Source organism: Cohnella silvisoli, assembly GCF_021190915.1.
GTDB lineage: Bacteria > Bacillota > Bacilli > Paenibacillales > Paenibacillaceae > Cohnella > Cohnella silvisoli.
In genome coordinates this window covers 1-165916 of sequence record NZ_JAIOAP010000019.1, presented here as the reverse complement: position 1 = coordinate 165916, position 165916 = coordinate 1, and the positions used below count along the sequence as shown (strand labels likewise).

Sequence of the window (165916 nt, the reverse complement as noted above, 5' to 3'; positions counted from 1 at the left end):
CTCCTTAAATAGAACATTTGTTCTCATTACCATAATACCAAACATACGTTCTATTTTCAAGAGATATCGGGTAAAATTTCAATATTCTGGGTTTGTTTTCAGAAGCATGAACAAGGGTTTTCCCCCTGACCGGATGGGATAATGATACGTTTTCGCGGAAAGGAGGTAGGGGGCTGTGGTGGTCCTATTCACCTTCTGATGTGAGGGGATAAAGGTACCTTTTCGCGAACAGCCGCAGGCATGAACGGGAATGTCGGACCGGTTGCCCCCCAGAGGTATAGGGAGCATAGGTTCGATTGTTTTATTACGGATATCCGCCAAAGTAAAGGGTCTGAGGCAAAGTCTCCGGTTTTTCTTATATAAAAGATGTCAAAAGCCCAGCACCTGCATAGGATGTAAAGATTGCGCGAGGGCATTCGCCTACTCGTGAGTTATGTCAATCCATCAGGAGGGAACGGCGTGTGAAGATCCATATGGTTAAACAAGGAGATACGCTGTATTTGATAGCCAAGAAGTACAATGTATCGCTAGAGGACATCATTAAGGCAAACCCGGAAATCAGCAATCCCGATGCTATTGATGTGGGGATGAAAGTGAAAATTCCGTCGCAGCCGAAAACGGCCATGGAAGTGATCCACCATCATATCGTGCAACAGGGTGACACCCTGTGGAAGCTGTCCAAAGCTTGGGGAATACAGCTCGCGGATATGATTAAGGCAAACCCGCAGCTTAAAAATCCAAACGCCTTATTGACTGGCGAAGTCGTTAACATTCCGAAAACACCGAATGGTTCCGCATCTCCGGGAGCGACGATGCACGGTAATTCAACACCCGGTAAAGCGAATACGGGCATGAAGGCGGAAACGGGCGTTCAAATTCAACCTGTACCCATGCCGTTGCCTGCGCCCCAGCCTGCGCCAATAATACCGAACGTACCGGTCGCACCGCCTCCGGCTCCCGTAATGCCTATTAAAGAAATGAAGCCAACGTATGGTGTCGAAGTCCATGAACACACTAATCTTTTCATGCAATTCCCTGTCCCGATGGTGCAGGCAACGGCTCATGTAGAAGAGCCCTATTGTCCAGAGCCAATGCCTCACGGCTACGGAATGCAGCAGCTGGCGATGTCGCCCGAAAATGCTGGGTATGGTCACGATTACGGCCACGGATATAGCCAAGAGTACAGCCTCGCTTTTGAACCGGGCATATCTCCGTTAGAGGGCAACATCGCCGGAAATATAGGAGGGTTGTATAGCCATCATGATTTCAGCGGGTATGGCATAAAACCGTCAACCGGATGCAAAACCTGCGGAGCACCCAAGCCTTGGCCAACGTCGGTAGAGGCGAATCAAGGCGCGATTCCTTATGTGGAATCATACCCCGGTATGGGTTATCCAGGGGGTAACGTTCCATATGGTGTACAACCGATCGGAGTTTCTCCTTTCGGAGCAAGTCCATATGGTAATATGCCGCAAGCGGTCAGTCCTATAGGCAATTACCCAGGGATGCATTATGGAGGGCATTACAATATGCCAATGGGCGATATTCCCGTAGGATATAGTCCCATAGCTGAAGGGCTGCCGGGTATCGGCGGGTCAAACGTCCACGGTATGGTTTCGCCGGCTATGGGGTATGGTTATGGACCGCAAGGTGAGCCTTACTATGGAGGCATTCCTCCGATTCCTACAATGCCTGGGATTCCGCCTATGCCTCCGTTTGGTCCTGTAGCGGGCGGTAATGGCTTTGACGATCGTTCATCCAGCAGTGATGGCGGGATCGATATCGATAGCGAAGGCGATGTTAAGGTGACAGCTCTTTCGGTGAAGAAGCGCCAGAGTAAACCAAAGCCTAAACAACGTGCTTCAAGGCAAATCAGGTCTAAAAGCAAGGAAAGTTTGCCATGGATTAAATGGTAATAAAAAGCGCATAACACCGGAATTCCCAGGAGACAATAAAGAAAAAAGCAGAGAAGGGGATTCCGGTGTCTCGCTTTCGTATCCTTAAAGAGCTGAAGAAATCGTTAAAGAGAAAACGTCGCCATGTCTGGTCGTTAGGAGCGGGTGTTGCGTTCTTCTTGCTAGCCGCATTAGCCGGTTCATGGCTTGCTCATCGGGTCATACAGCAGAGTCAATTGCAAGTATTCTTACCTGTCGACACGGCTGCCGTCTGGGCGGACAACCCCGAAAAAATGAAAGGTCCGGGAAAGTCCGCACGCGAGAAAACGCTATATTCGTTAATGATGCGGCAAGGTCAGGTTGAGCTTGTTCTGCATCGGACTTACTTATGCGGAGAAGAGACGCGGCAATTAGGAAGTCACTCCGCAGCCGAGGCAGCGGACCTTCTGAAATCCCACAGGGAATGGGAAGCTCAATTCGATTCCGCGGGAAGATTGACGATGGAGCAATCGGTCGACGATCTATCGCCTCAATGCCGCAAGACGGCTTATATCGGAATGGACAAGGATGGCAATTTGTCTTTGTTTGACGGTCCACCCCGACGTGATAAAGTGATAAGGACCTTTTTTCAATTGAATGTCGAAATGCTCGAGACGAAGTTGTCCGAGGAACGAATGACCGAGTTGGCCCGTGGTATTCGCGTTACGGACAAGGATGAGTACAACAGCGTATTATCGACTTACAACGACTATGCCCGATTGAGGTCATGAGGCGCGTTGCATCAGCATAAAATAAAACTTCCTGGAGGGGCGTCCAATCGGACGTCCTTTTAAGGTTGTCGCTCATGCGCCTATCGTACTATTTTACAAAGTGTTGAACTGCTATAAGCCTTGCCGCACTAATGACTTCGGCTTTCGTGCCCCGCTGCTTCCCGGTAATTGTGTTCTCCTTCTGTTCTCATGGGGGGTAACATTTGATATAATCGAATGAAGATTGCAGGGCAAGCGGAGAGCGGGGTAACGTATTCATGAGAGTATTGGGAATCGACCCTGGGATAGCCATCATGGGATTCGGCTTTATTGATAAAACCGGGCACAAGCTTACACCCGTTCAATACGGCTGTATCGAGACCAAATCAGGCACTTCGCAGGAATTGCGGTTAAAACAGATATACGAATCTGTGTGCAGTTTGCTTGACGAGTATAAACCGGATACGGTCGCGGTCGAGAAGCTTTTCTTCAACAAGAACGTAACGAATGCATTCAGCGTCGGACAAGCCCGCGGCGTGTTCATGCTAGCGGCAGCGCAGCGGGGATTGCCGATTGGAGAATATACGCCGATGCAAGTGAAACAGGCGGTTGTCGGTTATGGGGCTGCGGAGAAACGGCAAGTTCAGGAAATGGTTAAGATGCTGCTTAAATTATCGACAGTACCTAAACCGGATGATGTTGCCGATGCGCTTGCGGTCGCGATCTGCCATGCGCACTCCATCGTCCTAAACGATCGAATGAACGGAGTGACGCGTTAATGATCGATTATTTGCGGGGGAAAGTCGCCCATTTGGAAAGCGAATACGTTGTGCTCGACGTTCATGATGTCGGTTATCGGGTATTTACGCCCAACCCTTACGGTTTGGCCCGTACGGAAGAGGCTGTGCAATTGTTTATTTATCATCACGTTCGCGAGGATGCCATTCATTTATTCGGTTTTACGACGCGGGACGAGCAAGCTCTATTTCGCAGATTGCTGGAAGTATCGGGAATCGGCCCGAAGGTTGCGCTCGGCGTATTGGCCGGAGGACGTCCTGAAGCCGTTGTATCCGCTATTCAGCAAGAGAACGTAACGTTCCTCATGAAGCTTCCGGGAATCGGCAGAAAAACGGCGCAGCGAATGATTCTGGATCTGAAAGACAAGTTAGGCGCGGTAGATAGCCGATGGGCTGTTGCTTCGATGACGGAGCTTGACCTACCTGCCTCCGCATCTGACAGCAGTTCCGCATGGGCGGCCGCTCGCGAAGCGTTAACGGGGCTTGGCTATAGGGATGCGGAGTTGGACAAAGCATGGCACGTTCTCAAGGATAACGTGACGGGCGAGGAATCCCCGGACGTGTTAATTAAAAAAGCGTTGCAGCAATTGTTCCAAGGATAGTTAGCAAGCGCGAGAGGAGGCCGCAGCATTGGAAGAAGACCGAATCGTTACCGCGCATTTAATGATGGAAGATCAAGCGGTGGAGTACAGCTTGCGACCTCGTTATTTGGCGGAATACATAGGCCAAGCGCAAGTGAAGGACAATTTGAAAGTATACATAGAAGCTGCCAAGATGCGGCGCGAGCCGCTCGATCACGTACTTCTGTACGGTCCCCCGGGATTGGGGAAAACGACGTTATCGAACATTATCGCCAACGAGCTCGGCGTTAACATTCGCACGACAAGCGGTCCTGCTATTGAACGTCCCGGGGATCTGGCAGCAATACTGACTAACCTCCAAGAGAACGATGTTCTTTTTATCGACGAGATTCACCGGCTTCACCGAACGGTTGAGGAAGTGCTATATCCTGCGATGGAGGATTTCGCCTTGGATTTCATCATCGGCAAAGGTCCGAGCGCGCGTTCCGTTCGCCTGGACTTGCCGAAGTTTACTTTAATCGGGGCGACCACAAGAGCTGGATTATTGTCGGCGCCTTTACGGGATCGCTTCGGGGTCGTAAGCCGGTTGGAATTTTATACGGAAGACGAGTTGTCGTATATCGTTACGCGAACCGCGGAAATTTTCGGAGTCGGGATGGTTGGGGAAGCCTCGAGAGAAATCGCCAGACGCGCGCGGGGAACGCCAAGGATAGCCAATCGGTTGCTGAAGCGGGTACGCGATCATGCCCAAGTTAGAGGAGACGGTATTATTACCGATGCCGTCGCTCACGATGCGTTGGAAAAAATTCAAGTCGATCCGATGGGGCTTGACAGCATCGATCATAAAATGCTTCGTTCCATGATCCAGAATTACGGAGGCAGGCCGGTTGGTTTGGATACGATTGCCGCTTCCATCGGGGAAGAAAGCCAAACGATCGAAGATGTGTACGAGCCGTATTTGATGCAAATCGGATTTCTGCAACGTACGCCGCGCGGCAGAATTGTGACCGCGGCTGCATATCGACACTTAGGGTTGCCCGTTCCTGAGCTTAATAGTTGATAAATCGAGCAACATGACGGAGGAGAATTGGATGATCCGAAATCTAAATGCGAAACGCTCTTATTCCAGGCTGATTTTGCTTGTTTTATTGTTAGCGGCAGTCGTATCGAGTTCCACCCGGATGACTGTCCATGCTGCCATCAGTGTGCCAGACAATATTCGCGTTGCATTGTACGTTAATCTGGGTACGAACAAGTACCAGTCGATTACCTCCATTGCGACTTTGCAATCCGCGGGCGGAATAAAGCTCTCTTGGAAAGACCCGCAAGCAAGCTTTCCTGTAGGTTCCGTACCTGCGGGTCAAGGCGTAAGATTCGCGGTGGACGGATATCGCGCACTGCTCTTGGAGACGACTGATCTTAATGCAGCCATTATCGTCCTTAAAAAGGTACAGGCTTCTTCGTCGGCAGCTTTCGTCACGCAACTGACCAAGTCCGGTAAAACGGTATATCAAGTGACGGAAGGGGTGTACTCTAGCGTTGCAGGTGCCTCTTCCGCCCTAGCTAAGTGGACGAACGCAGGAGTCGCCACCGGAATTCAAAGCTTGGTTAGCGCACGCGTGCTAGGACCTTGGTCAGTTGAAACGGGTCCATACGCTAGTGCCGCCGAAGCATCTGCAGCAGCCGACATGATCGGGAATGCGGGTTTGGATGCATACGTAGCCCTCAAGCCTAAAGACGGCGCGCTTAACTATGTCGTTAGAATCGGGCAAGAGAAAGACGCCACAACGCTAACCGCAGTCCAAGAAGCGGCTACGTCAGCGGGAGGAATGAATGTACGCATACCCGCGGCCGGGGAGCCTTACGCGGTAGTTCGAACGGATATGACCTATAACGGCAGCGCTAATAAACCGGTATCGCTTTACGCCATTCCGTCAGGCGCGGGAGCCGTCCTCAGGGCGGATCCGGAAGGAGCTGGCGGCATCCAAGTCATTGAACGGAGTAAGCGGACTTACCGGGGCAGCATGGAAATGAGCGTACTGAACCAAACGCTCGCTGTCGTTAACGACGTCAATTTCGAACAGTATTTATATTCCGTCGTCGGCACCGAGGTGAGCTCGAGCTGGCCGATCGAAGCGCAGAAGGCACAGGCGGTAGCCGCGCGCTCTTATGCGCTGTCAACAGGCCTTGGCTTCCAAATTGCGCATGTCGTAGATACGACGAACAGTCAAGCGTATTACGGAATCGGTTCGGAGAACGCAAACGCGACGGCCGGCGTCACGCAAACGGCCCGAGAAGTGCTGACTCTCGGGGGGAAGGTTATTAACGCGGTATTCTCGTCCAACGCAGGCGGTGTGACCGCCGACAATACGCTCGAAATATGGGGCGGAGATAACTCGTTCTTGGCAACCAATGTTCAAAGTCCGGACTCCGTAGCGCAGACGGACAAACGTGATTGGTACTATGTAGCTCTGCCGTCGGGGCAAACCGGATACATTAGGGACGATTTGCTTGCCGATAGCGGGCAGACGCATTCTTCCGGGGCGAAGTTGCTAAATGTAATTTCCGAGGGAACAGCCGTGCGCTCGGAACCGAGAATCGTTTCAACGGTTGAACCGATCGCTCGCGTTGGCTCCGGAACGATTGTTATACAGCTCAATAAAGTGGGGGAGAACACGGATTTCACATGGGTGAAAGCACCAATGACGCCGGAACAGCTGTTAACCGCCTTAAACAAACGAGCAAAAACTCCAATAACCGGGCCCTTGCTGACATTGGAAGTTTCCAAGCGAGGTCCTTCCGGTCGAGCGACGGAAATAAAAGCAAATGGAATTCCGGTTAATGTAGGAGTTCCCGACAATTTGCGCGGAGCGCTCAATGGGCTGCAAAGCACGTTATTCCAGATCGACGAGACCGGCCGTTACACGGTGCTTGATGGGAGCGGGAATTCAAGAGAAATGCCTAGTCAGGGCGGAACTCTTCAAGTTATCGGGAGCGGCGGGGAAACTCGCGCGTTAACGGATCAGAAAGTGTATATTATGGATGGCAAAGGTAACCTACGTGCAGCAACGACTTCACCTCAGTTTATTTTCTCGGGCAAAGGCAACGGGCATGGGGGCGGAATGTCTCAGTGGGGTGCAAGAGCGTTAGCGGAACAAGGGTATGACTACCAATATATCCTGAAATACTATTATAAGAACGTGACGATTGAAAAGGATGCCAGAACATGAATGTCAGCGACTACGATTTCGAATTACCAGAAACATTGATTGCCCAAACCCCGCTGCTGGAGCGAACGTCATCCAGACTTCTAGTGCTGCATAGCTGGAATGGGAATATCGAGCACAGGTCCTTCACCGATCTGGCCGAATATTTGAAGCCGGGAGATACGCTTGTGTTGAATGACACGAGGGTGCTCCCGGCACGTCTGTTCGGAGTTAAAGCGGATACGGGCGCGAAGATCGAATTGCTGCTGCTCAAACGAATGGAAGGCGATCGGTGGGAAGCTTTAGTTCGTCCCGGCAAGAAGATTCACAAAGGCGCAAAGCTTAGTTTTGGAATTTCGGAAAATAAACGAGACCCTTTGCTATCCGCGACCGTAGAAGAAGAAGGAGAAATGGGCGCACGAGTTATCCGTTTCGAATACGAAGGGATATTCAACGAATTGCTGGACCAGCTCGGCCAGATGCCGCTGCCTCCATATATTAAAGAACATTTGTCCGACCGCGAGCGCTATCAAACCGTCTATTCGCGGAACGAGGGCTCAGCAGCCGCTCCGACGGCAGGCTTGCATTTCACGGAGCCTTTTCTGGAGCAATTGCAATCCAAAGGCGTCCAAATTTGCCCGATTACGTTACACGTCGGTCTTGGAACGTTCCGACCTGTTTCCGTAGACACGATTGAAGAGCATGAGATGCACGCGGAGTGGTACTCGGTAAGCGAAGAGAGCGCGATGCTGCTGAATGAGGCCAAAGCCAGAGGCGGCAGGATCGTCGCCGTTGGAACGACTTCCGCCCGTACCCTTGAAACAATAGGCCAGCGGTACCAAGGTCATCCGATACAATCGTGCAGCGGATGGACCGACATTTTTATTTATACAGGCTATAAATTCACGATGGTTGACGCCCTATTAACAAACTTCCATCTTCCTCGTTCGACTTTAGTCATGCTAGTCAGCGCCCTTGCTGGACGCGAGAACGTTCTGAACGCTTACAAGGAAGCAGTTAATCATGAATACCGCTTCTTCAGCTTTGGCGACGCGATGTTTATTACTTAGGTTAAATCAGAGAGGAATTTCCCCGAAATGGCAGTGAAATACGAATTAATCAAAATCTGTGCCCAAACCGGCGCAAGACTTGGCAGACTCCATACGCCGCATGGGATCATCGACACGCCTACCTTCATGCCGGTTGGCACTCAAGCTTCCGTAAAGGGAATGAGCCCCGAGGAACTGAAATCACTAAACGCGCAAATTATTCTCAGCAACACCTATCATCTATTTCTTCGGCCTGGGCACGAGCTAGTAAAGGAAGCCGGCGGGCTGCATAAGTTCATGAACTGGGATCGCCCCATCTTAACCGATAGCGGCGGGTTTCAAGTGTTCTCCTTAAGCGAGATGCGCAAAATCACCGAGCAAGGCGTTGAGTTCCGTTCCCATATTAACGGGGATAAGCTTTCTCTAACGCCGGAGAGCGCTACCCATGTGCAGAATGCGCTCGGCGCCGATATCATTATGGCATTCGATGAGTGCCCGCCTTATCCCGCTGAGTATGAATACGTGAAGCAATCGACCGATCGGACAAGCCGCTGGGCGGAAAGATGCTTGAAGGCACATGGTCGTCCCGGTGACCAAGCTTTGTTTGGCATCGTGCAGGGCGGGATGCATAAGGATTTGCGTCAGCAGAGCGCACGGGATTTGACTTCCCTGGATTTTCCGGGGTATGCTATGGGTGGACTGAGCGTGGGCGAGCCCAAACCGCTCATGTACGAAATGTTGGAAGAGACGATACATTTACTGCCCGCCGACAAACCCCGGTATTTAATGGGAGTCGGTTCGCCGGATGCTCTCTTGGACGGAAGCATTCGCGGCGTGGACATGTTCGACTGCGTGCTGCCAACGCGGATTGCCCGCAATGGAACGCTAATGACCAGCCAAGGCCGCGTAGTCGTCCGCAACGCCAAGTACACCAGCGATTTCGGTCCTTTGGATCCGGAATGCAATTGTTACGCATGCCAGAATTATTCCCGAGCTTATATTCGCCACCTGATTAAAGCCGACGAAATGTTCGGGCTGCGCCTAACTACCATACATAACCTGCATTTTTTGGTCAATCTGATGGCACAGGTTCGCGAGGCGATTCGGGAAGACAGGCTGGGAACTTTCCGTGACCAATTTTTCGAGAAATACGGAATGTCAGGCAACGATAGCGGTTTTTAAGAGAGGGGGGAATACAGATGTGGTCAGTAGCGCCTTTTATACTGATGTTTGCTATTTTTTATTTCCTGCTGATTCGTCCGCAGCAAAAGAAACAACGTCAACGGACCTCCATGCTTAGCGCTTTGAGCAAAGGCGATAAAGTAGTAACGGTTGGCGGTTTGCATGGGACGATCGCGGAAATTTCCGATGACACAGTAGTGCTTAAAGTCAACGATGTTACGAAGTTAACGTTCGACCGTTCTTCCATTAACAACGTATCGGCTCGTTCCAACGAACCGAAGAGCGAAGAGTAATAAAATGAAAAAGCCTCGCCGCCCGGACATAGATCCAGAGCAGCGAGGCTTTTTTGCACGTTATCAAGAACCGACGGGTCGCGAAGCTTTTAGTTTGGTTCTTGAGAGTTGGCCAATCTTGGAGGACCGTTCTGCCCATTCGCCAACCTTGAGTCCGACGGTTACGGCGAATAGCGCAAGCGCAACGCCGGCGACCATGTCGGTAAACCAGTGGATACCCAAATAAAAGATCGAGAAAATGATGATGACGGCATTGCTCCATGCGAATATCGACCAGCGACGAATTCCGGAGCGGCTTGCAAGCAAAGCCATCGTAACGGATATGGAGGTGTGCAGGCTGGGGAAACAGTTGTTTATGCCTGAAAGCGAGCGATAATCCTTTTCGAATGTCGGGAACGCATCTAACATTAGAAATTTAACCTGTGAATGGACGAACCAAACTTCGTTAACGGGGACGAATAAGTAAAAAGGAACGGCCAGGAAATAATTGATCAGCAACGCGATGCAAAAAGCATAATACAGCTTCATGTCCCGCTTATGGGTATAAATCGCCAAGGATGCGATCATGACCGACTGAAAAACGACAAGATAGAAAAAAGCGCAAACAGCTGTCAATATATTGGAATGGAAGGTCGTCTGCAGCCATGCGGGCCAAGTCCCTTCCCAACCGCTCAGAGCAGGCGTTAAATCATAGGAAATGTTCAGCCATTGTTCCATTTTGAGTTCATATTTGTTAATCACCATTATGGCCAATACGGCAATGAAGAATAGCAAATACTTGCGGGATACGACTAACGATTTGATAAAAGAATAAGCGGCAGCGAGAGGTTGACGCCCCGTGCCTAACGTAATCAGGATCGCGACTGTAACGATCGAACAGATCGTCACGGAAGACATGCTTTGAAACAAAATCATGACGCGCCCCCCGAATTCCTCTCGATGTTTAAAGCACCGACTCATTATAGCACATTATCGATGCGCTAATCTCTTCATCTTGCTGTCGAGCCGGCATTAACACCTAGCATTCCACCGAATGCGCCTGTTAAGCATGTCACCGCTAATAAAACCGGCACCGTCATTGTCCAGCTGGCATCGGTTGCAAGAAAGCTGATAATTAGCAAAAGGAGCGTATATAATAAGCCGTTTGCCATTCCGAAATACCATCCGCGCCTTCCTGACCGTTTCGCCGATACAAACCCTCCAGCAAGCGAAGCGCATCCGTGTACCCCGAAAACCCATGGCAGCATATTGGCTTCGCTCAACGAGGAGCCCATTAACAGAATAGACAGTACGATCGCTCCGATAGCAAGCCATATACCCGACCAATACAAACCGGAAGCAACAGGTGATGCATTACGTAATCCGAACACCCGAGACAAAGAACTCATGAAACATCACGCTCCTTTGGAATAACTCATTTGTATCAGTTTATGGCGATGCGCCGGAACCTAGTACAGGCTAGTTTGAAACGGGTCCATTTGGACATTAAAGCGATTTACCATATTTTCCGTGCGATTGACCGGAATGAGCATTTGGGTACGCGGTGACACTATTGACGGAAGCGCCCTTAACAATCAGCAATTACTCGGCAAACCGATATGGAGGGGATATCATGGAACTGACAGTGGTCCTCCTTAGGACAACATTCATGTATTTCTTCATTTTCCTGATCATGCGATTGATGGGCAAGCGCGAAATCGGCAAGCTATCGGTTTTTGACTTGGTCATTTCCATTATGATTGCGGAAATCGCCGTAATTGTCATCGAAACGACGGAAAAGTCATTGTTTCTTGCGGTAGCGCCGATATTGCTTCTAGTCATCGTCCAGATCGGCATTTCGTTCTTCTCTTTGAAGAGCCGGAAAGTGCGAATGCTGTTCGATGGTAAGCCTAGTGTCCTTATCCGCGATGGTCATTTGAATCGTGAGGAAATGCGCAAGCAAAGATATAATCTGGATGATTTAATGCTTCAGCTTCGAGACAATCAGGTGACGGAAATCGAAAAAGTGGAGCTGGCAGTATTAGAATCTACAGGTAAGTTATCCGTCATTATGAAAGAAAACGTAAAAAATAATGGGGAAGGAACCGGTAAAAGCAACAACTCCGATGAGCAGCTATTCGATAAGTCCGATATTAGTTCAAAGATTCGATACGAGCTGCTTCCAATGGCCCTCATCTTGGATGGGCAAGTGCAAGATGATAATTTGGAGAAGCTAGGCAAAACCCGCTTTTGGCTCAAGAGCGAACTGCAAAATTACGAGGTGGAAAATTTCAAGCATGTTTTTTTCTGCAGCATCGATCACAAAGGAAAGCTCTACGTAGACAAAAAATAATCGTTTGCTTAAGGTCGGGCTTTTGGATGAAAAAAGCGCCTGACTATCGGGACGCGGGCAACATCGTGCCGATCGATCAGCTTAAACAAAATGAGCAGGAACAAGTAAACGAGAATGGCGATCAAACTCGCGACCGCTAAATTTAAGCTGCTTTGCGCGAGAAGATTAAAATTCCAAATCCATAGCGCGGTCGCGCTCATGACGATCATGGCCGCCGAAACCTTAAGGAAATCGAGCGGCTGCATCCGAAATCCGGTCAGGCGGGCTACGCTGACCCAATGCAGCAAGGTGACAAGAACCATATTTACGCCGATCGCGATAACGGCTCCAAGTATTCCATATTGGGGCTGGGTCGCCAATTGAACGATTAGTATTAATTTGATCGCTGCTCCGGCGAACGTATTGAAGAGAGCCGTTCCTGGGCGGTTCAGAGCTTGAAGAGCGGCTTGCAATGGCGCTTGCATGTAGAGGAAAATGGCAAGCGGCGCCATCCAACGCAGCATATTGGCCATCGAATCATCTCCGTATAACAGAGTACAGATTGGACCGGCAAGCAATCCCATCAGAACAACGAAGGGGGCTCCGGTCACAATAGCGAGCCTCATCGATTGATGCAACCGAATGTGGATCGTTGTCCAATCCCCCCGCGAAGCGGCTTCGGACAGAGAAGGGACAAGGGATACGGCAAGTGAGTAGGTTAACGCGCCCGGAAGCAGCAGCAGCGGTATGACCATTCCCTGCAATGCGCCATATTGCGCGGTTGCGCCCGCTGCGGCGACTCCCGCCGCTGTCAAACTTCTCACGGTTAATATCGATTCGAGCAAATAGGACAACGATCCGATCATCTTGCTGCCGGTTACCGGGATAGCGGTGTCCAGTATTTTTTTCAAATAACCCGTTTCGCGTGCATGCATCCATTTCTTAGTCTCATTTACTGAGGTGTTAGAAGGGGGAAGATGGGGAACGCGCCTGTCGCGTATGAACTGAATCCATAGTACGAGCAATCCCGCGCATTCTCCGGCCACCATTCCGAGAACGGCGCCCGCGGCCGCGAGTTCTAATCCATACGGGAGAAACATCCAGGCAAACAACAGCGTTAACACGATTCGAAACAACGTTTCCGACGTCTGGGACAATGCCGTCGGGATCATGTTTTGTTTGCCTTGGAAATAGCCGCGCCACACGGAAGAGACGGCAACGAGCGGCAGCACCGGAATCATCGTTAAGAATGCGGTGTGCACCCGAGAATCCGTCATGATGCGGGTAGATATCCATTCTGAAAGTCCGAGGCATACGGCAGCCGCGATTAAACTCACCGTAAAAGCAAGCCTAACGGCTATGCGTAAAATTTGGCTGACCGCGCGCCGATCTCCTTTGGAGTCCGCTTCCGCGACCAGCTTCGCGACGGCCAAAGGGATGCCTCCCGCGATCAAAGTCAGCATTACGATAGTGAAAGGATACACGAGTTGAATGAGTCCAACGCCTTCTGCGCCGATCATTCGCGGTAAGGCAATTCGGGGAACAAACCCCAGAATCCGGTTTAAGAGGCCAGCCGCCAGAAGAATCATGGCACCCTGGATGAAAGTTTGTTTACGCGCCGCCAAATAAATCCCTCTTCCCTCAGATGGGTTAGTCCAACGATTGGTTCCAAGGACGGCGAAGCCGTTTTGCTTGTTGCTCATATGTATGCGATGGTTGTCCATGTTCATGCCATTGGCAGGAATTTAGGGTTAAGTGGAGAAATACATAAAGAGCAACATTCGGTTTAACGCACATTCGCCAGGCCAGGAGGGATTTTTACAGGTGGAAGAGCATGATGAGAAATTGCCGAACGACGAGGTTAAAGCTGCCGAGACCGAAATGACCGAATTGACCGAATTGACCGAGTTCGAGATGAACGAGACGATTGAGCAGTTGTGTCTTAGCAAAGCCGAGGAATTTCATTTAATTGGATATGAACAGGTGACGGGGGCCGACGTATGGGAGTGCGTAAGCGATAAATATCACAAAAAAGGCACCCCTCCTCTATATGAAATGGTTAACGACATTTTATCCCTTAAGGTGACGCAGTTCATGAATTTCATTACTTTAAGCATGTACAGGGGCGAAATTCGCAAATGATAAGGGTATGTAGTTGAAGTCTTCTCCTAGCGGGAAGGCTTTCTTTTTGACTTCCTTTTAACGACGTAGGTATAATAGGAACATTGAGAATCGAAAGGGGACCGCAATAGAGATGAAACGACTAGTGGCTTTCGTGCTCGTTGTTCTCGTTAGTTTCGGGATCATGGCATTTTTGACCCCCGGACTACTGAACGGAACGAAGCTTGGGCTCGACCTGAAAGGCGGCATTGAAATCCTGTATGAGGCGCATCCGCTAACGGAAGGCGAAGCGGTTACGAAAGAAGCGCTGAAACAAACGGCCCTTAGTCTTGAAAAACGGGCGAACAAATCGAATGTTGCGGAACCGGAAGTTACGACGGAAGGCAAAAACCGGATTCGGTTAAAAATCGCCGTTGCTACCGGAACGACGGACAAAGAGCGCGACGATGCGATTCAGAAAATCCGCGATGTAATGAAAAGACCCGCAGAGCTTCAATTCCGCAGCGCTACAGGCTGTAAGGACAGTACTACTTATTGCAAAGTCGAATTACTTGGCAGGGATTTCAAAGAAGGGGCTGCCAAAGTAGAATACAACAATTTGAACCAGCCTTTAGTGCGGATCGAAGTAAACGATAAATCTAAGTTAGCTAAAGTTTCCACCGATCTTGTAGGGAAACGTCTGGCCATTTTCCTAGATGAAGATATGAAATCGGATCCTGTCGTTGAGCAGCCTTTAACCGACGGCACGGCGGTAATCAGCGGTCAGGAAACGAGACAGAAAGCCCAGGATTTAGCAGACGTTATCAACCTAGGCGCATTGCCGCTTAAAATTACCGAGAAATATACGCAAAGCGTCGGCGCTACGCTCGGTAAGCAATCGTTGCATGATACGTTGTTCGCGGGCGTACTCGCCTCCGTGCTTATTCTATTGTTTATGCTCTATTTCTATCGCTTACCTGGAGTCGTTGCCAGCATCTGCCTGATCGTGTTCGTCTGGTTGTTGCTCGGCGTCTTCTATTTAATGGGAGCAACTTTAACGCTTCCGGGCATCGCAGCGTTCGTGCTGGGTATCGGAATTGCCGTCGATTCGAACATCATTACGGCAGAGCGGATCAAAGACGAGCTTCGCAGCGGCAAAACGATTTCCTCCTCGCTGCGGGCGGGAGCCAAGAACAGCTTCCGGACAATTATCGATGCACACATTACAACGATTATTGCCGGATCGGTGCTTTATTTCATGGGTCATGGAATGGTTAAAAGCTTCGCGATCGTATTGATCGCCAGTATCGTCGTTAATATCGCGACGAACGTATTCCTCCCGCGTTACCTGCTTACTCTGTTGATCAAAAGCGGTTATTTCGATAAATCAACGCAATATGGCGTAAAGGAGAGTGAAATCGGTGCGCTCTAAACGAAATTTCGACTTTGTTAAAACAAGCCGTCGCTTTCTGACCATCTCCGCCGTCGTATTGCTGATCGGTTTGGTCATGCTCGGAATTAAAGGTTTAAACTACGGAATCGACTTCAGTTCGGGGACGTCGATCGATATTTCTACGTCTAAACCGTTGGACGATACTAAAGTTAGAGCCTTCCTAGATGAACAGAAGCTAGGAGAGTACACGCTCACCTCTGCGCAGAACCGGGACTCCATTCGGTTCAAAGAAGCGCTCAATGAGCAGCAAGAAAAGAAATTCAAAACGGATTTCAGCGCGCAGATCGATAAAGACGCCTCCTACGAAGTAAATATCGTAGACGTTGACATCGCCCGCGAGCAGCAGACGAACGCATTGATCGGTCTAGCCGTAGCATGCTTAGGTATCGTTATCTACGTGAGCATTCGATTCGAGTGGAGGTTCGCGATTTCGGCGATCGCGTCGCTATTGTACGATGCCTTGTTCGTTATCTGCTTGTTCTCCATCTTCCAATTGGAAGTGAACTTGCCCTTCATCTTGGCCGTCTTAACCATTGTCGGTTATTCCATCAACGATACGATCGTTATTTTCGACCGGATCCGGGAAAATCTGCGGTTCGCCAAAATCAAATCGGGCGCGGATTTGGACAGATTGGTTAACGACAGCATTTGGCAGACGCTGGCCCGTTCCATTAATACGGTTATTACCGTATTGGTTGCAGCCCTTTGTTTGTTCATCTTCGGCAGCTCGTCGATTAAATTGTTCTCGCTAGCTATGATTTTCGGCTTAGCAAGCGGCGCTTATTCTTCCATCTTCATCGCAAGCCAACTTTGGTTGTATCTGAAGAAGAAGCAACCGCTTAAGAAAGTAGCTGTCAAACCGCAAAGCACGCCTTAAACATCAGGAAAGGAGTGGTTCTGATGGCAATGGAACAACGTTCGGTCTCAGCGGAACGCGGTGCTCTGGTTTCCCTGTGGGGGCTGCTCGGCTTGTCTATTGTAAAAGGCACGGTCGGTTGGCTGACGGGCAGTAAAGCTTTGCTCGCGGATGCTTGCCAATCGGCGGCCGATTGCGCAGGTTCAGTAACCTCATATCTAGGCATTCGCAAAGCGCGAGTCGATCCGAATTCAACGGGATCGCCCCGCCAGAAGCCGGAATCCGCCGTCGTAATCGTTTTATCGGCTATGCTGCTCGTTGGCGGCATCGAAATCGGCATTTCCTCGGTTCGCTCCGTCGCTAACGGAGTGGATGAAGCGCCGGGAGTGGGAGCCGTTATCGTTATCGCTGCGGGAATCGGCGTTAGAGAAGGGCTCGTCCGATACAAACGAAGCCGGGATAGCAAATGCGGAATTCGCGGAGATCGAACCGTAGATAATCGTTCGGATATATTTGCTTCCTTGACCGCGTTGGTCGGAACTTCGGGCGCCGTCGTGGGAGACCTCTACGATATGCCTTACTTATACGTGCTGGATCCAGCCGCAGGATTGGTTATTTCTGTGTTTGTCGTACGTATGGGATACCGGATGACGGCTGATGTATTGCGTACATCCGACCGCGGCGCGTTGGATGAAACGGATGCTCAGACGCTCTTGGAAGCCGTACAAAGGGTAGAAGGAGTCGTCGCCGTGGACGAGGTGAAGGCCAGAGAGCACGGGCATTACATCATACTCGACGTCGTCATCCGGGTAAATCCGAGAATAAGCGTATTCGAAGGGCAAGACATCGCCCATCGCGTCCGTCGTCAGTTGACCAAACGGTTTCTGCATATTATGGACGCGAACGTGCAGGTTCAGCCTTACGATCCTGGTTTTCCTTATAAGTCCAATCATCACGAAGAGGAGCTTTCCTCGCTTTTGCAATAATGAATATTTCTTATGCTAGCTGATCGTTAAATTCAATCCGCCGCTATTTTGCCGGCGGATTTGTTTGTGTAATACGTCCGGATGGGGAAGGGAGCATCATATGATCAAGTCTAAATACAGATGGGATCTGCCTTCGCTCGACGAAGAGCAAGTCGCGGCGCTTATGAAAGGTTTGAACGTAAGCCGTCTTGCGGCAGGCGTATTGTCAGCCCGGGGCTGGTCTTCTCTGGAGCAAACGTCGGCATTTTTGGAAGCGGACGCGTGGCAACTGCTGGACCCGTTCGAGATGAAGGGGATGAAGGAAGCCGTAGGCCGCATTTCTTATGCTATAACAAGCGGAGAACGAATTCGCGTTTACGGCGACTATGATGCGGATGGCGTAAGCTCTACCGCATTGATGATTCGTTTGCTTACTGAGCTGGGCGCGAATTTCGATACATACATCCCGCATAGGAGCCGCGAGGGATATGGACTCAACCTTGGAGCGATCGATAAGGCCGCGGAAGCGGGGGTTAACCTGCTTATTACGGTAGATAACGGAATAAGCGCGGTGGATCAAATCGCATATGCTGCGCAACAAGGAATCGATGTCGTTGTAACCGATCATCACGAGCCTCCGGAGGTGTTGCCGGAAGCAGCGGCTCTCGTAAATCCCAAACAAAAGGATTGTCCGTATCCCTTTAAGGGACTCTGCGGAGCGGGTGTCGTTTTCAAACTCGCGCATGCCATGTTAGGCCGACCCGTTCTTGAATATGCCGACTTGGCGGCTATCGGCACAATCGCGGACCTCATGCCTCTAACGGGGGAGAATCGAGTTATCGCGCGCCTTGGCTTGGAGCAAATGCGACGATCGCCCATTGTCGGAATCCGCGCGCTCGCTAAAGTGTCCGGAGTCAAACCCGAGGATCTGACCAGCGGACGCATTGGCTTTTCTTTGGCCCCAAGACTAAATGCGGGCGGACGGTTAGACCATGCAGATAGAGCGGTAAAGCTGCTCGCGGCGGTCGCGGAAGAAGAAGCTGAGCTGCTGGCGAACGAATTGGACGGATTGAACGTTGAGCGCCAAGAGTTGGTTGAGCAGACGGTTATCGAAGCGGATTCCATGTGGCAGAGCTGCTGCTCGGCTGCGGGCGATAGACCGATGAATGTGATCGTACTCGCGAAAGCGGGCTGGAATGCGGGGATTGCCGGGCTCGTCGCATCCAAGCTGGTGGAGCGATACTATCAGCCTGTCATCATTCTGGCAACCGATTCGGAAACGGGGTTATGCAAAGGATCGGCGCGATCGATTGACGGTTTTGATCTGTATGCCGCTCTAACGGAATGCACGGATTTGATGGAGCATTACGGCGGCCATCAAGCGGCCGCGGGTATGACAATTAGCCAGGACAAATTAGGGGAGCTGAGCGAACGTCTCCACATATTGGCGGATCAATGGCTGAGCGCGGAACATTGGCAGCCGAAGCGTCGGGTCGATCTCAGCATTTCCCTTCAGGACATTACGCTCAAAGCCATTGAACAATTGGCCCGATTGGAACCTTTCGGCAACGGAAATCCGACTCCGCGTATCGTTATTCAAGATGTTTTAATTCGCGAGAGCCGGACGATGGGCAAAGAAAGCAAACATTTGCGCATTACGATAGAGCAAGCCGGTCAGACGATCGAAGCTGTTGGATTCGGCATGGGCGAGTACAGGGATCGTTTGGCACCGGGAATTCGCGTCGATTTGCTCGGCGAACTATCGGTCAATGAATGGAACGGAAACCGGAAAGCCCAGCTTATGTTCCAGGATTTTCGATCTCAGCACCTTCAATTGAATGATAGGCGCAAAGAACGCAATTGGTGGCCTGCCGTGGAGAGTCTCGTTATGAATCAGCCCTCCGGTTTGGTCATAGGCTGTGCTTCGACGGCTCTATTAAGGGAAGCGACTTCTAGATTCGGACATGCCGAAATCCCGATAAGCTTATACACGGATAGTTGGATCGATATTCGTACCGTCACGCAAACAGCCGCATCATCGGAGCTCCGTGCAAATCCGCTAAGCGATTGGCGCCATTTGATTATGCTAGGTTTCCCCGCAAACGACCAGGAAGTTAGGACGCTGAAACAATGGCTTGCTCCCGAAAGAGGAGGAGAGGTCGTCACTTTATTCCATGAAGTCGGGGATGCACGCCAGGCTGGCGACATTGTTCCGGCTTTCCCGGAGCGCAAACATTTTGCCGAAATTTATGGAATGTGCCGCAAGCGGGGAGCTTGGCTCGATAGTCCGGAAGGGTTCGTCCAGGAAACGGCTTCCCTAACCGGATGGCCTTTGTCCACCTTACGGATGGTGCACGAAGTATTCATAGAACTTGGTTTTATAGCCGCGGACGGAGCATCGCGCAAGATCGTTGCCGAGCCGCCGCGCAGGGAATTAGACGATTCTACGCGATATCGTAAAGCCCGTGAACAGTTCGATGGATTGAGATTGGCGCACATGACGACAGAAGAGCTCCACCTTTGGTTTTCGGCATGCCATTCTACGTCGGTGTAAAATCGTCCGATTTGGTAGCCAAGAGACGGGGAAAAAGTGTATAATGCTGTTCGTGATACAGAAAAGGAGCATGATATCCATGGATTTCAAAGACTATATCCGGGTTATTCCCGATTTTCCGCAGCCGGGCATTCGGTTTAAGGATATTACGACGCTGCTTAAAGACGGGGCTGCATATCGCGCAGCTATCGACGCTTTGAAAGAGCTTGTTAAAGACAAAGAGATCGATCTCATCGCGGGGCCTGAAGCTCGCGGCTTCGTCATCGGTGCTCCGCTGGCGCTTGCGCTTGGAATTGGCTTCGTTCCGATTCGCAAGAGCGGGAAGTTGCCGGGAAATACGGTGGAAGCCGCTTATGACCTCGAATACGGCAAAGACAAACTTGCTATCCACAGCGACTCCATCAAGCCCGGGCAAAAGGTGCTGATCGCCGACGATCTGCTTGCGACAGGCGGAACGATCGCAACCTCGATCGATCTGATTACCCAACTCGGAGGCGAGATCGTGGGCGCCGCGTTCTTGATCGAGCTTAGCTATTTGACGGGCCGCGAGAAATTGTCGGGAATCGACGTCGTTTCCCTTGTCACTTACTAGAACAATGTCGCTTAGTTGATTTGAATAGAAGCTCATACATGAACAGGACGCTCATGCAGTCAAACGACTGTCGGGAGGTCCTGTTTTTTTGCCCGGGGTGTTACTCCTATCGTACCAAGGTTGACGTTTCCCGCCGCTAAGAGGCATAATGGTAGCAATAACTTCAGGGGAAACTCCCGGTGTATGGCGCCGGCGGAAAGGAATTCGGCATGGGCATGGAGCTACTTCTCGAGAAAGCAACTACGTATATGAAAGAGCAAGATTTGCAAAAAATCCGGGAAGCTTATGAATTTGCCGAGGAAGCTCATCGCGGTCAGGTTCGTAAATCCGGTGAACCTTATATTTTACACCCCGTGGCCGTTGCCGAAATTTGCATGGGTATGCAGATGGATGTCGTTACGGTTATGGCAGCTTTGCTTCATGATGTTGTCGAAGACACGAACGTAACGGTCGACGATTTGCGCAGCCGCTTCGGCGAAACGTTAGCCGGCCTTGTCGATGGTTTGACGAAGCTGGAACGAATTCAATTCCAATCCAAAGAAGAGCAGCAGAACGAAAATTATCGCAAAATGTTCGTAGCCATGGCTAACGATATCCGAGTTATTCTCATTAAATTGGCCGACCGCCTGCACAATATGCGCACGCTTAAGTTCCAATCGGAGGAAAGCCAGCGCCGCATCGCGCATGAGACGCTAGAAATTTTCTGCCCGATCGCTCACAGGCTCGGAATTAGCGCGATAAAGTGGGAAATGGAGGATATCGCGCTTCGTTTTCTCAATCCGCAGCAATACTACCGGATCGCCCACCTGATGAAGATGAAACGGACGGAACGGGAGCAGCACATTACCGAGTTGATCGATCGAATTCGGGAGAAGCTCGAGGAAATGGGCATTCAAGGAGATATTTCCGGAAGGCCGAAACATATTTACAGCGTTTATAAAAAAATGTCGAGCCGCAACAAGCAATTTAACGAAATTTACGATCTGTTGGCCATCCGCATTCTCGTGGATAACGTCAAGGATTGTTATGCGACGCTTGGCATCATTCATACGTTATGGAAGCCTATGCCGGGACGGTTTAAGGACTATATCGCCATGCCTAAAGCGAACATGTACCAGTCCTTGCATACGACTATCGTAGGCTCGACGGGGGAACCGACCGAAGTGCAAATCCGAACTTGGGATATGCACAGGACGAGCGAAATCGGAATCGCCGCGCATTGGGCTTACAAGGATGGCAACAACGCCGGAGTAGCGCCGGGCAGCTTCGGGGACAAGATGAATTGGTTCCGCGAAATCATCGAGCTGCAGCAGGAAACCCGGGATGCGGCAGAGTTCATGGAATCGCTGAAAATGGACTTTTTCACCGATCTCGTATTCGTGTTTACGCCGAAAGGCGAAGTGTTCGAGCTGCCTGCGGGATCCGTCCCGCTTGATTTCGCGTTCCGCGTTCATACCGAAGTCGGCAATCGAACGATTGGCGCGAAGGTTAACGGTCGCATAGTTCCGCTTGACCATAAGCTCAAAACCGGCGATATCGTCGAGATTCTTACTTCTAAGCACTCCTATGGGCCGAGTCAAGATTGGTTGAAAATTGCGCAGTCTTCGCACGCTAGAAGCAAAATTCGCCAATGGTTCAAGAAGGAGCAGCGAGAAGAGAGCGTAGATAAAGGCAAGGAGCTGCTGGAGCGCGAGCTGAAGCGGCTTGGCTTAGAGCCTCATGAATGGATGACGGAAGATAAGCTCCAGGAAGCGGCGAAAAAATTCACGTTCAATGACATGGAAGACATGATGTCGGCCATCGGTTTCGGCGGAATAACGGCTGCTCAAATCTGTACGAAGCTGACGGAGAAACTGCGCAAGGAAGCCGAAGAAGCGCAGCAAATTCAGCTGACCGCAGAAGTGAAGGAAATGAAGGCTCCATCAACAACCGCATCCGCAGAGCGCAGGAATAAGGCAGCCGGCGTAAGCGTTAAAGGCGTCGATAATCTGCTCGTTCGATTCGCCCGTTGCTGCAATCCGGTACCCGGTGACGATATCATCGGGTATATTACGCGCGGACGCGGTGTTTCAGTCCATCGGACGGATTGTCCTAATATTCCGACGGCGGAAGACGGAGAAGAAGCCGCTCGCGTTATTGAAGTAGATTGGGAATCAGCGGTCGAGTCCAATTACAGCGTCGAGATCGAGATTCTGGGACATGACCGGCGCGGCCTGTTAAATGAAGTGCTGCAAGCCGTCTCGGAGAGCAAGACGAACATCTCCGCCGTATCCGGACGTTCCGATAAGAACAAGATGGCGATCATGCACATGACCATCCTTATTCGCAATAAGGATCATTTACAATCGGTTGTTGATAAAATCAAGCGCGTTAAAGATATTTTTTCCGTGCAACGGATGATGCAATGATAGAACGGAGCAAGTACGGAGGGTAAGAAATGAAAGTCGTATTGCAGCGGGTGTCCGAAGCCCGAGTTACGGTCGATGGGGAAGTTATGGGTGAAATCGGCAAAGGTTTAATGCTGCTGGTCGGCATTGGACAAGAGGACGAAGAGTCGGATTGGGTTTGGATGGCGGACAAGCTGACTGGCTTGCGAATCTTCGAAGACGAAGCGGGGAAAATGAACCTGTCGGTAGAAGATGTTAACGGAGCTATCTTATCGGTATCTCAGTTTACGCTTTATGGAGATTGCCGCAAAGGGAAAAGGCCGAATTTCATGGCAGCGGCAAAGCCGGAGCTTGCGGAATCGCTTTACGATCGGTTCAACGAGCGTTTGCGAGAACGCGGATTGCTAGTGGAAACCGGACGATTCGGGGCGATGATGGATGTCTTTCTCGTGAACGACGGACCTGTCACGCTAATATTGGATAGCCGGAACGGTTGAAATTGCCGCGATGCGGGAACAATACATGTCGAACCCTTTGCAATCAAGAAAGGATGTCGACATGAGACAATCTCGCAAGGAAGCGAACATGGAATGGATGATGCGGGAAGGCTTAATGCCGGAACGCCGGGAAGCGATGGCTATAGCGAGTCGAATTCGGAATGAGTTTGCCGATGAACTTGGGACGAATTCCTCTGCTGGAGCCGCTCACGGGAGACGTCACCCGCCAGTCGGGCGGGGCTAGTCGAATCTATATCTTTAAAGGCGGCCGATTGTTCGATTGAACGGTCGCTTTGTCGTTTAAGGAGCCGAATATGCGGCATATCTCCCTCTCGGTAACGCTTACTTTTTTGTAATGAAACTGTAATCTCTTTATCATCGCTTCTTAAAGTAAATGGACTAATCTATAGACGACCCCCTTTTTCAATATATTTTTAGATGAACCTGCCGATACGTCGGCAGGTTATTTTCTTGACATGCCTGGGGCAACATATTACAATTAGAAACAATTGAAATTTGCCTTAGATTCTAAGACGGGAAACAGTACTCCAACCCCACACCCCCAGAGAGGAAAGCCTTCAGGCTGCAAGCTTTCCGGTGATGATTGGACGAACGACATCCTTGAGAACCTGATGTGAACGACGCCAGCTGAATTCGATAAGCTGGGAGTCTGCTAGCATTAAGGCGTAGCCGGGCGTTAACCGGATGAAGCGCAAGCTGTTGTCGAGATATTCCGATGAATGGAATGAACGACACCGGTTTGAATGACGGGTGGCACCGCGGGAGCATGTAGATAACGCTCTCGTCCCTGACGATCTTCGGATCGTTATGGGACGGGAGCTTTTTATTGTCTGAAGAAGGAGTGAATGGAATGGGTTTTCAGAAACCGCCCGGAACGCAGGATATATTGCCAGGCAATTCGGAATTATGGCAATTCGTAGAGAAGACGGCGAGAGACTTGTGCCGCCGTTACCGCTTCAATGAAATCAGAACCCCGATATTCGAAGCGACGGAATTGTTCAAACGCGGGGTCGGTGAAACGACGGATATCGTAGAGAAGGAAATGTATACGTTCGAGGATCGCGGCAAACGCAGTATGACGCTTCGGCCGGAAGGTACCGCCGGCGTCGTACGGGCATACGTCGAGAACAAACTGTTCGGCGAGCCAGACCTCACCAAACTGTATTACATCGGTCCTATGTTCCGGTACGAGAGAGCTCAAGCGGGGAGATATCGGCAATTTCACCAATTCGGCATCGAAGCGATCGGATCGTCGGATCCGGCTTTGGATGCGGAGGTTATCGCTTTAGGATACTCCTTCTATCGAGAACTTGGCCTGACCGGAGTAACCGTGGATTTGAACTCCGTCGGTACGCCTGCCGTTAGGGCCGTTTTCCGGGAAAAGCTGCTTGCTTTCTTGCTCCCGATGAAGGATTCGCTGTGCAAGGATTGTCAGTCGCGCATCGAACGCAATCCGCTAAGGGTGCTTGATTGCAAAGTCGATCAAGACAAGTTTACGAACGCGCCGTCGATAATAGACAGTTTGGACGAAGAGTGTACCGTTCACTTCGCGCGGGTCAAGGAATGTTTGGACGAAATGGATATACCGTATAACCTCAACTCCCGGTTAGTTCGCGGGTTGGATTATTATACGCATACCGCATTTGAATATAAAGCCCAAGGTATCGGAGCCATCGATACGATTGGCGGCGGCGGGCGCTATAATGGGCTCGTTGCGGAAGTCGGCGGAGACGATCAACCGGGAGTAGGTCTTGGACTTGGTCTGGAAAGAACGCTCCTGCTGCTTGAAAGCCAAGGCCTGAAGCCTAATCTGGATAACGGGGCGGATGTCTATATCGTCGCGTTAGGAGAACGGGCGGAGAAGGCAATACCTGCGCTGCTTCAGCAGCTTCGCAATGCCGGCCTGTCGGCAGAACGCGACTATCTGGGACGCAAGACGAAAGCCCAATTCAAAGCGGCCGAGCGTAACCGCGCCCGATTCGCGGCCGTACTCGGCGACGATGAGCTGGATCGCGGGGAAATTTCTTTAAGAGGGATGACATCCGGCGAACAGCAGGCGGTAAAGCTGGAAAATCTGGCAGAAGCGATACACACATTCATTTCCATAGAGGAAAAGGGGAACAACAACTCATGATGCTCAAAAACATCGATTGCGGTAAATTGTCCAAAGAAAATGTCGGCCAAACGGTCGTCCTGAACGGTTGGGTGCAAGGCTGGCGCGACTTCGGAGGTATTCTCTTTATTGACCTTCGAGACCGTACGGGTATCGTGCAAATCGTCTTTAACCCGGAATTTTCCGGCCAAGCGCTTGAGCTCGGCAGCCGTGCGCGGAATGAATACGTGCTTGCGGTTAAAGGTAAAATCGTCGAACGCGATGCAGCGACGTTTAATCCGAACCTTGCTACCGGCGAAATTGAAGTGCAGGTGCAGGAAGTGGAAATCATCAATGCCGCGAAAACTCCTCCGTTCCCGATCGAAGACGGCGTGGAAGTGGATGAATCTCTTCGCCTGAAGTATCGTTACCTGGATTTGCGCCGTCCGGAAATGCAGAAAACGCTTCTGCTTCGTTCCAAAGCGACTAAAGTGTTCCGCGATTTCCTGGACGACAACGGATTCATCGATGTAGAAACTCCAATATTGACTAAGAGCACGCCGGAAGGCGCACGCGATTATTTGGTACCGAGCCGGGTTCATCCGGGCGAGTTCTTCGCCTTGCCGCAATCTCCTCAGCTGTTCAAGCAACTGCTCATGATTGGCGGCTTGGAGCGTTATTACCAAGTGGCGCGTTGCTTCCGCGACGAAGATCTTCGCGCGGATCGCCAGCCTGAATTCACGCAAATCGACATCGAGACATCGTTCCTGTCCCAGGACCAATTGCTCAGCATGATGGAAGACCTGATGGCCAGATTGTTCCGCGAGATGGTCGGGGTCGAAATCCCGACGCCGTTCCAACGTTTGACTTACCATGACGCCATTCACAAATATGGTTCCGATAAGCCGGATTTGCGTTTCGGACTTGAGATCGAAGATGTCACGGATATCGTGAAGGAAAGCGAAGTGAAGGTATTCGCTTCCGTTGCTGCTTCCGGCGGCGTCGTGAAAGCGTTGAATGCCAAAGGCTGCGCAAGCTGGAGCCGGAAAGAGCTAGACGATCTCCAACTGTTCGCGGCTCGTTACGGCGGTAAGGGCATTGCCTGGATCACCGTGAAAGACGGAGAATGGCGCGGCCCGATCGTGAAATTTTTCAAGCCGGAAGAAATCGCGGCATTGACCGAACGCCTGAACGTTGAAGAAGGCGACTTGCTTACGTTCTCCGCTGACAAGCTGAAGACTGCCGCTGATGTTATGGGCAATCTGCGCGTTAAAGTGGGCAAGGAGCTCGGTCTTATCGACAACAAAGCATATAAATTTCTGTGGGTCGTTGATTTTCCTCTGCTCGGTTGGGATGAGGAGGGCAAACGTTTCGTTGCGGAGCACCATCCGTTCACTCGTCCAAGCGATGACGATCTTCCGTTGTTCGATACCGATCCGGGTGCGATTCGGGCACAAGCTTATGATATCGTCCTTAACGGATACGAAGTCGGCGGCGGTTCTATGCGGATCTACCGTCGCGATGTACAGGAGAAGATGTTCCAGGCACTCGGCTTCTCAGCCGAGGAAGCCCAAGAGAAATTCGGATTTTTCCTCGATGCGTTCGAGTATGGGACGCCTCCGCATGGCGGCATCGCATTCGGTTTGGATCGCTTGATCATGCTGCTTGCCGGCCGCACGAACTTGCGCGAGACGATCGCGTTCCCGAAAACCGCAAGCGCTACGGATTTGCTCTGCGATGCGCCTTCAGTTGTCGTAGAACGTCAATTGGACGACTTGCATATCCGTCTATCGGCCAAAGCTATTGCCGCGCAAACGAAAAGCGCCGCGGCTGCCGAAGGCAAAGCGGAAACAACTGAGCCTGCCGTTCAAAGCCAAGGCTAAACAAAGGAGCGAGCGTACCGATGTTGCATCAATTCTCCAGAACGGAATTGGCCATCGGGCCGGAGGGACTGGAGCTGCTCAAGGGTAGCACCGTCGCCGTGCTCGGCATTGGCGGAGTCGGCGGGATCGCCGCCGAGGCTTTAGCGCGATCGGGCATCGGCCGAATCGTCCTGATCGACAAGGACATTGTCGACATTACGAATATTAACCGTCAAATTCACGCGCTCACGACAACGGTCGGTCAGCCTAAAGCGGATTTGATGAGAGACCGCATCAAATTGATCAATCCGGAGTGCGACGTTATCTCGCTCAGGATGTTCTATACGGAGGAAACGTATGAAGAGCTGTTCAAGTATCCACTCGATTACGTAGTCGATGCTTCGGATACGATATCCTATAAGATCCATCTCATTAAGCAATGTTTGGAGCGCCAAATTCCGATTATCTCGAGCATGGGGGCAGCGAACAAAACGGATCCGACCCGTTTCCAGGTTGCGGATATTTCCAAGACGACCGTTGATCCGATCGCCCGCGTCATCCGCAAGAAGCTGCGGAACGAAGGGATCAAAAGAGGCGTTCAAGTCGTTTTCTCCACAGAACTGCCGATTAAGCCGAGAGAAGACGTCACGGAGCGTATCGTTCCGGATACCGCGCCGGATATCCGCAAAGCGCAGCAGCCGCCGTCCAGCAATGCTTTCGTTCCTCCGGTCGCCGGCTTGATTATGGTCAGCGTTGTGTTCAAAGAACTTCTAGTTAAGGTGGATAAACCTTATGGATGATGCATTAGTCAAGAAGCTGAAGGTGCCGCAAGCGGGTAAAGTGGCTGTCATTAATGCTCCGGAAGGATTTCTTGAGCTGATTGGCAGAACCGAAGAGGATACACGGGCGGCGGAAAGCGAATACGGCTCATACGACTACGTGCAAATGTTCGCCACGGGAGTTGCTGACGTGGAGAAATGGGCCCCCTTGGCACTTCAAGCCGTAAAACCCGATGGATGGCTATGGCTTAGTTATCCTAAAGGAACGTCTAAGATCAAGACGGACCTGAACAGGGATCGGGGCTGGTCGGTCGTTCAAGCGGCAGGCTGGGAGGGCGTTGCTCTCGTCTCCGTGGACGACACATGGTCGGCCATGCGGTACCGTCCCTTAGGTGCTGCAGGTAAACCTCGCGTAACCCCCGCCGAGCGCCGCGCTGCAGGTATCGAGCCCGCTGCGCCGTTAGAAACGCCGGACGATTTGCAGAAAGCGCTGGATGCGAATCCGACAGCGTCCGCTTCCTTCGGCAAACTGGCGCCGTCTCACAGAAAAGAGTACATCGGATGGATTCTTGAAGCTAAAAGAGCCGAAACAAGGTCTGCACGTGTATACAAGACGATCGAAAAACTTGAATGCGGGCATAAACGCCCATCGGATAAATCATAAGAAAAAGGCTATCCCAAAGTTGCGTAGACTTAGGATAGCCTTTTTTAATAAGGGGAGGAAGGTACTTATGGGTTATTACGGGCGGTGAATGGTTTTCACGTGATCGAGATGGACAAAAGTACTGGCGCCGTCCACGGTCACCATTTCAATGAGATTGTTGTGGACGGATTTGAGCAAACCGATTTTCTCGGGATGCTCTCCTAAATCCAGAATAACGAATTCGTTCTCGAACTTTTTCAATTGCTGATCGAACGTTCGGGCCAATGATGCCGTCGTCGGATGAACGGGAAATTTTTCTTGATCCAGCGCGTAGGGCGTTGTGTGCGGGTCGTAGGGTACAAGTATTTTAAGATGACGCATCGAAACGTATAGCGACCTGAACATAGGCGAATAGAAGACGAAAAAATCATTCATGATGCTTGTGACGTAACCGTGGACTGTCTGACTGCCGGCAATATACAGCTCTGAGAACATTCCTTTGGCATTAAGCAGCACTTTTCGGTACGACAGGTCCATTGCAGGATCGAGCGGCGGTTCGGGCGGTTCACCGAAATTGGATTCTTGTGGGGGGCAACGGGTCAATTGTTGGATATGGACGAGCGGAACGTATAGAAATTGGATGCCGTTGTGCAGGACAAGAATATCCGTGCCAAGATCAATGAGCCTGCCTTTCACGGGAAGCCGGGTGCCAGAAACGGTCAGAGACACCGATTGGTTCAAATAAGTTTCCATGGGTTCAGCGGAAGCACCTCCTTTGCACTTGTGGGGGAAGTGAGTTTGTAATCTATATTTATGTGTACTCTCGATAAAGAGATACGGTTGGTTGTCCACGTAGACCGTGAAAATTCATGAATACATAGAAGAAAGAAGCCCGTTTTAGCTTCTATACTGCGCTTGTCTCTATCGGTAACCGGCATATCTTCATAGACTGAATGATCATTAATTAGGAGGTGCAACTCAATTGAATATGGAATTGCATGGTAGCTCACATTGCCGCCCTAAACGCTATCACCGCAAATGCAAATGTCGGAGGCCAGTAAAAGGTGGTGGAAATAACGGGGCAGCGCGAATTCCAGAACAACAAAATCAAGATCAGCATCATTCAAGACCGCAAGATGACAGTCGTACCTGGGGTTTCTGGGGTACCTGGGGTAACTGGGGTAACTGGGATAACTGGGTAGGGCAAACCGGGGGTCATAGTAGCAGCGGTAGACATAACAGTAGCGGACATAGCAGCGAACATAACAATGGACACAGAAGTGGACATAACAACGAACACAGCAGCGAACATAGAAGCGGACACAGCAGCGAACACAGAATTGGTCATAACAGCGAACAGAGCAGCGGGCATAGCAGCGGGCATAGCAGCGGGCATAGCAGCGGGCATAGCAGCGGGCATAGCAGCGGGCATAGCAGTGGACACAGAAGTAGACATAGCTGAGGGAAAAGAGGACGCTGTTGTAAAAGAAGGTGCAACTGCAGAAGCAAGAGAGGCAGAAATTGCTCAAGGAAATAAGAGTGAGACGAGGCTTTTCCAGAAGCAGTTAAGCTGCTTGGAGGAAAGCTTCTTTTTTGTCTGAGTCCCCTAGACGAATGCCGTTTCCCCGATAGCGGGGAGTCATACGCTGATTCTGATGAATCGACGCTTCATGAGGAAAGGCGGTAATCTAATGCCTCTGTCGATCAGAGCATTACGGATTAGCGAATCGGCTAGCCGGAAGTTGGAGAAAAACCTTTGGAATGATCTTTATGTTCCGGCCAAGATGACTACCAATGGCCGAACCGTCTCTGTGTTGGTTCGCTATCGGGGCGGACATACCCGAGGTTACCCCAAACGTTCCTATGAGGTCGTTCGTAAAAACCAAGCCTTTCATTATAACGCCGAGTTTGACGATCCTTCGATCATTCGAAACGCGCTTTCGTTTGCTTTCTTTCCGATGATCGGCGTGCCCGCGCCAAGAACAAAACATGTACAACTTATGATCAATGGGCAATCGCTGGGGACTTACCTCGAAATAGAAGGCGTGGAAAGGTTGTTTTTCCGCAGAAGAAAGATCGGAGCATCCTCTTTGTTCTATGCAGTGAACAATCGGGCGGATTTCGGCCTTAACGCACCGGATACGAGCCGTCTGAAGTCATCGCTTCTAGCGGGGTACGAATACCGGTTTGGCCTTTCATCCGAGAAAACTAAATTGAAGTCGTTTATTTATGGGTTAAACGTTCGCAAGGGAGCACAGGCTGAAGCCTTTATCATGTCGCGATTGGACGTTAATAATTATCTGAGTTGGCTGGCTGGGGCAGTTTTAACCGGAAACTATGACGGGTTTGAGCAAAATTACGCGATTTATCGAAGCAGGCAAACTGGCAAGCTTCGGATGATTCCTTGGGACTACGAAGGCACGTGGGGCCGTAATTGCTATGGTAAGCTTGTGGACAGTAACTTGGTTTCCGTTTCCGGTTATAATTTTTTAACGCGCAGGATGCTACAATTCTCATCCTTCCGCAATCAATACGAAACCATTTTGCGGAATGCATTGAACGGTCCTTTTACGGAAAACAGATTAATGCCCCTAGTGGAAAGAATGATTAGCCAAGTTGCCCCTGAGCTAAGGGAGGATACAACTCGCAGATTTTCCTATGGCGAATTTCTGGTCGAACCTAGCGTAATCCGCCAATATATTCGGGAACGAAGAGCGATTGTAAGCGCCGAACTGCAAAATCTATAATGTTCACAAACCGAACGCCAGTTCTTATAATCTTCCTGTTTGCCAGTCTTTCTGCTATGATAGGAGGAGAAGAAGGGCGGGGAAAGACATGGATTTATTCAGCTTCCGCGCGGAATCGGAGCCGCAGGCACGGCTGCTCGCAGATCGGATGCGGCCCGAGACGCTGGAACAATATATCGGCCAGGAGCATCTCATCGGTCAGGGAAAGCTGCTGCGGCGGGCAATTGAAGGGGACGTTGTTTCTTCCATTTTGTTGTTCGGACCGCCGGGATGCGGCAAAACGACTTTAGCCCATATCATCTCCAAGCAAACCAAAGGAGATTTCGTTCGATTAAATGCGGTTGACGCGTCGGTCAAAGACGTGCGCGAGGTCATTGAGCAGGCGGAAAACAATAAAAGCCTGTACGGCCGCAAAACGATCCTTTTTCTGGACGAAGTACACCGGTTTAACAGCGCTCGCCAAGATGCTCTACTTCCCGCCGTTGAGCGCGGGATTATTATATTCATCGGGGCAACGACGGAAAATCCGTTCCACTCCGTAAACGGGGCCTTATTGTCCCGCTCGACGCTTTTCCGGCTAGAGCCGCTTACGAAGGAGCATTCCATGATCGCCATGCGCCGGGCGCTGGCCGATTCCTCCAAAGGACTCGGTTTTATGAAGCTATCCGCCGAAGAGTCGGCTTTGGAGCATATCGCTTCTATGGCCAACGGTGATATTCGCCGTGCGCTGACGGCACTTGAGCTCGCAGCGGTTACGACGCCATCGGAACTGGACGGCACCGTCCGTATCACCATGGAGGTCGCGGAGGAGTCCATCCGCCAGCCGACGGTGATCGCGGATGAATCGACGCAGTATGACGTGCTGTCGGCATTTCACAAGAGCATTAGAGGTTCGAGCGACGCTGCGCTCTATTGGTTTTTATATGCGGTAGAGAAGCTTGGGATGGATCCGATGGTATTTCTCCGCCGATTAACGGTCGCTTGCAGCGAAGATATCGGCCTCGCCAACCCGCAGGCCATGGTCCAGGCCGTAAGTGCGATGGAGGCGTATCACCGGATCGGCTGGCCGGAGTCCAAATACATTGTTTCGCAAGCGATCCTGTTCGCAGTGGAAAGTCCTAAATCCAATGCGATTGCCGTTACCATCGGTAAAATCATGCAGTCGTTCGAGACGAGCAAATCCGCCGAAGTACCGATGCACTTAAGGGATGGACATTACAGCGGCGCCAAGAAGCTTGGCCATGTCGGTTACCGTTACCCTCACGATTATCCGGGGCATTACGTGGAGCAGAATTATTTACCGGACAAGCTGGAAGGCGAATCGTTCTATGAAGCAACGGAGCAGGGAATGGAAGATAAAATCAGACAAAACCAACTCAAACGCAGGGCCAAAAAGAAATAATCGTACCGTTCGGAGCACTTAAATCGTTGGAATCGGTTATTTCCAGCCTTTTTGATCGAAAAATCGGCATAGGTGGCAGGCTCAAGCGAATAGAGATGGGTACTACGGCGAATTACGGGGTCATACGTCGTTTGACGGACTGCCCCAAACCGTCTAAGCTATAGAAAAGCGTTTGTGCGAAATAAGATTTCTTTGTATATGATATATTTTTATAAAATAAAGGAGGTGTACCTATCCTCTCAGATTGATGAGGATAGGGATTATTTGGACCCTGACCCCTTTCCGTTAAGCGTGGACCTGATTCTCATTTTTATTCTTGTATTTCTGAACGGCTTCTTCGTGGCCGCGGAATTCGCTATGGTCAAAGTACGCGGCTCAAGAATCGATGCATTGGTACAGGAAGGGCACAAGCGAGCGAAAGTCGCTTCCCATCTGATGGACCATCTCGATGCCTATTTGTCTGCCTGTCAGCTCGGAATTACGCTGGCTTCTCTTGGTCTTGGTTGGATCGGGGAACCGGCAATCGCCAGAATGCTCGAGCCTGCGTTCGCTTCATTGAACTTCAGCGATAGTTGGATTCATCCGTTATCGTTCGTTATCGGTTTTTCTTTCATTACGGTGCTTCATATCGTCCTGGGAGAATTGGCGCCCAAATCGGTCGCGATTCGCAAAGCCGAGACAGTTACGCTGCTAACGGCAAGACCGCTTATTTTCTTCCGTAAAATCATGAGTCCTTTCATCTGGCTGTTGAACGGTACAGCGGGTTTATTGCTTAAGCCTTTCGGCATCGATACGTCGGAAGTATCTTCATCGGCGCACACCGAAGAAGAAATCCGGATATTGGTGAAGGAAAGCCATAAGAGCGGGCTCATCGATAAGACCGAGTTGACGCTTATGGACAATATTTTCGAATTTGCGGAAACGAATGCAAGGGAAATTATGATCCCGCGAACGGAGATGAGCGTTCTATACGGCAATCTGTCGTTCGAGGAGAATAAGGCGATCGCGCTTCGCGAAATGCATACCAGGTACCCCGTTTGCGAGAAGGATAAAGACAATATCATAGGATTTGTTCATATCAAGGACTTGTTGAAAGTATCCGACAATTCTATCCTGGATATTCGTGAAGTCATGCGTCCGATGACAACGGTGCCGGAGAGTATGCCGATCAGCACGCTGCTTAAGCTCATGCAGAAGAGGAAGTCGCAAATCGCGATCCTGATCGACGAATACGGCGGAACATCAGGATTGGTTACGCTTGAGGATATCATGGAAGAAATCGTCGGAGAAATTCAAGACGAATTCGACGAGGAACGTCCGGATGTCGAGAAGCAGGATGAGAACACCTATTCAATTAACGGTATGATGCTTATCGAAGAGGTTAACAGCTTTTTCGGTCTTGCTATCTCAACGGATGATTACGATACGATCGGCGGCTGGATTTACTCTCAGATCGAGAATCCGCCGAAGAAAAGTCAATTCGTGTTATCGGATGAAGGATTTCGCTTTACGATCGAAGAAACGGACCATATGCGGATTTCCCGGATAACCGTTACCCGGTCGGATGAAACGCAGTGGGAGCCGCAAGCAGAAACTGGTTAAAGAATAAAGAGGCTGTCCCATAAGTGAAGCTGATGGGCAGCTTCTTTACTGTTTCTATCGATTATGGTTTTTGCGGGGGTGTATCTCCTTCCGGTTGCTGCTCCACCCCGCAAAGTGAAGATAAGCTTTGTAGCCAATTCCGATTACTTTGCGGGGACCCCGGGTCGGAATCGTGAAATCTGAATAGGTAAACTCGTAACAAGGAGATTTCACGATTCCAAAGGCAAACGCTGTCGCTCCTACAGGAGATACACCCCCTCTTTTTTTTATCGATTAAAGTAAAATAAGCCCATTAAAACCTTCCTGTACAAAAGCAGAAGGAAATAGAGAAGTGAAGGTAAGTCTGAAGTACATGCGTCTGAAGAAACAGTCTAGGGATAAGCTCCGAAGTGAAGAAGGATACGCCCTTTCCGTTCGGCGAATGATTGAGCCGGAAGTGTATTCGGACAAATAAAGAATAACCGAGAATCCCTGCGTTTTCTGCTTCGCGGCTTGCCAAAGGTAAGCTTAGAAGTCGGGTGGCTTTCGCTTGCCCACAATCTGCTCAAGAAATCAGCAATTGACGAATAGGGTCACAGTTCAAACCTCCTGCACCAACACTTTTTCGTTGGCTGAGTTCCAGATAATTGTTGCTTAGAAGGTCAGCGTTTGAATTGCAGGGAGTTGCTCGAAATAATCGATTAATTCCTCTGGAAATGGCCCAATTGCAGGGAGTTACTCGAAATAATCGACTAATTCCTCTGGAAATGGCCCAATTTCAGGGAGTTACTCGAAATAATCGATTAATTCCTCTAGGAAAGACCAAATTGCAGGGAGTTGCTCGAAATAATCGATTAATTCCTCTGCCATACCCACCTAAGCAACAATTGCACGGAACACAGCCTTTTCGTTTTGAGCATGATTTTCGATAAAAGTGAGATTTAAGCGGCCTGATCACGGCGTAGATGAACGAACAAGAAGCCGCAGGCACCGACTAATGCGAAAATAGCGCCGAAGCGGAATACGGTAGCAAGCCCTAGGGCGTCGTAAAGCCACCCTCCAAGCGTTCCGGCGATTAAGCCGGCAATACCGGACCAGACGACGGCGAATACGGCTTGCCCGGACGACCGGTACTCATCGGGAATCAAAGCTTGCAAGCTCCGCAATGCCGTAATATAGAAAATCGCGAACGTTATGGCGTGCATCGTCTGCAATGCAACCATCATCCAAGGCTCGGTGGCGAGACTGAGCAATCCCAAACGGATTACGTACATAAAGCTAGCAATCGCTAGCAGGGGCAATTCGCGGAAACGATGACCATACTTGGCAAGTAAGAAAAACATCGGGATTTCGCTTATGGCCGACGCGAGCGATGCGTAACCGATCGTGGAGTCGTCCGCTCCAATTTCCCGCATGGCGATCGAGAGGAAGCCTTCATTCATCCGGTGTCCGACCGAGACGACCATAATGAGCGCGAAGAAGATGACGGTTTCGCTTTTGCGAAGCAGAATCCATAAACCGCCGAATTCGAATTTTTTCAACGTTGCCTGGAAGTCTTTGATTAAGAAGGAGAAGATAAGCGACATTCCGATAGCGCAGAGCGCGAGCGTGATCGTCAAGTTTGAACCGTAAACCTTCAGCAAATATCCGAAAATAACGGCGCAAACCGCATATCCGAGAGAGCCGAACATCCGGATAGCCGGGAAGCTGATTTTCATTTGATCCGCCGCGAGCAAAGATACGCTGTCTAACATAGAGTTGACTGGCGTCTGGAACAAGTAGAACAATGCCATGATTCCGGCCATGATGGCGAATTCTTTTTGCGGCAACAGCAAAGCGAGCGCTAAGATCTGGACGCAATAGAGCAGGCTGAGAATACGGCGTAAGCTCTTGGTTCTGTCGCTCAGAATGCCTACGGCCAAATTCGAGGCGATCGAGAGGAAGGGACCTACGGAATAGATGGCGCCGATCTGCAATTTCGTAAACCCAATGCTTTCGAAATATAAGGGAAAATAAGTAATCAACAGTACCATTGTTGCATAGTTGGTGAATTGCATCATTCTTAGGATAGTAAGCTGTCCCTGCAACAATTGAGATTGTTTCATATGCGGTAATCTCCATTCTGAATGCCGGCCTGTTAATTAACTGACCGATGATTGCGTCGGAATAACCAAACAAGGGAAATCAGCTCCGCGATTAAACCTGCGGATTGCGCGAAGGAGCCTAGTACGCCGTTCCAATGCGGCAATAGCAGGACGAGAAGAACGATGGTTATGGCCGTCACTATCGCATTGCCGATTTGCGAACCGAACATCAGCTTCGTTTCCCCATGTGCCATAACTATTCCGTTTAAGGTGTCCAGCCAAGGGAAAATGAGCACGAAAGGGAAAAATCCCCGTAAAGCGTGAATGCAGGCATGAAGCAGCTCGTCTTTTACGCCGAGCACATGGAGGAACATCCAAGAGCCGATCGGCGTGAAGGCCATCAGCAGCAGAAGCAACGGCGGAATAAATCCCAGCATTAGCGTGAATTTGCGGACAATGGCGGGATCCGATTTTACGAACAGCAAAGCAATTTGATGGAAATAAGTAAAAAACCCAAGTATTAAATTCATCAGGCTCCCGGCAACCGCGAAGGAAGCGATCGCTAGCGTCCCTCTATCGGTGGTGCCTAGAAGCGCGTTCATGATCGGCAAGATCCATACGACAATGAGTGAGGAGTAGAGCAAAGGATTGTAAAACCCGAGAACTTGTTTCGGCTTGACGATCTCGCAATTTTCCATTTTTTCCGGCATGGCCTTTAGGAGCTTAGTAGCTTCAAGCCAGCTGATAGACGCTTCGATCACCATTCCGAACACGAATATGATCGAACCTTGCATCGCGCTAGTGACGCCTACGTGCAGAAAGTATTGGGACAGGAGGAACATGCCCGCTAGCCGGAAAATCATTCCGATCGTTAGCCAACGCGTTCTCATTTTATAAATTATAATGCCTTGGTACAAGCAGCGCAGACCGGAAAATACCGACAAAAACATAAGCGCGTAGAAAGTATGAACGGCCTCTCGTTCAACTAAGCGATCGGCGCCGTAAGCCCCTCCGAATATCCAATGGCCCAGCGGCGTATAGGCGACGAGCCCGCCGAATACCAAAGCAGATCCGAAGACGTAAAAACTAACACTCCTTACTGCTCTGAAGGAAATGCGGTCTCTTACGAGCGCGGAACATGTCTGCCTCAATAGTACGGCTGGTCTTTCCGTGACAACCAACAGGCTCATTCCAAGCGCGTATCCAGCTAGGATGATCTCCGGATTGTCGGACCGGGCAAGCGTTCCGTTAATGATGACATGCGAGAGATTGATTAATAGAACCGAAATGCCCATAGGAATAAAAAACAGGAAGAGCCGTCTTAAAGTGACCGGCTCGTTGGGGGTCGTCATGGTGTATCTCCTTTGAAGCGTATTGACCTGCTCGACTTGTCGAGATAGCTAGTATTATATCAGATAACAGGCGAAATTCGCGGAAGGATTTCAGACATTTATACTGGATTAAACAGTTGTGAAATGATAAATTAAAGAATGATGCTTTTTGCGAGGCTAGAGAAAGTAGATCGGGTGGCAAACGATGCGGGTAGATCAACAATGGCTTGACAGCCAATTCCAATATAGCGACAGGCATGGAATTATGATCCCTTGTCTAACTAACGATTGGGATGAGTTAAATTTGGAACATCAAACCGCAATATTGGCGAAATGGGAAATGATTCGCGGGAATATACCGGAGCATATCATCCGTTTCGAGGAGAAAATCAGAGTCAGGCAGCAGCAGTTGTTCAACGAGGACGATTTTACGGAGTCGTGTCGCATTAACGGGGACATCGCCGATTTGGCAAGCCGGATTAACGATCTTCATATTTTTTTCCGTACCCAGCAAGATTTGGACGTGGAAGCCAAAAAGCATAGCGGTTAGTGCAAAGCGGAGGACCATTCGAATGAATGACAAGCAGTTATTGTTAGGTCGATCCCCACGCGGGCCGATTACGCTGATGAGAAGGGTTTACAAATATATTTTGCCTGAGGTTAGGGCTGAACTAACGCGCTGGCGAGTAACGGCTAATGCCATTCCGGACGTTGAGCTGCGTAAGCAAGCGCTGGACAGCATGAACGCGAAGCAATTTCATTGCGAGGGCGGCGGGGTATATGCAGCCGCCAACCTAGAGCAGCGCCATGTGCTCATCCCGCTTATTGTGGCTTTGCAGACCATTAGCGACTATTTGGACAATTTGTGCGACCGTAGCACGTCTATGGATCCGGACGACTTCCGGCTGCTTCACCAGAGCATGTTGGATGCCGTTACTCCGGAAGCGCAAACCCAGAATTATTATGCGCTAAGGCAAGAGCAGGACGATGGCGGATACTTGCATGCTCTTGTCGTGCAATGCCGGGCTTCGATAGCCGAACTGCCCTCCTATGAACTTGTGCAGAAGCATGTTAGAGAATTAGTGCAGCTTTACGCGGACTTGCAAGTATATAAGCATATTGCCCACGCCGATCGCGAACAGGAACTGCTTAGCTGGTGGGAAAGTCACTCGCCCGATTATCCGCAGCTGAAGTGGAATGAATTCGCGGCCGCGACGGGGTCCACGTTAGGGATGTTTATGCTTTTCCTAGCGGCCAGCGATTCATCTCTCGATGCCGGCCAAGCCCAATCGATCAAGGAAAGTTATTTCCCTTCGATATGCGGCTTGCACATCCTGCTCGATTATTTGATCGATCAAGCGGAGGATAAAATCGGCGGCGACCTGAACTTCTGCAGCTATTACAGCGATGAGCAAATGCTGAATGACCGGATGGAGCAGATGGTACAAGCGGCTAGAAAATCCGCGGATGAGCTCCCTTTCGGACATTTTCACCGAATGATCGTCGAGGGCCTTGTTGCCCTGTATTTATCGGATCCGAAAGTTAAAGATCAACAAAACGTGCGCAAGACCGCCAAGCTTCTTATGAAGGGAAGCCCTTGGACAAGAGTGTTTTTCTGGCTAAACAGCCATTGGATCAGAAAGGCCATGTAAGGACATATAAGGGCATGGAGATACTAGGGAGGAATCGACAGATGAGTGCAGTTAAGAAGATAGCCGTTCTAACGAGCGGCGGGGATTCGCAAGGAATGAACGCGGCCGTTCGCGCCGTCGTGCGGAGCGCGTTGTACCGCGGCATTGAAGTATACGGCGTGCAGCGGGGTTATCAGGGGCTATTAAATCAAGATCTCAGACCGATGGATTTGCGAAGTGTGGGCGATATCATTCAACGCGGGGGTACGATTCTTCAGACAGCCCGTTGCAAGGAGTTCATGACGCCTGAAGGACAGCAGTGCGGAGCAGAGGTTCTTCGCGAGCATGGTATCGACGGATTGGTCGTTATCGGAGGCGACGGCTCGTATCAAGGGGCTAATAAACTAAGCAAGCTTGGAATTAAGACTATGGGATTGCCGGGAACGATCGATAACGATATTCCGTTCACCGATTTCACGATCGGTTTCGATACCGCCGTAAGCATCGTCGTCGATGCGATCAACAAGCTGCGCGATACGATGACTTCGCATGAAAGATCCTCGGTCGTGGAAGTGATGGGGCGCCATTGCGGCGATATCGCTTTGTATGCGGGATTGGCCAGCGGCGCGGAAGCGATTCTCGTCCCCGAAGTTCCGTTCGACGTGAAAGATATTTCCCTGCGGATGAAGGATAATTTCCAGAAGGGCAAACGCCACGGCATCGTCGTTGTTGCCGAAGGAGTCTGTTCCGGAGAAGAAGTAGCAAGAGGGATTACCGAGTATAGCGGGATCGAGCCTCGGGTAACGGTATTGGGTCATATTCAACGCGGAGGCACTCCTACTCATAACGATCGTATACTGGCAAGCCGGTTGGCTGATTATGCGGTTCAACGTTTGCAGGAAGGCGATTCCGGCAAAGGAATCGGCATCGTAAAGGGCGAGTTCGTCGCCACGGATATCGAGAAAGTCGTTTCCACGAAAAAAACATTTAATTTGGACTTGTACAATCTAGCTTTACGGTTATCTCAATAATACTCAAGCAACGTGAAATGGCAGGGGCTGCTCAGGAAGACCGACGGGGTCTGACTGCACAGTCCCTCTTTTTCTGAACGTCCGATTAACGATAAGAGGAGAGATGGGAATGTTTCTTTATAAATTGGAAGTACAGCTTGCGGATCGAAATATAGTCATGATCGTCATGGGGGATTCCGACGAGGAAGTCATGAACGAAGTGGAAATCCATTTGTCCAAACATTACGTCGAGCCCCCGGTCGTCCGGGAAATCGTGCTTATCGAGAAACGTCGGGCGAATAAAGGCGCAGCCTATATCATTGAAACTCATTGAATTTCAATTTCGCTTAATATTTCTTTGACATTTACACACTTTTTAAACTACTATGTATGTAAAGTGGTTCGAAGGTGGGATCTGTCATGAAAATCGCGATTGTTGCCGGTTGCAACCGAAGGAATTCTTCGAGTACAATGATGGCCAAGTTCGTAGGGGAAAGACTGAAGTCAGCCGGTCATGTCGTGAACATATGGGATTTGTACGATGAACCATTGCCCTTCTATGATCCGGACGATGAGACGGAATCGGATACCGTCACCCGATTGGCGCAAATGGTTGCGGAAGCGGATGCGGTAGTTCTCTCAACGCCGGAATATCACGGGAGCGTGTCCGGCGTGCTTAAGAATGCTCTGGATTACTTAGGCAGCGAACATTTCGATGGGAAAATGGTGCTCTGCATCAGTTCGGCAGGCGGGTCGGTCGGCGTTAGTTCGCTTCAGCATATGCAAGTTATCGTCCGTAACTTGCATGGGATCAGCTGTCCCGAATGGATTTCCATCGGGGGGGATCAGCGGCGTTTCGATGAGCAGGGAGAACCGGCGCATGCGGCCGTTCGTGCTCGCGTGGATCGCGTATTAATGACTTTCGTAAGTTTGGCGGGGAAAATGCGTATAACATGATGAATAACGACAGAAGGGCAAAGCTGGCGCTGGATAATAGCGTCAGCTTTTTGCATGCAATTTGTTCTAGCGCGAAAGCCTAATATCCATTATAATAGCCAGTGAGAGAACATAATTTCATCTGATTTGAACAGAATTTCAAAAAAAAGCACTTTGAAAGCGTGTGACTTTTGTTGGAAAACGACAAAATCAAAAAAGTAATCGAAGCTGCCAAGCTTTATTATCAGCTGGACTACAGTCAGAATCAAATTGCCGAAACTTTAGGCGTGTCTAGGCCGACCGTATCTCGGCTTCTTCAGCAGGCGAAGGCGGAAGGTATTGTTACGATAGAAATTAAAGACCCGACGGAAGATGTCGAAGTATTAAAAAGCTTGCTTAAAGACAGGTTTCAGTTGCAGAACGTCGTTGTCGCTTTTACGCCTACCTACGAGGAAAGCGTAGTGAAGAAATATATTGGACAAGCCGCGGCTTCCTATGTGAACGATTTAGTTAAAGACGGAGATACGATTGGCGCTTCATGGGGTTCGACTATGTATCAGGTGGCATTGCATCTGAAGGCGAAATCGCTGGTCAACTCCTTTGTCGTTCAATTAAATGGCGGCGTTAGCGATGCGGACGTGCTTATTTCCCCTTCTGAAATCGTTCATCTGTTCGGCAAAGCATTTAATGTCACGCCGTATTTCATGTATTTGCCGGCAATAGTAGATCATATTCTTGTTAAGCAGTCGATGCTCACGGATCGCCATATACGGAGAGTAATGGACATGGGTAAACATGCCAATATCGCCGTCTTCACCGCAGGATCGCCAACGCCCGATTCCGTTCTGATCAATTCTAATTATTTTCGCGAGGATGAGCTTGAGATTATTAAAAATAAGGCGGTTGGCGACATTTGCTCGCGTTACTTCGACTGCAATGGCGATATTTGTTTGCCAAGCTTGGATGAACGTACGGTGGGCATCGAGCTTGCGGATTTACGTCTGAAAGAGCATTCCATCCTAGTCGCTGGCGGGCCTTCGAAAGTAAATGCCATATTCGGCGCATTAAAGGGGAAGTATGGAAACACGTTGGTTACGGACCAGATTACGGCTAAAGCCTTATTGGACAAATTGAATCTACAGGAGAAATGACAACTATGACACCTGAACAAATTGCTGGGATGATCGACCACACCTTGTTAAGCGCGGTAAGTTCAGAATCGGAAGTCATGCGGATTTGCGGTGAAGCGAAACAATACGGATTTGCAACGGTATGCGTAAATCCCTATTGGGTGCCATTGGCATCGCGCGAACTGGCGGGAAGCAAAGTCGGGATAACGACGGTCATCGGATTTCCTCTCGGGGCGAGCAGAACGGAAATCAAATCCGCGGAAGCAACGGATGCCATCATGGCAGGGGCTACCGAAATCGATATGGTCCTGAATTTGGGAGCATTGAAATCCGGACACTTGGATGCAGCGAAAAGGGATATCGAAGAAGTCGTGAAGGCTTGCAAGGGGAAAGCCGTGGTTAAAGTCATCATCGAAACCTGTTACTTGACGGACGAGGAGAAAAAGCAAGCTGCCTTATTGACTAAAGAAGCGGGAGCGGATTTCGTCAAAACTTCGACAGGCTTCGGCACTGGCGGAGCGACAGTGGAAGATATCGCATTGATCCGTCATGTGGTCGGTCCCGATATGGGAATTAAAGCATCCGGCGGCGTAAGGGACCTGGATATTGCACGGAAGTTGATCCAAGCGGGAGCGACTAGGCTAGGTGCCAGCTCTTCCATCGCAATCGTTACGGGCGGAGTCGGACAAGGTTACTAATCGAATACGAATCGCGAGTGAATTAGCAAGGAGGCATAGCATTCATGAGAACCGTCGATTTAATTACGAAAAAACGCGATGGCGGCGAGTTGACCGAAAACGAGATCAACAGCCTCATCGGTGGATATACGGATGGATCCATTCCCGATTATCAAATGTCGGCGATGGCGATGGCGATTTTCTTTCGCGGAATGACGCCGACGGAACGAGCTAATTTGACGATGGCGATGGTCCATTCCGGTGAAACGATCGATTTGTCGGAAATATCGGGAATTAAAGTGGACAAGCATAGCACGGGCGGTGTTGGAGATACGACTACGCTGGTACTCGCACCGCTTGTAGCCTCGATAGGCGTTCCTGTCGCCAAGATGTCTGGACGGGGCCTTGGACATACCGGCGGAACAATCGACAAGTTGGAATCCGTTCCTGGATTTCATGTCGAAATCGATAACGAAACCTTCATAGAGTTGGTCAATCGGAACGGCCTCGCGGTTATCGGCCAGAGCGATAATCTGACACCTGCTGACAAGAAATTATATGGGCTTCGGGACGTTACAGGAACAGTAAATTCCATTCCTTTAATCGCCAGCTCCATTATGAGCAAGAAGATTGCGTCCGGAGCCGATGCTATCGTGTTAGACGTGAAAACAGGCGATGGCGCCTTTATGAAAGAGATGGCCGAGGCAGAAGACTTGGCTTCCTGCATGGTAGATATCGGAAACCGGGTGGGCCGCAGAACCGTTGCCGTCCTGTCCGATATGAGCCAGCCGCTTGGCAACGCGATCGGCAACGCCCTTGAGGTAAAGGAAGCCATAGATACGCTAAGGGGAGTTGGACCGCAGGATTTGACAGAGCTGTGCTTGACACTTGGGAGTCATATGGCGGTTCTGGCGGGGGTTGCATCTAGCAAGGAAGAGGCTCGAGCGCTCTTGGAACAATCGATAGCGGATGGATCGGCATTAGAGAAGTTTAAGACGTTTCTAGCCGCGCAGGGCGGCGATGCCTCGGTCGTAGATGAGCCGGAGCGGTTGCCAACCGCTAAGTTTCGTTTCGAAGTTCCTTCTAAAGAAGCGGGTTTCGTCGCGACTATCGCGGCCGAGAATATGGGGCTTGCAGCGATGCTGCTTGGCGCGGGACGCGCGACGAAGGAATCGAAGATCGATTTGGCCGTCGGAATCGTACTGCACAAGAAAATCGGCGACTCCGTGCGTATCGGTGAGTCTCTCGCCACGATTCATGCCAACAATGAAGCTATCCAAGATGTGTTGGTTAAAATTTACGAGTCGATTCGAATTCAACAACAAATGGTCGCTCCGCCTCCATTGGTCGTCGGAGAAGTGAAATAGAAGTTGGACCAGATAGACAAGCAATTGGCAATAAAGGGGTATACTTTAAAGGGGGGTGAATTGAAATGGGCCAGTTGCTTCAAACCATGGAAGAGGCGAAAACCTATATTCAGTCACGGATTACGGTTCGACCGCAAATCGGTCTGATCTTGGGCTCAGGTTTGGGCGAGCTTGCGGATGACATTCAAGAGGCCGTCCGGATTCCTTACGAGTCGATCCCTCATTTCCCGGTATCAACGGTTGAGGGTCATGCAGGGCAACTCGTGACGGGCCGCTTGAATAACAAAGAGGTTGTCGCGATGCAAGGGCGGTTTCATTATTACGAAGGTTATTCCATGCAGGAGGTAACATTCCCCGTACGTGTTATGAAAGCGTTAGGGGTAGACTGCCTGTTTGTTACCAATGCATGCGGCGGCATGAATCCGGCATTCAAGGCCGGAGACTTAATGCTTATTCAAGATCATTTGAATATGACGGGAGCCAATCCGCTAATTGGGGCGAACGAGCCAGCACTGGGACCGAGATTTCCGGACATGAGCCGAGCATACACACCAGAATTGCTCGTTCTAGTCCGAGAGACGGCGCAATCGCTTGGCATTCACATTCAGCAAGGCGTTTATGCGGGGATTACCGGCCCTACTTATATGACCCCGGCAGAGCTGACGATGTTACGCAAGCTCGGCGGCGATGCAGTTGGAATGTCGACTGTCCCGGAAGTCATTGTAGCCAGTCACATGGCAATGAAAGTAATCGGCATTTCCTGCGTGACCGATATGGCGATTGGAGAGCAATTAGAGCCATTAAGCCATGAGCAAGTCATCGAAGTAGCGAATCGTACAAAACCGGTGTTTATCTCGCTCGTGAAAGAGATCGTCTCGCGATTGTAACGGACGATCATTACGATTGGTTTCATGAAAGATATCCATATACCATCATTCAGAAGGAGCGTAAAAAAATGAAAAAGTCGGCAAAGATTTTTACGGGGATTATGCTGTTGGCTTCACTTACTTTGACAGCATGCGGAGCGAAAAACAATAACACGGGTGGGGCTAGTCCTAGCGAAAGCGCATCAGGCGATACTAGCGGCAAAGATTTTAAGTTTGCAATGGTTACGGACGTTGGCGGCGTAAACGACAAGTCGTTTAACCAAAGCGCATGGGAAGGCCTGCAGCATCTGGAGAAAGATACCGGAACGAAAGTGAAATACCTGGAAAGCAAAGAAGCCACGAACTACTTGACGAACATCAACCAATTCGTGCGCGATAAATACAACCTGACTTGGGGTATCGGTTTCTTGATGGGCGATGCGGTTAAAGAAGCTGCAGCCAAAAACCCGGACGCTAAGCTGGCTATCATCGACAACGTCGTGGAAGCCCCGAACGTTGCCTCCATTACTTTTGCCGAGAACGAAGGTTCCTATCTAGTAGGCGTTGTTGCGGGATTGACGACGAAAACGAACAAAATCGGTTTCGTAGGCGGAATCGATATTCCCGTTATCAAACGCTTTGAGCTTGGATTCGTAGCGGGCGTAAAAGCCGTTAACCCGGATGCTAAAGTCATCATCAACTATACCGGTGCTTTCGACAAAGCTGATTTGGGCAAAGCTGCAGCCGCTTCGATCTACAACGATGGCGCGGACATCATTTTCCACGCAGCGGGCGGAACGGGTAACGGAGTATTCAACGAAGCCAAAGAACGTCTTAAAGCAGGCAAAAAAGTATGGGTTATCGGCGTAGATAAAGACCAATCTCTCGAGTTCGGCGACGAAGTTACGCTTACTTCCATGCTGAAACGCGTAGACGAAGCGGTATATCGCGTTTCGAAAGAAATGATCGATGGTAAATTCCCTGCAGGCGTTATAACGACCCTTGGCCTGAAAGAAAATGCCGTAGGTTTGCCGGAAACTTCTACCAAAAACGTTTCCAAAGAAATCTTGGATAAAGTGGAAGAATACAAAGCCAAGATCATTAGCGGAGAAATCAAAGTACCGACTGCCCAATAATCAATAAACGATAAAGGGTGCTACTATGGATAAGGCGAGAACAGTCGTAGAAATGCGGAATATTACGAAGCGTTTCCCCGGCATCGTCGCTAACGACAGTGTCAATTTCAAGCTGAGCCAGGGCGAGATTCATGCCCTGCTCGGCGAGAATGGCGCTGGCAAATCGACGCTGATGAACATATTGTTCGGACTGTATCAGCCTGAAGAAGGGGAAATCTTCGTAAATGAGCAGGAGGTCGTCATCGACGGCCCCAACAAAGCGATCAAACTCGGTATCGGGATGGTGCATCAGCATTTTAAGCTGGTGCACCCTTTTACCGTGACGGAAAATATCATTCTTGGAAGCGAGCCTAAGTTAGGTTTCGCCGTAAATTACAAACAAGCCCACAAAGAAGTGGAAAGATTATCTAAGCAATACGGACTTAACGTTGATCCCTATGCCAAAATCGATGAAATATCGGTAGGCATGCAGCAGAGGGTCGAAATATTGAAGACGCTGTACCGCGGAGCGGACATCCTTATTTTCGATGAGCCGACGGCTGTATTAACCCCGCAAGAAATTAGTGAATTGCTGGAAATCATGCGTAATCTGGTTAGTCAGGGGAAATCGATCGTTTTAATTACACACAAACTTAAGGAAATTATGGCCATCGCCGATACAGTCACGATAGTGCGCCGCGGTAAAGTCATTGACAGCTTGCCGGTTGCCGGAACGAATCCGAATCAATTAGCCGAAAAAATGGTCGGTCGTGAAGTGTCGCTTAAGCTTGATAAAAAAAATGCGGTATTAGGCGAGCCCGCATTGGAAGTAGACCGTTTGGTCGTAAAGGGCCGCCAAGGATTGAATGCGCTTAACGAAACGTCATTCGTGCTGAAACGAGGAGAAATTCTCGGCATAGCCGGAGTAGAAGGCAACGGCCAAAGCGAGCTTATTGAAGCTTTAACAGGACTCCGACCTGTTTCCAGCGGCTCGATTAAAATAAGCAACATGGAAATTGCAGGTGCGACGCCTAGGACGATATCCGAAGCAGGCATTTCGCTTATTCCCGAAGATCGGCATAAGCATGGCCTTGTGCTCGATTTCCCTGTTCGCGAGAACATGGTATTGGAAACGTATTATACTCCGCAGTTTAATAAACGCGGCTTTATGGATTTCGATGCGATCGATAAACATGCGGAGCGTTTAGTAAAAGAGTTCGACGTACGGACTCCGAGCATTATGACGGAGGCAAGGGCGCTATCGGGCGGCAATCAACAAAAAGCGATTATTGCCAGGGAAGTGGACAAAAACCCCGACGTGCTGATCGCGGCGCAGCCTACCCGCGGATTGGACGTTGGAGCCATCGAGTTCATCCACAAAAGACTCGTTGAGCAGCGCAACATGGGAAAAGCGGTACTGCTTATCTCTTATGAGCTCGAAGAAATCCTTCAGCTTTCGGATCGCATTGCGGTTATTTATGAAGGACGCATCGTCGGAGAAGTGAATCCCGCGGAAACGAACGATCAGGAGTTAGGCCTGATGATGACCAACTACAAACAGTCGCAAGGAGGCCCGAGCAGTGAACAAACTGATTAAAGCGATCACTGGAGGTTCCGCGATTGTCCCAATCGTAGCCATCATTCTAGGACTGTTGGTCGGAGCGATCATTATGCTGATTGGCGGATATGATCCGATCTTGGCGTACCGTTCTTTGATTAATAAAGTATTCGGCAACCCCTACGATTTCGGGGAAACGTTGACAGCGATAACACCGCTTATTTTTACGGGATTGTCTGTCGCCTTCGCCTTCCGGACGGGTTTGTTCAACATTGGCGCTGAAGGACAATACATCATGGGAATGACAGGCGCGACCATCATTGGGGTGTCAGTCCATTTGCCATGGTATATTCATGCTCCATTGGCCGTTATCGTAGGGGCGTTGTTCGGCGGTTTCTGGGGGATGATTGCCGGTTACTTGAAGGCAGCCAGAGGCGTGAACGAAGTCATAACGACGATCATGCTGAACTGGATTGCGCTGCATCTGGCCAATTATATCGTTAATGATTATCTCCTTGAACCAGGTAAAGGTCGGTCGTATATGATCGATGAATCCGCTTCGGTAACGATTGGATGGCTTTCCCGGCTGCTTGAAGATGCGCGTATGCATTGGGGAATGTTAATTGCCTTGCTCGCAGTCGTATTCTTCTACGTATTCCTTTGGAGAACGAAGCAAGGGTATGAGCTAAGGGTAGTCGGACATAATCCAGACGCGGCGAAGTATGCAGGCATAAACGTTAACCGGGGCGTAGTGAAAGCCATGTTCATTTCCGGAGTGCTTGCCGGATTAGCCGGCGTTTTCCAAGTTCTCGGAGTTTTCCTAAATCAAGCCGTATCGGCGAGTCATACGGGTCATGGATTCGACGGTATAGCAGTCGCCCTGCTCGGAGGAAATAACCCGGTTGGCGTTCTGCTTGGAGCAATCCTGTTCGGGTCGCTTTCTTACGGTGCGGCAGGGATGAGCTTCGGAGCCGACGTTCCGCCGGAAATCATCCGGATTGTTATCGGAACCGTCATTTTCTTCGTTGCGGCGCCAGGGATTATTCGCTGGATTATCAAGCGGCGGCTTCCCGGCAAGAAAAGCAAAGGAGAGGTGATTTAGATGGATCTGGCGACGATCGGAAATATGCTAAACACCGCTTTTGTGTTTTCGACTGCGTTAATATTAGCCTCTCTAGGCGGAATATTATCGGAACGATCCGGTATCGTTAATATCGGGCTCGAGGGACTGATGACCGCCGGCGCGTTCGCAGCCGCAGTGTCCGCTTACCATGCTCAAGAAGCGGGATTCGGAAGTGCATCCCCGTGGATCGGGCTTGGCGCGGGTGCATTGTTCGGGGTGTTGTTTGCCTTGATTCACGCCGTGGCTACGATAAGCTTCCGGGCGGATCAAGTCGTCAGCGGAATTGTCATCAACTTTATTGCTGCGGGCTCTACATTGTACTTGGTTAAGCTGTTGTTCGAAGGGGCAGGAGAAACTTCGCTGGTGAATGAAGTATTCCACAAGATCCAGATACCGGTGTTATCGGACATACCCGTTCTCGGGGAAGGGCTATTTACGGCTTATCCAACTACCTATTTAGCCTTAATACTCGTAGCGGTAATTTATTATACGCTATACAAAACACCATTCGGACTGCGTCTTAGGGCGGTCGGAGAACATCCTAGCGCGGCCGATACGGTTGGGATTAAAGTGTTGAGAATGCGTTATACCGCTGTTTTGCTGAGCGGTGTGCTAGCAGGTCTCGGCGGAGCAACGATTGCATTGACGACAACGGGAACGTTTTCGCACAATACGATCTCGGGCCAAGGCTTCATTGCCCTTGCCGCTGTCATCTTCGGCAAATGGAATCCGCTAGGCGCTTTAGGCGCGGCTCTTTTCTTTGGCTTCGCGCAATCGATCAATAACGTGCTGCAACTGTTCGACTTCTCGTCGCATGTCCCTTCCGAGTTCATCTACATGCTTCCGTATGTGCTGACAATTCTCGTTCTTGTCGGCGCGGTGGGCCGCTCCAAAGCTCCCGGAGCGCTTGGCGAACCGTATTTCCAGGGTAAAAGGTAAAGAGAATAACTAGATTTTTGCAAAGAGGCTATCCCATAAGTGACCTTGTGGATAGCCTCTTTGCTATTTCTAATATGCAGAAACGAGCTTCGCTCCCCAAATAGCAAAAGTGGCTAAGCAAGTCATAAACCTGCGCAGCCACTTTGGCGATTCGATTTATAATTTTATAATTGCTTAAAATTTTACCCCGTCAGAATATTTGTTGCCTGCATTCCAGAGCAAGTATTCCGTAACTCCGCTATCATTTAATGCCTTAATTTGAGCTTGCACTTCGGCAGCGCCGTAGGCCGTAAAATGGCCTTTGCCAAGCCATTTAGCGGTAAAATCCTGTATCCACGGACGAATGATCGGTTTCTTATCCCCGAGCGGATCAAGTTTCTTATGCGTGTCGACCATTGCGCCTTTAATTGTCGCGTATGGCGCTTTGTCAGGATCCTTCTGATCAAACCATCCCGTACTATAATGGCTCGGGTAAATCATCGGGCAGATGACGTCGACCGCATTGGATATTTTGACGAAATCTTGGCCGATCCCTTCGGCGGCCGGCACCGATGCGGCGTAACCGAAAATATCTACGGAAACTCTAATGCCAAGGGGAGCTAGCTGTTTTTTCGCATATTCTACGAAACCGGCTACGATATCGACTCGATTAAGCGTGCTTTTAGTGAATTTTAACGAATCGGCTTTTTTCTCGAATCCTTCGGGGAAACGCACGTAATCGAATTGGATTTCTTTGAAGCCCATTTTGGCAGCTTCTTTGGCGATTTCAATGTTGTAGTCCCAAACTTCCTTGTTATAAGGGTTAACGAACTTATCGTTATTCTTGTTGTGCCAGACCGTTCCGTCTTTTTGCACGAAAGACATTTCAGGATGTTTCTTCGCAAGTACGCTATCCTTGAAAACAACCACCCGGGCAATTGGGTAGATGTCGTGTTCTTTTAATGTCGTCATTAATTTATTAATATCTTTGATGTACGGTTGAGGACTGCCGAGCTTTTGCAAAGTCGGATTGGTCGTTTTGTAAGTAATGTTGCCAAGATCATCTTTGATATCGATAACCATGGAGTTCAAGTCCGTTTTATCTAACAGATTGAGCAGAGTAGCCATTCTTTCTCCGCCTGCGCTATAGGCCGTTACATAAATGCCTTTAACCTTGGGCGAATCCGGCTGCGGATCACCGATGTTGTCGCCGGGAATTTGCTCAGGATTCTGAGGCTCGGTCGGGGTTCCGGGTTGTTCGTGCATTGCTGTTTTAGCGGTATTCCATAACTTTCCAAATGCGTTCTCGCCTTGTTGCGGTCCGCTGATCGCGGTGTGAAGAAGTAAAATTAATGCCAAAAAAACATTCATTGTAATATCTCTCCCCATAAGCTCTGTAACAAGATTATAAACGAGTTTAAGGGGGTTAGACACAGGTATTTTGTAGTATTTTGCCGAATGAAGTCGGGATTATTAAAGAAATTTATCGTCTGCGGAATTCACCGATTACATCGATAGTTTGGACTATGTTAACGAATGCTTTGGAATCGACTTCTCCAATCATTTTACGAAGTTCGGCTAATTCGTATCGCGTTGTTACGGTCATAAGCATGTCCCGTTCTTCGCTGGTGAAAGCGCCGCGGGTTTTGACAATCGTTACGCCCCTTGGGAGTTTAAGCAGCCTGGAAGCAAGTTCTTGCGTGTGGTTGGTTACGATAAATGCGGTAACTTTATGATGAGGCGTATGTACGGCATCAATTATTCTTCCCGTTAAATAGATCGACAGCATAGAATATAGGGCGGCATTCCAATCGTTTTTCAGAAAACCTAGCGCTGCAACGACGAACGTATTGAGAAGAACTGTAAGTATGCCGATGGGTAAGTCCCTGTAACGTGATATAATGGAGGCGATGATATCAAAGCCACCGGAAGAGCCGCCATAACGAAGCGATATGGAAGCGCCTATTCCGACGAGCACGCCACCGAAGACGGAAGCCAAGAGCCGATCGTCCGTGAGTTTTATTTCAGGTATGATCTGTAAGAAAAATGCCGTGGATAAAACGGTTAACATGCTAAGCCCGATAAATCGTTTCCCTAAGATCCGATACCCCCAGAGCAAAATAGGGACATTTAGGGCAAAATACAACCAGCCGATATTCCACCCGCTTAAGTAACCGACAACCATTGCAACGCCGGAAAGCCCGCTGCTTAACAGTTGCTCGGGAATGAGCAGCAATTGGAAGCCGAAACCGACGGCGGCGGCACTGATTATCATCAAAAATACGGGCCCGATTATGGCAATCCTTTTCATGTTAGCACCCCTCTGTATACAACCTGGAACATGTATCGTTTTTTATGTTCCCCCGGGAGAAGTTGATCATGCGAAAATGGCACCCTTTTCCTAAGACTGGAGTTTACGAGTAAGTCTGTGCTATAATGAACTGATAATTTTTTTTGGAAGCCGTAATTTGTAGGCCCAACACAGAAGGAGATTGAAAAAGTTTGAGCACATTTGCAGAATTTGGTTTGGAGCCGGACGTACTTCAAGCCATAATGGAGATGGGATTTGAAGAGGCGACCCCTATCCAAGCGAAAGCCATCCCCGTTGCCATAGCCGGCAAAGATATGATCGGGCAGGCCCAGACAGGTACAGGTAAAACCGCTGCATTCGGAGTACCGCTTATCAGTAAGATCGCAGCGAGCGAAGATCGCATCGTTGCCCTGATCATGGCCCCAACTCGCGAGTTGGCTATCCAGGTATCAGAAGAAATCGAGAAGCTTGGACGTTTCAAGGGACTTCGTTCCTTGGCTATATATGGCGGTCAAGACATCTCACGTCAAATCCGTTCCTTGAAACGGAAGCCGCAGATCATTATCGGAACACCAGGTCGTTTGTTAGACCACATCAACCGCAAGACCATTCGCTTGGACGACGTACGTACGGTCGTTCTGGATGAAGCCGATGAAATGCTGGATATGGGTTTCATGGATGATATTCAATCCATCTTGAAGCTCGTACCGGATGAGCGCCAAACTTTGTTGTTCTCGGCGACTATGCCTGCGAACATTCAGAAGCTGGCGCAACAATTTTTGCGCAATCCGGAACATATTGCAGTCGATTCCAAGCTGCTAAGCGCACCCTTGATTCAGCAATTTTACGTTGAAATTCAGGAGAGAATGAAATTCGACGGTCTCTGCCGCTTGCTTGACATGGAGCCGCCTGAACTGGCTATCATCTTCGGTCGTACGAAACGTCGGGTAGCCGAGCTATCCGAAGCCCTGATGAAGCGCGGATATGCTTGCGATGGTTTGCATGGCGATCTTTCGCAAAATCAACGCGATACGGTAATGCGCAAGTTCCGCGATGGCAGCATCGACGTGCTTGTCGCTACGGACGTAGCCGCTCGCGGACTCGATGTATCAGGTGTAACCCATGTAATCAACTTCGACTTGCCGCAAGATCCGGAAAGCTATGTTCACCGGATTGGCCGGACTGGCCGCGCAGGAAGAGAAGGTACGGCGTGGTCGTTCGTTACCGCTCGTGAAACGGATCATCTGCATTTCATCGAGAAGGTTACCCGCCATCGCATTACTAAGAAAATTCTGCCTACCTTGTCCGAAGCAATGGAAGGTAAACAGAAGCTGATGGCTGAACGGATTATGGATACCGTACGCGCGGAAGAAGATGTTACTCCATTCAAATGGGTGGCTATGCAACTTCTGGAGCAGTATGATTCCGTACAACTTCTTGCTGCAGCGATGAAGCTGCTTACAGGTGACAAGAAGGACGTTAACATTGAGTTGACTCCGGAAGATCCCGTTCGCGGCAAGAAACGCAAGTTCGAGGGTAATCGCGGTGGATCCGGCGGCGGCTACGGCAGCAGCAGCGGACGTCGTTATGGCGGAAGCGGCGGCAGCGGCGGCGGTCAAGGAGCATGGCGACAAGGGCAAGGCCGCAGCGATTCCCGCGGCGGTTCAAGCTATAGCGGCGGACAGCGCAAACCTTATAGCGGCAGCAGCAACCGTACGGGCGGCAACAGCAGCTCGGGTCGCGACGACGGCGGCTATCGCGATGCGAACCGCGGCGGACGTCCTGAGCGTCGGGATGATTCCCGCGGCAGCCGTTCCCAAAGCGAAGATTTCGTTAAAATTTAATTTAAGTCTTTAAGTTACTGACGATTGTCATCAGGGAGGAAACCCCATGGAGATGCGGGGCATGATGGGTGGCTTCTACCGGCTGTCCGAGTGGATCATGAGGTTGTCGGTTACGAACGTATTGTGGCTTCTCACGTCATTTCCTTTTTGGTTAATGATGATTAGTTTTCTTGGGGCAAAAGATACCGAGCAATTGAAGGCGATCATCATACCGCTTGCGATTGTAGCACCTTTTACTTTATTTCCGGCGACCTCGGCGATGTTCTCGGTCGCCCGGAAATGGGTTTTGGGCGATACGGATGTCCCGCTTTTGAAAACTTTTTTCCGCAGCTACAAGAGCAATTACTTGCAAGCGATGATCGGCGGCATTTTCTACGCGCTTTTGTTCGCGATATTGATTATTGATTTCCAGGTATATTTGAAGCAAATGTCTGGATTTCAACTTATCGCGTACTTATTTATTGCGTTGCTGCTCTTGCTGCTCATATCTTTGTTGCATTTCTTCTCCCTTTTGTCGCATTTCCATATGAAAACGATTCAATTGCTCAAAAATGCGCTTATTTTGACAATCGGTCGTCCAATACGGTCATTGATCATGGCAATCGGAGCTGCGGCAGTTATTTTCATGAGCACGAAGTTCACGTTTCTAATCCCGTTCTTTTTCGGAAGCATTATTGCCGTATACACTTTCTACAACTTTAATCTGGTTATCCAGAAGATGATGCTGTTGAAGGAAGCGGCGGAGACGGAGACCACCTCCGAATCCGAATCCGAATCCGAAGAAGAAGAGAAGCAAACCTAAGGCATTTTACTTTTCTTATCCACCTGCTTATAATGAGAATATTCCTGCCATGTACGTTACGACGCTTAATTGTTTTGAACCAATGTTTGTTTCAAGGGAGCCCTAGATTGCCAGGCGGCTGACATGCCCCCGAAAAGGGAAGTCAAAAGCTATGCTGCGAGCACCCACCTGCCAAAGCAGGTTCAGAAACATGCACGTCGGACGGCATAGGCGGGTTTTCTCTATCCTCGGACTTACATCCCCGGGTCAGGCGTGATAAGATAGAATGTAGCGTCAAGGGCACCCGGAGGGAGAGAGAGCATTGAAGCGATTTCTGATCGGTTTGATTCGCAGCCACGAACATACAAGTGATAAGTCGAAAGATCCTAAGCTTAAGTCTCATTATTACCGGCTTTCGAAGGATCGGGCTTGGGACGAAGTGAGTTCCATTCTGAAGAAAATGAAGGGCTATAAAGTTCTTCACGAAGTTCAGACCGTCGGCGAGATCGTCATGGAAAAGAAGTCGATGTCCGGCCGTACGATGGATATCACCATTCAAGTCGTCGGTACAAGCCCAGGCAATACTGCGGTCGACATTTATTCGGCATCCCGCGGTTCGCTTGGCGATTTGGGTGCGAACTATCGCATTATTCAGGAAATTTATAGCGTTCTGGATCGGAAGCTATCCTCTTACAAAACTTAGAAACGTGATACTCACCAAATAAAAAGCGAGGAAGGCGGTTGGCCTTACCTCGCTTTTGTTGTATTTGCTTAGTACTCAACTAAATTAGATTAGGCTCTTAACTGCCGCGATTGCCGCTTCGTAGTTCGGATGCTCGGTCATTTCGCCAAGTACTTCTACGTAAGTAATTTGATCGTTGCTATCTAATACGAAAATGGATCTCATGTCCAAGTGAAGTTCTTTGATGAGGACGCCATACGATTTACCGAAGCTGTTCTCTTTATAGTCCGACAGCAGGAATACGCGATCGACTCCAGCGGCAGCGCACCAACGAGCTTGCGCGAATGGGAGGTCTGCGCTGACGGTAATGATAACAACATTGTCGCCCAATTTGGACGCTTCTTCGTTGAAGCGGCGAGTTTGTGCGTCGCATACGCCAGTATCGATCGAAGGTACGACGCTGATCAGCTTGACTTTGCCCGCGAAATCCTTAAGAGAAGAAGTTTCCAGCAAGTTTTTGTTTAATGTGAAGTCGGGAGCCGAATCCCCGGGTTTCAAGACGGGACCAACGAGTGTTATTGGATTGCCTTTCAGCGTAGCTGAACGTTCTTGGGACATGAATATGTTCCTCCTTCATTGATAAGGTTTGCCGTAATCATTATAATCGTTATCGAATACCCTTGTCCAATCTCTGGAACAAGCGGATGGGCATGGAAGGGGTCGTCCATTTGGAACTAAGGCAGCTGCAATATTTCGTACATGTCGCACGGCTTCAGCATGTAACCAAGGCGGCGGAGGAACTGCATGTCGCCCAATCCGCGGTAAGCAGGCAAATCCATCGTCTGGAGGAAGAGTTGGGCATTCGTCTTTTCATGCAAAGAGGGCGTAATGTGCAATTGACTCCCGTAGGTCAGTTGTTTCTTCGGCGAGCGGAAGCTATATTGGGTGATCTAGATCGCGCGGTTATGGAGATCCACGAATTTCTTGATCCCGAGATGGGGGAAATTAGGATCGGGTTCCCGCATAGCTTAGGCATTCATCTCGTTCCTCAAGTGGTGGCCGCATTCCGGAAGCTTCATCCCAACGTGAAGTTTCGTTTTCGTCAAGGGATGTATCCTTCCCTCATACGCGATGTAGCGGATGCGGAAGTCGATCTAGCCTTCATTTCTCCCTATCCAGAGAAAAATGATCTCGTTACGGGGGAAATCGTTCTGACAGAGGAATTGTTCGCAATTCTCCCTGACAATCATAGGCTAGCTATGCAGGATTCCATAAAACTTAGAGATCTGAAGGATGAAACGTTCGTTCTATTCAGCTCTGGCTACTCTTTGCGCCCAATCGTATGGGATGCCTGCAAAGAAGCGGGCTTTACGCCTAAAATCGGTTTCGAGGGCGAGGAGACGGATACGATCCGGGGTCTCGTTGCCGCTGGAATGGGTGTTAGTCTGCTCCCGGAGATGGCGATGTACCAAACAAGCTCGATGATGCCTGCCGTCGTCAAAGTAAGCGAACCGCACGTGACCCGTACAATCGGATTAATCCGCAGATCGGGAGAGAAGCTCCCTCTAGTCGTGCAGATGTTCCATACGTTCTTGCTCGATTTTTTCAACAGCCAGTATAAGCCACGTTAGAAAATAAACGCCGTCAGAGCACGATGCTCTGGCGGCGTTTCTATTAGTCTGATGTTATTTACTCATCTCGAGCGCTGGTGAAGATCATGATGTATTTCAAGAGCTCTAAGAGTGAGATCAAGGCAGCAGCAACGTAAGTTAGGGCGGCGGCGTTCAATACTTTGGCGACGCCTCTTTCTTCGTCATGAGTGATAAAGCCCTCGGAAACCATAATATCGCGAGCCCGGGAGCTGGCGTTGAATTCGACCGGCAACGTAACGAGTTGGAAGGCAACGGCGGCTGAGAAGAAGATGATCCCGAAACCGACAAGGTTCATGGCCTGCAATAAGAAACCTGCAATTAATAAGATAGGCGCTACTCCGGAAGCAATGCGAACGATCGGAAACATACGGTGACGCAGAACCAACATCGGATAGCTCTGAGAATGCTGTATCGCGTGCCCGACTTCATGGCAGGCAACGGATATCGCTGAGATGGAGTTCTCGTAGTATACAGGCTCGGACAAGCGTACAACCCGGTGTATGGGATCGTAGTGGTCGGAGAGTCTGCCCGGAACGGGTTCGATCGGTACATCATGCAGTCCGTTGCGGTCCAACATGCGCCGTGCTGCTTCGTAGCCGGTAAGTCCACTGTGGCTTTGCACTTCGGACCAGCGGTTAAATGTTCCTTTTACACGGAATTGAGCCCACAGTGACAATAGAAAAGCGATAATGATCAGAAAATCCATCGGGTGAAAAAACATGGATGTGTTCCCTCCGTCAAATGAGTTGTGTAAGGCGCATTACATAAAGTTACTCTTCCCTAATAACAGGAGAAGCGCCTCTACGCAAGCAGCAGTCTGAGGTGTAATTGCGCGGAAGAGGCGTTTGGCCTGCTGCGGCTTTAGCTGCTCCAGAACGGGCTCGAGTTCTTTAACTTCCCGTTCAAGCTGGGCCAAGTGCGTTTGCAGCTCCGAGAGCTTGCGGGTTACGGTTTCATTCGCAGCTACGCGGTTCAATGAAGTGAACTGCTCGCGGATTTCTTCCAACGAATATTTCTGCGCCTTCATTTGTTCAATACGGTGAATGCGCGACAAAGTTTCATCATCATATAATCGGTAATTTCCCGTTGACCTTTTGGCTGGAGCCAATAGTCCTAAGCCAGTGTAGTAATCAATAGTGCGAGGGCTAATGCCTGCCAAGGCTGAAAGCTCTCCGATCCGGTACAGTCGTGGGGCATTCATCGATCCGTTTCGCATCGAGTTCACCTTTCTTTCCTGCTTATGGCTTCATGTCTCTATCATACAGAATGGTGAACCATACAGTCAAACGTGATAGTTGAGCTTGCTTTTCCCGATTTTATAGGTCTTTTAAGATAGAGTGGGATATAAACTTACATTGATGCAATCGATGTGATATATCAAAAGGGGTGTTGGACAAATATCAGGGGTGAAATTGCTAAACGGAGTGGTTTTAGGGTCTAAATCCTAACATTAAACACCATTAATATCGTTAATGTTAGATTTTTGGTGCATTTATTGAATATTTTTGTGAAATCCATATTGTCAAATCGTGAAGATCAACCTATAATGACACTAAGGCTTTCTTAAAATGTCATGAAACATTACACGTAGGGAGTGGTCAGTTGTGATCAAGAAAAGTTTAATTTCGTTAGGTGCACTTCTCGTGCTGTTTCCGACAATCGCTTTCGCAGAGGATCCATCAGCTACACAGCTTAACATGGGACTGAATGCATTATGGGTTATGCTTGCAGGCATTCTAGTTCTCCTCATGCAAGGCGGTTTTATTCTTCTAGAAGCAGGCTCTACTCGAATGAAGAATGCCGGACACGTTGCTGGTAAAACGATTTTCACGGTTGGTCTTGCATCATTGGTATACTGGGCTGTCGGTTATGGTTTCACATTCGGCGGTGATGCTTCGGAATCGGTAAATAAATTTATCGGATTAGGAAATTTCTTCTTCGATCCATCGCATGCGGCAGTAGATGGAGAAAATTATCCTTCATCCGTATTCTTCATTTTCCAACTTGCGTTCGCGGCCGTATCTCTATCCATTGCATGGGGCGGTTTCGCAGAACGCGCCAAGTTATCCGCATACTTGATATTCACGTTATTCTTCGCGTCAGTCATTTATCCGGTAATCGCTCACTGGATCTGGGGCGGCGGTTGGCTGGCTAAAGACGGTGCGCAAGATTTCGCAGGCTCGACAGTCGTTCACTTAACAGGCGCGATCGGTGCTCTGGCGGCAACAATTCTGCTCAAGCCGCGGATTGGTAAATTCAATAAAGACGGATCAGCTAATGAAATTCTTGGTCATAACCAAGTGTTCACCGCATTGGCGGTATTGATTCTATGGGTCGGTTGGTTCGGTTTCAATGCGGGAAGCACGGTAGCTATCGGGGATGGATTCTTCGGTTTCGTCGCATTCAATACGCAATTAGGCGCGGCTGCCGGCGCGGTATCGGCGTTGCTGATTTCCTGGCTCGTTAACGGCAAAGCAGATATTACGGCAATGCTTAACGGCGCATTGGCTGGTCTTGTCGCCATTACAGCGTCCTGTGCGTTCGTTGATCCTTGGGCAGCGGTTGTTATTGGTTTGGTTGCAGGCGTACTCGTATTCTTCAGCGCCAAGTTCTTCGAAAAAATTAAAGTTGACGATCCGATCTTCGCGCTTTCCGTTCACGGTGCGGCAGGAGTTTGGGGTACTTTGGCGAATGGTTTGTTTGCAACGGATGAATTGTCCAAAAAAGTCGGAATCGGTAAAGCGGGTTTGTTTGAAGGCGGCGGTTGGGATCAATTATGGGTACAATTCGAATCCGTTGTCGTATGCGGAGCGTTCGCTTTTGTGGCTTCCTTCATCATACTTTGGATCGTTAAGCAAGTCATCGGCTTCCGCGTTACGGAAGAGCAAGAAATTATCGGTTTGGACTTGAGCGAGCATGGTAACTACGGTTATCCTGAACAAATGAAAAAAGCCGGCACGTCGGTCTAATCGGATAGTCCTATCACCGGCGTAATCACAGGAGGGGTAGAAACCGCATGTCTAATCCCATAAGGGAGAAGCGGTTGCTTGACATCACCGGCGCCGATGATCTTGAACAATTAAGAGTGATTAGAGAAAGAGAGCAAAATAAGCTTGCAATACAATTATCCGCTTCTCCGGCAGATGAGGTAGTAGAGTCGCTCAATGAGCTTCACGACGCTCTCATTATTCAATCGCTGAAGCTTGCGGAGAACGAATTGGCACGGTTGGGGCTTGGCGCCCCACCCGTGCCTTATACGTATGTGCTGTACGGCAGCGGCGGGCGATACGAGCAGACGATGCATAGCGATCAAGACAGCGGACTCGTTTACGAAGATGCTGCCGATCAAGCCGATGAAGAACGATTCAGAACTTATTTTTCGCAATTAGCTGAAACGGTTGTTCGATATTTAATTGGTCTTGGTTACCCTCCTTGCGAGGGTAACGTAATCGCATCCAATCCGGAGTGGTGCCTATCGCTTGCGGAATGGAAAAAGAAATTGGACGGATGGTTCGCGGATCCGAGCTGGGAAAACGTCCGGTATTTACTTATCGCGGCGGATGGACGCCCTGTGGCGGGAAGTTTAGAGTTGGCGGGTAAATTGCAAGACCATTTCTTCAACGATCTGCTCAGCCATCCCGTAATCGCCCGGAGAATGATGGAAAACACGCTTAGGCACAAAGTGCTTGTCGGCGTGTTCGGCCAATTGCTGACGGAGAGATACGGTGAAGATGCTGGCAGCTTGGATATCAAATACGGCGCCTACATCCCGATGGTTAATGCGTTTCGGCTGTTAGCGGTGCAAGCCGGAATTCACGAAACGAGTACTCTTAAGCGCATCGAAGCCTTAAGGCAAGCGAATTTATTAACGGCGGAAGATGCCGATAACGCTGCGGAGGCCTTTTCCTTTTTCTTGAAAATGAGAATGTTGACGACGGTATCCGATGAAGAAGGCCAATTGATCGGCACGGGGAAAATCCCGCCTGAGCAATTGACGAAGGAAATGACGGCACCGCTCAAGAAAGCGCTGAAAGCCGGCAAAAAAATTCAGCTAAGAGTTCAACGGGAGTTGCAGCGCCGCTTCGGCGGGAGGTGAGAGGGATGAAAGAACCCAAAGACACGAATTCGATGGGGCGTATGTGGCATTTGTACAAAATGGGCGGGCTCACCCCGGCCATTGCGTCCATGCTCGGCTCATCCAACGCGCAGCAAATGGCATTAATCCGTTCCATGTCGCGGGACCAGCGTAAGGAAAGCTCGATGGAAATGCTGCTGTCGGAAATGGATGCCGTCGTATTCGATTTGGAGACAACCGGATTTTATCCTTATAACGGTGATGAAATATTGTCGATCGGCGGGGTAATTATCCGAGGCGGCAGTTTCGAGGAAGCGGAGCCGTTCTACCAACTCGTCAATCCGAAGAGAAAAGTTCCTCGGCATATTACGGAGCTTACCGGCATTACGAACGAGATGGCGGAAAACGCGCCGGATTTAATGCAGGTGTTGCATGATTTTATGGATTTTGCGGGTAAAAGGGTGCTGATCGCGCACGGCAGCGGTCATGATAAACAATTTCTTAACTCGGCTTTATGGCGAACGTCTAAGGTAAATCTGACCCACAGAATCGTCGATACGATGATGATTGCTAAGTGGCTTGAACCCAACGCCGTTCATTACGGCTTGGATGAAGTTCTTGAGCGATACGGAGTCGAGGTTACGGAGCGCCATCATGCGCTTCATGATTCCATGATGACAGCCAAGTTGTATTTTCGGTTTCTTAAGTTGATTACTGACCGGCAAGTCATGACGCTTGGCGAGCTTTACGCTTATTTAAGCCGACATTGAACACTACGGTTGGTGCTTGATCGGCAAGCTAATCCATTGTGCATGTGTGCCCCGCACGTAGATGGAGATCTCTTGCTTGCCGTTAGCGAAACCGACAATCCAATAAGTTTTCCAAGGAATCGACCCCTGTTCATCCCCGGTGCTTGGAACAGAGCTCCCTTGTGGATGCGTATGGAAAAGACCGACGATATTTCGTTGGTTTTTTTGCGCTTGGAAGTAAGCTGAAACCCAATCCTCCGGGTGAAAGGAAAACGTATCGGATGGAGAAGAGGAGCCATTGCGAACGATAGCGTAACCTTCCGCCGTAACGATCCCATCGGCCGCGGTACCGTATACGATCCCGCATGTTTCGTACGGGAGCCGTTCGCGGCAAGCGGTCAACAGATCATTTTCCAACAGTTGATTAAGTACAACCGATGTCGAGTTTTCCATGAATGCGCCTCACCGCCCTCTGTCTTCAGTATGAGGGAACGAAAGGGCGCGGACAACACCTATTGGACTTCTTTTGCCGGCTTGACCAAGAAAAACACCAACCCGAGTGCCGCTAAGGACAAAACAGATACGGTAATGAATACCGTCCGATAGGAGATTCCCATCAACCATCCGAATAGGGGAGGGCCAAAGGCAACTCCGAAAAATCGGAGGCTGCTGTAAAGCGAAGTAATCATGCCTCGTTCGGTTTTCTCGACGGCGCCGGTTATCATCGTGTTGAGACAAGGCAGCAGGAGCCCCGTTCCGATGCTGCTTAAGGTCAGTAAGCTAATGAACACGTAGAGATTCGAGTTAAACCAAATAGAGAGCGCTAAGGAGATCACCATCAACCCTAAGCCGATATTCATAAGCCATCTCATAAGCACTCCGTTCTTGCCAATAACGGTGCCCGTGATCAAAGCGGTCAAGACCATGCCAAGAAGAGGGATGGCCAGAACGAATCCTTTGCGAACTCCTTCGATGGAATACGGGGGCTTTTCCAAAATATCGGACAGGAAAAACAGAACCCCGAACAATATAAACAAAGCCAGCGATCCCCCGAAAAAGGCGGAAATCAGCCAGCGTCCGTGCTCGGCGAAAATGCCGCGGACGGATTTTGTATATTCCTTAAGGGATTGCGCCGGCTGTTCTCGCTTAGGTTCCTTGATCAGGAAGATGATCGCTAGCAACGATAAGAGGCAGAAGGCCGGGAAAGCAAAGAAGGCAGCATACCACACGACTAGAGCCAACAAAGCGCCTAAAATAGGGCTGATTACTTTCCCTGCGCCATTGGACGCTTCGATCAGACCGAGCGCCTGGCTTTGCTGACCGCTCTTATACATATCGCCGACCAATGCCATCGCAATAGGTGCCGTGCCTGCCGCGCCTATTCCTTGCAGGGCTCTAGCGCCGATCAACAAGCTGTAGGAATCCCAGACCGCACCGAGGCCAGCCAATATTCCAGCTCCCCCGTAGATGATTAGCGATGGGATGATAACGGCTTTGCGGCTGAACCTGTCGGATAAATAACCGGCAATCGGAATGATGACGGCGGCGGAGATGGAAAATAGGGTGATGACCAAGCTGCTTTGGAATTTGGAAATGCCCAGCTCATCTTTCAACGTGGGTAAAATAGGAACGAGCATGGAGTTGCCTAGAACGAGCACTAACGGGACGGTCGAGAGAGCGATGTATTCCCATACTTTGCTTTTGCGTCCTCCCTCGGCGTCCGGTGAAGACTTGGCCTTCTTATCGGACTTCGCGGGAGAGGTCATATCGCTTGTAAAAGTCACGGATAACTTGCCTTTGGACTTAGTCGTGGTTGACAATCGGGATTCCTCCTTGTGACAATGCAAGCATGCATTCGCGAATAACAGGGATAAGGTTCCCGCCTGGACTATCCGGTATGCACAGATCAAAGGAAGTATGGGACGACATGGAACGGAAGTTGAGCCGAAGTTGGTATGGATGAGGCAAATGCGGTAAGATAAAGGAAAACATCAACGCTTGGAAAGAGTGAGTATTAACGTGAAAAGAAATTTAATTATCGTAGGTTTAGTTCTGGTCGCTATTGCAGCTGTATGGATATGGGATTCTCCGGCTAAAGAGCCAGCAGGCCAACTTGCGGAAAGTTCCGTAGGAGGAGCAGTGGATGGCAATATACCGAAAGATCCAGCTCCCAAAGATAATCATTACGCACCGTCGTTTAGCCTTGCATCGCTAGATGGGACTTCTTCCTTTAAGGTTGGAGGCAAGAGGGATAAAGTGCTAATCGTTAATTTCTGGGCGGCCTGGTGCGCTCCATGCGAATTGGAAGCGCCCGACCTGAAGGATATTTACGAAAAGCACAAAGACAAGCTGGATTTATATGCGGTTAATGCGACCAAGTACGACAAGCTCAGGGAAGCCCATGACTTCGTTAAGGAGCAGAAGTTCGTTTTCCCCGTGTTGACGGATGCGAAGGGCGATGTCGGGGATTTGTATAAGGTGTTTTCGTATCCGATTAGCTTTATTATTGACCGCAATGGGGTTATCCGGCACCGGATCGAAGGAGTAATAGAACGCGAACAATGGGAAATTTATTTGCAGGAAGTCATTGATTCTTGAAGTAATTAGGAAATGCGCAGGGCTGTCCCTTAAGGTCATATTGACCTAAGGGACAGCCCATATTCGTATTATTAGGTCGGACAGAGATTACTGTTTGCCTTGATTGGGAACCTGCATTTCATACAGTTATTTTTTCCTAAAAACGAGATATTTGCCAATCTACCTGCATTTCATACATGTGTTCAAACTCAATTCGGCTAGAATGACCCAAACTAACCCCAAACACCTGCACATTTTGCAGGTCAACGGTTCTAAAAACCGTTTTTGGCGAAACAAACTGCACTTTTTGCAGTCTGTCCTGCAATTGCCTTTTTTCCGCATAGAACCCTTGCTTAATGATTAACAAGTCCATGGGTTCCACGTGAGTAATCCGGAGCGGTTTCATCCTTCACCATGCCGAGCAGGGCGTAGCGAATACTGTCAACTAGCGCTTCCCAGCTCGCTTCAATAACGTTGGAGGAAACACCGACCGTATTCCAAGTGTCATTAAAGTCGGTAGATTCGATCAATACGCGAACTTTAGCGGCAGTCGCATCCTTCTCGTCCAGAACGCGCACTTTATAATCCGTAAGATGGATATCTCGAATTCCCGGGTAAAACTGCACTAGCGCTTTACGAAGTGCATTGTCCAAGGCGTTCACGGGACCATTGCCTTCGGCAACGGTATACACCTGCTCGCCGGCTACCGATATTTTCACGATTGCTTCCGTAATCATTTCGCCTGCCGTTTTCTCGACCATAATCTTGAAGGAGTCGACGGTAAATACTTGTACCGAACCGCCGTAAGCTTCTCTTAGGAGCAGTTCTAGCGAGGCGTCGGCGCCTTCGAATTGATAACCTTGATGTTCCAAATCTTTGATTTTGTCAATGACATCGCGGGATTTCATGCCTTCAGAGTTAACGTCGAGACCCATTTCCTGAACCTTGGACAAAATATTGCTCTGACCCGCCAGCTCGGAGACGAGCACGCGCTGTTTGTTGCCGACGAGCTCGGGCGAGATATGTTCATAAGTTTTGGAATCTTTCATAATAGCCGATACGTGTATGCCGCCTTTGTGCGCGAATGCCGCATTGCCGACGTAAGGCTGATTAACCGGCATATGCACGTTAGCGATCTCTCCAACGTATCTGGCAACCGTAGTTAGCGTCTTCAACTGCTCATCGCTTACGCAGCTGTAACCCATTTTCAACTGCAACGTCGGTAAAATAGAGCAGAGATTCGCGTTCCCGCACCGTTCGCCGTAACCGTTGATCGTACCTTGAATGTGACGGGCTCCGGCCGTGATGGCGGCTAACGTGTTGGCGACTGCGAGTTCGCAATCGTTGTGGGTGTGAATGCCGATAGGAGCATCGATTTCCGTGACGACCCTGGAGACGATTTCGCTGATCTCTCCGGGCAAAGTCCCGCCGTTCGTATCGCAAAGCACGATCCACGCAGCGCCCGCGGCTTTGGCTTTGGCAAGCGCGGACAACGCATATTCGGGGTTAGCTTTATACCCATCGAAGAAATGCTCAGCGTCGAATAAAGCTTCCATGCCGCTATTTCTAACGAAGGCAAGAGATTCGTAGATCATCGCCAAATTTTCTTCCAATGTGGTTTGCAGCGCCGTATGCACATGGAAATCCCATGTTTTGCCGACCAAAGTAGCCGCGCTGGCACCCGACTCAATCAAATGCTTCAGATTAATATCCTGCTCGCACGTACTATTTTTCCGCCGGGTGCTCCCGAATGCCGTAAGCTTGGCTTGAAGCTTTAATTCCCGAACGCGACGAAAAAACTCGATGTCTTTGTTGTTGCTGCCCGGGTTGCCGCCTTCAATATAGTGGACGCCCAAAGCATCGAGCTTCAGCGCGATTTTGACTTTGTCCTCAGCGGTCAGGCTGATGCCTTCACCTTGCGTACCGTCGCGCAAAGTGGTATCGAAAATATAAAGGGGAGTTGACATGCGTAAACGAAAGGCCTCCTTAAGTAAAAACGGGTGAAACTATTATAGCACGGCTTGCCTTAAAAGTAGAGTGCAACCCTGCGTTGCCGTACCGTTCTTAGCCTCTGTATAATATATGACAAAGGGGTGATGAACATGAGCGAGAGCGCGAGCAAACGGCGAATTATTCTGCATATCGATATGAACGCGTTTTATTGCTCTGTTCATGCCGCCGAAGAGCCGGATCTATACAAAGGTAAACCGACGGCGGTAGCGGGAAGCGTGGAGCTGCGCAAAGGTATCGTGGTTACTAGCTCCTACGAGGCTCGCGCCATGGGCGTACGCACCGGCGTTACGGTTCGTCAGGCGCTTAGCGTCTGTCCGGATTTGGTCATCATTTCCCCGAATTTCGATCTGTATCGAAAGTACAGTCGCGGGTTTATGCGCATTGCCGGCAACTACACGCCGCTTGTCGAAGCGGTTTCGATTGACGAATGTTATCTCGATATTACCGGCAGCTCGCAATTCGGAACACCGATTGAAATCGCGGAAGCCATCGCCCGAAGAGTGAAGGAGGAGCTATCCCTTCCTTGTTCCATCGGCATTGCGCCGAATAAGCTGTTAGCCAAGATGGCTTCGGACATGCGCAAGCCTAATGCCATTACCATCCTTCGCAGACGCGAAGTGCCGACATTGTTGTGGGGGAAACCTTGCCAAGCATTGTACGGAATCGGTTCCCGAACCGCGGACAAGCTGCTGCGGCTGAATATTCGGACTATTGGCGAACTTGCCGCAGCTGACGAGAGCACGTTGACTGAGCGATTTGGCGTATACGGGGTTTGGATGAAACTAGCGGCTAACGGCATCGATAACGCGCCGGTCGAACCGCTTCATGAAGCGCCGAAATCGATCGGGCATACGACGACGCTTCCAGCGGATTTAACCGATCGGGAACAATACCGGCGCGTGCTGCTCAATCTCGCGGATCAGACGACAAGAAGGCTGAGGCACGAGCGCATGGTAAGCTCCACCGTGCAAATCACGATAAGGGATCCGGACATGCGAACCATTACAAGATCGTTTACAATTGCTACGCCTACGGATACCGTAGAAGAAGTTTATAAGGTCGCATGCAAGCTCATGGATGCCCATTGGAAAGAAGGAAATCCCGTACGGTTGCTGGGAATCACTCTGCAGTCCCTTGCCTACAAGAAGGATACGCCATTGCAATTGGATTTATTTTCGTATGAAGCAAATCCTAAGAAGGAACGGCTAGTCACGGCCATGGATACGCTTAGAGATAAATATGGCGAAGATGCGATATTAACGGCGGGAATGCTAGGAGATGACCCATCGACGCTTATTCGTAATAAGAAGATTAGGGGAACGTCGCTTCAGAAAGATTTTTTGCGTGAAAAATCGGCTGAAGGCGAGAATGATTATTAAGTACGGTTCGAGATGGAAATGTTCTGCGAATTCGTTTGATCTCGGAATCATTTTGTATTATATTGAACAGTAGTGGTCTACTATTGATAATGACACGGATACCATTTAGGAGGTTAACTCATGGCTAAGTATACTTACGTTGATAAAGACACCTGTATCGCTTGTGGCGCATGCGGCGCAACTGCTCCTGACATTTATGATTATGATGATGAGGGCCTCGCGGAAACCATATACGGAAGCGACGGCAACCACGGCAACACTGAAATTCCAGAGGATCTTTACGATGATTTGCAGGACGCTGCCGACGGCTGTCCGACCGATTCCATCAAAGTAGCGGACGCGAAGTTCAATATGTAATAAATATTGGAAATAAAAAGCCCTTTTCTAGGTCTCTCGACCTAGAAAAGGGCTTTTTTGTCGTGACTTTTGTGACCAACGTCATGAAAGTCATTTTTTAGACAAAATCCAACAAAAAACCTATTGCCTACGCTATAATAGAGGGTAATTGGTATCATTTACATAAAGGGCGGGCGGGATCACTTTTGAAAGAGAGAATAAAGAGAATTGCCATCGTACTGAATGTGGTATTGTTAGTCGCGGTTTATCTTATCTATCAATCGCACTCTCTACAGAGAATTGATAACTTGTTGTTCGATTTCGACATGAAGAAGGTTGCCGACGGCGTTGCGGATCCTCGTATCGTTGTCGTTGCGATCGATGATGATTCCTTAAGTCAGTTAGGCAGGTTTCCTTGGGACCGGGCAGTGTATGCACCTCTGCTGGCGAATATGAACCAAGAAGGCAATATCCCTAGTTCCATTGCATTTGACGTCATATTCAGCGAGGCAAGCGATAATCCGGATAGCGACCAAGCTTTTGCCGAGGCGTTAGCGCAGTATCCTAATGTGATATTGCCGGTCGTAGGCATTACGGAGGGCGAAGTGTTTAATACGACGATCGCCAAGCGGGACCAACTGTTGACCACGCATAACGTGACGAAGCCCTATGAGATGTTCGCCGATTTAACCAAGCACGCCCATATTAATCGCGTAGTCAGCCCGGACGGCGTCATTCGCCAAACCTGGTTGAAGATCCAATCCCCGGACGGAGAAATCATCCCCTCGATGGCCTATCTATCCGCACAGATGGCGGGTGCCGACCTAAGCAAGTACGATGATCTGACCGATCCCAAGAAGACCAAGGAGCCGGTGGCGAAAAATACGATCACGATCGACTATCAGCTTAAAACGGATAATTTCACGACGGTATCGTTCGCGCAAGTGCTTAACGGAGAGATTCCGGCAGATTTGTTCAAGGATTCAATCGTGTTCATCGGCTTTACTGCTGTAGGATTATCCAACGATTCAAGCCAAGACACGGGTGTGACGCCAATCGAGAAAAATATTAAGCTCGTTTACGCACATGCCAACATCACGAATCAACTACTCAAGGGAACTATAGTCTCCTATGCTCCTAACTGGTCGGAATTAGCGCTCGCGGCATTATTGTTTGCCTTGTTCGTTTTCCTTCCATGGAGATTAAAGAACATTTACTCCATTCTTATTTTCCTAGTCATATTCGTGGGCGTGCTTTACGGGCAGTTTGCTCTTTACGAGGCATCTACTTTACATATGAATATCGTTTACGCCTTGCTGGCCATGATGCTTGCCTACTTAGCTAACGTTTCTCTTAAATCTTACATGGATAGCGCGCAGAAGAGCTTCGTTACCCGTCAATTCGGACGGTACATCTCCCCCGATCTCGTTAAGCAGATCGTCGCGCAAGATATCGAGATCAAACTGGGCGGCGATTTGAAGCTGATCACGATTTTGTTCTTGGATATTCGGGGCTTTACTCCGTTATCCGAGAGACTTACTCCTCCCGAATTGGTAGATACACTAAATACGATGTTCAACATGATTACCGAGACTACGCTAAGCAATGAAGGTACAATCGACAAGTTCATCGGGGATGCGGCTATGATCCTGTTCAACGCCCCGCTTGAAGTCGTCGAACACGAGAGGATGGCAGTTAAGACCGCTTACGAAATCCAGCAAGGCATGAACAAGATTCGCGATGAAATACTAGAGAAATACCAATGCGAAGTTAACGTCGGAATCGGTATTCATACCGGTAACGTGGTTGTAGGTAACATCGGTTCCTACTTACGTGTCGACTACACAGCGATCGGCGACAACGTTAATATTGCCGCGCGGATCGAATCGCAGACGAAGAAGGGACAAGTTCATGTCTCTGAGCAAGTCTACGAGAAAACCAAAGAGTTTTTCCGCTTTGACGAAGGCGAAGACCGGATGTTCAAAGGGAAATCGCATCCCATACGGGTGTATGAAGTGCTGGGACCTAAAGAATAGAAAACAATAATTGAAGGGAGAAAATAAGATGAGAAAACTAACGATTCATTTGCTAGCAATGTTGTTGGTGGCTTTACCTCTGCTTGGGGTGTTTGCCAACGATACGTCTGCCGCCTCTTCACGGGTAGCCGTTATCAAGGAAATGAAAGGCACGGTTAAAGTCAAGAAATCCGGGGGTTCCAAGGAATTCACGGCGTTCGCTAAGATGAGCTTGAACGAAGGCGACGTTCTAGCGGTAGGGGCAGGCGGCTCGGCTGTACTGCAATTCTCCAATGGTACGTCCGAAGATGACAAAATGACCGTTTCCTCGAATACGACTTTAACTTTCTCTAAGTTGTCGAACAGCAAAGGTACCACGACCAAAGTAAGCATGTTCAATGGCTCGGCGTGGGTCGATGTTAAATCGATTACCAATAAAGACGATGAATTCAACCTTGAGACGCCAACTGCGGTCATGGGCGTACGGGGCACGCATTTGCTTGTCAGTGTTGACCCGGTCTCGGGCGCTACAAGATTAACAGTTGCTGCGGGTGTCGTAACGACCAAGTCGACTACGCCAGGTGACGAGCCTAAGAACGTGCTTCCAACACAATATGCGTTAGCTACGAAAGACGATAAAGGAAATTCCGACATCACGATCGCCCAAGTCGATCTCGAACTGTTGATGAAGCAAAGCGATAGAAACATTATTTCTGCCATTGTTCAAGCTACTCTCGATATCGAAGCAGAGAATATAACCAAATCTAAAGAATACGAGAATATCGATCAGAAAGCTTCCGATGAAAACTATAAGAAAAACGTGAGCAACATTGTCGGAGCTCTAATTACTCAAGCCTTGGAAAGCAAAGTCATCGACCAACAAAGGTTAAATGAATTAGTGGCCCAAGTTAAAGCGGCAACAGGCGTAGATATTGATATTTCCAAAAAAACATTGACGTTGACAGATGAAGAGAAAGCACTGCAGGAAAAGCAGAAACAGAAGGACAAAGAAGCGTTAGATCAAGCGAAGAAACAAAAGGAAGACGAGAAAAACAAGCGGGATAAAGAATTGCAAGATAAGCTGGATGCCGCTCGCAAGAAGAAGGAAGAAGAGAATAGGAAGGCTTTGGAAGAGAAGAATAAGAAAGCCGAAGAAGAGTATAAGAAAGCCCTAAGTGATGAACAGAGGAAAAAGTACGAGGAAGATAAAAAGAAAATAGAGAATACACCAACTCAACCAACTCAACCAACTCAGTCGACTTCACAAACATCATCAACTGGATCCTCTTCGGGATCTCTATCTAGTAATGCCAATCTATCGAGTTTGACTTTGAAAGCACTCCCGCAAGAGAGCGGCAGCCCGATTGATGTGAATCTAGCGCATCCAACGACGAATTTATACACAGCAAATGTGGCACAAAATGTGGCATTTGTTAAAGTGACTCCGACTGTTGAAGAATCTCATGCTACAGTTAAAGTGAACGGAACCATTGTTAGTAGCGGGAGCAGTAGTATGTCACTCCCACTTGGAGATGCAGGAACTACAACGACTATAAATGTAGTTGTTACTGCGGAGAATGGTACGATAAAACAATACACAATTGTAGTAACCCGTGAATTCTATGGTGTCAAATATAATGATGTGAAGCAAAATAGTAAAATTATGGAGTTTGATCGCACCAACCCTAATCCCGAGCTAACAGTTCCAATAAATAATTTCTATATCGAAATCTCGCCTAAACTGGCTGATGATTTGAATATCAGTTCTATTATTGCAAATGACACATCAATATCATTAGATATTTCTACCGGTTTTTATTTAATTCCATTGGATTTGGAAGAAAATTATATTGATATCGACACTATTGCTAGTTCTGGACCAACTTTAACAAATAACTCAATTGTGCTAACTGAAGGGTCACATTACCATTTAGTTGTAACAAGAGAATCCGCTCCGTATGGTATAACATATTGGAGCACTACGGGTTACAAAATAGAGAATGCAGAATTTAGCCAAAATTTAGGTTGGGATCCAATAGCGCCGAATGTATTTACAAGCACAGTTGGTGATGATCTGAATATAGATTCAATTTATGTTAAATTAAATGTGATAGATGATGTTGATAGTGTTGAAATTAGCTACAATGCAGCTACTGAATCGAAAACTGTACTACTTTCAAGCAACAATGTTTTTGATTTTATTGGAACTGTTGATGATCTACCACATGACAAAATTGTAGTTTTTGAACTCACTATGAAAAATCAAGATGAGACTGTTGGGATGCCTCAGACATTTATACTACTCAATGGCGTAATTGATGAAATTACTGAGTCGTCGTTTCTATTAAGCGATGAATCTGGAAATACTGTGCCTTATGAACTTAGTGACGATAATACTGAAATGAAGTATTTTCTAGCTAAAGTGGAAGCTGATATATCAAAAATTACTATCGAAAAAAGCGCTGACGGATTATATGTTCCCACGCTCGCAACTTATGCGAATGGGGGGGCTGAGCCTGTTTATGCTATCGACGGTAAAATTCACGTTCCATTGCAAAAGGGTATTAATTTAATATTTGTAAATATGAGTAATGGTCAGTTAGCAGTGCCGATTCTGATATACCGTGACATTGTATCAGATGAGATTGCAAAAATTGATTCAACTATTACGAATTGCGTTGAAGGGGAATCGGAGCCTACAACCGAAACTTTTCCCTTGTACTGGTTGTTCGTGTCGAATACTCCAGATAATATTGATACTTATGTTCCCATTCCATTGAATTATAACTCAGACAGCTCATCAAAAATTACAATTGCAGTGACTCATACCTCTCAAGAAGTCACACTAAGTGTAGAAGATCAATACTTCTTGGTTGGTGAGGATATTGAAGGTGGAATAAAATATACTTTCTCATTTGATGACTTATTTGATGAAATAACAGAAGGTTACGGGAGTAGTATCCCTCTTATCTTAAAAATTGGTGATGTAGAAAGACGTTTCCTGATACTAAATGATTATGGTCCTGCTTGAAGTTGTTCAATTTTTATACTAGTTCTTAAGGGAGAATGAATATGACTAATCGTTTACGTAAAGTATTGCTAGCTTCTCTTGGATTGACACTTGTATTATCGATTCCGGCTGTAGCCTTCGCAGCTCCAGACACCAACTGGACAAAGTCCACTAAGCTTTACGAAGTCCGCACCTGGACAGGAAAGTCCGAACTGGGACATGGGAACGGATCGCTGAGCGAAGCAACGTTCTTCCATCCGAGATCGGCAGTGGCGTTGCCGGATGGTAGATTGCTAGTTTCAGATACGGCTAATCACCTGATCCGCACAGTGTCTGTTGATAAGGTCGAAGCATATACCGGTCTGGATCTTGGGGAAGATGATGCAAATGTTCCAATCGGCGGTTATAACGACGAAGTATTAGCTAAAGCAGCATTCGAACTCCCGTCCGGTCTTGCTATTGACGCGCAAGGTAATGTGTACGTCGCGGACACGAAAAACAATGCAGTGCGTAAGATTTCCAAGGACGGAGCGGTTACAACGCTTGCAGGTAACGGGAACCTTGGACAGGCTGATGGCGTTGGTGCAAAAGCTACTTTTTACGAACCATCGGATGTCGCCGTTGATAGCAAAGGTAACGTGTATGTGGCAGATACGCTTAACAACGTCATTCGGAAAATTACTTCTGACGGAACGGTTACGACTGTAACAGCCGCTTCTACTCGTTCAATCGAGTATTTCCCTGGTGCGGTCGATACGGCTGGGGATTTCAATGATGGGAAGATCGCAACGGCGAAATTCAATGAACCAAGCGGTCTCGCTGTGGATGCAAAAGGCAATTTGTACGTAAGCGACCGCGGTAACCAACGCGTGCGTTATATCGACTTCGCTGCTGATAAGGTAACTACGGTAGCGGGCGGAGGAGATTTAGGTAAACAAGCACCTTATGTAGAAGGCGGTTATGTAGATGGCACAGCCGCTCAATCCCGCTTGAATGCTCCTGAAGGATTAACTTTTACAGCAGACGGTTCATTGATCGTTGCGGACAGCTTGAACCACGTTATCCGAATCGTCAAAGATGGAAAAGTATCGACATTGGCTGGCGTTCCTACCGAATTCGGTAAGGAAAACGGAGTGAGCGGTTCAGCTCAATTCAATCACCCAACGGATGTAACAGTATTAGCGGATGGCCGGCTCGTTATCGTGGATGAATTCGGAAATAAAGTTCGCGTGCTTCAGAAATATGCCAAGCCGGCTGACCTTCCAACGGGCAAAGGGATTTCCGTTCTGTTCAACGGAACGCTAGTGAAGTCAGACGTTCCAGCTCAATTGAAATCGAACGCAGTGCTTCTTCCGGTTAATAGTGTCGGTACTGCGCTTGGCTTCAAAGTGAGCTTTGACAGCAAAACCGGCGCTGCCCTTCTCACTAAGGGAGAAGCAGTTTACACGATCCCGCAAGGATCGAAGACGATTACGAAGTCGTTGAAGGGTAAAAATGAAACTCTTACTTTAAATGCAGCAACGATCGTGGTGAACAACCGACTATTCATTCCGGTCCGTTTCTTTGCTTCCGAAAATGATTTGGATATTCAGTGGGATGCAGCGGCTCAGATCGTAGTCATTCGTAATAAAGTGTTTTAATAATTAACTCTCGGACTTATTTATTCAACAACTTGCAAAGATAAACTGGCGCTCCTCCGAGGGGCGTCAGTTTATTTATTCACTGTAGAAGATTCCTTTTCAAACCGATAATAAATAGAAATCACTTTGCCGAAATCATAGTGAACGGAGCAATGTTCATGAATAATAGAAAGATCTCGACTCTTTTGGTATCTCTTCTAGTTGCTCTCCCATTGCTCGGAGCGTTCCCCAATCAAGTTTCTGCGACTTCATCACGAGTAGCGGTTGTCAAGGAAGTTAAAGGAACCGCAAAGGTCCAGAAAGCCGGCGGGTCCAAAGAATTCACAGCATTCGCCAAGATGACGATAAACGAAGGAGATATTCTCGCGACGGGAGCGGGAAGTTCCGTTATCCTGAAATTCAGGAATGGACAATCGGATGACGATCTAATGACGGTTGCTCCCGGTTCGACGCTGTCGTTCGACAAGCTCTCGGATTCCAAGGGAACGCGGACGAAAATTAGCTTGAGAAAAGGATCGGTATGGGTAGAAGTAAAATCGATAACCTCCACGGACGATAAGTATGAATTGGAAACTCCGACCGCTGCTATGGGCGTACGCGGCACTTCTTTTTTCGCGGCTTATGATCCCTCGATCAACGCTGCACAGCTTCTGACGACGGACGGAGCCGTCGGGGTCGATGTATGGCCGCGACCTGGTTCGGATCCTGTCGACGGCTATTTGTATCCCGCTCAATGGGGTGTCTACGCAGGGGGAGACGGTGAAAATATCGGAAAAATGTCCACGGTAAATTTGGATATTTTCTCAGGAGCTGCCGATCCGGTTATTTTGCGATCCATTCTCCGCCAAGCTCAACAAATCATCAGTAAAAACATTTCTTTCGTGACAACAATGGACAGTCGCAAGGAGCAATCGTCCGCGGAATTCCCGGGTTTGCCTGAACAGTCCGAACTCCGCGACCAATACGTGTACAATGTAAAACATTTGCTCGACTTAATCGCCCGTGCAGCGATTGATTCCGGCAAATTGTCCGAGAAACAAATCATTGAAATTGAAAACGAGATTTCTGCGGAAACGGGTAATGTGTTTTCTTTTGACAAAACAGTTTCCATTCAATTAACCGATACGGAGCTCAAGGAACAAGGGGAAATGTTGAAGCTTCTGGTGGATTTGCAAAAGAACAAACAGACCGATTCTACAACGAGCGGGTATGGAAATAAGGAGCTAGTCCGTAAGCTTCTTGAGCAAAGAAACCTCCAAAAGCAAATGAATGAATCTGCTAGGGAACAGCGTTTTAAGAAAGTGGAAGATGAGTACATCAAGCAGCTGGCGGATAACGATAAAACACGTTTTCTGCAAGACAAGAGAAATTTGAATCAATAGATAGTTAGACCGAGGTGGACGGCATGAGCAAAGAATCCCGAATTGACGAACAGATTAAACACTTTTATGACAACGTTCCCAATGTGGGAGATGCTTTGCCGCTCAAGGATTACCTCCTTAAGCACGAGGATAGCCGGATGGCATGGTATTTACTTGGCAAAGAGTATGAGGGGCAGGGAGATACGGCAAAAGCGACTTACTGTTACGCGCAAGCGGGGGAAATCTATGAGGCGTTCGAGTCGAAGCCAGCTCCTGTATTACCTAAAAGTTCTTCTGAAAATAAAAAAAGCAGAAGATTGCGATGGATATTAATTATAGGCATACCCATAGTCTTGGTAGGCCTGGCAGTTGCGATAATTAATGCGTTCGCTCCAGAAGTGAACAAACCATTGGCGAATAAACCTTCGTATGTGGGAACGGCTTCTTCACCCGCACAAAGCGAAGGTGTCACCGATAAACCTGCGGCTTTGCCAGCTAATATCATTCCCCCCGACCAAATCGCAGGAGCTGCCGAACCGGATGATGACGGACATCATGTGTTAGGGGCATTATTAACGGTTGAACCCTCACGGCAGCCGCGGTTGCTCATTAAAGCGCCGTTGCTCGGGAAATGGAACGATTGGGTGAAAAGCGGGAAGCCGATTGCCTCCGTTGCTTCGGATCAAGAGTCGGGGACGGCGGGCATCAATTGGTACGATCCGAAGTGGTGCAATTGTAAACCGGATGACTCGTCGTCTATTCAGAAGCTCGTGCAAGGCTGGAAACCGGTGCAGGAAGAGAAAATCGCGCTGCGCTCCGCCATGATTCGCTACAAGGAAAGTAAAGGGACTTGGCCTGCCTCGCCGGAATCGTTAGCTGCGGATTACCCAGCGAATACGATGGCAGGATGGTCGGAGAGCATGACGCCTTGGTTCGAGGAATTAAAGAACGTAATTGAGGATAAGAGCGATGGCAAAATCCCGCAAACCGTAGGGTGGCCAGACAATACAGGACCTGATACGGGGCATGGGAAACCTGCGGGGCAGCTGTCGCCTCTGGCAGAGCAGCCGCTAGCCATCATTATTGATAAAGACAACCACCGACTGGCAGTTGTGAGTGGGAATGTGTTATTGCGCAATTATGAGGTAGGATTAGGCGGCGGCAAAACACCGGAAGGCGCCTTCGCGATTACGGAGAAGGTCAAGAACCCGAATGGCCGCAGCGACGGAGCATTCGGAAGCCGCGGCATGACTTTGTCGGATAGTCGTTACGGTATCCACGGCACGGACGAGCCAGGAAGCATAGGCAAAGATGAATCGCATGGCTGCGTCCGTATGAAGAAGGAAGACATAGAAGAGCTGTACGATCTTGTCCCCATCGGAACGCCGGTAACGATCGCAAAAGGAGGTTTGCCCGACGAACTGCGCGCACCGCCGGAACGATTCCGGTTACCGAGCACGCAGAACGAGACAAACCCCCATAAAGTATATGACTGGTTAAATTAAAACGAGTGAAATCGGGTTAAATTTTGAGCGCAAGCAACGTTGCCATGACCACTACAACAATTCCAAAAGCCACCCCAATCCAGATTAGCGCCTTCCTGTTTACCTGTTCCTTTGGTTTGGCGCGGGACGTGATGGGTGGTTTCTTTTTGGCTGTGCTCATGATAATCAACCTCTCTATCATATGATTCGCGAACTCTCTCCATTGTAATCGTTTTCTCGGCGAAACGCCAGACAAGCCGGATGTTTTACGATCGATAAAAGCAGCATACTGGCAACAGGTCCAATTCGTGGAGAGCCTGCGGGCACTATGCCCTTTTCTTTTCGCTTGGAAAAGGCTAAACTGTTACCCGAAAGGTTTTCTTTGTCACTTATTCAGCGCACCGTCTTTTTGGAAAGGATGTCGAATTCATTGTTGTATCAAATGGTCAAACCGTTCTTGTTCAAGATGGACCCGGAAGCCGCTCACCACTTAATCGTGGACGGAATGGGCATTGCCGCGAAAATTCCCGGGGTTTCCCCGCTGCTCTCTGCAATCTGGGGTACAAAAGCTTCTCAGGAGCTCGCGGTTGATTTATTCGGACTTCATTTCACTCATCCTGTCGGACTTGCGGCAGGCCTTGATAAGAACGCCAAAGCGGTTGCCGGTCTATCCAGAGTCGGCTTATCTTTCCTTGAAGTAGGGACAGTCACGCCCAAAGGGCAAGCGGGCAACGAACAGCCGCGTCTGTTCAGGCTCCCGCCAGATGAAGCCCTTATTAACCGGATGGGCTTCAATAATGATGGCGCGGATGTTATGGCAGGGCGGCTGTCTAAGCTTCCCCGTCGCCGAATTCCGCTCGCGGTGAACATCGGCAAAAACAAGCTGACACCCAACGAGAACGCTGCGGATGATTATCGGGCATGCGTTCGGAAGCTTTTTCCATACGGAGATTTCTTCGTCGTAAATATTAGCTCGCCCAATACGCCGGATTTACGCGCGCTTCAGCATGGGGACGAATTGCGTAATCTGCTTGATGCCGTGAAGGACGAGATGGGAATTCAGGCCGAGCTGCTCGGCGAGTTGCCCAAGCCTATCTTGGTCAAGATCGCACCCGACAACACGGAAGAGCAGCTTTCCTATATGGCGGAAGCGATTCAGCTTAGCGGAATGTCCGGCATTATTGCTACGAATACGACGATTAGCCGTGACGGATTGACGCATCGGAACGCGGGGGAAACTGGGGGCCTTAGCGGTCGTCCGCTTACGGAGCGTTCAACGGAAGTCATTCGCAGCCTGTATAAGATCACCCAAGGCGAGCTTCCGATAATCGGGTCGGGGGGTATTTTTACGGCTGACGATGCTTATGAGAAAATTCGTGCAGGAGCAAGCCTTGTCGAAGTATATACGGCTCTTATCTATAAGGGGCCGGGACTTCTGAAAGAAATACACGGGGGTTTGAAGAAACGACTTAAGCAAGATGGCTTCACTCGCATAACGCAAGCGGTGGGTGCGGATCATCGTTAGGAGGAATCCCGATGGATGGAAGGGACTGGGGGAAGTTCCTGCTTCCCTACGAGCAAGCGGCCGAAGAGCTTAAGGTTAAGCTGAAGGCGCTCCGCTCAGAGCTTAAAGCCAGGGACGAATATGCCCCGATCGAATTCATCACGGGCAGGGTGAAGCGGGTGTCGAGCATATTGGAGAAAGCGCGTCGACTTTCGGTTCCTTTGGATCGAATCGAGATGGGCATCGAGGATATTGCGGGCATCCGCATCATGTGCCAGTTCGTTGACGATATATACAGGGTCGCCGATTTGATACGCCAACGTAAGGATTTAACGCTCGTATACGAGAAAGATTATATAACCCATTACAAGGAAAGCGGTTATCGGAGCTACCATCTCATCGTGGAATATCCGGTGCAAACTTCACTCGGCTCCAAGCCGGTGCTCGCTGAAATCCAAATCCGTACGTTGGCGATGAATTTCTGGGCGACGATCGAGCATTCGCTGAATTACAAATATCGCGATCAACTGCCTACCCATGTAAGAGATAGATTGCGTAAAGCAGCTGAAGCGGCATTCTTGTTGGATACGGAAATGTCCAGCATACGCCAGGAGATCGTCGACGCGCAGCAGGATTTCGAGGAAAGCTCGGTCATAGTGCGCAGAGTGCTTAACGAGATCCAGGAGCTTTATTTTTTCCGCAGGGTAAGGGAAGCCGCGCAGTTCCAGCTCCGATTTAACGAGTTATGGGAACAGGATGACGTATGGGGCCTCAAGGAGCTATCCCTCGAAATTCAAGCGGCACTAGACCGCGCGGGTAAAGGCGGAACCTCATAAGATGTCGGGAATGGGAAAAAAGGCGGACGGTTTGCTCGGCGTGTTGAACGACCCCCGTTATTTGGCTTATCTTTCTCATTTTAACGGGGACCGGGATTATTTCGAGTGTCATGAGGTGATGGAGGAGTTGTGGCTGGAGGAAGGCCGCAATCCTCTGCTGCAGGGGCTTCTACAGGCGGCGGTAGGTTTACATCATTGGGATAACGGAAACCGTTCAGGGGCCGTGAAGCTGATGACAGCTGCTTTGAGTAAACTAAGTGTCTACGCGGATATCGTTCTCGGGCTGGATTTATTGTCCCTTCGACGTAACTTGGAGCAAAGTTTAAAAGTACTGTCTGAACGCCCAAACGATGCGCCTTTCCAAGCTTTCCTGTTAGAAATACGCGACCCAGCATTGAGCGATGCGGTTAGGAAGTGGGAAGCTCGTCCGATAGAGCCTGACCAAGAGCGTGATGAGGGGTAAAAGCCGGAATGAAAGAAAGGGTGTCCCTTAAGCATTTAGCTTTAGGGGACACCCTTTGTGATTGTATATAGCTGCAAAAAGCAACGCTCAAGCGTTAGGGTTAAAATTGTCTTCGATGAGTTGGTGGATTTGTTCCGGAGTTTTGCCTGCTTTGCTCCATTCCTCGATCTTCACCAATTCTTCGGTACAAATGCCGCATTGGCCGCTATGATCGGTCCATGTGACGCCTTTATCGTCTTTGCTGGCAACGTAACAACGCAGCAACGAGGAATGAGGATCGTCCTCGTACTTCATGCAGCCGCAATAGCAGTTGATCAGTTTCATGATTTCTTCGTACTTGCCGACGACCGAATACAGATGTTTCGTGCGTCCCGAGTAATTGTCGAGGAAAGAAGGCATGTCAGCCAAAGTAGCTTCGTGCTCCCAATTCTCGTTACCGTGCCGATGGGGAGCATCCGCGTTGGAACCTCCGCCTCCGCCGCAAGCAACCAATAGGATCCCGCAAGCTAAGACGGCCGCAGGCAGCGCGAGCAACCACTTGGCGTTCATCAGTCATTACCTTCCGGTTTATGGGTATTAAAAAATGTTTTGAAATCCTCTAACGTATACCCGTCCGTCGTCGAGGCTTCCTTTAAGCCGCCTTTCATCCGGGCGCTTTCCACTCCATCTTTGTAGTAAACTAATGTAGGGGTAGCTTCAATGTTCATCAATCCGAAATAATTTTCGAATTCCCGCAGGTTGAACTGGTGAAGATTAATGCCAAGCTCATCCGCAAGCGGCTTCAGCTGCGGGGTCGTTAATTTACAATGAGGGCAGTCCGAAGCGAAGTAATAGACGAAGAAGCTTTCTTTGTTCGACAGCTTTTTCTCCAATTCGTCGGGAACAATGATATTGTTGTAGTTGGGGTCGTCCAGCAAAGCCTGAGTAGCCGGATACAAATCGCTTTTAGGTTTTCCATACACGGTGTCGGGCTTAAGGTTATTCAGAACCACTAAAGCTACGATCAGCACAGCAAGAATCCCGAAGAAAATCGATAATTTTTTGGCGTTCATTTGCAATTCTCCTATCTAAACGTGGTTTAAGGTAAAATATAGGACAAGGCCCCTTATCTCAACTATTATACCTGATTAGGCCGCCCCTCTAAAAGAGTTTAGAAGCAATGACATCAAACTGTCGCAATAGGAAAGAAGGACATCGCATGAAAGCAACGATACGACTCGATAAAATGCTCGGAAACTTAGGTTATGGCACTCGGAGCGAGATTAAGGTACTGATTAAGCAAGGCGCCGTGACCGTTAACGGAAAACAAGTCAAAGATCACGGTATGCAAATTAACCCTAAGCTAGACGAAGTCGTACTTGATGGGGAAACCATTCAATACAGAGACACGGTGTATGTCCTCTTGCATAAACCCGCAGGTGTCGTCTCCGCGACGGAAGACAGCCGTGACCGTACGGTCATCGATTTGCTTGACGTGGATTTAACCGTACTTTCTCCTTTTCCGGTAGGACGTCTGGACAAAGATACCGAGGGTCTTCTCCTCATTACGAATGATGGAAAGCTGTCGCACGAATTGCTGTCTCCACGCAAGCATGTTCCTAAGACGTATCGCGCGCTTGTCGCGGGCGAGGTGAACACGGAAGATGCCGAGGCTTTCCTCAAGGGAGTAGCTTTGGACGACGGTTATGTGACGATGCCTGCGCAATTGCGCGTATTGGCGAGAACGGATATTAACGGAACACTTTCAGCTATTGAAGAACAACACGCTAAGGAATTGACGGATGCAATTCCGCTTGCGCCTAAGCAAGACGACGAATCTGCGGCATCGCCGGTACCTCGCAGTTGGATTGAGCTGACGATCCATGAGGGGAAATTCCATCAAGTAAAGCGGATGTTCGAATCCGTGGGTAAAAAAGTATTGTACCTTCGCCGCATCGCCATGGGACCGCTGCAATTGGATGCAACTTTAGCACCGGGCGAATGGCGGGAGCTTACGGAAGAAGAAGTGGAAAGCCTGCGCAATTATCGGAAGGATGGGAATGAATGAAATATCGTATCATTGCTTTAGATGTCGACGGAACGCTGCTTAACGATCATCATGAAGTGACTCCCCGGGTAAGGAAGGCCGTTCGCTTGGCAGCCGAACAGGGAGTTGAAATCGTGCTTTGCACAGGTCGCGGATCAACTAGCTCATTGCCTATACTTGCGGAACTTGGACTGCAAGGTACGATGATCACCCATAACGGGGCATCCATCGTAGACAGCGAGACACGCGAGATTCTGTACAGCACGACGATTTCCCCTGAGCATGCGCATCGGTATACGTCTTACTGCAGGGAAATGGAGATTCATTTTGACATGAATACGGCATTTGAACTGTACGTGGAAGCGATGGCGGAAGAGGCGGCAAGTATGTATAGGAATCTGAAAGCTCAACCGATTCAACGTAAAGCGCATGAGGGTTTTCCTGAGAAAATGGTCAAAATATCCATTTACGCGCCGAAAGAAACTTTGGATGGCGTAGAAAACGATTGGTTGAATTGGCAGCATGACCTGCAAACGGTAAGGAGCGGTGATAACTTTATCGACGTGCAGCACCTGCAGGCGACGAAAGGAAAGGCGCTCGAACAATTAGCCTCCCTTAGGGGAGTGCCGTGGGAACAAATACTAGCTATTGGCAATTATTATAACGATATCGGCATGATCGCTTATGCGGGGTGGGGAGTCGCGATGGATAATTCCCCGCCGGAAGTAAAGGCTGAGGCAGATGAGGTGACCGTATCCAACAATGAGGACGGCGTGGCTTTGGTCATAGAGCGGCACGTATTGGCGGAGTAAGAGTTAGTTCAATCCGGCAGATCCGGTATTTCCTGCATCAATTGGCGCATGCTAAATGAAACGCAAGGGAATTTGTCCGAACGGATCGCTTCCTCTTCAGCGTAAAGTTCAATTAATTCATACACGGCTCCATGGAGTGAATATTGTTCAAGTGTGGAGCTAGTCATATCTATGATCCAATACTCAGGTACGCCATATTTGGCGTACGCTTTGGTTTTATGGAGCTTATCCCGGCGGCGCGAATGGTCGGACATGATCTCGACGACCAAATCCGGTGCGCCGTTGATCCCTCTTTTCCCTACAATGGACAATCGGCTCCGATGAATCATCAACAAATCCGGTTGGCGTACTTCTCTATCGGAGAAGATAACGTCAAGAGGGGCGCTGAAAATGATGTAGTCATTCCTACAGCTTGAATTCAAAATAAGCTGCAATTCATTGCTGATTAATTGATGAAAAGGTGTAGGTACAGGACTCATCAACTCGAGTTGACCATCCGCTACTTCATAACGTTTACCGTCCTCGGGCATATCGGCGTACATCTCATAAGTGACATTCGATTCTCGAAGCAACTGCTCACCGGTCTTTTTAGGATTCATAATCAACCCTCCATTTGGATGTCCTGCTTAATAGCTGCGTTCGTAATCCACAACGTTTCGATCGGGTTTTCCTGTTGCCACATAGGCTTGTAGATTGTGCAGGAAAATATCTGCTACCCTTTGCTTGTAATGATCCGTCCATCCTCCGATATGAGGGGTAATAATAACGTTGTCCATCGTCCAGAGCGGATGATCCCCGGGGAGAGGCTCCGCCTCGAAAACGTCTAACCCCGCGCCCCCAAGAGGACCTTCTTCCAAAGCACGCACCATTGCATCCGTATCGACTGACGCACCGCGACCCATATTGAAAAACAAAGCATTCGGTTTCATCTGTTGGAATCTTTCCGCGTTGAATAAATGATGGGTTTCCGCCGTATAGGGCAACACGTTAACGACTACATCGCTTTGCGACAATACTTCATCCAAATGCTCCATGTCGTACATCTTGTCTACGCAAGGAACGGGAAGAGCGCTCCGCCTAACTCCGAGCGTACGCATACCGAAAGCGCCTGCTAAACGGGCAAATTCCGCGCCGATCGCTCCTACGCCGATAATTCCCATCGTTCGACCTGTTAGCTGATGATATCGTTCCGATGGCTTCCATTGCCGCTGGCTCTGATGACGAATCGCGTGATGCAAGTTGCGGCTGAAGGCTAGCAGCATCCCGAACAGCGTCTCAGCCATCGATACAGGGTGAATTCCGCTGGCGCTCGTCACGTGCACCGCAAGGCGTTGCAGCTGCGCTAACGGCAGTTTATCGATGCCTGCGGAGCTGGTCTGCACCCACTTTAGCTTACAATCGGAGCTCAGAGCTTCCTCCATGGAAGAATTCCAGCCGCATACGATTTCAGCATCAGCGAGTTGTTCCCTAGTCATTTTCCCGGTTTCATCGGTAACGATCGTCCAGCCGGGAACGAGCTTGCGTATTTGCTCGACTTGATCCGGTTTGAATTGGAATAAAAGCAATAAAGTGGACATCATTATCACCTCTAGTTTGTATTCGTGACCCGATAATCGATAATCAGCTTCCGCGAGGTTGCATTCTGCTTAATTCGGAAGTGTCTGCCCCTTTGATCGACGCATAATCGGTGACTCGGTTTTTACCTGTTGTTTTACTATAGTACATCGCTTGGTCCGCTTGTTTCATGAGCTTCTCCGCCGTATCGCCAGGCGATGCGATGCAGAAGCCGACGCTTATCGTCACGATAGAATCTTTCTCCGTTCGCGATCTGATGGATTCTGCGGCTTGCAGCGCGGCCAGTCCGGGTCCGACGATTAACGCGACCAGTTCCTCTCCGCCGTAACGGCCGGCTAATCCAACGCCTTCCGTCTCCTCCATCAATATAGCGGATACCTGTTTAAGCACGCCATCGGCCTTATGATGCCCGTGCGTATCGTTTAACCTCTTGAAATTATCGATATCGCAGAAAATAACGCCGAGAGGACGCCCGGCAAGCAATGCCTGATCCAATTTTCCCATGAAATATCTGCGGTTGTACAGGTTCGTTAAACCGTCCGTTATGGATGATCGGTAGACGGATTGAAGAATTTCAACGACTCGCTCAAACAGCAGCATGAATAATAGAATGTAGTAAACGACTGGCAGCAACCCTGCGATTGTTTTGAAAAAAGAAACGTCGTCAGCCAAATAGCTGCCAAAAATAACGGCAAGCTGCATCGTAAAGGCAACGATGAGACTCGCCATATACTTGCGAGGCTGTCCGATATGAGGGGCGAACATAAGCACGAATAAGGGGCCGAGCAGCAGCAAGAATCCGTCTAGCGCAGGGGTCGATAACATGCTGTCCGTCCAAGCCTGATCGGTGATGGAAACGCCAGGCAGTATATCTCCGATGGCAATAAGAAACCCCGTACCGAGCAGACCGTAAAACCAAAGGCGAGTTCTCGGACGACGACGATGATAAAGCTCAAATATTGCGAAATTGATGACGATGAATGCATATACTTGTAGAAGCTTCCCGATAAAAACCAAAAAAGGAGCCGATGGAGTTAACCCGACTGAGATCGCCAACTGAAGTAGATGGTGAACAAGGATGAATATGAGGGAAATGAGCAGCGATCGGTAAGCTTGTCTGCGATTATGCACATAAAGACGATAGGACATGAAGAGCATCAGTCCTACGGTGACGACCGCCATCGCCGAGGAGAAAAGGAGACCGAAATTGTTGGATGTGAGAGTATTCAGGTGCATGCTAGGCTCCTTTAGGCAAACTCTGCAGCTTGCAGAACATATGTTTCTAATATATCATATTTTCTGAGAGACTAAGAGTATAACTTATAAGAAAAGCATCGCCTAGATCGTCGGAAGTGAGGAGGAATCGCCCTTGAACATCTTACAGGCGCTGTTTTTCCCCCCGGAGCAACCGGGTGGCGTCTCGTCCATGGTACCCCATATCGGGGAGCGGTTCCGCAAAATCGGCTGGGAAATGGAAATGTTCTCGCTGCCGAAGCGCATCCGCAACAAAGGACACGACGAGATCGCGTTCGCGACATTTGATTGGCAGCCATACGCGGGCAATGCCATTGTCGACAAATATATTCAGACTTACAAGGATTATATCTGGTGGGTAAAGCTGCGGCTTGCCGGGCAGAAGTACGATCTTATTCATGCACATCATCCCATTGCGGCAATGGCGATGAAACATATTTTTCCGGACATACCGGTGCTGATGACGGTTCACTCCAGCTATGAGCGGGAGCTTATTCTGAACGGACGAATTGCTGAAGGCGGGGTCGAGCATCGTTTTCTGACCTCGATCTACGGGGAATTGGAGCATCAAACCGATCGGCTGATGACGGTATCGAATTCGTTTGCCCAGTATATTGGCGAGTATTTGAAAGAGCCTCAGCTTACCGAGGTTATCCCTAACGGCTACGATGAGAAAAGATTCAAGCCGATCGCCCATGAGAACGAGGTCACTCAGCTCGTAACCGTATGCCGTCTCGTGCCGGCGAAAGGGCTGGATATTCTTCTGCACGCTTGCGCAGAGCTTCGGAAAAGAAATCGCCCTTTCGTCCTTCACATTATCGGCGACGGTCCGATCCGCGAGCAGCTAGAGGGATTGTCACAGCAATTGGGCATATACGATGATACGATTTTCTACGGGTATATGCTGCATCCCGAGGAACTGCTGCCGTTCTTCGATGTGTTCGTATTGCCTTCGCGCGCGGAAGCGTTCGGTTCGGTTTTCGCGGAAGCGGCATTATGTTTGCTGGCTCTTGTCGGCACGGACGTTGGGGGAATCGCGGAACAGATTGAAGACGGCGCAAACGGTTTACTGGTGCCTTCGGAAAATCCAGTCGCTCTGGCGAATGCGCTGGAGACGGTCATTGCGGACCCGCATTTCCGGTATGAGATGGCGCGCGCAGGCTGGAACAAAGCGAAGAAAACCTATTCCCTTAACCGGGTAATCAGCGAATTGAAACGAATATATACTTCTTTCGGGAGTGAAACCGAGCAAGGGAATGACAATCAGGAGACGTGATCGAAGTGGGTGTTCCTTTTACATTCTTGCATGCGGCCGATCTTCATCTTGATAGTCCCTTCAAAGGGCTGACGAAAGTGCCCGATGCCGTTCGCGAACGGTTGCGCGAGTCGACTTTCACCGCTTTAGGCGGACTTTGCGATATCGTGAGACGGGAAAAGATTGATTTCGTCGTGCTAGCTGGTGACTTATTCGATGCAGCGGATCGTTCGCTGCGAGCTCAGTTGCGGCTTCAACGCACGCTCGGGGAAATGACTGCGCTTGGCGTCCAAGTGTTTATCGTCCACGGTAACCATGATCCCGAGAGCGGGCGCCAGGCTAAGCTTGATTGGCCTCAAGGCGTTCACGTTTTCGGATCAAGCGGAGTGGATTGTTTCCCAGCGCATACGAGAAACGGTGATTTGGCTGCGTTCGTTTACGGCATCTCGTACCCGACTGCAGCCGTCACCGATAATCTGGCGCTTCGATTCAAGAAACGGGAAGGTGCGCCTTTCCATCTTGCGCTGCTGCATGCGAACGTCGATGGCGATCCATCCTACGATAACTATGCTCCGTGCAAGTTAGAAGAGCTTACGTCTGCGGGATTTCACTATTGGGCGCTTGGGCATGTTCATGATCGCCGGATTTTGCATGAATATCCCCATGTCGTCTATCCAGGCAATTTGCAAGGACGAAGCATCCGCGAAACGGGTGGAAAAGGCGCTTATATTGTCTCGGTCTCCGACACGGGATCTATTGATATGCGGTTTCGGGATGTTGCGGACGTCTTGTGGCAGGAAATCGCGGTTTCGATCGAGGGGATCGAGCGGGAGCAAGAGCTTAAGAACCGATTAGGTTCGGCTGTTGAAGAAGTGCGGCAAGCGGCACAAGGACGCCCTGTCCTCGCGCGAATTCGGTTGGCAGGCCGCGGGGTTTTGCACGATAAGCTGATACAGCCAAGCGTGGCGGAAGAATGGCTGGAGGAGCTTAGAGAATGGGTTGGCGCCCCGGAAGACTCGGAGGGCTGGATATGGCCGGAGTCGATATCCGTCCGGACGGGCGGGGTGCTTAGGCTGGAAAATGCCGCAGAGGAAGAAGGCTTCTTGGGCGAGCTGCTGAGAAGGGGATTAGCGGCTGCCCACAGTCCAGAGCTATCTAAAGATTTGCTGGATGAAGCGATGGAAACGCTGCGAAGGCAGCCGAAGATTCGGGAATGGCTGGAAACGAGGACTCATGAGGAGCGTATCGAATGGATTAATCAGGCCATGGAGTTGTCCGTGTCGCTATTGCGTGAAGAAGACGCCGGATAAACGGTCGGGGCGGAGGAGACGGAATGTACATACGCGAGCTTCAAGTTGACGGTTACGGTGCGCTTCAGGGAGTGAAGCTTGAGTTCGATGCACCGGTTACCGTTTTGTACGGTCTTAACGAAGCCGGAAAAAGCACCTTGCTAAGGTTTATTCGCAGCATGCTGTTCGGATTCCCTACGCGCAAAGATCCGGTGGAGAGAGGGGAGCCCGTCTTCGGCGGACGACACGGCGGGCGGCTGCGGCTGTTGGACAAGTCGGGCCGTGAATGGCTGGTAGAGCGTTATGCCGAGCGCGGCAATGGCGTTTCGGTCAGGGAAGAAGGCGGAATAGAGCGCTTCATGGCACAGGCGGAATGGGAACGTCTTCTGCTGGGAGGCATCTCGGAACGGCTGTTTCGCCAATTGTTTGCCGTTTCGTTAAACGAACTGCACGAGCTGCGATCGCTTCAAGGGGAGGAAATCGGCAATTATTTGTACCATGCCGGACTTGCCGGCGGTTCCGCACTGACGGCCGCTCGCCGCCGCATTAGTTCGGAGATGGACCGATTGTATCGACCGAAGGGCACAACGCAGGAGATGAACCGCTTGCTCTCCGCGATTAAGGAAACCGAAACCGCCATTCGCCATAGTCGCGACAGCGTTGCGTATTATAATGAAACCCGGGAGGCACTCGTTCAGGTTGAAAATCGATTGGTCGTCGTAGAGCAACGATTTCCTGATTTAAGAATGCGTGCAGCGAAGCTTCAGGGGGCTTACGAGTTACGCGAATGGTGGCTGAAGCGAGAAGCTCTGCTCGCGGAAGAAACCCGATTACGCGAGCAATTGCCTGATCCTACGGTTCCGTTGTTGCGGGAGGAATCCGCTATCTCTTGGTCGGATTTGAAGGAGAGAAGAGCTGCCGCGGCAGGCAAGCTTGAGGAAGCTCGCGGCAAAACAAAGGACTTGCGATTGCTGCGAGAGAAGCTCATATGGGACTCGGAGCTCGTGGCGGCGCTCCCCGAGTGGGAACGTTTGGAGACGCAACGAGAAGCGATGGTTGCCAAGCGAGAAGAACGTTCGATGTTAGAAACCGAGCGCCGAACGCTGGATGAGACGGTTCAAAGCACGCTATTGCGGCTTTCGGCGGACTGGGGAGAAGCGGAATTGCTTGCTTTCGGCGGTTTGGCAGCCGAACGGGAGCAGGTTCGTCGCCAGCAGCAATCTTGGGAAGAAGCGGAACGAGCGTCAATATCGCTTCAGGCAGAAATTCGCAGGATCTCCAGGCAGATGGAGGTTCTGAAAGCGGAAGAGAGCACCGTTGACGGCAGCGCGAAGAGCAAGAATCCTTCATTCGTGTCATCGGAGGGTAAGGGGTATGGACAAGCTATGCCGTTCGGATTGTTCCTGCCTCGCACGAAGTCCGCTTTGCTTCAGGCTTGGCACAATGTAGAGGATGCACGACGGACATACGAGCGAGCTCGCGCCAATATCGTGCCGCCATCCCGGTCGTTCAGCGCTCGCTCAAGCGCAAATGCAAACTCGAAATCGGGATCGTCTAAATGGCTCTATACAGTCGCAGGCTTGCTTTGCTTAACGGCAGCATCATTGCCATTTATGGTCGGCACAGAGGGTCCGTTTTCGACTGTTTCTTATTTTATCTCAGCGATATTTCTTCTTGTCGCTGCCGTCACTTTTGTTGTCGCTGCACGTCGTCATTCGGGAACAACACCGGCTGTTCTTGATGATTCCGCATCGGCAAGCGATTACTCGGCAAGCCTTAGAATCCATCAAAGACAAGTAAACGAGCGATTGCGCCAACTAATAGATAACCATGAGATTGCCGCAGCCCGACTATTTTCCGATTCTACGGACACGACTCCTACGGCATTTATGCAGCAGACGGATAACGAAGATACGGTTTGGCAACAGCTTCGTACCGCAGTCCATGGACAGCTGGACCGGTTGGAGGAAATCGATCGCGGGAATTTCAAGCACCAAGAGCTCCAAAGCCGGCTGCAAGAGCTGCAACTGGAAAAGGAGCTTGTAGAGCGGGATTCGATTAAACAGCAGGAACGACTGAATGAGCTGTTAACGCAATGGCAGCAATGGTTACGCACCCGCAAGCTGCCTTCCCATCTGGCTCCGGACAGCTTGCCCGAGCTAATTAGCATGGCCGGACAAGGTCAGATTGTGCTTCGGCAACGTCAACGCGTTATAGAACGTTTGGCCACGCTTAACCAGTCTATCTTAGAATTTGAACAAGCGGCAATTCGGTTACAGGACGGATGTCCTGCGTCTGATAACCTTCGAAAGGATCCATTTCATGCCGTTCAATGGCAGTATCGGGAAGCTGTCAAGCAGCAAGCGGTTAAGGAAGAGGCTGAGCAGCTTGATCGTCAGATTGCGGTTTTGGCGGCTCTCGTTGATGAAGTGGCGGTCGAAATAGCGGAAATAGAGAACGGGATTTCGGCTCTTTTTACTGAACTTCGAGTTTCCAACGAGGCGGAACTCGAGCAACGGCTGAGAATCGATGAACGTTGCTTGGCGCTTCGCAAGGAAGCTAGGGAAATCGGGCTCCGGCTGGAATCCGGGCGGGATCAAGATGCCCAAGCCCAATTGCACGAGCTTTTGGCATCATATGACGAAGCTACTCTAAGCGCAATGCTAAGCGAACAGAAAATTTTGTTGGCGGCAGAAGAACAGGAGCGCTCGGATTTGTTAGATAGGCGAGGGCGTCTGACTCAAGAGCTTGATAGGCTACGCAGTGAAGCCGAGCTTGAAGACAAGGGGGCAAGACTTCGTGAGATGCAGAGCAAGCTCGAGCAACTGTCCGAAAGATATGCCATTCTTGCTCTAAGCGATCAGCTCATCGTCCAGACGAAAGCCGTGTTTGAGGACGAAAAGCAGCCCGAAGTGCTGCAAAAGTCTTCCCGATACTTGCAACAGATGACGAACGGCGCTTATATTCGTATCCTGGCTCCGGGGGACACTCCGACGCTATTAGCAGAAACGCATGACCGGAAGCTGCTGGACAGCTCCTTTTTAAGCCGCGGTACTCAGGAGCAACTATATTTGGCTATGCGCTTCGCGCTATGCGACGCTGCATCTCCCGTTCATCCGTTGCCGCTTTTATTGGACGATTTATTCGTCCATTTCGATGAAAGGCGGCTAACACACACGCTTCCCGTCCTAGAAGATTTAGCGCAAACGAGGCAGGTTCTCATGTTCACTTGTCACCGGCATGCGGCACAAACTATAGCTTCCGGGATTCCAGGAGCCCGGATGTTGACGCTGGGGGGTTAGGCGGCTTGGGGGAGTTAGGCGTTCGGGCACGATCTCGGCTTATAAGGAACAGCCACCCCAAGCTTAGCAAGCCGAACATGGGGTACAACGTCGACAATAACGGTCCGAAGCCGAATTGGCCCGCAAGGAAGCAAACAAGCAGCAGCATCGCGGTTAACATTCCTTGGGATGCTTTGGTCCGTTCATGCAGTTGCAACGTTAATCCATAAATGTCCGCGACAAGCGTCGTGAAAATTTCCATGAAAATAAGGAATACATAAATCCAATGCAGCCAAGCTCCTAATTCGCGCGCGATGCCGCCCATCGGGATTTCGAATTGCTTTATGCCTGGCATACGCGCGGAAAGCGCGAGATGGCCGCCTAACAGCATCACGCCTATGCCAATGCCGCCAATCCAAGCGCCGCGGCGCAAAATTCGGGCGTTGCCGATCGAAGCTCCCAGCGGAACGAGTACCGCTTGGGACATCGACAAGTTAAATGCCGCATACAGGAACGGAGATAGCCACGCGGCCCATGGCGACAGCTCGCTCGCACTCGATAGCCAATGATCGGACATAGGGTGCCGTAGCGTCTCGACGACTAGAAAAACCGTAAATCCGATCATTAACGGGACCACGAAGGTATTAATGGTAAGAATCGCGTTCATGCCCTTTCGCAGCAGCATGAAACAAGCGAACATCGTCACGATGAGTCCGGTTTGATAACTTAAATTCAAATGCTCGGAGAACAGGGAACCCGCACCAGCCAGCATGACAGCATTTACGCCCAATAGCACGATAAGCATCAGATGGCTGACCCAGCGCCCCGTTTGTTCGCCGAACAAGTATTTGTTCAGGTCTTCATAGGACTTCGCCTTTAATTCCGCTGCTAACAGCATGACCTTGGCGCCGATCCAAACAAAGAATAAAGTCGATAAAATAATGAGGTAAGGTCCCCAGTATCCGAAACGGGTGAAAAACTGCATGACTTCCCTTCCGGATGCGAACCCTGCCCCGACGACGGTTCCGATAAACACTAACGCGACTTGTATGCTTTTGGCCCATTGCTTCATATCCGGAACCTCCCGATCCAACCTTGTCCGCCTATTTATTTAATCTATGTCGCCAACAGGACGGGCATGACTTTAGGAGATATCAACCATGATATTGCTGCTATCTATCCTCGTATTTTCCGTTACCCTTATATTGATCATTTGGCGTCCGAAAGGGTTAAACGAAGCCGTTTTTGCCGCGCCGGGAGCTCTCTTGCTGTTGGTCACAGGCTCCCTTGCTTGGGAAGATGCCGCATATATATGGCAGGTCGTCTGGAATGCCACTCTATCTTTGATCGGCATCATGATATTGACCGCCTTGATGGACGACAACGGATTTTTCCGCTGGGCAGCGCTTCATATCGTTCGCAGGTTTCATAGCAGGCGGATGCTTCTCATGATCGGATTGTCCGGGTTTTCCTGTCTGATTACGACTTTCTTCAATAATGACGGTACCGTGCTGATCATGACTCCTATCGTGTTGGAGGTCACGGCATTGTTAGGGATGGGTATGAAGGCGCGAGTCGCGTTTCTGCTCTCCGTGGGGCTGATGGCGGATACGGCTAGCGCGACGTTGATGGTCAGCAATCTGACGAATATTTTATCCGCGGACTTCTTCGGGATATCGTTCGGCGATTATGCCCGCCATATGGCATTTCCGGGAATAACCGCTTCCTTGGCAACGATAGCTGTGCTTGTCCTTGTTTTCGGTAAAACAATCAAACGAGATAGTACGGTTGCGGACCTCTCCACGTATTCTTTTCCAGACCCTTCCTCGGTTATTGGCAATACATTAATTTTCCGATTATCTTGGGTCATATTATTATTTATTCTTATTGGTTATTTCGGATCGGAATCGCTTGCCGTTCCTGTCTCTTTCATCGCCTGCGGCGGGGCTATCCTGCTCTGGATCGTTGGAGCGGCCACGAAAAGCGCCGATTCCTTCCGCATCGTGAGAAGAACGCCGTGGCTTATCGTCGTCTTCGCGCTTGCCATGAACCTTATCGTCTATAATTTGCATTTGCATGGAGCGACGGATTGGTTTCCCGATTTGCTGAGGCCGGTATCCGAATCGGGACTGACGGGAGCGATTTTCGGTTCAGGTATTCTATTTTCGTTGCTCGCTGCCGTCATGAACAATTTGCCTGCCGTGCTTATTTCCTCGTTGTCTATTTCCGAAATTAACGGATCGGCTATTTTGCCGTTTGCGAGTTTGATCGGGATGTCCGTAGGGGCGAAGTTAACGCCGCTTGGCTCATTGGCAACGCTGTTGTGGCTAGGTTTGTTAAGAAGAGACGGGGTACATATAAGCTGGGGTCAGTACATGAAATTCGGACTCATACTGACGATTCCGGTATTGCTTGTCACTTTAGGGGCGCTTTGGTTGCAAGCTTGGTTATAAAGCAGCACGAATGTAGGTTAAAATGGCAAAGCGAGTTTGCTGACAAGACAAGATCATGTAAAATAGACAAAGGACGATTCACGGTCCCGAGGGGGAAGCGAAAGTCTATCGGTATGGGTGCTCCAGCCGTTAGAATTCGTTTCGGGCTTCAAAGGAGCTGCATCATGATTAACGAACAACAACTGCAACAACATCTTCGGAAGAAACCGTATCTCGTGGATGCGATTGCAGGCAATTCCGCCATGCTGGTTTCTCTTGGACGAACCGGGAGATTGTACCGGTTATGGTGGCCGCACATCGATTACCCGCAGCATGTGGATGAAATTCGTACGGGACTGAAGCTGGGAAATACGTCGGGGGGCGTAACCTGGTTCGATGATTCAGATGCGGGTTGGCAACATGCAGCAAACTATGCGCCCCATACAAACGCGTACCGCGTAACTTCCACGCATCCGGATTATCCGGTGACGGTGGAACAGACGGATTTTGCCGCTCCAGGGCAGCCGTTAATGGTGCGTGGTTATCGTCTTACGAACAATGGGCATGAAACAAGGGATTTGGAATTTTACCATTACGGTTCGTTCCGAATCATGGAAAATGAATTGTATGCAACGACTGAGTTCCAGCGTAAGCAGGATGCGATGCTTCATTTCCGTCACCAGTATGCATTTGCCGTGGGCAGTTCGGAAGTATGCAGCGGATATCAAGCGGGCAATGGCTCATGGCACGCTGCAGCTAACGGGTATCTGGATGGCAATGTGATCGCCATGCAATCGGACGGAGCTATGAAGTGGACCTTCGCAGGAATAGAGCCGGGCCAATCGGTGGATTTCCCGATGTATATAGCTGCGGGCCATTCGCGTGGCGAAGCTTTGGCTGCGCTGACAGTGGCCAAAAGCCGATCCTATGCAGAGTGGTATTCCGAAATGGAAGCGTATTGGTCGAAATACTTAGCCGATGCGGCACCTTGTCCAAGCGCAAACGAAGCGATTGCCGCCCTGTACGAGCGTTCATTGCTCGCCATGAAGCTGATGGCGGACGAGTCTACGGGGACGATCGTAGCAGCGCCGGAATTCGATGAGTATTACAGCCGCTGCGGTGGATATGCCTACAGTTGGGGGCGCGATGCGGCCTTCGTGACAACGGCATTCAACAAAGCGGGATTAGGGGCTTTGTCGGAGAAATTCTACGACTGGTCCATTACGGCGCAGGAGCCCGACGGTTCTTGGCAGCAGCGTCATTATAATGATGGTAGCTTGGCGCCTAGTTGGGGGCTGCAAATGGATGAAGGTGCCTCTCTTCTGTGGGGCATGTGGGAATATTATATTCATTCGGGAAAGCGGGAAGCTTTCCTCGAGCGTATGTGGCCTGCGGTTGAGAAAGGGGCAGCGTTCTTGTTCCAGCAATTGGATCAAGATACGGGTCTTCCTCTTCCAAGCAGGGACTTGTGGGAAGAACGCGAAGCGGAGCATACGTACTCGGCAGCAGCCGTGTATGGCGGATTGACCGCGGCGGCGGCTTTTGCCCGGCGCAAAGGGAAAGAAGATTTGTCCGCCCAGTGGGAAGAAGCAGCACAAGACATTGCATCTGCCATCGAAAGCCGCTGCTGGAACGAATCGAAAGGCTCTTATTACCGGGGATTAAAGCTAACGGTTTCCAAGGAAACTTACGAGGCTGCGATTGCCCGCGGTGAAGGCGGATTCGTTCAGCAAAGGGACAAGGGCTACGAAAACTATATTCTCGATGTCGATCCGATCGTCGATGTTAGTTTGCTGGGCATTAGCGTGCCGTTTGACGCCGTCCCGGTTGATCATCCGAGAATGGTACAGACGGCGGATGCCATCGAGAGGTTATTAACCTCACCGAATATCGGCGGCATTAGGAGGTACGAGAATGACGGGTACATCGGCGGAAATCCGTGGATCCTAACCACGTTGTGGTTATGTCATTATCGGACTTTACAGGGCCGATATGAGGACGCCAGGCAATTGCTTGATTATGCGATTAAGCATGTTACTTCTTCCGGTCTCTTGCCTGAGCAGGTTGATCGGAATACAGGAGAGACGGCTTGGGTCGTTCCGCTGACGTGGTCCCATGCCATGTTCGTGCTGGCGGTTCATCTGCTGGCGGAGCGGGGAGAACTCTAAGCGGATTTGCGCATAAGAAGTAACCCGAACAAAAAACGCCTTCTTTCATCCGGATCATGCCGATGAAGGAGGGCGTTTTAGATTTCTTTGCCGAGAAGTTTCAGAGACAGCACTTGCTGGGTATCTGGATCAAGATCGATCTTAAACCAACCCCCAGTTACTTCAACCGATAACACGTTAGTTTGATCGTCGTTTTCTACTCCAAGCAGATGAGCAGCTTCTGAGCCTTTCATTCCGCTAACCAACCCTTGGATACCCGTATTCACGTCAGATGATGTGATTTCCACATAGACAACTTGATTGCTAGCGTTTAATCCAACCGAGACACCGGCGTATTCCCATATTTCAATGGTTTGATTGTCCCCGGGAAGCGAGTAAGTTTCCTTAGGAAGACCATATTGCTTATATACGGCTTTATCGGAGGCGCCAAGCTTAATTCCACCTAAAGACGGAGAGTTCCGTTGGAAAGAATTTTCCGGCGGGAGCACGATTTCCGTTGGGCTGGGCTGGATAGGGGATACTTCGGCGACTGGGACTGTGGAAGCAGGAGTTTTGTCGGTTTTTGGGGCTGCGGATGAAGAAGCAGAGACAGGCGCAACCGAAGGCTCCGATGAATAAGTCCCGCCAGTATTTATATCATCAGGTGACTGCGCGGACAAGACAAGTTTGGAAGAGATAATAGAAGGATCATTAGCTGGTTCGAAAGCAGGTTGGTTAACAGGCGAGCGGCAGGAAACCAAACTTGCGACTAACAGGAGAGAACTCCAAATTTTAAGTCGAAAATAAGCTTTTCCCGGCATATGATGATCCCTCCTTTTTATCTATTACATAATATAAGACATTACAAATGATGGAAAAGTTTCACGACAATGTTCTTTTTTCATAAAATCATTCTTTTGTCGCATGTCGTCAAATTTTGTCGGGACTAAAGTCATGAGTATTTTCGGCTGCTGATCGTTCCATCCCATACATTCTTAATGTTGCGCAAGGGGTAACGGATATGGTACGTTAAACGGAAAAGACAACGGAGGGTGGAGGAAACCATGGATATTCTCAAAGAGAGGATTCTGAAAGAGGCGAGTGTCATTAACTCGGGAGTGTTGAAATTGGATTCCCTGCTCAATCACGGCGTTGATCCGAAATTGACGATGGAGATGGGTAAGGAGTTTGCCGCAAGATTTGCCGGAGAGAAGATCACCAAAGTGATCACGGTTGAATCTTCGGGCATTCCCGTCGCTTTTGCAACCGCGTTGGAGCTCGGAGTTCCGCTTGTATTTGCCCGCAGGAAGAAGACGCTGCTCGGAGAACCGGATGCGTATTGCGAACGGGTGCCGTCTTTCACAAAAGGCATCGTTACCGACTTGATCGTGTCTCGGCATCTGCTAAGCTCGGATGATTCCGTTCTGTTCATCGATGATATCATTGCCAATGGGGATGCGGCTCGGGGACTCATTAAGATCATCGAACAATCGGGTGCTTCGCTAGTCGGAATCGGCATCGTACTGGAAAAATCCTTCCAGGCGGGCGGCCGAACGTTACGCGAACTTGGTTTACGGGTGGAGACGTTAGTCAAGATTCAGTCGCTCGAAGACAACACCATTACCTTCTTGGATTAAATTAGGGCTATGAATATCCTTTCCTAATCGGAATTCATTGTCGTATAATAGGAATAACCTGCAGATGGGGAGGCGAACAGCAGATGGAAAATATTAACTTGTCGGTCGACTTTTTCCTGAATAAGCTGGAAGAGTCCAAAACTCATTTCGAACGCGCGCTTGACTGCAAACACACGGAGTTCGACGACCTGTATCCATACATGATCGAACACCCGCAATTTTTCTGGTACAAACGTTATGTCGCTTGGTCAGAATTGCTTACTATCGTTAAGCTTTGCGAAGAACTCAATATTCCTTGGACAGATCGTTTCGAGGACCATCAAGCCGATTATGTAAGCAAACGGGTCATGTCTAGCAAGGTTCTGGATTGTTGGTATGAAACGAACGATACAAGAGAGCACGTCGGGTAACTAGTTCGGTGTTGCTTGAGGGAAACCCGTCGAGACATAAGTCTCTGCGGGTTTTTCATCTTAATTGAAGGAGACGGATAATCGTGAATGACGATCAGTTGGATCACTTCCGAGTGGAAGGGACGAAAGTCAGAGTCGTAAGAGACGCTTTGGAGCAAAATGACGTGGTCGGCATCGTAGTCGCATGGGACGAGGAGCAGTTGCTCATAAGGCGCCCGAATCGGAAGGTCGTGAAGGTGAAGCGGAGCTATGATATCCAGTTGGCCAGCGAGCCTAGGCAGTGGTCTAATGAATGAAATGCCGTCAAGCGAGGGAGATTAGATGTAAAGGTGTAATAGGTGTAATTACCAATTACGATCTGAACCCTGATTGCATGCGGAGGCAAAAAGAATGACTTTAATGGAGCAGAAAGTACGGCAGTATAAGAATGATGCGGCAGGAATGGCAGGATCTCTTCCCGACGTTGCGGGTACATATGATCGTTTTACGGGAAAATGCTTCGAAGCGGGAGTATTGGATGCACGCACGAAACAGCTCATTGCGTTAGGTGTAGCTTTGTTCGCCAACAATGAGGTCTGTACTTATTATCATGTAGAAGAGGCGAGATCGCTTGGTGCGAGCGACCTGCAGATTATGGAGACGGCAGCGGTGGCTTCGGCGGCAGCCGGCGGTCACGTGATGTCTCAAGGGGTTATAAGAGTACAGGGGGCGCTCAGAGGGTTGGCAGGGGAGAAGGTTCAAGATTATTCCGCGGGACAGGATCCTTTACAACATTTGCAGAAGAATGCTTTCCAGGACACAGAGCTTTCGGACGAATTCGACGCACCCGGGATGGACATACCAGGCGGAAGCGCGATATCTCCTTCTTACTGAATAAGCCGATATTAACTGAAAATTTGAACTTCCATGGTTGGCTTGACTTCGCTTCAAACCCCGTGCTATTATAAGAAACGTGATTGCGACAAGGTTACGCTTACAGCGCGGCAACGCGGTGCGAGAAACCCCCGAATTCACTTATGCATGCGGTCATGGCGGAATTGGCAGACGCGCTAGATTCAGGTTCTAGTGTCAGCAATGACGTGGAGGTTCGAGTCCTCTTGACCGCACCATCCATACAAACCCGAGAAGCCTTGATGTATAAGGCTTCTTTTCTTTTTATTCGGTTGCTGGGGCTTGTTTGGCGGCTAGGTGGAGAGAGGGTCGAATGGGTTTTTCTAACATTTTTCTAACAACGGTCATTATTTGCGGTTTGATGGTAAGGATTCGAGGTTTTCGATACGTTTGGTGAATTGTTTTCTATGTTCCTTTACTTTCACTAATGATTTGATTTATCTCCGTTCGTAAACGCTGGATTTCCTCTCTAATTGCCTCCCTGCGCACTGGACAGCAATCCTTATGCTGTGTTCCACAGCAAGTTTAAATGTCGCCTAATTAGCTCTACGAGCCTTGAGCGCATTGTATCGTCATTCAACAGGTTCCACAGTTCTCTATTCATCCGGCTCTATTCCTTCTTTTGCCGGATTTGCTTGTTTGGATTTGTTTTTAGAGAAAAGATCATGAATTTTTTGAGCGGTATTCTTTTTCATCTCTGTGTCGACGTGAGAGTAGATATTTGCTGTCGTACCAATGTCGGCGTGGCCTAACCAGACTTGAATTTCTTTGAGTGACATACCGTGCTTAAGCAAATAACTGGCTATAGAATGGCGAAGATCGTGGAATCGGATCGGTGGCAAATCATTCTCGGAGAGTAGTTGTTTGAACTTATGGTTAAGATATTCCGATTTCAGCGGAGAACCATTCGGCCAGCAACAGACAAACCCGGATTTAGCATAATCGTTGCCGTAAAGCTTTTTGTTCTGCTTTTGCCGTTCTTGGATAATTTCAAGGTACTCCTTTATTTTCTCCATAAGCGGCAACGATCGATAGCTGCTTGCCGATTTGATGTTAGCATGATGCTTTCGTAACGTATTGCCAGATAGCCCCGAAGCAAGTTTGAATTCATAATAACGTTGAAGGTGTATCGGTTGTAATTCGTGCAACGGAATATCGTTTAGCTGCGTTCTCATGTAAGGAACGCTGTGCTTGGTGATTACCAGTTCATAGCTTTCCCAAGTTATCGTTTCCACGTTATTCTTGATGACGTTATTAAGCCAGTCCAGCAGAAAGGTCGTGAACGACAATTTCTGAGGAAGCACAAAACTGTTGTTGTCGGGAACTGCTGAAATAATTCACGAATTAGGTAGCTGTCCTGTTTTTATCTCAGGGATCCCGAGACGAGGCGTTTAATTTCAATTGGTGAATAGGGGTTCATTTGCTTTCCTCCGTTAATATGGTAGGACACAAAAAGGCCGTACACGGTTGAAGATGTACGGCCTTTCGATGCATGTAGTGTCTCTCGCGAGGACTACCTATCATGCATAGGTATCAGGGGTATAATATAGAAATCAAAATGAAAATTGTGCGGACATTGTTGTTAGTATTCATACAATGTAATTTGTTGATAAAAAAGGGAATTGCCGAAAAACGTCGAATCCAGGGGGGGAAGTTATATAAGCTTGCTTCTCTATAGGACGGTAGAATTATGTTAGAAACTCGAGTAAAAATATTAAAATGCTTGAATGTCACGGAGGGGTTAGTGTGCAGGAAACAAACAAGAGTTATCAACTGATTAAAATAAACTGTTTCTTTCTGTTTAAAATATTCTTATTTGGAATTATATTGGCAGAATTTGCACTATGTACTAAAGTGATTCTTTTGGGCTTCGAAAATAGCTCTGCACAAAATCAGCGGGAATGCTGGTTTTGGACTATCATTGGTCTTTATTTTTTAATAGCTTGTATTTATTTGTATAGGAGAAAGAAGCAAATTAAATTTATTGTAAAAAGTTGGAGATTCGATCTTCTCCTTGTGTTTTCTGCGGGAGTTATCTCAATGATCGTAGTAGGAGGTCTAGGAATATCCTTTTTCCAAAAATGGATTTCTTCGCTATCGTGGCTGTATACGGTAGTGCTTTTGTCAATTCCCCTTGTTTTTTATGCAGCGATAAATTTAAGAAAACTGCAAATTAAAATGACCAAAAAGAGTGATGAGAATTCTGGTTTCATGAGTGATAAAGAAGGACAAAGTAAAAATGATGATGCGTTTGAATTTTTCGAAATAGCAAAAAGATTCGCCGGAAGAGTATATAATCAAGGTTCGCCAGAGAGCCTGGTTTTTGGAATTGATGCACCGTGGGGAACTGGTAAATCTACTTTTATAAATCTTTGCAGAGAGCATTGGCGTGCAGACTTCAAAGATAAAGTGATAGTTTACCGGTTTGATCCGCTTAGATTCGAAAATAGTGATAAGCTATTGGATAAATTTGTGGATGGCTTATTGAAAGTAATTAAAGATAATTTTTATGCGCCTGAATTAGAATCTCTTGTTGCAAAATATGCAAAGTTATTGAGTGATTCTAAGTTAACTATCTCAATTTTGGGGTTTAGATTCGGAGTGCCTTTTGACAAGTCATCTATTGATAGAACATTTGAGGGGTTAGACGAGGTTTTAAGGAGGGTGGATAAAAAAATTGTTATTGTGGTGGATGATTTAGATCGGTTGAGTTTTTCAAGTATAAAAGAAATCCTATTTGTTATTAAAAAATCTTTTATTCTTCCTAACATATCTTATGTACTTTGTTATGACACAGAAAATATTACTGCTTTGGAACATCAAAAGCTAGATAGTGAAAAAATTATCGAGTTTTTGGAAAAGTTCATAAACATAAAAATGAGCTTATATTTAGATCATAAATTACTATTGGATTATTTTACTGAATATAAGGATAGATCATTGGCAAGAAATTTACTGAGCAATCCTGAATTGGTATCCAGGGCAGTAGAAGGGCTTAAAGATATATTCAACTCAAAGGAGTATTATTTGTATATTCCTTTTATAGGTGATGCAAGAAAACTGAAAAGACTAGTTAATACTATTCTTTTGCTTGAAGTGGAGCAGTTAGATCTTTCGAATGCCGATTTCGATAAGAGCGACTTAGTTCATTTATTGATAATTTATATCAATTACCCGAATATATTCAGGAAAATATACAATACTGAGATGCATGGTAAACGAGGTTTTTTTTCGTTAGTTGGGCAGTTTGATGACCATTACCCTAAAGATAGTGGCATAATGAATACTGATAATGGGTATAAAAATTCAACATTGTACACTCAGTACGTAGCAGATTTGACTGAAAATCAAAGATTTATTTTAAATAAAGTATTTAATGCAGATCAGCGTCTGCAATCTGCAAGGAACATTACTGCAGAACAGGCCACTTCTTATGCTTGTTTCAATGGATCACTTTTTATTCCCAAGGGGGGGAACCTTGAGCGCTATTTGAATTTAATAGTTAAAGTATCCCGTCCAGTACAGACAGAACAGTATAAATTCTATGTGAACTTAAAAAATGAAATTTTGGAGAAAACCAATATTGCTGATGTGTTACAGCATGAAGAATTTTCTTTCTCAAAAGGAGAGGGGAATCATGAACAACTGTGGCGAGTTTTGATAAATTCTCCTCATAGCGAATACTCACCAATCAAAGCAAAAGAAATTATTCAATATGCGTTAGACAACCTATCAAGATATTCAATGCTCGAAATTGAAAACGTTGGTTTAAGGCGAAATTCAATAATTCTTTTCATTGCAAAGTTGTTAGATAAAGTAGGTTGGACCGACGAAGAAGGAAAGTATTGGATTAATACAAATGAAAATGTCGTTAAGATAGCTGAGTGGATATTTGGAGAAAATCAGCATAAGAACAGTGGGATTTTGGAGAACATAGCTAGGGAAGAAAGGGGTATTCTTGGTCTGCACGACCTGCTGTTGTTCCGTCTTTATTGTTGTGCGGATAGAGGTGGTGATATGTTTAATCTGACAAGGGCATTGTCTAGACACGGTGGGCCCAACAATCCTACTGAAGGAATTGTTAGAAACATAGTTATTGGAGAAATGCGAGAAATCTCTCAATATGTATTTCGGGTATTTAAAGCAAGATACATAGACAAGAGTAAAAATATATTTGAGGAAGTTTTAGAACTTTCAGCTGAAGCTGTTTGTGCTAATTCTTACTCCTACATTAATTCTCAAATACCTGATGATTCCTTTAACAGCAAATTGCTAGAATTAAAATCGAGGATGCTATCTTTTATTACTTATCAATTAGGGAGTGCAACCTATAGTAGTGGTATTCCCTGTGGCTATTACGATATCGAAGGTGAAGAAGATAAGCATGGAATCAATGAAGCCATAAACGATTATCTTTTTGAAATCTGTTTTAATCCAGAGAGGTATGATAAAGGTTACAATTATTTTTTGTATTATTTACTTATAAACAATCGAGATGGTTTTGGGCACGAAGTGGAGCGTATACCTGCTATTGATAAGTTCACAGAAGTACTTAATGAGGATCGGATTAGGAAGTATTGGGGAGTTCACGGGGAGAGTGTTCGAGTTCAGGAATCTATTCTAGAGAAAGGAAACTTTATTGCAGATGAATACGTGGCCTGGTGTGCGAATCAGATAGGAAATGTTTATAAAGTGCTTGATAAATTAATTGAAGAGCACTGAATTTCTCCTAGTTAGTATCGTTCTTCCAGTTACGAGGGCGTCAGGTTTTTCTAACGTTACGTACCTGACTGTTATATACCCCATCTTCCGATAGTCGGAAGATGGGGTATATAATTGACTAAAATATAATTCTTTATTTTGACGAAATAACTAATCTAGCTTAACCGAGATATCTGTACCTCTTCCTACCTCATCTTTCTTCTAAGATTAATCAGTATGGTCGGGTGTTTATTAAGTTACGGTCTCTTTAACTGATCTAAAAGGGATGGTGTAATAATTGCAGATTGATAAAGAGTTCAAGAGTTTATTTGGTGGATTTGATATACATAATCCCTTTGATACATTCAATCATTCATACGACAAATCGAGAGATTACGAGACAATGCAGAATATTATTGGGGAAGTAAAGAAGTATGATGTGTTTGATTTTGTCGCGAGAGTGTCTGCATTAAACCTTTTACCTGATAATCAGAATAAAGCTATTCTATTAGACGCGCTTGTTTCTTCATTACTCTCCTTAAAATGTAATGAATATACTTCGTCAAATAAGATGAGCAGTGGTAAGTTCCGAAGTATTATTTATCAATTGGATGCAATGGATTTAAAGAGAGCTGTAGACCCCTCTGAAAACACATTTGTTGAAAATGTAATGTTTTATGATAACTATTTGATCTTTTCTGGCAACAACTATCTTCCGGGATACTCCTTGCAAAAGTTGATTCATACTTTATATTTACGAAAAAATGATTTTAATATTAATTTTTTAAAAACTGCATCAGAAATGATTCAGTTTGTACTTACAATATCTAATAGAGCTGCATCAGGGTTAGGTTATAAGTTAGAAAACCAAAGTAGAACAATACAAAGTAACATTGTAATTCCCAGTAGCGATAAGTTGAATAGGATTTTAGAAGTTGTTGTTATTGATAATGATTACATCCGAAAATCGTTTCAAGACGAAATGATAATAGAAGAACTGTATTATAAATTTGGGAATAGTGATATAGAAACAGCTTTAAGTGCTGACCAACAACAGTTTTTTGTAAAACCATTTATAAAAACAAAAGATAATAGATCGATAATTCTCAATATATCTATTCTATCTACATTCGTATTTCATAAAATAATTAGCTTAGCAGGCAAGTATGGATGCAGAAATGAATTGATTAACGTCTACAATGTTGCAGTTTGGAGAGATTGTATCAAGTCACTAAGTATTTTGGAACACAAGAAAATACAAGAAAAAAATTGGGATATCGATTTATTGGTTCGTAACTACTACAAAGAAGTATTGCTGAATGTTTGTAACAATCAAATTATGATTGTTACATTCATTTGCGATGATGGAAAGGAATATTCTGAGGATCATATTTATTCAATGTACCCATCAGATGACTCTTCTTATGAGCATATGGATCAAAGAATGCAATATTTATATGCAAAGTTGTCTCTTCAAAAAATAAGCTATGAAGATATTTTTCATGTAATCATTATATATTCTTTTGGTAGAGCAATTCAGGTTGGGATGAATTCAAGATATTCTTATAAACCACTATCGTTGAATCCGTATGATTTAAAATGTATTTCAATAAACGAAGGATCAAATGGTCTATTTTTACCGAGGTATATTAGTGCTAAGAATAAATTGATGGATGGCGTACCAAATCTATTCAGCGAGCTAAATAGTATTGAAATCTATGTGGAAAATCAGTATTCATTTTACTTAAATGATGAATTTAATCCCAAGAAAGGCATGCTTTTTGTAGCACCTGGAGATTCTGTGGATTACATTAATAGGGCTATTAATAAAGAAAAAAGGCATTTGGTTGAATCCTATCAAGAAGAATTTTACCTTGAAGTCATACAAAATGATGAAACAAGAAATATTTTTATGGATGCATCATTCAATGTTCCAAAGGCTGCACATTTAGTTAAGTTTTCAAATGTGTGCATATGGATTTTTTCTCCTGAAATAAATGAATACGAAAGTATCAATGTATATTTTTTAATTGTGGATTCCATTTCATATTGGCTTGCCGAATGTAAAAAGATTGTTGAATGCTGTAATTTTGCTTTCGACATGATAAAAATACAGATTATACTATCTGGAAATACTTCGGAGTACTATGAGAGTACAGAGCTAGAAATTAATTTAAAAGATGAATTACGCTTTTCGACTGATGACAATTTGATTACTTTAATTTGGACTCCAAATGCTTTTAGAACTTTAAGTTGCAGAGACAATAACGTTGAAAAACAATTAATTGGTGCTCTATTCGATGTTCTGAGAAAGTTCACCATTGAGAGAAGTATAGACATAACGCAGCTAAGCAGTATTTTTTCAAATCCAATGAAAAAGAAATTTATTACTCTTGATTATATGAACAACCCTTATTTAAAGCCCTTAGATGGAAATATTCGAAAAATACATTCAGAAGATGAAAATGAACTGTTGGATGAAATTGGAAGTGCAATTTTAAACTCTGGAAAGTGGACATACGGCATCATTAAAGATGAAGAGAGATTAACTTTAGCAAACTTTGTAGTAGGTTATTTATATGAATTACTTCAAAAACAAGTAGGAGAGCTTCAATCGATGTATTTGGTTGAACTGGTATGTTTTGATTTAGAAAAAGTTATGTATGATTTAATGCTTACTCAGAATAGATATGCATGTGACATCGCTTGTTATCCAGAAAAGCAAGGAAAAATTTTCGAAAAATTCAATGAACTAAATAAAACTTCAAGAGCACTTAAATTTTTAGCTGAATACATTGCTGCTTGTCCGCCGAATGGCACGCAAATATTGGGTGAATGGAAATATGAAAAATTATTAGCTATTTGCTCCTTAATAATTGAATGGGCTTATAAAAATGATTTGTTTTTTTATAAAATCTTTAACACACCTGTTGAAATATTAATATCTGATAGAGTTGGAATGAAGCAAAATGAGTTTAATAAATTACAATTGATAAATTTTAAAGAACGTGAAATGCAGCTCAAATATAATTCTTCCTTAGATTTTAGGGATAAACTGCCACGTGCGGAATTTCCAAATATAGAGGAAGAGTTAAATGTTGGATTTTTAGATGAGTACGGCTTTTCATTTGATGATTTTTGTAACTGTATCTTTGGAATGCTATCATACGGTGACGTGATTACTGGTGAAGTTAAAAAAGCTAATAAGGGACAACTGGTTTTGTGGATTAATGAGAACGGTACAGATATAAATGGAGAGATCATAGAAAAAGTACTGCGGAATATTTCTTTAACTAAACGAGAAAATTATTTGAAACCAGAACCACCCTACAGAGCGGAAGATGTATATCCTTGGCGCTTTAATAGAGAGTTATCTTTTACAAGAAGGCCGGTTATTGTAAGAGAAGATGAGGTTATTTGGGGTAACAGACAATTATTTCATCTGTTGAGGTTTACCGTTGACTTGATTTATGAGGGGAAGTTAAAAACAAGAAAGGGTAAACTGAGTCAGTTAATAGGGAAAATTAGTAATAGACGTGGGGATGATTTTAATCACGAAGTGTATAATAAAATTAAGGAAATGACAGGGTTTATAGTTGATCGAAATATTAAGAAGATCAATCATAAACATATAGCAGATGTGACAGGAAATACATTGGGTGATATTGATGTTCTTTATATTATTCCCAAACGAAAGCGGATAGTGTTGGTAGAAGTCAAAGATTTCAACTATTCTAAGAGCCCTTATGAAATGGATTGTGAATATAAAAAAATGTTTGTGGACAAAGATAACGAGAAGTCTTTTGCTACAAAACATAAAAAACGTACTAAATGGATAAATGATCATTTGGAAGATGTGAAAAACCATTATAGACTTACGGGGAATGGTTGGAGCGTAAAGGGTATTTTTATTGTGAGTGAGCCAGTTATTAGCAATGCATTTTATGAAATCGGAGAGACAATTATTACTTATAAAGATATATCTAAAGAGAGATTGCAAAAAGTGTGATCTGTATTGCTCACTTTCCCTAATAAGGCCAGCCTTCCCTTGCTTCACTTCTGCATTTTATAAGGTAGACGACAATAAAATTTAAATTGTCACATTCTTGAACCTGCACACACGCTATTCTTCACCCAAAAATAAAAATGCCATTATCGGAAACAATAGTGGAACAAGGAGTTTCGGTTGATGGTTGTACCAATCTGAGCCTTCACCAAATCCCCAGTTCAAGATTAAGGTTCCATTACTCAGATTGGTTATTGTATAGTCTGGTCAAATTTTTGGTCACATTTACGGTTCCGAACTGTGCGTTTTTCTAGAATGTAGAAGAATGGCATTTTGAAAAGCTTTGTACTGTACGGCCCCACATAGTTTTTCCTATTACATGCAGAACCCCTTTGCGTCACTGGCAACTATGAGGTCAAAGCCATAAAATCTTTCTAACATTTTTTCTAACATTGCTACAATTGCGAATCCTCCGTTTGGGATTTCATTCGATGAATCCGATATGTAGAGCAACCGCTCAAACCGCCACTTCAAGATTCAGGTTCTAGTGTCAGCAATGACGTGGAGGTTCGAGTCCTCTTGACCGCACCATCCCTACAAATTCGTTCCAGCCCTTGGGCTGTAATTTTTGTTTTGATTGGATAAGATAAAATCAAGTATACTGGTAGTAAGCGAGTAAGAAGGAGGTCTTGAAATGAAAGAAGTAAATGTGTTATTGGATGAAGAGGATTTGAAACAACTAAAAGAGTGGTTTCATGTATCATCCGAGGATGAAGCCGTGAGATCGGCAATTCAACATTTACTTAAAACGAAAGTTTACAGCGATCTCCTTGCGCTTGAAGGAAAAGTAAAATGGACAGGTGATTTAGAACAAATGAGAGAAGGCCATGTATGATAATGGTCGATACAAGCGTTTGGATAGATTTCTTTAATGGAGTTGAATCCAGCGAGAAAGAACAATTGCGAAAGCTTATAGTTAGTGAAGCAAATATTGCGATTACAGATATTATTCTCACTGAAGTTTTACAGGGAATTCGGGATAATAAAAATTATGATCATGTCAAATTGACTTTAATGCAGTTGAATATTGTTCATGCTATCCCCTTAGACACCTATATTCATGCGGCAGATATATATCGCACATGCAGAGATAAAGGTTTCACAATTAGAAAAACAAATGATTGTTTGATCGCTGCCGTTACGATTGAATCGGAAAGTCACTTGTTGCATAAGGACAAAGATTTTACCGCAATCAGCCAATGCGTCAACTTACGTTTAATAAATACAGAAAATGTGTGATGTGACGCGCTTGATTCAGGTTTTAGCGCGCCTCGAATCTTATGCACCAAAGAGCGTTAAGTCTGCATGGTTATTCAGTTTTCCTTTTCAACGCACCGCGTCAAACTCACATGCGGCGCACCAAACACTTGATTTTGAGCCAAAGTTTTACGCGCTTGCTGTACTCAAAGATTAGCACGGCTCTTGTGTCGACATTAGCTGGACCGGGGGACAGAGTCAAGTCACAATTTTATATGCGGTCATAGCGGAATTGGCAGACGCCTAGATTCAGGTCCGTGTGGGCTAAATCCCCCGTGGAGGTTCGAGTCCTCTTGACCGCACCATACCTAAAACGAAACTCTTCGATTAATTTTGAAGGGTTTATTTTTAAAAATTTTCTACGACAGCAAGATTGACTAACTGTTGAATGGATCCCATTTTTGTTCTAAGTCGTTAAAGTAGCCTTCGGTATTGCGATTAACTTTTTGCGTAATCGGACACCGGATAAACGCTGATCCCACTGTGCTTTCCGTCAGCGTACAAGGCAAGATGGGAAGGCAAAATCAAAAAAAGCCTTCAGTAAAAGAAAGGAGTGATTCATGTTCCTACTCCCAACTCAACACATGTGGAGTGCTTAATATTGATTGTTCGTAGTGAATAAATGAGATGTGGCAGTATTGCTCAAAAGTATTGTTTATGTTAGTAGGCGACTTAGCTCAGGTTGGAGCACACCTTGGGGTATTACACACCCGAAAAAAGTTGAATACCAGTATTAGATTTATCGTGGGGGCTTAGCTCAGCTGGGAGTCCGCCATTACCGGTTACACTACCACCAATGTGGAGTGCTCAATATTGATGGTTCTGAATCAATAAGTGAGATGTGACAGTAAGGATCATTCTCCCAGCCGATGCCTCCGCGAAGGTGCCCTCCGTTTCAACGGATAGTCTTTTGCAACTTCAGAATATGGAACCCGACCGTCAAGAGCCAGCCTTGGTAGGAAATGATTTGAAAGCGTCCGACCAGACCCGTATATACACCTGGTCCGAATTTTCCGTCATAAGGAAGAAATAGTATGAAGGCGATCATTAAGATAAAGGTAATTGCTGCGGTGATAAACAACCGATTCCGAATCATTTTCCAAACTTCATTGCGAACAAGAGCAATACTAAGCAGTAGAGCGGCAACCGGTGTATAGTCGAGAGATGCCCCTAATACGTGCATTTTACCACTAAACGTCGCCTCCTCTTGAGAGATGGATATGGGGTCAGTTATATATGCTGCTGCGATGCAAAGACCAATCGCACCGATAAATAAGACAGCAAGGCCTATATAACCGACAACAGAACGAAGCTGCGAAGCGAGTGCCACACCGTTAGTGATCAGGCAAACGGCCAGAAGCATGAAAGTCAGTTGCATCATCCACCCAAATTTACCGAGAGCGTATTCGCTAATGAATCGCCACGTTGGATCGAATTCAGGCTCAAGCAAATGTAGGCTTAACAAGAGGACAACTGAAAGCGCACCTGAAAAAATGGATATCTTCGCAGCTAGGATTGCATAGGGAGGTACTGGTTTTGAGATCAAGACAGATGTGGGCATCGGTTATTGCTCCTCCGAGGATATTCGTGTCATGGTAGAGTCATAACCGCCTCCCGGATATATCCAGCTGCCTGAATTGGTGTTGCCATTGTCGCTCCAAAGTCCTTGGTAGTAAGCCGGGGAACCGATATCTCCACCCCAAATCGTAAGAGAATTGTCGTTTACTTCGTATGTATATTCATAGGTGCTTCCCTGATTATCGAAAATACGTGATTTGATATGCTCACTTGGCGACTCTGCTCCAAACTCCATAGTGTACCCTATCATTTCCATTCCCTTGATATGGCGCCCATGATGGAAGAGATTAAAATGCTGTATGAGAAAATAGCCGCCTTCCATCCATTCGAAGGAAACTTGTCCATCGATGTTCGACCCTGTCACCTTCCATGTCCCTACCAGTTTCTCAAGAGCTTTAAGGCCTGGATAAGGGTATTTTATTTGCGAATGTTCATTGTTCCTATGCTCAGACATATTTGTTCTCCTCCGCTTCCTTGATTAGAGTCTCCAGAAGTCGAGCCAAACGATCCATAGATTCGATTGCTCCAGCTTCCATTCCGGAAGCAATTGCAGTTTCAAATTCCTCTAATGTAGTAAATTTCATCTTGCTCGTGAATTTCGTATTCCCATCTTCCGTTTTCTCGAATGTCACTGTGACGGTCGCTTCTTGCGAAGAGAATGGCTCCATATCGAAAATCTGGGTATAGACTAACCGTTCCGGCTTCGTGACCTCCAGATAGACCCCAGTAAAAGGGTACTCCAACCCGTCTTGACCTCGGGAAACGAAACGATAGACACCGCCCTTTTGCAAGTCTATTTCGCATACGGGCAAGGAAAATCGATCCGGCCCCCACCATGCAGCTACATATTCCGGTCGTGTCCATCCTTCCCAAACAATTTCACGCGGTACGTTATAAACACGTTCAATAATGATTTCCAGACTTTTCGTGTCTGTCGTTACTTTGTTCTCAGTCATTTCCGTTCCTCCAATTTTATTATTGTCTAATTACTTCGGTAGTTCCAATTACCCTCCTTATCGTTGGTCATTACTAGAACTCCTTCCCTCTTCTTTGTTCTTTTGTTCCCCATGCAGCTTTTGAAGAAACTCATCAAAGCGATCAAGTCTTTCCTCCCACGTACGACGGAATGGGATTAACCACGAATCGAGATCCTGGAACGGCTCGCTTCGAAGCTTGTAAATCCTGCGATTCGCGACAGGTTGCACTTCGACCAGATTCGCTTCTCCTAGTATTCGAAGATGCCTGGAGGTTTGAGGCTGGCCTAATCCAATGCGGTCAGAGATTTCCCCCACCGGCAAAGGACCGCCGCAAAGAAGTTCGACAATGTTTAATCGATTGGGCTCGGCAAGAGCGCTAAAAGTAGTATTCATGGATGTAATATACACTATTCCGTATATACGGATCAATATATATTTAAAAATTATTTTGAATCGGATATTACGCCTATTATAAAAACAGCAATTTCCTGAAAAAAATTCACGATTCATAATGACGGAGAGCACTTGTGCTCACATGAAGCGACTTTGCGATTTCATTGGGTTTATAGTACATACAAATGAGGATGAGCGATTTTTTAATCAATAACATATGAAGTAAGGGTGGAATAATGAATGAAACTCAATCACCTCAATCTTACGGTGACAGATGTTCCGGCTGCTCGAAAGTTTTTGGAACCTATTTTAATATGGTGTGTGTAGGAAGCCGAGAGGACAGTTTTGCGGCTAAGTTCGATGATGATGGTTTCGTACTTACTTTAATGAAGGGGAGCGAGGTTCATTATCCAAAAACCTTCCATATCGGGTTTCCTCAGGCAAATGAAGAGCAGGTGGACAAGATCAATCAACAACTAAAGGAAGATGGTTATGATGTAAAACCTCCGCAACACGCCCATAGTTATACTTTTTATGTTAAAGCGCCTGGAGGATTTACTATCGAAGTGCTCTGTTAGCCAAAGGGAAGAAAAACTTTTCCCGGCTTATGAAAGCCAAGACTTCCTTGAAGACCCACAAGAATTGATCGTAGAAGCGAGAAAAATTTGTTTGGATGAGTTAATCGACAGTCTCCGGTGAGCAAACACATAATTCCAAATAAAAGTTGAACAGCCGTGGAGGTTCGAGTCCTCTCGACCGCACCATACTTACAGCAAAACTCTTCAGACAACGCTGAAGTTTTTTTTTATTTTGAAATCAAGCCAAGTTTGACCCCTAAAAAGACCGGATCCCCTTATTGCCCGAAACGTCGCCTAGAGATAAACTTTAGACAAGTATGTTCGGAAATAATCGATATCTTGTAGAAGGGCGGGGGTTTCGTGCTTGTTCTGATCGTGGACGACGAACTGGAAATCCGGGAAGGCTTGAAAGCGAACTTTCCATGGGAAACGTACGGAATCGGGGAAGTCTTGGTCGCCGACGACGGGGAAACGGCTTTGCCCATCGCCAGAGAGAAGCGGCCGGAACTGATTCTCACCGATATCAAGATGAAACGGATGTCGGGATTGGAATTCCTTCAGACGTTGAACGAAGAACGCGCGCACGAATGGAAAAGCATCGTCATCAGCGGATATGACGATTTCGACATGGTCAGGCAGGCGATGAAGCTCGGAGCGGTCGATTATATCCTGAAACCGATCAACATGTCGGAATTGGGAGACATCTTGCGGCAGGCGATGGCCCAGCTGGACAGGGAACGGATGGAACGCCAAAACCGGCAAATGTTGAACAGCCAAATAAGGGACGCATATCCCAAAATCCGCGAGGAACTGCTGAAGGAATTGCTGGAAAGCGGATATGATCCCTATCGGGAAACCCGGATCGTGCATCGCCTTCAAACCTTGCAGCTCGATTGGATGACGCGGGAACGGATGGCCGTGATGGTCATCGAGGTGGACGATCTGAAAGCGATCGAGAACCGGAAGGGCGCCCGCAACGAGAAAGAACTGATTCTTTTCGGAATTGGAAACGTTGTCAAACAGACGATGGAGGAGGACTATCCGTCCCCGTCTGCCTTGTATCAGGATGCCCGGAATCGCTGGGTAGCCGTAATGGCCTGCCAGGACGACGCGCAGCTGGAATCCTGCAAAGAGTTGGCTCAAGTTTGCATTCGCCGGATCAACGAGTTCGTGAAGGTGAACGTCAGCATCGGGCTCGGATCAGCCACAGGTTATGCCAACCAACTCCATGCCCGTTTTCTGGAGACGAGCGACATTCTCGAGCAGAAAGCCGTCTACGGAGGAAATCGCCTCCTCACTAGCCAAGGCTGGGAGGAGGATGCCGAGCATGGCAATTCCCCCGTCCAAAATCCCGACGAAGTGCTCGACCTGGTGAGATATGGCACGGACGGGGATATCGAAGAAGCCATGGACAAGTTCATGGACTTGGTTCAGACCTGGTCGCTCACCCAGATCAAAGACATCCAACAAAAAACATTCGGGTGGCTGCTGGACATTTTCAAAAGAGCGGCAGCGCTAGGATGGCAAGACAAAATCTGGCAGAAAAATCCGATCGCCGTCTGGGAGCAATTGGAACAATACGATACGATAGATTCCCTGCGGCGGCAAATCGAAAGGTTTCTCATGGCGATCGCCCGCGATTTCCGGGAGCAGGCCTCTTCGCCGAGCCAAATTATCCAGGAAGCGGATAAATTCATCCACAAACGGTATATCGACGGTTTGACCCTGCAGAGCGTCGCTGCCGAAGTCCACGTGACGCCGGTATGGCTGAGCAAGCTGTACAAAAAAGAAAAACGGAAAACGTTTCTCGAATATTTGACGGAAGTCCGAATGGAACAGGCGAAGAAAATGCTGGGCGATGTCCAGTACAAGATCTATCAGGTTTCGGCGCTCGTCGGCTACAAGGATCCCGTCCATTTCACCAAATTATTCAAGAAACAAACCGGCTGCACCCCCAAGGAATACCGCAACCGGATGGGAATCGCGGATGAATAAACATTCGCTGCGCCTGGCGTCGTCATTCCGGAACCGGGTGATTCTGATCTTCTTCATGATCATCATCGTCCCTTTTTTGCTGTTCGCCTATTATGCGCATATCAAATCGATCGAGGGGATTTCGAACGCAAATACGAAGATTTCCATGAGCTACCTGCTGCAGACCCGGAAAAATTTCGAAATCTATCTCAACCGTCTGAACAACCAGATCAACGATATCATAGGAAATAAACAGATCCAGAGCCTGTTGGAGCAAAGACCCGAAAATCCTGCCGAGGAAGAAGCGTTCGCGGTCAACCTGCTTTCGCTTCTCTATCAGAAAACGCCCGGGATCGATGCGTTTCGAGTGAATGTCTTTCCAATCAAACCTGCATCGTACCCGACTTACATGAGCATGGTAGGGGTTTCGAACCTGGAGAAAGAATCATGGTTCCTGAATTCGAAAGCGACAGTCAGCCCGATATGGTATTTGAATATGCCCCGTCGGGGAACCTATGTCCGGCCGCTGCTCACTTACGTGAAAAGGTTCTCGGGCCTGTACGATCAGATCCCGCGGGGAATCGTGGCCACGGATTTGTCCGAGGACCAACTGAAGCGTTATTTTTACCCCTCCGACCGGATGAAAGGGCAGAAGCTGCTGCTCTTGGACGAGAGGGGAACCGTCCTTTTCGATTCTTCCGATAATCAGTGGACGGGCCGTCCCATTCCTTCGACCGGGTTTATTGAGCTTGCGCGCTCGGCCAGGGAAGGTTCGCAAACGATGGCTTTCGACGGCACGACCCAGCTCGCAACCTATTTAAAAATGGACAGCGAGCCTTGGACGATCGTCAGCCTGACGCCGCTCCGGGAATTGACGGGAAGCATTCGGGAAATCAACAGGCTGCTCATCGCCTTCCTTGTCATTTATCTTATATGCTGTTTCGCGGTCGTTTTATATCTCACCGTTTATTTCACCCAGCCGATCGTCAAGCTGGTCCGTCTCATGCGCAAGTCGGAATCAGGCGATTTTCCTTTTCCGTATCTATTGTCCGCCCGCGAAGATGAGGTCGGATGGTTATATCGGGGATTCGGCAGCTTGCTGCTGAAAACGAAAGAATTGATCGAGGAAGCGTCCCGTTCGGAGAGAAAGAAAAAAGAGCTGGAATTTCAGGTGCTGAGCCATCAAATCAACCCTCATTTCCTGTACAACACGCTGGAGTCTATCCGGTGGAAAGCCATGAACCACGGACGAAGCGATATCAGCGAAATGGTGTCCGCGCTCGGCAATTTGCTTCGGCTCAGCTTGAACCAGGGCAAGGAAATCACGACGCTTGGGCACGAAATCGAGCAAGTGAAAGCTTACGTTCATATCGAGCAAGCCCGTCTAGGCAGCCCGGTTCGAATCCTGTATTCCTTCGACGAGGACACGCTGCAGCTTCCGTTTTTGCGCCTGCTTCTCCAGCCGATAGTCGAGAATGCGATCCAGCACAGCATACGCGACAATTTCGAACGAGGGAAAATCCTGATGTCCGCCCGCCGGGAAGATTCGGATCTCGTGATCGAAGTTGCCGACAACGGGACGGGCATCCCGAAAGCGGTATTGGCTAGATTGGAGACAGGCGCGGATATCGGCGACATTCCTGGAGATGCGGGCCGCGGCGTCGGGCTCCGAAACGTAAACGAACGGCTCAAATTGTACTTCGGAGACGCCTACAAGCTTCAAATCGAAACCGGAGCCGAGTTCGGCACCAAAATCACGATCCGGCATCCGATCCTGAAGGATGACATGCCGCACGGAGGGAGCGGTCGATCTTGAGAACAAGGATGGCCAAACGTTTTTACGGGTTGGTCTTGCTGTTTGTTTTCGTGCTCGTTTCCTCCTGCAGCGTCGGAAACATGGCAAACGAGACGGGCACAATTGCCGGGCCGAGGGAAGAAGAGGCTACGCTCAAATTTTATTTCTTGGGAGTCAAGAAATCCGCGACGGACGAAGTCTGGCAGGCGGTCAGCGATTACGTCAAGCGAAAGGGACTTAACGTCCGGTTCGACGTTCAATTCGTCCCCGTGGGCGAATACCAAAACAAACTGCTGGTCATGGCGGCGGCCGGGGACAAATGGGATATGAATTTCGACGCCGATTGGCTGGGTTATACGCAAATGGCGGCAAACGGCGCCTATTTGCCGCTGAACCGTCTTCTTCCCGAATACGCGCCCAACCTGTATCGGAAATACCGGGAGCAGAGAAGCCTGGCGGCGGCAACGGTGAATGGGGGCATTACGGGTCTTCCCTGGACGATCAAGATGAATTCGCGTCTTTACGCCCAATGGCGGTCGGATTTGACTAAAAAGGCCGGCATCGATCCGGCGCCCGGCTCGATCCGGACGATCGAAGATCTCGATGCGTTTCTGCACGCCCTCAAGAAGGCGTATCCGGACGCGAAGTTATCACGGACCATTCCTCGAGATATCTATAAACTTCGAGATGAGTGGGTCGATCTCGGCTTCCATGGAACGGGATTTTATTTGAACGACCCCCAGATCCGGATTCAAGCCGTCGAGCAGCAGCCGTTTTACCTGGAAGCGGCAATCATGGCGAGAAAATGGTATGTGGACGGCATCCTGAACAAAGACATCATGGTGGATAAGGAAGACGGCGCGGCGCTGTGGCGAAACGGCAATATGCTGTTTACGGCGCAGACGCACGAATGGGTTCATGCGAACCAGGGATTTTCCGATCCGGCTTTCGAACAGGAAAGCTCGCTGCTCTACCCGCACAAGAAAGCGGTCAACCGGAGCCCGCTGGGCAACGTCGCCGCGATCAGCCGCAACTCGGAGCATCCGGAGCGCGTGCTTCGTTTTTTGGACATGCTGGAGACGGATCGCGCGCTGTACGATCTGGTGCAATACGGTATCGAAGGAAAGACTTATATTCGGAACGGCGATGCCGTCGATTACCCTGAAGGTTTAAGTACGACAACAAGCAACTACATGGAATGGGGCGGCCGGTGGGCGCTGTGGAAACCGCAATTCATCCGTCCCGACGCGACTTATGGACCCGATTTTTGGATCAAAGAAGCGGATTTCGCGGCTGAGACCTTTAACGTCGACTCGCCGTTGGACGGATTGATGATTTCCGAAGATCGAATCAGAAGCGAGTTAGAACTGCGGGATCGGCTCATAGCGGAATGGGCGACGCCGATCGAACTCGGAAACGTCCAAGATCCGGAGAAGGCGGTGGCCGAATATATCCAAAAACAAAAAAACAGCGGTCTTGACGCCATTCTGGCTGAAGCACAAAAGCAAATCGATGCCTTTTTGAAACGATAGCATGCATGAGGTGCGGATAATCCGAATAAGCAAGCGCCGTCCCAGCCGTCCGGCATGGGGCGGTTTTTATTTGCGTTCATCAAGCTAAATTCAGACTGCAAACAACAAGATTGCCTCATGGCAACCTTTCTTCCTCCGTATTAAGCTTAAAGCATCCTGTTAACGAAAGGTAAATGACGATGAATCCGAACGGAGTTTTCCGTGAACTCGCCCGCAACCGAACCTTGCTGCTTATGTTTCTTCCCGTCGCGGCCCTTCTTCTTCTTTTTAATTACTTGCCCCTGGCCGGTCTTGTTATCGCTTTCAAAAACTTCGATTTTGACAAAGGCATTTTCGGAAGCGACTGGATGCACCCCTTGCTGAACAACTTCGATTACTTGCTGTCTTCCGACGTCGCCTTTCGGGCCATACGGAACACCATTTCGCTCAACTCCCTGTTTATCGTCGCCGGCATCGTCTTTGAAGTCGGATTCGCCTTGATGCTGAACGAATTGAGAAACAAATATTTCAAGCGCGTAACGCAATCGCTGACGTTCCTGCCCTTTTTCATTTCCTGGATCGTCGTGGGCGTTTTCACCTACAACCTGCTTAATTACGAGAATGGCGCGATCAACCGGTTTCTGGAATGGTTGGGGTTCCCGGGCCTCGACTTTTACAGCGCGGCCGGCTTGTGGCCAATGATCCTGACGATCGCCATAAGGTGGAAAGTAACCGGATACGGCACGATCATTTACCTGGCCGCTTTGACCGGCATCGATAACGCATATTACGAAGCCGCGGCTATTGACGGTGCATCCCGATGGCAGCAGATCCGGTACATCAGCCTTCCGATGCTGAGGCCGACGGTGCTGATCCTCACGCTGCTTGCCGTCGGAAGAATCATGAATGCGGATTTCGGCATGTTTTACGCCATGGTCGGCGACGCATTCCAGCTCTTCCCGACGACGGACGTCATCGACACGTTGGTCTACCGGAGCTTGAGGAAGTCGGGAGATATCGGGATGGCCTCTGCAGCCGGATTTTTCCAGTCCCTTGTTGCTTTCGTTCTGGTCATCGTCAGCAATTATATAGCCCGCAGGGTCGATAAAGATTCGGCCATTTTCTAGCCCATTTCCCAATCGATAAGGAGGGCGGCAAATTTGTCGGCCAAACGATTTTCCATCAGTCAATCCGTCATCATCGTTCTGGTTTCCCTGTTCAGTCTGGCATGCCTGTTCCCTTTTCTGATGGTGATTTCGGGCTCCCTCAGCACGGAGAAAGATATCGTGGATCTCGGTTACCGTCTTATCCCGAAACATATCACCTTCGATTCGTACCGCATTCTCCTGTTGGGATCAAGCCGAATTACGGACGCTTACGGCATCAGCGTCATCGTCACGGTCGCCGGTACCGTTCTCTCCGTGCTTGCGACGAGCATGGGCGCTTATGTCATGGCGAGACGGTCGTTCAAATACCGCAACATTCTGTCCATCTATGTCATCATTACCATGCTGTTCAACGGCGGATTGGTTCCCTGGTACATCATTTGCGTTCGGTACCTGCATCTGAAAGACACGCTTTGGGCCATGATTCTACCGCCTCTGGCCAACGCCTTCAACATGTTTCTCATCCGCAATTTCATGCTGTCGATTCCCGAGGATATCCACGAATCGGCCAAGATGGACGGTGCGGGAGAGTTTCGGATCTATTACAGGCTGATCCTCCCGCTTGCCAAACCGGTGCTGGCCACCGTCGGTTTGTTCGTCGCGCTCGGGTATTGGAACGATTGGTTCCTGGGCTTGATGTTCGTAGACAAGCAGGAGCTTCAACCGCTTCAGCTTCTTCTGCGGGCGCTTGTATCCAACGTGGAGTTTCTCAAGAGCTCCAGCAACGCGGCGGCCATGCAGCAGATTTCGGCGCAAATGCCGTCCGAATCGATCAAAATGGCGCTCACGGTGGTCACGATCGGCCCGATCGTGTTTCTCTACCCGTTCGTACAGCGATATTTCGTTCAGGGTTTGATGGTGGGCGCGGTCAAAGGCTGACTATAACGGCTTCGGCTGTATAGTATAAAAACATTTTAAAGGGAGAGGTACCTATGCAAAGAAAGAAGCCGCGGATTGCCGCGGTGCTCGCCGCAGTCCTGGTTCTGGGCATCATGCTTGCGGCATGTTCCAAGAACAACAACAGCGGACAGTCGAGCAGCCAGGCCCCCGCAACATCGTCCGCAAGCGAAACGCAGCCGGCGGGAGATTCGCCTTCCGCGTCCGCGGAACAAGAAGAGGAAGTCACGCTCAAGTTTTACTTCGGCGGGGACAAGAAAGCGGCGACGGACGAAGTATGGTCGGCCATCAGCGACTATGTCAAAGGCAAAGGCTTAAACGTGAAGTTCGACATCAACTTCATTCCGTTCAACGATTTCAAGGACAAGATGCTGGTGATGGCGGCTTCGGGCGATAACTGGGACCTGAATTTCGACGGCGACTGGCTGTCGTACAAGCAGATGGCGGCCAAAGGCTCCTATATGGCGCTCAACGATTTGCTTCCGAAATACGCCCCCAATCTGATGCAAAAATACGAGGAACAAGGCACGCTTGGCGCGGCAACGGTGAGCGGTAAAATCGTCGGACTTCCGTGGACGATGAAAATGAACAACCGGCAATTCGCGACATGGCGTTCAGACAAGGTGGAAAAAGCGAGTCTTTCCTATGCCAAGGACTCGGTGAAAACGGTCGAAGACGTCGAAAAGCTGCTGCGCGATTTCAAAAAAGCGTATCCGAACGAGAAGTTTAACCGCTCTACGGCTTTGCCCATCTTACAGATTCGTGACGAATGGGTGGATTTGAGCTTCCACGGGCTCGGTTTCTATCTGAGCGATCCCAAAGTCACGATCAAGGCGATCGAACAGCAGCCCTTCTACAAAGATGCCGCCAATATCGCCAAAGTCTGGTATAACGACAATCTCATCAATCGTGCGGCCATGTTCGATAAAGAGGACGGCGCGGCCTTATGGCGCAATGGCAAAACGGCCTTCACGCTTACGTCCCATGAATGGGTAAACGCCAATCCCGGCTTCGCGGATTCTTCCTACAAGCTGGAATCGTCGCTGCTGTATCCGGACAAGAAGCAGGTCAACCGGACCGCGCTGGCGAACGTGCTGGCGATCAACCGCAATTCCCAGCATCCGGACCGCGTATTGCGTTTCCTCGATATGGTCGAAACGGATCAAAAGCTTTACGACTTGCTGCAATACGGAATCGAAGGCAAAACCTACGTTCTGAAAGGAGATGCCGCCGAATATCCGGACGGCATGTCCACGACCACGAGCAATTACATGGAGTGGGGCGGACAATGGGCGTTCTGGAAGCCGCAATTCATGCGTCCGACTACGACGTATCCCAAGGATTTCTGGGTTCACGAAGCCGAGTTCGCAAGCCAGCCGATGAACGTCAATAATCCGATCGACGGACTGTTCATCGCCGAAGACAACATCAAAAACGAAGTGGCCAAGCGGGATCAAGCGTCCGATGAATTCGGCAAACCGATCGAATTCGGAAGCGTGAAGGACGTCGATAAGGCCGTTACGGATTATATCGCCAAACAAAAAGCGAATGGCGTCGACAAAATCATTCAGGAAGCGCAAAAGCAGGTCGACGCTTACCTGGCCAGCAATCAATAAAAGAGGATGGACGAGAGAAGCCGACCTTGCATGATAAGGAAGGCTTCTCCTCCGCCATAAACCAATTCAGCACTGGAGGGTAATGATGATGAAGTATGCCGGTCGGCTGCGCGCAAGGTTTCGTTTTGTAATAGCTGCTTTTTTGGCTGTGTTGCTGATGGGTTCCGGGTTCGGTTCTTTGACCGTGAATGCCGTCGATCCATCTGGGAGCGTCAGCATCACGCTTGGGCAAACCCCGGCGGAAAACGGGATTTCCGCTAGGGCGGGCGACGACGCAACGGGGCTCATTACGGGATCGGTAGACGGAAAAACCTACTGGCAAACGAACAAAACGGAAGGCTCGAGAATCCTGTATTTCTATTTCAATGTGGATGATGCTTATCTATTCGACGATCCGAGCTACGATGTGCAAGTGTCCGTCGATTATTACGACGAGGGTAACGGGAGCATGGTTCTTCAGTACGACGCCCAGTCGGCCGCGTTTAAGGATGCGCCCTTGTTTACCTACTCGGACACGAAAACATGGAAAACGCATTCGTTCAGCCTGAAGGACGCCAAGTTCGCGAACCGCACGAACGGAGGGGATTTCCGGCTCGGCATCGAAGGGGGCGGCGCGAGCTGGCAGACGAACGCGGACTTGAAGTTGGCTTCCGTAACCGTCACGAAAAGCCTGAAACCCGGCGCTTCGAACAAGGTCAGCGTCACGCTTGGCGCTTCATCCGTGGAAAACGGGATTTCCCCCAGGGCCGGCGACAATCCGGATGGTCTGCAGACCGGCGTCATCAACGGGAAATCCTATTGGCAGACGAAAAAGTCCGCAGGGACGGCCTATTTGTACATGAATGTAGATGACGGCTATCTGTTTGACAATTCGACTCAGGACGTATTCGTCACGGTCGAGTATCTCGATCAGGGCGACGGATGCATCGTGCTGCAATACGACTCGGACTCCGCTCCCTTTAAGGATGCGCCTTTATTTACTTATAAAAATACGGGCGAATGGAAGTCGTACACATTCAAGCTCAGCGACGCGAAGTTCGCCAACCGGACGAACGGTGCCGATTTCCGTGTCGGGGTGGAGGGAGCAGGAGCTCCTGCCAATACGCCGGATTTGATCCTCGCTTCCGTTACGGTGAACAAGAAACTGAAGCTTGATGTTGCGCCCCGGACAACCGTCGTCCAAACGCAATATCCGACGGACGACATCGCGATCGCCAATTACAACGCCAAAGATTTCGGCGCTAAGGGAGACGGCGCCTCGGATGATACGCAAGCCGTCCAGGATGCGCTCGATGCGGCTGGCAATGCCGGCGGCGGAGTGGTCTTCGTTCCTTCGGGACGCTATAAAATCTCGGGAAATCTGATCATTCCGACGGGCGTTACTTTACGAGGCGATTGGAGATCGCCGGAGAACGGCGGCGTTGCCGGCACGATTCTGGAAGCGTATGCCGGGCGCGGGAACGAAAACGATACGAGCTTTATCCAGATGCAGCCTTCCAGCGGCGTCACGCATCTGTCGGTCTGGTATCCGGAACAATCGCTGGATCAGCCGGCGGCTTACCCGTGGACGATCGAACAGCTGTCGGGCGACAGTGCCACGGTGAAGAACGTCACGCTCGTCAACTCCTACAACGGCATCAAAATCGGACCTGTCTGGAATGAACTTCACTATGTGGATCAAGTTTTCGGAACGGCGCTGAAAACGGGAATTTTCCTGGATTATACGACCGATATCGGAAGGTTGGAGCAAGTGAAACTTTCGCCGGCATACTGGGCAAATTCCGGCTTGCCCGGTTCCCCCGGGATGGACGCTCTGTTCGGCTATATGACGACGCATGCCGAAGGCATCGTGATGGGCCGCTCCGACTGGGAATACATGTCGGACATCTCGATATCGGGATTCCGGACGGGGTTGCGGGTAACGACCCGAACCGGCTCCCTGGAAACCGCCAATGCTCAGCTGTTTAACATCCGGGTGGAAGATTGCAACGTGGCGCTCAAAATCGAAGGCGTCAACGATTTCGGCTTGCTCGTGTCGAACAGCACGTTCAAGGCCGGCGTCGGAGAAGCGCCGAAAGCGATCTATGCGACTTCCGGCTTCCATTCGATCGCCCAGTTCAATACGGTGACCGTGGGCGGCAATCCGCTTCATGCGGTCGTCAATGAAGGAAGCGGCGTCTTGTCATTCGAGAACAGCACCTTCGACAATTGGAACGATCAAGCCGGCGGCTATGCGATCGCGGCGGAAGGCGGTTCCGTCATCCTCGGCCAAACGGCGTTCGCCAAGCCGGAGCGGCATATGCTTCTTAAAAACGACGTGCAGACGGTGAAATCCGTCAACTCCGGATATCAGGGCACGCTCAAGGTTGACGATCAAAGCGTCTCGGCGGAGCTGGATATCCATCAAGACGCCATGTATCAGCTGGAACGGTTGCCGTCCATCCCGCCGCTGGATAAACCGGTCAGGCCCAAACCGGCAGCGGCCCGTTTGTTCGACGTTACGGCCGCACCCTATCTTGCCGACAAGAACGGAAATGCCGACGTGTCCTCCACCGTGCAGCAAGCGCTGAACGACGCCGGCGCAGCGGGGGGCGGAACGGTTTACTTGCCGACCGGCATATACGGGATCGAACAGCCGCTCATGGTACCGTCCGGCGTGGAGCTGCGGGGCTCATGGGACATACCGCACCATACGATCGGAGGCGGAACGGTCCTGTTCACGAACTACGGCGTGAACGACGAGAACGCGACTCCGTTAATTTCCCTGGAAGCATCCGCGGGAATACGGGGCTTATCCGTTTACTACGACAAGCAGGACTGGTACCAGGTGAAGCCGTATCCTTGGACGATCCAGGGAAAAGGCCATGACGTCTATGCCATCGATACGACCCTGATCAATCCGTACCGGGGCATCGATTTTGGAAGCCATGACACGAGCGGTCATTATATCGATTATGTCGCCGGGTCGCCCTTGAAGGAAGGGATTTTCCTCGGGGGAGGAGCTGCCGGAGGTTTCATGAGAAACGTGCAGTTTAATCCGCATTATTACGGAAGAAACAATTACCCGAACCATCCCTCGACGGATGCCGATTTCAACCAGGTATGGAACTATCAGAAGGAAAACCTGGATGCCTTCCATATCGGGCATGTCACGGGCGAAACGGTATTCAACACGTTCGTCTACGGTTCCCAGTACGGCATTCATTTCGCGTCCCAAGGAGGCAGCGGACCCGAAGCGGTCATCATCGGACACGGAACGGACGGCAGCAAAAAAGGGGCATACCTGGAGAGCGCGGGACCGGACGGATTGTCGTTCATTAACACCGAACTGGTGTCCCTCAGCACCTCGGACAAAGTTTATGTGACGGTTGCGGATTCCTACAACTCGAAGGCGTCATTCTTCAATACTTCGATGTGGGGAGACACGACGCGCTCTTTCGATATCCAGGCCGGCAAAAGCAAAGTAATTTCACGACCGTGGGCGTTCGCGGCATTAACGCTTTGGGAGGCGACATCACCTTGTATGATTCGTACTTCCAGCAAGCCGGCACGACGCACGTTTATGCAGGCTCGGGGATTGAGCGAATGGTTGTCGCCAATAACCTGTTCAGGGGAGGTATGCAGTTCGTCAACGAGGCGCCGGGCAAAGTGACGGGTACCGACATCGTGCCCGTGTCGCTGGAGCTGTCGAAAAGCGCGTTCAACGAGGCCGACCCGGAAAAAACGAATCTCAAGCTGCTTCTCAAGAATACCGCGGGCGATCAACCCGTTAGCGGCGTCATCCAATTGCTTCAGCCGGAAGGCTACGCGGGGAAATTGACCCCGATCCGGTTCCGGGGGATCGGTCTCGGACAAAGCGTTACGATCGAACTTCCGTATTTGGCAAGCGACACGCTCCAATACAGGGTAACGCTGGACGGCGGGGTCACGTATACCGCTTCCGTCAAGCTGGGGCAATCGTTTGCTTCCCGATTCGGTGCGAAACCATCCGATGCTCCCGCCATTGACCTGTCGCGTGCGGACCAATATTTCAGTTTGGGCGGGAAATGGAAAGGCGCCGACGATCTTAGCTCGTCCTCCAATGTCAGTTGGGACGACAAGAATCTGTATGTATCGGTCGTCGTTCATGACGACGTTCACCATCAGACCTGGTCGAACGGGGATATCTGGCAGGGCGACAGCATCCAGCTCGGCATCGATTGGTCCCGCAAAGACGGATCGTCCAGCCGAAACGTCAGCGAGCTCGGGTTCGGGCTTAACGGTCAAGGAGGGGTCACGCAATGGCGCTGGCGGGCGCCGGACGGCTTGGCGACAGGCGCATTGACCGGCGCGAAGGCGAATATCACCCGCGACGAAACGAAAGGACAGACCGTCTACGATTTGACGATTCCGATCGATCAGCTCCATGGACCGGGTTACGCGAAAGCTCCCGGAGACCCCATCGGGTTCACGCTGCTGATGAATGAAAACGACGGAGCGGGACGGTCCGGTTTCATGGAATATAACGGCGGTATCGGCACCGGCAAAGACGCCGCGCTTTTCGGCGACATGTATTTGCTGAAAGGGAGTTTCACGGAACTGTTGGAGGAATCCGCGGAAACGGCGGTTGAATCGGTCAAGAAACAATCCGATATGACGAGAGTCGATGCGGCTGCGAACTTCGTCCAGCTGCTGCCGGAAGGCAAAGCGAAACAAAAGCTGCTTAAAGAGCTGGAGAAAATTCGAAAGAAGGCGTTATAAATTCAACGCTGAAAACGTTTTTCTAATCCAATCGTCGAGGTGCGGGAATTGTCCATCATACGGGTTCAATCGTTGACCAAACGGTTCAAGCGGCAAATCAGAAGATCGGGGAAGATGAGCGCGTTCAAAGATTTCGCGTTTCCACGGCATGAATGGAAAGATGCGGTCAAGGAAGTCGATTTTCAAATCGATAAGGGAGAAATCGTCGGATACATCGGTCCGAACGGAGCGGGCAAGTCGACGACGATCAAGATGATGGTCGGGATTCTGGTTCCCACTTCCGGCAGCATTGAAATCGGAGGGCTGGTTCCTTACAAGAACCGATTGGAAAATTCGCGGAAAATCGGCGTCGTGTTCGGCCAGCGGACCCAATTGTGGTGGGACATTCCCGTCATGGAAACGTTCCGGCTCATGCAATACATGTATAAAATCCCCCAGCGGCAATTCGAGGAAAACATCCGGATTTTCACGGAGATTTTGGGCATCGACGAATTCGTGAACGTCCCTGTCCGGCAGCTCAGTCTGGGCCAACGCATGCGCGCGGACTTGTGTGCGGCGCTTCTGCATAATCCCGAAATTCTCTATCTGGATGAGCCTACGATCGGACTGGATGTGGATGTGAAGGAGCGCGTGCGGGGTTTTATCAAGGAAGTGAACCGGACGCGCGAAACGACGGTTATTCTGACGACTCACGATACGTCCGATCTGGATAAGCTCTGCTCGCGCGTTCTGGTCATCGATCAAGGATCCCTGATGTACGACGGCGATCTGGAATATTTAAAACGCCATTATTCAAGACACGACGTGGTGACCGTCGAAACGGATAGCGAAATGCCCGAGAATCTGCTGCGAACGCGGTTCCAGGACGATTTTACGCAAGAAGGCCGCAAATGCCATGTTCGAATCGTGCCGGAGAAAGACAGCACGGCGGATTGCATCGCCTGGTTTATCCGGAATGGACGGCTCCTGGACGTGCAAATCCGGCAAACCGACATCGATGAGGTGATCCGGAACTTATACAGCACGTTCAAACGACCGGAAAAGGAGACGGGATCGGGATGAGGCTCTATTGGGAGATCTTCAAGCGATCTTTCCAGAGCGCTGCCGCCTACCGTTTGGAAATGATCGCGCAAACCGTTTCCAGCCTATTCGGCATTTTGATTCAAACCTCCATCTGGCTCGCCTTATACCGGGGCAATGCCGAACACGCGTCGACAGCAGGCCAGATTTCCATCCGGGACATGCTGACCTATGCCATCCTGAGTTCCTGCGTTTTCCTTCTCATCAACAACCAGATGATCTGGAAATTGGGCGAAAAAATCAAAACGGGCGAAATCGCCATGGATTTGATCAAGCCCATTCATTTAGCGAGATATTTGTTTTCCGAATCGGGCGGATTGGCGTTGTTTCGCGTCGTATTCCAGCTGCTTCCCGTTCTCGCTTTCGGGGCGGTTATCTACGGAATCGTGCCGCCGGCCGCACCCGACTTCGTTTTCTTCGCCGTTTGCCTGTTGAACGGAATCGTGCTCTATTACCTGATGTCGTTTATTTGCGGACTGATCGCTTTCTGGTACATGGTGAACTGGCATACGAATTCGCTTTTCCATCTCGTCATGACCCTGTTCTCCGGCTCGTTAGTCCCGTTATGGTTTTTCCCGGGCGCTCTCTCCAAGACCGTGAGTCTGCTGCCGTTTCCGCTCGTTTTCTATGGTCCGATCTCCGTTTACCTCGGTAAACGAACGATCGAAGAGGAAATGGTCTTGGTAGCCATGCAGTTCGCTTGGATCGCATTGCTCGCTCTTCTGCTGAGATGGATATGGGGCAAAGCCGTGAAAAAACTGGTCATACAAGGGGGATAGCATGCAGGGAATCCGGTTGTATATGCGATTCATCGGCGTCTATTTAAAGTCCAAGATCGAGTATGATCATATATTCGTTTTCATGGATCTGGTGCTCAATTCCGTGTGGCCCGTCGTGAACATGGTGCTGCTATGGATCATGCTGCAGCGGTTCGGCAACCTTGCGGGGTGGGACTTCGACCATCTTCTCTTTTTGTACAATCTCGGCTATTTGCCTTTCCTGATCAGCGGCATGATCATCTGGAATCCGACCAAAGATTTGCAGGAACTGGTCAGAACCGGCCATTTCGATTCCTATTTGACCCGTCCCTTGAATCCGCTCGCCCATTTGATCATGCGTCAGTTTTCCCACGGGCATTTGTTCGGGCTCGTTCTGTCGATCGGAATGCTCGTTTACAGCGTGAATCGGCTCGATTTGCCGGTCAATGCGGGGAGCGCGGTCGTCTTTCTGTCCATCGTCGCGGGCGGAGCGCTTATTTACGGCGCGTTCATGCTATTTTGCGGAAGCCTGTCTTTCTGGTTTATCAAGTCGGAGTCGGTTTACGAGCTCGTCGTTTACGAAATCCGCAGCCTGATCGAGTTTCCTTTGCCGATTTACAACAAGGTCGTGCAAGCCGTTTTACTGTTCTTCGTTCCTTATGCCTTCATCAATTTCATCCCGGCCCAGGGCATTCTGTTTCCTGACCGGTCCGCATGGCCTCCGGCTTTGCAATTGACGGCCACTCCGATCTTGGGGGCGGTATTGTTCGCGCTCGCTTTCGCCTTTTTCAGGATCGGCATCGACCGGTATCAGAGCACGGGGAATTGAAGCGTTATTCCATCGTTGACAGGAGGATTTGAATGGCGAAAATTACGGGAATCCGTTGCATTCGGACAAGGCGGGACGGCAGCTGGACGATCGTCAAGGTAGAGACGGACCAGGACGGGCTATACGGTCTCGGCTCCGCTTCCGATCTGTACAATCCGGAGGCGGTCGTGCAGGTGATCGAGCAGCTGTTCGCCCCGCTGTTGATCGGCAAAGATCCGGCGAATATCGAGGATCTGTGGCACACGATGAACATGAGCGGCTATTGGAGAAACGGCGGCATCATGCAAACGGCGATCGGCGGTATCGACATGGCGCTGTGGGATATCAAAGGAAAAGAAGCGGGTTTGCCCGTCTATCAATTGCTCGGCGGAGCTAGCCGCGCGGCGGTTCCCTGTTACGGCCATGCGGGGGGATCCGATATCGCGGAGCTGAAGGAAAGCGTGCACCGCTATTTGGAAGAAGGCTACACGGTCGTGCGATGCCAATTAGGCGGATACGGCGGCGGCGGATTCGTTCGTCGGGAGCATGCCAATCTGCCCGTAAACGACTGGGCGTTGGACGCCGTGTTCGACGAACATGCATATGTGAACGCCATCGCGGACATGTTCGAACAATTGCGTCTCGAATTCGGTCCCGGCGTTCCGTTCACGCATGACGTCCACGAGCACCTTTCTCCCATCAAGGCCATCCAGCTTGCCAAGCGACTGGAACCGTACGGATTGTTTTTCCTGGAAGATGCGCTGCCGCCCGAGCAGATCGGCTGGTACCGGCAATTGCGGCAGCAGTGTTCGACGCCTCAAGCGGTCGGCGAATTGTTCATTAATCCCCAGGAATGGACGCAGCTCGTGCAGGAACGGCTGATCGATTTCATCCGCGTGCGCGTGTCGAAGGCGGGCGGGATCAGCGCATGCCGCAAAATCGCCGCTTTGTGCGAAGCTTTCGGCGTCCGGACGGCTTGGCAGGAGGGCGGGGAGAACGATCCCGTCAATCAGGCGGCCTCCGTGCATCTGGACATGGCCGTGTGGAATTTCGGGATTCAGGAAATCAACCATTTCCGGGAGACGGAGCTCGAAGCGTTTCCGGGGCACATCGTCCGAAAAGGCGGGTATCTGTACCCCGTCGACAAACCTGGTTTGGGGATCGAGTTGGACGAAATCAAAGCGCAAGGACTTCTAGGAGAAGAATGGCGTCGATCGGCTTACCACTCTCCCTATCCACTGGACCGCAAAGCCGACGGGACGCTTGTTCGTCCATAACGAATACTCGATGCATAAAGGTGGGACTCTTCATGCAAACCGTCGCCGTAACCGGCGGAAGCGGCAAACTAGGCAGACACATGATCCAAGAGCTGCAAAACCGTAACTACCGGGTCATTTCCTTGGACAACCGCGTGTCCCCCGATCTGGGGTGCAGGCAAATCCAAACCGACCTGAACGATTTTGGACAGGTCGCGGGGGCGCTCGAAGGCGCGGATGCGGTGATCCATCTGGCAGCGATCCCGGCGCCGCTCGGCTTTACGAACGCCCATATTTTCGCCAACAACGCCGTTTCGGGTTTTCACATACTAGAAGCCGCCTCCCTGCTGGGAATCCGGAAAGCGGTCATGGGCTCCAGTGAATCTTCCTACGGGTTCGCGTGGGCGCCGAGTCGCTTTTCGCCGGACTATTTCCCGTTGGATGAATATCATCCCCAGAAGCCGCAGGAATGTTACGGGCTTTCCAAAATCGTGAACGAACTGACCGGTGAAATGTTTCACCGCAGGAACGGCATGCAGGTCATTTCCCTTCGGTTTTCGACGATTTATAAGCCGGAAGAATATGATAGGCTCGATGTGACCGATCCCGAACGTCACAAACACACCTTGTGGAGCTATATCGACATTCGCGACGCCGCGAGCGCATGCATCGCTTCCCTAGAGGCTGAAGGTTGCGGAGCGGTTTCGCTGAACATCACGAGCGACGATACGCTCAGCGATTGGGAAACGGAACGTTTGCTGAATCATTGTTACCCGGATGTGAAGGATCGAAGACGGCGGCTGCAGGGTCGGGAGGCGGTCGTCAGCAACCGGCACGCAAAGGGCATACTCTCCTGGAGTCCGCTCCATTCTTGGCAGACGCGCTAGATTCAGGTACTTGCGCGAAAGTCGGTTGTAATTCCCCGAAACCCTTGTTGTTATGCGGTTTTATCGGTCTTACTGTTTCAAGTTCTCTCCTGTAGTTCTCTCCTTTATCCGAGGTACAGGTTGAGGCAAAATGTGCGGTCATGGCGGAATTGGCAGACGCGCTGGCTTCAGGTGCCAGTGGTAGCAATACCGTGGAGGTTCGAGTCCTCTTGACCGCACCACCCTAAGAATGTACAAGCTCTTGAACTTGTCCTCGTGACGGTTCAGGAGCTCTTTGTTTGATTGGAATTTGCAATGTGTTGCTCATGACTTGCGCCGACGAAACCTTGGAGCTGTAATCCAAATGGGCATAAATGTTAGCCGTTGTGGAGTAGTGACTATGCCCTAACCACTCTTGAATTTCTTTCAGGCTGACCCCATTTGCAAGCAACAAACTTGCACAACTGTGACGAAGATCGTGGAAACGAATATGCCTAAGCCCGTACTTTTCAAGAACAATCGGAAAATGTTGTGTGATATATCCCGGTCTGATTCGATCTCCAAGTTTGTTCACGTAGATGTACTCCTCATAGTTGTAGCAATAGGTCATATACTTGCAATTACCAGAACTAAGCATGTGGTGGGAGGGATGATAAAAACAATGTGTTATCGGCAACACTGCAGGCGTATTTGATATGTTTCATATCGGACACCTGAATTTACTTGCAGAAGCGCGCAAACACTACGATAGGTTGATTGTTGGAGTTACAACTGACGAACTTTCATTAAGTTACAAGGGCAAGACACCCATCATTCCATATGCTGAACGCGCATCTATTGTAGGTGCTATTCGCTTCGTCGATGAGACACGGATAAAGAGTATCATATTCGTTTCGGAGTGGTGATGTTTCTTCATTATTATTTGGATGAATTATACCTTCATAAGGTTCTTCAAATATTGAACGATGTTCGGCATGAGGGCTATTACGCCAAAATGGCCGTTGCATGAGCGATTTCAATCGCTTTTATTAAGCTCCCTGAACCTACATAAGCACTTTTGAATCACAATAAATTGAACGATATGACCTACAATAAAGCATTACAAAAAATAGTGGAATCTTACCGCGTAGATACAGATACCAAAGAGATGATTCGGAACATGAAACGTTAAGAGCGGTTGATTTTCGATATCTTGCTGTTATATCCCCCAAAATGCTACAAAGGCTTTTTTAGGGGATATACTAATTACGGTGGTGAGGAAGAATGGAGAAGCAGTCGAACACACTTGTTGTCCAACATATTTTTCTACGATGTTGGAATGAAACTGATGAACCTGAAATGCCAGAAGAAATTGAAATCCCTGAAATTCCTGATGAACCTGAAATGCCAGAAGAAATTGAAATCCCTGAAATTCCTGAAATACTCGATGAACCCGAGATACCCGAGTTTTTTGATGCTGCTTAGTCTACGTTTCAACGAAGACATCATAATAAATGGAGGAGATCATTCATATGTCGAATAATAATTAAACGATAAGCTGGACGCTACTTAGCCAAGGGGAATGGAATTTATTTATCGCTGCTACAGAGGCGGGCCTGTGTTTTGTCGGCTCCAATAATCACGCCTATGAAGAACTAGAGAAATTTCCACAACGTATATCAAAGTAGGGCAGTGGCTATTGGAAGTAAAATTTAGGGAGTAACTACATGAGTAGAGAAAAAGCTAATAGAATGTATTTGTATAAAAACCATGTCCTAAAACGGCGAGCAATGCATTGTCGAGTGTGATACCGTATTCAATGTAACGTTACACGTATCAAATGAAGATTCAACTAACAGGAGGGCAAACAATGAGTAAAGAAGAAGATAACAAGGCTGTCGTCGTTCGCTGGTTCACCGAATTCTGGGGGAAAGATGTCAATCTCGACGTCGTCGACGAGATCGCTCATCCGGATATGCTTCTGCAGTATTCTTTACACGAGCCGCGCCGTGGCCGGGAAGACATCAAGGCCTTCATGACCGACTTTCGTGCTGCGTTCCCCGATCTCAATTTCTGGGGCACCGCTGATCTGATCGCCGAAGGCGATTACGTCGTCGGCCAGTGGGAAGGCGGCGGCACCCATACCGGTGCGGCTTGGGACGATCTTCTGCCTGGCTACGAGGGCCTTCCCGCTGCCACCGGCCTCAAGATGCACTTCACCGGCAAGACCGTGCTGAAAGTCGTCGACGGCCTGATCGTGGAAGAGAATGGCCTGGATGATGGCCTGACGGCCATGATGCAGCTCGGCCTGATCAAGAAGGCTTAATCCAAACTGCACACAGCCTGCTGAAAGGTAGACGCTCTCCGATGGGAGGATTGAGGAGGCTCGCACGAACCCCGGTGCGAGCCTCTTTTGTTTTATCAGCGCAGTAGTCTCAGAAAATGTTGATTTCAAAGACCGGATTCGGAACGTTGAAAACATAGCTCGAAGGTAATTTCTTCTCATTGAATTCTACAAACGAGACAAGGAATGCTGCCATGATCCGCATCGGTTACGCCCCGGGGGCTTACGATCTCTTCCATATTGGCCACTGAACCTATTACGCCGTGCCAAGGAACAATGCGACTACTTGATTGCCGACGTAGTGTCGGATGATGTACTGATCGAGCACAAAGGTGTGAAAGACTACTACAGGTTTGGCAGTAGGCAGTAATTGTAAACAGTGGGGTATCACTGCTTATCCAACCACAGGACGAAGCGTGGATGTCGTTTTTAATATCGCATTAGTGTTTTTCAAAAATCAATTATACAAAAAACATGTCCGAAAACAGCCAGACACTTTCAGGGGACATAGTATAATTAAGCTAAGGTCAGTTTGGGAGACGAAAAAATGTTGAAAAATGTTAGTGGCTTATATGCGGCATTTAAGGCAAAAGACTCACGCTTTGATGGGCGCTTTTTTGTAGGTGTTTCGTCCACGGGAATATATTGTCGCCCGGTGTGCCGTGCAAAGCAGCCAAAGCCTGAAAACTGTACTTTTTATTCCACAGCAGCGGAAGCCGAACAGGCTGGTTTTCGCCCTTGCCTTTTGTGTAGACCAGAACTTGCTCCCGGTAGTTCAGTTACCGACGCCACTGCTAATTTGGTTTACCGAGCAGCCAGAATGCTAGAAGAAAATTGCGGGAACGTACAAAGTTTAGATGAATTTGCTGGACGGCTTGGATGTACCGACCGACATTTGCGGCGCGTATTTACGGCAGAATATAATGTGTCGCCAGTTCAATATCTACAAACATGCAGATTGCTTCTTGCTAAAAACCTACTTACAGATACTGACTTGTCGGTACTTGATGTTGCAATGGCCGCTGGTTTTGGCAGCTTACGCCGTTTCAATGATCTTTTCAAAAAACAATATAACCTTTCGCCCACAGCATTACGGAAGCGGACTTCGAAAGAAAAGAAACATAATAGCGACGTGACTTTAGCGTTGGGTTACCGTCCGCCTTATCGGTGGGAAGAAATATTGAACTTTCTCGCCGGACGTGCAATTGCCGGGGTTGATACAGTGAAAAATGGTGAATACATGCGTACGGTGCATTTGGTAAATGCGGAGGGAAAGCATGTATATGGGTGGATACGAGTAGGTCACAAATCCTCAAATAATGCGCTGATCGTCACAGTGAATGAAACTTTGCTGCCTGTATTGCCGCTAGTTTTAGCGCGGGTACGTCATCTGTTTGATTTATATTGTGACCCAGACGCGGTGTATCAAATGCTTTCATCAATGAACAATATACGTCCCGGTCTTTGTGTGTTAGGAATTCGCTTACCAGGTTGTTTCAATGCTTTTGAAATGGCGGTACGGGCGGTGCTTGGACAACAAATCACCGTAAAAGCGGCAAGCACATTGGCTGCAAGAATTGTTAATACTTACGGTACGCCAATTCAAACCGGTATAGAGGGCTTGACCCATGTTTTTCCCTCACCTGAAGATATACTTGCTTTGGATGGGCCTATTGAAAATCACCTTGGCCCGTTAGGCGTGATTGCGGCACAATCAAGAATTATTTATGATCTAGCACGGGCAATAGTGCAAAGAGAAATTGATTTTGGCCTTAGCGCCCAGCCAGAAGAAGCAATAAAAAAATTGATGACAATTCGCGGTGTTGGAAGCTGGACAGCACAGTATATTGCTATGCATACGATGGAATGGCCTGACGCTTTCCTTGAAACGGACGTTGGCGTAAAAAAGGCACTTGGAACTTACACATCTAAAGAACTATTAGAAATAGCAGAAGCATGGCGGCCGTGGCGCAGTTACGCTACAATCAATCTTTGGAACGCGCTGTAAAGGAGGATAAAATGTATTATTCAACAAATTATTCGTCGCCCGTAGGAACGATTACGCTTGCATGTAACAGTGACAACCTTGTTGGTTTATGGTTAGAGGGGCAAAAATATCACGGTGGTACCATACCCGACGAAATGATAGAGAATAACGATATGCCATTATTTGACGCTGCAAAAAAATGGTTAGACAAATATTTTGCAGGTGAGAAACCTGCCATTTCTGATCTGCCTTTATCCCCCATTGGAGGCGCGTTTCGTATGGCTGTATGGGATATCTTATGTGAAATTCCATACGGTGAATATATCACGTATGGCGATATTGCAAAGGCTGTGGCTGTGCAAATGGGCAAAGCAAGCATGTCCAGTCAAGCAGTTGGCGGAGCAGTAGGGCATAATCCCATCTCTATTATTATTCCCTGTCATCGAGTTGTAGGGGCAAATGGCAGCTTGACAGGGTATGCCGGAGGCATCAATAAAAAAATCAAGTTGCTTGAACACGAAGGTGTAGATATGTCCCCGTTATTTGTACCTACCAAGGGCGCAGTTGTTTGCTCCAGCTAAAATTTGTCGATGGTAGTGGAGCAGGGCTGATTCAAGTGTCGTTCTCTCCGAGTTCTCTCAAACGTCCAAATTTGCTCACTTTTTGATGATTTCCCGAGACGCCATATGGCACTAGGGAAAGGCGGTCTGAAACGCCGGAATCCCTAGATTATATAGGGTTTTTGCGGTTTTTTGGTTCCACCAAAGGGACATGATTTCCGCTTGGTTCCCTTTAGCGTGCGCGATTCAGGTCAGTGTGGGCTAATCACCCGTGGAGGTTCGAGTCCTCTCGACCGCACCATACCTACAAACGAAACTCTTCTTCTGAAGGGTTTTTAACTCCTGTAAGCGGATGACCTCAAGGCCGTTCCGATCCGGGAGGGGAGGTCACCCTTCGCTGCTCTTTTGCTTGAAAAAATCACTGTTCAATGATACAAGAACGAACCTTCTTTTATGAAACGATCCTATTGGAAGGATTACTCACTTTGTCGTGCAGCTTCGAGTGGCTGTGGCGGACGGGTTGAGCTTCTTTTCGTTTTGATGTCTAATTCCTTTAATTCGCCATACACTTTTTCAATTTTATCTTGAATCAAAGTGCAGTCGATACCTTTCTGCTGAAGTTCTTCTAAAATGACAGAAACAGCAGCCGCATAGTCTGCTTTATGTTTGGCATTTAGTTTTTTCCAATTGATCCCCTTGAAATGCTCTGCCATTGTTGCATGAAAAGACAGTCTACCTTGAATCATTAAAACTGCAATGATCGGGTAACCAGGATATCCTTGCCAGTAGGATGCACTATCATTAGAAGAATATACTTCATCTTCCCATTGTACCGTGTATGTTTTTGTATGATCGGATGAAAATACCTTAGCTGAATTCCCTTCAATTACTACCCTTCCATCTGCAATAGCGCTGCACGCTTCGTGAATTTTTTCTATCGGAGGCATTTTTGTTAAAGCCATTATTCAGTCACCTTCTACGTATAATTTACATTTGATATGCAGTTTCTTTTTTCATGTTTTGTTCATATCAGAGGAATAAGAGATCAACTGCTCATTTTCAATAAGCCACATGTTTCCATCGGACCATACACCGCGCATCCCTTCAAGTGTTTCTCCTCCGACACATCGAATTATTCGAGAATCAGCTAATGATGCAAATCCGTAGGTTCGTCGAGGGTCCCAACTAGTACTGTGTCTTAAACGCCGGCTCATTTGCGCCCAACCCAGAAGAGCTCCAGTAACGATCCAACCATCCGGTTTTAACTCTGTAAATCGGTTCGCCGGTCGCAGCCAAGAAGCTGCTTCTTCAGGCCAACTCACCATAGCCAGTACTACGCCTCCCGTGTTGCTGCCTCCTCCGCGGGCTTCCCAGTGCCTAGCAAAAACTTGAGCAGCCTCAACCGAGGCTATTTCCCGTCCGTGACCGATGACTATCGTCTCAATGGGCGGATAACTGCTCGTAATCAGACTCATTAAAGCTGATATTTCATTGTCTGTATGTGCCTCAGGCGGACCGATAATCCGCAGTTCCTTCACCATCTCTACATTCATCAACGGAGAGGAAAAACGTTGGAATGTACCCATATACTTCAACTCTCCTTTGTTTGTGCCGCTTTCCAGCTAGCATATCGTTTCGGTAAACAGACTGCACAAGGCCGGTATCCTGCGGCTACAGCTATTTCTTCATTTTCAAAAAATACGCGATATTTTACATATCCTCCTATAGCTATGGCCCGAAGTGCAGAGGGACAGTCTAGGCGACCATAAATGTTATTTCGTCGATAGCCTCCCAAAGTTCCCTTGGTTCTGCTTTGATAGGGGCGACGATCAGCGCCTAATAGTGTGTAGGAAGAATGATTTATGTTGTCCTTAATGTCGTCTGTACACATGTAAAATCCTCATTTCAACTTGGTCATTTGTACAAAAAATCAAGTTGGTTAAACACACATCTCCTCTGAGTAGATAAAACCTGCTATCGGGCTGCATTACAATTCAATACTTTCCTCAAATTAGTTGTAACACAAACCGGAATTAAACAATTTCGTTATCATGCTGTTATATTCGAGAATACGTACAAGAGCTTATTGTTGTGGTTATACTGATCGTGGAGGTGAACGGAATTGGAGAAGCAAACAAAACAGGAAACGGAAAAGTTATTCCGCAACCTAGACGATTCGGTCAACATGCAAAACCCGGAAACTTTGACGGATGAAAAATGGCAAGCCATTATCAACAATGACGCTGCTTACGATGGTCAATTCTTCTATGCAGTAAAGACCACAGGTATCTTTTGCCGGCCTTCATGCAAATCCAGGCCACCAAAAAAAGAAAACATTGATTTATTTCGAACCAGCAATCAAGCATTGTCCGCCAAATTTCGCCCATGCAAACGATGTAAACCGACCGGACAACGTTTGCCTGATGATGAGTGGGTGGCTTTGGTGACAGATTACATCGACAGGAATTACATGGAGACGTTGACCCTGGAAACTCTCGCAACTATCTCTCACGGCAGTCCGTATCATCTGCATCGAACATTTAAGAGAGTCAAAAATATGACTCCGGTCGAGTATATTCAACAAGTACGGGTCGAAAAGGCTAAGGCGCAATTGTTATCATCCAATAGGCCTATTTCAGAGGTTGGCATAAGCGTCGGTATGCCAAGTACGCCCTATTTTATAACCCTATTTAAGAAAATGGCTGGGCAAACTCCGTCAAGCTACCGCCAATTACAAAATCAAACCAAAATGGAGGTTTTCGATCATGAGAAACAACAATAATTCACCGATCTTTTGGACACAACTTTCACATAAGGATTGGAACATAAATATTGCGGCTACATCCAATGGCCTTTGTTACGTGGGTTCTCAAAATATGCCTATGGATGAGTTGGCAGATTGGGCAAAAGCCCATTTTCCTGGATGTACATTGATTGAGGATGGCGAGAAACTGAAGCCCTATGCCAATGAGCTCATCGAATATTTCCAGGGCAAACGCAAAAGCTTTACGATCCCATTCGATTTTCACGGAACGCCGTTTCAACTCGACGTGTGGAAAGCGCTCTGCGAAATCCCTTACGGACAAACGAAATCATATTCGGATATCGCCAATCAGATCCAAAAACCGAGCGCTGTGCGCGCTGTAGGCTCTGCTATTGGTGCAAATCCTGTATTGATTACGGTTCCATGCCATCGCGTAATCGGTAAAAACGGGGCTTTAACCGGCTATCGTGGAGGCATGGAGATGAAAACGAAATTGTTGGAACTGGAACAAGACAGTGCTCTTCTGGGGGGAGGCTTACATTATGCCTGAGAGCCTCTCGTTAAGCGTAGATAATTTGGATTGGAATTTCATCCAGCAAATGCTGGACGAACATGGTTATGCTAAACTGCCTAGTTTGCTAAACAAAACCGAATGTCAAGAGATCGTCAGCACTTATGAGGAAGAAGGTCTCTTTCGAACGACCATCGACATGGCTCGGTATCGCTTTGGGATGGGGGAGTACAAATATTACAATGCCCCCCTTCCATCTTTGTTGCAGCAGTTGCGCGAAGGGTTGTATCCGGAGCTTGCTATAACAGCGAATCGCTGGCTGGAACAATTAGGTCACGATGCTTCTTATCCGGCAACACTGGAGGAATTCCTCGATCAATGTCATCAAGAAGGACAGAACCGTCCTACCCCATTGATCCTGAAATATGAAGCAGGGGGATACAATTGCTTGCATCAGGATTTGTATGGGAAAGTATTCTTCCCCTTTCAGGTCGTATTCGCTCTCAATCAAAGAGAAGAGGATTTCACGGGTGGTGAATTCTTATTGGTAGAGCAGCGACCACGGGCGCAAAGCCGTGGGCATGTCATTACCTTGAATCAAGGGGAAGGTCTAATTTTTCCAACCAACCATCGTCCCGTATTAGGAACGCGTGGTTATTATAGAACGACGCTTAGACACGGTGTAAATACTGTAACTACAGGTACAAGATACAGTTTGGGTATTATTTTTCACGATGCGAAATAGAAACTTAATCCTAAATACAAATATCCAAAAACCCTTTTGAATAAAGGGATCGGCTTTCTTTCGGGGTATAGTCATTCACTTAATCCATATACGGGTTGCTCATTTGCTTGTTCTTACTGTTATGTACGACAAATGCCGGTCTCCACATTCCGCGACGCAGAGTGGGGAACATGGGTTGATATCAAGAAAGAGGCTGCATCGGTTTTTCAGAAAGAATATCAAAAAGCTAAGACCAAAGGACCTATTACTATCTTCATGTCATCGAGCACCGATCCATACCAGCCTATAGAGAACAAAGAACAAATTACTCGGTCAATACTAGAAATCATGTCGTACGATCCACCTGATTTTTTGTTTGTGCAGACACGAAGTCCCCTTGTTCGACGTGATATTGATCTTCTATTGCGACTAGGAAGGCATGTTCGTGTTAGTATGACAGTTGAAACCGACCTGGAAGAAATCAGGAGGCATTTTTCGCCCTATGCCCCTCCAATAGCAGCCAGATTAAAAACCCTTCAATTGTTGGCTGAAGCAGGTGTGCCGACGCAGGCAACCATTGCGCCTATGTTGCCAAGCAGCGAAAAGTAAGCAGAAATGTTAAGCCAACTGGTTAATCGTGTATGCATAGACGACTATTATATGGGAGATGGCAGCGGAGGAAGACGTATACGGAATTTAGGTATTGAGGCTTTGTATAAACAACTTGGTTTGGAGGAATGGTATACGCCTTCCGCTTATCGTAAGGTCTATGAACGTTTAAAATATTATTTTTCTGAGGACCAAATATTTATTAGCCAACAAGGATTTGAACCTTAGAGTTCAGCCATTATAAAAATGAGCACATACATAGGGAGATGTAAAAATGATCGAACTGAATGTTTTAATTCATATTAAGCAGTATCGAGAAGAAGATTATTTACGGAATGTTGACAAGCACATTGAAAATTCGCATTGCAGCATTTGTCACGACATTTTCAAGAGGACCTATGATCCGCGAAAATTTGTTACAATCGAATACCGACCGGATGATGAGGTAATTATTAAGCATTACGAGAGCGAGCATTTCCAATTATTTTTAAGGGAACTAGATGAGGTTTTAGAAGAACCAATAGATTTTAAGAAATACATTTATAATAGCGCCGGTTCTGATAAATGATATTTAATGTATATAAGTGGTAAGACCGGCCTGAAAGGATAATATTATGACCGTAATCGGTTACACTGCCGGAGTCTTTGATCTCTTTCACATCGGTCACCTGACCTTTCTCGAAGAAGCGAGTAAGCATTGTGATAAGCTCGTGGTCGGAGTTACGACTGATGAACTGTCTCTAAGATACAAAAACAAAACCCCCGTTATCCCGTACTCTGAGCGGGCGGCGATTGTGGGTTCCCTTCGCTTCGTCAACGAAGTAATTCCGCAACACGAAATGAATCGCTATTCGGTCTGGGAAGATCGAAGATTTCATGTGACATTAGTTGGTGACGATTGGAAGGGAAGTCTACTCTGGAACAGCTATGAGGAACAGTTCGCCAAATTAGGAGTGTCTATTGTTTACCTTCCGTACACTCAGCATATTTCCAGTACTCTCTTGCGCTCTGTTTTGCACAATCTCTCGCATGATCCAACAAATGGTAAGAAAACGTCGTAGAAGGCTAATTCAAGTTCAGATTCCCTTCAATCGCAGAATGACCTCAGAAATCCAAACAGCGACAGCCTTGGACAAGAAATAAAGTCCTAGACTGGCGCTGTCACTATATCGAACGCTATCGTAATCCGCAAACTGAAAGGCAGTGCTACAGTCTTTCTCATTGAGGTTTTGACAGCAGCCGCGCAGCTACACAGTTCACTGCAAAATCCCTCCACCTTGAAGCACAGTTTCGCGAATCGTCTGAATAACCTCCTCGCTGCGTGTTAGAATTGCAGGAATTGTACAATAAGTGGTCCATATTCGGCGGCGTCAGATATAAACCATACTTCAACGCTAATAGCAATGCAGCTTTGCCAAGCTCGATAAGTGACGGCTTATCCAGTTCCAACTGAAGCCCGGTTGCTATGGACAACACCGCTACCTGCACTGCGTGAAAAAACGTTTACTCGATATTTCCGTTTTTGTCCGGACTTGACGCCGCTTCAACGGCTCTGGCCTGCCGCGAACAAACGCGCGACGTTCCCCGCGGCTCGCTCCAGCAGAGCTTCGGCTCCGTTCATCGCTTCACGAAGCTCCATAGGCTTGTCCGGGAGACCGAAGATAGCGGTTATCCTTTCTCCATATAGCCCCTCCGCTCCGGGACCGATGCCGCCGCTCAGGACAACAACCGGCACGCCGCAGCGGCGGGCGAGACGGGCTACGCCGACCGGCACTTTGCCGTTCAGCGTCTGATTGTCCGTCCGCCCTTCGCCGGTCAGGACGAGATCGGCGCCGGCGATCGCCGCTTCCAGATTCGTCAGCTCCGCCAGCAGGCCGAAGCCGGGTTTCAGCGCGGCGCCCAGAAGCGCGGCCAATCCGGCGCCCGTGCCTCCGGCTGCGCCCCCTCCGGGCAGGCTGCGGTATTCATCGCTGCCGGTCGTCGCCTCTAGGACGTCGGCGAAGCGCTCCAGCGCATGGTCGAGCTGCGCGACTTGCCTGGTGTCGGCTCCCTTCTGCGGTCCATAGACGGCTGCCGCGCCTTCCGGTCCGCATAGCGGGTTCGTCACGTCGCAGCAGAGAGTGACGGCTACCTCGGCCAGCCGGGGATGGAGTCCTGTCCGGTCGATTCGGTCAAGCCGCAACAGCTCTGCTCCGCCCGGTCCGAGCTCGTCCCCTGACGCGTCCAAAAATCGGCAGCCCAAAGCTCGCAGCAGACCTGTACCGCCATCAGTCGTGGCGCTGCCGCCCAGACCGATCACGATTTGGCGACAGCCGCGGTCCAAGGCAGCGCGAATCAGTTCGCCCGTTCCGTGCGTGGACGCCTCAAGCGGGCGGAGATCCTCTGCCGGTAAGAGCGTCAAGCCGGATGCAGCGGCCAACTCGAAGACGGCTGTCCCGTCCGGAAGCATCGCGTATTCGGCTTCCAGCGCCGCGTTGAGCGGGCCGGATACGGCAGCGCGGAGACGCAGGCCTTCCGGAACCGCTTCCAGCACGGCGTCGACGGTCCCTTCGCCGCCATCCGCGATAGGCTTGCGTACGACGACGGCATCCGCACATGCGCTCAAGACGCCGCGTTCCATTGCCCGTGCGGCATCCTTGGCGGATAGGCTTCCTTTGAACGAATCCGGAGCCGCTACGACCCGCATAGGAATGCATCGTATGTTTTCTGTCATGGTGATTTCTCCTTCATTTCATGGACTGGCTGTTGCTCTGTTTGTACTCCAATGGGGTAACGCCAACGTTTTTCTTGAAAAATTTAGTGAAGTAAGGAACATTGTCGAAGCCGAGCTCCAGCGCGACCTCCTGGATTTTTATTCCTTCCGCGAGCAGAAGCTCCATCGCTTTGGAGATTTTCAGCATTTTTGTCCTATCGGATAAGGAAATCCCTTTCTCCGCATGGAAGAGCCGCGACAGATAAAAAGGACTAAGGTGAAACCGCTTGGCTAGATGGCTCAGCGAAATATTCCGGTTCAAATTCTCCACGATATACGCGTCTATCTGATCGATAATCTCTTTCTTCTGATCTTTTCTCTCTCCTTCCGCAAGGGACAGCAACCGATCCGCTAACCGAAGGAAATAAGTTTCTAACGCAGGCCAGTTGGCATGCTTGCCATAATGGGCGAGAGAGTCCAAGCCGGGGTCGTTTTCGATCGCACTGGTCAATTTTCTGGCGTTCATGTAGGTCAGAAACATGGCTGAGAGATGGGCGAATATTTCCAATTGAAAAGCGTAATCGAGAAAGACCGATTGTTGGGCGAGCTGAAAAAAACGGGTTAATTCCAGCCGGAAGGCAGGCCCGTTGCCGGATTCCAGCAAACTCAACAATTGATTGATATGCTTTCTCACATCCTGGGACATCCATTCCGGACCCCCGAATCGTACCTGCATATCGTCCGCTTGCTCGACGAGAATGATCTCCTCGTCGAGTCCGATTCCCCTCTGAATTAGCTCGCGCATGGAGTGATAGGCTTGGTGGATTTGCCCCCACTCGACGTCCGGCTTGGAAAGAACGAACGAGACGGGGAGACGCAAATAATGCCGGATCGACTGTTGGATTTTTTCCAGGAGCTCGTTAATATACCATTGCAGCTTAACAGGGTCTTGAATTTTCGCTTGATCCTCTTCCGGGGAATCAGGCTCATCTACCTGGATAAACCAAACGGAATATCGGCTTTCGGAGAAGGATTGAATCCGGCATATCCGGTGCAAGTACTCCTCTACGATATTGTGGACCGCATTTTGCAGCAGCAGCTTGTCTTTCGGCGAGTAGTCCTGCGGCCACCGGTCGACCCTTCCGAGCATCATGATGACAGACCGGTCGGGCAGAAGAGGGATCTGAAGCTCGCGAAGCTGCGATTCTATCGTTATTGCCGCGGGCGGTTGCGAAGTTAGCAGGCTCTCGACGAATTCCTTTTGAAGCAGATTCTGAGCTTTTTGCAACTGAATTTCCGCTCGGGCCATCACGTCGTGCGTTTGCAGTTCGGCTTCGATTTCCAAAATTCCCCGTTGAAGCGTCTCCAGAATGGTATCGTCATCCACCGGCTTCAGCAAATAATCGAACGCATCGTGGCGAAGCGCGGATTGCAAATATTCGTAGTCGGAGTAACCGGACAAAAAAATGACTTTGCAGTTCCGCCAATGCTTTTTGACCTGCTCTACAAGCTCGATGCCGTTCATTCCCGGCATCCGCACGTCCGTAATCAGAATATCGATCCGGTTCTCCTGCATAATAGCCATCGCTTCGGAAGCGGACGTCGCCTTCCATAAGAGCAGTTCATTCCGGTCCGATCTTTCCAGCATATTAAACATGGAGTCCACGATAAACGGCTCGTCGTCGACCAGCAGTACATTAAACATCGGTATCGTTCCCCTTCCTGTTAATCGTAATGGTCACGAGCAATCCCCCGGTGCCGCCCGCTTGCAGCCTAATTCCGCTTGTTTCTCCATAACGAAGCTGCAAGCGGCGATGAACGTTCCACAAGGCGTGATCGTCGGTCTCGTCCTGAGTTCGAAGCTTCCTTTCCCACTCCTGCAGCAAATTCGATTCGACCCCTTCGCCGTTGTCCTCGATTTCAATGACCAAAACCGATTCGTCGCACCGAATTCGGACGTCCACGCGCCCATCTCGGATCGTTTGCTCATGGCCGTGAACGATGGCGTTCTCTAGGAAAGGTTGAATGATGAGGCGCGGCACCTCCCATTTGTCGACAGGACCCTCAATGTCGAATTGGAATACGATGCGATCATGGAATCGGAGCTGCTGAATGGACACGTATACGGCCGCGTGCTGAATTTCTTTGTCCAGGGAAACGACATCCGACTTGTTTTGCGTGATGAATTTGAAATAATCCCCGAGATGCTTAGACATGGCGGACACGCCTTCGTAGTCTTCTTCCTGCGCCATGCGATAGAGAATATAAAGGCTGTTATAGAAAAAATGGGGGTTGATCTGCGATTGCAGCTGCTTAAGCTCGGACCTTTGGCTGCGGATCGTTTGTTCGTACACTTGCTTGACCAGAACGTTAAGCCTGATAACGGTTTGATTAAATTGGTCGTATACGTAATTGAATTCGTCCCGGGTTCGGTGCTGAAGATGAACGTCGAATTGACCGGTTTCAATTTGCCGGAAAGCTTTCAGCAGTTTGAGCATCGGCTTGTGTATAACCCTAAGTAGAGAGAGCGACACAACAAACACGACAATGACGGACAAGGCGGACAATATCCACAACCATCTCTTGAAGGGAAGCACGGGCTGCAGCACCTTTTCTTCGTCGACTAACATGACATAAGACCAATTGACGGATTTGAATCCTTCCACGAAGCGCAAATAAGACTTGTCTTGAACATGGATAACCGTTCCTTCTTCCGTGGCCTTTACTCCGGCGAGAAGCTCGCCGTTGGAATCCCTGTCGAAGGACGAGACGGTTATTGCGGGGCCATCGTCATTGCTCTTGATATAGGCGAGACCGTCTCCGATCGTATTCGGGTTTTGGATTTCCTCCCGGATTTTATCGAGGGAAATTTCAATGACCAGAAGGAAGGTACTGCTCGACAACTGAGGGAAGCCCAGATTGAAATAAACATGATTGTTCATATAACTCAATCCGGACGATGTGAACTTCTTCTGCCCGCTAAACGATTCGAATTCGGCGGGATCCATTTCCGAATAACCGTTAATGGAGGACAAGCGGCGATTATCGTGCGGCATAAGAACAAAAGCTTCTTTGATATAGCGGCTGGACGAAGCCAATGTCTTGAGCTTGGTCAGCAGATCGTTGTAAGCTTTCGTGCGTTCGTACACTTTAAGCGTTTCGGATCGGTTGCTCAGATCTTGCAAATCGGAATCGCCCAGAAATTCCAACTGCAATCGGGAGATTCGCTCGAACTCGGAATCCATGGAAGAAACGAAATAGGCGGACTTCTGTTCCATCAAGTGGAAAATTTGTTGGCGCATAATATCGACCCCGGATTTGCTCATGAAGAAAGCGATCACATAAATAGGAATCAGAATCGCCAAGAAAGTCGTCCAGAGCTTGAGGAAAATGCCATAACGTAAAGGAAACAGCGTATTCATCCCGATAGGACAACCTCCTTTTCTACATCGTACCTGCAAAAGCACGATTCGACAATCAAACGGCGCAAGAGGGCAACAAAATACAAGCGACTGCAAAACATTACTCTTGTTGGGGGTGATAGCGGATCCCTTATAATGAGGACAATCACTCGAGTGATCCAATTGAAACGTAGGGGGAACAAGCATGGCCAAACGCGCAGGAAAAAAATCCGTTGTCTTGCTGCTTGTCATCATGACGGCTGCTTGGACTTTAAGCGCTTGCTCGAAATCAAATAGCGAGTCCGCTAGCCCGTCCGCCAGCCAGTCCGCCAGCACGGACAAGCCGGGAGCAACGCAAAGCGCCGCACCGGACAATGTCGATCCGCTTGGAAAGTTCGATCCGCCAATCACCGTGAATATCGGGAGATCGGTCGGAACCGATTGGAAATACGCGTCCGGTGAATCCATCGATAAAAACCGGGTTTACGATTTTTATGAAAGCGGCTTGGGCGTCAAGCTTGTCAATGAGTTCGCGGTGGCCGGCGATCAATACAGCAGCAAAGTGAACACCGTAATCGCATCCGGACAAATTCCGGATATGATGCTGGTGGACGGCGTGCAGCTGAGGAACTTGGTTAAAGCCGGCATGGTTGAGGATTTATCCAGCGTGTACGACAAATACGTAAGCCAGGACACTAAGAAAATGCTAGATGAAGACGGTGGCTACGCGATCAAGAGCTCGACCGTGGACGGTAAACTGTACGGCATTCCGGTGACGACGCAAGGGTATTGGTCCGCTATGGAGCTGTGGATTCGTCAAGATTGGTTGGATAACCTTGGCCTTCAGCCGCCGAAGACGACAGACGAGTTGATAGCCGTAGCCAAAGCCTTTACGGAGCAAGATCCGGACAAAAACGACAAAAAGGATACGTTCGGATTGGCTTTGAGCAAAGAGCTTATGAATCCGTTTATCGGCTACTTTAACAGCTTTCATGCCTATCCGGGAGCCTGGACCACGGACTCAAGCGGGAAGGCGGTATACGGCAGCATTCAGCCGGAAATGAAAGCTCCGCTGGAGAAGCTTGCCGAGTTGTACAAACAAGGCATCATCGATCCGGAGTTCGGAGTCAAGGATGTCGAGAAGATGAAGGAATCGATCAGTTCCGGCAAAGTGGGCATGGCATTCGGAAACTTTGCTTTCCCGCTCGGCTCGCTTAAACAATCTTATGCTAACAATCCGGATGCGGTGTGGAATGCTTATCCGATGCCGAGCGTGGACGGCACTCCTTCCAAAGCCTATATCGGATCCACAGCTTCCGGCTACTGGGTCGTACGAAAGGGCTACGAACATCCGGAAGCGGTCGTTAAGCTGGCGAATTTCTGGGTAGAGAACTGGGTCACCCATCAAGTGGAAGACGAGAAGTACGGATCCGATCCCGATACCGGCGTTCTGTACTACGTCTACGGCATCGTAAATCCGCTCGCTCCGATGACGCACATTCCCGAATTCAGGGACGTCAAAGCGGCGCTCCTAGCCCACGAGCAAGCGGACAAAACCAAAAACACGCCTAACGTATATGCCTATCTGGACGGAATTAACAAGTATTTGAAGGATTCTAAAAACTCGAAAGACCCGAGCATCCAGAACGGATGGGCGTTCAACCGTTCATTCGGGACTCCGAAGAGCGGATTGGAAGTCCTCGACGAGTACTACTACAAGAACAATTACATTCTCACCACTCCATTAAAAGTCGCTTCCACGCCGACAATGGCGGAGAAGATGCCGACGCTCAAGAAGATGGAAGATACGATGATCATGAAAATCATATTGGGCGACGAAGGGCTAGACTCTTTCGACCAGTTCGTGAGCGACTGGAACAAATTGGGCGGCGATAAGATTACGGAGGAAGTCAACAGTTTCAAATAGTTTCGAATAGCCGGGAAACCAGCGGAGGGATTGAAGCCTAACCGTTCAATCCCTCTCGGTTGCCTGGCTGCAAGGCCGAAGGAGGTAATAGCCTTGAAACGATCAACAGCGCTCTTCAAAAGAAATTTACCGCTTCATCTGATGCTCGTACCCGGCATGATCTTTACGATTTTGTTCGCTTACGTGCCAATGACCGGAATCGTACTTGCCTTTCAATCTTTCGTTCCAGGGCAAGGCTTATTCGGCTCGGACTGGGTAGGGTTCGACAACTTCTCCTATTTGTTTAACTTGCCGGGAATTTATCAAGTGATTTATAACACGGTTTTTATAGCGGTCATGAAAATTATAGCCGGATTGATCGTTCCGATCACGGCGGCATTGCTGCTGAACGAGATGAGAATTCGTTTTCTGAAGCGGACGGTCCAGACGCTCATCTATTTGCCCCATTTTCTGTCCTGGGTCATTCTTGGCGGCATTCTGATCGACGTACTGTCCATTGACGGAGGGATCGTCAACCGTTTCATCGAGTGGCTCGGATTCAAGTCCGTCTTTTTTCTTGGCAGCAACCAATGGTTTCCGTTTACTCTCGTGGCCACGGATGTATGGAAAGACTTCGGTTTTTCCACCATCATCTATATGGCCGCGATTACCGCCATCGATCCGACCACTTACGAAGCGGCGCACATCGATGGAGCCGGCCGCTGGCGGCAGACTCTCCGCATTACGCTGCCCGGTCTTGCGCCAACGATCGTTCTGCTTTCGGTGCTAAGTCTCGGCAGCATTCTGAATGCCGGGTTCGAGCAGGTGTTCATTTTGTACAGTCCATCCGTCTACTCGTCGGGTGATATCATCGATACGATGCTTTATCGTCTGGCCTTTATGGATGCTCAATACAGCGTCGCGACGGCGGTCGGTCTATTTAAATCGTTTATTGGTTTGTTCTTGATTTCAACATCCTACTGGCTCGCCTATCGGTTTGCTAATTACCGCATCTTTTGAGAAAGGAGAGCCTCTATGGTAGAATCTAAAAATTTCGGCAACCGGTTGTCTAGATTTCTTATCAACTCGATCATGATCGCGCTTGGGCTTCTTTGCCTGCTGCCCTTCTTGAACGTGCTGGCTTTCTCGCTAAGCAGTCCGGCCGCGGCGGAAGCGAATCGGGTCGGATTCTGGCCGGTCGAATTCAGTCTGGATGCCTATCGGTACATCATGGGAGAGCCCAAGTTCAGCCAGGCGTTCTGGGTATCGTCGCAGCGCGTGCTTATCGGCGTTACGCTTAGCGTGTTTCTGACCCTATTAACGGCGTATCCGCTGTCCAAAGAATCGATCCATTTTCGTCCGAGAACGTTTTACGTGTGGTTTTTCGTCGTGACGATGCTGTTCGGAGGCGGTTTGGTCCCGATGTACATGATTATTCGTTCTTACGGGTTGCTGGATTCGATCTGGGCTTTGGTGCTGCCGACGGCCGTACAGGTTTTCTATATTACGCTCATGCTGAATTTCTTCCGCGGTTTGCCGAAGGAGTTGGAGGAATCCGCCTTCGTCGACGGTGCAGGTCATTGGGTCATCCTGTTTCGCATTTTTTTGCCCTTGTCTATGCCGGGGCTGGCAACGATCGGATTGTTCACGTTAGTTAGTCAATGGAACTCATGGTTTGACGGGCTTCTCTACATGAATAAGCCGTTCCATTATCCGCTGCAGACGTATTTGCAAACAATCGTCACGAATCCGGATATGAGCCGCGTTTCCGATGTCAGGGAAGTGCTGAACATTTCCACGCGCACGGTCAAGACGGCTCAGATCTTCGTAGCGATGCTTCCGATTCTGATCGTGTATCCTTTTCTTCAGCGCTTTTTCGTAAAAGGGATCGTGCTCGGGAGCGTCAAGGGATAACACGTCAGGGAAGGAGGCAACGCAGATGATGAAGGTCCATTATTCCATTCAGGCCGGAGCGCTGCTTGCATCCGGCGGAGAAGCCTTGTTAGAACGGATGAAAAGGGCAGACGTTGCCAAAGTTTGGCTTCACGGCTATTTTTTCGGGCGTTTCGCTTCGACGATAAGGGAACTGCAAGAGGCGAAGCGTTTGCTGGAACGGGCGGGGTTTGAAGCGGGCGTTATCAATGTGCCGCTTGGCCATCCCGGCAACTCGTTGAATCCAGACGATTCCTCGATGGAATTGTCGCTGCCCGATAGTTGGCGCTATCGAATCGGTCGCGACGGAGCGTCCGTCTATTATTGCGCTGATATCGAGACAAACATGTTGGAGGATAGCATTGCCGCCGTCATCGCCCTAAGAGAGGCGGGGTTTACCGAGCTATTCCTGGATGACGATTTGCGCCAAGGCAATTGGAGCAGCGAAATCCAGGGGTGCTTTTGCGAGGAATGCCTCTATCGGTTCAATTTGGCAACAGGCAGGCGGGAGACCAGAGAAAGTCTAAGCGAACGGATCGGGCGGAAGGAAACGTCGGACGTGTTGCGCGAGTGGGTTGAATTTCAATGCGCAAAATTAACGGCATTCGTGGAAGCTTTGGCCATTCCCGGCATTACGCTTGGAGCGATGGTGATGGCCGGCGGCGACGAGCGGCACGGCATCGATATCGCGGCATGGCGAAGAGCGCTTCCCGCAGGCATGTTCAGGGTGGGGGAGCATCACTTCAACGACCGTGATTTCGGCACCCCGTCCGGCAAGGCGCAGGATTTGATCGGCATTCAGAAGCACCTTAACGGAATGCCGAGGGCAACGAGTTACAGCGAGACGACGTGTTTTCCTTACCGTGCTCTGAGCCCGGCCAACCTGATATTCAAAGCCCGACTGGCGTTGGCGTCGGGCGTGCCCAATATTATGCTTATGAGCGGCACTTATATTTACGAAGAAGACTATTGGTCCGTATGGGAAGAACAAGCCGCCGAACTGAAGAAATGGGGAGAAGCCCTATCCCCTTATGAGCGGATTTACCCGGTTCATTTTGCATATGGAACGGATGGAATAAGCCAGGAACCTCTTCATGCGACAACGCTCCCGACATTGGCGGGATTGCCCGCCAAACCCGTACGGGGTTGCGATATCGATGTCAACGCGGACGATTTCGACGGCGAACTGCTGCTCGTGTTCGGGGATTTCTCGCTCGATGGACCGTGGGAGCGGATTTTGCCGGCCTATCGAACGATCGTATTGGATGCCGTCGCCGCAAGAAGAAATCCGGGAGTCGCGGATCGTTCGGATCATGCCGATCTTCGACTGTGGCCGCATGAGGCTGGCAGTGCACCCGGGCAGGCGGAAATCGGCGGGCTGAGGGATTTCTTGTCCTTGGAGGACCGGCTATTCCCGCATGTCGTTCAAGGCGCCCATATCGTTGTTCTCTGGGTGAAGGAACGCGGCGGTGCGCTTCTGTTGAATCTCGAAACCGCGGACAATTGCTGCCGTGTTGCCTTCGGCCGCCTACAGTGGGATGTCGCGCTTCCGCCGCTTTCCTGGAAATGGCTATCTCTTTCGGAAGGGAGTACGACCGATGACGTTGGCAGTTTATAGACATCGATCGGCTTTGGCCCGCACGAGGAGGCAAATCGGGCTAGGACGATTGAACGTCGGTTTTCTCGGCGGCTCAATCACGGAGCCCGTGCCCCGACATAACTGGTGCGAAGGTGTCATTGCCTGGTTTACGGAGAACTTTCCGCAAGTTCATCTTACCGTGGAGAACGCGGCGATCGGAGGGACGGGCAGCGATCTCGCCGTCTTTCGCGCCGATAGGGAAATAATCGAGCGCGGCTGCGATCTCGTGTTCGTCGAATATGCGGTCAACGATCTGAAGGAGCCTTCCGGCAAGCGCGGCCGTTCGCGGGAGGGGCTGCTTCGCAAGCTGTTGAACGACGGGGACAGGGACGTTATGCTGGTCTATTCCTACCATCAGCTTATGTACGAGGAGATGTCCGATGGACGGATGCCGGCTTCCATAGCGGAGTTTGAACAGCTTGCGGAGCATTACTCTATCGGTTCGGTCTGGATGGGCTTGCATGCGCTGGAGGAAGTTCGCGGCGGGAAAATGCGCTGGGACGAATGGCTGCCGGACGGCCTGCATCCAACGAGCCGGGGCAGTTGGAGCTATGCGGAGAGCGTCAATCGTTTTTTGCGGAAAGAATTGCTGGACGAACCGTCGAAGGGCGTACCCTCCGTCCGAAGCGGACTCCCGCAGCCGATCGAAGCGGACAACTGGGAGCGAACAAGCTTGCTGCCCTGGGCGGAAGTAAAGCGGGAAGGTCCTTGGGCTGTTAGGCGGTGGGATCACGTTCGCGGTGCCGGGCAAGGATTGATTACGTCCGCCCCCAGGGCTCGTCTTTCCTTTTCCTTCGCCGGGAGAGGACTAGTGCTTGGTTTTGATTTCGGCAAAAAATCCGCTGAATTCCGATATCGCCTTGACGGGGGAGAATGGGTAGAAGTCGTTCGCGAAAGGGCAGAATGGTGTCCGGAGGACGGCTGGTTTCGGCCTTATCTAATCGGAGACGATTTAGGGCAGGAACATCACGACTTCGAGATCGAGGTTGTTCACGGCAACCGGGACGACTGCAAAGGGACCGACTTTCATCTGTTATTTATCGGCATCTTGCATTAAGCGGGGCAGGACGACAATGAAAGCGTATAGACAGTTTCTCTGGGAATGGAGACGAGTTTATGAGTAGTTTAAATGGGATGCGGGATCGATTCGCGAATCCGCCCGCCGAGCATAGATCCGCGCCTTTCTGGTCTTGGAACGACAAGCTGTCCGAAGACGAGCTGGTTCGCCAAATCAAGGACATGAAGGCAAACGGCATCGGCGGTTTTTTTATGCACTCCCGCGAAGGTTTGGAAACGGAATATATGGGTGCGGAATGGATGGCCGCTGTCCAAACGGCCGTTCGGACGGCGGGCGAGGAAGGCATGGCCGCCTGGATTTACGACGAAGACCGTTGGCCTTCGGGCGCCGCGGGCGGCCTTGTGCCGGCGCAGGGCGGAGACGCTTACCGTTCGAAAGGGCTGACGATCGAAGTATCGACCGGCAAATTCGAACCAGACGACTCGGTTCTCGCCTTGTTCAAAGGAAAGATCGATGGCGATGCCCTGCGGGAATGCGTCCGGTTAGAGCCTTACGCTTCGGAGGAGCCGGCAAGCGGCGAATCGCTGCTCGTCTTTAGGAGGGAAATATCGCTTCCATCCGAATGGTTCAACGGAGACGCGCCTTCGGACAATCTGAATCCGGACAGCGTGAACGCTTTTATCGGCACGACTTACGAGGCGTATAAGCAGGAAGTGGGCGGCGCGTTCGGCCATGCGATTCCCGGTATTTTTACCGACGAGCCCAACGTTGCGCATCGCTACTGCTCTTTCACCGGCAGCAGGGGATGGGTGTCTTGGACAGACGGGTTCGCGGAGTATTTTCTGGAAAGAAGAGGCTACGATTTGCTCTCCCTCGTTCCCTATTTGTTTTTGGATGGGGAGGAGGCCCCCAAGGTCCGTCACGACTACTGGCGCACGGTGACAGAACGGTTCTGCGAAGCGTATTCCCGGCAGCTCGGGGAATGGTGCGAGAACAACGGGCTAGCTTTTACCGGCCACTATTTGTTCGAGAACGATATGGGCGCATCGATCCGGGTCGGCGGCGCCGTCATGCCCCATTACCGCTATCAGCATGTGCCGGGAATCGATATGCTTACCGAGCAAACGAAGGAAAATCTAACCGTCAAGCAATGTACGAGCGTCGCGAACCAGTTCGGCCGACAGCGCGTCTTGTCGGAAATGTACGGATGCACCGGTTGGGATTTCGACTTTGAGGGGCAGAAGTGGATCGGGGATTGGCAGTACGTGATGGGAGTCAATTTGCGCTGCCAGCATCTGGCGCTATACAGTCTCAAAGGATGCCGAAAGCGCGATTATCCGCCGGCGTTCAGCTACAACACGTCCTGGTGGAAGTACAACGGCTTGATGGAAAACTATTTCGCGCGTTTGTCCACGGTGCTTAGCGAAGGCACGCCGATAAGGGACGTTCTGGTGCTGCACCCCATTTCCACTGCCTGGTCCATGCTTGGAACGGAGCCAACGTTTCCCGGAGCTTGGATTCCCGACAAATATACCCGCTCCGTGAACGATTATGGGGAAGGATTCAACGAGTTTCTTCGTTATATGCTGGGCATTCATTACGATTTCGATCTAGGCGACGAGATCATAATGGAGCAAGAAGGGACGGTCAAGGAAAGCAAGCTTTACATCAACAAAGCGGGTTATTCGGCCGTCCTCATTCCTCCGGCGCAAACGTTGTTCGGGACCACCATCGCGCTGCTCCTTAAATTGCTGGATGCGGGAGGCCGGGTCATCGCCCTGGAGCCCGTTCCGACGAGAATCGAAGGGGTCATCGACGACCGGATGGCCGAATTGTTCGCGCATCCTCAAATGACGATCGCGTCCAGCCGGGCGGAAGCCGTGGCGGCATTGGAAGCGGCCATTCCCCGCAAGATGAGTATTCGTAACGAAGCGGAGACGGAAGAGCAAGCCCTTCTCTACATGCTCAGGGAGCACCCGGATCATTATTCTCTTTTTCTCGTTAACAACGACCGCGAGCAAGCCCATTCCGTTACCGTATCGATTCCGTTCACCGGACTCCTGGAGGAGTGGGATTTGCTGACGGGCGAGATCAAGGAGAAGCAAATGTGCGAGATCGATAGTGGATTTAGCTTCGGCGCCTCTTTCGGGCCTGCGGATTCGAAGCTCTATATTCTCGATAAAAATAGGCGCAATACAGAGGCTCCAGCCATAGACGTTCCCGTATTCTACCCGGCTGATGCGCCGGGAGAATTGCTCGCATCGCTCGGTCCGTCATGCCGGTTCACGCGTACCGCTGACAACGCGTTAGTGCTCGATCGCTGCTCCTACCGGATCGAAAAGGACGGTTGGTCGGAAGAAACGGAAGTATGGCAAGCCCAACGGGCCGTCAGAGAGCGGCTCGGGATGAGGCAAGTGTATTACAACGGGCTGCCGCAGCGTTACAAATGGGCAGGCAAGCCTCATGCCAAAGACGGTACCCCGGTGCAGTTCAAGTTCAGTTTCGATGTGCGGAAGGTGCCGAAGGAAGCGGTCTATCTCGTGCTCGAAGAAGCCCGCCATTTTACGGTAACGTTGAACGGCCAGCCTGTGGAGAACGCGCCCGAAGGATGGTTTATGGATCGGGCATTCGACAAAATCAAGCTTCCACATCTACTCGAGGGTCAAAACGAAATCCTGTTGTCTTGCGAATATACGAACCGGATGGAGTTGGAAGACGGCTTTATCGTCGGAGATTTCGGCGTGGATACGAACCGTAGCATAACGGAGGAACCGGCCGTGCTGCATTTCGGCGATTGGGGCCTGCAAGGCTATTTTCATTATAGCGGCAGCCTGGTTTACCACCTGGATTACGATTACAAAAGGGAAGCGGGCGAACGTCTCGCTCTTAAGCTCGGGACTTACGGCGCAGTGACGGTGGAGGTACGCGTGAACGGGCAAACGGCGGGGCATATCCCTTGGAAAGCCGCCAATCTCAAGGAACTAACGGGGTTCGTGCGGCCGGGCCGCAATGAAATCGATATCGAGGTGATGGGGAGTCCGAGAAATCTGTTCGGTCCGCTTCACGAAGCAAACGACCGCAATGCGTGGACCGACTGGAGATCGTTCCGGCGGGAAGGGGACGCCTGGACGCCGGATTATGTCGTCAAGCCGTACGGGCTGTTCGGACAAGTTCAACTCTATCGACTATAACAATTCACAGCAGCGGGGAGGATTACCGCATGTCCATGCATAGTTCCGTCACGATCCCGCTTGTCCCGTTTCGGGAACGACAGTGGGAAGATTATTTAGACATTCTTCGTAAAATGAAGGCGGATCGGGCGTTGTTATTCGCTCCGCTCGATAACATTTGCCGCACGCCGGTAAAGGTGAAGAAGAGCATTGTCGGAGACGCCATGCTTGAGCCGCTTCCAAGACAGGAAACGATCGACACGCCAAGTTTGGAGCTCTACCGGGTATGGTCGGATCTTCTGCGCGAACGGATCGCCGATTTGCAAGCGTTGGATATCGAACCGGCGTTTTGGCTCGGCCATACGATCGGTCACGGAGGCAGTTTGTCGGCGGGAGGGGATGCCGCCTTTCAGCAAATCGTCGGTCCTGAGGGCAAGGAAGCCGCGGGCTGTTATTGCCCGCTGGATAAGGCATTTGCCGGCTATATCGGCGAGGCGCTTGCCGTCATGGCGGAGTCGGGTGTCGGACTGATTCTGCTGGACGACGATTTCCGGCTTCATACGCATAAGCCGGACGCGTCGGTCGGCTGTTTCTGCCCGCTGCATCTGCAGGCGTTTCAGGAGAAAACGGGCATCAGGATGGAGCGGGAACAGTTAATCAAGCAAGCTCTGCAGGGAAAACCGAACGAAATCCGCAGGGCATGGTTGGAAGTGCTCGGCGAATCTCTGCTCGGCTTTGCGCAGCGGATCGAGCAGGCCGTTCATGCCGTCAATCCGGCGGCAAGAATCGGCCTGGCGACGGGCATGACGTTATGGAGCAACGAAGGGGTGGACATGCTGTCGCTGCTGCAAGCGCTTGCAGGCCCGACCCAACCTTTCCTGCGGACGATCGGAGCTCCTTACTGGGCCAAGGAACCGTCCCAAGCCGGTTGGGTAATTGAATTAACGCGGCTTCAACAGAGTTGGGCCGGCAGGTGGGGCGTCGAGCTTGCGGCAGAAGGAGATACGTTCCCTCATACCCGGTATCATTGTTCTTCCTCGATGCTGCACGCCTACCAGCAAGGGCTCATTACGGCAGGGTTTCCCGGGATGATCCACTATCCGGTCGTTTATTCGCCGCCTCCAGATCATGAGCCGGGTTATGTGGCGCTTCAGGAGGAGTCGGCTCCGTACTACGCGGCGTTGAGTCGGTTTTTTCCTGCTGATTACGGCGATGTCGGCGTTACGCCGGTGTATCGGCCAAACAATTTCATGCATGTCGCGATGCCCGAAGATATCGGGCAAAGCGCCGCGACTTGGCCTGAGGAACCGGTGGCGCTTCGTTACCTGGCACGGCTCGGCATTCCCGTCGCCTACGAGGACAACGAGGGTCCCGTGCTGCTGTCCGGCTATGGAGCCGCCGGGTTGCCGGACGAGGAATTGGAACGGCTTCTGGACCGCGGCGCGATTCTGGATGCCACGGCCGCAATCTGGCTCGCGGAGCGGGGAATAGACGTAGGCTTCCGGTCGAGCAATGCGGGAAAGGCGCCGCGGTTCGAATCTTTCTCGGAGGAAATTTTTAGCGGCAGCTACACGGGCCATCTTATCTGGCTTCTGACTTCCGGGGAAGGGATCTATCGGGCATTCGACGTCCTAGAAGGAGCGACCGTCATTAGCCGCTTCGAAGGAAACGGCGAGGACGAGCGTTACCCTGCCGTCTTCCTGTACGAGAATGGGCAGGGAAGACGGTTTTGCGTGATGGCTTTCGACTTTTATCAAGCCCGAAACGGCGTGCAATTGGTCTACAACTATGCGCGTCAGGAGCAACTAACCCGCTGTCTGGCATGGGTGAACCGCGTGCCGGTGGCCGTTACGGTTAACGGCCATCCCGACGTACGCGTCATTTGCCGCAAGAAGCTAGGCGGTGCCAGACTGGCGATCGGCATTCAAAACAATCATCTGGATCCGATTCGCAATCCGGTGCTGAGGCTTGATCCGAGCATTGTCGTTGGCGAATCGATCGAGCTCCTAATGCCGGAAACCACGCAAGCTCGGCTTTCATCGGATTTCGAATATCGCAACGATGGAACCTACGGGTATTTGAAGATTCGCTGTTCGATTCCTTCGATGGGATTGCTGTCGGTAGGGATCCAACCCTAAACGAAGAGAGGGATTGACCATGATCGCGTTCAAAAGTAAACGCTTTATTTTGTTTATGGTTCTGACTACTCTACTGACGATTCCGATTTTTCCGGGAAAACCGGCATATGCGGCCGGACGTATCTATTATGTCAGCTTTAGCATGGGCGACGATTCCAACAACGGGACCAGTCCGTCCACCCCTTGGAAAACTTTTGAGAAGGCCAATACTATCGTCTTTCAACCGGGCGATCAGATTCTTCTCAAGAGCGGAGACACCTGGACGGGAACGACCTTTTATCCCCAAGGGAACGGAACCGCGAACAACCCTATCGTAATTTCTTCCTATGGAACCGGAAATAGGCCGATTCTATCCGGGAGCGAAGCTACTAACGTCTATGGAATTAAAATCGTGGACTACAGCGGCTATAAAATAAAAAATCTGGAGTTCGGTCCTATTCCGGCAGGCATCAGCGTATGGTTCAACAACACTTACGACCATGACTTTATCTGGGTTGAAAATTGCTATTTTCATGATTCCGAAATTGCCAATCCGGCTTATTATGACGCAGCGGCAGGAAAAATGCGGGTGCCATACCCGGATCTCTATACCGGAACGGGATTTACGATCGGCGGCGTAGATTCCGTGGGGGGCAAACGAATCATAAGCAATGTAACGCTCATAGACAATACATTTTATCGGACAGAAACGGGAGTTTTTACCACATTTACCTCAAACGGAAGCGACTTGAACCATCAATATACTGATCTTCTCACGAACAACCAGATGGGAAACTTCAATGTGATTAACAGTACGTTTACGCAGAACTATGGAGGCAGAAGCTTGCGTTTCAGTCATACGACTGGAGGCGGCGCAGATCACGTAACCGTAGATCAAACAGGCTATCTAAAAGGGGACAGCAACGGGGTAGCCGGGATCGAGGTGATCGGAAGCAGCGACTTGCTATTAGAGAATGTTGAGGTTAAGAATACGTTGTTATTCGGCGATTCAATCAACGGTTCCGGCGTCGATATTAGCAAAGGCAATCAAAATATTAAGCTAAGCGGCTGCAATTTGCACGATAATGTCGGTGCCGCGTTTGATATCTATCAGAACAATACAGACATCGTAGTGGATCATTGTACACTCCCAAATAATAATGTTTCCAAGTACGCCGGCAATCAATCGTACTGGGTAGGGACAGGTAATACGGGCGTTATAAGCAACAGCAGCATTTATTTGCAGAACGATTCCCAATTATTCGATTCCGCCGTTATTTCTCCAATGACCTTCGCTTCGTCTAATAAGGTCTGGAATTCTAGCGGAATCTCGGTATTCGGTACCGGAGTTTCACCTGAACCCGCCTCATCCCGGTTGAAAGTTGGGGTGTCTAAAATTGATATTACGCCTACCGCGAATACGAGAACGGATTGGGGCGTTGAAGCTGTCGTGCCGGAAGATATTCTCGATCACATCTACACGCGATTTATGGTGCTCGAAGACAGTTTGACCCATAAAAGATTGGTTTTCGTTGTTCCGGATATGGCGTTGTACGATGAGCTTGCGCGGGATCCGACGCGTATTTTCCCTACGGGCACTTTGCAACGGTTCGCCGACGCGGCCGGAGTTCCAATCAATCAAGTATTCGTCATTCCGACTCACAATCATCAGGGTCCGGAGACGATTACGGATGAAACGGTTTTGCAACGCTTCGTTATGGGAATCGAATCCGCGATTTCCAACTTGACGCCTGCCAATATGGGGTATATCGTCGACCGGAATAATCTTGGGGTGAATCGCAGGCCGGCTTATGGCGTATCCCCCAACCTTGCCTACGACAACCGATTCGTCGGATTGAAATTTACCAGAGTTTCCGACGGTGTGCCTATCGCTGCCGCAATCAACTACCCGGTTCACAATACCGGTCTCGGCAATGAAACTCCGGCCAATTGGAGCAAAATCACCACGGAGTTGACGGGTATCGGCATCAACTATATCGAATCGCAATACAGCAGCTTGAATTCCGATTTTATCGCATTGTTCCTTAACGGATTTTATGGAGATGCCGGACCTGATATTTATGAAAGCAAAAATGCGGATTACAACACGATTGTTACAAGAGGACTGCAATTCGGCAAAGAAATCATCCCGTTTATTAACAATGTGGTTCCTAGGCCGTTAACGGAGCCGATCGATGCCTATCAGGCGACTCAAACGGTCGACGCCATACCGGGAAATGTCTACGATACTTACGACCTCACCTTTAGCGGGGCCAAGATCGGTTCGGACATCGCCTTCATCGGCGTCGATAGCGAGCCGTTCGTCGAAATCGGCGCGAATATCCGCACGAAATCGCCATTTCCGATTACGCTGTTAAGCGCGAACGTCAACGGTGATTCGGGCTATGTGCCTACCTACGACGCCTATCATGACGGGATTGCCGGGTTCGAGACGATATTGCCCAAAGGTCCGTTCCATGAATCGATCGAGCAAGTCGTCACCTCCAACTCGTTAAACGTGCTGAATACGTTATATGGGGGCGGAGGGGATGGGCTCGTTCGTTACGCGGCTACCGGAACCGCGAAGAATTCCAATCGGTATATGTCCGCGTTGAATGCCTTTGACGGCAATACAAGAACCAAATGGGTCGGAGCGAGCGGGATGCCGACATGGCTGCAGGCCGATCTCGGTTCATCCAAGAACATATCCCGGGTTGCGCTGAACTTCGGCAATTTCGATAAGCGGGAAGCAGGGAAGGATTATGAGATCCAAGTCAGCGATGACGTGAACTTCAGTACGTATACGACGGTAGCAAGGGACCGCAACAACTCGACCGGCCAAATTGCGTACCGATTCGATGCGGTCAACGCTCGTTATGTACGGTTTTACAGTACGGCGGGTTACGGAAGCGATTCGCGTGTAGGCCCGGCCGTATACGAGATGGAAGTGTGGGGAAGCGGACCTGCGGGTACGGCCTCCGTGACGCTACCGCCGGATCCTGTTTTCCCGGAGGATGCGTGGATGACGGATGATTTCGGAAGCGATTTAAGCAAGTGGGTCAATACGACGAATGCCACGATTAACGGCGGACGGCTCGATTTATCGAACAATGCTTTCATGAGAAGCTCGATCGGCAACGATTGGACGGATTATTCGTACGAAACCGATGTCACGATTACGGGCAATGGTTACATGGGGCTGTCGTTCAGAGCGACGGACGACAACAACTTTTACATGTGGCAATTCAGTTATGGCGCCCTTGCCTCCATGAAGAGAGTCGGGGGCAATTGGCAGATGGTAAAGCCTTATATTGCCCTGCCGATAAGTCTCGTTACGGACATCCCGCATCATTACAAAATCGAAGTAAAAGGGTCCGTCATCAAAACGTATATCGATGATATTCTTGTCGATACAACGACGGACAATACATTTAGCGCCGGAACGGTCGGGTTTTGGACCGGGGTCGCGGATAAAGCAGCATATGATAACGTTGTCGTCAGTCCGATCCGCAATCCGATTACGCCGCCTTCTTCGTTTCCGCCAGGGGCGCTCTTGACCGATGATTTCAACGACGGGTTGAGCAAATGGGAGAATACGAGCCATGCAACGACCGGTAACGGCCAGCTTGCGCTGACCGATAACGAGACAATGAGAAGCGCGGCCGGAAGCGATTGGACGAATTATTCATACGAGTTGGATGCTTCCATTACAAGCGGGTATATGGGTCTATCGTTCCGAGCCCAGGATGATAACAATTATTATATGTGGCAGTTTAGCAACGGCACGCTTGGATTTTTGAAGAAAGTCGCGGGCAACTGGCAAAGCATCAAACCGTTTATCTTTCTTCCTTCCGTCGCGGTTATGACCCCGGGCACGATGTCCCATATCAAAATCGAAGCGGACGGATCGAAAATAACGACGTACGTGAACGGAGTTTTGGTAGATCGTTTGGAGGATAACACTTTCAGCTCCGGAAAAGTCGGTTTTAGGCTGTATAGTACCGATGCCGCCTTGTTCGATAATGTGGTGGTTCAAGAAATAACGGCGCTTGCGCCAGAGGTTGGTGCGACCGGAGTAAAGATCAATAAATCATCATTGACTCTGAAGCTTGGCGGATTGACCAAACTACTAACGGCAACGATAGAGCCGCTTAATGCGACGAACCGACACGTAACGTGGAGCAGCTCGGATACAAGCGTTGCAACGGTAACCGACGGCGTTGTTACGCCAGTCGGAGCGGGCACGGCGACAATTACAGTGACCGCAGCATCCGGCGATTACACGACAACTTGCAAGGTAAAGGTCATTAAGGTACCCAATGCTCCAAAGAAGGTATAGGCAACCGCAAGCGATGGTAAAGCGACGATCAGCTTTGCGTCTCCAACGGTTAATGGAGGCAGTCCGATCACCGGTTAAGGTCCCCGGCACGTCCGATGTCGCGATTGGCGAATTGAACGGTCAATTGGTGAAAGATATGGAGCAGAGGCAGGCTGTCATCGTGATCCAAACGGATCGCGCGATGTATAGACTACCTGCGGAGCAAATCGACATTCAAGAAATGCCCGCGAAACTTGGTAAGGGTACTAGGCTTCCGTACGCCATGTCCCTACGAAAGTCGTGAATATCGACGGCGCATTGTATGCGCAGATCAGCAGCAGGACGAATAACACGTACGCCATCGTCCGGCATCCGTTGGAATTCTCGAATGTCGCAAATCACTGAGCGAAAGCGGCGGTAAACGAATTGGGCTCGCGGATGGTCGTAACCGGAATCGGGAATGGCTTGTTCAAGCCGGATCAGCAGATTACGCGGGCAGAGTTTGTGAAGATCCTCGCGCGCGGCCTGGGGCTGAAGCCCGAAAGCGGTTCGTCCCCGTTCTCTGATGTGAGCAGTTCGGACTGGTACAATGAAGCGGTACAAACCGCTTATGCATACAGTTTGATCAGCGGCTACGGAGACGGAACATTCCATCCGCAGGATATCATTACGCGGGAGCAGTCGATGGCGATCATCGCTAAAGCAATGAAAATGACCGATTTGCGAGCAAAGCTTCCGAGAAGAGAGGCGGCTGTCCTGCTAAGTCCATATGCGGATGCTGCGAGCGCTTCCGGATGGGCGATCAGCGGCATCGCCGATAGCTTGCATGCAGGCATCGTCACTGGCCGGACGAGTACGATGCTGGCTCCGAAAGCTTTATTTCCAGAGCGGAAGTTGCGGTTCTCGTGCAGAGACTGATTCGGAGATCGGATTTGATTTAAACAAGCGATCTAGCAGCGTTATCAGCAATGCAAACAAAGGCTTCTCTTCGGTTCAATGAACTGTTAAGAGGCCTTTGTTTTCGTGCATTTACGGCGATCCATAATAGATTAATTAGCGTATTAATCGGCTTATGCATTTCCAACATTTAGGTGATTATGATATGTTTGGTGTGTCTTTGCACTATTCTACATAATTCAACAGCACTGAAAGATTAGTAGATTAAGAGTTGCCTTAAAAATTTGAAAATTCAGAAATGGAGGAAAAGACAGATGCAACTGAGATTAGCAACAATATTAGCGCTAATTGGATCAATTATGTTATTACTAAGTTTCTTTTTTCTTTTGCTGCTTTCATTTGATGCCTTCAGTGCAGATTCTCTTGATTCAGTTTATAAGGTATACAAATGGACATCCGTATTGGATTTCCTTGCCGCTATTACATTAATTAATTTCTTTCTTTCTTTCTTTCTTTTATGTCAGTCCAAAAGAAAAGAGGTTAGCAGCATGTCTTCGGAGCTTAATGATATTTTAGAAAATTCAAATCAAAAGGTTATTGATTCCAAATCAAATTTAATCAAAGAAAATAGCGTTGCTAAAACCTTAAACGGGATTGGGATTGAGATTGGAGTTTTGGTTATTGGTATTTTAGCAGGATTATAATCGGTGCTTCATTAAAAGATCCCAGTACTGCATCTTCTTACAGTCCAGATCCACATCCTTTAAGATGGGTATATGGTCTGGAGGTTATTATTTCATCGTTTATTAGTGGGGTTATATTTATCGGATTTGGAGAAGTAATTAAAATTCTTCATGTTATCAGAAAGAATTTCAATAATAAGTAAGGATTCAATTTTTATACCAATAAATCTACCCAGTCGGTAGGTTTTTTCTTTATTTAAACGATCTCTAAGCGGAATCGGATCTAGAGGAATTCGGGTCTTTTTGAAAAGCTATTGGGGGTTCCTTAGCCAATTTCATCAATCAATAGAGCAAAATTCTTCAAATCGATAGTCGCAATCAATTTGATCAAAAAATCCAAACCAAGAAGACCAATAATATGGCCATGAGGATCTATCATACCAAAGTCCAATTTTATTTCCTTTAACGGCAATCCGAAAGAAGTCCTCTTCCTCTATAGGGAGGGGATGAATTTCGGCTAGGCGAAGCCTAGAATCTTCGTGCTCGAAGTCATGACCTTAAAAACTTACAATGAGCTCGGAAATCTA

General features: G+C 49.1%; 141 protein-coding genes, 3 tRNA genes, 1 other RNA gene and 4 pseudogenes. 115 read left to right on the top strand and 34 right to left on the bottom strand.

Going from position 1 to position 165916, the window contains the following annotated elements; translation table 11 throughout:
- The first annotated feature begins 461 nt into the window (after positions 1-461).
- From K7P76_RS28265 to yajC, 9 genes are all read left to right on the top strand, one after another.
- Positions 462-1916, top strand: a complete 1455-nt coding sequence (locus K7P76_RS28265) for a LysM peptidoglycan-binding domain-containing protein (protein WP_232189421.1) — start codon at positions 462-464, stop codon at positions 1914-1916.
- A gap of 65 nt (positions 1917-1981) precedes the next feature.
- Complete coding sequence (locus K7P76_RS33540) at positions 1982-2665, top strand: BofC C-terminal domain-containing protein (RefSeq protein WP_232189420.1); 684 nt, start codon at positions 1982-1984, stop codon at positions 2663-2665.
- Between the two features lie 257 nt (positions 2666-2922).
- A complete protein-coding gene (gene ruvC, locus K7P76_RS28255) occupies positions 2923-3423 on the top strand; it encodes a crossover junction endodeoxyribonuclease RuvC (protein WP_232189419.1) in 501 nt (166 codons plus the stop codon).
- Positions 3423-4043, top strand: a complete 621-nt coding sequence (gene ruvA, locus K7P76_RS28250; protein ID WP_232189418.1) for a Holliday junction branch migration protein RuvA — start codon at positions 3423-3425, stop codon at positions 4041-4043. The genes ruvC and ruvA overlap by 1 nt, the downstream gene beginning before the upstream one ends.
- A gap of 61 nt (positions 4044-4104) precedes the next feature.
- Positions 4105-5082: a Holliday junction branch migration DNA helicase RuvB gene (gene ruvB / locus K7P76_RS28245; RefSeq protein ID WP_232189433.1), complete on the top strand. Its 978-nt coding sequence runs from the start codon at positions 4105-4107 to the stop codon at positions 5080-5082.
- A gap of 31 nt (positions 5083-5113) precedes the next feature.
- Entirely contained in the window at positions 5114-7252 is a 2139-nt protein-coding gene (locus K7P76_RS28240) for a SpoIID/LytB domain-containing protein (RefSeq protein WP_232189417.1), read from the top strand.
- Positions 7249-8298, top strand: a complete 1050-nt coding sequence (gene queA, locus K7P76_RS28235; protein WP_232189416.1) for a tRNA preQ1(34) S-adenosylmethionine ribosyltransferase-isomerase QueA — start codon at positions 7249-7251, stop codon at positions 8296-8298. Before K7P76_RS28240 ends, queA begins: the two co-directional genes overlap by 4 nt.
- 27 nt (positions 8299-8325) lie before the next feature.
- Positions 8326-9459, top strand: coding sequence for a tRNA guanosine(34) transglycosylase Tgt (tgt, locus tag K7P76_RS28230; RefSeq protein WP_232189415.1), 1134 nt, complete (start codon positions 8326-8328; stop codon positions 9457-9459).
- Between the two features lie 17 nt (positions 9460-9476).
- Positions 9477-9752: a preprotein translocase subunit YajC gene (yajC, locus tag K7P76_RS28225; protein WP_232189414.1), complete on the top strand. Its 276-nt coding sequence runs from the start codon at positions 9477-9479 to the stop codon at positions 9750-9752.
- Between the two features lie 63 nt (positions 9753-9815).
- On the opposite strand, the gene K7P76_RS28220 is transcribed toward yajC, so the two are convergent.
- Together K7P76_RS28220 and K7P76_RS28215 are read right to left on the bottom strand one after the other, a co-directional pair.
- On the bottom strand, positions 9816-10667 hold the full coding sequence (locus tag K7P76_RS28220; protein WP_232189413.1) for a phosphatase PAP2 family protein: 852 nt from the start codon (positions 10665-10667) through the stop codon (positions 9816-9818).
- Between the two features lie 74 nt (positions 10668-10741).
- Positions 10742-11140: a TIGR04086 family membrane protein gene (locus tag K7P76_RS28215; RefSeq protein WP_232189412.1), complete on the bottom strand. Its 399-nt coding sequence runs from the start codon at positions 11138-11140 to the stop codon at positions 10742-10744.
- A gap of 224 nt (positions 11141-11364) precedes the next feature.
- Between K7P76_RS28215 and K7P76_RS28210 the strand changes: the two genes are divergently transcribed.
- A complete protein-coding gene (locus tag K7P76_RS28210) occupies positions 11365-12084 on the top strand; it encodes a YetF domain-containing protein (RefSeq protein ID WP_232189411.1) in 720 nt (239 codons plus the stop codon).
- A gap of 8 nt (positions 12085-12092) precedes the next feature.
- On the opposite strand, the gene spoVB is transcribed toward K7P76_RS28210, so the two are convergent.
- Positions 12093-13652 carry a stage V sporulation protein B gene (gene spoVB, locus K7P76_RS28205; RefSeq protein WP_232189432.1) on the bottom strand — a complete coding sequence of 520 codons (1560 nt, stop codon included), beginning with the start codon at positions 13650-13652 and terminating at the stop codon, positions 12093-12095.
- A 235-nt stretch (positions 13653-13887) separates the two neighbouring features.
- On the opposite strand from spoVB, the gene K7P76_RS28200 reads away from it, so the two are divergent.
- The 13 genes from K7P76_RS28200 (at position 13888) to K7P76_RS28140 (ending at position 28885) form a co-directional block, all read left to right on the top strand.
- Positions 13888-14205 (top strand): post-transcriptional regulator, encoded by a 318-nt coding sequence (locus K7P76_RS28200; RefSeq protein WP_309244802.1) that lies wholly within the window; start codon positions 13888-13890, stop codon positions 14203-14205.
- A gap of 112 nt (positions 14206-14317) precedes the next feature.
- Positions 14318-15595: a protein translocase subunit SecD gene (secD, locus tag K7P76_RS28195; RefSeq protein WP_232189410.1), complete on the top strand. Its 1278-nt coding sequence runs from the start codon at positions 14318-14320 to the stop codon at positions 15593-15595.
- On the top strand, positions 15585-16493 hold the full coding sequence (secF, locus tag K7P76_RS28190) for a protein translocase subunit SecF (protein ID WP_232189409.1): 909 nt from the start codon (positions 15585-15587) through the stop codon (positions 16491-16493). Before secD ends, secF begins: the two co-directional genes overlap by 11 nt.
- A 23-nt stretch (positions 16494-16516) precedes the next feature.
- The gene (locus K7P76_RS28185; RefSeq protein ID WP_232189408.1) at positions 16517-17458 is read left to right on the top strand and encodes a cation diffusion facilitator family transporter; all 942 of its coding nucleotides are present in this window, start codon (positions 16517-16519) and stop codon (positions 17456-17458) included.
- Between the two features lie 100 nt (positions 17459-17558).
- Positions 17559-19991, top strand: a complete 2433-nt coding sequence (recJ, locus tag K7P76_RS28180; RefSeq protein ID WP_232189407.1) for a single-stranded-DNA-specific exonuclease RecJ — start codon at positions 17559-17561, stop codon at positions 19989-19991.
- Between the two features lie 79 nt (positions 19992-20070).
- Positions 20071-20583 (top strand): adenine phosphoribosyltransferase, encoded by a 513-nt coding sequence (locus tag K7P76_RS28175; RefSeq protein ID WP_232189406.1) that lies wholly within the window; start codon positions 20071-20073, stop codon positions 20581-20583.
- Between the two features lie 209 nt (positions 20584-20792).
- Positions 20793-22991: a RelA/SpoT family protein gene (locus tag K7P76_RS28170; protein ID WP_232189430.1), complete on the top strand. Its 2199-nt coding sequence runs from the start codon at positions 20793-20795 to the stop codon at positions 22989-22991.
- A gap of 29 nt (positions 22992-23020) precedes the next feature.
- The gene (gene dtd / locus K7P76_RS28165; protein ID WP_232189405.1) at positions 23021-23467 is read left to right on the top strand and encodes a D-aminoacyl-tRNA deacylase; all 447 of its coding nucleotides are present in this window, start codon (positions 23021-23023) and stop codon (positions 23465-23467) included.
- A 61-nt stretch (positions 23468-23528) separates the two neighbouring features.
- The gene (locus K7P76_RS28160) at positions 23529-23711 is read left to right on the top strand and encodes a hypothetical protein (protein ID WP_232189404.1); all 183 of its coding nucleotides are present in this window, start codon (positions 23529-23531) and stop codon (positions 23709-23711) included.
- Between the two features lie 627 nt (positions 23712-24338).
- On the top strand, positions 24339-25622 hold the full coding sequence (gene hisS, locus K7P76_RS28155; RefSeq protein WP_232189403.1) for a histidine--tRNA ligase: 1284 nt from the start codon (positions 24339-24341) through the stop codon (positions 25620-25622).
- Positions 25619-27463, top strand: a complete 1845-nt coding sequence (gene aspS, locus K7P76_RS28150) for an aspartate--tRNA ligase (protein ID WP_232189402.1) — start codon at positions 25619-25621, stop codon at positions 27461-27463. The genes hisS and aspS overlap by 4 nt, the downstream gene beginning before the upstream one ends.
- 20 nt (positions 27464-27483) lie before the next feature.
- Complete coding sequence (locus tag K7P76_RS28145; RefSeq protein WP_232189401.1) at positions 27484-28242, top strand: tRNA threonylcarbamoyladenosine dehydratase; 759 nt, start codon at positions 27484-27486, stop codon at positions 28240-28242.
- Positions 28235-28885, top strand: a complete 651-nt coding sequence (locus K7P76_RS28140; protein WP_232189400.1) for a YdeI/OmpD-associated family protein — start codon at positions 28235-28237, stop codon at positions 28883-28885. The genes K7P76_RS28145 and K7P76_RS28140 overlap by 8 nt, the downstream gene beginning before the upstream one ends.
- A gap of 75 nt (positions 28886-28960) precedes the next feature.
- Here the strand turns inward: K7P76_RS28140 and K7P76_RS28135 are convergent, their stop codons facing one another.
- Positions 28961-29617 (bottom strand): YwrJ family protein, encoded by a 657-nt coding sequence (locus K7P76_RS28135; RefSeq protein WP_232189399.1) that lies wholly within the window; start codon positions 29615-29617, stop codon positions 28961-28963.
- A 311-nt stretch (positions 29618-29928) separates the two neighbouring features.
- Here K7P76_RS28135 and K7P76_RS28130 point away from each other — a divergent pair, with 311 nt between their 5' ends.
- The 6 genes and pseudogenes from K7P76_RS28130 to K7P76_RS33800 all read left to right on the top strand — a co-directional run.
- A complete protein-coding gene (locus K7P76_RS28130) occupies positions 29929-30066 on the top strand; it encodes a hypothetical protein (protein ID WP_232189398.1) in 138 nt (45 codons plus the stop codon).
- Positions 30067-30132: 66 nt separating this feature from the next.
- Positions 30133-30465 carry a hypothetical protein gene (locus tag K7P76_RS28125; RefSeq protein ID WP_232189397.1) on the top strand — a complete coding sequence of 111 codons (333 nt, stop codon included), beginning with the start codon at positions 30133-30135 and terminating at the stop codon, positions 30463-30465.
- Positions 30466-30555: 90 nt separating this feature from the next.
- On the top strand, positions 30556-31611 hold the full coding sequence (locus K7P76_RS28120) for a CotH kinase family protein (RefSeq protein WP_232189396.1): 1056 nt from the start codon (positions 30556-30558) through the stop codon (positions 31609-31611).
- 88 nt (positions 31612-31699) lie between these two features.
- Entirely contained in the window at positions 31700-33013 is a 1314-nt protein-coding gene (locus tag K7P76_RS28115; protein ID WP_232189395.1) for a replication-associated recombination protein A, read from the top strand.
- Between the two features lie 264 nt (positions 33014-33277).
- Positions 33278-34615 (top strand): hemolysin family protein, encoded by a 1338-nt coding sequence (locus K7P76_RS28110; protein WP_232189394.1) that lies wholly within the window; start codon positions 33278-33280, stop codon positions 34613-34615.
- A gap of 289 nt (positions 34616-34904) precedes the next feature.
- Positions 34905-35185: pseudogene (locus tag K7P76_RS33800) on the top strand (transposase); the annotation flags it as partial.
- A 350-nt stretch (positions 35186-35535) separates the two neighbouring features.
- Here the strand turns inward: K7P76_RS33800 and K7P76_RS28100 are convergent.
- Together K7P76_RS28100 and K7P76_RS28095 are read right to left on the bottom strand one after the other, a co-directional pair.
- Positions 35536-36699 (bottom strand): MFS transporter, encoded by a 1164-nt coding sequence (locus K7P76_RS28100; protein ID WP_232189393.1) that lies wholly within the window; start codon positions 36697-36699, stop codon positions 35536-35538.
- Between the two features lie 32 nt (positions 36700-36731).
- Entirely contained in the window at positions 36732-38030 is a 1299-nt protein-coding gene (locus K7P76_RS28095; RefSeq protein WP_232189392.1) for a multi antimicrobial extrusion protein MatE, read from the bottom strand.
- Between the two features lie 184 nt (positions 38031-38214).
- Between K7P76_RS28095 and K7P76_RS28090 the strand changes: the two genes are divergently transcribed.
- From K7P76_RS28090 to K7P76_RS28030, 13 genes are all read left to right on the top strand, one after another.
- Positions 38215-38559 carry a hypothetical protein gene (locus tag K7P76_RS28090; RefSeq protein WP_232189391.1) on the top strand — a complete coding sequence of 115 codons (345 nt, stop codon included), beginning with the start codon at positions 38215-38217 and terminating at the stop codon, positions 38557-38559.
- A 22-nt stretch (positions 38560-38581) separates the two neighbouring features.
- A complete protein-coding gene (locus K7P76_RS28085; protein WP_232189390.1) occupies positions 38582-39661 on the top strand; it encodes a tetraprenyl-beta-curcumene synthase family protein in 1080 nt (359 codons plus the stop codon).
- A gap of 41 nt (positions 39662-39702) precedes the next feature.
- Positions 39703-40671, top strand: a complete 969-nt coding sequence (pfkA, locus tag K7P76_RS28080) for a 6-phosphofructokinase (protein WP_232189389.1) — start codon at positions 39703-39705, stop codon at positions 40669-40671.
- 109 nt (positions 40672-40780) lie between these two features.
- Positions 40781-40984, top strand: a complete 204-nt coding sequence (locus K7P76_RS28075) for a DUF3906 family protein (protein ID WP_232189388.1) — start codon at positions 40781-40783, stop codon at positions 40982-40984.
- An 86-nt stretch (positions 40985-41070) separates the two neighbouring features.
- Positions 41071-41607: an NADPH-dependent FMN reductase gene (locus tag K7P76_RS28070; RefSeq protein WP_232189387.1), complete on the top strand. Its 537-nt coding sequence runs from the start codon at positions 41071-41073 to the stop codon at positions 41605-41607.
- Between the two features lie 173 nt (positions 41608-41780).
- The gene (deoR, locus tag K7P76_RS28065) at positions 41781-42737 is read left to right on the top strand and encodes a DNA-binding transcriptional repressor DeoR (RefSeq protein ID WP_232189429.1); all 957 of its coding nucleotides are present in this window, start codon (positions 41781-41783) and stop codon (positions 42735-42737) included.
- Positions 42738-42742: 5 nt separating this feature from the next.
- Positions 42743-43414: a deoxyribose-phosphate aldolase gene (gene deoC / locus K7P76_RS28060; protein ID WP_232189386.1), complete on the top strand. Its 672-nt coding sequence runs from the start codon at positions 42743-42745 to the stop codon at positions 43412-43414.
- 44 nt (positions 43415-43458) lie between these two features.
- Positions 43459-44760: a pyrimidine-nucleoside phosphorylase gene (locus tag K7P76_RS28055; RefSeq protein ID WP_232189385.1), complete on the top strand. Its 1302-nt coding sequence runs from the start codon at positions 43459-43461 to the stop codon at positions 44758-44760.
- 65 nt (positions 44761-44825) lie between these two features.
- The gene (locus K7P76_RS28050; protein ID WP_232189384.1) at positions 44826-45647 is read left to right on the top strand and encodes a purine-nucleoside phosphorylase; all 822 of its coding nucleotides are present in this window, start codon (positions 44826-44828) and stop codon (positions 45645-45647) included.
- Between the two features lie 68 nt (positions 45648-45715).
- A complete protein-coding gene (locus K7P76_RS28045) occupies positions 45716-46762 on the top strand; it encodes a BMP family lipoprotein (protein WP_232189383.1) in 1047 nt (348 codons plus the stop codon).
- A 25-nt stretch (positions 46763-46787) separates the two neighbouring features.
- Positions 46788-48338, top strand: a complete 1551-nt coding sequence (locus K7P76_RS28040; RefSeq protein ID WP_232189382.1) for an ABC transporter ATP-binding protein — start codon at positions 46788-46790, stop codon at positions 48336-48338.
- Complete coding sequence (locus K7P76_RS28035; protein WP_232189381.1) at positions 48322-49401, top strand: ABC transporter permease; 1080 nt, start codon at positions 48322-48324, stop codon at positions 49399-49401. The genes K7P76_RS28040 and K7P76_RS28035 overlap by 17 nt, the downstream gene beginning before the upstream one ends.
- Positions 49402-50361 carry an ABC transporter permease gene (locus K7P76_RS28030; RefSeq protein WP_232189380.1) on the top strand — a complete coding sequence of 320 codons (960 nt, stop codon included), beginning with the start codon at positions 49402-49404 and terminating at the stop codon, positions 50359-50361.
- A gap of 174 nt (positions 50362-50535) precedes the next feature.
- On the opposite strand, the gene K7P76_RS28025 is transcribed toward K7P76_RS28030, so the two are convergent.
- Positions 50536-51711 carry a putative glycoside hydrolase gene (locus tag K7P76_RS28025; RefSeq protein ID WP_232189379.1) on the bottom strand — a complete coding sequence of 392 codons (1176 nt, stop codon included), beginning with the start codon at positions 51709-51711 and terminating at the stop codon, positions 50536-50538.
- A 112-nt stretch (positions 51712-51823) separates the two neighbouring features.
- On the bottom strand, positions 51824-52651 hold the full coding sequence (locus K7P76_RS28020; protein ID WP_232189378.1) for a YitT family protein: 828 nt from the start codon (positions 52649-52651) through the stop codon (positions 51824-51826).
- Positions 52652-52842: 191 nt separating this feature from the next.
- Between K7P76_RS28020 and cshA the strand changes: the two genes are divergently transcribed.
- The 4 genes from cshA (at position 52843) to K7P76_RS28000 (ending at position 55979) form a co-directional block, all read left to right on the top strand.
- A complete protein-coding gene (gene cshA / locus K7P76_RS28015; protein WP_232189377.1) occupies positions 52843-54495 on the top strand; it encodes a degradosome RNA helicase CshA in 1653 nt (550 codons plus the stop codon).
- Positions 54496-54541: 46 nt separating this feature from the next.
- The gene (locus tag K7P76_RS28010; RefSeq protein ID WP_232189376.1) at positions 54542-55297 is read left to right on the top strand and encodes a YesL family protein; all 756 of its coding nucleotides are present in this window, start codon (positions 54542-54544) and stop codon (positions 55295-55297) included.
- A gap of 38 nt (positions 55298-55335) precedes the next feature.
- A non-coding RNA gene (gene ssrS, locus K7P76_RS28005) (6S RNA) lies at positions 55336-55518 on the top strand.
- An 80-nt stretch (positions 55519-55598) separates the two neighbouring features.
- Complete coding sequence (locus K7P76_RS28000) at positions 55599-55979, top strand: DUF1499 domain-containing protein (protein WP_232189375.1); 381 nt, start codon at positions 55599-55601, stop codon at positions 55977-55979.
- Positions 55980-56063: 84 nt separating this feature from the next.
- Here the strand turns inward: K7P76_RS28000 and tpx are convergent, their stop codons facing one another.
- The gene (gene tpx, locus K7P76_RS27995) at positions 56064-56576 is read right to left on the bottom strand and encodes a thiol peroxidase (RefSeq protein WP_232189374.1); all 513 of its coding nucleotides are present in this window, start codon (positions 56574-56576) and stop codon (positions 56064-56066) included.
- 110 nt (positions 56577-56686) lie between these two features.
- On the opposite strand from tpx, the gene gltC reads away from it, so the two are divergent.
- A complete protein-coding gene (gene gltC, locus K7P76_RS27990; protein ID WP_232189373.1) occupies positions 56687-57589 on the top strand; it encodes a glutamate biosynthesis transcriptional regulator GltC in 903 nt (300 codons plus the stop codon).
- A gap of 58 nt (positions 57590-57647) precedes the next feature.
- On the opposite strand, the gene K7P76_RS27985 is transcribed toward gltC, so the two are convergent.
- Both K7P76_RS27985 and K7P76_RS27980 read right to left on the bottom strand, forming a co-directional pair.
- The gene (locus tag K7P76_RS27985) at positions 57648-58331 is read right to left on the bottom strand and encodes a zinc metallopeptidase (RefSeq protein WP_232189372.1); all 684 of its coding nucleotides are present in this window, start codon (positions 58329-58331) and stop codon (positions 57648-57650) included.
- Between the two features lie 39 nt (positions 58332-58370).
- Positions 58371-58826: a MerR family transcriptional regulator gene (locus K7P76_RS27980; RefSeq protein ID WP_232189428.1), complete on the bottom strand. Its 456-nt coding sequence runs from the start codon at positions 58824-58826 to the stop codon at positions 58371-58373.
- Positions 58827-59214: 388 nt separating this feature from the next.
- On the opposite strand from K7P76_RS27980, the gene K7P76_RS27975 reads away from it, so the two are divergent.
- The 3 genes from K7P76_RS27975 to K7P76_RS27965 are packed head-to-tail and all read left to right on the top strand — an operon-like array spanning position 59215 to position 62455.
- On the top strand, positions 59215-60579 hold the full coding sequence (locus tag K7P76_RS27975) for an ammonium transporter (protein WP_232189371.1): 1365 nt from the start codon (positions 59215-59217) through the stop codon (positions 60577-60579).
- A 47-nt stretch (positions 60580-60626) separates the two neighbouring features.
- On the top strand, positions 60627-61706 hold the full coding sequence (locus tag K7P76_RS27970) for a DUF294 nucleotidyltransferase-like domain-containing protein (protein ID WP_232189370.1): 1080 nt from the start codon (positions 60627-60629) through the stop codon (positions 61704-61706).
- 5 nt (positions 61707-61711) lie between these two features.
- Positions 61712-62455, top strand: coding sequence for an exonuclease domain-containing protein (locus K7P76_RS27965; protein ID WP_232189369.1), 744 nt, complete (start codon positions 61712-61714; stop codon positions 62453-62455).
- A 3-nt stretch (positions 62456-62458) separates the two neighbouring features.
- Here the strand turns inward: K7P76_RS27965 and K7P76_RS27960 are convergent, their stop codons facing one another.
- Positions 62459-62887, bottom strand: a complete 429-nt coding sequence (locus K7P76_RS27960; protein ID WP_232189368.1) for a M67 family metallopeptidase — start codon at positions 62885-62887, stop codon at positions 62459-62461.
- Positions 62888-62946: 59 nt separating this feature from the next.
- The gene (locus K7P76_RS27955; RefSeq protein ID WP_232189427.1) at positions 62947-64200 is read right to left on the bottom strand and encodes an MFS transporter; all 1254 of its coding nucleotides are present in this window, start codon (positions 64198-64200) and stop codon (positions 62947-62949) included.
- Positions 64201-64453: 253 nt separating this feature from the next.
- Between K7P76_RS27955 and K7P76_RS27950 the strand changes: the two genes are divergently transcribed.
- Positions 64454-65032, top strand: a complete 579-nt coding sequence (locus K7P76_RS27950; protein ID WP_232189367.1) for a peroxiredoxin family protein — start codon at positions 64454-64456, stop codon at positions 65030-65032.
- Between the two features lie 332 nt (positions 65033-65364).
- Here the strand turns inward: K7P76_RS27950 and cimA are convergent, their stop codons facing one another.
- Entirely contained in the window at positions 65365-66978 is a 1614-nt protein-coding gene (gene cimA, locus K7P76_RS27945) for a citramalate synthase (protein ID WP_232189366.1), read from the bottom strand.
- 135 nt (positions 66979-67113) lie between these two features.
- Between cimA and K7P76_RS27940 the strand changes: the two genes are divergently transcribed.
- The 7 genes from K7P76_RS27940 to K7P76_RS27910 all read left to right on the top strand — a co-directional run bounded on the left by K7P76_RS27940 (position 67114) and on the right by K7P76_RS27910 (position 78270).
- Positions 67114-68403: a DNA polymerase IV gene (locus K7P76_RS27940; RefSeq protein WP_373692539.1), complete on the top strand. Its 1290-nt coding sequence runs from the start codon at positions 67114-67116 to the stop codon at positions 68401-68403.
- Between the two features lie 120 nt (positions 68404-68523).
- Positions 68524-68760: a ferredoxin gene (locus K7P76_RS27935; protein WP_232189364.1), complete on the top strand. Its 237-nt coding sequence runs from the start codon at positions 68524-68526 to the stop codon at positions 68758-68760.
- Between the two features lie 185 nt (positions 68761-68945).
- Positions 68946-70775: a CHASE2 domain-containing protein gene (locus K7P76_RS27930; RefSeq protein ID WP_232189363.1), complete on the top strand. Its 1830-nt coding sequence runs from the start codon at positions 68946-68948 to the stop codon at positions 70773-70775.
- 28 nt (positions 70776-70803) lie between these two features.
- Positions 70804-73785, top strand: coding sequence for a cadherin-like beta sandwich domain-containing protein (locus tag K7P76_RS27925; RefSeq protein ID WP_232189362.1), 2982 nt, complete (start codon positions 70804-70806; stop codon positions 73783-73785).
- A gap of 41 nt (positions 73786-73826) precedes the next feature.
- Positions 73827-75404: a stalk domain-containing protein gene (locus K7P76_RS27920; RefSeq protein ID WP_232189361.1), complete on the top strand. Its 1578-nt coding sequence runs from the start codon at positions 73827-73829 to the stop codon at positions 75402-75404.
- A 158-nt stretch (positions 75405-75562) separates the two neighbouring features.
- On the top strand, positions 75563-76786 hold the full coding sequence (locus tag K7P76_RS27915) for a FecR family protein (protein WP_232189360.1): 1224 nt from the start codon (positions 75563-75565) through the stop codon (positions 76784-76786).
- A gap of 23 nt (positions 76787-76809) precedes the next feature.
- Positions 76810-78270: a L,D-transpeptidase gene (locus tag K7P76_RS27910; protein WP_232189359.1), complete on the top strand. Its 1461-nt coding sequence runs from the start codon at positions 76810-76812 to the stop codon at positions 78268-78270.
- 16 nt (positions 78271-78286) lie between these two features.
- Here the strand turns inward: K7P76_RS27910 and K7P76_RS27905 are convergent, their stop codons facing one another.
- Positions 78287-78430 carry a hypothetical protein gene (locus K7P76_RS27905; RefSeq protein ID WP_232189358.1) on the bottom strand — a complete coding sequence of 48 codons (144 nt, stop codon included), beginning with the start codon at positions 78428-78430 and terminating at the stop codon, positions 78287-78289.
- Positions 78431-78679: 249 nt separating this feature from the next.
- On the opposite strand from K7P76_RS27905, the gene K7P76_RS27900 reads away from it, so the two are divergent.
- From K7P76_RS27900 to K7P76_RS27890, 3 genes are read left to right on the top strand one after another with little or no spacing between them, the layout of a single operon-like run.
- Positions 78680-79774, top strand: a complete 1095-nt coding sequence (locus K7P76_RS27900) for a quinone-dependent dihydroorotate dehydrogenase (RefSeq protein WP_232189357.1) — start codon at positions 78680-78682, stop codon at positions 79772-79774.
- 11 nt (positions 79775-79785) lie between these two features.
- Positions 79786-80589, top strand: coding sequence for a GTP diphosphokinase (yjbM, locus tag K7P76_RS27895; protein ID WP_232189356.1), 804 nt, complete (start codon positions 79786-79788; stop codon positions 80587-80589).
- 1 nt (position 80590) lies between these two features.
- Positions 80591-81052 (top strand): DUF309 domain-containing protein, encoded by a 462-nt coding sequence (locus K7P76_RS27890; RefSeq protein WP_232189355.1) that lies wholly within the window; start codon positions 80591-80593, stop codon positions 81050-81052.
- A gap of 87 nt (positions 81053-81139) precedes the next feature.
- On the opposite strand, the gene K7P76_RS27885 is transcribed toward K7P76_RS27890, so the two are convergent.
- Together K7P76_RS27885 and K7P76_RS27880 are read right to left on the bottom strand one after the other, a co-directional pair.
- Positions 81140-81601 carry a PCYCGC motif-containing (lipo)protein gene (locus K7P76_RS27885; protein WP_232189354.1) on the bottom strand — a complete coding sequence of 154 codons (462 nt, stop codon included), beginning with the start codon at positions 81599-81601 and terminating at the stop codon, positions 81140-81142.
- A complete protein-coding gene (locus tag K7P76_RS27880) occupies positions 81601-82104 on the bottom strand; it encodes a thioredoxin family protein (RefSeq protein ID WP_232189353.1) in 504 nt (167 codons plus the stop codon). The genes K7P76_RS27885 and K7P76_RS27880 overlap by 1 nt, the downstream gene beginning before the upstream one ends.
- Positions 82105-82250: 146 nt before the next feature.
- Here K7P76_RS27880 and K7P76_RS27875 point away from each other — a divergent pair, with 146 nt between their 5' ends.
- Both K7P76_RS27875 and K7P76_RS27870 read left to right on the top strand, forming a co-directional pair.
- Complete coding sequence (locus tag K7P76_RS27875) at positions 82251-83099, top strand: pseudouridine synthase (RefSeq protein ID WP_232189352.1); 849 nt, start codon at positions 82251-82253, stop codon at positions 83097-83099.
- Positions 83096-83890 carry a Cof-type HAD-IIB family hydrolase gene (locus tag K7P76_RS27870; protein WP_232189351.1) on the top strand — a complete coding sequence of 265 codons (795 nt, stop codon included), beginning with the start codon at positions 83096-83098 and terminating at the stop codon, positions 83888-83890. Before K7P76_RS27875 ends, K7P76_RS27870 begins: the two co-directional genes overlap by 4 nt.
- 8 nt (positions 83891-83898) lie before the next feature.
- On the opposite strand, the gene K7P76_RS27865 is transcribed toward K7P76_RS27870, so the two are convergent.
- From K7P76_RS27865 to K7P76_RS27855, 3 genes are read right to left on the bottom strand one after another with little or no spacing between them, the layout of a single operon-like run.
- Complete coding sequence (locus K7P76_RS27865; protein WP_232189350.1) at positions 83899-84489, bottom strand: Uma2 family endonuclease; 591 nt, start codon at positions 84487-84489, stop codon at positions 83899-83901.
- A gap of 27 nt (positions 84490-84516) precedes the next feature.
- The gene (locus tag K7P76_RS27860) at positions 84517-85470 is read right to left on the bottom strand and encodes a D-2-hydroxyacid dehydrogenase (RefSeq protein WP_309244800.1); all 954 of its coding nucleotides are present in this window, start codon (positions 85468-85470) and stop codon (positions 84517-84519) included.
- 40 nt (positions 85471-85510) lie between these two features.
- Complete coding sequence (locus K7P76_RS27855) at positions 85511-86701, bottom strand: GGDEF domain-containing protein (RefSeq protein ID WP_232189349.1); 1191 nt, start codon at positions 86699-86701, stop codon at positions 85511-85513.
- Positions 86702-86834: 133 nt separating this feature from the next.
- Between K7P76_RS27855 and K7P76_RS27850 the strand changes: the two genes are divergently transcribed.
- The 3 genes from K7P76_RS27850 to K7P76_RS27840 are packed head-to-tail and all read left to right on the top strand — an operon-like array spanning position 86835 to position 92565.
- Positions 86835-87995, top strand: coding sequence for a glycosyltransferase family 4 protein (locus K7P76_RS27850; protein WP_232189348.1), 1161 nt, complete (start codon positions 86835-86837; stop codon positions 87993-87995).
- 5 nt (positions 87996-88000) lie between these two features.
- Entirely contained in the window at positions 88001-89284 is a 1284-nt protein-coding gene (locus K7P76_RS27845) for a metallophosphoesterase family protein (RefSeq protein ID WP_232189347.1), read from the top strand.
- Positions 89285-89307: 23 nt separating this feature from the next.
- Positions 89308-92565, top strand: a complete 3258-nt coding sequence (locus K7P76_RS27840; protein WP_232189346.1) for an AAA family ATPase — start codon at positions 89308-89310, stop codon at positions 92563-92565.
- On the opposite strand, the gene K7P76_RS27835 is transcribed toward K7P76_RS27840, so the two are convergent.
- Positions 92516-93616: a YkvI family membrane protein gene (locus K7P76_RS27835; RefSeq protein ID WP_232189345.1), complete on the bottom strand. Its 1101-nt coding sequence runs from the start codon at positions 93614-93616 to the stop codon at positions 92516-92518. The two genes, K7P76_RS27840 and K7P76_RS27835, sit on opposite strands and share 50 nt — an antisense overlap.
- Before the next feature lie 88 nt (positions 93617-93704).
- Here K7P76_RS27835 and K7P76_RS27830 point away from each other — a divergent pair, with 88 nt between their 5' ends.
- Together K7P76_RS27830 and K7P76_RS27825 are read left to right on the top strand one after the other, a co-directional pair.
- Positions 93705-94997: an ArsB/NhaD family transporter gene (locus K7P76_RS27830; RefSeq protein ID WP_232189344.1), complete on the top strand. Its 1293-nt coding sequence runs from the start codon at positions 93705-93707 to the stop codon at positions 94995-94997.
- A 164-nt stretch (positions 94998-95161) separates the two neighbouring features.
- On the top strand, positions 95162-97144 hold the full coding sequence (locus K7P76_RS27825; RefSeq protein WP_232189343.1) for a glycoside hydrolase family 15 protein: 1983 nt from the start codon (positions 95162-95164) through the stop codon (positions 97142-97144).
- 77 nt (positions 97145-97221) lie between these two features.
- On the opposite strand, the gene K7P76_RS27820 is transcribed toward K7P76_RS27825, so the two are convergent.
- Positions 97222-97944: a hypothetical protein gene (locus K7P76_RS27820; protein WP_232189342.1), complete on the bottom strand. Its 723-nt coding sequence runs from the start codon at positions 97942-97944 to the stop codon at positions 97222-97224.
- Between the two features lie 243 nt (positions 97945-98187).
- Between K7P76_RS27820 and K7P76_RS27815 the strand changes: the two genes are divergently transcribed.
- The 5 genes and pseudogenes from K7P76_RS27815 (at position 98188) to K7P76_RS27795 (ending at position 100279) form a co-directional block, all read left to right on the top strand.
- Entirely contained in the window at positions 98188-98760 is a 573-nt protein-coding gene (locus K7P76_RS27815; protein WP_232189341.1) for a xanthine phosphoribosyltransferase, read from the top strand.
- A gap of 83 nt (positions 98761-98843) precedes the next feature.
- Positions 98844-99170 (top strand): hypothetical protein, encoded by a 327-nt coding sequence (locus K7P76_RS27810; protein WP_232189340.1) that lies wholly within the window; start codon positions 98844-98846, stop codon positions 99168-99170.
- A gap of 80 nt (positions 99171-99250) precedes the next feature.
- Positions 99251-99466: a hypothetical protein gene (locus K7P76_RS27805; RefSeq protein ID WP_232189425.1), complete on the top strand. Its 216-nt coding sequence runs from the start codon at positions 99251-99253 to the stop codon at positions 99464-99466.
- A gap of 94 nt (positions 99467-99560) precedes the next feature.
- Positions 99561-99884 (top strand): annotated as a pseudogene (locus tag K7P76_RS27800) (carboxymuconolactone decarboxylase family protein); the annotation flags it as partial.
- A 308-nt stretch (positions 99885-100192) separates the two neighbouring features.
- Positions 100193-100279: transfer RNA gene (locus K7P76_RS27795), tRNA-Leu, on the top strand.
- Between the two features lie 378 nt (positions 100280-100657).
- Here the strand turns inward: K7P76_RS27795 and K7P76_RS27790 are convergent.
- A complete protein-coding gene (locus tag K7P76_RS27790) occupies positions 100658-101365 on the bottom strand; it encodes a tyrosine-type recombinase/integrase (protein ID WP_309244799.1) in 708 nt (235 codons plus the stop codon).
- 442 nt (positions 101366-101807) lie between these two features.
- On the opposite strand from K7P76_RS27790, the gene K7P76_RS27785 reads away from it, so the two are divergent.
- From K7P76_RS27785 to K7P76_RS27765, 5 genes are all read left to right on the top strand, one after another.
- The gene (locus tag K7P76_RS27785; RefSeq protein ID WP_232189338.1) at positions 101808-104783 is read left to right on the top strand and encodes a KAP family P-loop NTPase fold protein; all 2976 of its coding nucleotides are present in this window, start codon (positions 101808-101810) and stop codon (positions 104781-104783) included.
- Positions 104784-105060: 277 nt separating this feature from the next.
- Positions 105061-108771 carry an anti-phage protein Upx-like protein gene (locus tag K7P76_RS27780; RefSeq protein WP_232189337.1) on the top strand — a complete coding sequence of 1237 codons (3711 nt, stop codon included), beginning with the start codon at positions 105061-105063 and terminating at the stop codon, positions 108769-108771.
- 691 nt (positions 108772-109462) lie between these two features.
- Positions 109463-109663: a hypothetical protein gene (locus tag K7P76_RS27775; protein ID WP_232189336.1), complete on the top strand. Its 201-nt coding sequence runs from the start codon at positions 109463-109465 to the stop codon at positions 109661-109663.
- Positions 109660-110067, top strand: a complete 408-nt coding sequence (vapC, locus tag K7P76_RS27770; RefSeq protein ID WP_232189335.1) for a type II toxin-antitoxin system VapC family toxin — start codon at positions 109660-109662, stop codon at positions 110065-110067. The genes K7P76_RS27775 and vapC overlap by 4 nt, the downstream gene beginning before the upstream one ends.
- Before the next feature lie 235 nt (positions 110068-110302).
- Positions 110303-110390 (top strand) — tRNA-OTHER (locus K7P76_RS27765).
- 590 nt (positions 110391-110980) lie between these two features.
- On the opposite strand, the gene K7P76_RS27760 is transcribed toward K7P76_RS27765, so the two are convergent.
- From K7P76_RS27760 to K7P76_RS27745, 4 genes are read right to left on the bottom strand one after another with little or no spacing between them, the layout of a single operon-like run.
- Entirely contained in the window at positions 110981-111646 is a 666-nt protein-coding gene (locus tag K7P76_RS27760; protein ID WP_232189334.1) for a DUF998 domain-containing protein, read from the bottom strand.
- A 3-nt stretch (positions 111647-111649) separates the two neighbouring features.
- The gene (locus tag K7P76_RS27755; protein WP_232189333.1) at positions 111650-112117 is read right to left on the bottom strand and encodes a hypothetical protein; all 468 of its coding nucleotides are present in this window, start codon (positions 112115-112117) and stop codon (positions 111650-111652) included.
- The gene (locus tag K7P76_RS27750; RefSeq protein ID WP_232189332.1) at positions 112110-112619 is read right to left on the bottom strand and encodes an SRPBCC domain-containing protein; all 510 of its coding nucleotides are present in this window, start codon (positions 112617-112619) and stop codon (positions 112110-112112) included. The genes K7P76_RS27755 and K7P76_RS27750 overlap by 8 nt, the downstream gene beginning before the upstream one ends.
- Positions 112620-112676: 57 nt before the next feature.
- Complete coding sequence (locus K7P76_RS27745) at positions 112677-113033, bottom strand: ArsR/SmtB family transcription factor (protein ID WP_232189331.1); 357 nt, start codon at positions 113031-113033, stop codon at positions 112677-112679.
- 240 nt (positions 113034-113273) lie between these two features.
- Between K7P76_RS27745 and K7P76_RS27740 the strand changes: the two are divergent.
- The 15 genes and pseudogenes from K7P76_RS27740 to K7P76_RS27670 all read left to right on the top strand — a co-directional run bounded on the left by K7P76_RS27740 (position 113274) and on the right by K7P76_RS27670 (position 132320).
- A pseudogene (locus tag K7P76_RS27740) lies at positions 113274-113611 on the top strand (VOC family protein).
- Between the two features lie 360 nt (positions 113612-113971).
- The gene (locus K7P76_RS27735; protein ID WP_232189330.1) at positions 113972-115606 is read left to right on the top strand and encodes a response regulator transcription factor; all 1635 of its coding nucleotides are present in this window, start codon (positions 113972-113974) and stop codon (positions 115604-115606) included.
- Positions 115599-117401, top strand: a complete 1803-nt coding sequence (locus K7P76_RS27730; protein ID WP_232189329.1) for a cache domain-containing sensor histidine kinase — start codon at positions 115599-115601, stop codon at positions 117399-117401. The genes K7P76_RS27735 and K7P76_RS27730 overlap by 8 nt, the downstream gene beginning before the upstream one ends.
- Positions 117398-118912, top strand: coding sequence for an extracellular solute-binding protein (locus K7P76_RS27725; protein ID WP_232189328.1), 1515 nt, complete (start codon positions 117398-117400; stop codon positions 118910-118912). Before K7P76_RS27730 ends, K7P76_RS27725 begins: the two co-directional genes overlap by 4 nt.
- A 179-nt stretch (positions 118913-119091) precedes the next feature.
- Positions 119092-120018 (top strand): ABC transporter permease, encoded by a 927-nt coding sequence (locus tag K7P76_RS27720; protein WP_232189327.1) that lies wholly within the window; start codon positions 119092-119094, stop codon positions 120016-120018.
- A 33-nt stretch (positions 120019-120051) separates the two neighbouring features.
- Positions 120052-120936 (top strand): carbohydrate ABC transporter permease, encoded by an 885-nt coding sequence (locus K7P76_RS27715; protein ID WP_232189326.1) that lies wholly within the window; start codon positions 120052-120054, stop codon positions 120934-120936.
- 53 nt (positions 120937-120989) lie between these two features.
- Entirely contained in the window at positions 120990-122570 is a 1581-nt protein-coding gene (locus K7P76_RS27710; RefSeq protein WP_232189325.1) for a DUF3502 domain-containing protein, read from the top strand.
- An 82-nt stretch (positions 122571-122652) separates the two neighbouring features.
- Positions 122653-126222 carry a glycosyl hydrolase family 28-related protein gene (locus K7P76_RS27705; protein WP_232189324.1) on the top strand — a complete coding sequence of 1190 codons (3570 nt, stop codon included), beginning with the start codon at positions 122653-122655 and terminating at the stop codon, positions 126220-126222.
- Positions 126156-127310 (top strand): sugar-binding protein, encoded by a 1155-nt coding sequence (locus K7P76_RS27700; RefSeq protein ID WP_309244804.1) that lies wholly within the window; start codon positions 126156-126158, stop codon positions 127308-127310. Before K7P76_RS27705 ends, K7P76_RS27700 begins: the two co-directional genes overlap by 67 nt.
- A 48-nt stretch (positions 127311-127358) precedes the next feature.
- Complete coding sequence (locus K7P76_RS27695) at positions 127359-128372, top strand: ABC transporter ATP-binding protein (protein ID WP_232189323.1); 1014 nt, start codon at positions 127359-127361, stop codon at positions 128370-128372.
- Positions 128369-129169: an ABC transporter permease gene (locus tag K7P76_RS27690; RefSeq protein ID WP_232189322.1), complete on the top strand. Its 801-nt coding sequence runs from the start codon at positions 128369-128371 to the stop codon at positions 129167-129169. The genes K7P76_RS27695 and K7P76_RS27690 overlap by 4 nt, the downstream gene beginning before the upstream one ends.
- 1 nt (position 129170) lies before the next feature.
- Entirely contained in the window at positions 129171-129977 is an 807-nt protein-coding gene (locus K7P76_RS27685; RefSeq protein WP_232189321.1) for an ABC transporter permease, read from the top strand.
- Positions 129978-130009: 32 nt separating this feature from the next.
- Positions 130010-131233: an enolase C-terminal domain-like protein gene (locus K7P76_RS27680; protein WP_232189320.1), complete on the top strand. Its 1224-nt coding sequence runs from the start codon at positions 130010-130012 to the stop codon at positions 131231-131233.
- A gap of 32 nt (positions 131234-131265) precedes the next feature.
- Positions 131266-132099 carry an NAD-dependent epimerase/dehydratase family protein gene (locus K7P76_RS27675; protein ID WP_232189319.1) on the top strand — a complete coding sequence of 278 codons (834 nt, stop codon included), beginning with the start codon at positions 131266-131268 and terminating at the stop codon, positions 132097-132099.
- A gap of 134 nt (positions 132100-132233) precedes the next feature.
- Positions 132234-132320: transfer RNA gene (locus tag K7P76_RS27670), tRNA-Leu, on the top strand.
- Between the two features lie 2 nt (positions 132321-132322).
- On the opposite strand, the gene K7P76_RS27665 is transcribed toward K7P76_RS27670, so the two are convergent.
- Complete coding sequence (locus tag K7P76_RS27665) at positions 132323-132715, bottom strand: site-specific integrase (protein WP_349403230.1); 393 nt, start codon at positions 132713-132715, stop codon at positions 132323-132325.
- 58 nt (positions 132716-132773) lie between these two features.
- On the opposite strand from K7P76_RS27665, the gene K7P76_RS27660 reads away from it, so the two are divergent.
- The 5 genes from K7P76_RS27660 to K7P76_RS27640 all read left to right on the top strand — a co-directional run bounded on the left by K7P76_RS27660 (position 132774) and on the right by K7P76_RS27640 (position 136969).
- Positions 132774-132983 carry an adenylyltransferase/cytidyltransferase family protein gene (locus tag K7P76_RS27660; protein WP_232189317.1) on the top strand — a complete coding sequence of 70 codons (210 nt, stop codon included), beginning with the start codon at positions 132774-132776 and terminating at the stop codon, positions 132981-132983.
- A 358-nt stretch (positions 132984-133341) separates the two neighbouring features.
- Entirely contained in the window at positions 133342-133542 is a 201-nt protein-coding gene (locus K7P76_RS27655) for a hypothetical protein (RefSeq protein ID WP_232189316.1), read from the top strand.
- A 385-nt stretch (positions 133543-133927) separates the two neighbouring features.
- Complete coding sequence (locus K7P76_RS27650; RefSeq protein ID WP_232189315.1) at positions 133928-134383, top strand: ester cyclase; 456 nt, start codon at positions 133928-133930, stop codon at positions 134381-134383.
- A gap of 565 nt (positions 134384-134948) precedes the next feature.
- Positions 134949-136409 carry a DNA-3-methyladenine glycosylase 2 gene (locus K7P76_RS27645; RefSeq protein ID WP_232189314.1) on the top strand — a complete coding sequence of 487 codons (1461 nt, stop codon included), beginning with the start codon at positions 134949-134951 and terminating at the stop codon, positions 136407-136409.
- A complete protein-coding gene (locus tag K7P76_RS27640) occupies positions 136367-136969 on the top strand; it encodes a methylated-DNA--[protein]-cysteine S-methyltransferase (protein ID WP_444880220.1) in 603 nt (200 codons plus the stop codon). Before K7P76_RS27645 ends, K7P76_RS27640 begins: the two co-directional genes overlap by 43 nt.
- 455 nt (positions 136970-137424) lie before the next feature.
- On the opposite strand, the gene K7P76_RS27635 is transcribed toward K7P76_RS27640, so the two are convergent.
- Genes K7P76_RS27635 through K7P76_RS27625 form a run of 3 tightly spaced genes read right to left on the bottom strand, consistent with a single transcriptional unit; the run spans position 137425 to position 138839 of the window.
- Entirely contained in the window at positions 137425-137910 is a 486-nt protein-coding gene (locus tag K7P76_RS27635) for a UCP014422 family protein (protein ID WP_232189312.1), read from the bottom strand.
- 51 nt (positions 137911-137961) lie between these two features.
- The gene (locus K7P76_RS27630) at positions 137962-138534 is read right to left on the bottom strand and encodes a type 1 periplasmic-binding domain-containing protein (protein WP_232189311.1); all 573 of its coding nucleotides are present in this window, start codon (positions 138532-138534) and stop codon (positions 137962-137964) included.
- Between the two features lie 5 nt (positions 138535-138539).
- A complete protein-coding gene (locus K7P76_RS27625) occupies positions 138540-138839 on the bottom strand; it encodes an Ada metal-binding domain-containing protein (RefSeq protein WP_232189310.1) in 300 nt (99 codons plus the stop codon).
- A 294-nt stretch (positions 138840-139133) separates the two neighbouring features.
- Here K7P76_RS27625 and K7P76_RS27620 point away from each other — a divergent pair, with 294 nt between their 5' ends.
- From K7P76_RS27620 to K7P76_RS27595, 6 genes and pseudogenes are all read left to right on the top strand, one after another.
- A complete protein-coding gene (locus K7P76_RS27620) occupies positions 139134-139730 on the top strand; it encodes a bifunctional transcriptional activator/DNA repair enzyme AdaA (RefSeq protein ID WP_232189423.1) in 597 nt (198 codons plus the stop codon).
- A complete protein-coding gene (locus tag K7P76_RS27615) occupies positions 139714-140262 on the top strand; it encodes a methylated-DNA--[protein]-cysteine S-methyltransferase (protein ID WP_232189309.1) in 549 nt (182 codons plus the stop codon). The genes K7P76_RS27620 and K7P76_RS27615 overlap by 17 nt, the downstream gene beginning before the upstream one ends.
- Positions 140255-140968, top strand: a complete 714-nt coding sequence (locus tag K7P76_RS27610; RefSeq protein WP_232189308.1) for a 2OG-Fe(II) oxygenase — start codon at positions 140255-140257, stop codon at positions 140966-140968. The genes K7P76_RS27615 and K7P76_RS27610 overlap by 8 nt, the downstream gene beginning before the upstream one ends.
- Before the next feature lie 36 nt (positions 140969-141004).
- Positions 141005-141784: pseudogene (locus K7P76_RS27605) on the top strand (SPL family radical SAM protein).
- A 46-nt stretch (positions 141785-141830) separates the two neighbouring features.
- Positions 141831-142124: a putative quinol monooxygenase gene (locus K7P76_RS27600; protein ID WP_232189307.1), complete on the top strand. Its 294-nt coding sequence runs from the start codon at positions 141831-141833 to the stop codon at positions 142122-142124.
- Positions 142125-142170: 46 nt separating this feature from the next.
- Entirely contained in the window at positions 142171-142617 is a 447-nt protein-coding gene (locus K7P76_RS27595; protein ID WP_232189306.1) for an FAD synthase family protein, read from the top strand.
- Between the two features lie 482 nt (positions 142618-143099).
- Here K7P76_RS27595 and K7P76_RS27590 read toward each other — a convergent pair whose 3' ends face one another.
- Genes K7P76_RS27590 through K7P76_RS27580 form a run of 3 tightly spaced genes read right to left on the bottom strand, consistent with a single transcriptional unit; the run spans position 143100 to position 147670 of the window.
- Positions 143100-144269 (bottom strand): glycerate kinase, encoded by a 1170-nt coding sequence (locus tag K7P76_RS27590; protein ID WP_232189305.1) that lies wholly within the window; start codon positions 144267-144269, stop codon positions 143100-143102.
- Between the two features lie 13 nt (positions 144270-144282).
- Positions 144283-145953, bottom strand: coding sequence for a response regulator (locus K7P76_RS27585; protein ID WP_232189304.1), 1671 nt, complete (start codon positions 145951-145953; stop codon positions 144283-144285).
- Positions 145946-147670 (bottom strand): sensor histidine kinase, encoded by a 1725-nt coding sequence (locus K7P76_RS27580; RefSeq protein WP_232189303.1) that lies wholly within the window; start codon positions 147668-147670, stop codon positions 145946-145948. The genes K7P76_RS27585 and K7P76_RS27580 overlap by 8 nt, the downstream gene beginning before the upstream one ends.
- Positions 147671-147854: 184 nt before the next feature.
- On the opposite strand from K7P76_RS27580, the gene K7P76_RS27575 reads away from it, so the two are divergent.
- The 11 genes from K7P76_RS27575 to K7P76_RS27525 all read left to right on the top strand — a co-directional run bounded on the left by K7P76_RS27575 (position 147855) and on the right by K7P76_RS27525 (position 165350).
- Positions 147855-149576 carry an extracellular solute-binding protein gene (locus K7P76_RS27575; RefSeq protein WP_232189302.1) on the top strand — a complete coding sequence of 574 codons (1722 nt, stop codon included), beginning with the start codon at positions 147855-147857 and terminating at the stop codon, positions 149574-149576.
- Between the two features lie 141 nt (positions 149577-149717).
- Positions 149718-150575: an ABC transporter permease gene (locus tag K7P76_RS27570; RefSeq protein WP_232189422.1), complete on the top strand. Its 858-nt coding sequence runs from the start codon at positions 149718-149720 to the stop codon at positions 150573-150575.
- 15 nt (positions 150576-150590) lie between these two features.
- Positions 150591-151469 (top strand): carbohydrate ABC transporter permease, encoded by an 879-nt coding sequence (locus K7P76_RS27565; protein ID WP_232189301.1) that lies wholly within the window; start codon positions 150591-150593, stop codon positions 151467-151469.
- A gap of 25 nt (positions 151470-151494) precedes the next feature.
- Complete coding sequence (locus K7P76_RS27560; RefSeq protein ID WP_232189300.1) at positions 151495-153105, top strand: hypothetical protein; 1611 nt, start codon at positions 151495-151497, stop codon at positions 153103-153105.
- Positions 153086-154183 carry an SGNH/GDSL hydrolase family protein gene (locus K7P76_RS27555; protein WP_232189299.1) on the top strand — a complete coding sequence of 366 codons (1098 nt, stop codon included), beginning with the start codon at positions 153086-153088 and terminating at the stop codon, positions 154181-154183. Before K7P76_RS27560 ends, K7P76_RS27555 begins: the two co-directional genes overlap by 20 nt.
- A gap of 59 nt (positions 154184-154242) precedes the next feature.
- Positions 154243-157335 carry a glycosyl hydrolase gene (locus K7P76_RS27550; RefSeq protein WP_232189298.1) on the top strand — a complete coding sequence of 1031 codons (3093 nt, stop codon included), beginning with the start codon at positions 154243-154245 and terminating at the stop codon, positions 157333-157335.
- A 29-nt stretch (positions 157336-157364) separates the two neighbouring features.
- Entirely contained in the window at positions 157365-159452 is a 2088-nt protein-coding gene (locus K7P76_RS27545) for a hypothetical protein (RefSeq protein WP_232189297.1), read from the top strand.
- A 19-nt stretch (positions 159453-159471) separates the two neighbouring features.
- Positions 159472-163770, top strand: coding sequence for a galactose-binding domain-containing protein (locus tag K7P76_RS27540; RefSeq protein WP_232189296.1), 4299 nt, complete (start codon positions 159472-159474; stop codon positions 163768-163770).
- 13 nt (positions 163771-163783) lie between these two features.
- Positions 163784-164053, top strand: coding sequence for a hypothetical protein (locus K7P76_RS27535; RefSeq protein WP_232189295.1), 270 nt, complete (start codon positions 163784-163786; stop codon positions 164051-164053).
- Between the two features lie 122 nt (positions 164054-164175).
- The gene (locus K7P76_RS27530; protein WP_232189294.1) at positions 164176-164667 is read left to right on the top strand and encodes an S-layer homology domain-containing protein; all 492 of its coding nucleotides are present in this window, start codon (positions 164176-164178) and stop codon (positions 164665-164667) included.
- 293 nt (positions 164668-164960) lie between these two features.
- Positions 164961-165350, top strand: coding sequence for a hypothetical protein (locus tag K7P76_RS27525; RefSeq protein WP_232189293.1), 390 nt, complete (start codon positions 164961-164963; stop codon positions 165348-165350).
- Positions 165351-165916 lie beyond the last annotated feature (566 nt).

Coding starts and splice junctions, on each gene's coding strand:
- K7P76_RS27955 (WP_232189427.1), bottom strand. CDS start 64,200: ATGACCTCTCCCGCGAAGTCCGATAAGAAGGCCAAGTCTTCACCGGAC.
- recJ (WP_232189407.1), top strand. CDS start 17,559: ATGATCAAGTCTAAATACAGATGGGATCTGCCTTCGCTCGACGAAGAG.
- K7P76_RS28160 (WP_232189404.1), top strand. CDS start 23,529: ATGAGACAATCTCGCAAGGAAGCGAACATGGAATGGATGATGCGGGAA.
- K7P76_RS27870 (WP_232189351.1), top strand. CDS start 83,096: ATGAAATATCGTATCATTGCTTTAGATGTCGACGGAACGCTGCTTAAC.
- K7P76_RS28030 (WP_232189380.1), top strand. CDS start 49,402: ATGGATCTGGCGACGATCGGAAATATGCTAAACACCGCTTTTGTGTTT.
- K7P76_RS27585 (WP_232189304.1), bottom strand. CDS start 145,953: ATGTTTAATGTACTGCTGGTCGACGACGAGCCGTTTATCGTGGACTCC.
- hisS (WP_232189403.1), top strand. CDS start 24,339: ATGGGTTTTCAGAAACCGCCCGGAACGCAGGATATATTGCCAGGCAAT.
- K7P76_RS27590 (WP_232189305.1), bottom strand. CDS start 144,269: ATGACAGAAAACATACGATGCATTCCTATGCGGGTCGTAGCGGCTCCG.
- spoVB (WP_232189432.1), bottom strand. CDS start 13,652: ATGATTCTTCTGGCGGCTGGCCTCTTAAACCGGATTCTGGGGTTTGTT.
- K7P76_RS27685 (WP_232189321.1), top strand. CDS start 129,171: ATGCAGGGAATCCGGTTGTATATGCGATTCATCGGCGTCTATTTAAAG.
- K7P76_RS28055 (WP_232189385.1), top strand. CDS start 43,459: ATGAGAACCGTCGATTTAATTACGAAAAAACGCGATGGCGGCGAGTTG.
- pfkA (WP_232189389.1), top strand. CDS start 39,703: ATGAGTGCAGTTAAGAAGATAGCCGTTCTAACGAGCGGCGGGGATTCG.
- K7P76_RS27970 (WP_232189370.1), top strand. CDS start 60,627: ATGTCTAATCCCATAAGGGAGAAGCGGTTGCTTGACATCACCGGCGCC.
- K7P76_RS27775 (WP_232189336.1), top strand. CDS start 109,463: ATGAAAGAAGTAAATGTGTTATTGGATGAAGAGGATTTGAAACAACTA.
- K7P76_RS28220 (WP_232189413.1), bottom strand. CDS start 10,667: ATGATTTTGTTTCAAAGCATGTCTTCCGTGACGATCTGTTCGATCGTT.
- K7P76_RS27610 (WP_232189308.1), top strand. CDS start 140,255: ATGCCTGAGAGCCTCTCGTTAAGCGTAGATAATTTGGATTGGAATTTC.
- K7P76_RS27710 (WP_232189325.1), top strand. CDS start 120,990: ATGCAAAGAAAGAAGCCGCGGATTGCCGCGGTGCTCGCCGCAGTCCTG.
- K7P76_RS28210 (WP_232189411.1), top strand. CDS start 11,365: ATGGAACTGACAGTGGTCCTCCTTAGGACAACATTCATGTATTTCTTC.
- K7P76_RS27985 (WP_232189372.1), bottom strand. CDS start 58,331: ATGTTTTTTCACCCGATGGATTTTCTGATCATTATCGCTTTTCTATTG.
- K7P76_RS27755 (WP_232189333.1), bottom strand. CDS start 112,117: ATGTCTGAGCATAGGAACAATGAACATTCGCAAATAAAATACCCTTAT.
- deoC (WP_232189386.1), top strand. CDS start 42,743: ATGACACCTGAACAAATTGCTGGGATGATCGACCACACCTTGTTAAGC.
- K7P76_RS27855 (WP_232189349.1), bottom strand. CDS start 86,701: ATGCACCTGAATACTCTCACATCCAACAATTTCGGTCTCCTTTTCTCC.
- K7P76_RS27680 (WP_232189320.1), top strand. CDS start 130,010: ATGGCGAAAATTACGGGAATCCGTTGCATTCGGACAAGGCGGGACGGC.
- K7P76_RS28070 (WP_232189387.1), top strand. CDS start 41,071: ATGAAAATCGCGATTGTTGCCGGTTGCAACCGAAGGAATTCTTCGAGT.
- K7P76_RS27820 (WP_232189342.1), bottom strand. CDS start 97,944: ATGCCGGGAAAAGCTTATTTTCGACTTAAAATTTGGAGTTCTCTCCTG.
- K7P76_RS27535 (WP_232189295.1), top strand. CDS start 163,784: ATGGTAAAGCGACGATCAGCTTTGCGTCTCCAACGGTTAATGGAGGCA.
- K7P76_RS27570 (WP_232189422.1), top strand. CDS start 149,718: ATGCTCGTACCCGGCATGATCTTTACGATTTTGTTCGCTTACGTGCCA.
- aspS (WP_232189402.1), top strand. CDS start 25,619: ATGATGCTCAAAAACATCGATTGCGGTAAATTGTCCAAAGAAAATGTC.
- K7P76_RS27730 (WP_232189329.1), top strand. CDS start 115,599: ATGAATAAACATTCGCTGCGCCTGGCGTCGTCATTCCGGAACCGGGTG.
- K7P76_RS27865 (WP_232189350.1), bottom strand. CDS start 84,489: ATGAATCCTAAAAAGACCGGTGAGCAGTTGCTTCGAGAATCGAATGTC.
- K7P76_RS27815 (WP_232189341.1), top strand. CDS start 98,188: ATGGATATTCTCAAAGAGAGGATTCTGAAAGAGGCGAGTGTCATTAAC.
- K7P76_RS28040 (WP_232189382.1), top strand. CDS start 46,788: ATGGATAAGGCGAGAACAGTCGTAGAAATGCGGAATATTACGAAGCGT.
- K7P76_RS28100 (WP_232189393.1), bottom strand. CDS start 36,699: ATGAAACAATCTCAATTGTTGCAGGGACAGCTTACTATCCTAAGAATG.
- K7P76_RS27810 (WP_232189340.1), top strand. CDS start 98,844: ATGGAAAATATTAACTTGTCGGTCGACTTTTTCCTGAATAAGCTGGAA.
- K7P76_RS27700 (WP_309244804.1), top strand. CDS start 126,156: ATGGTTGTCGCCAATAACCTGTTCAGGGGAGGTATGCAGTTCGTCAAC.
- K7P76_RS28145 (WP_232189401.1), top strand. CDS start 27,484: ATGTTGCATCAATTCTCCAGAACGGAATTGGCCATCGGGCCGGAGGGA.
- K7P76_RS27960 (WP_232189368.1), bottom strand. CDS start 62,887: ATGGAAAACTCGACATCGGTTGTACTTAATCAACTGTTGGAAAATGAT.
- K7P76_RS27830 (WP_232189344.1), top strand. CDS start 93,705: ATGATATTGCTGCTATCTATCCTCGTATTTTCCGTTACCCTTATATTG.
- queA (WP_232189416.1), top strand. CDS start 7,249: ATGAATGTCAGCGACTACGATTTCGAATTACCAGAAACATTGATTGCC.
- K7P76_RS28010 (WP_232189376.1), top strand. CDS start 54,542: ATGGAGATGCGGGGCATGATGGGTGGCTTCTACCGGCTGTCCGAGTGG.
- K7P76_RS27935 (WP_232189364.1), top strand. CDS start 68,524: ATGGCTAAGTATACTTACGTTGATAAAGACACCTGTATCGCTTGTGGC.
- K7P76_RS27625 (WP_232189310.1), bottom strand. CDS start 138,839: ATGTGTACAGACGACATTAAGGACAACATAAATCATTCTTCCTACACA.
- K7P76_RS27565 (WP_232189301.1), top strand. CDS start 150,591: ATGGTAGAATCTAAAAATTTCGGCAACCGGTTGTCTAGATTTCTTATC.
- K7P76_RS27925 (WP_232189362.1), top strand. CDS start 70,804: ATGAGAAAACTAACGATTCATTTGCTAGCAATGTTGTTGGTGGCTTTA.
- K7P76_RS27655 (WP_232189316.1), top strand. CDS start 133,342: ATGGAGAAGCAGTCGAACACACTTGTTGTCCAACATATTTTTCTACGA.
- K7P76_RS27575 (WP_232189302.1), top strand. CDS start 147,855: ATGGCCAAACGCGCAGGAAAAAAATCCGTTGTCTTGCTGCTTGTCATC.
- K7P76_RS27880 (WP_232189353.1), bottom strand. CDS start 82,104: ATGAACGCCAAAAAATTATCGATTTTCTTCGGGATTCTTGCTGTGCTG.
- K7P76_RS28140 (WP_232189400.1), top strand. CDS start 28,235: ATGGATGATGCATTAGTCAAGAAGCTGAAGGTGCCGCAAGCGGGTAAA.
- K7P76_RS28175 (WP_232189406.1), top strand. CDS start 20,071: ATGGATTTCAAAGACTATATCCGGGTTATTCCCGATTTTCCGCAGCCG.
- K7P76_RS27540 (WP_232189296.1), top strand. CDS start 159,472: ATGATCGCGTTCAAAAGTAAACGCTTTATTTTGTTTATGGTTCTGACT.
- K7P76_RS28090 (WP_232189391.1), top strand. CDS start 38,215: ATGCGGGTAGATCAACAATGGCTTGACAGCCAATTCCAATATAGCGAC.
- ruvB (WP_232189433.1), top strand. CDS start 4,105: ATGATGGAAGATCAAGCGGTGGAGTACAGCTTGCGACCTCGTTATTTG.
- K7P76_RS27835 (WP_232189345.1), bottom strand. CDS start 93,616: ATGAAGCAATGGGCCAAAAGCATACAAGTCGCGTTAGTGTTTATCGGA.
- K7P76_RS27840 (WP_232189346.1), top strand. CDS start 89,308: ATGTACATACGCGAGCTTCAAGTTGACGGTTACGGTGCGCTTCAGGGA.
- K7P76_RS27635 (WP_232189312.1), bottom strand. CDS start 137,910: ATGGCTTTAACAAAAATGCCTCCGATAGAAAAAATTCACGAAGCGTGC.
- K7P76_RS27875 (WP_232189352.1), top strand. CDS start 82,251: ATGAAAGCAACGATACGACTCGATAAAATGCTCGGAAACTTAGGTTAT.
- K7P76_RS27580 (WP_232189303.1), bottom strand. CDS start 147,670: ATGAATACGCTGTTTCCTTTACGTTATGGCATTTTCCTCAAGCTCTGG.
- K7P76_RS28215 (WP_232189412.1), bottom strand. CDS start 11,140: ATGAGTTCTTTGTCTCGGGTGTTCGGATTACGTAATGCATCACCTGTT.
- K7P76_RS27905 (WP_232189358.1), bottom strand. CDS start 78,430: ATGAGCACAGCCAAAAAGAAACCACCCATCACGTCCCGCGCCAAACCA.
- K7P76_RS28170 (WP_232189430.1), top strand. CDS start 20,793: ATGGGCATGGAGCTACTTCTCGAGAAAGCAACTACGTATATGAAAGAG.
- K7P76_RS27745 (WP_232189331.1), bottom strand. CDS start 113,033: ATGAATACTACTTTTAGCGCTCTTGCCGAGCCCAATCGATTAAACATT.
- K7P76_RS27980 (WP_232189428.1), bottom strand. CDS start 58,826: ATGCGAAACGGATCGATGAATGCCCCACGACTGTACCGGATCGGAGAG.
- K7P76_RS28240 (WP_232189417.1), top strand. CDS start 5,114: ATGATCCGAAATCTAAATGCGAAACGCTCTTATTCCAGGCTGATTTTG.
- K7P76_RS28135 (WP_232189399.1), bottom strand. CDS start 29,617: ATGGAAACTTATTTGAACCAATCGGTGTCTCTGACCGTTTCTGGCACC.
- K7P76_RS28120 (WP_232189396.1), top strand. CDS start 30,556: ATGCCTCTGTCGATCAGAGCATTACGGATTAGCGAATCGGCTAGCCGG.
- K7P76_RS28125 (WP_232189397.1), top strand. CDS start 30,133: ATGGACACAGAAGTGGACATAACAACGAACACAGCAGCGAACATAGAA.
- K7P76_RS27860 (WP_309244800.1), bottom strand. CDS start 85,470: ATGATGTCCACTTTATTGCTTTTATTCCAATTCAAACCGGATCAAGTC.
- K7P76_RS27615 (WP_232189309.1), top strand. CDS start 139,714: ATGAGAAACAACAATAATTCACCGATCTTTTGGACACAACTTTCACAT.
- K7P76_RS27665 (WP_349403230.1), bottom strand. CDS start 132,715: ATGCTTAGTTCTGGTAATTGCAAGTATATGACCTATTGCTACAACTAT.
- K7P76_RS28085 (WP_232189390.1), top strand. CDS start 38,582: ATGAATGACAAGCAGTTATTGTTAGGTCGATCCCCACGCGGGCCGATT.
- K7P76_RS28025 (WP_232189379.1), bottom strand. CDS start 51,711: ATGAATGTTTTTTTGGCATTAATTTTACTTCTTCACACCGCGATCAGC.
- K7P76_RS28020 (WP_232189378.1), bottom strand. CDS start 52,651: ATGAAAAGGATTGCCATAATCGGGCCCGTATTTTTGATGATAATCAGT.
- K7P76_RS27690 (WP_232189322.1), top strand. CDS start 128,369: ATGAGGCTCTATTGGGAGATCTTCAAGCGATCTTTCCAGAGCGCTGCC.
- tpx (WP_232189374.1), bottom strand. CDS start 56,576: ATGTCCCAAGAACGTTCAGCTACGCTGAAAGGCAATCCAATAACACTC.
- K7P76_RS27595 (WP_232189306.1), top strand. CDS start 142,171: ATGACCGTAATCGGTTACACTGCCGGAGTCTTTGATCTCTTTCACATC.
- K7P76_RS28185 (WP_232189408.1), top strand. CDS start 16,517: ATGGCAATGGAACAACGTTCGGTCTCAGCGGAACGCGGTGCTCTGGTT.
- K7P76_RS27650 (WP_232189315.1), top strand. CDS start 133,928: ATGAGTAAAGAAGAAGATAACAAGGCTGTCGTCGTTCGCTGGTTCACC.
- K7P76_RS28095 (WP_232189392.1), bottom strand. CDS start 38,030: ATGACGACCCCCAACGAGCCGGTCACTTTAAGACGGCTCTTCCTGTTT.
- K7P76_RS27675 (WP_232189319.1), top strand. CDS start 131,266: ATGCAAACCGTCGCCGTAACCGGCGGAAGCGGCAAACTAGGCAGACAC.
- K7P76_RS27910 (WP_232189359.1), top strand. CDS start 76,810: ATGAGCAAAGAATCCCGAATTGACGAACAGATTAAACACTTTTATGAC.
- K7P76_RS27620 (WP_232189423.1), top strand. CDS start 139,134: ATGCAAAACCCGGAAACTTTGACGGATGAAAAATGGCAAGCCATTATC.
- K7P76_RS27885 (WP_232189354.1), bottom strand. CDS start 81,601: ATGAACGCCAAGTGGTTGCTCGCGCTGCCTGCGGCCGTCTTAGCTTGC.
- yajC (WP_232189414.1), top strand. CDS start 9,477: ATGTGGTCAGTAGCGCCTTTTATACTGATGTTTGCTATTTTTTATTTC.
- K7P76_RS28115 (WP_232189395.1), top strand. CDS start 31,700: ATGGATTTATTCAGCTTCCGCGCGGAATCGGAGCCGCAGGCACGGCTG.
- K7P76_RS27645 (WP_232189314.1), top strand. CDS start 134,949: ATGTTGAAAAATGTTAGTGGCTTATATGCGGCATTTAAGGCAAAAGAC.
- K7P76_RS27705 (WP_232189324.1), top strand. CDS start 122,653: ATGATGATGAAGTATGCCGGTCGGCTGCGCGCAAGGTTTCGTTTTGTA.
- K7P76_RS27630 (WP_232189311.1), bottom strand. CDS start 138,534: ATGGGTACATTCCAACGTTTTTCCTCTCCGTTGATGAATGTAGAGATG.
- K7P76_RS27750 (WP_232189332.1), bottom strand. CDS start 112,619: ATGACTGAGAACAAAGTAACGACAGACACGAAAAGTCTGGAAATCATT.
- K7P76_RS27915 (WP_232189360.1), top strand. CDS start 75,563: ATGAATAATAGAAAGATCTCGACTCTTTTGGTATCTCTTCTAGTTGCT.
- K7P76_RS28075 (WP_232189388.1), top strand. CDS start 40,781: ATGTTTCTTTATAAATTGGAAGTACAGCTTGCGGATCGAAATATAGTC.
- K7P76_RS27550 (WP_232189298.1), top strand. CDS start 154,243: ATGAGTAGTTTAAATGGGATGCGGGATCGATTCGCGAATCCGCCCGCC.
- K7P76_RS27720 (WP_232189327.1), top strand. CDS start 119,092: ATGAATCCGAACGGAGTTTTCCGTGAACTCGCCCGCAACCGAACCTTG.
- K7P76_RS27920 (WP_232189361.1), top strand. CDS start 73,827: ATGACTAATCGTTTACGTAAAGTATTGCTAGCTTCTCTTGGATTGACA.
- vapC (WP_232189335.1), top strand. CDS start 109,660: ATGATAATGGTCGATACAAGCGTTTGGATAGATTTCTTTAATGGAGTT.
- K7P76_RS27560 (WP_232189300.1), top strand. CDS start 151,495: ATGATGAAGGTCCATTATTCCATTCAGGCCGGAGCGCTGCTTGCATCC.
- ruvA (WP_232189418.1), top strand. CDS start 3,423: ATGATCGATTATTTGCGGGGGAAAGTCGCCCATTTGGAAAGCGAATAC.
- ruvC (WP_232189419.1), top strand. CDS start 2,923: ATGAGAGTATTGGGAATCGACCCTGGGATAGCCATCATGGGATTCGGC.
- cimA (WP_232189366.1), bottom strand. CDS start 66,978: ATGTCAACTCCCCTTTATATTTTCGATACCACTTTGCGCGACGGTACG.
- K7P76_RS27600 (WP_232189307.1), top strand. CDS start 141,831: ATGATCGAACTGAATGTTTTAATTCATATTAAGCAGTATCGAGAAGAA.
- K7P76_RS27760 (WP_232189334.1), bottom strand. CDS start 111,646: ATGCCCACATCTGTCTTGATCTCAAAACCAGTACCTCCCTATGCAATC.
- K7P76_RS27525 (WP_232189293.1), top strand. CDS start 164,961: ATGCAACTGAGATTAGCAACAATATTAGCGCTAATTGGATCAATTATG.
- secD (WP_232189410.1), top strand. CDS start 14,318: ATGAAACGACTAGTGGCTTTCGTGCTCGTTGTTCTCGTTAGTTTCGGG.
- K7P76_RS27545 (WP_232189297.1), top strand. CDS start 157,365: ATGTCCATGCATAGTTCCGTCACGATCCCGCTTGTCCCGTTTCGGGAA.
- K7P76_RS27555 (WP_232189299.1), top strand. CDS start 153,086: ATGACGTTGGCAGTTTATAGACATCGATCGGCTTTGGCCCGCACGAGG.
- K7P76_RS28045 (WP_232189383.1), top strand. CDS start 45,716: ATGAAAAAGTCGGCAAAGATTTTTACGGGGATTATGCTGTTGGCTTCA.
- K7P76_RS27825 (WP_232189343.1), top strand. CDS start 95,162: ATGATTAACGAACAACAACTGCAACAACATCTTCGGAAGAAACCGTAT.
- K7P76_RS27940 (WP_373692539.1), top strand. CDS start 67,114: ATGAGCGAGAGCGCGAGCAAACGGCGAATTATTCTGCATATCGATATG.
- dtd (WP_232189405.1), top strand. CDS start 23,021: ATGAAAGTCGTATTGCAGCGGGTGTCCGAAGCCCGAGTTACGGTCGAT.
- K7P76_RS27660 (WP_232189317.1), top strand. CDS start 132,774: ATGTTTCATATCGGACACCTGAATTTACTTGCAGAAGCGCGCAAACAC.
- K7P76_RS27965 (WP_232189369.1), top strand. CDS start 61,712: ATGAAAGAACCCAAAGACACGAATTCGATGGGGCGTATGTGGCATTTG.
- K7P76_RS27890 (WP_232189355.1), top strand. CDS start 80,591: ATGTCGGGAATGGGAAAAAAGGCGGACGGTTTGCTCGGCGTGTTGAAC.
- yjbM (WP_232189356.1), top strand. CDS start 79,786: ATGGATGGAAGGGACTGGGGGAAGTTCCTGCTTCCCTACGAGCAAGCG.
- K7P76_RS28050 (WP_232189384.1), top strand. CDS start 44,826: ATGGGCCAGTTGCTTCAAACCATGGAAGAGGCGAAAACCTATATTCAG.
- tgt (WP_232189415.1), top strand. CDS start 8,326: ATGGCAGTGAAATACGAATTAATCAAAATCTGTGCCCAAACCGGCGCA.